Consider the following 192489-nt stretch of genomic DNA (forward strand, 5'->3'; position numbering starts at 1 on the left):
ACGTTTATTGCACTATCTGGACGCAGCCATGCGCCCCCTTTATTGTTCTGGTCAGACCAATTCTTTTTGTTCCCGTTTACACTAACCTTTCTAGAGCCTTAGCTCTAACTTTTTACCGGTTTGCATCTGCAACCTTCTTCTGCTTTATTTACTTGTTATGCAGAAACTGGTACCTTAACCACCATTACGGATAATTGGTCTTACCAATTTACACGCTTGTACGACTTACATGGCGGATGGCGCTTTTGATTATTAAACCAGCCAAGTTATCGGATCGTATCGTCGAGCAGCTCGAACACATGCTGCTGGAAGGTAGCTTTACGCCCGGGCAAAAGTTACCGCCTGAGCGTGAGCTGGCATTGCAGTTTGAGGTATCTCGTCCTTCGCTGCGTGAGGCTATTCAGAAACTTGAAGCGAAAGGCTTGGTTAAGCGTCGTCAGGGCGGGGGCACTTATGTCTGCGATAATTTGGCCGTGGGGTTAACCGACCCTTTATTCGAGCTGATTGCCCGGCACCCTGAATCGCAGTTTGATTTGCTGGAGTTTCGTCATGCGCTGGAAGGCATTTGTGCCTATTACGCCGCATTACGTGGTACGGCGGCAGATTTTGAACAGATCCAGCAGCGCTATACCAGTATTTGTCAGGCTCAGGCCAATGCCGATTTAGCTGCCGAGTCTGCTGCCGTAGGGGCATTTCACCAGGCGGTGGCTGAAGCGTCGCATAATGTGGTGCTGCTGCATTTAGTCCGGGGCATGACGCCCCTGGTCGAGCAGAATATTTATTCAAATCTGGCTACCATTCAACAAAAGCCAGAGATTAAGGCGCAACTGAATGCGCACCGTGAGCATTTAATGGAAGCGGTCATTCAGGGGGAGCCAGAAAAAGCGCGTCAGGCCAGCCACAGGCACCTGGCCTATATCGAAGAAGCGTTGCTGGAAGTGGGGAAAGAGCGTTCACGTTTAGAACGCTCATTGCGCCGCTCGCAGCAGGGCGATGCAACCTAAACACACGATGCAATCGTGATGTGTGAACAACCTAAGGAATCCCGATATGTCTGAAGTCAGTCAAGTGGACATCGATGCACTCGAAACCAAAGAGTGGCTGCAAGCACTGGAATCAGTAGTACGCGAAGAAGGTGTCGAGCGTGCTCAGTTTCTGCTGGAGCAAGTACTGGAGCAAGCCCGTCTCGATGGCGTGGATATGCCCACCGGTGTCACCACCAACTACATCAACACTATTCCGCCACAAGATGAGCCTGCCTACCCCGGCGATGTGAATCTTGAACGTCGCATTCGTTCGGTGATCCGCTGGAATGCCATCATGATTGTGTTGCGGGCGTCGAAAAAAGATCTGGAACTGGGTGGTCACATGGCCTCATACCAGTCTTCTGCTGCGTTTTATGAAACCTGTTTTAACCACTTTTTCCGTGCACCAAATGAGCAAGATGGTGGTGATCTGGTGTTTTATCAGGGCCATATTTCTCCGGGTATTTATGCTCGTGCCTTCCTTGAAGGCCGTTTAACTGCCGAGCAGTTGGATAACTTCCGCCAGGAAGTCGATGGCAAAGGCTTGTCCAGTTACCCGCACCCTAAGTTAATGCCGGAGTTCTGGCAGTTCCCGACCGTGTCGATGGGCCTTGGGCCTATTGCGTCGATTTATCAGGCGCGTTTTTTAAAGTATTTGCATGGCCGTGGTTTGAAAGACACCAGCCAACAGCGGGTGTACGCCTTCCTTGGCGATGGTGAGATGGACGAGCCAGAATCCCGTGGTGCTATTTCGTTTGCTGCCCGTGAAGGTTTAGGCAATCTCTGCTATCTGATCAACTGCAACCTGCAGCGTCTGGATGGCCCGGTAATGGGCAATGGCAAGATCATTCAGGAGCTGGAAGGCTTGTTCCGGGGTGCTGGCTGGAACGTGATTAAAGTGGTGTGGGGCAGTGGCTGGGATAAGTTGCTGGCCAAAGATACCACCGGCAAATTGCTGGAGCTGATGAACGAAACGGTTGATGGCGATTATCAGACCTATAAATCCAAAGATGGCGCCTTTGTACGGGAACACTTCTTTGGCCGTTACCCGGAAACTGCTGCCTTAGTGGCGGATATGACCGATGACGAAATCTTTGCTTTAAAGCGTGGAGGCCATGAGCCGTCCAAGCTGTATGCAGCCTTTAAAGCAGCGCAGGAGTGTACCGATAAGCCAACTGTCATCTTAGCTAAAACCGTCAAAGGTTATGGTATGGGTGAGGCGGCTGAAGGCAAGAACATTGCCCATCAGGTGAAGAAAATGGACATGACCCATGTGCAGCAATTGCGTAATCGTTTGGGTTTACAGGATGTGATTAGCGAAGAGGCGGTTAAAGAGCTGCCTTACATTCAACTGGAAGAAGGTTCGCCAGAATACAACTATTTGCATCAACGCCGTAAAGAGCTGCTTGGCTTTACGCCAGTGCGGTTGCCTCGCTTTAGTGGCGAACTGACCTTGCCAGAGCTGGATGCGTTCGAGCCATTGCTGACCGAGCAAAAGCGCGATATTTCCACCACCATGGGCTTTGTTCGTGCGCTGAATGTGTTGTTAAAAGACAAAAACATCGGCAAGCAAATTGTGCCGATTATTGCCGATGAAGCCCGTACCTTTGGTATGGAAGGCTTGTTCCGCCAAATCGGTATTTACAATCCGCGTGGTCAGGGCTATACGCCGGAAGATCGCTCAGTGGTGTCGTACTACAAAGAGGATGTCTCCGGTCAGGTACTGCAAGAAGGTATCAACGAGCTGGGTGCTATGTCGTCTTGGGTGGCCGCGGCGACCTCCTACAGCACCAACGATTTGCCGATGATCCCGTTTTATATTTATTACTCGATGTTTGGCTTCCAACGCGTTGGCGATATGGCGTGGTTAGCGGGCGATCAACAAGCTCGTGGCTTCTTACTGGGCGGTACTGCCGGGCGCACTACGTTGAACGGCGAAGGCTTGCAGCACGAAGATGGCCACAGCCATATTCAGGCCGGTACGGTGCCTAACTGCGTGTCGTACGACCCGACTTATGTGTATGAGTTGGCCGTGATCATTCAGGACGGCATTCGTCGCATGTATGGCCCTGAGCAGGAAAACATCTACTACTACATCACGGTGATGAACGAAAACTATCACCATGGCGCTATGCCGGAAGGGGTAGAAGAGGGCATTCGCCGCGGTATCTATAAGTTGGAAAGTCTGGTTGGTGATAAAGGTCAGGTGCAGTTGCTGGGTTCAGGCACTATTTTGAATGAAGTACGCAAAGCAGCGCAAATTCTTAGCGAAGAGTACGGTATTGGCTCTAATGTGTACTCAGTGACCTCGTTCAATGAATTGGCCCGTGATGGCCAGGATTGTGACCGTTACAACATGCTGCACCCGGATGCCGAAGAAAAAGTGCCTTACATTGCTACGGTACTGAACTCATCGCCAGCCATTGCGGCGACCGATTACATGAAGAGCTATGCTGAACAGGTACGCGCCTTTGTGCCTGCAGAATCTTACAAGGTGTTAGGCACCGACGGCTTTGGCCGCTCGGATAGCCGTGAAAATCTGCGCCGTCACTTTGAAGTGAATACCGGCTATGTGGTGGTGGCGGCCTTGAACGAATTGGCTAAACGTGGTGAGGTGAAAAAATCTGTGGTGTTGGACGCCATTAAGAAATTTGACATCGATACCGAAAAAACCAACCCACTGTACGCATAAGAGGACGACGAATGAGCATTGAAATCCATGTGCCGGATATCGGCGCCGATGAAGTCGAAGTGACCGAAATCTTAGTCAGTGTCGGTGATACGGTGGAAGCGGAACAATCGTTAATCACTGTTGAGGGCGATAAAGCCTCGATGGAGATCCCCGCCAGTGAAGCTGGGGTGGTGAAGTCGATTGAAGTCAAAACCGGTGACTCCATTAAAACCGGCTCGCTGATCATGCTGTTTGAAGCCGCCGATGGTGACAGCAAGCAAGACGACAGCAGCGCTGATAAAGAGAACTCTGAAAAAGAGAGCACTGACAAAGACAACTCGGATTCAGCGAGTGACAGCGATTCTGAAGCAAGCAGCGAAGAAAAAGACGTTGAAGTGCCGGATATCGGTGGCGATGACGTTGAAGTCACTGAAATTCTGGTGGCGGTCGGCGATAGCGTTGAAGCCGAGCAGTCCTTGCTGACGGTGGAAGGCGATAAAGCTTCAATGGAAGTACCTGCGCCATTTGCCGGTACGGTGAAGTCGATTAAAGTCAGCACTGGTGACCGGGTGAAAACCGGTTCACATATCATGGTGTTTGAAGTGGCGGCCTCTGGCGGTAGCTCTGAGAAGAAACCCTCGAAAAGCGACAGCAAAGCTGAATCATCGAAAGCGAAAGACGACGATAAGCCAGCCAAGAGCAAAGCATCGGCTGCTTCTGAGCAGCCAGGCAAAGGCAAGGATGAGTTTGTTGAAAACGACGCCTATGCCCATGCTTCACCGGCGGTACGCCGCGTTGCCCGCGAGTTTGGCGTTAACCTGGCCAAAGTTAAAGGCACAGGCCGGAAAAACCGTGTACTGCGCGAAGATGTGCAAAACTACGTGAAAGAAGTGGTGAAAAAGGTGGAGTCTGGCGCGGTCAGCTCTGGCGGTGGCATGGATGTATTGGCGTGGCCAAAAGTCGATTTTTCCCGCTTTGGCGAGGTGGAAGAAAAGCCACTCAGCCGCATCCAGAAAATATCTGGTGCCAACCTGCATCGCAACTGGGTGCGTATTCCGCACGTCACTCAGTTTGATGAGGCTGATATCACCGGGCTGGAGGATTTCCGTAAAGAGCAAAACCAACTGGCCGAGAAGAAAAAGCTGGGCGTGAAGTACACCCCTCTGGTGTTTATCATGAAAGCTGTGGCCAAGGCGCTGGAAGAGTTCCCGACCTTTAATTCGTCGCTGTCGGACGATGGCCAAAGCCTGATCCTGAAGAAGTACGTGCATTTGGGCATTGCGGTTGATACCCCGAATGGCCTGGTGGTACCGGTGGTCCGTGACGTGAACAAGAAAGGTGTGATTGAGTTGTCGCGGGAGCTGATGGATATTTCAGTGAAGGCGCGCGAGGGCAAGCTAACGTCGGCTGATATGCAAGGTGGTTGCTTTACCATTTCCAGTTTAGGCGGCATTGGTGGTACTGCCTTTACTCCGATTGTGAATGCACCGGAAGTGGCTATTTTGGGGGTCTCTAAATCAGAGATTAAACCAAAGTGGAATGGCAAAGAGTTCGAGCCGAAGTTAATGTTGCCGTTGTCGGTATCGTACGACCACCGGGTCATTGACGGCGCACTGGCCGCACGCTTTACGGCGACATTGGCGGGTTATCTGGCCGATATTCGTCAGATTATTATGTAACAGCAGCTGGTACATAGGGTGTAAACCCGGAAAAGGAATGTTCGGGTTTGCTTGTAGGTGCCGCTGACCGGGTAGCGCACGCAGACACGCCGTAAACCCATCCATGGGGGCTCTGTTTTGCCATCCATGGCAAAAAAGGTCTGCTTAGCGTACCCGCTCATCAGCACTACATAGTCATTTGAGTGCATGACGCAATGTTTTGTTGCTACGCTGAAAAGTTACAAGACATCATTCAGGCTGAATGGTAAAATTCAGCCACATTTTTCATAGGGAGCCTGCACGGTTGTTTCCAACCAGCCAGTTCGCACGCTGCCACAATGGTTCACAAGGTGAAAGGTATAACGATGAGCAAAGAAATCAAAACGCAGGTCGTGGTATTGGGCGCAGGCCCTGGTGGCTATTCCGCAGCATTTCGTGCTGCCGACTTAGGTCTGGACGTCACATTGGTAGAAGCACGCAGCACCTTAGGTGGCGTTTGCTTGAACGTGGGTTGTATCCCATCCAAGGCGTTACTGCACGTGGCCAAAGTGATCGATGATGCTAAAGAAATGGCATCGCACGGCGTGAGCTTCGGTGCTCCAGAGATTGACCTGGATAAAATCCGCAGCTGGAAAGACAAAGTAGTCGGCCAACTGACCAAGGGTCTGGATGGCATGGCTAAGATGCGCAAAGTAAAAGTGGTCAATGGCTACGGCAAATTTACTGGTGCTCATACGCTGCAAGTCGATGACACCACCATCACCTTCGAGCACGCTATCATTGCTGCTGGCTCTGAGCCGGTAGCGCTGCCATTTATTCCAAAAGATGATGATCGCGTCATCGATTCCACTGGCGCTCTGGAATTAAAAGACATTCCAAAAGAAATGCTGGTATTAGGCGGCGGTATTATCGGCCTGGAAATGGGCACTGTGTATCGCGCATTGGGTTCTAAAGTCTCTGTGGTTGAGTTTGCGGACCAGCTGGTGCCTGCAGCTGATGCGGATGTGGTCAAAGCCTACACCAAGTTCAACAGCAAAAACTTCGACATCATGTTATCGACCAAGGTAACCGCCGTAGAAGCGAAGAAAGACGGCTTATACGTTACCTTTGAAGGCAAGAACGCTCCGGAAAAACCAGTACGTTACGACAAGATCCTGGTCGCTGTGGGTCGTAAACCAAACGGCAACCTGATGGATGCCGCTAAAGCTGGTGTTAACGTAGATGAACGTGGTTTTATTCATGCAGACAAACAACTGCGTACCAACGTGAAGCATATCCATGCCATCGGTGATGTGATTGGCCAGCCGATGCTGGCGCACAAAGCGGTACACGAAGGCCATGTTGCTGCTGAAGTCATTGCCGGACAAAAGCATTACTTTGACCCACGCGGTATTCCTTCAGTCGCCTACACTGATCCAGAAATGGCGTGGGTAGGGGTGACTGAGAAAGAAGCGAAAGAGCAAGGCCTGCAGTACGAAGCCGCTACTTTCCCGTGGGCGGCTTCAGGCCGTGCCATTGCGTCGTCCCGTACCGAAGGCTTCACCAAGCTGATTTTCGATAAAGAAACGCATCGCATCATCGGTGGCGCTATTGTCGGTATCAACGCCGGTGAAATGCTGGGTGAAATCGGCCTGGCTATTGAGATGGGCGCCGATGCTGAAGATATCGCGTTAACAGTACATGCTCACCCAACCTTGAATGAATCCATTGGTTTAGCAGCGGAATTGTACGAAGGCTCCATCACTGATTTGCCAAATCCAAAGGCAAAGAAGAAAAAGTAATCTGACGATTACTGTTTAACTGTATGTAGGGGCGCATGATTGCGCCCTTTTTTATAAATCGCGATTGGATAGGCGAGAGCGCAATCTTCCAGGGCGCAATCATGCGCCCCTAGGTTTGTAACAAAACAGAAATTCCGTTACACAATTGCAAGTGTGTTTTTGGGGTTGGTCTGCTAAGGTTTGGTTTTTAATCTCTGGTGGAGATCACTGTGCGCCAGTTGACAGCTTTTGGCTATTATCTAATTGCTTTTTCAGTTATTTTTATTATGGTTCAGCTGGGGTGGCAGTGGTTGCAAGGGGGCATCAATGCCCATCACTTACTAGCAAACCCTAACCTTCCGGCTGTATCGGATGCCTGGGGATTACTGATCATTTCAGGGTTGGCCTGGCTGGCCGCCAGACGTTTGCAGCATACAACAAACCAAGCCGTGTTCTGGTATTCGTTGTTGCTGGGCTTTGGTTATGGTGGCTTACTGGCTTTATTGTATCTCAATGGTATTAGCCAGCCGGTAGCGCTGCTGTTTTTTGGCACCTATTTTTTGGCACTGTTGTTGCCATTGCACCGGGCAGAAATTGTACTGGGCTATGTGGCCGCGCTTAGCCTGGCGTTTGGGGCTGTGCTGCCGTTGTTGATGTCGAGCCCGGCTATTTTGATTGCCTGGCTGGCAGCGAAAGGCCGGCGCTGGTTACAGCAACGACGCCTGCTTAGGCAAGCTTGAGCCGGTACAACACGGCATCCAGTTCACCGAAAGAGTCGCGATGGCGGTATTTCTTCACAAATTGCATACCGAGTTTGCGCATTACGCCAATGGAACCCAGGTTATCTTCGACCGCAATGGCCGATAAATAGTGCACCTGAGGTTTGTCTGCCAGCACAGCGGTAGCAACGGCCTTAGCCGCTTCGCTGGCATAGCCCTGCCCCCAATACGCACGTTTAAAGCGCCAGCCTATTTCGACATCATCGCTGGCTGGCGTGTCAGTATCAAAGTCCATGGGCCGTATCAATACCCAGCCAAGATAAGCCTGATCGCTTAACCGGCACACCTGCCAGATGCCGAAACCAAGCGTTGGAACCAGGTACTTCGCCATGCGTGGCAGCATCACTTGCTGGATTTGCTCCATGCTGGAGCGCTGGCCGCCGTTTAAATAGCGCATCACCTCTTCATCTTGATCCACTTCAAATAACAGCCCGGCATCGTCAGCAGATAGTAATGAAAACTCAAGGCGAGAAGTTGCAGGGATTTGAATCATGGTCGTTTTCCTGATCGTTGCATCATGCTACTGAAAATACTACAGCACTGACTTTTTGTATCAATGATGTGCTGAAGGGTTGGCGAGGTGGGTCTGAATGATTCGAGACTTTCGCGCCAGTGTAATGCAGGCTGCGGTGACTGCCAAGCGTGGAGCCTGCAAATCCAGCTATCTTATTTAGCCACAACTCAGCTACACTAAAACTAATCGGACAGAGCAGGATTCATTGATGATTATCGATTGCGATCAGCATGATTGGGTAGAGATTTTTTGCCTGCGCAAGCAGTTGCTTTTACTCACACTGCAGGGGGGTGAGGTACTGACAGTTCGGGCGGCTGATACCCGTACGGCAGCCGGGCAGGAATATCTGCAGTGCGAAAGTGATACCGGTGAGCAGGAGATACCGCTGCTGGCAATTGTCAGTATTCAGCCACTGCACGATTGCGGAAAACACGATGGTGATCCTATACAGCTAGGTGTGCAAACGGATATTGTATGAGTAGGGGCGCATGATTGCGCCCTTTTTCGGATTCGTGCTTGGACAGGGCGCAATCATGCGCCCCTACGGATGGGTTGTGATATTCGACAGGGCGCCGAGATGCCGCCGGATGTGTACAGCTTATAAAAGAGTGAACAGTAAAAAAGGAAAAGTAAGGGTGTTTTCAGTTGATTTTAAAGTGCGTGATTACGAGTGTGATATGCAGGGCATTGTGAATAATGGGGTGTATTTTAATTATCTGGAGCATGCCCGTCATGAGTTTTTGCACAGCAAAGGTATTGATTTTGCGGAGCTGGCGCGCCAGCAGGTCAATTTGGTGGTGGTGCGTTCAGAAATGGATTACAAGGCACCGCTGACCAGTGGGGACGAGTTTGTTGTGACGGTTGTTTATGAGCCGATTTCGAAACTACGCTTTGGTTTTCGCCAGCAGGTGATTCGCAGCCATGATCAAAAAGTGATGTTGGATGCTTTGGTGATTGGTACTGCAATCAATGGCAGGGGCCGGCCTTTTGTGCCAGAGGCGTTACGTCTGTTGAACTAAATCCTGTAGTTGGTATTTATCGAGTTTCTTAACGTCACAAACAAGGCCCTGTTATGCAGGGCCTTGTCTATAAAGAGACTCATCCGATGTGGTAGTCATCACCATCTGGCGCGGTAAAGCACTTATCCGCTGAGCGAGTTTGCTGGCCATGCAGCAAGCTGAACCATTGGCTTTGTTCTGGCAGCTCGACTTGGATGTCGGTGATGCCCGCTGCATCGGCCAGACCGCACTGGCCGTGAGTCAGGCTAATCTCAATATGGCGGCCATGGTCATTGAGTACGATGGCATCCGGGGCACTTTTACGGCCACACAAGGCAACAAATTGGCCCGGATGCTTAAGGCCAGCTTTGCGGCCATCGGCGAAAAAGGCCAACAAGTGTTGGTAGTACACTTCGTACTGGCATACATCCTGATGGGACCCTTCTGTCAGCGGGCATACTTTATCTAAGAACCCTTTTGAATACGCCGTGACTTGTTGCACATGGCGCTCGTTCAATTGATTGATCTGACTGATCTCTTGTTGGATCAGCTGATGAACGTCGGTGCTATGCTGTTGTTGCTGAGTCATGGTATTCATTTGTCTATCCTCACGTTTATCCGTGTTCTGTTCGGCGTCGGTTATCCTGGCCGGTGGTCGTTGCCACTGTCATCCAGTTGTTGTCACTGCTGTCGTCAAGTACAAAGCAAGGGGTTTGCTCTTGCTTGATTTTTAGTCTAGTCTAGTTTTTTGAGTAATTTGACAATAAAAATTATACAGTGTGAATTTTACAAAATGAAAGCCAATAAAACATTGCTGCGTAAGTCCCATTTTTTGGGCACAAAAATAAGAAACCTGAGAAAACGCAATCACTTAACTATGGATGATCTGTCCACACGTTGCGTACGGGTCAACCCTGATTATGCGCCATCGGTGTCGTATTTATCGATGATTGAGCGCGGCAAACGGGTGCCTAGCGTGGATATGCTGGAAGTGATTGCTGAAGTTTTTCAAAAAGATGTGGACTGGTTTCTCGATGGCGAAGAGCAACAAGACGATATTATTCCGACCAAAGGCAGCCGGGGTGGGATCCATGGCATGCCACTGGAACCGGGTTTTTTGTTTTCCAATGATATTTTGCAAATCGCTATTCCGGAAATGTTGTCACAAACTGGCACCAGTTCGCGACAGTTTGCTCAGTTGTTGATCCGGGCACATCAGGAGCATCATCAGAATCATTTTCCGGAACTAGAGCGGGCGGCAGAGGAAATTGGTTTAAAACGAATGCCGTTGTCAGTCGATGAGTTGATGCAGTTGGCAAAACAGCAAGGGTTGTTGATCGAGTGGTTTGATGAAGCGCCACAGGAGCTGCTGGATGAGCTGGGCGTACGCAGTAAAAATGTCGCCAGTTCGTTCTTTGTACCCCCGAAAGTGTTGCGCTTGAATCGCTTATTGCAGCATTACCCAACCCGTTTGAAATACGAATTAGCAGTACATATTGGCCATGCGGTGCTGCATAACAAAGATGGCGTCAAAAGTTCGATGTCGGTTGGTGGCGCTCATACCAGCAGCGGCATGGTGACCGATACAGTGGCACCGGACGATATTCTGCATGCATGGCGTGATTTTGAGTCCAGCTTTTTTGCGGGGGCCTTACTTTGCCCTAAGGTGCCATTTCGACAATTGCTTGATCGGCATGGTTATGAAGTCAGCAGCCATAAACTGGCTGAAGTATCGGCTTCGGTAGCGATGCGGCGAATGACGGCGGTTTCATCCTATCCGCATTGGCATTATTTTGATGCCTATACCGCCGGAAAATTAAAAGCCGTGTACCGGGGCAATGGTATTCCTTTGCCATGGGGCAATATGCGTGAAGTGGAAGACCCGTGCCAGCATTGGGCGGTGTTTCGTATGTTTGATGTGGCCGGGCAGGGTAGCTCAGCGCAGCTATCCTTGCTGGATGTGCGGGGTAAGCCTCGTATCTATTGTTGTGAATCGATTAGGGTCAATGATTTAGCCGGCAATGCTCATGTATTGTGTGCTGGTATCGATTTAAATCCTGCCATTGAAGCACAGGGGATGAATGCACAAGGCATTGCCGAAGACATGAAAGAGCGCTGTATTGCGTCCGGTGGTGCGGCTGCAGTACCTGCCAGCATTCGTTCTACCTTGACCAGTGTAGCCAATATTTTAAATATCAATTGGATAGCTCGTGGGCTTGAAAAACCGGCTGAGCTTATCTGCTCGCGAGGCCGGTTATGCCCGCGTAAACCTCAGTGCTACCAGTGCCCTGGCAGTGGCTGCTAAACGGTAAAAAATTTATCGGCAACCCGCTTATCCACAGTGATTTCGGCTACACTAAAAGCGTCAAAGGAGGAAACCGTGGACTACGAATTTTCTTACAGCCGCGATACCGGCCACTTCACTATTGAGCTGCCGACAGAGCAGGATGCCTTGGCACGTTTTTTACTGGATGAGTTCGTATTGGATCAGGCGGGGTATCACCAATTGCTGCGTGAACTGCAGGCGCTTGGAGCTTCGGGTAGCTGGACGTATCAAGGCAAGAGCTGGTCTTTATTTGTTGAAGATTCCGAGGTACTGGTGTGTCACCACAGCTTACTGGAACTTGAACATGAACCCTTACCGGATAAGCTGGCTGGCAGTGATCTGGTGCTGGATGAAGATAATTTGCAAGCCGAGTGTGGGTTGCAGGATTTGATCCGGCTGGTGGAGCAGTGGCAGGTGTTTATTGCTGGCCAACCCTCCCGCTTGAATGGAGCCAGACGCTGAATTGATTGCACTGCTGCTGTGAACAAACGCACCTTTCTGGTGCGTTTTTTTATAGCTTTCATTCATGATTCCAATTTAATGATTTAAATTCATGTGGTTATAAAAGTGGCACATGATTTCCTTATGTTTTGCAAACACAACGATAAAACCAGAAGGAAATCATCTATGAAGCTTGTATGTGCCATCATCAAGCCCTTTAAGCTGGACGATGTCCGCGAAGCCATCGCGGAGATTGGAGTCGAAGGCTTAACGGTAACTGAAGTCAAAGGCTTTGGTCGCCAGAAAGGGCATACCGAGCTCTATCGTGGAGCTGAATATCAAGTCGACTTTCTACCGAAAGTAAAACTTGAAATTGCCACCCTGGACGAAAACGTCGACCGCTTGCTGGCCGCTATCGAAAAAGCAGCTTGTACCGGCCGTATTGGCGACGGGAAAATTTTCGTATTTGAATTGGCGCAAGTGGTCCGGATCCGAACCGGTGAAACTGACGCAGATGCCATCTAGGGAGAATGACAATGCAAGAACAAATTTTTCACTTACAATTTGCCATGGACACCTTCTACTTTCTGATGTGTGGTGTATTGGTAATGTGGATGGCTGCAGGCTTCTCGATGCTGGAAGCTGGCATGGTGCGCTCCAAAAACACCACTGAAATTTTGACCAAGAACGTTGCCTTGTACTCGATCGCCTGCATCATGTATTTAATCTGTGGTTATCAGCTCATGTACCAAGGCGGCTTCTTCCTTAGCGGTATCGCAGAGCTGGACGTGGATGCTACTTTGGCAGACTTTGCCAGCCGCGAGGATGGTTTTACCGGCGATTCTATATACGCCGGGGCATCGGATTTCTTTTTCCAGGTCGTGTTTGTTGCTACTGCCATGTCTATTGTATCGGGTGCTGTTGCCGAACGGATGAAGCTGTGGGCATTTTTGGTTTTTGCTGTGGTGTTAACCGGGGTGATTTATCCGATGCAGGGTGCCTGGACCTGGGGCGAGCAAGCTGTGTTTGGCTTGTTTGAGCTAGGCGAACTTGGCTTCTCTGACTTTGCTGGTTCAGGCATTGTCCACATGGCAGGCGCATCGGCAGCGCTGGCTGGTGTATTGCTTCTTGGGCCACGCTATGGCAAATACACCAAAGACGGTAAAACGCATGCCATCACTGGTGCTAATATGCCGCTAGCTGCCTTAGGGACCTTAATTCTATGGATGGGTTGGTTTGGCTTTAATGGTGGTTCGGTCCTGAAGTTGGGTGATATGGCCAATGCCAATGCTGTGGCTATTGTGTTCCTGAATACCAATGCAGCCGCCGCCGCAGGTGCGATAGGTGCACTTATCTTGTCGGTGGTGTTGTTCCGCAAAGCTGATTTAACCATGATCTTGAACGGGGCTCTGGCTGGTCTGGTGGCAATTACGGCTGAGCCATCTACACCAACGCCTCTGCAAGCGACTTTGTTCGGTGCTATTGCTGGCTGTATCGTGGTGGGTGCTATCATTGGTTTAGATAAACTGAAAATTGATGATCCAGTCGGTGCTATCTCCGTGCATGGTGTGGTCGGCTTCTTCGGCTTATTATTGGTACCACTGACCAATAGTGACAGTAGCTTTACTGGCCAGTTGATTGGTGCTGCAACCATCTTTATCTGGGTGTTTGGTACCAGCTTAGTTGTCTGGACCGTTCTGAAGAAAGTGATGGGAATTCGAGTGAGTGAACAGGCGGAATACGAAGGCGTAGATCGGCTGGAGTGTGGTATCGAAGCTTACCCTGAGTTTGTTTCTTCAGCAAAATAGTTGGCTACGATGCATCTGAACTAACTTGACTGCCTAACCAATGACCCTGCTATGAAATATAGCGGGGTTTTTAATTAGGAGAGTGAGTAAACAGAAGAAGGATCCGTTGCCACAAAAGGAAACGGCCGCATACTACGCGGCCGTCTTGAGTCTTGTGTCCAGCGTCCTGCTGTGGCTTTCCATGCTTTGACTTCCCTGTACTTCATCCTGAAGTATCCTTTGCAGCTTCCTGCAGCCATCCTTATCATCCTTGAGAGTCACTTCCTGTGCTCTACACTCATCCTGAGTGGGTCCTGCTTCTTCCATGGAATCCGTGTGCGCTAGCGAATCGTCATCCCGGCGATCCTTTGCATCCTGCTGTATCCTTGGTCAGTTTCTTCATGAAACCGCTTGCTGTCCTTTGCGTGTCCTGCTATCCATGAGGTTAGCGACCTTGCCAACCGCACTCTTCCTGAGTGTTCCTTGCGTCATCCAGACGTGCATCCGTTGCATTCATCCTTGAAGCATGGTATCCCTATCATGCTGGTTCAGCCTGAACCTGTCCTGAATCTTTCCTTGCACATCCTGTGGATCGCTATTCACTTAAAATTGCATATAATAAGTGAAGTCCTTAAGCTGTTTGTTCATCCTGAACGGTGTCATCCGCTGACATGTGTATTATGCGCTGGTTCAGTTCAGCCAGCTATCGACTGTAAGAAAATAACCAGAGTGTCATATTATTGTAAGATGGCTTTTTTCTTACTAAATAAATAAAAATCAGTTGGTTATAAGTTTTTTTCTTGCTGAGTAAGGCATGATTTGACGTTTTGGCGCACCATTTTGTGAGATATGTCTCACAGCAATGTAGGGCATTCGACCTAAGCGTTGGGTTGAACCGAGTGAAATAACGAGAATGGTTGAAGTACTAAGGGAATAAAAACGCATGGCAAGAGAGCAATTGGGTATATGTTCAGAAGCAAATTTGCATGGCGATTATTTATTGCTCACCGCATTGGATGGGCAAGAGCGTTATTTACGGCAGCAACTGGCTCAGCTTCCGGCATTGCTAAGTCAGTTGTCTGATCACTTTTCTGAGTCGATGGTAACCGGTGTTGTTGCCATAGGCGCAAGTTACTGGGATACCTTGTACCCGAATGCTCGCCCTGCGGGTTTGTTGCCTTTTCCTGTGCTTGAGTCTTCCGATGTCTTGATGCCAGCGGATTCGTTTGATTTACTACTACAAATTCGTTCTGATCGTCAGGATGTCAATTATCTGGTGGCTCAGCAGTTATATCAATTATTAGCCCCAGCGGTCGAGCTGGTTGAACAGTTGCGTGGCTTCCGTTATCTGGACGGCCGTGATCTAACGGGTTTTATTGATGCACCGGATATGGTGCGAGGTCGGTTGCGCCGTGAATTGGCTTTGTTAACTGCAGAGCAGGAACCACACTTTGTCGGCGGCAGCTATGTGTATTTTCAACGCTTTCGCCATGATATAAGGCGCTGGCAGCAGTTATCTGTCACGGCACAGCAAGCCATTATTGGCCGGCGAAAATCTGATGGGCAGTGGCTGCCGCTGGCGCAGTTAGAGCCTGAATGTCACAGTTTGTGCTTTTATCAGGAAAAAGAACGCAGCAAGCCGCTACCTTTGTTGACGCAAAATATGCCCTTCGCTGATTTAAAGCAACAAGGCTTACTATGGCTGGGGTTCAGCGCCGACAGCACCGCCTTCGAAACGCTGATGCGGCAGCGACTCGGTTTGAGCGAGCTTAATGCAGGCCAGTACGATCGCCTGCTTGATTACAGTCAGGCCGATCTTGGTGCAGCTTTTTTTGCACCTTCAGTCAGTTTTTTAGAGCAATTTGATCGTTAGCGCATGCTCTGGAGGGCTACACTTTCTCGAACAGCTCGGTGACTTTTTCCAGCGTAAAGTTGATATTTTTTACACTGATTGGTGCAATAAATATGGTGTCATCTCCGGCAATAGTGCCGAGCACGCCTTCTGCTTTACCTACAGAGTCGAGCAGGCGGGCTATTAGTTGAGCTGCACCGGGGCTGGTACGGATGATGATCATCACATCATTGTGCTCAATATCCAGAACCAATTGCCGTAACGGACTTTTGGTGGTTGGTACGCCAAGCTCTGGCGGCAAGCTATACACCATCTCTTGCTTCGCATTACGGGTTCGCACCGCACCATACTTACTGAGCATCCGCGACACCTTGGACTGGCTGACATTGTCGAAATCGAGCGCTTTTAAGGCGTCCACAATATCGCCCTGGGAGCCAAAACGTTCTTCTTTCAACAGGTTTTTAAATGCTTGGATCAATGCTTCTTGTTTTGATTGCTTGGTCATATTGGTCACTTTTCTGTACGGATAAGCTATTTTGGTTACAGTATTCTATTACTAAAGTCTGTGCAGTAAATTACCGCAAAATGGGTTAAAATGCCCGTGAATTTATTCATTGCATGCATATTTATGCCTGCCTTCATATAACTGAACAAGGGGATTTCCGATGAAAGTAGCTGTGTTAGGTGCCGCCGGCGGTATTGGCCAGGCGTTATCATTATTGTTGAAACTGGATTTACCAGCAGGCTCAGAGCTGGCTTTGTATGATCTGGCGCCGGTTACCCCTGGTGTTGCTGTTGATCTTAGCCATATCCCGACTGCGGTTGAGGTGAAAGGTTATGGTAAAGACGATTTGGCGACCGCTTTGAAAGGTGCTGACGTGGTGATGATCCCTGCTGGTATGCCACGCAAACCTGGTATGGACCGCTCTGATCTGTTTAACGTGAATGCAAATGTGGTCAAAACCTTGGCTGAAGCCATTGTTGAGCAGTGCCCGACTGCTTTTGTTGGTGTAATCACCAACCCGGTTAATACCACGGTAGCCATTGCTGCGGAAGTATTTAAAAAAGCGGGCACATATGATCCGAAGCGCTTATTTGGTGTCACAACGCTGGATGTGATCCGTGCTGAAACCTTCGTTGCTGAATTAAAGGGTAAGAACCCGGCTGATATCACTGTTCCGGTGATCGGCGGCCACAGTGGTACCACGATTTTGCCTCTGTTGTCGCAAGTGGCCGGTGTCAGCTTTACCGATGACGAAGTGGCTTCTTTGACGCACCGCATTCAGAATGCCGGTACCGAAGTCGTTGAAGCCAAAGCCGGTGGTGGGTCTGCTACCTTGTCTATGGGTCAGGCGGCTGCACGTTTTTGTGTGTCTTTGGTGAAAGGCCTGCAAGGTGAAGAAGTTACCGAGTACGCTTATGTTGAAGGTGACGGCGAGCACGCTCGTTTCTTTGCTCAACCTCTGGTACTTGGCAAAAATGGCGTTGAGCGCTTATTGCCTATCGGGAACTTGAGTGCTTTTGAACAAAAAGCAATGAATGACATGCTACCTACACTGCAAGGTGATATCACCATGGGTGAAGCCTTTATCCATAACGCATAATACACATAGCGCTTTGGCTGATAGCCCAAACAAAAAACCGTGCCAGATTCGCTCTGACACGGTTTTTTATTATGCAGGAAAAACATTATGACTTAGCAGTGGTAGCTGATTCAGCCGCCTCGGTAAGCTTAGGACTTAACTTGTCGTCCTTTTGTTGCAGTTTCACAACCTGTTCTTCAGTGGTATGTTGGCTCTCACCAATAAAGTTACCACCACGCTCAATGCTTAGCTCATCGCTGTGGATCACGCCTTGTGCTTTACCATGCGGCAGTATTTCCACATGATTGGCATAGCACTCACCTTCAAACAGACCATTGATCACCACTTTGTCGGCGATGATTTCCCCTTTCACCCGTCCTGAGCGGCTGATGATCAAGGTTTTTTCCGTGTTGATCTTGCCTTCCATATAGCCGTCGACATGAATATCGCAGGTTAGTCGGAAACTTCCGTTGAAGGAGCTGCCTTGTGCGACGACAGTAGCAGCTGATTGCTTACCTTTGTTTCCAGCAGGCTGACTAAAGAATCCCATTGGATACTCCTCTCTTGCGTGAATACATGGTCAAAATTAGTGGCATCCCAGTCCATGAATGCCTGCGGGTTAATGGCGCGGTCGATAAAGTGGACTTCGTAATGTAGATGAGGAGCTGTCGAAGCGCCACTGTTGCCGACGGTTGCGATAAGTTGGCCTTTTTCCACAAAGGTACCTGCGCTAACTTTAAATTCATGCAGATGCGCGTACAAGGTGGCAAAACCGAAGGCATGGCGAATCTTCAATAAGTTACCATAGCCACTGTCACTACGGCGGACCGACTCCACCACGCCATCAGCGGGTGCGTAAATGGGAGTGCCCCGATTGGCAGCCAGATCAACGCCACGATGATGGCGCTGATTGCCATGGATAGGATGCGTACGATTTCCAAAGCGAGAGGAGCGGTATCGGAACTCAAGGGGCGAACCGCTTGGAATCATATGGAGCATGGTACTGCGTACGGCTGAGTTGATAGTGGCGGTATCCAGGCGTTGGTCCAGATTCTGCGTGTAGACCTGATCAAGGCCAAGTGCTTGTTCGATTTCACCCAAGCGACTGGTTGCCATGTAGATTTCATCGGTCCGTACCGATAATTCATCTTCAAGGCCTGCTTTGTGTTGTTCAAGCTGGGCGATATCCGCCAGCAGTTGTTCCGCATGCTGCTCTAGGGTGAATTGGTTCTGCTGACGCTGCTCAACTTCATTAAGCAGGTAGTTGACAAATAAAACCGTGCCAACGCTAAGGAGCAGAAACAGTATGAAAAAACTAGTAAAATACCTACGCAATAGTTTACCCACTGTGTAGTGACGTGAACCATGAATGCTGGATATAGATATTAGGAGTCTGTCTTTCATACCACCTGCACAACTCAAAATTATTTGCGGCGAAAAGAACAGAAAATAAGTCGATTTGAGCTGCCTGTCAAGTTTTGTGACATCATGTTGTATGGTTAAAAAATAAAAAAAGGGCAGTTACTGCTGTGAGAACTGCCCGTGACGCTTTGTAAAGCATTGATCGTGTTTGTTTCTGTGTTTTGTCAGCGCAGTTTAGTGGTCGGCTTTACCATCTAAGCCATGCGCGTGGCCATGAGCAATCTCATCCTCGGTGGCATCGCGTACCTGCAGCACTTCAACATCGAAGGTTAAGTCGATTCCTGAAAGCGGGTGATTGCCATCAACCACGACTTCCTCTTCGCCCACTTCAACGATGATAACGGAATGCTCCTGACCATCAGGGCCTGCGGCACGGAAACGCATGCCTACTTCAACATCCATGCTCTCAAACATGGAACGGGGAACCGATTGGATTAATTGGTCATGGCGTTCACCATAGGCTTCTGCGGCTGCAATGGTGGCATTAAAGGTATCCCCCGGTGCTTTATCAACCAGCGCTTTTTCCAAGCCAGGAATTAATGAACCGTGACCATACAGAAAGACCAGTGGGTCGCCACCAAAGGATGAATCCAGCTCAGTGCCTTGTGGATCGGTAACTTTATAGTGCATGGCGACGACTTTATTTTGTTGAATAGACATGAAGACCTCAATTATTGAAGGGTGTATGGCAACGGTTTCATGGTCAGCAGAGTGTCAGGTTCTGCCGGCAACCGTAAGCGAGTGTCAGGAGTTACATCATTGGGCAGTACCGCAATCAGCCAAAGTTGCTGATTAACGTTGACTGCGTTAATGATCTGGCCAGCCCGGCGCCAGTTGGTGTCTAGCTGCATCTCTATATCCGAGCCTGCTAGCGGTGTGCTGCTTGAGTCTGCCTGTAGAATATAAGCAGCACGTTTGTTTTTGCCCAGATACTTCATGCGGGCGACCATTTCTTGCCCCAGATAGCAGCCTTTGTCAAAGCTGATAGCGTGCTGGGCCTGCAAGTTCAGCATTTGTGGTACATATTGACCAATGGTTTCTTGCTCCAGATAGCACAAGCCTTGTTGGATATGTGCTTGTAACCAGCGCGTGGGCGCTGCGAAAGGCAGCTCAGTTTGTGCCATCAATTGGTGTGCCCGTGCATGCGAAGTGATCAAAAGGCAATGCTGCTCCGTTAAACAAAGCAGCTGGTCTTGTTGATGCGTCGCGCGCTGGCCCTTAGACAATGGGTGTGTAAAACCGAGTGTGTGCAGTAGTTTGGTTAGTGCTTCTACCGGGCCGCCAAGGCCGAATACGGCTAATTGTTGTTGGCAGGGCTCAAAGCTCACTTTGGAGAAGACGCCAAATTTTTTCCATTCGGCCATGGAAGCATTCAATTCATCACGATACGCCAGCACACAGAGATCATTTGGTTCTGTCTGCCATAAGTGAAATACCGACCACATTTTTCCTTTGGCGTCGCAGTGCGCGCCACGCAGGTAATTGCTTTCGGTGAGCGTATTGATATCGCAGGTGGTTTGGCTTTGCAGATACTTTTCTGCATCGGGGCCATGCACGCGAAGCACATCAAAGCTTGGTAAGGGTGCAATAAATGCAGCATCGACCTGATTTGATAAATGAGCTAACTGTTCAGCTTGGATCCAACTCGATTGCATAGGCGCTTCGTATCAATAATGAACTGTATAGTGATCATTGGGGATCAAGACGAAAAGCTCAACCCCTGAATGGTTTTTTTGTTAGTATAGTGGCTAAAATCAGCCTGATAAAAAAAGGATCGGTTAATGTCTGAACTTATGCCCAAACCCCGGCTTCGCTGGGCTTGCCGTCGCGGCATGTTGGAACTGGATGTGTTATTGGCTCCCTTTGTTGAAGAGGGCTATGACGCGCTACCCGATGCAGATAAATTTCATTTCGAGCGCTTGCTGGCTTGTGATGATCCTGATTTATTCTCCTGGTTTATGGGACATGCTCGCTCTGAGGATACCGACTTGCAACGCTTGGTTGCGGTAATACTGGATCGTGTTCGAGTCTAGTGTCGCCATTTGGCCATCACGTTGGCGACGGTATTTGTTGATCGCCCCTTTGTTGTTGGCGGTAAGCTTAGCGCTATTGTTGCCATCGTCTGGTCTATGGCTGTGGAGCTATCTGGTGCTGTTGGCATTATTTGCCTGTTTTTGGTGGCAGCAATGGAGTGAACGGCAAATCAGTCAGTCTTTATTGATTGGAGAGCAGGGGGAACTCAGGTGGCTTCAGGGCGATACGCCAGCTGGCCAGTTGCAAGCCGACAGTTTGGTGTTGGAATGGGCGATTCGATTGCACTGGCGAACTGCACCCAGCCGCGTGTACCCCCGTGGGCAGATGCAACAGCGCTGGCTGTTCGCCGATCAATGCAGCGATGACGACTTTCGTGCGATTGCTCGCAGCATTCGTCAACGCCAATTACTGCTGAATCAGGCTAGCCGGGTTTAAGATGGTCGGAGTACTATCCGGCAGGGCATTCGGGTAATCCAGGTTGTAGTGCAAGCCTCGGCTTTCTTTACGCTGCATGGCACTACGAATAATCAGCTCTGCAACCATCACCAAATTTCGTAGTTCAAGCAGGTTATTGCTCACTTTAAAGTGGCTGTAGTATTCATGAATTTCCTGCTGCAACAGTTCCGCTCGATGCAATGCACGCTGCAAGCGCTTATCGGTACGCACGATGCCGACGTAATCCCACATAAATAGTCGCAACTCATGCCAGTTATGTGTAATGACAATCTCTTCATCGGAATCACTGACCCGGCTTTCATCCCACTGTGGCAATGGAGGCGGCATCGGAGCATGGGGCAGTTCACTGAGAATATGTCGTGCTGCGGCTTGGGCAAACACCACACATTCTAATAAAGAGTTGCTGGCCATGCGATTGGCACCATGCAAGCCGGTGTAGGCGACTTCACCAACCGCATACAGGTTGGCAATATCGGTTTGGCTATTCAGGTTCACCATTACGCCGCCGCAGGTATAATGCGCAGCAGGTACCACAGGGATCGGCTCTTTGGTGATATCAAGCCCTACACTGAGGCATTTGGCGTAGATAGTGGGAAAGTGCTCGAGTATAAAGTCGTGGTCTTGATGGCTGATATCAAGATAGACGCAGTTGGCGCCAAGTCGTTTCATTTCGTAATCAATGGCCCGGGCGACAATATCGCGCGGAGCCAGTTCGGCTCGTTCGTCAAAATCCGGCATAAAGCGGCTGCCATCCGGACGTTTTAAATAGGCACCTTCGCCGCGCATGGCCTCGGTGATTAAAAAGTTTGGCGCATCCGGGTGATACAGGCTGGTGGGGTGGAATTGATTAAACTCCATGTTGGCGACCCGACAGCCTGCCCGCCAGGCCATGGCAATGCCATCGCCACTGGCAACATCAGGATTGCTGGTGTACAGGTATACTTTACTGGCACCACCGGTTGCCAAGGCGACAAAACGAGCGCTGACCACTTCAACCCGGCGCTGCTGTTGGTTCCAGATATAGGCACCATGGCAGCGTTTTTTATCAGCAGCTGAAATTAAATCAATGGCATTGTAGTGTTCAAGCAATTGGATGTTTGGATGGCGCTTGACTTGATCAACCAGTGTAATTTGCACCGCTTGGCCGGTGGCATCGGCTGCATGCAGAATGCGTCGGTGGCTATGGCCGCCTTCGCGAGTGAGGTGATACTTCATGCTGCCGTCCTGATCCTGATACTGATCAAAAGGTACGCCTTGCTGGATGAGCCATTGCATGGCTTCACGGGCATGTTCAGCGGTGTACTGCACTGCGGTTTCATCACACAAGCCGGCACCGGCGATTAAGGTGTCATTGACATGCGAGGCAATGCTGTCATTTTCGTCAAATACGGCAGCAATGCCGCCCTGAGCGTATAAGGTTGAGCCTTCACGCAAGGCGCCTTTGCTTAGTACCATCACCTTGGCATGATCGGCTAATTGCAAGGCCATGGATAAACCGGCCGCACCGCTGCCTATAATTAATACATCACAAAGATATTCTTTTTGTAGCGTCATAAGATACACTGCACTCTGGTTGCATTCGCACCGAAGAAGCGATGCCATACGGTTATTGTAACTTTTTCCGGCGGTCGGCAGAACTATTTATGACAGCTTTTGTCCTAATGATGACGCAAGACGAACGCCAGTTACAAAAAAATTAAGTAGTAGAATGGGTTACAGGGGAAAAGCTCGGATGAGCGAGCAAGAATTGGATTGGCAAATTGTCCAGCGTGTGCAGCAAGGTGATCAAGCTGCCTTCAATTTGCTGGTAAAAAAATATCAGCACCGGATCACGAACTTAATCTCGCGTTATGTCTCTAACCACGGAGACGTCGCGGATGTAGCGCAAGAGGCCTTTATTAAAGCTTATCGTGCGTTACCAGGTTTTCGCGGTGACAGTGCTTTTTATACCTGGCTGTACCGGATTGCGGTGAATAGTGCTAAAAATTATTTAGTGGCTTCATCACGTAAACCGCCAGCCAGCGATGTAGATGCGGATGATGCCGATTATTTTGACGGTAGCGATGCATTAAAAGAGCACGATTCGCCAGAGCGTTTATTACTTTCGGATGAAATCCGGCAGATGGTGTTTGATACTATTGAAAATCTGCCTGATGAATTGAAAACCGCCATTACTTTAAGAGAATTGGATGGTTTGAGTTATGAAGAAATTGCCGATGTGATGGCTTGTCCCATTGGTACGGTGCGAAGCCGAATTTTTCGAGCTCGCGAAGCCATAGACTTACAGCTTAAACCTTTGCTAAGCTAAGCATGAGTGAATGACAGGAATGACTATGCCGTCAAAAAAACAGGATTGGCTCTCAGCCGCAATCGATGAACAAGGACTTAGCAATGAGCACTTGGACGCCTTGCTGCAGGATCAGGATCTGCAGCATCGCTTTGAGCGCTACCACATGATTGGTTCAGCGATCCGTCAGGAGTTGCCGAAGCAATTGCACACTGATTTTGCCGAGCAGTTTGCCGCGAAGTTGGCACAAGAACCCATTCATCAGTTGCAATCCAGTCATACGTTTATGCAACGTATCAAGCTAGGTGCGCAGCGTGCAGCGAATAGCGATTGGTTCAAACCCTCGGCTCAAACTGCTATTGCAGCGGGCGTCGCCTTGATGGCAGTGGTCGGGGTGCAACATTACCAACAGCCAGGTGCTCAGGATTTAATGTCACCACTGCCAGTCTTGCAAACGCGTCCGGTGGCAGGCTTTGCCTCTCCGGTTAGTTTGAGCCAAACCTCGGTTGACTCGCGTTTTGAGCAGCAAGCTCAACAAGCAATGCTGGAACAGCAAACGCGGTTGCAAGAATTATTAAACGCTCATCATCAACAAGTTCGGGTACTGGATCAGGCGCAAATTATGTCTGAACAACGTCCTGAAACTCGCGATGATCAGGAGCCAGACGGACAACTTTGATGCGATGGTTTTGGCTGGTTGTTGTCAGCGTTTCTTTGTTTTTCAGTGCTGCTAGCTGGGCTGAACGCAAAGGCTGGCAAGCTTTTGAACATAGCCAGCAGGCGGTTCAAAATAAAAACTTTGATGTGTCTTATGTTGTGTTTAAAGGTGATCAGGTCACCAGCTTTCGCTGGTTGCACGGCCTGACTGATACACAACAACTCGAGCAATTGATCCCGCTAGATGCCGATGGTGTGGATATTCTTCGGCAAGACAACATTGTCTATTACTTTACCCCCGATAAGCCGGCGTTAGTGACGTTAAGTCCCTTTATCAAAGAGTTACCCGCCTTATTTTATAAGTCCATCGATGACCTGAGCCAATTGTACGATCCGGTTTCTGGCAGTGTTAGTCAGGTTGGCGGCCGCTCTGCGCAATTACTACGACTGACGGCATTTCATCCCGGACGACTCAATTACTGGTTATGGCTCGATGTGGAAACTGGTTTTCCCATTCGTATTGATACGGTCTCTGAAAATCAGCAGGTGTTAGAGCGCTGGCAGGTCACTCACTTTTTATTGACGTCAACCTTACCTGAACCATTGCAGGGTGTGTTGGATATGAAGTTACCAGTACCTGATATGCGTCGGCTGCAGCGGCCAGATAACCCTGAGTTGGTCTCCGATTATCAGCTAGCATGGTTACCCTCTGGCTTTCGTAAAGTGGATGATCCTTATTTTATCCCCCGGCTTGGTTCGCCATTGCTAAATTATTGGTTGTTGACCGATGGGCTGCATCAAGTATCGGTATTTGTTCAACGCTCGAATCAGGTGCCCGCACAGGCCTATCGCGATGGTGCGACCACCATCTATGTACAATCGAATGAGCAGATTGATATCACCGTTATTGGCCCTGTAACCCTGGATATTGCCCAACAAATAGCAGACGCTGTGCGTTATGATTGAACAAATCGCCACCGTCACCAAAGCACAACAAGATGGTGTCTGGTTGAGTACCCGACCCGTCACCACCTGCCAGTCTTGTCACGCCAGCGATGATTGCGGTACCGGGATCATTGCAAAAACCATGACACCACGGCGCAGTACCTTTTTTCTCCCAACCAGCGAGGCTTTACTTCCTGGCCAACAAGTTCGTATCGGTACCACCGAGCAACGTATTGTAGTGGCTGCGTTCAGTCTCTATCTGATGCCTTTATTGTTGATGATCGTGTCGCTGTTGCTGGTGAGTTGGTGGTGGCCTGCTGTGAATGAGTTACTGCTGATTGCACTGGCTGGTGCGTCGTTATGGCTGGGCTTCTGGTTGGCTCGTCAGTTGGCACCACGCCAAGAGCGCGATGCCGTTGTGCTGCTCGAAATCTTACCCGAACTGTCGGTGCAGAACCTGCCTGCTTGATGAAGAACACATAGCCACCAGAGTCAGGATCGAGTACAATTCGCCGATATTCTCTGGATGCCGTCCGGTGGTGAAGCCTCAGTGGAGTTGCCTCAGACCGGACATAAAAGCAGTGTGCTAACTACTTAAGATATTATGCCAAAAATCAGCCATATACGTAACTTCTCAATTATTGCCCATATCGATCATGGGAAATCAACTCTATCCGATCGTTTGATCCAGTTTTGCGGCGGCTTGTCTGATCGCGAAATGCAGCAGCAAGTACTGGACTCGATGGATCTGGAACGTGAGCGCGGTATCACCATCAAAGCGCAAAGCGTCACCTTGCATTACAAGGCGAAAGACGGTGAAACTTATCAGCTGAACTTCATTGATACGCCGGGCCATGTTGATTTCAGCTATGAAGTAAGTCGTTCGTTAGCGGCTTGCGAAGGGGCATTGTTGGTGGTGGATGCGGGCCAGGGCGTTGAAGCGCAAACCGTGGCCAACTGTTACACCGCCATTGAAATGGATCTGGAAGTCTTAACGGTACTGAATAAAATAGACTTACCTCAAGCTGATCCTGATCGTGTCAGCGCTGAAGTTGAAGATATTATTGGTATCGAAGCAGTCGATGCGGTGCAATGTTCTGCCAAAACCGGCCTTGGTATCGAAGATGTGCTGGAAGCCATCGTGAAAAAAATCCCACCGCCAGAAGGTGATCCAGATGCACCGACGCAGGCACTCATTATTGATTCCTGGTTCGACCCTTATCAGGGCGTCGTGTCGCTGGTTCGCATGAAACATGGTCAAATCCAGAAAAAAGACAAAATTAAAGTGATGTCGACCGGGCAGGTGTACGAAGTTGATAAAGTTGGCCTGTTTAGTCCGAAAGCGACCGACACTGGCATTTTAAAAACAGGCGAAGTAGGCTTTATTATCGCGGGTATTAAAGAGGTTAAAGGTGCACCTGTCGGTGATACTTTAACCTTAGGAAAAAATTCGGCGGCAGCTCCTTTACCGGGCTTTAAGCGCGTGAAGCCTCAGGTGTATGCCGGGGTCTTTCCCATTTCCTCAGATGCGTACGAAGATTTTCGTGATGCGCTTGCTAAATTAAGCTTGAACGACTCCTCACTGTTTTATGAGCCAGAAAGTTCAGGCGCACTCGGCTTTGGTTTTCGCATTGGTTTCCTTGGCATGTTGCATATGGAAATCATTCAAGAACGATTGGAGCGTGAATACGATCTGGATTTAATCACCACGGCGCCAACCGTTATCTATGAAGTGGAAACCAAGTCAGGTGATACGGTGATGGTTGATAACCCAAGCAGCCTGCCAGCCGTCAACGATATTCTGGAGATCCGTGAGCCGATTGTTGAAGCCCATATTTTGGTGCCACAAGAATACGTGGGTAACGTCATTACACTCTGTATCGAAAAACGGGGTACTCAAGTCAATATGACGTATCATGGGCGCCAGGTCGCTCTGGTGTATGAACTGCCTATGGCCGAAGTAGTGATGGATTTCTTCGATCGTTTAAAGTCGACCAGCCGTGGTTATGCCTCACTGGATTACAGCTTTATTCGCTTCCAGGAAGCCGATATGGTGCGGGTTGATGTGATGATCAACGGTGAGCGGGTCGATGCATTGGCAATGATTTGTCACCGTGATTTTGCCCAGAACCGTGGCCGTATGCTGGCGGATAAATTGAAAGAGCTGATCCCACGTCAGATGTTTGATATTGCCATTCAGGCGGCGATCGGCAATCACATTATTGCCAGAACCACTGTTAAACAATTGCGCAAGAACGTTCTCGCCAAATGTTATGGTGGTGATGTCAGCCGTAAGAAAAAGCTATTACAAAAACAAAAAGATGGTAAGAAACGTATGAAGCAGGTCGGCAATGTTGAAGTGCCACAAGAAGCGTTTCTTGCTGTATTACGGATGGATAAATAACCGAAGGGCTTGGTCGAATGGCAGGATATTTTGCAATTTTTTTGGTGATGTTTACGCTGGCTAGTGGCTTGATATGGCTGCTCGATGCTCGTTTGTTTGCTCCAAAGCGGCGACAGCAGGTTGAAGACGCAGTGGCAGCAGCGGGTGGTAAGTTGCCGGAAGAAACCATTGAACAGCTGACGAAAGAGCCCTGGTTGGCAGAAACGGCCCGCTCTATCTTTCCTATCCTTGCTATCATTACGGTGCTGCGCTCTTTCTTGTTTGAGCCGTTTCAAATCCCTTCAGGTTCGATGATGCCTACCTTGCTGGTGGGAGATTTTATCTTGGTACAAAAGTTTGCCTATGATGTCAAAGACCCGGTATTTCGCAAAACACTGTACCGCAATAACACGCCTCAGCACGGCGATATTGCCGTGTTTAAATACCCTGAGCAGCCGACTCTGGATTACATTAAGCGCATTATTGGCTTGCCGGGTGATCGGATTATTTATCGCGATAAGCAGTTTTTTATCGAAAAAGCCTGCCCGGCAGAGCAGCAAGGCAATTGCCCGGGGCTGGAGCAAGTCCGTTATAGTTTTACATCAGACGGTGAGTTCACTCAGCAAGGGCTACCACAACGCCGTTACACAGAGCAGTTTGGTGACAAGCAGTACGATATTTTAATTACGCCGCAGGTACCGGAGCAAAAGCAAAGTTACTACCGTCAGGCGACTACCGCTATTGATGAGTGGATTGTGCCGGAAGGACATTATTTCGCTGTTGGCGATAATCGTGATAACAGCCGGGATAGTCGTTTCTGGGGCTTTGTCGAAGAAGACTTGATGGTTGGTAAGGCTGTTTTTATCTGGATGAGCTTTGAGTTTAGCGACAACCCGGATCGGGTGTTGCCGCGCTGGATCCCTGTCGGTGTTCGCTTTAACCGTTTAGGACGTCTTCATTAATGAGTCAAGTTGTGAATCCGCTATCCCGTTTAATGTCGATCCTTGGTTATCAGTTTAACAACCCTGAACTGCTGCAGCAGGCGTTAACACACCGCAGCTGCAAAGGACGCCACAATGAGCGCCTGGAGTTTTTAGGCGATGCCATTTTAAGTGTGGTAATTGCTGAAGCCTTGTTTCAGTTGTTTCCGAATGCCAAAGAGGGTGAATTGACTCGAATGCGCGCTAGTTTGGTGAAAGGGGTGACCTTGGCTGAGATCGCTGGTGAGTTATCGATTGCCGATTATTTGCGTCTTGGCCCCGGTGAGATGAAAAGTGGCGGTCATCGTCGTGAGTCGATATTGGCAGATGCCTTTGAAGCGATCTTAGGTGCCATTTATTTAGATGTTGGTATGGATCAATGCAAAGCCCGCATTCTGCACTGGTTTGATAGCCGTTTGGCGTCTATTACACCACAGCAGCAGAAAGATTCGAAAACGCGTTTGCAAGAGTACCTGCAAGGTCGCCGCCTGGCTTTGCCGGTGTATGTGGTAGAAACCACCGAAGGTGAAGCTCATAATCAAGAGTTTACCGTCAGTTGTCGTATCGAAGGGCATGAGCCGGTCGAAGCAACAGGCAGTTCGCGTCGCAAAGCAGAGCAAGACGCTGCGCACAAAATGCTGGAATACATTCAAAATGAACATTGAAACCGCGAATGCTGTGACCTATGCCGGCCTGGTAGCGATTGTTGGCCGACCCAATGTCGGCAAGTCGACCTTGCTGAACCAATTGATTGGCCAGAAAGTTAGCATTACCTCGAAAAAACCACAAACCACCCGGCACCGTATTCTGGGGATTGATACTCAGGGCCAGTACCAGACGGTGTATGTCGATACTCCCGGCTTGCATATTGAAGAGAAACGAGCCATTAATCGCTTAATGAACCGAGCCGCAGCCAGTTCGATACTCGATGTAGAGCTGGTGATTTTTGTGGTCGAGGGCACCCGCTGGACTGACGATGACCAGATGGTATTGAACCGTCTTATCGCCGCGAAAAAGCCAGTGATTTTGGCGGTGAATAAAGTAGACCATTATCAAGATAAAAATAGTTTATTGCCGCATTTGCAATGGCTGGGTCAGCAACTGGATTTCATCGAAGTGGTGCCACTGTCTGCGAAAACTGGCAACAATGTGGCGAATTTAAAAGCCTTGGTACAAAAGCGGTTGCCTGAGTGCGAGTTTTTCTTTCCTGATGATTACATTACCGATCGCTCGATGCGCTTTATGGCAGCAGAAATTGTCCGTGAAAAGCTGATGCGTTTTCTCGGCGATGAGTTACCTTATTCGGTGACTGTTGAGATTGAACGCTTTAAATGGGAAGACAAACTGTACCACATTGCGGCTTTGGTATTGGTAGAGCGGGAAACTCAGAAGCGAATGGTGATTGGCAACAAGGGAGAGCGCGTGAAAACCATTGCTACCGAGGCCCGTAAAGATTTAGAGCGATTGCTGGAACAGCAAGTGTTTCTGCAAGTGTGGGTCAAAGTTAAATCCGGTTGGGCGGATGATGAACGCGCGTTGCGAAGTCTGGGGTATGGCGACCAGTAACCGCAGCGACAGCTGGTTATCGGCTTATATCCTGCATAGTCGGCCACTGGCCGAACATAAGGTCATTTTGCAGTTGCTGTTACCAGAGCATGGTCGGTTGTCGGCGGTGGCACGTAAAAACACCGGCAAGCAGCGTAGTAGCTTGCAGCCTTTTCAAGCCATACTGCTGCAACTAACCGGACAAGCCGAGCTAAAGAGCATTCGAAAACTGGAAGAGCAGGGGCCTGCGCTGTTATTGCAAGGTACCAGTTTATACAGTGGCTTGTACCTCAATGAGCTGCTGTGTCGTGTCTGGCCAGATAATCTGGCCAGCGATGATTTATATGCCCTGTACGAACGGTGTTTGCATCGATTGGCCTTAGCAGGGCAGCAGGTTGACGCGATAGAAATAGCCTTGCGGCAGTTTGAGCTTGCCTTATTAACGGAGCTGGGCCAGCCAATCAACTGGGATTCAGATGCCAGCGCGCAGCCGCTGCAGCCAGAGTTGTTCTATCAATGGCAGCATGATCTGGGCTGGATAGTCAGTCCGCAAGGTTGGTCTGGATCACTGATTCAACAAGTGGGTGCCGGTGACTGGGGCTCAGTGTCTTGCCGTCGCGCAGCCAAACAAATGAGCCGTGCTTTTCTTCAGCCCTGGCTGGGCACCAAACCATTGGCCAGTCGGGCCTTGTTTCAACAGCGCGGTCATTAACTCAGAGGAGTTCGTTATGTCAGCACTTCATTTAGGTGTGAATATTGATCATGTGGCTACTTTACGGCAGGCGCGTGGTACCAATTACCCGGAGCCAGTGCATGCCGCTTTGGTCGCTGAACAGGCCGGAGCCGATGGTATCACCGTGCATTTACGCGAGGATCGCCGCCACATTGTCGACCGCGATGTTTATCTACTGAGCCAAACCATTAGTACTCGATTGAACTTTGAAATGGCGGTGACGGAAGAGATGCTGGCGATTGCGCTGGATGTAAAGCCACATTTTTGCTGTCTGGTGCCGGAAAAACGCGAAGAGCTAACCACCGAAGGTGGCTTGGATGTTGCCGGGCAACTGGATAAAATTCGCTCTGCCTGTCAGCGTTTAGCTGATGCCAATATTCTGGTGTCGCTATTTATTGATCCTGATCAGGCGCAAATTGACGCTGTAGTTGCCGCCGGGGCTCCTTATATTGAATTGCATACCGGACGCTATGCCGAGACTTCAGGAGCGCAACAAGCGCAGGAGTTAGAGCGGATCCAACAGGCTGCCCGTTATGCTAGTAGCAAAGGGTTAATCGTCAATGCGGGCCATGGCTTGCATTACCATAATGTGCAGCCGATTGCCGCCATCCCTGAAATGTATGAACTGAATATTGGCCATGCCATAGTGGCACGAGCGGTGTTCTCTGGTTTGCATGCAGCGGTGGCCGATATGAAGCAATTAATGTTGCAGGCACGGCGCTAACATGGCGATTGCCGGACTTGGTACCGATATTGTTCAGATCAGCCGGATTGAGCGCAGCTTAGCGCGCAGTCCGACCTTGGCTGAGCGGGTACTGACAGCCGATGAACTGCTGGTATTTCTGGCTCATGCCCAGCCAGCTCGCTTTCTGGCCAAGCGCTTTGCCGCCAAAGAAGCCGCAGCGAAAGCATTAGGGACTGGGATTGGCCGCGGCGTGTCCTGGCAGCAAATGCACATTGATCACGATGAATTTGGAGCGCCCTTATTGGTGTGCACTGGCTATAGCCAGCAATTGCTTGAGCAGCGCGGGGTGACACGATGCTGGCTAACTATCAGTGATGAGCAAGACTATGCTTGTGCCACCGTGGTACTCGAGTCTGGCTAAGTTTACTCGAGTCTATATAAGCCAGACTTAGTTGGCTGAGGCGAGCACCGTATGCCAATCGACATCCGCTACATCCAGCAACAACCCTTCTACCACATCTGACAACTCTAGCATTTCAGGTTCTAACTGACTGAGTGGCTCGCCCTTTTTCAGCTGAGTTTCCAGTTGCTCGGTGAGCTGCTTCAACTGGGGGACCCCACTATAGCAGGTTGCACCATGCAATTTATGCACATGCTGCAGCAAAGTCTCTGCATCCTGTTGCTGCCAGGCTTGCTGGATTAAGTGGTAGGACTCTGGCAAGGAGGTACAAAGCATATGCAACATGTCGAGTGCCAGCCCTGCTTTGCCTCCTGCCCGTTGCAACGACAAGGACCAATCAATGTAGCTACTGATAGGGACAATGGGGGTACTGCTTTGATCCTGATTCGATACGCTATGTTGCTGGTGTTCCTGCAAGGTCAATTGCAGCATATGCTCATCCAGAGGTTTACTCAAAAAATCGGCAAAGCCCAGTTTAAGCAGACGCTCACGTTCTCCCTCAACTGCATGTGCGGTTACTGCAATGATTGGTGTTTGTTCGTTCAGCGAACTCAGCTGTATCTTTTTGCAAGCGGCCACCCCATCCATGACCGGCATGTTGATATCCATAAAAATCATATCGTACAGGTGTTGAGTCGTTTTATGCCAAGCTTCGGCACCATTGACGGCGCTATCGACGGAGGTGACTAACTCCGCCAGCAAGGTATGGATCAACTTTAAATTCGCATCATTGTCATCAACCACCAGTACGCGAAGGTTGGCTTTGGGAGACACCAACTCTTGGGCGCTGGTTTGGTCGGATTGCAGATAAGGCTGGGCGAGCACCATGGCTAATTTACGATGATGCACTGGTTTAGATAAACAGGCATCGGCGCCAGACAGCTGAATGGCTTCACGCATATGGGGGGATAAGGTATTGACCAGTAAATAGCACTTGCCGACATGAGGTTTGACGCGTTGCACTAATTCCTGAATTTGGTTCAGTTGGTGCAACGATAAGGTTCGACCCAATAATGCCATATCGTAGGATTGATCCCGGGCTAGTGCTTGTTGCAGCTGAGCCTGAGTCGCGCAAGGGGTCACATTCAGCCCCCAGCTATGCAGCAGATTGAGGCTGGCTTCACGTGAGTACTGCTGCGGCTCGAAAAATAGCACGCTTTTGCCATCCAGAACCGTTAAGGGCAAGGGTTCTGATACTGTACTCGGATGGCGTTTGCACTCCAGAGTGAACCAGAAATTGGCGCCTTGGTCCGGTTGGCTATCGACTCCAATAGTGCCAGCCATGGCATGCACCAACTTTTGTGAAATCATCAGGCCAAGGCCAGCACCTATGTTGTGGCCATCGCTGGATTGACCATGGCTCGATCCATGGAATAGCCCTTGTTGCTGCGCTTCTGACAGGCCGATGCCGGTATCTTGCACAGAGAAGTGCAACGATAACTGTTGTTGACTGAGGATGCTGGCTCGAACCCGGATCACTACACTGCCACGTTCGGTAAACTTAATGGCATTGCCAGCAATATTCATTAAAATTTGTGTCAATCGGGTCGTATCAACCACCACATCATCCGGACAACTGGGATCAATAATGAGTGCTAACTCTAACTGCTTTTCAAAGGCTTGGGCGGCTAACAACTCCAGCGCATCATCCAGCAGTTCACGCAATGACATCGGTTGTGGATTGAGTGGCATGCGCCCTTCTTCTAAGCGGGCAAAATCGAGTACATCATTGACCAGTGTGAGTAAGCTATTGGCTGATTTTTGGATGGTTTGCAGATAATCAAACTGGCTGGCGCTCAGTTGTGTTTTCAGCAGCTGGCGGGTAAAACCAAGCACGCCATTCAATGGTGTGCGAAGCTCGTGACTCATTTTTGCCAAAAACTCGGTTTTCTGCCGGTTTTCCTCAATCGCTTTGCGACGGCCAAGCTCCAGCTCAATGCTCTGCACTTCAAGCTGCTCCATGCTTTGTTCCAGATCAGCCGTCACTTGCTCCACTTGTTGCTGCATCTCATCTTGCAGGCCCTGACAATAATGCAGTAAGGCTTGCAAGCCTTGTTGCAACCGCTGTAGTTCATTAGGGTTTTTAAGTGCCGCCGTATCATCGGGTAATAGATGCTTGTGTTGTTGCAACAACGAGAGCATGGCTTCAATAGGGCGGCTGATGTAGCGACTGGCCAACCAACCGGCGATGGCGCTAAACAGCAGAGCGATCAGCACGGCGCCAGCGGATGACAGCCACGAGCTTTGGCGAGCCATTTTGATTGAGTCACGTTGCAGCTGGACGCTTAGGTAACCCAACAACTCTGAATTATCGGTTGCAGCGGACTCCTGCCATATCGGTGTGCGGATGATTAACCAGTCTCTTAATCGTTGCAGCTCGGTATGCTGCATGGCCGAGGTGGGCGTTTGGTGCTGCAGTAACTCGATGGTTGGATGATGGTTGCTGGTGGTGATTAAACGATGATCGGGCGTAAAGACGGCAATGCTTTTAACTAATGGCGAGTTCTTTCGGTGGCTCAGGTCCAGTAGCCGATTGACCAATGGATAGTTTTGGTCTGCCATGGCTTGCTGGCTGGCTAGTGCCAGTGGCTCGGCAATGTTACTGGCTTGCTGTTCCAGATAACTTTGTACATCCTGAGTTCTGGCTTGACTGAAATACCAGCCGAGTAAAATGCTGATCGCCAAAGCGGGGGCTATAGTCAGCAGTAAAATGCGATGTTGAAGCGCAATAGTCGTCATGGCGTAAGTGGCTTGCTACAATACGAGATTCAATAAGCTATCATGACACAACCGTACTTAAATGCCTATAAGGGTACCATCGCTATGGCGATCATCTATCAAACGAAACGTAAAACAAACGCCAAGCGCCAGCTAAAAGTGGAGATCACCGCGTTGGACCATCTCGGTCAAGGCATGGCACGCGATCGGGGGCGAATTCTTTTTGTTCCCGGGGCTCTACCGCAAGAGGTGGTGCAGATACAGCTCAGCGATAGTAAAAAGTCTTTCGCCAAAGCGACGCTCACCACTATTTTGACCCCTTCGGTATATAGGCAGCAACCACCATGTGCGCATTTTGACGACTGTGGCGGTTGTCAGTTGCAGCAAGCAGCGCCAGCTCAGCAATTAATCTGGAAGCAGCAAGCGGTTGATCAATTACTCAAACATCAGTTACAGATGGATGAATTGCCTTGGTTGCCGGCGATAGAAAGCCCGAGTGAAGGCTACCGTCGGAAGGCTCGTTTGGGAGTGTGGTACCAACAAAGCCGGCGTCAATTCCAACTCGGATTTCGGCAACAAGGTGATTTTCGCATCCAATCTGTGCAGGATTGTCTGGTGCTTAGCCCTGCGATCCGGCCGGTATTCAATCGAGTCACTCCGGTGTTAAAGCAATTGCGACAAGGCCGCTTTATTACTCATTTAGACGTGATTGATGCGGATGGCCTCGCATTTATTGTGGTGCGACATACTGAAGCCTTACCTCCTGAAGATATTGAACAACTGGTGGCTTGTTGGCCTGAGGCTTATTGGTTGGGTGAAGCGGAAACGGGGCAGTTTATCGCATGGCAAAACGGTGTTCAGGCGAATGCTCAGTCGAACCAAGGGTCCAATGACTCAGCCATGGCGTATACATTGCCAGACCAACAGCTGAAGCTGCAATTTGCTCCCGACGACTTTATTCAAGTCAATGCTGTGGTCAATCAAGCCATGGTTAATACAGCACTTGACTGGCTCGATATTCAACCGCAGGATCGGGTGCTGGATCTTTATTGCGGTATAGGAAATTTCAGTTTGCCCTTGGCGCAAAAAGCAGCGCACGTGGTTGGTGTTGAAGGACTGGAGCGGATGGTGCAGCGTGCTGCAACCAATGCTAAGCTCAGTGGTCTTATTGATGTCGACTTTGTGCAGGCTGATTTGCATTTGCCGTGGCCAAAGGCCAGTTGGAATCAGCAGCACTATCATAAAATTGTATTGGATCCGGCGCGCGCCGGGGCTGAAGGTGCTATTGAGCAACTGGGAGCATTGGGTGCAGAGCGCGTGCTCTATGTATCTTGCAACCCAGAAACCTTGGCTCGGGATGCGGTGAAGTTACTGGCACAAGGCTATGTGTTGACTCAGATTAAAGCCATTGAGATGTTTCCGCATACCCGGCACCTGGAAGTGATGGCGTTGTTTTGTTTACAACGTAAGACGAGTTAGCACGACCTGATCGTTCAACAAAGAGTACAAAACCTGTAGAACACCACGAGGGGAGAATAATGGTTACCGTTCGCCATGCGCATCGGACAGACAGCACAGAAACCTTGGCCAGATTAACGGCTCTGAGATTGTCAGAGTTAAAAATTGATGCCTTGTTGGCAGCGGAAGCCTGGCTGGCTGAGCAACCATTGGCTGACCATAGCGCGGATATTCGGGATGGCTGGGAAATGGTGGAGATCCTTGCCGATTTACGGATGGATAAAGATGCGCTACTGGCTGCATTGTTATTTCCGTTGTTCGATGGTGATGTGCTTTCTGCCGAGCAAATCGAGACCTATTTCCCCGAAGCGGTGTTGCCGATGTTGTTGGCGGTCAAGCAAATGGAAGCGATCCGCAGCATTCCGATTGGGGCTCACCAGACACTGCAGCCACAACAAGCGGACAATTTGCGTCGTATGCTGCTGGCGATGGTGGAAGATGTTCGGGCCGTGGTGATCAAACTGGCCAGTCAGATCTGCGAGCTACGTAATGTCAAAAATGCCGATGAAGAAACCCGTGTCCTGGCTGCCAAAGAAACCAATGCCATTTTCGCTCCGCTGGCCAACCGCCTTGGTATTGGTCAGATCAAGTGGGAACTGGAAGACTTGGCATTTCGCTATCTGCACCCGCAACTGTACAAACAAATTGCCTGTTTACTGGAAGAGAAACGGCTTGATCGAGAGCAGTTTATGCTGGATTTTGTCGCTCAAGTCGAACGAAAAATGCTGGATGCTGATCTGCAAGCCGAAGTGTATGGCCGGCCAAAGCATATCTTCAGCATCTGGAAAAAAATGCAGAAAAAGCATCTGGCCTTTGATCAGCTGTATGATCTGCGCGCCGTTCGCATCGTGACACAGAAAGTACAGGATTGTTATGCCGCTTTGGGCTTAGTGCATACATCCTGGCGGCATTTACCGACCGAGTTTGATGATTACATCGCTACGCCAAAGCAAAACGGCTATCAATCGATCCACACAGTGGTGATTGGGCCCCAGGGTCGGGCGGTAGAAATTCAAATTCGTACCCGACAAATGCATGAAGATGCCGAACTGGGCGTAGCAGCGCATTGGAAATACAAAGAAGGGCCATCGCAGGGCAGGGAAGGCTACGATGAAAAAATCGGTTGGTTGCGCAAGTTATTGCAATGGCAGGAAGAGGTGGTTGATAGCGCCGATCTCGCGGAAGAACTGCGCAATCAGGTGACGGAAGACCGGGTGTATGTCTTTACGCCAAAGGGCGATATTGTTGATATGCCGCTGGGAGCAACGCCGCTCGACTTTGCCTATTACGTTCATTCCAGTGTCGGCCACCGTTGTATTGGTGCCAAAATATCCGGCCGTATTGTACCCTTTACCTATCAACTGAAAACGGGCGATCAAGTCGAAATACTCACCGGCCGTGAGCAAAACCCGAGCCGCGACTGGTTGAACCCGCATCTGGGCTATCTCAAATCAAGCCGGGCCCGCTCGAAAGTGCAGTATTGGTTTCGCCAGCAAGATAAAGACAAAAATCTGGCTGCTGGCAGAGAGCTATTGGATAACGAGTTATCCAAGTTGAATCTACCGATGGAGCACCCGACCAAGGTGCTACAACGATTTAATATCAATAGTATGGATGAATTGCTGGTTGGTATTGGCGGTGGTGATATCAAATTGACGCAGGTGGTGCATTATCTGCAGAGTCAGCAGCCGAAAACGGCAGAGCAGGAAATAGACCCACGGCTGAAGCAGCGCCCGGCATCAACCAACAAAGCACAGAGCGATGTAGTGGTGCAAGGCGTCGGAAACTTATTGACCCATATGGCCGGTTGTTGTCAGCCATTACCAGGTGATCCTATTGTCGGTTACATCACGCAGGGCCGTGGAATTGCCGTGCACCGCGATGATTGTGATCAATTCAAACTGATGGAATCGCAGCACCCTGAGCGGGTGGTGGATGCCAATTGGGGCGATCAATACAACTCGGGTTATGCCGTCGATATTCGCATTCTGGCCAACGACCGTAATGGGCTGTTACGAGACATCACCAGTATTCTGGCCAATGAAAAAGCCAATGTGACGCAGATGAACAGCCATTCGAATATCAAGGAACAAAGCGTACTCATCACCATGACATTGGAGCTGTACAATCAGGATTCACTGAATAAGTTATTGAGTAAAATCAGTCAGGTAAATGATGTGCTCGAAGCCAAGCGCTGCAAAAGTGGTGCAAGCAACTCTTCAGATAAACAAGCAACAGGATAATACGTGTCTTACCAACTTGATGACTTATTGGCCATTATGGCAAAGCTTCGACACCCGGAAAGTGGCTGCCCTTGGGATATTAAACAGACCTACAGCAGCATCGTGCCTTATACGCTGGAAGAAGCTTATGAAGTGGCCGATGCCATTGAGCGGCAAAACTTTGATGAGTTAAAAGATGAGCTGGGCGATTTGCTGTTTCAGGTGGTGTTTTATGCTCAGATCGCCAGCGAAGAAGGCCGTTTTCAGTTTAACGATTGCGTGCATGCGATATGCGATAAGCTGGTGCGCCGTCATCCTCATGTGTTTGCCGATGGTACTGCCAGCGATGCCGAGCAGGTCCTGAAAAACTGGGAAGCGTTGAAAAGTGAGGAACGTAAAGCCACAGGTCAACACAGTGTACTGGATAACATCCCCCCGGCCATGCCGGCACTGAGCCGGGCGTACAAACTGCAAAAGCGCTGCGCCAATGTCGGCTTTGACTGGCCGGACGTAGCAGGGGCCTGGGATAAAGTAAAAGAAGAAATTACCGAAGTAGAACAGCTGCCAGATGACAGCCCCGAATTGGAAGAAGAGCTGGGCGATTTGATGTTTGCGCTGGTGAATGTGATCCGCAAATACAAATTAGAACCGGAAACGGTGTTACGCAAAGCCAACCTAAAATTTGAACGGCGTTTTCGGGCCGTAGAAGGTGAGCTTAACAAGCTGGATAAAACACCGCAGCAAAGCGATCTGTTGGAAATGGATACTTTGTGGCAACAGGTTAAGAGCAGAGACTGAATGTTATTTTTGTTGATTTTATATTTCACATTGATATATTTACGAAATATTAATTACATGGATGTTTGTTTATGGCTACATTAAATGTTTTGGTAGGTGGTGCTGCGGTTACGCCAAGGCTAAGCAACAAAGAGCGAAAAAAGGCCGAAATCGCGAAAGCCAGTCTTGAAGACTCTTCTACTACAATAAACAGAGTTACTGCTGCCAGAATGCGAAATGCAACAGTAGCTGAAATGAATCGGCTTTTAAAAATGAGTCCTGCCGATTTTAGGCAACAGTTACTTTGGCAAGGATTTAGCACAGCTAGGTTTAATGATCAACAGCTAGAACGTCAATTAAATAGACAGGTGGGTTTGCTGAGAAATCTTGCTATTGAACTTCTGGCTGCCGATTTTATTCAAGCCCAAACACCGATTATTATCTCTGGTTCATATGCAGGAGGGGTTGGCTTGGTTACAAAAGTCTTGGGGCCTACGGCCGTTGCGAGCCAGTATCCTATGGCAACTGCGGTATGGTGGGAGTGTAACTCTGTTTGCCGGATAGAAACGATCCATTATTTTGATAGAAATATTATCCGAGAACTTAAGCCATGAAAGTATTAAGCATCTTGCTTTATCTCACTTCTTTTTTTTCTTTGGCGTTGTCCGCTGATCAGTCCACATATATGGGGTGCCAATGGATTATTCCTGAACGATTTGAAAAGATTTCGGGCTCAGATTTTGTATATCGTAATCAAGTTGATGAGGCATGTATCGAAAGTTGGAGCCCTGCATCCATTTTATTTACGACATACGATGGGACAAATATTGCTTACTACGCAGAGCTGAATCGCTCAGGGGAGACGCAGGTATTATTGCTTCGGCATAAAACACACGACAGTAATTTCACCTTTTACTCCACGTATTTCAGAGATAACCACTTTGGAAAGGCCAGTTTTTTGGATGAGCTGCTGATTGTCTCTGAGGAGGAAGGTCAGGCTATTGCGCTTTCTGGTTTACAGAAACCTGAAGTACAACACATGACCAGTGGTTGCCCCTTACAACAGCAAGCACCGGTGGCGCACTTTGATATTTTTGAGCTCTTTAAGAAAGGCGAACTGGACTTGATTAACAGTAATCAAGACATTCAAATTCTTGTGCCTTAGGTTCTGACGGTACTGTCAGTTGATATGCTGTCGATTTCCCCTGCAACAGCATTGAGTGACGGCAGATCCTTTGCTATACTTTCCTCCCGTCCTGATACCATTTTCCATCATCAGCTACACCCATGCGTTTGGGTGATTTTGTCGTTGCTGGTGGTCGTGCAAAACTGGTTATCTTAGCTTTCATTAACATCGTCTAGGGGTCTCATGACTACACGGTATATTTTTGTGACGGGCGGGGTTGTATCCTCCCTTGGGAAAGGCATTGCAGCAGCTTCACTGGCCGCCATCCTTGAAGCGCGTGGTTTGAGCGTGACTATCCTGAAACTGGACCCTTACATTAACCTGGACCCGGGCACCATGAGCCCAATCCAGCATGGTGAAGTCTATGTGACAGAAGACGGTGCAGAAACCGATCTGGATTTAGGCCATTACGAGCGCTTTATCCGCACCAAGATGTCGAAGCGCAATAACTTCACCCAAGGCCGGGTTTATGCTGATGTCTTGCGTCGTGAGCGGCGTGGTGATTACCTGGGGGCCACCATTCAGGTGATCCCGCATATTACCAATGAAATTAAATCCCGTATTGTTGCTGGTGCTGAAGGTCATGATATTGCCATTGTTGAAATCGGTGGTACTGTCGGCGATATTGAATCCTTGCCATTTTTAGAAGCTATCCGCCAACTAGCCACTGAAGTCGGTCGTGAGCGCACCTTATTTATGCACCTGACGCTGGTTCCTTACTTGGGTACTGCCGGTGAAATTAAAACCAAGCCAACGCAACATTCGGTGAAAGAGTTACGCTCCATTGGTATTCAGCCCGACATCCTGGTGTGCCGTTCTGATCGCTCTATTCCTTCTAATGAACGCGCTAAAATTGCCCTCTTTACTAATGTGGAAGAAAAAGCAGTTATTGGCCTGAAAGATGTATCCAGTATTTATCAAATTCCTGCCTTGCTGAAATCGCAGGGTTTGGATGATTTAGTGGTACGCCGCTTCCATATTGATTGCCCGCAAGCCGATCTGAGCGAGTGGGAGCAAGTGTTGTATCAAGAGTCCAACCCGACTGGCGAAGTGACCATTGGTATGGTTGGTAAATATGTTGAATTACCGGATGCCTACAAGTCGGTGAATGAAGCCTTGGGCCATGCCGGTTTAAAAAATCGGGTGACGGTTAATATCAAGTACATCGATTCGCAAGATGTCGAAAGCAAAGGCACGGCTATTTTATCGGGACTGGATGGTATTCTGGTTCCGGGCGGCTTTGGTGAGCGTGGTGTCGAAGGCAAGATCAAAGCAGCGCAGTATGCTCGGGAAAACAATGTACCCTACTTGGGTATTTGTTTAGGCATGCAGGTGGCGTTGATTGAGTTTGCCCGCCATGTTGCAGGGATGGAGGATGCCCATTCGACTGAGTTTAATAAAGCCAGTAGCCATCCTGTGGTGGGCTTGATCACCGAATGGCTGGATGCCGACGGAGCGGTAGAAGTTCGCTCCGAAAGTTCTGACCTGGGTGGCACCATGCGATTGGGCAGCCAGTCGTGCAATCTGGTAGCCAACACTAAAGCCCGGGCAACCTACGGCAAAGATGTTATTCAGGAACGTCATCGCCACCGCTACGAGGTCAATAATCATTTTTTACCTCAATTAAAAGAAGCAGGCCTGGTAGTATCCGGGTTATCTGCCGATAATCAACTCGTTGAAATGATAGAAATCCCTACACACCCTTGGTTTGTCGCCAGTCAATTCCATCCGGAATTCTGCTCGACCCCTCGGGATGGCCACCCGCTGTTTGAAGGTTTTGTGGCGGCCACTTATCAATACCAGAAACAACAACGCGATTAACTTAAACAGGCCGTGCTTTATCAACACGGCCTTTTTGCTTTATACAGGGAACTGAATTATGTCTGACATTGCAAAAATCATCGCTCGGGAAATTATGGATTCTCGCGGCAACCCAACCGTGGAAGCGGATGTGATTTTAACCAGCGGCGTTATGGGTCGTGGCTGTGCACCCTCTGGTGCTTCAACCGGCTCGCGCGAAGCATTAGAGTTACGTGATGGCGATAAAAGCCGTTATTTGGGCAAAGGTGTCACTCAGGCGGTGGCCAACATTGAAGGGCCAATTCAGGCTGCTTTAGTTGGGAAAAACGCGCAAAACCAAGCCGAAATCGACCGTACTATGATCGAACTCGATGGCACCGAAAGCAAAAGCAAACTAGGTGCTAATGCCATTCTGGCCGTATCGCTGGCGGTGGCTCGTGCCGCTGCAGCCGATAAAAAAATCCCACTGTATCAACATATTGCTGAGCTAAATGGCACAGCTGGCCAGTATTCGATGCCAGTACCAATGATGAATATTATCAATGGTGGTGAGCATGCGGATAATAATGTCGATATTCAGGAGTTTATGATCCAACCGGTGGGCGCTAAAAGCTTTAAAGAAGCGCTACGGATGGGAGCTGAAATCTTCCATCAGCTGAAAAAAGAACTGCAGCAACGTGGTTTGAATACGGCGGTAGGTGATGAAGGTGGTTTTGCACCGGATCTGAAATCAAACGAAGAAGCCTTGGCTGTGATTGTTGAAGCGGTCAAAGCGGCTGGTTATGAGATGAATAAAGACATCACGCTGGCACTGGACTGCGCGGCGACTGAATTCTACAAAGACGGTATGTATGTGCTGGCCGGTGAGAGCAAAAGCTTTGACTCATTTGGCTTTAATGATTTTCTGGCGGATTTAACACACAAGTATCCCATCGTTTCGATTGAAGATGGTCTTGATGAAAGTGACTGGGAAGGCTGGAAAGACCTGACGACCAAAATCGGTAATCATGTGCAGCTGGTGGGTGATGACCTGTTCGTAACCAACACCAAAATTCTGACCCGTGGTATTGAAGAAGGCATCGGTAACTCGATCTTAATCAAGTTCAACCAGATTGGCTCGCTTACCGAAACTCTGGCCGCCATTAAAATGGCGAAAGACGCTGGCTTTACGGCAGTGATTTCGCATCGAAGCGGTGAAACTGAAGACGCCTTTATCGCTGATCTGGCGGTAGGTACTGCCGCCGGTCAAATCAAAACCGGCTCGCTGTGCCGCTCAGATCGCGTCGCAAAATACAACCAGTTACTGCGCATCGAGCAAGAGCTGGGCGACAAAGCCGTTTACAACGGACGCAGTGAGATTAAAGGCCAGTAATAGGCTGTATCGCGCTTAATAAGCCCTGCCAAGGTCAGCCTTTGGCAGGGTTTATTGTTTTAAGCGACTTAAGTACCACAAAAAGTGCGCTGCACCACTTCCTGTGGTTTCGGTGGCGCGATTAGATCTGTGTCCGCTGAGCTGGAAAAGGGTGTTTGCCAGGCCTTATGCAGGCGATTAAACAACCTTAAATCGCCGTTATCTTCGGCGTGCTGAATGGCTTGTGCGATAAGGTGATTGCGCGGGATCAACAGTGGATTGATCTGATCCATCCGTGCGGCAACTGTCTTGTTATCCTGTCCTTGCTGAGCTAACCGCTCTAACCAGCGCTGACGCCAGCTGGCGAAACTGTCCTGCTCGTTAAACAGGGCACTGCACATAGCATTATTCTCGTCTGTTAGCTCAGAGCCCAGGTAACGAAACGCTAGCGTGAAATCTGCCTCTTGTTGTTCCAGCAAGGCCAGATAGTCGTCAATCAGCGCTTTGTCGGCTGCAACCGCTTCGGCGATGCCAAGTTTGGCGGCCATGTGCTGTAACCACAGTGCTTCATACTGTGGCTGAAACTGCTGTAGTGCTTCAGTGGCTAGTTCTACCGCGACTTTTTCATCGTCAGCGATCAGTGACAACAGGCTTTCAGCAAGCCGGGCCAGGTTCCATAGCGCAATGGGGGGCTGGTTGCTGTAGGCATAACGACCGCGCCGGTCGATGGAGCTGAATACCTTATCAGCCCGGTACTGATCAAGAAAAGCGCAAGGGCCATAGTCGATGGTTTCACCACTGATACTGGTGTTGTCGGTGTTCATCACGCCATGAATAAAGCCAAGCCGCATCCAATGAGCTACCAAAGCGGCTTGCTTACTGACTACTTGTGCCAGTAACGCCAAATAAGGGTTTGGCTGATTGGCACAATCGGGGTAATGGCGCTCAATCACATAATCAGCCAGTTGTTGGATATCGCCGGGTTCGCCTTGAGCAGCTATGAACTGAAAGGTACCAATACGAATGTGACTGCTGGCAACTCTGCTGAGGACTGCACCAGGCATGGCATCGTCGCGGTAGACGGCTTCGCCGGTAGTGACGGCTGCCAAGGCTCGGGTGGTTGGCACACCCAGCACATGCATGGCTTCGCTAACCAGATACTCACGGATTACCGGCCCTACAGGAGAGCGACCGTCACCACCACGAGAGAAGGGCGTCGGTCCTGATCCTTTGAGCTGAATATCAAAACGCTGGCCATTGTCTGTAATGACTTCGGCCAGCAACAAGGCCCGGCCATCGCCTAACCGTGGGTTGTACTGACCAAATTGATGGCCCGCATAGGCCTGAGCCAGCGGCTCTGCCCAATCAGGTATCTGGTTGCCAGCAAAAATAGCCAAGCCTTCCTCACTGTGCCAAGACGAAGGCGGTAAGCCAAGCTGCTTAGCCAAATGGTCGTTAAATGCAAGCCATTCAGGAGCTTTTACTGCCGTGGGCTGCCAGCGTTGGAAAAATCCATCAGGTAATCGAGCGTAGCTGTGATCCGTCTTCATCAAGGCTCCGTGGGGTTACTTTTGCTATCAAATGGCTGTTCGATGGTGCCGATGCGAGTTACCAGCAATTGATCGATTTTATAGCTGTCGATATCGACCACTTCAAACTTATAGCCAGCATGCAGCACAAAGTCGGTGCGTTTTGGAATTTTCTTCAGGGTGTACATCATAAAACCAGCGATGGTTTCGTAGTTCTGCGGATGCGGGAAACTATCGATAGCCAACACCCGCATTACATCAGCCAGCGGCGTTAAGCCTTCGACCAGCCAAGAATCCTGATCCCGCTTGATGATTTGTTCTTCATCGGAGTGAACCAGCTCGCCCATCACGATGCTCATCACATCTTTAAGGGTAATAATACCGACCACCAGCGCGTATTCATTCATGATGATAGCGAAATCCAGGCCGCTGGATTTAAATTGCTCCAGCACTTCATACAAAGATAGCGTATCCGGGATGATGAGCGGGGTGCGGACAATGCCTTCTTTGCTTAACGAAATGGGTTGTTCATGGAGCACCTGCATCAGAATATCGCGTGAATCGACGTAACCTACCACCCGGTCCAGCACCTGATCACAAACAATAAACTTAGAGTGTGGATGCTCGGCAATCTTGGCTTTGATGCCTGCCTGAGATTCATCGTGAGTAAAAAAGATCAGGCTCTCCCGCGCAGTCATTGCGGAGGTGACGGTTCGGGACTCCATATCAAATACGTTTTCCAGTAGTTGATGTTCTTGCACTTGCAGTACCCCAGCCTGAGCACCGGCATCCATCATGGCAATAATATCTTCTGGTGTAATGTCATCTTTTCGCAGCGTAGGCACTCGAAAGACGCTGAAGATAAAATTGGCCAAACCATTGAATAACCAAACCAGTGGCTTGAGCAGTAAGATAAGCCAAAGCATGCTGTGCACGACCCGGACGGCGATTTTTTCTGGCGCAATCATCGCTAAGCGCTTTGGCATTAAATCGGCAAATAAAATAAACAAGGCGGTAATGACAAACACGGATAAAGCGAATGAAACCACAGGTACCCAGCTTGCATCGGTAAAGTGGCTGAGCAGATTAATAAAGTGTGGAGTGAAAGCAGCCTCACCTAAGATACCGCCCAATATAGCAACCGCATTGAGACCAATTTGCACCACGGTGAAAAAATTGCCAGGTTGTTCCTGTAGGAGCAGTACTTTTTCGGCTCGAACGTCGCCATCCGATGCCATCAAACGCAGTCGCATTTTCCGCGATGCTGCCAGGGCAATTTCCGACATAGAGAAAAAAGAGCTGGTTGCAACCAGTAGTAACATCAATAGCATTAATTCAAGGGTGGTCATGGTGGATCCAGTTTAACGTCGCTTTGCACACCGATGTGCATGTTGCTATTGTAGTCTTGCCTCCCATTGACCACAATGAATTATGGTAAAACCTGCCGGTTCATGGTGTCTTATGTGATTAGTCAGCGGGTTGGGAGCTTCGGTAATGTGGTCAAATCTTGACTATACTGATGCTTGGTTGCTGTGATTGTCGATTTCCTTGCGCGGAATCAAATCCATTGTCTGGATTGCACAGTACAATACCAATAGGACTTATGGGTGGTACTGTATCGCTAAAAACCGGCCCGTTACTTTTATATTGTTACTATTATAAAAAAATTTTCTTAATGCAGGAGTTTTACTATGTCTAACACCAATGAAAAGCGTCGCCAGTTTCTAAAGCTATCGGCCGGTGGTTTAATCGGTATGACCCTTGGAGGAGTGAGTCTTCGAGCTATCGCTGCTGAAAAGCTAAAGTTAGATGACCCGCTGGCTGTTGCTATGCGTTATGTGCATGAATCGGAAGTTGAAGGTCAGTATTGCCATAATTGCAATCTGATCCAAGGCGAAGAGGCAGAGTGGCGTCCTTGCGCTATTTTTCCTGGCAAGCTGGTAGCCAATGAAGGCTGGTGCGCAGCCTGGGTTGCTAAACCTTAAGCTATTGCTGATTATTCCATCGTACAGAGGCCAGTTGCGTATGTGACTGGTCTCTTTTCTTTTGGCTCAGGGGAATTCCAGCTACACTTACAGCAATTGTTGGTTGCAGGATATTGTTATGCCTCGTTATTCCGCGGATTTTATTCGCGCTATGCCCAAAGCCGATCTTCATTTACACCTGGATGGCAGTCTTCGGCTCGATTCTCTACTCTCTATGGCAAAAGCGTTAAAGGTTGCACTCCCTGCAGATACCGTTGAGGGCATGCAGAGCGAGGTATTCAAGCCTGCTTATCAAAACTTGGGTGAGTACTTACGTGGCTTTCAGTACACCTGTGCCGTGTTACGAGATGCTGATCACTTGCAACAAGCTGCTTATGAGCTGGCACTGGATAATCAGGCTGAAGGGGTCAATTACATTGAGGTGCGTTTTGCACCACAGTTAGTGATGGATTTATCCCGAGGTCTGGATTTTGACACCGTAATGCATGCCGTCAATGCAGGTTTGAATAAAGGGCAGCAAGAGTACAACCGTTCAGCCGCTGTGTTAGAGCAAGGCAAACCAGCTTTTCGCTATGGCATCATCAACTGTGCCATGCGGATGTTTGCTGCTCATGGTTTTTCGCCGTATTACGATCAGCTGTTTCAATTGATGCGTGATTTCGAGCCGATGCAAGTGATCAAGTTGGCGGCTATGGAGCTGGTACGCGCCAGTGTGCGGCTGAGAGATGAAGCCGGTTTGCCCATCGTTGGTTTAGACTTGGCGGGGCAGGAAGCAGGCTACCCAGCCAGTAAATTTAAAGAGGTCTATGACTATGCGCATCAGCACTTTTTGCTGAAAACGGTGCATGCCGGTGAAGCTTATGGCGCCGAAAGTGTGTTTGAAGCCATTGCAGAGTGTCATGCTGATCGCATTGGTCACGGCTATTCGTTATTTCTGCCCGAGCGCATCCAGCATAAAGATATTACCGACCCGGAAGCCTACAGTCAGCGACTGGCTTCCTTTATGGCAGATAAACGCATTGCCATTGAAGTCTGCTTAACCAGCAATCTGCAAACCAATCCATCTATTGCCGATATTCGACAGCATCCGTTTGGCCAGATGCTCAAGCATCGCATGGCCACGGTGATTTGCACCGATAATCGGCTGGTGTCAAATACGACGTTGAGTCAGGAGTATCAATTGGCATTGGATCATTTTGATATTCCATTTAAGCGGTTAAAAGACATGGTGGCGTACGGCTTTAAAAAAAGCTTTTTTCCCGGCAACTATGTGGAGAAACGGCAGTATGCCAAAGAGTGTCTGCAGTATTTTGACCGGGTGGCGCAGCAGTATGGTTTTCTTGATCAGCGTGACCGTTAAGGCATGTTAGCAACCAGTAGCCAGCTCAGTTTTCGGCAAGGTCTCCCAGCATGACGTCATTGCAGTGGTTAACAGCCTTAATGCCAGTGCTCAGTGTGTTTGTGCTGCTGGTGGTGCTGCGTTTACCTGCCACCCGCGCCATGCCGCTTAGCTTGCTGGTTTCGGCTTTACTGGCACTCTGGGTCTGGCAAATGCCGCTGCGTCAGCTGCTGGCTGCAATGCTGGAGGGCAGCGTGATCGCACTCAGCATTTTGTGGATCGTGTTTGGTGCTATTTTGCTGCTCAATGTGCTGCGGCACAGCGGCGGGCTGGATGTGATCCGGTCTGGCTTTGCCAAGCTCTCGCCAGACAGGCGAGTGCAAACCATTTTAATTGGCTGGCTCTTTGTTAGTTTTTTGGAAGGTGCTGCAGGGTTTGGTACCCCAGCAGCGATTGCGGCTCCTTTACTGGTTGCGCTGGGCTTTTCGCCACTGGCGGCCGTAGTATTGGCGTTGATTGCTGATTCCAGCAGCGTCTCCTTTGGTGCGGTAGGCACACCTGTACTGGTAGGGATTGCCCAAGGCATGGACGGGGCTACTGCCGAGGGCCTGCGTGCTATTGCTTTAACCGCCATTGGTATCGATGTGCTTGTGGCCTCCATGTTGCCACTGATCTTATGTTTGGTGTTAACCCGCTTTTTCAGCGAAGAAAAAAGCTGGCTGCCAGCATTGCAGCTGGCACCTTTTGCTGTGATTGGTGGTCTGGCTTTTACTGTGCCGGCTTATGGGGTGGCCTGGGCATTGGGCCCTGAGTTTCCATCCATTTTAGGTGCTCTGGTGGGGCTGGCACTGATGAGTACTTTGGCGCGTTATCATATTCTTTTACCAAAAGAGCCATGGTACTTTTCTGCTGAAGATAAAATCCAAAGTGAAAATCTGCAGCGTGAGGTTGCTGTAGGCCAAGGCATGCCCCTATGGCGCGCCTGGATGCCTTATGTACTGGTGGCGGTGCTTTTAGTGTTAAGCCGGGTGCCACAGTTGCCATTGCAAGGGTGGTTAAATGCGATGGTGTGGCGCTGGCCAGAGATTTTGGGCACTAACATCAGCGCCAGTCTGGCGCCTTTGTATTTACCCGGTTCCTTGTTTGTGTTGGTTGCACTGCTGACTTTGTGGCTGCACAAAAGCCCGCTCAGTTGCCTGCAACAAGCTGGGCGAGATAGTTTAGCCCGGCTCGGGCCTGCTACCATAGCACTGATGGCCTCGGTGCCGATGGTACGAATTTTTCTGCAATCTGGTGTCAATGAAGCAGGCCTTGCTGCCATGCCGTTTGAACTGGCACAAGTGGCCGCGCTGCATCTGGCCGACTATTGGTTGTGGGTGGCGCCTCTGGTCGGCGCTTTGGGCTCTTTTTTGGCCGGATCAGCGACCTTTTCCAATATGATGTTTGCCTCTTTTCAGCAAACCGTTGCCACTGAAGCGGGCTTACCTGAAACGTTGGTGCTGGGGCTGCAGTTGCTTGGTGCTAATGCTGGTAATATGATTTGTGTGGTCAATGTAGTCGCAGCGGCCAGTGTGGTCAACCTCAGTGGCCGGGAGGGCGACATTATTCGCTATACCTTGGTGCCAATGCTGTATTACTGCCTGGCTGCCAGCATGGTCGCCCTGTTGTTCTGGTAGAATAAATCTTGTGTGTTGGCCAGATATGTTTTGTTAGTTTATGTTGGGTGCTTAGCTATTTAGGCATCGACAGCTACTGGTTTCACTATTCAGCCAACTGCCTGCTAGCGCTATATCTCCCGCTAGCAGCGGTTCGAGTAGATTACCACCCTGACCACAGCTAGCGCCCGCACTATAGGGACCAGCATAGCGCAATTGCTCTGGTTGTAGCCAGATGGTCATCGGCGCGGCTGGCAGGTGTATTCCATGCTCTGCCAATTGCTGTATTGACACTTTTACATGTTGAATATCCGGGTATTGCTGCTGCAATTGCTGAATATGGTTGCTGTGCTCGTTATGGCAGCGGCAGGCTGGGTTTTGTACATGAATTAAGGTGTTGTCGGCAGTCTCCACACTCAACCCAGATAACTGAGCCATCGTCAGTGGCGCATGCTGCCACTGACGGTTTGGATCGAACTCACCGAATAAAGCTTGTTGATCCAGCCACAACAGCCAGCCACTGCCGAGTAGCCAGCTGATCATCAGTAAAGAGGCGACGATCACTTTCATCGTGAGGCTCTGCTAAAGCGGCTGACTTCTTCATTCAGCACCAGCGTCTGCTCTTGTACATCTTTAGCGATATGCAACACTTTCTGGCCTTGCTGTTGCTGCTCGCTTGCCATGCCACTTAAATGTTGGGTCGATTCAGCGATCTCCTGACTGGCTTCCCCTTGTTGTTGCAAGGTAGAAGACATGATGTTGGCCGACTGCACTACTTCGGTGACTTGTTGCAGGATAATGCTGAGCTGCTTACCACTATTGGATGCACTGTCTCTGGTTTGATCCAATTGACCAAGGCAGATATCAACCGCTTCAACAGATTGTTTGCTTGCTTCAATCATTCGGCCAATCATATTCTTTATTTCATCGGTAGACTTATTGGTTCTTGATGCTAGTGTTCTAACTTCATCGGCAACCACAGCAAAACCACGGCCTTGCTCACCAGCACGTGCGGCTTCTATCGCAGCATTGAGAGCCAATAAATTCGTCTGTTCTGCGATGGCTTGAATGACATCCAATACGCCTTTAATTTCATTGGTCGACTCAGCCATGCTATGAACCTTATGGCGCGATTCAGTCAGGTTGTCGGATAGGGTTTGAATGGTATTGATGGTGGTTTCAATCGATGATTGGCCTGAGCTTGCTGCATCATCTGAAAGCTGTGCTAATGACACCACCTGTGTGGATAATTCAGCAAGCTCGCGAATGCTGGCAGACATTTGTTCCGTGGCAGATGCAATGCGTTCAACTTCAGTCATTTGTTGTGCCATTCCATCGGTCAAAGCGCTCCCTTCTTGCATTAGTTGAGAAGAGCCTTGATTCATTCTTTCAGCCGCACTATCGATGGTTTGTATGGTACTTTGCATGGTCCCTATGACACCGGTGAAGCGATTAATCAGTGATGATTGCACGATTGGTTTGTTGATGTTTAAGTTTATTTTCCCTTGTTTGTCCAGCATGTGTACCGAGCTGTCCAAAAAGAATTGGCCTATTTGTGCTTCTCGTAAGCTGTAGCGACAGATCAGCATTAACACCACCGCTTCGACTACCACATAAGCTGCATGGATCATGACAATGCGAAAGGTTGCATCCGATTCAGGCACCAGATACACCGGTTGGCCGCTAGCCTGCAAATACATGAATAGCAAGTGATGAACGGCAATGACTGTCGCTGCCATCAATATCACCAGCCAGTCTCGAAAGGCAATTAAAATGGCCAGCAACACAAAGATACCGAAGTGAACTTCGGTCATGCCCATGCTCTGCTGGATATGCAAGGCACAGAACAGCATGAAACTGATGCCATACGAAATTCGGGCTAACGGGTGATCGCCCAGACTTTGTTTCAGCATTAAAGGAATCAAAAGAGCTGGCACACCAATCAACAAAGCCAGCAGCCATGTGTTGTGTATAAATGCGAGTAAAAAGGCGAGCATCAATAAGCCACCATTGACATACAAAGCAATTTGGTAGGCTTTCTGGCGAAACAAAGGCATGTTGAACTCCTTATGCCGTTAGTGAAGTGTCCCGATTTATATACGGTTGTGTGCTGCGATTAGTTTTTCTCTTTATTGTGTTACTTCAAGCATAGCTGATCGTCAAGACGTTACAGCGATGTCAAGCAGGTCTAATTAACTTCTGGTAGCTGATCCCAACGGGTGGTATAAGCTGGTGATAAAAACTTTCGCTGCATTTGCCAGTCGCCATCCTTTCCTTGCCGGGCAAAGAATACGCTGCCTCGTTGCCGTTGGTTCAGTTGATCGACCAGCGCCATGAGTTGCTCACTGCGTTCAGAAGGCGCAGGGGCAAAAAAACTGGTTTGCAGGCCACTGGCTTCGCATAAATCGCTCAGTACCACACCAGCTTTGGCATAACGATAGCCGTTGCGCCAGAGTTGATCAAGCAAGGGCATCGCTGCTTGCAATAAATGGCGGGTATCTGCGGTGGGAGCCGGTAAATGAATACTGACAGAGTTGCCATAAAATGGATCCTGGCTTTGAAAGCGACTGGTACGCAGAAACAGGGTTAATTGACGGGCATAGCTGTGTTGGCTGCGTAGTTTTTCGGCCGCTCGACTGATGTACAGAGTAATGGCTTGCTGCATGGACGCTTTATCTAGCACCCGCTGACCAAAGCTGCGGCTGCTAATGATTTGCTGTTTCGGCTCTTGCACCTCATCGAGTGTCAGGCAGGCCGTGCCGTTTAGCTCATTGATGGTGCGCGCCAGCACCACAGAGAATTTTTTGCGGATCTGTTGAGGGCAGGCTCTGGCCAGTTGCAGAGCAGTCTGGATCTCCATGGCCTGCAACCGCTCGGCCAGTTTGCGGCCAACGCCCCACACATCGTGCACTGGTACCCGTGCCAGCACATGCAGTCGTTTATGCACATCACTAAGGTCCAGCACTCCAGCAAATTGCGGGTACTTTTTGGTCGCGTGATTGGCGAGTTTGGCCAGCGTTTTACTGGGGCCAATACCGACACAGACTGGTAAGCCCAGCTGCTGTTGGATGGTCTGACGAATATGCTGACCAAAATCCGTTAGGTCTTGGCATGCTTCTACGCCGGATAGCTCCAGAAAGGCTTCATCAATCGAGTAAATCTCAACCTTGGGAGCGAGCTGCTCCAGCGTTTGCATCACCCGCGAAGACAGATCGCCATACAGCGCGTAGTTGGATGAGAACACCGCGACCCGATGCTGCTTCAGTAGTGCTTTCACTTGGTGCAAGGGAGCCCCCATCGGGATTTGCAATTGCTTAGCCAATGCGCAGCGGGCAATGATGCAGCCATCGTTATTGGAGAGCACTACCAACGGCCGTTGCTTTAAGTCGGGTCGGAATAACCGTTCGCATGAAGCATAAAAGTTATTGCAATCGACCAGTGCAAAACAACGTGGTGTGCTGGTAGGGGGGTGCATGATCTAGCGTTTCAGTTGATGAATGATACTGCTGACCACACCGAAGACTTCAAAGTCGGTGCCATCGGCAATCACCATAGGCGGGTACTTGGGATTAGCCGCTTGTAGGGTCAGCTGTGGCTGGAGCAACAGCCGTTTTACTGTCATATCGCCATCGACGCTGGCAATCACAATGTCTTGATGCTGCGCCTGCAGGGCGCGATCGACCAGTAAAATATCGCCATCGAAAATAGCAGCACCGCGCATCGAGTCACCACGGGCCCGGACAAAAAAGGTGGCGGTTGGGTGCTTGATTAGTAGCTCATGTAAATCAAGACAGCCTTCCAGATAGTCCTGCGCTGGGGAAGGGAAGCCCGCTGCGACGGTATTTAAATACAGCGGTAAGGCACGCCGATCGCTATCGACAGTGGGGCTCCCCAACCATTCTGGCTGCTGTTGACTGGCAAAAAAAGGGGCAAACGGCATGGAGCATAACCTAAAATATACTGTTTATATATACAGTAATTTTAGCGATTAACTGACGAAGATCAAGCAATAAATTGTGTGATTACTTTGCGACAGAGGGCTGGCTCGATTGTCTGGGCAACGCCAGAGAAATCAGTACGGTCGCGACCAACAAGGTGCTTGAGACCCACAAGCAGGTGGCGAGACCATATTGCTGGTAGAGCCAGCCTGATAACACCGTACCGAGCAAGCGGCCCATGGCGTTGGCCATGTAGTAAAAGCCAACATCCAGCGATACTCCATCGCGGCCAGCGTAGCTGACAATCAGGTAGCTGTGCAAGGATGAGTTGATGGCAAACACAGCACCGAACAGCAATAAACCCGAAATCAACACCGGGCCAACCTGCCAGTTTAATTGAATGCTGAGCGCGATCAGAGCGGGCAGAGCACACAACAGCAAAGCCCAGTGCATGGCAGTTTTTCCATCCGGCACCTTACCCTGCTGCTTGCCGGTCAGCCGGGGAGCGATACTTTGCACCGCACCATAGCCAATCACCCACAATGCCAGAAAGCCTCCGACTTGCCAGTGACTCCAGCCAAACTGACTGGCTAAAAATAACGGCAAGGCAATGACAAACCAGACATCACGGGCACCGAATAAACACATACGAGCGGCTGACAATAAGTTAATGGCGCGGCTTTTTGACAGCATATCGCGAAATTTGGCTTTGGCTTTGCTTTTACCAAGATCACGCTTCAACAGCTTCAGACTGAGTAGCCAAACCAGTGTGAGCGCGATGGCCATCAGCAAAATCGCCCACCAGAAACCAAATAAAGCCAGCAGGGCACCACCCAAAAAGAAACCAACCCCTTTCAGCGCATTTTTCGAGCCGGTTAAAATGGCGACCCACTTGTACAAGGTGCCTTGCTGCCCATCGCTGACCAACAGCTTAATGCTACTTTTGGCACTCATCTTATTCAGATCTTTGGCAATACCTGAGAGCGCCTGTGCTGCCATCACCCAGGGCACAATTAAGTACTCAGCTGGCAGCAGCAACATCGATAGCGCCACAATTTGTAAAAACAGCCCGATGTTCATGGTTTTATTCAAACCAATGCGAGCCCCGAGCCAGCCGCCTACCAAATTGGTGACGACACCAAAGAACTCATAAAACACAAACAACATGGCAATGCTAAGCGCGCCATAGCCCAGACTGTAAAAGTACAGCACCACCAGCATACGCAAGGCGCCATCGGTCAGAGTAAAGGCCCAGTAATTGCCAGTGACCAGCAAGTACTGGCGAATATCCGGGTTGAGTGCGCGAAGCTGGCTAAGCAGGCTGGGCATGATAGTTAGCCTGCCTGATCCTGCAAACCAACCATTTTAGCCAGCTCAACGGTGCGGTTGGCATAGCCCCATTCGTTGTCATACCACGCATAGAGCTTCACCTGAGTACCATTGATGACCATGGTGGATAAGGCATCAATAATGCTGGAGCGGGGGTCGGTTTTATAATCAATCGACACCAGTGGTCGTTCTTCATAGCCCAGAATATCTTTCAACTCGCCCTCAGCTGCGTCTTTTAGCAACTGATTGACTTCTTCAACACTGGTCGCCCGCTCTACCTCAAATGCGCAATCGGTTAACGAGGCATTGGTTAGTGGCACCCGAACTGCATGGCCGTTTAAGCGACCTTTTAATTCGGGGAAAATTTCGATAATGGCAGTGGCTGAACCCGTGGTAGTTGGAATTAAGCTAGTGCCACAGGCGCGGGCGCGGCGTAGATCTTTGTGCGGCGTATCCATGATGCTTTGGGTATTGGTTAAATCATGAATGGTGGTGATAGAACCGTGCTTAATGCCCAACGATTGGTGAATTACTTTGACCACAGGCGCTAAACAGTTGGTGGTGCACGAAGCGGCCGTGACAATAGGGTGCTTGCTTTTGTCGTACAGTTGATGATTGACGCCCATCACCACATTCAGCACCCCGGCCTCTTTTACGGGCGCACTGACGACCACACGTTTGACGCCCTGGTCCAGATAAGCCTGCAGCGCAGCAACGGTTTTCATTTTACCCGAGGCTTCAATCACCAAGTCACAACCGGACCAATCGGTATCGCTGATGGCTTTATTGTTACTGACGGCTATCCGCTGGCCATTGATCAACATGGTTTCTCCCTCGGCGGTGGCATTGTGGTGCCAGATGCCGTGTACAGAATCGAAGTTCAGCAGATGGGCGTACGTGGCGGCATCTGCCGCCGGATCGTTAATACGGATAAACTCAAACTCCGGCCAGTCGAAAGCCGCGCGCAGTGCCAGGCGGCCAATGCGGCCAAAACCGTTAATACCTACTTTGATGGTCATGATGATTCCTTAGATTCGGTGGAAGATTCAGCTTTGGGAAACCAGTGTCGGGTTCTATTGGCAAAATACACCAGTGATAACATTACCGGCACTTCAACCAATACGCCCACCACCGTAGCCAGTGCTGCACCTGAGTGCAGCCCAAACAATGAGATGGCCACGGCGACGGCCAGTTCAAAAAAATTGGAGGTGCTGATCATGCAGGCCGGTGCGGCTACATTGTGCGGTAGCTTCAGCCACTTGGCGGCTCCATAAGCGATGGCAAAAATACCATAGGTCTGTATCAACAGCGGTATGGCAATCAGGCCAATGATCATCGGTTGGCTAAGTATGGTCTGCGCCTGAAAACCAAACAGCAGTGCGACGGTGGCCAGCAGGCCAATCATCGACCAGGGCTTTAATCGAGCTAAAAGGTGCTGCAGCTGCTGTGTATTTCCTGTGTGCTCTATGCGGCGCCGGGTTAGTACACCAGCCACTAACGGCAAGACCACATACAAGCCGACCGATAGCAGCAAGGTTTGCCAGGGCACATGAATATCACTGACACCAAGCAGCAAAGCGGCCAGTGGCGCAAAGGCAAAGATCATAATGATGTCGTTGACCGACACTTGTACTAGTGTGTAATTGGCATCGCCTTTGGTCAGTTGGCTCCAGACAAAGACCATGGCGGTACAAGGCGCCACACCTAGTAAAATCATGCCAGCAATATATTCATTGGCTGATTGAGGGTCGACCCAGCCTGCAAAAAACACCTTGAAAAACAACCAACCGAGTGCCGCCATGGTAAAGGGTTTGATCAGCCAGTTCATCACCAGCGTCAGCACCAGTCCTTTGGGCTTTTTGCCGACATCTTTGATGGAAGCAAAGTCGATTTGCACCATCATCGGGTAAATCATCACCCAGATAAAGACACCAACGACCAGATTCACATTGGCAATTTCAAGGCTGGCAATGCCAGCAAACATCGACGGAACCAGATTACCCAGCAGCACGCCTGCAAGGATACAGAGACCAACCCACACTGAAAGATAACGTTCAAAGGTGCCCATTGGTCGTTCCCTGGTGGTCAAGCATTAACAGCATTGGCTTGTTCGCTCTGGTCGTGAACCCATTTCATTAAGTCGTTGCAGGGTTGGGTGCAGGTAATCCTGTTGTTGTAAGGTGGTATGAAGTACTTGTGTTACCCAGTCTGGTAGCGTTTCAGACAAACGATAATACACCCACTGGCCCTGGCGGCGGTCGGTTAATAGTTCCATCTGGCGAAGCAGCGCCAGATGCCTTGAAATTTTTGGTTGCGATAAGCCAAGAGCGCAGGTCAGTTCGCAGACGCACAGTTCTTGTTCTTGCAGGATTAAAAGAATAATACGCAGGCGGGTGTCGTCCGACAGCGCCTTAAACAATTGCAATGCTTGCATGAAACATCCTCAGGCAGAAGGGTTTTCCTGAAATAACAGGAAGAATTTAATACGTTCAGACAACTCATTCAGCACAATATCAAAAGGCTTCTGGCCTTTCTTTGGCTTCGGATCTTCGAAGTCCCAACTGAGAATTTCTTTCGCTTTCAATTGATGCACACACTCCTGACGGGCTTTGTCACAAAGCAACACTGCGTAATCAAACTGCTGATCAGCAAATTCTGATAATGACTTGCTACGAAGCCCCTCAGTTGAAATATCACGGGCTTCTAAGGTGGTAAACACGCGGGGGTCAATGTTACCTGGCTGAGTGCCAGCACTAAATACCTGAAACCGATCACCGGCCTGAGCACGAAAAAAAGCTTCTGCCAATTGTGAGCGGGCTGAGTTTTCCGTACAGATAAAAATAATACTGGCAAGCTGACTCATAAACGCATCCTTATTAAAGATATCCACTGAATCATATATATGAAATTTCGAATGTCAAATGACAGTTTGATGACAGCTGAACTGGCTGGTTGTCATAAAAAAGTCATTTTTGATCGATAAAATAGAGCCGTCCCAAAGCTGCCAAATGAGAATGCCCATGTTGTCCAGGCTCAAAATCCGTACAAGAGTGTTGCTGTTAGGGGGGATCCCTCTTTTCTTCTTTTTGCTGGTGTTGTTGGCTTCATTCTGGGTCGCTGATACTAAAGATCGTTATTTTCATCAGTTGTACGATGAACACCTTGCTGTGTTGGCAGACGTCATGGCTGCTCAGCAGTTGTTGCAGCAAACCGCACTAGCGCCTATTCGGCAGTACCGGACAGGCTGGGCCTCAGCAGAAGCAACCCAGCAGCAGGTCGAAAACTATCTGAATCAGGCTGAGACTCACTGGCAACAGTTTTCGGCCATGCGTCCTGAATCGGATGTGCTGGATTATTCTGAGCTTGATCAATCGTTTGCGACTGCACAGGCAACCTATCAGGAATGGATAAGCTTTGCAGGTACCGATGCGTTGTTAGTGCGCATCCTCAATGAATCAACGGTCAATAATGAGATTGATCAAACCATCAATCATTTTGGTGCGGCAGTGGATGCGTTTGTACAGCAGCAGATTGCCACAGCAGCTGAAGTACGGGATCAGGCAGAACGTTTAACCTGGTATCTGAGTTGGATTTATCTGCTGGGGGGAACCACATTGTTGCTCGCCATTTCGCTATTTATCTGGCTGACACAGCGCACTATTCGGCAACCACTGGAACAGCTAAGGAATTTATTAAATCAGGTGGCTGCAGAGTCTGATTTGCGTCTGCGCGCCAACGTTCAGGGGCAGGATGAAGTGTCCGATGCGGCCAGAGCGGTCAATACGATGCTGAGCCATATGCAGCAATTAATCCAGGGCCTGTCGACTGGCTCCGTGGCATTAAATGAGCAGGCAATGCAGGTGAAAAATAGCAGTGATCATATTCGTACCAGCACGCAGACACAGGCCAGTCAGGCTGAATTGCTGGCAACAGCGGTAGAGCAAATGAGTACAGCTATCCGCCAGGTGGCAGCGCATGCTCAACATGGTGCCGACCAAGCAAATGATGCTGCCAGATTAAGCGATACTGGCCAGGAAGTGGTTCAACGCAGTATGCAGACCATCCAGCAATTGGATGAGCAGGTCACGTTAGGCGCTGATGTTGTTTTGAAGCTGCAGCAGGACTCAAATCAGATTTCTAATGTGTTGGAAGTGATCCGGAAAATTTCTGAGCAGACCAATTTACTGGCATTAAATGCAGCGATTGAAGCCGCCCGTGCCGGCGAAGCTGGCCGGGGGTTTTCGGTGGTAGCAGATGAAGTACGTACTTTGTCAGGGAACACCCACGAAGCAACCGAATCGATTCGCGGTATGATTGAGCAATTGCAGCAGCAAGCCAGCACGGCAGTAGATGCCATGGCCGCTGCTAAGTCACAGACAGAGCAAAGTGTCACTCTGGCTAAGCACAGTGAGCAGCATTTTGAAGATATTCGGCTTGCTATTGGCAGTATGACCGACGTAACACAACAAATTTTTGCTGCCACCGATGAGCAACAGCAGGTAGCCGCCAGTACAGCTGAAAATATTCATCATTTAAATCATGAAATAGCTCAGTTATCTGCTGCAGCAGCAGATGCTGCTACGGCCAGTACAGACCTGAATCTGCAAGCAGAACAACTAGCTACAGGCTGGCAACAATTTAAAGCGTGAAAAAAAGTTTATTGTCATATTGCTGACATAAATCGCCTGCACACTAAGCACCGTTGACTGACAACTTAATGACCGATGAGGACATAACAATGAAATTGAACCAACTGACCAAGCTCGCCTTAACAGCAGCTACATTAACCTTAGCTTTTAATGTGCAAGCGGCCCGCGATACCATCCAGGTAGCTGGCTCTTCCACGGTACTGCCATTCTCTTCAGTTGCGGCAGAAGAGTTTGGTAATAACTTCGCTCAGTTCAGAACCCCAGTCGTTGGTTCAGGTGGTTCTGGCGGTGGTTTGCGTCAGTTCTGTCAGGGTGTAGGAGCCAACACTATTGATGTTGCTAACTCTTCTCGTCCAATTCGCCCAAATGAGCTGGCTAACTGCAAGCAAAATGGTGTCAACCAGGTGATCGAAGTGCAAATTGGTTACGATGGTATCGTGTTTGCTTCTCGTGTAGATGCTGGCGATTTTCATCTGAAGCCAGAGCACGTGTTTATGGCACAGGCTGCTCAGGTACCACAGAATGGCCAGATGGTTGCCAACCCATTCACTCGCTGGAATCAAATTGATAGTTCTTTGCCAAACCAGGAAATCGTTCTGGCTATCCCGGGTTCGAACCATGGTACCCGTGAAGTGTATGAAGAAAACGTAATTCTGGCCGGTTGTAACACCTTCCCCGAAGTTCAGGCAATGGAGCGCTCAGAGCGCAATAACTTCTGTTTGGCAATGCGTACTGACGGTCGGATGATTGAAATCGCTGGTGACTACACTGAAACGCTTGCTCGGTTACAAGCGCAGCGTGATGCAATTGGTGTGTTTGGTCTGAGCTTTTACGAATCAAACCGTGACCGTATCAAGGTAGCGACGGTATCTGGTGTGGTACCAACTATCGATAACATCATCGAGGGTACTTACCCGGTTTCACGCCCATTGTTCTTCTACGTGAAAGGTGAACATATTGGTGTGATCCCAGGCTTGCAGGAATTTGCAGAGTTCTTCGTTTCTGAAGGCAATGCTGGTTTTGGTAGCCCACTGGAAGAGGCAGGCTTGATTCCATTGTCAGACAGTGAGCGTGCAAAAGTACTGCAAACTATTCGTAACCGCACAGCGCTGTAATAAAACCTTTGCCAGGGAGTTTGTACTCCCTCGTTTAAAAGCCACCTGGTTGCAGGTGGCTTTTGTCATATTACTGTCATCTTTCTCTTTTATACTGGCGCCAGCTGGAACTGGAAGCTGTTAAATGGAGCTCTCATGAGTAATCTCACCCTGATGATAGTGTTGTTGGCACTTTTAGCCATTGCCTATCAGTTAGGTCTGGTTCGAACCCGACAGGTTGCCGGACAAAATCCTGCCCAACGCATGCACTCACGACCGCATCATTACGGTGTGTTGGTTGGTCTTTGGGCTGTACTACCGGCCTTCTTCATTTTTTTACTGTGGAGCTGGGGCTCGCCCTGGGCCATTGATCAGTTGCTGATAGCTCAGTTGCCTGAATCAATCACCTCAGATAACCAGGAATTGCGGGTTGCACTGCGGCGTATTGGTAATTTAGCCAGTAATTTTGGTGTGGTCAGCGAAGCTGCCGATTGGGAGCTGCAAGCGGCTGCTTTTCTGGCAGAGACCAGGCAATTAAGCAGTGGTCTGATGCTGGCGTTAATGGCTGCAGTCTCAGCCGCTGGCTTGCTGTATGGTTATCGCCGTATCAGCCCTTTACAGCGTGCCCGTAACCAGATTGAAAAAGTGGTTAAAGCTGCGTTGGTGCTTTGCTCTACAGTGGCTATTTTGACGACGATTGGCATTGTGTTGTCAATGGTAGGCGAATCGTTGCGGTTCTTTTCTTTTGTCAGTCCAATGGACTTCTTTTTTGGCACAACCTGGAATCCACGGTTTTCAACGTCAGGTGTAGCCGAAGGTTCATTGACGGGCAGTCAGGGTAGCTTTGGTATGCTGCCGTTACTGGCAGGAACGTTTTTAATTGCAGCAATTGCCATGGTGGTGGCTATTCCTCTGGGGTTGTTGGCTGCGATATATTTATCTGAATATGCTTCGCCTAAGCTGCGTGCTACGGCTAAGCCTATCATTGAGGTATTGGCAGGTATACCAACCATAGTTTATGGTTTTTTTGCTTTGGTGACAGTGGGTCCATTCTTATCTGACTTAGGTGATTTTTTCGGTCTTGATATCAGGGCAACCTCGGCACTTACCGCCGGCGTGGTAATGGGGATTATGATCATTCCATTTATCTCATCACTGTCGGACGACATCATTACTCAAGTACCTAAATCATTGCGAGATGGATCTTTAGGCCTTGGTGCTACCAAGTCGGAAACCATTCGCAAGGTGGTGTTACCAGCCGCTTTGCCCGGTATTGTCGGGGCTATTTTGCTGGCTGCCAGCCGCGCTATTGGTGAGACCATGATTGTGGTACTAGCGGCCGGCAACAGCCCATCCTTGACCGCCAACCCCTTTGAAGCGGTGTCGACCATGACGGTGACAATTGTCAATCAGTTGACCGGAGACAATGATTTCTCCAGTCCACAGTCGTTGGTAGCTTTCGCCCTTGGCTTGACATTATTCGTAATTACCCTGCTGCTGAACGTAGTGGCATTGGTGATTGTTCGTAAATACCGTGAACAGTATGAGTAACGCTATGAGCAACCAAACAGATACCACATCGCAGCCGATGTTAAAAAGCGCTGTGCAACAAAAAGTGCAGGCGTCGCTTTCCCGGCGACACCGGCAAGAACGGTTATTTAAATTCACCGGCTTAACAGCAGTCATGATTAGTCTGGCGCTGGTGGCTATGCTGTTTATCAATATTTTTTCCAAAGGTCTGCCAGCATTCTGGCAAACAAGTATTACTTTGGATATTTATTTTGACCCAGCCATTATTCAAATCAGTGAAAAACCTGTGCAGCGTGCTGATGAGAGCAGTAATGAGTTTCGTGAGCGCTTTTTGGCTTGGCAGGGCGAGTTGGGCATGATTAACTTTAATCGCCTTATTTCAGATTCTTTGATGCAAGTGTTGCCAGATGCAGACCAACACCGACGGCAAATCCTGAGGGTGGTTACATCTGGTGAGCGTTTTGCGTTACGTGACATGGTTAAGGATGACCCTTCAATTATTGGGCAAACCAAACGACTTAATTTGCTTACTGATGCGAATATTGATGTTTGGTTAAAGGGCAATATCGACCGCAGCCTGCCAGACCATCAACAGCAACTGTCTCCTGTAGTACAGAAGTGGGCCGATGATTTATACGCAAGTGGTATCATTAAAAATCGCTTTAGTTTTGCCTTGTTTATGAACCCGGATTCACGCAGCTCACTGGCGTCTGCTGGCTTGGCTGGTGCATTTATGGGTTCACTATTCATGATGCTGATAGTGATGTTTCTGGCAGTGCCAATGGGTGTTGCCGCCGCTATTTATTTGGAAGAGTTTGCTCCAAAGAACAAGATCACCGACTTAGTTGAAGTTAACATCAACAACTTAGCAGCTGTGCCTTCCATCGTCTTTGGTTTACTTGGTGCCGCTGTATTTATTGGTTGGTTTAATCTGCCGATTTCGGCTCCTATGGTTGGTGGTTTGGTGTTGTCATTAATGACATTGCCCACCGTGATTATTGCCACACGCTCCACTTTAAAGGCGATCCCACCCTCCATTCGGCAAGCTGCGCTTGGCCTTGGGGCGTCGAAGATGCAAACCATTTTTCATCATGTGTTGCCTCTGGCATTTCCTGGAATTTTAACCGCATCGATTCTTGGTGTTGCTCAAGCACTCGGGGAAGCTGCACCATTGCTGCTCATCGGCATGAAATCTTTTGTTGCTACTGTGCCAACCTCACCATTTGAACAGTCGACAGCACTGCCAGTACAGATTTTCTTATGGCAAGGAAATGAGTTACGTAACTTCTTCGAAGCCCGGACGTCAGCAGCGATTATTGTGCTACTGACGATGATGATTAGCTTGAATGGTATCGCCATCTGGCTACGGAAAAAATTTGAACAACGGTGGTAGTCATGACACGTGATCATCAGGATAGAATCCAACAAGTTCAATCGATAACAGAAACAGGCCATAGTATGAACCAGCAAACCGAACTGAAAATGAAAGCCCGTGATGTCAAAGTCTATTATGGCAATGATCAAGCGATCAAAGGCATCGATATGGATGTGGTAAAAAATGAGGTGCTGGCGTTTATCGGTCCATCAGGCTGTGGTAAATCAACCTTCCTTCGTTGTCTGAACCGCATGAACGACACCATCGATATCTGTCGGGTGACGGGCACGATTGAGCTGGACGGTCAGAATATGTACGACCCTTCATTGGATGTCGTTCAACTGCGTGCTCAGGTTGGTATGGTGTTTCAGAAGCCTAACCCGTTCCCGAAATCCATTTATGACAATATTGCTTATGGACCCAAATTACATGGCTTGGCCAGTAAGAAATCGGATCTGGATGACATCGTAGAATCCAGTCTGCAAAAAGCAGGGTTGTGGAACGAAGTGAAAGATCGTTTAGACCAACCTGGCACAGGGTTATCTGGTGGCCAACAACAGCGGCTGTGTATTGCTCGCACCATTGCCGTTAGCCCGGAAGTCATTCTGATGGATGAGCCCTGTTCGGCGCTTGACCCTATTGCTACTTCTATTATTGAAGAGTTGATCGATGAGTTGAAAGCTAATTTTACGATCGTCATGGTGACGCACAACATGCAGCAAGCCGCCCGTGTATCGGATCGTACTGCTTTCTTCCACTTAGGTGAGTTGGTTGAGGTGGGTGCGACGAACGAAGTGTTCACCAATCCTAAGCACAAGCGTACCGAAGATTACATTACCGGCCGTTATGGTTAAGCCGAAGCCATCTGATGATTTTAATAAGGAAATCGTAGCATGAATAAAATTACTGGCCATTACTCCCAATCGTACGATTCGGAACTGAACGAAGCGGTCGATCGTTTACTGACGATGGGCGCATTGGTTGAGCAGCAACTGCGCGATGCCATCAAAGCTTTTATTAAAGGTGATCGCGAGCTGGCGCAACAAGTTATTCAGACCGATCGTAAAGTAAACACCTACGAAATCAGTATTGAAGAGCATTGTCTGGAAATTATTGCCAGACGCCAACCCGCTGCGCGGGATTTGCGTTTGATCATGGGCGTGCTGAAAAGCATCAATGATGTTGAGCGGGTAGGCGATCAGGCCGAGCATATTGCTAAGCAATTACTGGAAGAAGATTGTCAACGGCCGACAGATGCTCAGCTTGAAGATATTGAGATGATGGGCGATAAAGTACTGCATATGTTGCAGCAATCGTTGAAAGCATTTAAAGAAATGGATGCAGCGCTGGCGCTGGCGGTGTTGAAACAGGACAAGTTAGTCGATAACGATTATGGCCGTATTTTGCGTCATAATTTAACCTACATGCTGGAAGATACCCGACAAATTACCAGAGGTTTGCATCTGATTTGGGTGGCTCGGGCGCTGGAGCGGATTGGTGATCATGCACAGAATATTTGTGAGTTCAGCATCTTTATTGCCAAAGGTAAAAATGTCAGTCATTTGACTGAGGAAGAAGTTGAAGCTGTGGTTGATAAAGGTAAAAAGTAAATTTAATCAATTAGATACAACAAAAGGGCCATTCGGCCCTTTTGTCATTTAAATGTCATGGTAAAGACATTTTTCTGTCATCTTTGGCGTTGATAATAAGCCCACCAAACAAGTACATCCATTACAATAATTTCTGGAGAGTTCGAATGAAAACCATGCGTATAAGCCTGATTGCTGCTGCTTTAACTTCCACCCTGGCGGTACCGGCAATGGCCAATGATATCAATGTAAAAGTTTCTGGCCGTGCCCATTTATCAGTGGATCACCTGAATGATGGTGAAGACAGCGGTTTGAATGTCTCCAGTAACTCCAGCCGCTTGCGCTTTGCCGCCAATACACAAGTGACAGAAGGGCTAGAAGTAGTGATGCAACTGGAACAAAACATTCGTTACGACCAAAGTGGTGGTAACTTTTCAACGCGTGACTCATTCCTTGGTCTACGTGGTGACTTTGGTCTGGCACGGGTTGGCTTTTTTGATACCCCATTAAAAGCAGTCCGTAGCCGTACCGATATGTTTGGTGATCGCATCGGTGATGCGCGTAACATCACCAGTGGCCCGGGCATGAGCTTTGATAACCGTTACCGTAATGGCATTCATTACCGTAGCCCGGCGATGAGTGGTTTTACCTTTGATTTCCAGTACACACCGCATAATGCCAATGATGCAACGGTTGACAATGACAACGAGTCGTTCAGCACTTCATTTACTTACAATGCCAATGGCTTGTATGCAGCCATTGCCTATGAAACCTATGAAAATGCTGCTGGTGATGACCCAAATGCACTGCGTCTTGGTGTTAGCTATGATGTCAGCAAGCAACTGAAAGTGTCCGCATTGTATCAAAATGCCAGCAACCTGGTCGGTGGCGACCGCAATGTGTGGGGTGTAGGTGCTAGCTACAAAATGGAAGATTACACCTTCCGTGGTCAGTTCTATCAAGCTGGCGACAATGATCTGGCTGATAGTGGTGCCAATATGTTTGTCGTCGGTGTTGATCGCAGCTTCGGTCGGGCTTTGACCATGTATTTAGCTTACGGTTTAACGTCAAATGATGATGCGGCCGCCTTTACCATTGCCAGCGGTGGTCGTGATACTCGCTTACCTGCAATCGCTGGTGAGAACTCTTCAGGTCTGTCATTAGGCATGATTTACAATTTCTAAGTTCGTCCTGTTGTAACCCTGGATTTTAACCCTCCCTTGTGGAGGGTTTTTTTCGCCTGAAGATCAACACACCTTAGTGTTAATTAAGTGTTGGTAGAAGGAGGTAATTCTTAACGTGCTCGGTTTTTTTCATAAATCTGTCATAATACTAGTGGATAATTAGTGTACTCAGGAACTTAGCAGATGGGAAAGAGTATGTCGCGAAGAGTACTAGTGGTAGAAGATGAAGCTCCTATTCGGGATATGTTGTGTTTTGTACTGGAGCAAAATGGTTATCAAACCAGCACGGCAGAAGATGTTGAGCAGGCGCTGGCGTTGTTGATAGAGCCATACCCGGATTTGGTGTTGCTCGATTGGATGCTGCCAGGAGGCAGTGGTATCCAAATTGCTAAAAAAATGAAACAGCATGAACTGACCCGGCAAATTCCGATTATCATGATTACTGCGCGTGGTGAGGAAGAAGACAAAGTCAAAGGCCTTGAAGTTGGCGCCGATGATTATGTCACCAAGCCATTCTCGCCAAAAGAGCTGATGGCGCGTATTAAAGCAGTGATCCGCCGGGTATCGCCGACCAGTCTGGACGATGTCATTGAAGTGCAAGGCCTGCGGCTGGATCCGGTGTCACATCGTGTCAGTGCCAAAGACGATGCGCTGGATATGGGGCCAACTGAGTTCCGTTTATTGCATTTCTTCATGACCCATCCAGAACGGGTTTATAGCCGTGAACAGTTGCTCGATCATGTTTGGGGCACTAATGTGTATGTGGAAGATCGGACGGTCGATGTACATATTCGCCGCTTGCGTAAGGCTATTTCTCTGGCTGGCCATGATAGACTGATCCAAACCGTTCGTGGCTCTGGCTATCGATTCTCTCTAAAATAAAGCAGGTTAGCAGCAACAATGCGCCTATTATTGTCCAAACGAGCGATCCTATTCAGGATCGTTTGCTTATTCTCTGCCGCAGCACTTATTGGCAGTATCTGGAACCATGCAACGGAAGCCATGTTGCTGGCTGCGTCTGTCTTGCTTTTATGGCACTACAAGCATCTGTTTATGATGGATCGTTGGTTATGGCGTGACAGAAAGCTCACGCCTCCGAATGGCTGGTGGAGTTGGCAGCAGATTTTTGATGGAGTTTACTACCAGCAACGCAAGTCCAGACGCAAACAAAAAGAATTGCAAGACAGGATCAGGCGCTTTCGTGATGGTGCCGAAGCTTTGCCTGAAGCCATTGTGGTGTTGAGCGATGAATGGTCTATTGTCTGGTGCAATAAGTTAGCACAGTTATTGATTGGCTTACGCTGGCCGCAGGACGAAGGGCAACGCATCGACAACCTGGTACGCCATCCTGCTTTTCAAAAATATTTGAACAATCAGGATTTTAAAGAGGCACTGGTACTAACTGCTCATCATCTGGAGGAGTTAGTGCTGGAGTTTCGCTTCGTTCCCTATGGGGAAAGTCAGTACCTGTTGATTGTGCGCGATATCACCCAGTTAAAGCAACTTGAGCAAATCCGTAAAGACTTCGTTGCTAATGTTTCGCATGAGCTGAGAACGCCTCTAACCGTCGTGCAGGGGTATCTGGAAATGCTGGAGCCTGGTCAGTTACCTGATGAGGCCATGTGGCAGAAGATCCATCCTGTGATGTTAGATCAGACACTGCGGATGCAAGCCTTGGTGCAGCAACTCCTGGCACTGTCCAGGATAGAAGCATCCGGGCCTGTGCAGCATGACCGTACTGTGAATGTGCCTGGTTTACTGCAGTATCTGCAACAAGAAGCGCAATCGCTGAATCGTGATAAAGGTCATACCATTGAATTTATTATTGATGAGCAACTGGTGGTCAAAGGCAGTGAAGACGAACTTCGCAGTGCTTTCTCAAACCTGATCACCAATGCGATTAAATACACACCACCGGGTGGCGAGATTAAAGTGAGCTGGCAGCGGCAACATCATAAAGCTGTGTTTTCAGTGAACGATAATGGCGAGGGTATAGCACCTAAGCATGTGAAGCGTTTGACCGAGCGTTTCTACCGGGTCGATCAGGCGCGTAGCCGTGCCACGGGCGGCAGTGGACTTGGTTTAGCTATCGTGAAACATGTGTTGTCACGGCACAATAGCCGGTTACTGATTTTTAGCGAACCCGGTGCAGGGAGTAGTTTTTCATTCAGCCTTGCAGCCGAGCCGGTTACTAGCCAAGATTAAGTGAGGCATAAGACGCAATAATTTGCTCGCGGCGAAAGCAATCGATGGCATGGTCATTCACCATGCCACATGCCTGCATATGAGCATAGATGATGGTAGAGCCAATAAACTTAAAACCGCGTTGTTTCAGGTCTTTACTCATGGCATCCGACTGTGGACTGGTGGCCTGATAATCGTGTGGTCCACGAATGGTATTGACGATGGGCCGACCATCGACAAAGCGCCACTGGTAGGCTGCAAAGCTGCCGAATTGTTGCTGCACTTCAAGAAAACGCCGGGCATTGTTCACGGCCGCTTCGACTTTTAACCGATTGCGGATGATGCCAGAGTCTTGCAGCAGCCGTTCAATGGTCGCTTGATCAAAACGTGCGACCTGTTCCGCATCAAACTGGGCGAATACCTGACGATAATGTGTTCGCTTCTTCAGCACCGTATACCAACTAAGCCCTGCTTGTGCCGCTTCCAATGTCAGGAACTCGAACAGTTTGTGATCATCGAACAGCGGGACACCCCATTCCTCATCGTGATAAGTGACATAATCGGCTTTCGTAGTATCCAGCCAGAGGCAGCGGGTTTGTTCAGACATCCGTCTCCTCCTGAGCGAGCTGTGGGCAGCTGAGTTCGAAGTTCACTTTCGCCAGCAAGCGTTGCTCATGCCGCAAATCGGCCATCAGCACCGGGTGTTTCTCCAGCCAGTCGTCAGGCAGCTTCAGTTGCAATTGCTGGGGTGATGCTTTCACTTTCAACTTCGGTAGCCAATGATCACGCCGTTTTTGGTTCAGCAACACAGCTAAGCGTAAGATAACCAACAAAGGCACCACTTTGTGTTGAGGATAGAGATAGAATCTGGGCAACTCATCCAGTTTTAGTTTACGTCGGTGAAAGCGCACCATGGCTGCGAGCAAAAGCTGTTGTTCCTGATTAAAACCAGGCAGGTTGGCATGCTGCAGGATATAAGCCGAATGCTTTTGAATGCCAGACGAGTTGATGTGCAGGCCAATTTCAAACACCTGACTGGCCCAGTTAAGTATTCGGCCATCGTCTGTATCCAATTGCCACTGGTCTTTCACTTGCTCAAAAATACTCTGTATGGTGTTTTGCACCCGGCGACAGTGGTCATCATCGATTTGGTAGCGCTTTTGCAAGCTTTGCATGGTGAGCTGACGAATATCCTGATCATGCAGCCGCTGAAACATTTCGTTTAGCACGCCTTCCCGCAGCGCCGCATCGACGTAATGCATGCTATCAATATCCAGCATTTGAAAAGCTGCGATGAGGATGGCTACGGCTGGGCAGAGCAACTGCCGCCGGTCGTCAGTCAGGCCAGGCCAATCCAGCTGATCGGTATGGCCTATAGAAACCAGTCGTTGCTGCAATTGATACAAAGCAGCTAAGGTAATCGCTGGTTGCTCAGGGGATTGTAGCAGCAGGAGATCGCGGATGATCTTAACCGAGCCGGAGGTACCGACCGCCTGTTGCCAACCCATGCGTTTAAAGTTTCCAGCGATGGATTCCAGTTCTTGCTCGGCCTGAATAATAGCCTGCTGAAAGCGACGTTGGCTGATTTTTCCCGAACGGAAAAACTTGCCAGCATAACTGACACACCCCATATTGCGACTACTGAGTTGCAATGGCCCAACCTCATTGCCCAACGCGAATTCGGTGCTCCCCCCGCCAATATCCATCACCAGACGTTGGCCATCAAAATGCTCAAAATGTGCCACCCCCTGATAAATGTAGCGGGCTTCTTCCTGGCCCGAGATGACTTCGATAGGAAAAGGCAATATGTCTCTGGCACGTCGCAAAAAGGTAGCGGTATTTTTCGCTCGACGAAGGGTATAGGTGGCAATAATACGCACCGAGTCAGCAGGAATGTCCATCAGCGTGTCGGCAAACTGCTTTAAAACACTCAGACCACGCTCCATTGCCTCTTCGCTTAGGATCAGTTCGTCATTCAGGCCTTCAGCCAATTGCACACGTTGCTTTTCCCTGTGCAATAATTGCAAATCACCATCGATGTCACGGGCGATCACTAAGTGAAAGCTATTAGAGCCAAGATCAACCGCTGCCATGCGCAGCTGATGGTTCGAGTCAGCTTGTGCTGTTGTTGTATTTAACAATCAGGTGTCCTTTACGATATCTGGCTGCAGTTTAGCCAGATACTCATATGTTTGTTGCTGTGAACGAATATTACGCCGATTGCCTCGTTTGACATAGGCATTGCTTTGGTTAGCATCTAAATGGCGCCCTTTGACGTTATCTTTCAATTGGATCTGTATGATGTCAAGGATTTGCTGTTTTATTCTCAAATCATAAATAGGCACACCCACTTCAACCCGATGGTCGATGTTGCGTGTCATCCAGTCTGCCGACGAAATATAGACATCGGTATCGCCACCATTATGAAACACATAGACACGGCTATGTTCTAAAAATCGGTCCAATACGCTGATCACTTTGATGTTATGACTAAGGCCTGGAATGCCGGGGACCAAAGAACACATGCCTCGAATGATCATGCGGATTTTTACGCCAGCCTGACTGGCCTGGTACAACAGGGCGATGATTTCTTTATCAACCAGATTGTTCACTTTCAGAATAATTTCTGCTTTGCGTCCTGTGGTGACAAAGCTAATCTCGCGTTGGATCAGCTGGATCAAGCGGGGGCGGCTCCAGGTCGGTGAAACAATCAGGTGCTGAAATTGATAGGCTCGGTAACTGTATTCAATAAACTCAAAGACCTGCTCCACTTCGGTCGTCAGAGCCGGGTGGCAGGTAAATAAGCTCATATCGGTGTAGATCCGAGCTGTTTTTTCATTGAAGTTACCGGTACCAATATGAGCATAACGCACCATTTTGCCACGCTCGGTACGATTGATTAAACATAGTTTAGAATGGATCTTCAGTGTGGTCAGGCCAAAGACTACATGAATACCGGCTTCGGTCATTTTGCGTGACCAGTTGATATTGTTTTCTTCATCAAAGCGGGCTTTTAGCTCCACAACCACGATGACTTTTTTACCATTACGAACCGCATCTACCAGTGAGCTGATCACTCTGGAGTGCTTCGCGACCCGGTACATGGTCAGTTTGATGGTACTGACTTTAGGATCGAACGAAGCCTGTCGAATAAACTCGGTAAAGTAGCCAAAATCATGGTAGGGATAATGCAGCATAATATCGCTGCTACGAATGGCATCAAAGGCGGTGGTATGCTGTTCAAATTCCGGGCTGGGTAGCGGCGGCAACGGGGCAAACTCCATGCTGTGGTGCCCCATATTTGGGAAGCTAATAAAATCTTTAAAGTTTCGGTACCGACCGCCAGGAATTAATGAATCCATCGAGCTGGTGCCCAGCTGTTTGCCCAATACTTTGAGCATAGCTTCCGGCATATCTTTGTCGTACACCAGCCGAACCGGCTCTGACTTCAAGCGTTGCCGGATCCCTTTCGACATTTTGTCCAGCAGACTTTGATCCAACGTATCGCTGATATTGTACTCAGCATCGCGCGTCATTTTTAGTGAGAATCCCTGAATGTGCTCAAACTCAAAAAAACCACTGAATAAATCAGCCAGGCAGAGCAATAAAATATCATCCAGTAGCATGACCTGACGGCGGTAATGGCCGTTTTTCTTTCGCGTATTCAAATTCAGGGGAAGCTCGACAAAGCGGGATAACTCCTGTGTCGGTACTTCGACGATGGCATATTCAGGCTTGCTTTGGCCAAGCATTTCTACCATCAGGTAGGTGGTATTGTCTTCCAGCGAACGCGCCAGCCGGGTTTCTTCATTGCTCAGAATGATGGGCGAGATATGCCGTTTGACTTCGTTACGAAAAAAGTTGCGTACCCACTCTATTTGGGGCTCACTCATACGGGTATGATCGATCAGCTCTATATTGTGCTTACGCATTTCCAACTGGATGTCTTTATAGATCTGGGTGAATTGCTCACCTTGTTCAATTACTTTCTGCTGAATATCCTGCAGTAATTGCTCAGCATCTTCGTCGCTATCCGCTTGGTACTTTTTTAATAAAATACGGCGCTTGACATCCGCAACCCGAACCCGAAAAAACTCATCCATGTTGTTGGAGTAGATTCCAAGGAATCGCAGACGCTCGATGGCTGGGTTGCGCTTATCCGCCGCCTCTTGCAGTACGCGGCCATTAAATGACAGCCAACTGAGCTCTCTTGGGATCATGGGCACAGATTCGATGGGGATATAATGATTGTTTTGCTCCATAACTACCGCTCCTATAACAGCTATGGCGTAACTCTATGGCAGTTTTGTGACAAAACGATGAAGCGGCACCATGCCGCTTCATCTGGAGTGAAAATTAATCAACCGTTTCGACATCGACCACCACATCAGAGGCAATGGCCTCCAACGCGGCAATCACTTCATCGCGGCTTAAGCCCTGAGCAAGCTCCACGGTAGCAATCGCATTAAATAGTGGGACACCCCAGTTAGGCGCACTTTGCTTTGAGCTTTCAAAGTGAATGATATTAGTGCCTTTGTGTTTAATGACCGAAGAGAGCTCGCGCACAATACCAGGGCGATCATTGCCGGTAATGACAAATTTCAGTTGATGTTGCTCTTGTCCTGCGCTGTCAATACCATGATGGATTTTGATATCAAGTTCTTCAATCGCCAGCAAGGCATCACTCAGTTCGTTCAGATCCGCATCGGCAACTTCTAATTGTAAAATTCCGGCGAAATAACCTGCCAAGTGGCTGAGGTTACTAGCCATCCAGTTGCCTTTGTGTTCGTTTACCACGGTAGCAAGCTTTTCTACCAAGCCTGCTTTATCACGTCCTATGACGGTCAGGACCAACTGCTTCATAGCGATTCCTTTTGTTGTAAGACTGGTTGATGGGGTCAGTGTATTTTATGTATCGGATGGATATCCGTTGTCACTAAGTGTAGCCACATACAGCCAAGAATAAAGATCAGCGTAATAATTTTTTTATAAAAAGCTGATAAGAAAGGAATATATCTGGTATAACCCCGGAGGTCGCTACCAGGTTACTATGCAGGAAGTGTTTGCTTGTTTTTACTGTGCGTTGGCTCTGTCGCGATAGGGTGGTACTATGGCTAAGTAGCTACGATCGCACGATGAGGCGAGTAGACAATGCAGGAGTCATTTCGGGTGAGTTCTTCATGTTTGTCCAGATTTTCTGGCATTTTTTTCGTCCTGCTGCTGGTCATGGCTCAGCCACTTTGGGCTGAAAACCGGGACCTGACTGGCAATCTTATTTCAAGTGGGTCGGACAGCCTGAATACCTTAATGCGAGCCTGGGCTGTGTTATTTAAGCAAGACAACCCGGAAATCAATATTCAGATCCATGCCGGAGGCTCATCTACCGCAGCGGTAGCACTGGCTCAATCGACGGCACATCTTGGCCCAATGAGCCGGACAATGAATCCGGCGGAACGGCGACGTTTTGAACAATTGCATGGCTATACACCAACAGCCATTCCCGTTGCTATTGAAGCCCTGGCGGTTTTTGTCCATCGTCACAACCCGCTAAATACAATAGCCTGGCAACAACTGGAACCACTGTTTTCCGCTGAACCATTATGCAGCGAGCAAGAAAAAATCCGTTACTGGCATCAGTTGGGTGTCAGAGGGGATCTAGGTGCACGACTGATTACTTCTTATGGCCGAAATACTGCTTCAGGTACCTATGGTTTTTTAAAGAGCCACCTTTTATGTGGTGCTGATTTCAGAGCGGATCTACACGAACTACCAGGCGCTGCTGCGGTGATTCAGGCCGTTGCTTTATCACCATCAGGTATTGGTATTGCAGGTAAACAACACGCCACGGCCAGCGTAAAGGAGCTGCCTTTTAACGGTGAGCAGACAGCCGCTGAATCAGGGCTGCAACGCATGTTGTATGTTTATGTGAACTCCCATCCAGAGCATGGCATAGCAGCAAAAGAACAGGCATTTCTGCGAATGATTCTATCTGAGCCTGGTCAGCAGCTGGTGGCACAATATGGTTATGTCCCCTTGCCTGCGGAACAGCGGAAGTTGGCACTTGGAGCTTTGGATGGACCATGATGTTGTCTAGTTTTACTGGTCGCCAATGGATAGATCGCATTGCCCGCTGGTGCGTCAGCGCGGTGGGTTACAGCGTCATGCTGGCTTTAGCGATGATTTTTATTTTTTTGCTATTGCAAGTCGCGCCTCTTTTTTCCAAAGCCTCCATTACCCCGTTAGCTAAGGAAGACACCGTCGCATCAAGTTTCAGGCTACTGGGCTCTGTTGTTGATGATGCTGAGAATTCAACCCGGCAAGCTCAACATGCGCTGAAACTTCATCGGCCGGTTGATTTTGTTCTCAGTACAGCAGATACGCTGTTTTTACTAGAGCGGGATGGACGCTATCGGTGGCTTAGCCACCAAGGTACTGACAGCAGGCGATTGTTGTCGTCAGGTCAGCTGGACATAGCGGAAATAACGGCTGCAACAATGTCCCCAACAGGCCAGACTTTATTGGTAGCAAGTGTTGACGGCAGAATCCATCCCTATACGTTACTGCATCAAGAGTTGATTGCGATGCAACCCATTGCAACTTCTGGAACTCAGATACAGCAGCTGTTGGTGCAGGCAAGTACGCGCAGTGTGGTCAGCCTTGACGACAGTGACACTATCCGGTTGTTTCATATTGCTTCCGGCCGGGAGTTAGCCCATTACCACTGGGATAAGCACCCTAATAGTCTGATGCAGCTCAGTGAGGATGAACAGTATCTGCAACTAACGGCAGGCACGATGCGGCAAGTGGTTAAGCTGCATAACCCGCACCCAGAAGCCTCATGGCGTCAGCTGGTTCGGCCTGTGCACTATGAAGGGCGGCGTTCGGCTGATTACGTCTGGCAGAGCTCAACTGTATCTGATAATACGGAGGCTAAGTTGTCGCTGGTACCTCTGACCATAGGTACGCTTAAAGCGGCCTGGTATGCCATGTTATTTGCGACACCACTGGCCATTTTTGCTGCTGCTTATACTGCTTTTTTTGCACCAGTAAGCTGGCGTTATCGCATCAAAGCTGTAATGGAAGTCCTTGAATCCTTGCCAACTGTCATTTTGGGCTTTTTAGCTGCGTTCTTACTTGCCCCCTGGCTGGAGTTACACCTGTTATTGTTTTTAGGATCCCTGATCATTGTGCCTGTCACCATTATGCTTGGAAGTTGTGGCTGGTTTTACTGGCGTAAAAAGCAGCAGTACGGCACAGATCAACCCAGTTGGTGGCTGGTTCTGCTGAGTTTACTGACAGGAGTTGTGCTGACAACCATGCTGGTATCCAATGCTGAAACCTATTTGTTTCATGGTGATTTCCTGAGTTGGCTGGCGAACAGGGGAATCGATTACCAACAGCGGAATTCACTTATTATTGGAATTGCTATGGGGATAGCTGTGATCCCGACTATTTTCAGTTTAACGGATGAAGCGATTTATCATGTGCCTACCTCGTTAACCCAGGGCGTGATTGCATTAGGGGCCAGCCGTTGGCAAGCGCTATCGACTTTAATTTTACCGGTAGCTGCTCCGGGAATTCTGGCGGCCTGTTTATTAGGGCTTGGGCGGGCACTGGGGGAAACCATGATTTTATTAATGGCGACGGGTAATACACCATTGCTTGGCTTCGACCCTTTTCAGGGGATGCGTACGTTAACTGCGACATTGGCGATTGAAGCACCTGAAGCCTCGCTGGAGTCAGCCCACTTCAGAGTATTGGTGTTGGCTGCATTGCTGTTAATGATACTGACATTTGTGGTCAATACGCTAGTGACGTTACTACGACAACGCTTGCGTCATCGCTACCTGCAACTCTGAGGAATGGATTCATGAAGCAATGGTGGCAGCATGGTAGTCTTTGGGTTTGGTTTAGTGCATCTGCACTGTTGTGTACCTTATTGTTATTTATAGCCCTGATTAGCCTGATCGTGGGAAAAGGCCTGCAACATCACTGGCCCGCTGATTTGATCACCTTTCAAGTTCAGACGGCAGAGGGAGGCCGGGCTACAGTCATGGGGCAGCTCATTAAACAGGAGCCGGGTAACCACTATACCACAGACAACCAAAGTGAAATTGACCCAAGTTTGAACACGGCGCAACAGCTATTGATTGATCAAGGTGATACCTGGTTCATGCCCTCACAAGGGGCAACTGCCCGATATATCTGGCTGGATGATGGCAATGTATTGCAGCGGAGCAAACCTGCAGATGCTATCCGTCTGGATATGCACGATGGCCGTGTTTTGTTCGGCGTGCTGCAATCCAGTGATGCAGAGCCTGCGATAGTCGATACACAGCAAACAGCAATAGATTTACCGGGGGAGCCATGGCTTCTGCTCCACGCCAATGGACAGGAAATCCAGGTAGATACGGGTGATGTTAAGCGATATCATTTCCCGAATAGCTTGAATGGACTGCAAAAGTCACTACTTTTTCTCAAGCAGTGGTGGTGGTTTTTAACCGAAGATCCTCATCATCAAAGTACAGCTGGTGGTGTGTTTCCGGCTATTTTTGGCACCATGGTGATGGTCTTGCTGATGTCAGTGATTGTTACTCCTTTTGGGGTGTTAGCTGCCATCTATTTGCATGAGTATGCAGGGAAAAGTTGGCTCACCCAGGTTGTCCGGGTATCCGTTTATAATCTGGCAGGCATTCCTTCAGTCGTCATGGGGCTGTTTGGTCTGGCTTTTTTTGTGTATGTACTGGGGGGGCAACTTGATCAATTATTTTATGCTGATCAACTGCCGGCTCCAACCTATGGGACCCCGGGCTTGTTTTGGGCATCGTTAACCCTGGCTTTACTCACTTTGCCGGTTGTCATCGTGGCGACGGAAGAAGGACTGGCTCAATTGCCCATGTCACAGCGGCTAGGTAGTTATGCCCTTGGAGCGACTCAGACTGAAACGATTTGGCGAATCGTGGCTCCTCAAGCTGCGCCAGCGATGATGACCGGTTTAATACTGGCTGTGGCTCGTGCTGCAGGTGAGGTCGCTCCGTTAATGCTGGTTGGCGTGGTAAAATCAGCACCACAACTTCCGATTGATGGCGAGTTTCCATACGTTCATCTGGAAAGGCAGTTTATGCATCTTGGTTATCATCTCTATGATGTAGGTTTTCAAAGTGCGAACACTGAACATGCCATGTCGTTATCTTTTGCGGTGGCTTTGGTGTTGTTAATGCTGATTGTTTTATTAAACCTGAGCGCTTTTATGTTGCGCCAGCATTTACGACGGAAGTACAAGCTGGTTCAGACAAGCATGGAGGGCGTATGACGACGTCAGGAACAAAAATAAAAATCAATAATCTGTCGTTATGGTTACAAAACCAAGCCATTATTAAAGCGGTGACGATGGCCATTCCGACTCAGCAAGTAACTGCTCTGATTGGCCCCTCAGGCTGCGGCAAATCTAGTTTATTGCGCTGTATGAACAGAATGAATGAGTTGCTCACTGATAGTCGTATTGAAGGGGACATTTTACTTGATGATAAAACGGTTTATGGCAAAAAAATAGATGTATCACGGTTGAGGTGCCGGGTGGGGATGGTGTTTCAAAAGCCGAACCCTTTTCCTAAGTCCATTTATGAGAATGTTGCATTTGGCTTGCGGTTACAGGGTGAGAAGAACCGACGGGTCCTTGATGACAGGGTGGAAACATCACTAAAACAGGCTGCCTTATGGGGGGAAGTGAAACATCGGTTGCATGACAGCGCTTTAAATCTTTCCAGTGGGCAGCAGCAGCGTTTGGTGATTGCCCGGGCGATTGCCCTGCAGCCTGAAGTACTGCTGCTGGACGAGCCAGCATCTGCATTAGACCCGATTTCGACCTTGAAAATTGAAGAGCTAATCTATGAGTTGAAAAGCAACTATACCATTGTCATTGTGACACACAATATGCAACAAGCTGCTCGTGTTTCAGACTATACTGCATTTATGAATGCCGGTGAGCTGATCGAGTGGGGCGAAACACACACCATTTTTACTCAGCCACTGCACCAACAAACAGAAGACTATATAACCGGCCGGTTTGGTTAAGTGATTTTGGCTTTCGATCATCAATACTGAAGGACTCAGCATGGATCCACTACATTTATCCAGACACATTTCCAGCCAGTTCAATGAAGAAATTGAGCAAGTACGAAATCATGTCATGGCTATGGGCGGCTTGATTGAACAGCAATTGAATAATGCGCTGGTCGCCATTGCCAGTTGTGATGCGGACAAAGCGCAGCAAGTGATCGACAATGATATTCAGGTCAACGAATGGGAGACCAGAATTGATCATGAATGCACACGAATTATTGCCAAAAGGCAGCCAGCAGCCAGCGATTTACGGCTGGTGATGACCATTTTAAAGACCATTGCTGACTTGGAAAGGATAGGTGATGAAACACGCCGAATTGCCAAAGTGGCTTTAGAGTCATTTAATACTGAACAACAAGATTTACTGGTGAACCTGGAAAGTATGGGGCGCCACGTTGGCATTATGCTGCATGATGTACTGGACGCTTTTGCCCGCATGGATTTGCAATCAGCTTATTCAGTCTATAGAGAAGATAAAAACGTTGATCGCGAGTACGAAGCCATCACTCGTCAATTAATGACCTACATGATGGAAGATCCAAGTTCTATTCCAAAAGTGATGAATGTGATGTGGTCGGTCCGTTCATTAGAGCGCATCGGCGATCGTTGTAAAAATGTAGCTGAGTACATCGTATTTTTCGTCAAAGGAAAAATTGTCCGTGACAGCAGTGACATGGAACAACAATACACTGTGGACGATTAGTTAAACCCAGCATTGCTTATAGTCATTTCAGAGCCCGGCGTTGTTAGCGGCGGGCTTTTTGCGGTAAGCCTGCTACTATTTCATTTTTATTACAGCGGCATCGCGGTTATAATGCCGGCTTCATTGCAAAAGTGCATACAGCATGACCGCTATAAAGGGAAGTCAATGCACTGGTTGATGATCTATCGACTGGTTTGTACGGCTCACCTGCGGCCACAAGGTTCAGGGCAAAACGCATGACATATACATTCTTTGACTTTCTTCAGCTGGTCGGCTCGCTGGGTATTTTTATCTTCGGCATGAAAATATTCAGTGAAGGCTTGCAAAAAGTAGCGGGTCACCGCTTAAAGGGCATTTTAAGTGGTATGACCCGCAACCGGGTGACCGGAGTTGTCACTGGCTTTGCCACTACAGCGATTACCCAATCATCAACCACCACCACGGTGATGGCGGTTAGTTTTGTTAATGCTGGCTTACTGACCTTTGTACAGTCAACCGGGGTGATCATGGGAGCCAATATTGGTACTACCATTACGGCCTGGATGGTTGCTCTGTTTGGCTTTAAGTTTCAAATTACCCCTATCGCGTTAGCCCTTATTGGTATCTTTTTTGCTTTTTTGTTTTCCAAGAATAGCCGGCTACGTAATATTGCTGAAGCCATGGTTGGCTTTGGTATTTTGTTTATTGGCCTGAATTTTATTAAAGACGCTGTGCCTGATATCAACACCAACCCGGAAATCTTTGCCTTTTTAGACGGCTTTACCGACTTTGGGTTTTGGTCGATGATTCTGTTTGTTGGGGTAGGGACATTACTAACATTATTGACCCAGTCATCATCTGCTGCCACGGCGATTACCCTGGTGATGTTGTTCCAGGGCTGGGTGTCTTTCCCGATTGCCGCAGCTATGATCCTGGGTGAAAATATTGGTACTACAGTCACGGCGAATATTGCAGCATTGGTGGGTAACGTGCATGCGAAGCGAGCCGCACGCTTTCACTTCTTCTTTAATATATTCGGTGTGATCTGGATGCTGATCCTTATTTTCCCGATGCTGGCATTGGTCGATTTCGCGGTGCAGTATTTTACCCAGAATCCGATCTCGATCATGAGTGGCGATCCTGAATCACGGGCGAATGCGACTCTTGGTTTGTCCTTATTCCATACGGGCTTTAATGTATTGAATGTGATGATTATGTTTGCCTTTGTACCGTACCTGATTCGTTTCGTTGAATACATTCAACCGGATCGCGGCGGTGATGACGACGAGTTTCACCTGCAGTACATCAGTGCCGGGGTGATGACGTCACCGGGTTTATCCGTGGCACAGGCACAAAAAGAGATCCAGCAGTTTGCCAGTATTGTCGAAAAAATGCATGGTTCTGTGCATGAGCTGTTGTTTGACCCGACAGTGAACCGGGAAAAGCTGCTGGATAAAATCCATAAATACGAAGAAGCTACTGATCAACTTGAAGTGGAGATTTCCGACTACCTGGTACGGATTAGTGAAAATACTAACCTCGAGCACTGGATGACCGAGCGTATTCGTTTTATGCAAACCATGATCAACGATATGGAACGCATTGCGGATATTTATTACCAGATTTCGAAGCTAACCGAGCGGATGAAAGAAACTGACTCGGTGTGGCCTGAAGTTGCCAACCATGAAATGGTTGAAATGATGCAGACGCTGGGCTATGCCATTGATGCCATGAAAGTAAATGCATCGAGAGAGCCTTCGGAAGTGGTACTGAAAGACGCTATTGCATTGGAAAATGCGGTGGATAAATTACGCGATAAGTTCCGCGATAACCACTATCAACGGTTGGAAAATGGCGATTACACCACCAGAGCCGGGGTGATTTTCATTGATATACTGAATCGCTTGGAACGGATTGGTGACCATGTGTTGAATGTTAATGAATCGGCAGCAGGTCGTCGTTTAAAAGCGATGCGTATTGATGGCATTAAAGGCCACAATTAAAGTCGTAAGAAAGACATAAAAAAACGCCGCTGATTCCTCAGCGGCGTTTTTGATCCAGAAAGTGGATGCTTACTCGTAGCTAACTTTCAATGTTAAGTTACTGACTGCCCGGAATGCATGCAGACCGATATGCCAGGTTCCTTCAGTTGGGTTGCTGAAAGTGCAGACTTCGTTATTACCATTGGTGGATGGTTTGCAATCATACTGGGTTGCAGTAGGTACGGCACCATGACGCACGTGCAAATCGGCATCACCACGGCCACCAGAAATTTCAACGACGAGGCTGCTTGCTCCTGCAGGCACATCGACACTGTAGTAATCCCAGTTACGACGAGCAATGCTGATATCATTCACGACATAACCACCGGCATCTGGTTCATCTGGATCATCCGGGATGTCAGCTGCGGTGAAGCTACCAACGAGACTGACACCACTAAATGCGGTATAGCCATTGATCATCACATGATAAGTTCCTTCCATTGGTGTTTCAAAGCTACAACTCTCTTCGTTGCCAAAGTTGAAAGGACGACAATCCCAATCACTCAGACTGGGCTCTGAGCCAAACTTGACATACAAATCTGCATCACCTGTACCGCCAGACATCACAAATGACAAGTCGCTGGAATCGGCAGGAACGTCAAGGGTAAAGAACAATTGCTCACCGCTGTCGCCAGCCAGATCGGTCACTGGAACGTCATTTTCCAGCTCGACAGTGCCCGGAGGTGTTGGATCTGGATCTGGGTCGACCGGGTCGCCTGAGCCTTCACAGCCATGCGTGGTTAAGTAATCGAACGCATCTTTTGCCTGAACCAGACCCCAGCCATAGGAGGTATCGCGGCCCGGGGCACCTAAGTCCTCAGCTGAAGCACCCAAAGCAGAACGGATTTCATCGTTGCTACAATCAGGGAAGTGACTCCAGACCAGTGCTGCAACGCCTGCAACATGGGGGGATGCCATAGAGGTACCACTCATCAGGCCATAGTTGCTGGCTCCTGAAGTCAGGTCCGCTACATCGCCCAGTTGCCCCATCAGCACCTCACCTTCTTCTAGTGATAAACTGACGGCTGGAATGGTGGTGGTTGGGTTGTCACCAAGAGTACCGCTAAAATTACCTGACTCGTTGTTGTAGATGATGGCCGCTAAACCACCACCGTCCTGGCAGGATTCTACTTTTTGTGCGAAAGCTACTTCACCGCGCTGAATTAAGCATACTTTGCCAACCATATCATCACAGGTCGTTAAGCCCAGACCGCAGCTGGCTATTTCAGCAGAAATGCTGCCTGAACCCGCGTTATCTAATGGGTTTGGATCAAAAACCACCCCATCGACCGACAGCATGGATTCCATGCCAGTCCCTTCAGGATAGGTGGAACGGACATCGACCCCTGGCCCGGCTAGTTCGACCTGTGCATTACGCTGCGAAAAACCAGCCAGAGTTTTGGTATCATCAACTGCAGCTACGGAAATAACCGAATCATACGATGCTGGATACGACAACGAGGTATTGCCACCATTACCGGCAGCAGCCACCAATAAAACGCCAGAGTCGTAAATGCTTTGCATCGCATTGCTTTCAGCAACACTGGAACCGGCACCGCCCAAGCTCATATTCACCACAGTGGAACCGTTATCAGCACACACATTAATGGCGTTGACCAAAGAGGATGAATAGCCCCAGCCAGCAGCATTAAATACTTTTACGATATGCAGCTTTAACTCGCCATTTGGCAGTACACCGACAATCCCCACATCGTTATTCAACGCGGCGATGGTACCTGCCACATGAGTACCATGCGGGCCGCCTGCTTCAAACCAGTTGCCGGTGCCAGGATCGTTGGTGCCAGTGATGTTGGCATCCAGAAAGTCTTCATGAGGTAAATCCAGCCCCGAGTCGATGACACAGACCGTTTGATTACTGGCAAACTGATCGGACACTTGATCGGCCTGAACCATGGTGTAGCCATAGGGCGTTTGCTGTGCCATAGGACGGCGGACTAAATCAGGCTCAATTAACTCAATCGTTGGATCTGCTTGCAGTCGTTTGTAGACTGCATCAGGCAATTCAGCGGCGATAGCACGTTGTGGACCAAGAATTAATTTGGTTTTTGCACCCAGCCGTTCAAGTGCCCTGGCGGATAGTTGCAGAGCTGCTTGTTCGTGAGATTGACCTGGACGAAGTGACACATTGCTTTGCGCGAGTTGATCAGCTTTGTAATGAATAATGTAGCGATTGGAACTAGGCTCAGCAGAATCGGCTGCAAGTGCCACTACAGGAGTCGCCAATGCAGCGGAAACTGCCATGGCTATGAGACTATTTTTTGCAATAGCCAACGAGAAATGTGGTTTGGACATGAGTTCACCCTCCCGAGGTGATTATTATCATTATGAGTAGTTAGCATGAAACAGACGGCTGAACAGCCTCAGCTAATCGATATCTAAAAGTTTATGGAAGCAATACTAATGCAGAGCATTAACTTTCAATTTCGTTGCTAAGTTAACTTATAACAAGTAAACCTCATATTCAAATATAAATTTACAGTTGTGTTGTTTTGTTTCTTTTTATAACACAGAGAGCGTTATCAAAACCCTTGTCAGCCGTGAGGCTTATCTTTTGAGTACCTTTTATGGGGCAAATTGTTAATTTGCAATTGCAGTTCAAACGCTGCGATTGGGAAGGAATCCTTGGTATACTGAAGAGCATAATGGATCTAAAAATCAGCAATGGTCACAGCTATGAAACGATTACCGAGCATTAAGCAACTGCAATATTTATTGGCTTTGCATGAGCATCAGCACTTTGGCCGGGCGGCTGAAGCTTGTTATATTGGGCAGTCGACGCTGAGTGCCGCTATTGCCAATATGGAAGATATTCTGCAAGCACAGTTACTGGAGCGTGATCATAAAACCTTTATTTTTACTCCCTTAGGCGAGGATGTGGTGCGCCAAGCGCGCTACATCATTGAGCAATGCGAAGAGCTTAGCGTATTTGCCCAGAATCAGGGCCGACCGATGGCTGGTCCGTTTCGATTAGGTTGCATTCCTACGATTGCTCCTTTTGTACTGAGTGACATCATGGCGGCCAGTCGCCAGCAGTTTCCGGAATTACAATTGTTGCTGCGCGAAGATACCAGCGATAATTCGTTGCATGCCTTAGCCGAAGGGCGACTTGATATGGTGTTGTTGGCACTGCCGTATGAAACCGGAACCTTTCATACCGAGGTATTAGCACAGGATCCATTTCAGCTGGTGCTGCACCGGGATTGGTTTAATCAGGGCTTTGAGCAAGACATGGCCAAATGGCCCGATGAAAGTATTTTTTTGCTGGAGCGGGAGCATTGTCTGACCGGGCATGCGGTAAAAGCTTGTGAGCTTGAGGATAGTCGGAAGGTCAATCCGTTTTTTGCCACCAGCCTGCACACCTTAACGCAAATGGTTAATAGCAAGTTGGGCGTGACCTTTTTACCGCAGATGGCGATCAATTCCGGGTTATTGAATGCAACCGAACTGGTGTGTCAGGCGCCAGCAGCGGGCCAAGCCTGTCGCGATATTGGTGTGGCCTGGCGGCCCACATCCAGTAAGTTGCACAGCTATCGTTTACTGGCCGATCTCATTCGTCAGGTTTTGCAGGAAAAATGCCAGTAACTGCTTTTATCTTCTACGCGGCAGTCCTTTCTGCGGAAATATCTTGTTCTGCTGCCACGCTCTTATTAGACTAGCCGCCTTGTGTTGGAGGGGTTATGCAGGTTGCAGATTTTCACTTTGAGTTACCGGATGAGTTGATCGCCCGGTATCCGCAGGCAGAGCGCTCTGCCAGCCGTTTATTGTGTATGGATCGCCAGAGTGGCGAATTATCACATCGTATTTTTCGTGATATTGCTGAGCTTATCCAGCCTGGTGATCTACTGGTATTCAACAACACCAAAGTCATTCCAGCCCGTTTGTATGGCCAGAAATCAAGCGGTGGGAAAATTGAAGTATTGGTGGAGCGTTTGCTCGATGAACGCCGCTTTTTAGCTCATGTTCGCGCCAGTAAGGCACCAAAAGCTGGAAACTTGCTGATTTTAGAGCAAGAGGCTGAGGTCATTATGTTGGCCCGCCAAGGCGAACTGTTCGAGCTGGAACTACAAGGCGATGAAAGCGTGTTGATGATGCTGGAGCGGCTGGGACATATGCCGTTACCGCCATACATTGACCGGCCCGACAGCGAACAGGACAAGGCACGTTACCAGACGGTGTACCACCAAAAACCTGGTGCAGTAGCTGCGCCAACCGCAGGTTTGCATTTTGATGATGCTTTGTTGCAGACCTTGCAAGATAAAGGCGTGCATTTTGCTTTTGTTACCTTGCACGTCGGCGCCGGTACTTTTCAGCCAGTTCGGGTAGAACAAGTTACCGCGCATCAAATGCATGCGGAATACATCGAGGTGGAGCAATCGGTTATTGATGCGATTCATGCGTGCAAGGCGCGTGGCAATAAGGTGGTGGCGGTAGGTACCACCTCGGTACGGGCTCTTGAGAGTACTGCTCAACATGCGCTGCAACAGCAGCAGCCGTTAGGGCCATTTCAAGGTGATACACGGATTTTTATTTATCCGGGCTATCAGTTCCAGTTGATTGATGCGTTGATCACCAACTTTCACTTACCAGAATCGACATTGATCATGCTGGTATCGGCATTCAGTCAGCGCGATTACGTGATGAACGCCTACCAAACTGCAGTTGAGCAAGGTTATCGTTTTTATTCCTATGGCGATGCCATGTTTATTCGCTAAAGAGCACTCAGGGTAGGGTCTGTTGCGTCGCATTTTTACCCCAGACAAGGTATGATAGCGACCGATTAAGGCTGGACTGTCTCTCCGGCGATACGAGGTACTGTGTGAAATTTGAATTATTAGCAACCGACGGCAAAGCGCGTCGGGGAAAAATGGTGTTTGAACGAGGGGAAGTGGATACCCCTGCGTTTATGCCGGTAGGCACCTATGGCACGGTGAAAGGCATGACACCAGAAGAACTGGAAGCAACCGGAGCGCAAATTTGCCTCGGCAATACCTTTCATTTGATGTTACGCCCGGGCACGGAGATCATCCAAAAGCATGGCGATTTGCATGATTTTATGCATTGGCATAAACCTATTCTGACCGACTCGGGTGGCTTTCAGGTCTTTAGTCTGGGAGAGTTGCGCAAAATCACCGAAGAAGGCGTGCTGTTTCGCTCGCCACTCAATGGTGAAAAAATTATGCTGACCCCAGAGCGTTCAATGGAAGTGCAGCAAGCTCTTGGCTCCGACATCGTGATGATTTTTGATGAGTGCACGCCCTATCCAGCGACAGAGCAGCAAGCTAAAACCTCGATGGAGTTATCCTTGCGATGGGCGGCTCGCAGTAAAACCTCGCATGGTGACCATTCGGCGGCGTTATTTGGTATTATTCAGGGCGGCATGTACCCCGAATTACGCGATCAGTCGCTGACAGCGTTAGAAGCCATTGGTTTTGACGGTTACGCCATTGGTGGTTTATCGGTGGGTGAACCGAAAGAGGACATGATCAATATCCTTAACCACACCACCGGTAAAATGCCGCAGCATAAGCCGCGTTATTTAATGGGGGTGGGAAAACCAGAAGATATCGTTGAGGCCGTTCGGCGCGGCATCGATATGTTCGATTGTGTCATGCCCACCCGCAATGCACGCAATGGTCACTTGTTTGTTAGTGATGGCGTGGTGAAGATTCGTAACGCCAAACACAAGGCGGATATTCGACCTTTAGACGAAAAATGTGACTGCTACACTTGTAAAAATTATTCCAGAGCCTATCTACATCATCTGGATCGTTGTAATGAGATACAGGGTGCGCGTTTAAACACCATCCATAATTTGCATTTTTACCAAAAACTAATGCAAGGATTGCGTGCAGCGATTGCCGCTGGTAATTTGGATCAATTTGTTGCGGACTTTTATGCTGAACGAGGCATGGATGTTCCACCACTCGATTAATAGAAGAATAGTTAAGGGGATCTTATGAGTTTATTTATTTCAAATGCACACGCAACCGCTGGTGGTGCTTCACAATCTGGTGGTGGCTGGGATTTGATCATCATGCTACTGGCCTTTGGTTTGATCTTTTACTTCCTGATCTTCCGTCCTCAGGCGAAGCGGGTGAAAGAGCATAAAAACCTAATGAGTGCTTTAGGCAAAGGCGATGAAGTGTTAACGCAGGGTGGTTTAGTCGGCCGTATTACCAAAATTTCTGATGAAAAAGATTTTGTGGTGTTGGCAATTAATGAATCGACCGAAGTGACCGTGCAAAAAGGCTCTATTTCAGCCGTGTTGCCAAAAGGCACCTTAAAGTCGCTGTAATAAACCACGGTAATCTGTATTGCGGATTAAGCAAAAGGACAGTTGAGTGTTAAATCATAACCCACTATGGCGGTATCTGGTGGTGGTGCTGGTGCTGCTAGTCGGCACCCTCTACGCACTGCCCAATTTATACCCGGAAGACCCAGCCATCCAAGTCACAGCCACTCGGGGTGGCGATGTGCAGCAAGATAGTCTTGTGCTGCTCCAGCAACGCTTTGAAGCCGAGAACATTCCGTTAAAAGCCATTGAGCTACAAGACGGCCAGTTACTGGCACGTTTTAACAATACCGAAGATCAATTGCGTGCGCGTGAAGTGGTCAGCCGTGCTTTAGGTGGCAACTATGTCACAGCCTTAAATATGGCGGCAACCACGCCAGATTGGCTCGCCGCTATTGGAGCCAGCCCTATGAACTTAGGGCTTGACCTGCGTGGTGGTGTGCACTTTTTAATGGCCATCGATATGCAGACGGCTCTGGATACGCAACTGGAAGATCTGGCGCAAGTCTTTCGTGCCGATTTACGTGAAGCCCGTATTCGTTTTCGTGGTATTGATGCGGATACAGAGCGCGGCATAGTGACGCTGCAATTTCGCAACAGCGAAGACACGGCAGCCGCACGCAGCCTGATTGGCCAAGATCGTGACATGGATATCAGCACTGGCCCGGTCGAGTTCAGCTTGCAAGTTGGTATGAGTGAAGCCCGTGTGGCTGAGATCCGCGAATACGCTTTGCAGCAAAACATCACCATTATCCGCAACCGTGTCAATGAAATTGGCGTGGCGGAGCCGATTGTACAACGTCAGGGCGAGCGCATTATTGTGCAACTGCCCGGGGTGCAAGACACGGCCCGCGCTAAAGAAATCCTTGGCGCAACAGCGACGCTGGAGTTTCGTTTGGTGGATGATAATGTCGACTTAAACGATGCTTTGGCAGGGCGCGTGCCGCCAAGTGCTGAACTGTATTATGACCGTGATGGTCGCCCGGTGGTGTTGCAACGACGGGTGATGTTGACCGGTGATCGCATTACTGGCGCCAATTCCAGCTTTGATGAATATGGCCGGCCACAGGTGAATATATCGCTGGATGCGCAGGGCGGTAATATGTTCTCCCAAGCTACCCGTGATGCCATTGGCCGAGGCATGGCAACGGTATTTATTGAGTTCAAACCAACCGAAGAAATTGGACCAGATGGCAACCCGGTGCTGGAAAAAATAGAAGAAGTCATCAACGTGGCTACCATTCAGGCACGGTTGGGGCGCAGTTTCCGCATTACCGGCATTAATAACCCGGGAGAGGCGCATAATTTAGCGCTGCAGTTGCGGGCTGGTGCCTTGTTGGCGCCGATTCAAATTATAGAAGAACGCACCATAGGCCCAAGCCTGGGGCGGGAAAACATTGAATTGGGGCAGACGGCTATTATGTATGGTCTGGTAGCGGTTCTTATCTTCATGGTGCTGTATTACCGCGGTTTTGGCTTGATTGCCAATGCAGCGCTGGTAGTCAATCTGGTGTTGATTGTTGGCGTGATGTCGATGATCCCGGGAGCAACGCTAACACTACCCGGTATGGCTGGTATCGTATTAACGGTTGGTATGGCCGTCGATGCCAACGTGCTTATTTTTGAGCGGATCCGTGAAGAGCTTCGGGATGGGCGAAGTGTGCAGCAAGCCATTCACCATGGTTATGATAAAGCACTATCCACCATTGCCGATGCCAATGTGACCACCTTAATTGCCGCACTTATTTTGTTTGGTGTGGGAACCGGGCCTATTAAAGGTTTTGCTGTGACCTTGATGATTGGTATTGTCACCTCGATGTTTACCGCCATTGTCGGTACGCGCTTGCTGGTCAATATGATTTGGGGTGGCCGCCGCGTGCAGTCACTACCGATATAAGGAGCGCCTGATGATAGGATTTAATTTTCAAACCACCATCAACTTCATGAAGCTAAAGATACCGGCTTTGATCTTGTCGAGTATTCTAATTGTGGCCTCACTGGGTTTAATAACCACCAAAGGATTGAATTGGGGACTGGACTTTACCGGTGGTACCGTTATTGAAGTGGGTTATCAGCGCGATGCTGATCTATCTGCCATTCGCAGTGTCTTGGCTGATGAAGGCTTCCCTGATGCCGTGGTGCAGTACTTTGGTTCCAGTCAGGAAGTATTGATCCGCATTGGCCCAAGGGACGATATAGAGCAAGTCACACTAGGGGAGCAAATTCTGAGTTTGCTGGATCAGCAAGATGCTGACACGGTGGACATGCGTCGTATCGAGTTTGTTGGCCCAAGCGTCGGGGCAGAGCTAAAAGAGCAGGGCGGTCTGGCAACCCTGGCAGCGCTGATCTGTATTATGATCTACGTCGCGTTTCGGTTCGAGTGGCGTTTTGCTCTTGGCGCGGTAGCCGCTTTGGCGCATGACGTGATCCTAACGGTTGGCTTATTCTCACTGCTTGGTCTGGAGTTTGATTTAACGGTACTGGCAGCGGTTTTGGCGGTGATCGGCTACTCACTCAACGATACCATCGTGGTGTGTGACCGAATTCGCGAAGGCTTTTTGCGGATCCGTGAAAGCTCGCCGATTGAAGTGGTCAATGAATCACTGACAGGTACCTTAAGCCGAACCTTTATTACCTCATTAACCACTATTCTGGTTTTGCTGGTTTTGTTTTTCAAAGGTGGCGCTTTAATTCATGGTTTTGCTACCGCACTGTTGTTTGGTGTGGTGATCGGGACCTATTCATCCGTGTACATCGCCAGCTCGACATCCCTGTTGCTGGGTATTAGTCGTGAAGACTTGATGCCACCGCCGGTGGAGAAAGAAGGCGAAAATACTGAGCCCTTGATTTAACCCGGTAGCAAACGCACAATGCCAGTCACATGACTGGCATTTTTTTTACCAATATTTTGGAGCAAGCGATGCAGCATTCACCCGCATTTTTAGCATTAGTGAACGCGGCGAAAGCCGACATCCGTGAGATCGAGATCCAAGGTTTGAAAGACCTGAATACGCCCTATGTGTTGTTGGACACCCGCGAAGATCACGAGTGGCAAGCCGGGCATTTACCGAGCGCCATGCATCTTAGTAAAGGGATCATTGAACGAGATATCGAACACACCGTGCAAGACAAACAGCAACCCATCATTCTGTATTGTGGAGGCGGTTTTCGTTCGGCATTGGCCGCGCAATCGTTGCAAAAAATGGGCTACCAGCAGGTGTATAGCTTAGCGGGCGGTTATAAAGCCTGGTGTGAAGCGGGGCTGCCGTTGGATAAGCCGTAGGCAAATTTGTTTTAAGATTGAATGACCCTGAAAGCAAGGTGGCTGGTGTTACATACACCAGCCCCGATTTTCAAGTATCGAATGTCTTAGCGCATAAAATCGTCAGTTAGATGCGGCCGCATATTTTTCAACATGCCTTGTAGTACCTTCGGGCTGGCCGCCACGATATTACCTGACTTCATATGGTTATTACCACCGGCAAAATCCGTCACCATCCCGCCCGCTTCGCGAACCAGCAGCTCACCGGCTGCAGTATCCCAGGGTTTTAAACCCATTTCCCAAAATCCATCGATACGACCAGCAGCAACATAGGCCAGATCGAGCGCAGCTGAGCCCGCACGGCGCATGTCTGCGACCGCAGGAAACAAGCTATTGAAAATAGCGCTATAGGTATTCAGATGTTGTTTTTGCTTAAAAGGAAAACCAGTCGCTAGCATGGCGCCAGTTAGATCGGGCCGGTTACCCACCCGAATACGACGACCATTCAGCTGAGCGCCACGACCACGCGATGCAGTAAAGAGTTCGCCACGCAGCGGATCATACACCACAGCCTGATCCAGCTTGCCCTGAGCTTTTAGCGCAATGGAGACTGCAATATGGGGGATACCACGAATAAAATTAGAGGTACCATCGAGGGGGTCGATGATCCATTGGTAATCGCTGTCTTGGCTGCCATAGTTGCCGTGCTCTTCGCCGATAATACTATGGCCGGGGAAGGATTTGCGCAGCGTTTGAACAATAAGCTGTTCCGCTTCCTGATCGATGTTGGTGACAAAGTCATTGCTGCTTTTCTCAGTGGACTTAACGATATCCAGCTGTTCACAAGAACGAGCGATTATAGTACCAGCGCTGCGGGCAGCACGAATGGCGATGTTTAACATCGGATGCATAGCGATTACCTTATTGGATAAAGAGCGATTAAATCTTACACAAAAGTGCGGCGGCTATTGTAGCGATTTGGCCGGTAAAGTAAAGGAGTTTAGTGTTTTTTGCAGCAGGATCAAAATGTCATCTGGCCGCCTTAATAGCCTAAGCTGTTGAAATAAAACTACCGCTTCCGGGTACTGAAGTTTGAGGTAACTAAACCACTGCTTAATACGATTGCAGTAGTACTTGGCTTTATCTCCGGCGACTTCAAACTCAGAATACTGCATCAACAACGCAATCACTTCAGGCCAAGGCATCGGGGCCTGCTGCTGCCGAATGCACTGTGCTAAATTTGGCAAAGCCAAGGCACCACGGCCCAGCATAATATCGTTGGTCGTGGCTTCCAGCTGGCATTGTTTTGCTTGCGCTGGAGTCCAAATTTCGCCATTGGCAATTACCGGTATTTGAATGCGTTGACGGATCTGAGCGATCCATGGCCAATAGGCCGGTGGTTTGTAGCCATCGCTTTTGGTACGGGCATGCACGGTTAGTACATCGGCACCAGCTTCGGCGATGGCACTGGCGTTATCCAGGGTCTGCGCCGTATCCTCATAGCCGAGCCTGATTTTTACACTCACTGGTTGCCCGGCAGGCACAGCCATGCGAACGGCTTTGACAATCTGATACAGTCGCTCGGTGTCTTTTAGCAGCACGGCACCGCCGCGGCTTTTGTTGACGGTTTTAGCCGGGCAGCCAAAGTTGAGATCAATACCCGGTGAGCCCATCTCCACAGCGCGAACGGCATTTTCGGCCAGCCAATGCGGTTCCTGTCCCAGCAATTGCACCCGTACCGGAACGCCAGCCGCTGTTTTACCGTCTTGCTCCAGCTCCGGGCAGATACGACGAAACACCCGTCGCGGTAAGCGCTGATCAATCACCCGTACAAACTCAGTAATGCACAAGTCAAAGCCACCAATCCGGGTCAGCATATCGCGCATCAAGTGATCAACCACGCCTTCCATCGGCGCGAGAATAATTTGCATGGCTCACTCGGTTTTTTCTAAAGGGAGGCGATTATAAAGAAAATGGCGACGGTGTTACAGTAAAAAAGGCTGGTCAGTATGACCAGCCTGCACAGTTATTACTTGGAAATAATTACTTGTTTCTGAGTGGTCGGATCCAGTTGTTTTAGAGCACCCTGGCTGGTCGTCAGGAAAGTACCATTTTCAAGCGGCAGTGCATTGTAATACTCAGGGCTTTGTCCAATGATACGGCATTCCTGATTCTCTAAATCATAGCTTGCCAATTGGCTAGCCAGGATCAGCAAGCGCTGCTTGTTAGCATCGAAGCGAATTTTTTGAATGCCTGAAACATCAATATCCAAAATGTTTTGTCCAATACTGTTCTGGCATTGATCCAGTAGCAGCTCTGTTTCCAGAGTTTCAAGATCTAACCGATAAATGGCACTTTGGCTCTGACTGGCTATAAACAGCTGCTGGTTGTCTACATCCAGGGCTGTGTCATTCAGGCCAGTAATAATACCTGCTTGGCCAGCGCTGCCATCAAACTCAAGTAAGCTACGCTCGCCGGTACTAACATCAATCAGTAACACCCCGTTTTCCAGAGCAAACTGCGCCATATACAAAGTGCCGGTACTGGTATCGAAGTCACCGCCTGCCAGAGTGCCGATGTCAACACCGTTACCAGTTTCACTATCGCTGATAACGCTCAAGCTACCGTCAGCCAGAGACGCTGACCAGATTGCATCACTTAAGCCAACTAGCAGTGCATCATTGTCATCATGGTAGTACAGGCCACTTGGGTAAGTGTTAAATGGGCGATTGATTTCACTCAGTTGGCTGCGGTTACCTGTTGTTAAATCAATTGCAAACAGGGATTCGGCCGCATTTTGGCCATCATCCAGGACATAAAGTATATCGCTGTTATCGGTAAAGGTTAGGTATTGCGGTGATAATAGGCCGCGGCCTGAACCTATGCCTGAGCTGACCAATGCAGAGCGATCACCAGTCTCGGTATTAACTTGCAGCACCACTTCAAAACTTGAGTCTGCAACCAGTAAGGTGTTTTCGTCCAGCATGGTCATGTCCGAAACCTGTGCTGTAGGGTGCTCCAGGCTCGGAGTTTCTTCTGAGAGAACAGTTGTTTCCAGCCCGCTCAAGTTCACCTTGAGGATGTTTTTAAAACCCGCGACATACAGCTCATTGTGATCAGTCCCAGCAGCTAGCTTGAATGGTGAATTATCCAGACTGAGCAGCTCATGGCGATCGCCGGTCACGCGTTCCACTTCAATCAGCTTACCGTTTTGCGAAAGGCCCAGCAAACTTTCGTTATGCCACACTATCTCGAACAACGGTAAAAAAGGTGTGTCGTCTAAGCTGCTTTGAGATAGTAACCTGATACTTTCATCCGCTAAGTCGACCCGGTACAGCATGTCGGTTGCATAATCGGCATCTGCCTCTGCCAGACGCAGCAGTACATAAACCAGCTGGTTGGTTGCATCTAGCCGGGTATGCACAGCGGTGACCTGAGTGCCTTCATCCAATTGTGGTTCATAGGTCTGCAGGGTACTAAACTCTCCACTGGCCAGATTCAAAGCAAACAGGTACAAGGTTGTGCCAACATAGCGGCTATACAGCAGCCGGCTGCCATCGGGGTCTAGGCTAAACTGGGTTGGTTCACCAACTACAGCCAGCGTCTGATAACTGAAGTCAGTCAGCTCAATGGCAACCACATCACGATTGTCCATGATACCAATCAAGCGGTCATGCTCAGCATCGAAGGCGATATATAGCGGTGCTTGCAAAGTACTGGTTTGAACTGTCGCAGCTTCATCATCCCGATTGCCAGATTGATCTTCGACGGAGACTACTATCTCCACATTACTGTATGGTTCTATCTCTACATCAGCAGTCCATTCAAATTCTTCTTCATCGCTCTCATCATTGTCTTGTGAGCTTATACTTTGAGTTGAAACTCGCTGGGCAGCAACACTTTGGCTTTGCACATCGGCAGCAACTCCATTGACTATCAGTGCACTGATACCATCACGGCTGCTCGCCGTACCGCGGACTGTGATGGTTCCCGCAGATGTTTTTGATTGTGTCCAGGGAAAAACGATCGCAGCCTGAGGAGGAGTCTCATTTCCTGATGCTGGTTGGTTTCGGGTGGTGCTCACAAAGTTAGCACTGATACCACCAATAGTCAGAGTAGTTGTTTGGCTGGTTGTGTATTGGGAGGCCGCTTGATGCCGCACTCGGATTTGAGCTGCATTATTAACTGTTGCAGCGGCAGTAGTAAAGTCACCATTGTTGACCGAGTACTCACCATTTTGAATGCTGATACTGGCTGCTGCATTAATACCTGAGACAGTAATACTGTTTGAGGTGACAATGGCTTCAGGATCAACGGCTGACTGCGCAGTAAAACTAAATGGATTTGGCTGAGTATTCACTACCGGTGGAGGAGGTGGGGTCCCTGAATCCGAGCCTCCACCACAACCTGTAATAAGCCATGCAGATAACACCAGCAAGCAAAGCCTGCTAACAAGCATAAGTTGTTTCATTACTATTCCCTGTTTAGTTATGTATTATTATTTCGATGATAAATCTATTCTCAGGCGAACAAAAAAGCAACAAATAAAGAGCCATTATTGGGAAAAATTTATTGTTGTTAACATTAAGTGCTTTAGGTCTTGTATCCCATGAGCTACGCCTGTCGACGAATAACTTGCGCAAATTATGTCCTATTGCCTATTCTAAAAACAGATGAGTTAAACATTGTTAGCAAGAAGGTGTTCGTTATGCTGGGGCTGTTAAAAACAGGGCTTATGGCCGCATTGTTGCTGCTGGTAAGTTGTTCCAGTGGACCCCGGCCGCAGCATGATCCGGTAGAGCAAGCCCGGCAGATACAAGCCTTTGCTGATCGTTTGGAACAAGTGTGTCTGGATAGAAACCTGACGATCCATCCTTATCCACATGAGGGGGATCATGCTGTTGCCCAAAGCTGCACCATGTGGCGTCGGGCTAGGGGCAGTTCTGATTTTGATAATCGTTTTTTTGTCTACCAAAATCATCATTCGTTAGTGAACGAGTTAAAACATCGCTTTGGCGTTATTTACCATCGACAAATTGGTACTGTTGGGGTTTGCGAAGTTGGCCGAGAGCATTATATGCTGCTGCGTGACGGCGAAACCGTGCTGAACATCGTTTATCAGCGTCACGCCAACAATGGTGCCTATTGCAATCCACGAGCACCTGAAGGCCGTTGGCAAGAAGTAATGGTTCGCTTATCTAAAGCCTGCGCCTTTGAAAGCGAGTATGGCATGTATTACTTGCTGGCTTGTGGTGACAGCCGGCGTAGCCCTTATATGCGCACTGCTTGGTATGGTACTAATGTCGGCAACAGTCCAGAAGATATTGTCATTGCAAGGCAGAGTGTGTTGAATCTGGCGCGCTTATCGGTTGAGGAGATAGAACAACAGCAGCTGGCGCAGCAAAGCAGAGATGCAGATGAAGCCTGGTTGCTAGGAGTAGCCTACCATATCGACGGCATTGATCATTTCATCGAAAGGATCGCGAGTTCAAACCAGTCTAATCGTGAACACAATCAAGCTATGCTGCAACGAGTTCGGCAAGAACGGGAAGCACGCTATCAGGCTATTAGTGCTGGAATTATGCAAGGGCTGCAAAGTGGTCAGGCTAATATAGCTGAAAGCCTGGCCCGCCACGAAACCTTTGCAGCCGATGTATCTCGCGAGTGGCAACGACAACAGTACCAGAATACCCTGCAAGAATTGACTCAGCGCCCACAGTTTGATGCCGCTCAACTGTTGCCATACCAAAGGGATCCAAGCCAAACCGTTCGGCAACCCAGCTCCATGTCTCAAACCGAGAGTCATGCTTTATCGACACAGCAAGTCAGCAAATCCATTTCGTCAAGGGCGGCTCAGTCATCGGCAGCCACACCGGCACAGCCGCAGGCAACGACTGCCGATAAGCCAAATCAATGCTGGTTTCATGCAGAGCCACCGTTATCCAGCTGCATTGAAACTAACACTTTTGAGAACCGTGGTGACTTGATTATTGTCACCACCAACCGTTGCTCAAGGCGTATTTATGCTCGCAGTTGTGGCGCCAGGACTAATGCACCTGAGTTTTGCGCAGTGTCTGGGCTGCTGCCAGGTCAAAGCTGGAGCCACAAAGTGTATAAAAGCTGGCAACCGACCGGCCAGTATCGCAACCAATGGGTGGGTTCAGAAAGTCCGGCTGAAGATTGGATCTGTGCCGATAAAGCGCAGTGGCAACGGTAATGCATATAACGATACTAGTGAGGGCGAGTTCTTTCGCTGGAAAAGTGATTACTTCACCGGTATATCTTCCAGTAACTTGATGATGGTTTGGTTAGTACCTAACTGAGCTAATTCGATAAGGTAGCTTCTTTCCAGCGGTTCCATGGTTCGGTTTGCCACCAGTTCTTGTACCAATGGTTCTTCACCATTGGCTATAGCGGTTTTCAACGCCGAGTAGTTGGCGATGCTGTGTTTATTCTGACCTGCAGTGTCAGTGTCCATTCATTCCGCTCCATTTAAATACCGATGACGTTCTGACACCGGGTGGCTGCAATGATTCAATACGTTGGCACATTGATATATTGGTATGTGCTATGCGGTATTGAATAGCTTTTGCTCCAGCGTCTGGCCTTTGGTCAGATTGCGGTAGCGCCAGCCGTTGGCTGCCAGGCATTGCAATAGCTCTAAATCAAAGTTGGCATTTTGTTGCGGGTCATAGCACAGCTGCAGTTCTTTTTTCTGCATTGGGCGAATACTCAGCAGGCCGGGCAGCTGGCCAATCGCTGCTGTCACTACTTCGGTATTATCATCTTCCAGCTGTAGCGTTAAATACTGCTGTAGCTGCTGTTCGTTTTCGCTGGTGGTATCAGCTTGCAGCTTGCCGTGCTCAAGATACAGCACCTTATTGCAGAGCTGCTCCAGTTCGAAAATATTGTGTGAGCTGATCATAAAGCTGACGTCGCCGCTTAATCGGTTGATTAACTGACGAATATGCAAGGCGTTGACCGGGTCCAACCCGGCGGTGGGCTCATCCAGTAAGATAAGCTGCGGTGAGCCGATAAAAGCCTGAGCAATGGCGGCTCTTTTACACATGCCATGGCTGAGTGCTGCTGCTTTTTGTTGCACCTGTTCGGCTAAATCGACCAGCGTCAGGACGCGCAGCGTTTCTTGGCGTGCTGCCTTGGAACTTAAGCCCTGCAAGCGGCCATAAAAATCCAGTTGTTCGCCAATACTAAAGGCAGGGTCAAACCGGGCATCTTGTGGTAGTGCGGCCACTTGACCAAACAAGGCGCTGCTGCCGGGCTTGTGGCCAAACAGGCTGACACTGCCACTATCTTGCCGTAAATAACCACATATAATACTGAATAACGTGGTTTTGCCGGCCCCATTGGGGCCAATCAGTGCGGCAGTATCGCCCTGTGTCAGCTCAAAATTCAGCTGCTGTAAGACGGTTTTACTGCCAAAGCCTTTGGTGACATTCGTACACTGAATAATCGGCTTCATAAGGCTCTCCTTGTTAACAGAAGGCTGGCAAGACCCAATAACACGACGGTTTGCACTAAAGGGAGTACGGCATGCTGTAAGGTTTGCCAACCTTGTAAAGGCAACAATTGCATGACCTGCACACCCGGCAGATAACCAAGCAGGAATAAGAAATCTGGAAAGTAAACAATAAACCAGCTAAGCAGCGCAACCAGCAGTCCCAGGCTTACAATGGCCAGGCTGACGGCTAACCGGGATGAGCGCACCATAGCAGAGAAACAGCTCATTAAAGCGGTAAAGGGCAATAATACCAGCAGCAAGTTAACAGCAATAACCGCCGCCGCGTTCAGCATCGGTAACGTTAAGCTGCCTTCGCGCCAGGTTGCCAGAGCAAGAGTTGCTACCAGCGACAACAGGATTAAACAACACTGCACCAGCATCTGGCCGCTAAACCGACCTAGTACTATGCTTAACCGGCTGCTGCGCAGGGCAAGCAAGCGCAGGGTGCCACGCTGCAGGTCACTGCACAGCTGGTTGGCGGTAAAGAACAAGCACAGCATGGGCAGCAGAAGTAAACTGAGTATCCAGTAAATAGCCAGCTCCGGGGCAGGCCAGGCGAACAGCTGGCTTAAGCCTGTGCTGCCAAACATATCACTGAATACCTGCTGAAAACCTTCCGCAACGATGATATCGCTGGCTGGTGCTATGGCGTAACGCAGCAGAAAAAACCAGATCACCGTGGTAGCGGCTAAGGTCATCAGGCCGCGGCGGGTGAGCAATAAGCGTCGTAACTCAAAACTGGCATATAAACCGCAGTGCTGTAATGTTTGCTTAGGATGGGGCATGTACATTCCTGTCATAAGTCGTGTTCGTTATGAATAATTACACTAACGTCTAGCGTAGTCGTCATAGCAATGCATTTGCAGCATTGATGCCAGTATTTTTATATTTAAATTCAACGAGTTGATTTTTAACCCAGCCGGGCCGTTGGCTAAGGCCACGAAAAGTTCGCCATTTTAACCACGATATACTTTATGTTGGTGTATCTACGTTATCCGACATCCCACATGACAGGGCATTCATCCCTGATAGCGGCATTTAATAATTTAATCAGAGGGAATGAGCGGTGCTTCAGACTAATGGCTGGTTCAACATCATCAGTCTCTTCATTCTCATCTTGCTCTTGATCAATGTCTTTGTCGGGTTCCACTTCATCAGACTGCTGGGCTTTTTCTATTTCAATCGCAGCTTTTAACTTCGCTAGTGCCTGAGGGACATCTTTGGCTGACATAGCGTTTGGGAGTTTCTCATCATACCCCATAATTTTGAGGATATTGATTGCAACATCACCGAACATAGTGACATCGGAGGTCGCAGTACAACTAAATGTAATTAACATAGATAGTCTCCGTAGAAAGTGAAATGGTTGTGTGCTGTTACTCTTTCCCGGAGACTTCAACTCCCTGCCCGGCGGCCTCTGTACTTGCACCGCATGACGCTGCTTATGACTACCTGTGAAACCCTATTCACATTTTGATACGAAATAAAGCGATCAGTTTGCGCAGCCTATGCTAACTTCTATGAAGTAATTAGAACAGGAGTGTGTTATGGCTATTGATTGCAATGGAGTGAAGATAGAAGATCGGCCGTTTGATCAGGTACGGGAAGAGGCCATTGATCAACTGATCATGAATTACAGTCATGGCAAGCTATCGGCAGAGGCCTTTGAGCGCCGTTTGGATCTGGCGACCAATGCGACGCAGCATCAAGAGTTGGTAGATGTGGTGGCGGATTTGACCTTAGAGCCAGACAAACAATATGAACAACAGCGAGAGCGTAGTTTTTCTCCGCAGTATCAATCGGGTAACGACACCCAGCATGAGCGCATCATCTCTGTGTTGTCATCGAATCAGCATAACGGCCAATGGCTGGTGCCTGCTGAGATACAAGTTATCAGTATTCTTGGTTCGGTGGAGCTGGATTTCTCTGAAGCTATCTTTCAACACCAGCATGTAGTGATCCGGGTGAATAACTGGGTGGGTAGCCTTGATATTCTGGTACCTGAGCAGGTGAATGTGGTGTCCAATATGTTCAATATTATCGGCAGTGCCAACAATAAGGCGCCATCAATGGGTGGCCGGCAGGCACCGAAAATTGTGATTGAAGGTTACTCAATACTGGGTTCGCTCGAGGTGAAGCTGAAACGGACCATGAAAGAAAAATTCAGTGCCTTTGCCAATCAATGCCGTGATATGTTTGGTTTGGGTAAGCAGTGATTCAGCTTGGCCGTGGCATTGTTACTCCAGTTGAATTGTTACTCCAGTTGAATTGCTACCCCAGTGGTATGGTGGCCTGATCGCCGATTACGGTACTCCATAGCCTTACTTCCCAGTGCCCGACTAAACCATTCATCACGTAGGGGTCGTGCTTAGCAAACTGCTCTGCCACCTCGGCAGATTCGCCTTGAAACAGCAACACAGCACCATCGACCGGCTCATCTAGGGCGCCAGCCAGTACCAGTTCGCCCCGGGCTTTGGCTGCCTTGGCATGCGCTAAATGTTGGCCACGCCATGCCTCCCGCCGTTTGACATAATCATCGACCAGATCGCGGTAAAATAACAGGTAATGCATGGTTGCTTCTCCGATAACGTTATCGTGTGTCCCAGTCTGCCGTATTTCACTATGCAAGAGCAAGTCGGCAGTGAGTCTGAAGTTCGCATCTTCGGGGTGTTTGGGTATATAGTATTGTTATTATTCATTTATTAGCCCGGTTCATGATGACAAAAGCAACAGCACGGCTTCGCCCAATGCGGCAGCAGGATTTTTCGGTGATTTCAGCCTGGCTGGCAGAGCGGGAAGAAATGCAGAAAGTCTGTGGCAATGCTTTTCAGTACCCGTTGATCGAGTCGGTTTTTAACGACTATTTTGTTGAAGGCCCCAAGCAGAATGCCGAACGACAATGTTTTGCTTATGAGCAGGATGGTCGTGTAGTGGGGATGTGTAGCTTTACCCGCATTGATTGGCCGAATGCGTTTGGCCATATTGGTTTGGTGGCCGTGGACCCGGCTTTGCGTGGGCAGGGGCTGGGGCAACAGATGTTTGCGGCACTATTGCATAAAGGCTTTGTTGAGCATGGTTTTCATCGCATTGATTTGTATGTAATGCAAGGCAACGATGGTGCTAAGCGCTTTTATAGCCAGCAGTTTGGGTTTCAGGATGAAGGCTTGATGCGTGAAGTGCTAAAAACTGAGCAGGGGTATACCGGTTGGTATACCATGAGTTTATTGACAACGGAGTGGGCTGGCCGACAGGAGTGAATCTGTTCAAGCAGTGGGCCTGCCATAGTAACGCACCTGAACCCATCATAAACAGCATAAACACGAGGCTAACCATGAAAACCATGCTAAATACCGTACTGACTTTTTGGTTTGAAGAATTAAGCCCGGAGCAATGGTTTAAAAAAGATGCTGAGTTGGATCAGCACATTGCGGATTGCTTTACCACCTTGCATCAAAAAGCGGCGCGATGCGAGTTGTACCCCTGGCGTCAGCAAGCACGTGGCCGTTTGGCTGAAATTATCGTGTTGGATCAGTTGCCACGAAATATTTATCGCGATACACCTCAGGCGTTTGCAACCGATGCGTTGGCCCTGGCGCTGGCGCAGGAGGCCATTGATTTAGGGTTTGACCAAGAGCTGACCACAGCAGAGCGCAGCTTTGTTTACATGCCTTTTATGCACAGCGAGTCGGTAGAGATCCATGATGTTGCTGTGCGTTTGTTTGACCAGGAGGGCCTGGAAACCAATCTTGAGTTTGAACTGAAACACAAAGCCATCATTGATCGGTTCGGCCGCTATCCCCATCGCAATGCCATCCTTGGCCGGGAGTCTACCGAAGAAGAGTTGGAGTTTTTGCAGCAACCCGGCTCTGGCTTTTAAGCTGTCTCATTATTTGTGAGTTAACATGCCGCTTAGCCGGCTCAGTAATTGTTTGCTCTGCCACAGGCGCTTTGGTACTGCTGATTTCGCCGTGTGACGTTTGATGTCACAGGGCTTCACCACCAGAACATCACAGGGGATATGTTGAACCAGATAATGAGTGGTATTGCCCCAGAACCTGGCGACTTTGCTATGCAAATGTTGATTACCGATGATGGCTAACTGAGCATGAAATGAATGCACGGCTGCCGGGATTTCATCATCCGGTAACCCCACTCGAATATGGCCGCAGTCCGAATCAAGATGATTTCTGGTTAAATAGGGTTCCAGCTTTGCTTGGTGCTCTTGTTGTGGGCTAAGAGCTTGCTTGAAGCCGGATGCTTTGTCGTACTGTATCCGGACAGATACCGATTCACCACCGCAGCAATTCACTACATGCAACTGCGATTGCAAGGCTGGCACCAGTTGCTGACTTGTTTGTAAAATCTTATCGTTAACCATCTGATGGGCTGCGTTATCCTGATCCAAGTCGAGACAGGCCAGTACATTTAACTCTTGGTGCTGGGATTGTGGTTTGACGAGCCAGACCGGAACCTCCAGATCGTTAATTAAGAAATGATCGAGATTACCGTTGATCAAATCGAACATGTGGCGCTTACTCTGTGCTTTCAGTACTAAACTGATATTGCTTTGCTCTATCAGGCGCCGAACGGCATATTTCACCGGCTCTAACCAGGAAATGACAATATTCAGTGATACATCCTGATCGGTGAGAGTACTGATGTGTTGGCAAATCTCACGCTGCTGTTGCATAACAAAATCTGCCATATCATCTGAGCTTTCCGTGCCCATCTTGTGCATCTGTTGGTAATAGGACTTAAAAACGGTGATGGCGCTGTGCTTTTTCTTAGCAAAAGCGATGGCGCGATCCAGTGCATAATGCTCAGTACTATGAATGTCTTCGATGACCAATAAATGATTGAATGTGTTGTTCATACCAATTGCCTCTTCCTGTGTCCCTTCAAATAGTGAATGCAGCAAGAAAGCGGAACATGCTGTTTTCATGGTTACTACTCGTTTAAGCGGGGTTTGTAGGCAAACACCGACACAGGAATGGTAATTTATTTAGTGGTCAGAGCAGTTGACTGGGAAGATGCAGGCTGTTGTGGCTATTCTGAGCCAGGTTTTCAGGATGTGAATTAGATCGCCTGATGCAGCCAGGCTTTGGCCAGCTTGCTGTTGCGCTCGATGGTGCGGGCTGATACGCCATAGATGTCGGCAATTTCATGGTTTTTCAGGCCGGCAAAAAACTGCAGCTGCAAAATATCTGCTTTTTGCGCATCAAATTGTTCCAGTGCGTGCAAGGCACTGTCGAGTGCAAGTAATTGATCCGGTTGATCATCTAAAATAGCGATGGATTCAGTGAAAGCTAGGTTTTCGGAGCCTGAGCCTCGTTTATTGGCCGCCCGGGCCCGGGCATGATCAACCAGAATTCGGCGCATGATTCGACCTGCCAGACAAAAGAAATGGACTCGATTTTCGTAACTGACGTCGGCATCGATTAAAGCAATAAAGGCCTCGTTCACCAGAGCGGTGGCCTGCAAGGTATGGTTGCAGCGTTCGCCATGCATATACCGTCTGGCGATACGATGCAATTCCTGGTGCACATGATTGCTCAGCTCTGTGAATGCCTGAGGATCACCTTGTTGCCAGTGATGCAACAAGCCGGTGATATCGGCTGAGCTAGGGGGTACGGTTGCCATGAATGCACTGTTTCTTTTTTAATCATATCCTATAGTATAGAGATATCTTGATAGAATGCACTGTTTTAAACGTACCTGCTGTTTATCGTGTTATCACGCATGGCTCGTTGATCTTAAAGGAAATACATGGATAAGAAGACATGGCAACAGGTTGAGGTGTTGTTTCATCAAGCCATTGACTTGCCGGAGCATGAGCGTGACGAGTTTTTGCAGCAGCAGTGTCAGCACGATACCGGGCTACTGAACGCCGTTCGTTCTTTGTTGCAACACACTGACCGCACTGATGATTTGTATGCCGTGGTTGCCAGCCAAGCGTGTGCCATTTTACAGCCCAAAGATTTAATCGGGCAGGCCATAGGTAATTACCGGATCATTCAACCGCTTGGCCATGGCGGCATGGGCAGTGTCTATCTGGCCGAGCGTGCCGACCAGCAGTTTGATAAGCGGGTGGCGATTAAGCTCATTCGTACGGTGGTGGCTGATCCTTACTTATTGCGGGCCTTTAAAGCGGAACGACAAATTCTGGCCGACTTGGAACACGCTTATATTTCTCGTTTGCTCGATGGTGGTGCCACGGATGATAACTTACCCTATCTGGTGATGGAGTATGTCGAAGGCATCCCTATCGATGAGTACTGCCAGCAAAAGCAACTGAGTTTGAAACAGCGATTGCAGCTGTTTCGTAAAGTCTGCAGCGCGGTTGAGTTTGCTCACCAGAAGATGGTGGTGCACTGCGATCTAAAACCATCCAATATTCTGATTACCGAGCAAGGTGAACCAAGACTGCTGGATTTTGGGATTGCCAAATTGCTGCATAAATCAGCCTTGGATGAGCTCTCTGAGCAGCAGCTTGCCAGTAGCCGGGCGACACTGAATTATTGCAGCCCAGAGCAGCTGCAAGGCAAGGCTTTAACGACCGTGACCGATGTGTATGCCTTGGGTGTGATTTTATTTGAATTACTCACTGCAGCGAGGCCCTTTTTAAATAGCAACACGGCTACAGAGAAACGCGAGGCTATTCTACAGTCACCAGCAAGGTTGGCTTCTGAGGCGGCTCAGGGTGAGCAAGAGCAGCCCCGTGATTCGGGATTGCACGCCCAGAGTCCTGTTAGATCACATGGTATTAAAGCCAGACAGCTGCGAGGCGATCTGGATAGTATCCTGACAAAGGCATTGCAAAAAAACAGTGGTGATCGATATGCTTCGGTGGCAGCGCTATCGGATGATATTGAGCGTTTTTTGAGTAAAAGAGTGGTGCTGGCGCGACCGGGTAGCTGGTCGTACCGTGCCGGACGATTTTTGGCGCGCAATCGAATCAGCTCCGCACTCAGCGCACTGGTTGTTGTTACTTTGCTAAGTGGCAGCTCAGCCGTCTATCTGCAATCCGTGCAGGTAGCCAAAGAGCGGGACTTTGCAGAGCTACAACGTGAGAAAGCCGACGCTATCAATCGCTTTATTACCGATATGCTATCCAGTACTGATCCCATGAAAGCTCAGGGTCATCAGGTGACCGTTCGTGAAGTATTGGACCAAACCAGTCAGCAACTCACTTCCGGGGATGAGCACTCCTTGCAACAGCAACCTTTGGTCGAGGCCTCTGTCCGTCTGGTGATTGGGCGGGTGTATAATGCGCTTGGTTTGTACCGGGATGCCGAGCGGCATCTGGAGCAGGCATTACATTTGCAACAAAAGCATCAGCAACTGCCTTCGGAAGAGTATGTGCGTATTTTAAGTCAATTGGCCAGTGCGTATAGCTCGCAATATCGATTTGAAGAGGCGATGCCCCTAACGGAGCAGGCACTTGCGATGAGTCAGCAGGTATTGGGGCATAAGCATCGATTGACGTTAGGGATGATGGGAAACCTTGCTGGCAATTACCAGGATTTAGGCAAGCTGCAACAAGCCAAAACCATGTACCTGCAGTTGCATCAATTACGGCTTCAGGTGTTAGGTGATCAGCATCCGGATATAGTGCATTCGTTAACAACTTTGGGGATTGTGCATTACTGGTTGGGGGATTATCCGCAAACAGAGCTGTATTTCCGGCAGTGTCTGGAGCTGGGGATTGCGCATTATGGCGAGCGTCATGAACGAACGTTAAATTGCTTATCCACACTGGCTTCTGTGCTGGTTGCCTCTGGCCAGTATCAAGCCGCAGAGCCTTATTTACTTCGACATATCGAGTTATCCACACTGGTCGTGGGGCCGCATCATCCGGCAACACTGAGAACTCAGCATAATCTGGCGATGAACTATCGCGGACAGGGGCGCTATGACGAATCCGAGCAGCTCTTTTTGAACACCTTGAGCAAACGGCGGCAGACCTTGGGGGATGACAACATTGAAACATTGCAAACTCAGATGCGTCTGGCAATCTTATATCGGGATCTGCAACGTTTGGATGAAGCCGTAGTGCTAGCAAGCGACACGGCGGAGCGACAAGCTGAGCAACTTGGCGAAAGCCACCCGACGACGTTACGAGCATGGCAAGTGTTGGCAGGTATTTACTTTGAGCAACATCGTCAAGCGCAGGCACTGGCCTTGTATCATCAAATCTTACAGAACAGGCAAGCGCAACAGCAGGAGCACCCTGAAAATATTGAAGTGCTGATCACCATGGCGCGTATTTACCGGCAATTGGAGCAATCCGAGCAGAGTGTTTTGTATTTGCAGCAAGCAAAGTCACTGGCAAGGCAGCATCCTGATCATGAGTATGCACAATTCGCACTTACCACTTCAGAGAATTAAGGGGCTTGTTCAATATTTCACCGTTTTGCTAATTTACGTCTATACTTGAGTCACGGATGTGGTTATTCCGAAGGGGCTACTAGCCATAATTCAATAATGTGCAGTCGGTTCAGTGGCTTAATTAACTTGTCTTTGCCAAACAGAGGGCTAGATTATGTTAAGGCGGTATTTTATTAGTGATGACCTTGATGACTTAGAATCAATTGAAAAAGAGCTGGAACAAAAAGGCATTGCGACCCCACAGATTCATGTGTTGAGTGAAAAAGATGCTGAAGTAGAACTGCATCATTTGCATGAAGTGTCACCTGTACTGAAAAGTGACGTGGTGCGTGCAACGGAAGTGGGTGCGGTAGTGGGGTTAATCGGAGCCATTCTAGTGTTATTGGTGGCTTATTTTGCTGGCTGGACCGAATCGGCTGCAGGTTGGGTTCCCTTTATTTTCCTCGCAATCGTAGTACTTGGTTTTTGCACCTGGGAAGGAGGGTTCATCGGGATCCAGGAACCCAACATTCACTTTAAACGGTTTCAGGATATCTTGAAGGAGGGCAAACATGTGCTCTTTATTGATATTGATCCTGAGCAGGAAGGCATTGTAAAGAAAGTGGCGCGCAAGCATCCTAAACTACAAAATGCTGGCACGGGTGAAGCAACACCCGGCTTTGTGGTCAAGGCTCAGATCTACTTTAAACGCTTTGTAAAAGCGATGCCTTAAATCGCTTAATGTCCGATTAGCTCCCAACGAGGCACTGTAAAAGGTGCCCGTTTTATTCCCGCTATTAATTACAACAGACTGACTATCTAAGAATTTTTGCTTTCCTTTTATGCAGCTTTAAAGTTTATGACCTATAGTGTCTGTACAGGCGAAAAAGTGTTCGGTCTCCAGTGATTGTATCGATGTACTGTGCTTACCGTGTGTTCTGATGTCCGATTCATCTGTTGAAGTCATATAACTATAATTTCAATGATTAAAGGATTAACCGCGATATGGCGATTGCAATCATTATTTTGTTGCTGGTTATTGGTACGGTCATTTTTCATTTTATTAGCCCCTGGTGGTTCACCCCCCTTGCTTCGAATTGGTCGGCGATAGATAACACTGTTGAGCTTACCTTTTGGATCACCGGTATTGTCTTCGTCGCTGTCAATGTCTTTCTGGTCTATGTTATTTTTCGCTACCGGCACAAACCCGGTTTAAAAGCAGACTACGAGCCGGAAAATAAAAAACTAGAAGGCTGGCTAACTCTTGCCACCACCATTGGTATTGCAGCGATGTTGGCTCCCGGCTTGTACATTTGGGGGCAATTTGTCGCTCCTCCCGATGACTCGATTGAAGTCGAAGCTGTCGGGCAGCAATGGCATTGGAGTTATCGCTTTCCTGGTGCTGATGGTCAATTGGGTAAAGTCGATACCCGCCTTATTTCTGAAGACAATCCGTTTGGGTTGGATCCCTCTGATCCAGCTGGTCAGGACGATATCCTTATTTTTAGTAACGAATTGGTATTACCGCTGGATCAGCCGGTAAAGGTGTTGTTGCGCTCGAAGGATGTGTTGCACAATTTCACCGTACCGCAGTTCCGCGTCAAGATGGATTTGGTGCCAGGCATGCTCAGTTCTTTGTGGTTTACTCCCACCAGCGTAGGAGCTTTCGATTTAATGTGTGAAGAGCTGTGTGGCATCGGGCATTACGCCATGCGTGGCCGTGTGGTAGTGAAAGCGCAAGAGGACTTTGATGATTGGCTGGCACGTCAGGTTACTTTTGCTCAGACACAGGATCGGGTTGCTGGTGACTCAGCATTGGGTCGGGCTCACTATCAGGTCTGTGCCAGCTGCCACGGCGCGGAAGGGGAAGGCAATCAAGCCTTGAATGCACCTCGGGTCGCCGGGCAAGATATCTGGTATCTCAGGCGGCAACTGCACAACTATCAGCAAGGTGTTCGTGGTACAGCTGAAGGCGACCAGTTTGGTGGGCAAATGATAGCCATGGCAGGGCTTGTGGCCGATGAACAAAGCATGCAGCACTTGCTGGCCTACATTGACACCATGCCCGAACCTGCACGAGCAACAGCAGAGGGCAATTTGAACAATGGCCGCCAGTTGTATCGAAATTGTGTCTATTGCCATGGTGAACAGGCACAAGGTATTTACCATATGAATGCTCCCCGACTGGCGGGGCTTGAACCTTGGTATTTGGCGCGACAAATCGGTTATTTCCGTGATCGCATCCGCGGTGGCCACCCGGATGACTTCTATGGTGCCCAGATGAGCTTATTGGTGCAATCGCTTCGTAGCGAAGAAGATATCGCCGACATCGTGGCATACATTAATTCACTTAGTGCAGCTGACTAAGCAAGGAGATACCGATGACAGATTCAGCTATTGCCAGTCATGACGAGCATTACCAAGCCAGCTTCGGCAGCAAATACATCTGGAGTCAAGACCATAAAGTTATAGCTATTCAATATAGTATTACTGCGATTATGGTCGGGGTGGTGGCTTTGGTATTGTCGGGTTTAATGCGCTTGCAGCTTGGTTTCCCCGATCAGTTCTCATTTATTGACCCCAGTGCCTACCTGCAGTTTGTCACCATGCATGGCATGATTATGGTGGTGTACCTGCTGACTGCTTTATTGTTAGGCGGCTTTGGTAACTATTTAATTCCTTTAATGATAGGGGCCAGGGATATGGTGTTCCCTGTCCTTAATATGCTCAGCTACTGGACCTACCTACTGTCGGTGCTGGTGTTGCTGGCCAGTTTCTTTGTGCCGGGGGGGCCAACGGGAGCGGGTTGGACTTTGTATCCACCGCAGGCCATTTTGCCGGGAACCCCAGGGGCTGATTGGGGTATCTTACTGATGCTGATTTCGCTCGGTATCTTTATCGTGGCTTTCACCATGGGCGGGCTGAACTATGTTTGCACCATTTTACAGGCTCGTACCAAAGGCATGACACTGATGCGGATGCCTCTGACTATTTGGGGTATTTTTGTTGCCACCGTCATGGGGTTACTGGCCTTTCCTGCATTGCTGGTCAGTGCCATTATGATGTTTCTGGATAAGGTGGTCGGGACCAGCTTCTTTATGCCCGTGATTATCTCACTGGGTGAAACGCTGGATCATACAGGAGGGAGCCCGATTTTATTTCAGCATCTTTTCTGGTTTTTTGGTCATCCTGAAGTGTATATCGTGGCGTTGCCTGCCTTTGGCATGGTATCGGATATTCTCGCAACTCATGCACGAAAAAATATCTTTGGCTATCGAATGATGGTGTGGGCCATCGTCGGCATCGGCTTAATGAGTTTTGTGGTGTGGGCGCACCATATGTATGTCAGTGGTATGAACCCGTACTTTGGCTTTTTCTTTGCTACCACAACCTTGATTATTGCTGTACCCACGGCACTTAAAGTGTACAACTGGGTACTGACCTTGTGGAAAGGAAATATTCATTTAACCTTGCCGATGCTGTTTGCCATCGGTTTTATTTTTACCTTTGTACACGGTGGGTTGAGTGGCTTATTTTTGGGTAATGTGGTGATTGATTTGCCGTTGTCCGATACCTACTTTGTGGTGGGACACTTCCATATGGTGATGGGACTATCACCGATTCTGGTGTTGTATGCAGCGATTTACCATTGGTTCCCAAAAGTCAGTGGAAAGATGCTGCATGAAGGGCTTGGTCGTATCCACTTTTGGACCACCTTAGTGGGTGCTTATTTGGTTTTTCTGCCAATGCACTACTTAGGGATCCTGGGGCTACCGAGGCGATACTTTGGTATGGGAGGTACTGAGTACATTCCTGAATCCGCTCAGGCACTGAATGCCAATATTACCATTGCTGCTTTGGTGGTTGCTGTGGCGCAGCTTATCTTTATTGCCAATGTGATTATCAGTTTACGCAGTGGCAAAAAAGCCGATCCCAACCCATGGGGAGCCACTACCTTAGAATGGCAAACCCCGGACAATCCGCCAACTCACGGCAACTGGGGGCCTGAGGCGCCAGTGGTGTATCGCTGGGCGTATGATTTTAGTGTGCCTGGAGTCAAGCAAGACTTTATCCCACAAAATGTGCCCAACAGTGCGGTTGAGGTGACCGATGCAGCAGCTTTTGCGGAGGCCGGAAAATGAGTATCTTTACTAAATTAATGGAAAAGCCATGGCTGGCACAACCGGAGGGAGCCGACCCTGCTTTACTGCAGCCCCCACCCAGTTACTGGCCAGCACGAACTGCCTTGCGGTTTTTATTGGTGACCATAACGGTTGTTTTTTCTTTGTTTATCATGACCTTGTTAGGTCGCTCGCAATTAGGTGATTTTCATGCTTTGGCTGGCGAGCCCTGGTTACCGTTCGATAACCCAACGCAGCTTTGGTGGAACACCGGTATTTTATTAGCCAGCAGTGTGGTGATGCACGCGGCTCTGGTATTGCTCCGGCAACAGAAGCAACAGGCGGCTGCCTTGGCGGTGGTTGGTTCCGCCTTTTTGGTGCTGTTATTTTTGTTAGCGCAATTTGCCATTTGGCAGCAATTGGAAACCGCAGGCTTTGGGATGACCAGCAATCCAGCCAGCAGCTACTTTTATTTGCTCACTGCCGTGCATGGTGTTCACTTGTTGGGTGGATTGGTTGCACTGCTTTGGGTGCTGAAGCGTTTCTGGCAGCAACAATCACTGGCGCGAATTCAGTCGAGTGTTCGCTTGTGTGTCACGTACTGGCACTACCTGTTTGTGGTTTGGTTGGTTCTGTTTGCTTTAATGACCAGCTCGTCCAGCACCATTGACTCGCTGGCGGCATTGTGCGGTTTTTAACGTGTGGTTTTAAAGGCAGCTTTTAAGGTGATTTTATGAACACAGAGCATAACGCATCGGATGCCCAGCGGCCCTCTGGCTGGCAAGGTGTGGTCGCAGATTGGTCGGCTGATGAACGTACCTTTCGGATGTCTTGGGGCAAGTTGATGATGTGGGTCTTCCTCCTGGGGGATACCTTTATTTTTAGTATTTTCTTGATTGCCTACATGAATGTGCGTTGGTCTGCTGCAGAGGCTTGGCCAAATACCAGTGAGGTATTTGCTTTAACGGTCGGGGGGCAATCCATTCCACTATTGTTAATCGCGATTATGACGTTTGTGCTGATTACCAGCAGTGGCACCATGGCCATGGCTGTCAGCAGTGCTTACCGTGGCGTGAAAAAGCATACGGTATGGTTGATGCTGGCCACAGCATTTCTGGGCGCGCTTTTTGTTGGCATGCAGGTGTTCGAATGGGGCAAGTTGATTGAAGATGGAGTGCGCCCTTGGGGCAACCCGATGGGAGCAGAACAGTTTGGTGCGGCCTTTTTTATGATCACCGGCTTTCATGGCTTGCATGTGACGGGTGGGGTGATCTATTTGTTGGTGGTGGCCTACCGAGTGCATAAGGGCTATTACGAGAAAAAGGGCTACGAAATTGTCGAAATTACCGGCTTGTACTGGCACTTTGTTGACTTGGTCTGGGTGTTTATTTTTGCATTCTTCTATTTATGGTGAGGTGAGTGATGGCACAGGAACTGAATCAGCAGCACCCGGTTAGCATGTATCTTAAAGTTTGGGGTTGGCTGTTTGTACTGAGTTTCTTTTCGTACATGGTCGATTACATGGAGCTGCAAGGTCTGTTGCGCTGGAGTCTCATACTATTTTTTATGGTGATCAAAGCGGGCGTGATTTTGAGCATTTTTATGCATGTAAAGTGGGAAAGCCTGAATCTGAAGTTGTTGCTGGTGATCCCAACCTTTGCCATCGTGGTGTTTGTTATTCTGATGGCTATTGAAGGTGATTATGTGCTGTTAAATCGCATGCTGTATTACAGCTCATAGTTCACTCACAGAGCAGCGCGCATAGAACGAACAGGAGTCCGTGATGCTACGATGGAGTTTACGCCATACTTTGATCGCGTCGGTGCTGCTTGCCCTTCTGCTAGCCGCCACGGCGCTTCGTGTGTTGGTGAGTACTCACAACCCCTTGCAGTTGCAACAAGCGGTATTGCTGACCCAACCTGTCCCTCTTAACGATTTTCTATTGGTGGACCAATACCAACAACCGGTTACTGCAGCCGACTTGCATGGGCAATGGCATTTACTCAGTTATGGCTTTACCTACTGCCCGGATATTTGCCCGATGACCTTAGCGAAATTAAGCCGCTTTCATTTGCAGCTGCAACAGGCTGAAACCTACCCGGATCTACAGCTGTTGTTTTACAGTGTAGACCCAGAGCGCGATACACCCGAAGTGCTGTATGATTACCTGAATTTTTTTGCCACCGATATTCGCGGTTTAACCCGCATGCCGGGTAATGATGCCAGCCATCAGCCTTTTGAACAGAGTTTGTCAATTTTATATGCCATCAGCCCGGTTGATGACCTTAGTAGTTACCTACCCTACAACGTGGATCATGGGGTGCTGTTGTATTTACTCAACCCGAAAGCAGAGTTGCAGGCCATCTTTACGCCCGTCGAACATCCTGGTGCCAATCCGGATTTTGATACTGAGGCACTGTTTCAGGATTATCTCGCCATTCGTCGTTATCTGGACCGTTCGTAGCATAACGCCTCTTTACCCTGCCACTGCACTTTTTTCTTGTACAAAAACACCGGCCTCCGTTACCATCACGGTATGAATGATGATACCGCTGATCAGCCCCATTTTTGGCAAGTATCCAGCCAAAACCAGACGTATACCGAGCTTTGCAATGCTCTGTACGAGCGTGAACTGCTGCGTTTGTCTCAGCAAAGTGTCAGCGAGTTGGTGAATTTGCCAAAACAGTTAGCTAGTTTGCCTTTCTATATTCGTAAAGCCGCTCAGCGGATTTTACGTGCCACATCGCCGTTATCTCTGGACAGCCAAAATGCATCCTGGTTTGCCAGCCAGTCGGCTAAGTGTCCGTTAAATCGGCAACGACCTGATCAAATCGCCCGCTTTTTTGAGAAAGCAGCTAAGCCGGGTTTATTGGTGCCGGTGTATCAAGAGCAACTTGGCGTAGAAACCTTTATACTAGACTCGGTGGATCAGGTCGATCATGCAGGGCAGCGGGTGCATTGCAATGCCCACGGCTGGTTTGATTATTCTGGCACGCCATTGGATGAATGCAATGCTGACAAGTTTATGTTGCAACCGGTCAAGGTGGTCATGACGGCATGTTGCTGTGGTCATCAGTGGAGCAACCAAAAACGTAGCTCCCCCCGGGCGCTGAGCTTGCGCGAATTATTGCTGAGTAGTTGCTTAAACTGGAAAAATTTTGCCAAACCTTTGCCTTACGTTCCTCTTTGAGCGCTCCAAAGCTGCCGCCGAAATCTATATCTTGAGATCACTTGGGTATATACCCCTTCCCACACCGCGCCGAAAGCTTCATAATAGTTTTATGATAGAACCTGGGCTGGTTGCATGCGCTTATTGACACTTGCTTTATTGATCCTCTTTGCTTTGTTGCAGTACCGGCTGTGGTTTGGTCAACACAGCGTTAGTGACTATTTGCAACGTAAAAGCGAGCTGGAGCAACAGCAAATGGCCAATGAGGAGCTAGCAAAGCGTAATCGTTTGCTGCTGGCCGATGTGAATGATCTTCGTCAGGGGTTGGAAGCTATTGAAGAGCGGGCTCGAAATGAGTTGGGGCTGATCCGGGACGATGAAATCTTTTTCCGCATTGTGTCCGAGCCACAGCTACCCGCCAACGACTCTGCAGATCCAACCAATCATGCCTTACCCCTGCTACCATCGATCAATGAACCGGAGTCGCAACCATGATGTCCGGGGAATTGCCAGCGCCTGATTATGGTCAGATTGCCGCGGTGATCCCTGCTGCTGGCATTGGCAAACGGATGCAAAGCGAGATACCAAAACAATACCTGCAACTGCATGGCAAAACGATTTTAGAGCATAGTGCTAATGTGCTGCTGCAGTTACCTGTGTCATTGGTCATTGCACTGTCAGCAGAGGATGCTTATTTTTCAACAACGCCTTTGGCGACAAACCCAGATGTGCAAACCGTGATTGGTGGAGCCGAACGTGCATACTCGGTTCTGGCAGCCTTAAAGCACCTCGATGCTAAGCAGTTCCCATGGGTGCTGGTTCACGATGCGGCCCGCCCGCTGGTGCAGCTTCGTGATATTCAGCAGTTGATTCAGCAGTGTTGGCAGAGCGGACAAGGCGGTATTTTGGCCTGCCCCGTGCGCGATACTATGAAGCGTGGCCAGCTGCGGGTTGAGCAGACGGTCGAGCGAGCCAGCCTTTGGCATGCCCTGACACCGCAACTATTCCCTACCGAGACACTGCGACAAGCACTCAGTCAGGCTTTAAGCGCTGGCATCACCATTACGGATGAAGCCTCTGCGATGGAGTGGGCGGGACAACCGGTGCAGCTGATTGAGGGGCGAAGTGATAATATAAAAGTCACCCAGCCAGAGGATTTAGCCTTGGCTGGGTTTTATTTGGAGAGTCGAGCATGAGCTTGTTTCGTATCGGGCATGGTTTTGATGTGCATGCCTTTGGTGGGGAAGGCCCGGTGACCTTAGCTGGAGTGCAGATTGCGTATACACAGGGATTACTGGCCCATTCGGACGGGGATGTGGTATTGCATGCACTGACCGATGCCTTACTCGGTGCCTTAGCGCTTGGCGACATTGGTCATCATTTTCCTGATAATGATCCGGCTTTTAAGGGCATCGACAGCCGTGTTTTATTGCGCCATGTCGTCGCGCAGATGCAACAAGCTGGTTATACCTTGGGCAATCTGGATATTACGGTAATGGCTCAGGCACCTAAGCTGGCTCCACATATTGACGCAATGCGGCGGGTGATCGCCAGCGATGTTCAGGCCGACCTGACGCAGGTAAATGTAAAAGCAACCACGACAGAGCAGCTGGGATTTGTGGGCCGTAAAGAAGGGATTGCAGCTGAGGCTGTGGTGTTGCTGGTGCCGGCGTGAAGCATCAAGCATTGCAGTGGTTGTACGGTGAACCGATTGCTACCGCCAAGCTACGGGTTCAACCCGACGATTTCATCGTTGATGAAGAGTTGAACTTTAGCCCTAGCGGCGCGGGCGAGCACTTGTTACTTCAGATAGAAAAAATTGGCCAAAATACCCAGTATGTGGCAAAAAAGCTGGCGGAGCTAAGTGGGTTAAAGGCACGTGATATCAGTTTTGCCGGGCGCAAAGACCGCCATGCCGTGACCCGGCAATGGTTCTGCTTGCCCTGGCCCATCAAGCAAGAGGTGCCTTGGCAAGACTGGCAGGCCGAAGGGTATCGCATTGTGCAAGTGCAACGTCATTTTCGTAAATTACGTTTAGGCGCATTAAAGCGTAATCATTTTCAGATACGCTTACGAGATGTCACTGCACCAGAGCAACTGATACAGCGTGCGCAACAAGTCCGGGCTGGCGTGCCCAACTATTATGGCGAACAGCGTTTTGGTATTGAAGGCGGCAATTTGAAGTTAGCAGAGTCGCTCTTTGCCGGACAGGGCATTGCCGATCGACAACTACGCGGACTGGCTTTGTCGGCGGCACGCTCTTTTTTATTCAATACACAGCTATCAAAGCGGATTGAACAAGGGTATTTTCAGCAGTTGCTGCTTGGCGATGTGGTGCAACTGGATGGGTCTGGTTCTATTTTTCGGGTAGAAGAACTAACCGATGAGCTGCATGAGCGTCTGCAGCAAGGCGATATTCACCCCACTGCTGCGCTTTGTGGCTTGCCATCTTCGGACAAAGGCCAGCCAAGTGAACAGGCCGCGGCACTGGAGCAACAGTGGTTGGCGGACTATGCAGCCTTACAGCAAGGCTTGCAGGAGTTTCGCTTGAAAGCCGAACGGCGATCCATTCGTTTGCAGCCTCAGCAGCTTGAAATTACGCAGGATGCTGGCACTATACAACTGCGATTTGCCTTACCCACGGGCTGTTTTGCCACCAGTGTTCTCAGAGAATTGGTACAGTATCAGGATTGTGGGCGTAATCATGGTGCGAGGGAGTAACAATGCGAATTTTATTAAGCAATGATGATGGCGTCTATGCCAAAGGGATCCAAGTGCTGCAACAGGCATTATCGCAAATTGCTGATGTCACTACGGTGGGGCCGGATCGTAACTGCAGTGGGGCCAGTAATTCATTGACTCTGCTGAACCCATTACGAACTCAGCAACTGGATAACGGCTTTATTGCCGTAAGCGGTACCCCGACCGATTGCGTCCATCTGGCGATTAGTCAGTTATTGGATTTTACGCCAGATTTGGTGGTAGCTGGGATCAATCATGGTGCCAATATGGGCGATGATGTGATTTACTCAGGTACTGTTGCTGCTGCGACCGAAGGGCGGCATCTTGGATTGCCTGCTATTGCCGTGTCTTTGGCGGGGCACGACGATGAGCATTTCGAAACCGCGGCCTATGTGACGGTGCAAGTGATCAAAAAATTAAAATCGCATCCGCTGCCTGCCGATCAAATCTTGAATATCAATGTCCCGGCGATTCCCGTGAGTGAATTAAAAGGGGTGCAAATTACCCGGCTTGGTCGGCGTCACAAAGCTGAAACGATGACCAAGTCTCGTGACCCTTGGGGACGAGATATCTATTGGTATGGCTCACTTGGGCCAGAGCTTGATGCCGGGCCAGGCACCGATTTTCATGCCATTACCCATGGGTATGCATCCATTACGCCGATCCATGTTGACATGTCCGCCTATAAGAGTATGGATCAATTGAAACAGTGGTTAGAAGGAATACAGTTGTAATATGGCCGTTGCGACCCAGCGAAGTGCAGTCGTTTTAGCACAAAAACTTCAAAGTGAAGGCATTACCAATCCAGCCGTGATATCGGCCATTGCCAACACCCCCCGACATTTGTTTGTTGAAACCGTTTTAGCGCACAAGGCTTATGAAAACACGGCCTTGCCTATTGGCCATGGTCAGACTATTTCGCAGCCCTATATCGTTGCCCGCATGACAGAGCTTTTGCTCAATAGTGGTCGCCATCAGCAGGTGTTGGAAATTGGTACTGGTTCTGGCTATCAGACCGCTGTGCTGGCTCGTTTGTTTGAGCGGGTATGCAGTGTAGAACGTATTAAGAGCCTGCAGTTTCAAGCCAAACGCCGGTTGCAGCAACTGGATTTGCACAATGTCTCGATGAAACATGGCGATGGCTGGCAAGGGTGGCCTAGCAAAGGCCCCTTCGATTGTATCCTGGTGACTGCTGCGCCCAGTGCAGTGCCACAAGCGTTATTGCAACAATTGAGTGATGGTGGCCGACTGGTCATTCCGGTAGGAACCGATGAGCAAGTCTTGCGCGTCATTACCCGGGATGGTGAACAGTTTCATGAAGAAAGTGTCGAAGCTGTTCGCTTTGTGCCTCTGGTGCCAGGCGCTCTGGCATAAATCGCATAGGTACCAGATTCTGGCCTGAAAAGCTCCGGCCTTGTAGGCTGATAAAAAACACAGGAAGGTGAATGGCGTATTTTATTGTATGGTGCAAAGGAGTGCTAATGGGTGCTGCTGATGTAGTACCTGGTGTTTCAGGAGGCACGCTCGCTTTATTGCTTGGGATTTATGAGCGGTTGATCAATGCGATCCGCTCGGTCGATCAGCAAGCACTGACTTTGCTGTTTCGTGGACGGATGGTGGCAGCTTGGCAGCATATAGATGGTACCTTTTTGCTCTGTTTGTTCAGTGGTATCTTGCTAAGTGTGTTTGCTCTGGCAAATGCTGTCAGCTGGATGCTGGAACAGCAGCCGGTTTTACTCTGGGCCTTATTTAATGGTTTGATTATCGCTGCACTGCCGCACTTGTGCGTTCGTGTACCATGGAGTTGGCGTCGCTTGTTACTGGCGGCTTTAGGAATGAGTATCGCTATCGCCATCAGTCAGCTGAATCCGATGACACTTGAACCTGCCTTATGGATGTTTTTTGTCGCTGGTGCCATTGCGATATGTGCGATGATTTTACCAGGTATATCTGGCAGCTTTATTCTATTGTTGCTGGGTATGTATGCTCCGGTATTGCTGGCGGTTACTGAATTACAGCTGGTTACTTTATTGGTGTTTATGGCTGGTTGCGTCATCGGTTTATTGAGCTTTTCCCGTGTTTTATCCTGGTTGCTGGCGCGCTGCCATGATGCCACTTTGGCGTTGTTGATCGGGGTGGTGATTGGTGCCTTATTGCGTATCTGGCCCTGGCAGCTGGATGGTACCTTACTCACTCCGACCGCCTATCAGCAATTGGTTGGTTCAGCTGATATAGGCTGGGCTTTGTTATGTATGGTTGTTGGGGTGTTAACTATGCAGCTCATGTTACGATTGGAGACATTCATCCCAAAACAACCGGAAGATAACGAGCGCTAGGGTGATGTAAACAAGGCTGGCCATGAGACGACTCAGCAACAGATTGAAGAGCAAGCATACGCTGTACTGTGCATTACAGCCTGTTCGGCTGGTTATAGGGTTGTTGCTTACCCTGATTGTGTTAAGCCTAAGCGCATGTGCCAAGCGCTCAGAGCCTGCTCCTGTTGCTACCTTGCAGACCAGCCCACAGGGCTCTCGAGGGCCAATACAAGCCGAGCACTATCAGGTACAACGTGGTGATACTTTGTACTCGATTGCATTTCGGGCCGGTCAAGATTTTCGTACCCTGGCTCAACGCAACCAAATCAGCGCACCTTATGTGATCCATCCTGGTCAACAGTTGCGCATGACGGGAACTACCCCCTCAGCTACGACACCACCACGTAGCCAAGCCACCGTTGCACAAAGACCACCGCCAGTGGTCTCAACGAAACCGATTGCCTCTGTGCCTCAGCCCGTTGACTCTAGTGAAAAAAACAGCAAAACCGAGGCGGCAAAATCGGTTGCACCTAGCCCACAAACGGGGTATGTTCATAGAACACAAGCACAAAATTCAGAAAAAACGACGAACAATACCTCAACTGGAAACAGATTACAATGGCAGTGGCCAACCCGAGGTACTATCCTCGCGCGCTTTTCTCATCAAGAGCACGGTAGTAAGGGGTTAAAAATAGCGGGTAGTAATGGTCAGCGGATCAATGCGGCCGAAGCAGGGCAAGTGGTGTATGCCGGTAATGCTCTGAGAGGTTATGGCAATCTGATTATTATTAAGCACAATGATGATTACCTGAGTGCTTATGCCCACAACAGCCGTTTGCTGGTTCGGGAGCAACAGCAAGTGAGCGCTGGTCAGCATATTGCGGATATGGGGAGTACAGAAGCGAGTCAGATACAGTTGCATTTCGAAATTCGTTTTCGCGGTCAGTCTGTTGATCCGTTGCAATTTTTACCGAAATAACACGAGTGAAAGCACAAAAACTATAAGAACAGACGCTTGAATAAGAGCGCAGATTCAGGTCAGCAACCAGAAAAAAACTCGCTGAACCAATGAAACCCTATAGATGTGGGAGAAGGATATGGGATCAAAGGCAATAAATGACCGCAGTGAAAATGCAGCAGATGATGTCAATGATGAGGTTTCATTGATGGATGCAGACGCAGAGCCAGATGCTGCCGCTTTATCAGAAGACGACAATGATACCGATACCGATGATGTGTTTACTAAGGATGATAATTACCGGGCGCTCGATGCGACTCAGATTTACCTCGGCGAGATTGGTTTTTCTCCATTGCTCAGTGCGGAAGAAGAAGTCTACTTTTCCCGACTAGCGTTAAAAGGGGATGAAGCCGCCCGTAAACGCATGATTGAAAGCAATTTACGTCTGGTCGTGAAAATTGCCCGACGCTACATCAACCGGGGTTTGGCTTTGCTCGATTTGATTGAAGAAGGCAACTTAGGTTTGATCCGTGCGGTGGAAAAGTTTGATCCGGAGCGTGGCTTTCGTTTTTCAACGTATGCTACCTGGTGGATCCGACAAACTATTGAGCGGGCCATTATGAATCAGACCCGTACTATTCGGTTGCCCATTCATGTTGTGAAAGAACTTAATATTTATTTACGTGCTGCCCGTGAGTTATCGCAAAAGCTGGATCATGAGCCAAGCGCGGAAGAAATCGCTGCATCCCTGGATAAACCGGTTGCCGAAGTACGAAAAATGCTGAAGCTCAATGAGCGTATTACCTCGGTAGATGGTCTGGCGGCAGGTGCCTCTGATAAGCAATTATTGGATGTTATTGCTGATGAAAAGGAGTTAGGGCCCGAAGCAGAGCTGCAAGATCAGGACATCAAGCAGCATTTGGTACTGTGGTTAGATGAGCTGAATCCTAAGCAACGAGAAGTGTTGGCACGTCGTTTTGGCTTGCTGGGCTATGAACCCTCTACTTTGGAAGATGTTGGCCATGAAATCGGCTTAACGCGCGAGCGGGTTCGGCAAATTCAGGTAGAAGCGTTACGACGCTTAAAAGAAATTGTCACCCACCAAGGGCTAAATGTCGAAACCTTGTTTCAGGATTAGTGCTCATTGACAAACCAACGCTATTATGTAGCTGTTGCACAACCTTCATTGGAGCATGAGCTTTTTATTTCAAGCTCATGCTCCCTCTGGTGTGTTAACAACAGACTTCTCAAGGGGAGATGCTTGAGCCATAGCCCGAAGCATTAAAGGTGCTGAAACCCCAACATTCACAGCCAAAATCGGGCTTAAGAAAGTATCTGAAGAAACATACACATAAGCTAAGCCTCCGCCAAGTATAGGTAAAACAACGAAAGGCACCCAATAGACCCAATCCTTCAAATCAGGACGTTCCACGGCAGGCAGCTTATGTAGCTCGGCTAGCTCCAAAAGTTTTATGGAGAATGCTCCGCCCATTGCAAACCAAACAGAAGAACTAATAACGCTTAGAAACTCCACAATATTAGGCTCCTCTATTTCTGATTACAGATGAAAGGCGTAATCCAATTCCAGTGCGACCCCTATAATTTTCCCTTGAAGTATAGAGCGTCTCACCCTTTAAATTGCGAGCTGAAGATTTTACTATCTCATCCCCATGTAAGGACAAGTAGATGCGAACATCTTCTTGGCTAACATTACTTTCTGTTGCTACACCTTGAATCGTTCTCCATTCATATTTTTTATTTTCAAAAGCTTTCTTAATTCGCTTTTCAATCTGCTCATCCACGGAAAAACTCCAATATCAAATACGGTAACAGTCGTATATATAATACTTATTGAATCCTGACTCTATTAGAAACCTTAACAGCTTGCAGAGTCTGATTCTGTTGTAAAACCATGTTGTAAGTCTTGGTTTCACCTTCTGCACGTATCGATAGAATTAATGAATAACCGAGTGGTGATTTTGTGCCAGTTGAATCACCACCTTTTTCTCTTGCATGATATTTCACATCGAACACTGGGGCAGAAAGTGTAGACTTTTTGAACCTGTGAGATTTTGAAATACATGTTTCCCACTTGTGAGCATCCTCTCTCAATGTCTCTTCAGTTTCATACAAATTATCTGTAGAAAAAAATGTTTTTGTATCCGCATGATCTGCGCCATCTTTTACTTTATCTTCATTTGCTCGAAATGTGACGACTAATCCGCTTCGGGTATAATGAAGGGGATGCTCAGGATCCACATTAGCGTTAAAACAAAAAGTTGCTTTCAAGTGGATCCATTTGCAGTTTGCTCCTTCGGGAATAGGTATTGGAATTCTCAAGTGTTGAGAAGCTTTTAATTCGCCTTGATAAACAATAATAGCCTCATCATCTTTGCACTCTATAACTTCCTCAGGCGAATTTGGTAACCTTCCCCAACCGACATCAGTAATTTCTTTATCCTCCCTGACTGCATGGTGGATCATCAAAGCTTTTACAGTGGATGTACTTAAAGCAAAGTCAGTTATTGCATCAATACCCGCAGCAACTCTTAGAGCATATGGAGACGCATAGCTAGTGCCTTGAGTGCCAATAATCGAGTGGGTTTGTGGGGAATAGACTTTGAATAAATCATCGTCTGAACCCCCAAAAATGATGCCATCAGGTTTTACCATCCCAGGGCTTCTTCCTGGCCCCTTGCAACTATATGTTGCTCGATCCCAATTTTCATTGTTAGTGCTTGCAGAGCCGACTGCAAAACAGTTCACCATATCGCTAGGCGGTTGAATACGCGCATAACCTCCTTCTAAGTCTCCATCATTTCCAACAGCTACAGTGGCGAAACAATGACCATCTTGCAGCAATGAATCGATTACAGAGGTCCAAACATGCACGTCATCATCTTCCACTGGTAATCGAGGACCTAAACTCAGATTGACATATTTATATATCTTCTTTTTTAAGACAGTCTCTATTCGTGTTAACACATCAAATAAATCAGGATCTGAATCTTCTGGAGACAAAACTCTTACTATATCTACGTTTGTATAAGGAGCTTGAAAGGATTTATTGTTAGCATCATATGGACCGAATAAATAAGTTGCGCAGACTTCACCACCATGAGCTAATAAACCTGGATGTGAACTAGTTACATCGGGGGGAATGAATTCATTAACCCAAGGTAGAATAACGTTATCAGAACTAAGGCCACCATCAAAAATACAGACCTTAAAGTCGTGATTTAAAGGCTGGTATTCAGGTAATGTGAATGCTTCATTTATCGTGGCACGAATTGCATCAGGCCTATTTATCCGCAGTTTTGGAACACTTCTTAGCACCCGTAAATGAGAAAATTCAGCTAGCGCTGTTTCTAGCCCTTTAGGTAAAAGCACTGGAAGAAATGTTAGCCCACCCACTGACTTAGAACGCACCCAGTCTACATGGCCCCCTAAAGAGGTAGCGTACTCTGTAAAAGATTTATGAACTGGCTCGTCAATTGATTCCGCATGCAAAACAACCTCCAGTTTTAGGTTGTCTGAGTCTTCATCAATAGCTTTTATTTTCTCGATGGCGCTAAATGAGCTTACTTCTTCAATAGATCTGATAATTGTTTCTGTTATTTCTGGAAGGTGATCATGCGCTATACTGTTTAACATTGCTTCAAACGTTGTGCGACTTCCAGAAACAAAAATACATGATGCCAACCCTTCCTCTGGGTGTTTCGTTACTGCCCACTTGCGTGGTTTAACCTTAACTGACTTTGAACCAACATCCTTAATTCCAAACTTTTTAAAAAGTTGAGTTGGATAGTATGATTTTGCAAGATAAGAAGGGTGCTGTATGAACTTTATAACTACTTCCCCATTTGCGCATTGCTGTACCGGCTTCGAATCAATTTCTTTAATTATGCGAGCTAGATCAGAAACAAGCTTATCGCGAGCCTCTGCAAATGAGTATGGGTGAGCTTTGGGTCCAGATCCTGATTTTATTTCTACGCGTCTAGTTAGCGTTTCACCATAGCCAATTATAAAGTTCTTCATGTGAGCGGTCCTTATGCTTGAATGTTTTCTTCCAATACCTTTTTAACAGTCGGTCGACTAATGTTAAGTATGCTAGAAATTGAACGCTGAGATTCCCCTTTTTTATGAAGTCTTATAATCCAATTATTTCTCTCTTCTTTAGACATTGAACTAAGATCTTTATCAGTCAACATACTAATACCATCTGTATTCGCTTCCCTAATTTTCAAATTAAAATTTGAAATAATACTTTCTCGCTTAGCTTGTCGTAGCTCTCTATCAATATTACTAAATGACATCCCTGCGAAGTGCTTTGCAATCCTGCCACTTTTTAATGCTTCAGGCCAATATTCGACAAGATATTTCTCAATGATTTCTATTGAGGGCATTGGGAACTCTATCTCTACATCAAAACGTCTCCATATAGCAGGGTCCAACAGCTCACTGTGGTTAGTTGCTGCAATAAGTAAAGAGTTAGGTGGCCAGTCATCTATTGCTTGAAGTAAAACTGTAACTAAACGCTTTAATTCACCTAGCTCCCTGTCATCATCCCTTCGCTTAGCAATTGCGTCAAACTCATCCAAGAGTAAGACACAAGGAGTAGACATCGCATGCTCTAAAACAGCTCTAACATTACTACCTGTCTTACCAAGAAAACTGCTCATGACTGTCGCTAAATCAAGAGTAAAGAGAGGTAAGCCTAAATTTTTAGCTAGCCAGCGCGCAGACATCGTCTTTCCAACTCCTGGAGCACCTTTAAAGATCACCGAGCGAGCAGGGAAAATTCCCTCTCTCAGCAATTCTTCTGTATGGCGTCGTTCCAGTAAAATTTGTTCAAGTGATTCTTCAACATCACTCGCAAATACAGGAGCGGTATCAAGCAAAATAGGATCTTCAACTCTGACTAAAGTCTGTCTCGTATCAGCATCTAACGGTAAAGGTTTGCTTTTCAGGCCTGTGCTTCTTGTTGCAACAAATTGCAGTCTATTAGTAATATCTTGATATAAAATAGAATTTACAGTCCTAATTTTGGAGGCAAACTGTCTAACTGCTATCTGTCCTAAGTTCTCGTTGCCACTCAAAGCTGCGTCAATCAACTTTAAAATTATTTTATCTTCCATAAATCACCTAGGCTGGTAAGCTTTATTGGCTGAATCGGTAAAAATCACCAAAACTTTACCACAAAAACTTACCGATCGCATGGATTTCCAGAGATTTTTTTACCAAAAAAAGTCGGGTGGTTATTTTTTGGCAAGGTGAAGAGTCCGCTTGTTCTCCGCGAGTTTAATAACCGCGTCTAATCATCAAACACTTTCAATATCAATTTGGTTGGAGCTAGGCTAATACCAGCTCCATAGCTGATTGTTTGCGAATATCTACCAGCCTAGATAAGATGCAGACATAAAAAAGGTACTTTAATCAGATAAATTTTTATGACAACAGCTATTTTTAAAGCTTGCAAGTTTGCAGCTATCGACTCTCGATGGACCGATATGTTTGACTACCCGGTAGAGACAATAACGAGAAAATACGTCTATGCTAACGAAGAGCTTTACTTATTTTCTGGTGATCATCTACCTATAATTCTTGAACAAGCACTTCTAATTCAAGTGATTAGTGAAGAGGATTTTTTAAGGTTTTATGACCGTCTTGATCCAGACGATGTATTTGGGTGCTTAGCCATTGATGAACACTCAGGAAGGCACCTAGATGAGGATGGTTACGCCTTCGACTGGCATTATGGCATTGCTCACACTGGTTCTGGTGGGATATTTGCTTCTAATTTTTATTACTACGCTAAGCGACACAGGTACTTAAGTGTCCATGGCTGTAATATTGATAGGGCTCTTAATTATGCGTTCCACTGGGATAAGTGCTCTGGTGCGCCAGTAAAGAAAAAGATTTGGGGACGAAGAGCTTTTGACAATACACAACAAACTGGTTTAGACTATCGGACGTTTATTGAGCAAGAAATTAATTCCTATTTCCGAGGCAGAGCCATGGATCACACTTTGAAATCGTCAATGAGAACAAGCCCGGCGCCCAATGGTGTAAAGGTCAGTCTTTATGCTGCAAAAAGTAGGCTTGCAAAACGTAAAGCTCGTTTAGCTGAAAAGAAGTCGTAATTCCTGTAGCGCTCTACTCACTTTAAATATCCTGTAAAAGAGGATATCACCATAACGCGGCGGCAGAGCAGCCCCGCATTAACAATGTAATGGCTCAATTATCGACGTGGCGGCACCGGAGCCCCCACATAACAATGTAATGTCCGGATTTACTACTGCAACGTCTCATTTCTTCAAACAAGAGTTTTCCGCCTGTGCTTTTCAATCTCAGTGAGGGCATTAGATAACGCAATGTTTCTTATGCACTCTGCTCCACGCTGTCGTTCAACAGCTACTATCTCCATTAGTATATCTGCGATATTAGCGTGATTGATCTGATTAAGCAGAATTAACTGCTCTTGAAAATTGTCACAAATCAGTCCTTTCTCTTTCGCCAAAGTTAATATTATCTTGTAAGAGCTGAGTGCCCTTGCGATATTTGAGTCTTGGCTAGGCAGTATCCGAGTAGGAATGGGCAGGCTCTTGTGTAATGCCGACACTCTTTTAGCATCATTGTCATTTTGGTTAAATGCATAGCTCATCAGATCATAAAGGGGAACAGCTACAATCTTCAGTTCCGTTAATGTAACCATTCTGAGAAAAACAGACAGCGCTCCCCTTTCGTAACGCAACTGTATTGATAATTGGCCTTCATTCCTTGCCGCCAAGCTAAGTGCCAGTAAACAAGTTAAAGCATCTAGGCTATTTAAAGAGCATAGAAATTGGACTGTTTTTGTGCTCAATGTTGTTTTCCGGTGCATACTCCCATCTGAATTTGTTTTAAAGAGACAGCCTATGATTTCAGGGGAAAGAGATAACAGCACTTTGTTGATAAATACCTGCTCAAAGCTGTTGCTGCCAAGCAACTGCCACAGCGAATGAGTAAAAATTGCTTTTGTCCCTGGTAGTAAACCATCCGTTTTGTCAGCGTTGTTTTCTCTGAGCAACGCCTTACCCTGCAACATTCTATTCCAGAACCTTGAAGAATTATTCGACCAACCTGGTATAGAAGTGATTTCTTCACCCAGGTGTTTCGCTAGTATCTGATTAGGCGTAGTAACGCCAAGCCGTTGTTTAACAACTTCAGTCCAATATCGAGTCGCAATAGCTCTGATATCCGGTTCTAGCTTCTTGTAGTCAGAAAAAGTAAACATATTTTGGAGGCGAAAAAATTTGGCATGACCTGTGCCAAATTATCGTTGATAAAAAATAGATAAGTAAAATCAGTCTGATACAAATTCATGGAGGTGATTCCACTGGTCATTCATGTCTTAGAAAAACCATATTAAAACACTTTAATCACCGTTAGTCTTGCTCTGTCACATCAAAGCAAGGAATTCGATTTTGCGTGATGAAGAAGAACTCCAGAAACTAGTAGCGCATATAGAGAACCAGCTACTGAAATTGCATAACTCGCCAGTCATCACTGGCGAGGCTTTGAGGTGTTCATTGGGCTATCGCTCAGTTGAAGCTTTCAGGCAGGCCTTATCTCGGAATACTGTGCCTGTAAGGATTTTTACCATAGAAAATAGGCGAGGAAAGTTCGCCTTGGTCAGAGACATTGCCATTTGGCTAGCAAATGAAACCTTAAAATCCATTAAAGATTAATTGTTACACCTGTCAAATGGAGGGCGTTATGAATAGCTAGAGCATGAATTAAATGAGGCCGGAAACACAAAAGCCAGATGCGGTAACATCTGGCCTGAGTGATTTATCAAAGAAATGCGAAACCCTTTGATACTCACGATTTTGTCCCTTTCACATTAAGTTGTCAACACGAATAGCTCTTTTCCTGCGTTCGTGCGGCAACTTATCGCCTCAACCAACTGAATTTTAATTAATTTTCTATGCTGACTTTTCTCGGTAGAGGCAAGGCTTTGCCGAGAAAATGGCAGGGGGAGGTAATATGTCTCAACATTGGTTGTTATCAAGCGCCGTTAGGGATCTATCCATAATGGACATAGCCGAGATGTCAGAAGATGATGCGTTCAAGTTTTTTTGTGGAATTAGATGGGGCAATCAAACAACTCAGTCCTGTTTATCGTGTGGTGCAATAGATCAGCACTTTTTCCGAGCCAGCCGGAGGCAATGGCGTTGTAAGCACTGTGATGCTTATTTCAGTGTGACAACAAAAACCATCTGGGCTGACAGAAAACTCTCATTCAAAAAATTGTTGCTTATGTTGTTCGTTTTTACATCAAGTCCAAATGGTATTTCAGCCTCATCATTATCGAGAAAACTGGGTGTTGCGTATAAAACTGCTTGGATATTTTGCCATAAATTGCGTGAGGCACTAATGAGAACTGAAGATAAAGCTCTTATGTCTGGGGAGGTGCATGTCGATGGTGGACACTTCGGAGGTAAGCCCAGAAGTGGACAATTTAGAAACAAAGCTAAGCCAGAAGCCATTGCTGAAAAAATAAAGCTTGGCAAAAGCCAAGGGGCAAAGCGCAGTAAAATATCTCGAGCAAATTTTGAGAGAAAGAAGAGAAACCGCCGAATAGTAATGGTTGTTAGGCAAGTAACACCTGGTTTAGGCGGGGTCAGGACAAGATGCTTACTGGCAAAAGCAGAAGATGACAGTGCGGCTAGGTTTATCGCCCAGAATTACATTGAAAAAGGAGCTTTGGTGCGAACAGACGAATGCCCTGCTTATTCGATGTTTTCATCACGGTTCATTCACGAGACAGTAGAACACTCAAAGGAGTACTCAACAATTGACGGTGTAAATAATAATCAAGCAGAGTCGTTCTTCAGCCGACTTAGGAGGAGTGAATACGGTACTTTTCATCGGATGATGGCTAGGTACATGCTTGATTACTGCAACGAGATGACATGGCGAGAAGATCATCGGAGAACTACTGAAGGCTTCCGATTCACTGATGCACTGAGGCGCTCTCTGATTGTTGGCTATTCACGCTGGTGGAGAGGTTATGGTGAGGGTGTCAGGAGAGGAAGTGAATTACTATTTAACGAAAATAAGTAATGAACTAGTTCACCTCTCGTTTTCAGATATCAAAACGTGACTTAGCATAGAGCGATACCAATCGCCCTATTTAAGTTATAGTTGCATGGAAAAATCTGAATATGAGGTCAATTTATTTTTTAGCGCGATAACGTGCTTCTGAATGATGGGAGCCGAACTGGGTTCTTTGAAGCTTTCCTTGATAAGCCATATTTTGTAAGCGCTGTCTTACTGCCTTTCGAAACAGACGGATGCTCTCTGGATCATAGTTGTGCCATCCTGACTGCTCTAATATGAAGTAAAAAAACTCTGAAACTGAAGCATCCTGGTCAACAGGCAATAGACCAAGATACTTATATATTAGCTTGGTCACTAAACCATAAGCTAAATTGGTTCTTTTCATGTTTTTTCGTAATGGGGGGATGTCTACAGCTGAAATAGGAACTTCATGTATCTCAATTACTTTAGCCAAAGAGTTAATACAATCCCGCAAGACTTCACGTTTTACGGTTAACTCAGCAATTGAATCCTCAACTGCAGTAAGCTGCTGACGCTGTTTCTGGTATTTATCAATCAGCCATTTTAATGATGAAGGTGTTCGAATCGTCATAGGAGAGCAGAATACCTGCTCCCCTAAAATTTTTCCTGTGCAACAGCTACATAATAGCGCAAACCAAGTAAAAAGCGCCGAACGGCGCTTTTTTTCTGCGATAGCAAAGCTATCGACATCCAATTAATTTATCAACTGCGTTTGCAGGGTGTACAGCAAATCCAGTGCCTGACGGGCGCTGAGTTCATCTGGGTTGATACTGCGTAATTGCTGCAATACCGGATGCTCCCCGGGCATTAAATCTAACTGTACCTGAGGTGTTGTGGGGCCAGGTTGGCCATCGGTTGATGTTCGATCCACTTGTTGCTCCAATTGCTGCAATTTTACTTTTGCTTGCTGGATCACTGCTTTAGGAACTCCGGCTAATTGGGCTACTTGCAAGCCAAAACTCTTACTGGCGGCGCCTTCTTGCATTTGATGCAAAAAGGCAATGGTATCGCCATGTTCGACGGCATCGACATGCACATTAGCCAGACCTTCCAATTGTTCAGCCAATTGGGTCAGCTCAAAATAGTGGGTGGCGAATAAGGTCATGGCTTTTAATTGTCGTGCCAGATAGTCGGCACAAGCCCAGGCTAGCGATAAGCCGTCGTAGGTACTGGTGCCGCGGCCTATTTCATCCATCAGTACCAGGCTGTGCTCGGTGGCATGATGCAAAATGGTGGCCGTTTCCGTCATTTCTACCATAAAGGTAGAGCGGCCAGAGGCCAAATCATCGGAGGCACCGACCCGGGTAAAAATACGATCAATTGGCCCAATCAGAGCTTGCTCTGCCGGGACAAAACAGCCGATAGAAGCCATCAGTACAATTAACGCAGTCTGACGCATATAGGTGGATTTACCACCCATATTAGGGCCGGTGATCAACAACATACGACGCTTAGTGGATAGCTGCAATGGGTTGGCAATAAAAGGCTCGCTCATCACTTGCTCAACTACGGGATGACGGCCCTGTTCTATCTGAATACCAATCTCAGTTTGTAGTTCTGGCCGATGATAGTTCAGTGCATCGGCCCGCTCAGCGAAGGTCGCCAGCACATCCATTTCAGCCAGCGCTGCGGCCAGCTGCTGCAGTTCGGCCAGTTGGGGTAAGATGGCATCGAATAGCTGATCATACAGTTGTTTTTCCAACGCCAGTGCTTTGCTCTGACTGCCCAGGACCTTGTCTTCGTATTCCTTTAATTCTGGAATAATAAAGCGTTCATTATTCTTTAAGGTTTGCCGCCGAATGTAATCTGCTGGCACTTTATGATCGGAACCTCGACCAATTTCGATGTAATAGCCATGCACTCGGTTGAAGCCCACCTTCAGTGAGCTGATACCCGTCCGCTCACGTTCGCGCACTTCTAATTGCTGCAGATAGTCGGTGGCACCGGTGGCTAATGCACGCCAATGATCAAGTTCCTCATGGTAACCAGACGCAATCACACCGCCATCGCGGATCAGAACCGGAGGTTGCTCAACAATGGCTTGCTGCAGTAAATCGGCGATGCTTGGTATGGGCTGACTTTGCTGGCTGAGTTGCCGAAGTAACGGGCTTTGCCAGCTTGTGAGTAAGGGTTGTAATGAAGGCAATTGCTGTAAAGCCTGACGCAAGCGGGCAAAATCACGCGGCCGGGCAGAGCGAAGCGCCAGTCGGGCAATGACGCGCTCAATATCGCCTATTTGTTTTAGCTGAGGCTGTAGCTCCGGGTAGTCCGGTTGCAATGCACTGACTGCATCCAGGCGCTGGTTGATCACCGCGTGCTGGCGAAGCGGAGCATGGATCCAACGTTGTAACAGTCTTGAGCCCATGGCGGTCTGAGTCTGATCCAACACCGATGCCAGCGTATGCTCATGGCCCCCTGCTAAGTTTTGTGTTAGCTCCAGATTGCGGCGGGTCGCTGCATCCAGCACCATAAAATGCTCATTTTGCTCTCGTGCAATCGCCCGGATGTGAGGCAACTGGCTGCGCTGGGTATCTTTCACATACTGCATTAGGCAACCGGCTGCCATCAGACCGATGGGGGCATCCTCAACGCCAAAACTAAGTAGATCCTGAGTGGCAAATTGTTGGCACAGTTGGCGCTTGGCCGTATCCAGTTCAAATTCCCAGACTGGGCGGCGACGGCAACTGCATGAAGCCGGTAGCTGCTGTTGTAAGGGATAGTCTTCCGGGTACAACAGTTCCGCTGGTTCAAGCCGTTGAAGTAAAGCAAGCAGGTCGCTTTCTTGCTGCAGCTGGTTCAACATAAAGCGGCCGCTACTGATATCGAGCCAGGCGATACCGTAGGTGCCCTTGCTGTGGCTGACCGCACACAACAGGTGATCACGCCTTTCCTGCATCAAAGCTTCGTCGGTGACGGTGCCTGGCGTGACGATACGAACTACTTTGCGATCGACTGGGCCCTTGCTGGTAGCTGGATCGCCTACCTGCTCACAAATGGCGACGGATTCTCCCAGCTGAACCAGACGCGCCAGATAGGATTCGACCGCATGGTAGGGCACACCAGCCATTGGGATCGGTTGGCCTGCACTTTGCCCCCGCTTGGTTAAGGATATATCCAGTAAGCTGGCGGCTCTTTTTGCATCATCAAAAAACAACTCATAGAAATCGCCCATACGATAAAACAATAAAATATCCGGGTGCTGACTTTTCAACCCAAGGTATTGTTGCATCATCGGGGTGTGTGGACTGGCTTCTTGCCCAGAAGTGGTGTTGGACGGCATAATGGTGTTAAATTCCCTACTATGGATTGCTGATGACAGCCTTGGTCGATACCATACAACTGGCGAGCGAGTTGGGCCAGCTCTTAATACAACAACAGCTGACGGTAACAACGGCTGAGTCCTGTACCGGTGGTGGTATTGCGTATCACCTGACCGCAGTTCCCGGCAGCTCTGCGTATCTGGACCGCAGTTTTATTACCTATAGTAACAAATCCAAACAGCAATTATTAGCGGTACCACCGCAGACATTGCAACAATTTGGCGCCGTTAGTCTGCAAACTGTGCAAGAGATGGCTGCGGGTGCCGCCAAGGCGGCGAGTGCCGATCTGGCGATCGCGGTCTCAGGCATTGCCGGGCCGGGTGGGGGCAGTGAACACAAGCCGGTTGGAACCGTTTGTTTTGGCTTTTGGCTGAAGGGGGTTTGCACCAGCAATCAACTGCACTTTGACGGGGACCGCACAGAAATCAGACAGCAATCGATCAATTTTGCTCTGCAGCAAAGCATTCGATTGTTGACAGCATCTGCAAACTAAACTACTGTATGCTCATACAGTCATCAAGCCATCACTGAATTTTTCGGAGTCATCAATGGACGACAATAAACAAAAAGCACTTACGGCTGCCTTAGGCCAAATTGAACGCCAGTTTGGCAAGGGCTCCATTATGCGGTTGGGCGATAGCACCGCCCTGGATATTGAATCGGTTTCCACCGGCTCACTGGGTTTGGATATCGCGTTAGGCATAGGCGGCTTGCCCTATGGTCGTATCGTTGAAATTTACGGGCCTGAGTCATCCGGTAAAACCACACTGACGTTGCAAGTGGTGGCAGAAGCGCAAAAGGCAGGTAAAACCTGTGCTTTTATCGATGCGGAACATGCACTGGATCCGATTTATGCTTCGAAATTGGGTGTCGATGTCGATAATTTGCTTGTGTCTCAGCCAGATACCGGCGAGCAAGCGCTGGAAATTTGCGACATGCTGGTTCGGTCTGCGGCGGTTGATATCGTGATTGTCGACTCCGTCGCCGCCTTAACACCAAAAGCAGAAATTGAAGGCGATATGGGCGACAGCCACATGGGTTTGCAAGCTCGATTAATGTCGCAAGCACTGCGTAAACTGACTGCAAATATTAAACGTTCCAATACCTTGTGTATTTTCATCAACCAGATCCGCATGAAAATTGGTGTGATGTTTGGTAATCCGGAAACCACCACCGGCGGTAATGCGCTGAAGTTCTATGCCTCGGTACGGTTGGATATACGCCGTATTGGCTCGGTGAAAGATGGTGATGAAATTATCGGTAACGAAACCAGAGTTAAAGTGGTCAAGAACAAAGTGGCTCCACCCTTCAAGCAGGCTGAGTTCATCATCACCTATGGCCAGGGTATCAATAAGCAGGGCGAGTTGCTTGATTTAGGGGTACAGGAAAAACTGGTGGATAAAGCCGGTGCCTGGTATGCCTATCAGGGCAATAAAATTGGTCAGGGTAAAGCCAATGCGATGAAGTTTATGGTGGAAAACCCTGCAATGGCGACTGAGCTTGAAACTGAATTACGTAGCCGTTTATTGTTAAAACCTGAAAAAATGGTACGTCCAACGCCAGAAAAGGAAACAGAGCTACCGATTGAAGAGTAAGCTCCACTTGTCTGATAGATACACAGTCAATTGATCAATCATAAATAATAAGTGCCAGCTTTCGAGCTGGCACTTTTGTGTTGAGTGCTTGATGTCACTGCAGTGGTAAGCTGGACTTTCCCATAGCATTCGTTATCGCTTTATTGTGATTCTATAGACGTCTATACGTTTAGAAGTTGACATTTTACCGGTTTTTACGCACACTTCGCACATTGTTTGTCCGGGAGCGGAGCAGTTATGCCCATAAAAGTTGTTGATCAGTTGCCTGCTGTTGGCGCTTTATCGGCCGAAAATGTTTTCGTAATGACCGAGAGCCGGGCGGCCAGTCAGGATATCCGGCCACAGCGCATTGCCATTTTAAATTTAATGCCCGACAAGATCACCACCGAGATCCAGTTGTTACGCTTACTGGCCAATACCCCTTTGCAAGTGGATGTTGAATTACTGCGGCTCGATGATCATAAAAGTAAGCACACCCCTGAAAGCCATCTAAACTGTTTTTATCGTTATTTTTCTCAGGTAACGGCCGAAAAGTACGATGGGTTGATTATTACCGGTGCTCCTTTGGGGTTGGTAGACTATGCAGATGTCACCTATTGGGATCAGCTGGAAGGAATTTTGAGCTGGGCAGATAGCCATGTTACGTCAACCTTGTTTTTGTGCTGGGCGGCGCATGCAGGCTTGTATCATTATTACGGATTGCAGCGTGAAATACGTGGCGAAAAGCTGTCGGGCGTCTATCCACAGCAGTTAACGCAGCCTTTATGCCCACTTGTCCGTGGCTTTGATGACCAGTTTTGGGTACCGCATTCACGATATGCTCAAGTACCGAAGCAACGCTTTACCCAGCATGACGAGTTGCATATTCTGGCCGAGTCGGATCAGACCGGGCCTTATTTACTACAAAACAGCAGCGGCAGTCGTGTCTTCGTGACCGGGCATCCTGAGTATGATGTCAACACGCTGGCCGAGGAGTATCAACGGGATCTGGTGTCAGGTTTAACGCCAAAATTGCCAGAAAACTATTTTCCACACGATGATCCAAAGCAACAGCCGCTCAAGTTATGGCAAAGCCATGCCTTTTTGTTATTCAGTAACTGGTTGAATTATTATGTCTACCAGGCCACGCCTTTTGATATAGGTTTAATTGGACAGAAGTGAGGTTGCAATGAGTCAAGCCCGTTTAACTCCGGCACAGCTGCGGGAGCTGTTACAGCAACGCATTTTGATCCTTGATGGTGCTATGGGAACCATGATTCAGGCGCATCAGTTTGATGAAGAAGACTATCGTGGTGCCGAGTTTGCCGATTGGCCGAGTGACCTAAAGGGCAATAATGATTTGCTGGCACTGACACAACCTGAGGTCATCAAAGACATCCATCGCCAATATTTGCTGGCGGGCGCCGATATTGTTGAAACCAATAGTTTTAATGCCACTACCATCGCGATGGCCGATTACCAGATGGAAGGCCTGTCGGCTCGTATTAATCGTGAGGCTGCCGCTTTAGCGCGTCAGGCCTGTGATGAAGTCACTGCAACAACACCTGAACGACCACGTTTTGTTGCTGGTGTGCTCGGCCCGACTAACAGAACCGCATCGATATCGCCCGATGTAAATGATCCTGGGTTTCGTAATGTCAGTTTTGATGAGTTGGTGTTGGCGTACAAAGAATCGACTCATGCGTTGGTTGAAGGTGGTGCCGATATTATTATGCTGGAAACCATCTTTGATACCTTGAATGCCAAAGCCGCTGCTTTTGCTGTATTAGAGGTATTTGACGAGTTGGGCTATGAGCTGCCAGTGATGATTTCTGGCACCATTACTGATGCCTCAGGCCGAACCTTATCGGGCCAGACCACCGAAGCCTTTTATCATTCAATGGCACATGTGCAGCCGGTTTGTTTCGGGCTAAATTGCGCTTTGGGGCCAGATTTATTGAGGCCTTATGTCGAGGCGTTATCAACCGTATCTGAAGCCTATGTATCGGTACATCCAAATGCTGGCTTGCCCAATGAATTTGGGGAGTACGACTTAGGTGCCGAAGAGATGGCGGCTGAAATTGCCGACTGGGCACGGCAGGGCTTTGTCAATATCGTGGGTGGCTGTTGTGGCACCACACCTGAGCATATACGCACCATCGCTGAAGCGGTAGCTGGTGTGCAACCGCGACAACCAAAATCAGTCAGTCACCAGTTTAATCTGGCCGGCCTAGAAGCATTTTCTCCGGAGTGGTAATGCAACAGCAAGCACGTTTTATCAATATTGGCGAACGAACCAATGTCACCGGTTCCGCTCGCTTTAAAAAGCTGATCCTCAATAGTGATTATGAGACGGCATTAGAGGTCGCCAAGCAACAAGTCGAAAATGGAGCTCAGATTATTGATATCAACATGGATGAAGCCATGTTGGATAGCAAAGCTGCGATGGTGCGCTTTTTGAACTTGTTGGCTGGAGAGCCTGATATTGCTCGTGTGCCGATCATGGTCGACTCTTCAAAATGGGAGGTGATAGAAGCAGCGCTCAAATGCATTCAGGGCAAAGCCATTGTTAACTCCATCTCGTTAAAAGAAGGCGAAGCCCAGTTTATTGAGCAGGCCAAACGAGTGCGTCGTTATGGCGCTGCGGCCGTGGTGATGGCATTTGATGAAGTGGGTCAAGCCGATACGCAGCAGCGTAAAGTCGAAATTTGTCAGCGCGCTTATCACATCCTGGTGAATCAGGTTGGTTTCCCGCCGGAAGATATTATCTTTGATCCCAATATCTTCGCTGTAGCCACCGGCATTGAAGAACACAACAATTACGCCGTTGATTTTATTGAAGCCTGCCGGGATATCAAGCGACTGTGCCCTTACGCCAAAATTTCTGGGGGTGTCTCTAATATTTCATTCTCGTTCCGTGGCAATGACCCAGTGCGCGAAGCCATGCATTCGGTATTTTTGTATTATGCCATTGCGGCTGGGTTGGATATGGGAATTGTTAACGCAGGCCAACTGGCGGTGTACGACGATATCCCTGATTTGCTGCGTGAGCGTGTTGAAGATGTCATTCTCAACCGGCGGGAAGATGCGACCGAGCGGCTGTTAGAAATCGCCCCCGAGTTTAAAGGCGATGGTAGTGTGGCAGAAAAGCAGGACGATGTCTGGCGCAGCTGGCCAGTCAATAAACGGCTGGAGCATGCCTTGGTCAAAGGCATTACCGATTTTATAGAACAGGATACTGACGAAGCCAGACAACAAGCTGAAAAACCATTGCATGTCATTGAAGGGCCCTTGATGGACGGCATGAATGTGGTCGGTGATTTATTCGGTGAAGGAAAGATGTTCCTACCCCAAGTGGTGAAATCGGCCCGGGTAATGAAAAAAGCCGTGGCATTTTTACAGCCTTATATTGAGCAAGAGAAAAGTGGTGGCAGTGCACAGGGAAAAATTTTGCTGGCAACGGTGAAGGGCGACGTACATGACATCGGCAAAAATATTGTTGGAGTGGTCCTGCAATGCAACAACTTTGAAGTGATTGATCTGGGCGTGATGGTGCCTTGCGCAAAGTTGCTGCAAATTGCTAAAGAGGAGCAAGTGGATGCGATTGGACTCTCTGGCTTGATCACGCCATCGCTGGATGAAATGGTGCATGTCGCTAAAGAGATGCAGCGACTGGATTTTACCGTGCCGCTATTAATTGGAGGTGCAACCACGTCGAAAGTGCATACCGCAGTCAAAATTGAGCCTCACTATCAGCACGGCGTAGTGTATGTGCCCAATGCGTCGCGCAGTGTGTCTGTGGTGCAGTCGCTGATTAGCAAAACCGGCAAAGCCGATTACCTGACTCGCATTAAAACTGAATACGAAACGGCCCGTGAGCAGCATAAGCGCAGCCGGCCCGGTCAGACCATGTTGTCATTGGCACAAGCTCGCTCGAATGCCGTGCAGCTGGATCTAAGCAAAGTCGCGCCGCCTCCCAAGCAGCCTGGCGTGCATGTATGGCACGATGTGGATCTGCAACAGCTTAGGGACTATATCGATTGGACGCCTTTCTTTATGACCTGGCAGCTTTCTGGCAAGTATCCGGCTATTTTAAATCATGCTGAAGTCGGTATGGAAGCGCGGAAGTTGTTCAAGGATGCCAATGCTATGCTGGATCGCATGATTACCGAGCAGCGTGTTGCAGGCAAAGCAATTTTTGGTTTGTTTCCAGCCAACAGCGAGGGCGATGATATTATCGTCTATACCGATGAAAGCCGAACGCAGGAACGCTGTCGCCTGCATCAACTTCGGCAGCAACTTCAGCTACGCAATAAGATCCCTAACAGCTGTCTGAGTGATTTTATTGCGCCTGTTGGAAGTGGAGTGGCAGACTACGTTGGAGCCTTTGCCGTCAGTACCGGCTTTGGAGCGGATGAGTTTGCGGCTGAATTTGTTGCAGAGCATGATGATTACAATAGCATTATGGTGAAAGCACTGGCCGATAGGCTGGCTGAAGCGCTGGCAGAATATCTGCATCTGAAAGTACGGCGTGATTACTGGGGGTATGCGTCAGAGGAAACCCTTGAGAACGAACAGTTGATCCGTGAACTGTATCAGGGGATCCGGCCTGCACCAGGTTATCCTGCCTGTCCGGAGCACACTGAAAAAGAGACGTTATGGCAGTTGCTGGATGTTGAAACGAACATTGGCATGGAGTTAACTGAAAGCTTTGCCATGTGGCCGGGCGCTGCGGTCAGTGGTTGGTATCTGGCTCACCCTGACAGTAAGTACTTTGCCGTCAGTAAAATTGGTCAGGATCAACTGGAAGATTATGCCAAACGCAAAGGCTGGACACTGGCTCAGGCGGAAAGCTGGCTGGCGCCAAACCTTAATAACTGATGCTATCAGGTAAAGGCAACGGTAAATGAGGTAAATAGCTGGCCCTGATGTCTTGCAACTTGCCCTGATCGTACAGGCGTTACCATGCCTGACTCAGTTGCTGTTGAAGTTGGGGCGATGTGGTATGGCGGCTAAAACCGAAATACACAGGGTTGTTATAAATGACCATCAGTTGCTGATAGTTGCGATCTTGCATGAGGCCTTGTTGTTGCCAATGGTATAGGGTCGTTTGATCTTCAAGCACTGCTTGTACACGACCACTATCAAGCAAAGCCAGTTTATCCTCATGACTGCGTATTTCCACTAAGGTCGGTGAGAAAGCATCCTGCTCTATCAGTTGATGAAACTCTTCCCCATAATAGGCACCATTTAAAATCGCAATCATACTATGCAGTGGCCAGTTGGCTAATTCAGCTAAGGTTTGAACCGGAGGTACCTTACTTGGATCACCAATCAAGACCACAGTCTCCATATGGTGAGGGCCAATAAAAATAAAATCGCTCATTCGTTCAGCCGAAACCGATAAATGCGTGACAACATCCAGTTGTCCTTGCGCAATGAGCTGTAAAGAGCGACGCCAAGGACTTTGTAAAATGGTCAACTCACAGCCTACTTCATCGGCTAAAGTTTGTATTAAGTCAATCGACAGCCCTTGCCAGCCTGATTCTGTCGGGTTTAGATGGGGAGGGAAATAACCATCGGCACCTAAGCGAAGTTGGCAACTGTAGGTGTAAAATGACCAGAACAATAGAAACGAAACAACCAATTTCATAGCAGATTTCCACTAAAGTACTGTGTTGAGTATGGCTCATTTTTGGGAGGCATGAAAATAATCGCCTACAGAAAACCAGTTTCATGCCCGAACGCAATGATTGCAACTATACTAAAAAAGAGTTCACCATTAAGGGTTAGTAGTGATGCGAGCTATTCTTGCTTTAAGCCTATGGTTGGTCAGCACCTATAGCGTAGCAGAGAACACGTTGACGGTGCTGGTTGGGATGGATAAACCACCTTACATTCAGCTACAGGATGGCACTGGCTTTGAATTGGAGCTTCTGAGAAAAGTGGCGCTGCATATGGGCTATGAGGCGGTATTTTTACATGTGCCCAATGCGCGGATCCGTTATTTGCTTGAACAGGGACATGGTGACGTTGCCACACTACAAAACGCCAGTGATTTTTCAATCGACTTGTTCTATTCCCTGCCATATATCCGCTATCAAAATGCCGTCATCACGCTACGACATCGCGAGTTCCAGATACAACACAGTCAGGATTTAGCTCGTTTGAGTGTTATCGGATTTCAAAATGCCAGTCATGTTTTAGGGCCGGACTTTGCTGAGATGGCGGAGGCGTCAAGGCGTTATCAGGAAACCACCAACCAGAAAACACAGGTGGATATGTTGTTGGCAAATCGGGTGGATGCGGCGGTAATGGATATCAACATTTTTCACTATTTTCGTCGGGTTGCTGACGATAATCAACCAATCCAACTGCACAGCTTGTTTCCAGTCAGTGACTATCGGGCTGCCTTTCGGGAGCGTCGTTTACAGCAGGAATTCGATCAAGCGTTGGTGAAGGTTCAAAGAAATGAACACTACCGCCAGCTGCAATTGGAGTTTTTTGGCTCCGTTAACCAGCTGTCTCCATTACCTGCAACCCCCTAATGCGCATACTTTGCTTGTCTTTAAATCCTTACCAAACCCCGGAAGCTTTGAAGCTAACATCTTAAGGTTACTTGGATATACTTTTCCAGTATCATATGGCAAAAGTTATATTTAAGCCTAGCTACTGAAGCCGATGTTGTCAGGTAAAAGGGCTTTGACTAAGGACACGCTGTGCGCGAACACTTTTCTCTATTGGCTATCATACGCCAACGTCCGGCTCTGGCGGCTGTGGCTTGGATCAAACAAGGCTGGCGTTTATTTGTGCAGGCGCCTTGGTTATGGATCCAGCTGCTGGCTTTTACTTTACTGGTCAATTTGCTGGCCTCGATGCATCCGTTATTGACCGTGGCTGCTTTTTTTCTGAATCCCTTTTTAACCGCTGGTTTGTATAAAAGCATGGCTGGTGTGCAACGAGGTGAGTCTGTCGGATTTGCCTGGCTATTCAAGCCATTGCAAGAGCCAGTCTATCGACAGGTTTTTTTGCAACTGGCGGCGCTGAATTTGTTGATTGCTATTCCATTGAGTTTAATGGGACAGCATCTGTTGGTGCAACTTTCAGAACAAAGCTTAGATCTGGTTCAAGTGCTATTGTTTGTGGCGGCTTATGGTTTGGTCTGGATGATGTTCAGTTATGCCGTGGCGATATTGTATTTCTTGCCTGAAAAACGGCTACTACCAGCCTTGCAAGCCAGCCTGATGGCGTGTTGGAAAAATATCGTGCCATTGTTGCTGTTTGCACTGCTTGCGTTTGCCTTAGCACTTGTGACGATCCCAACCATGCTGCTTGGAATGGTCATCGTGATGCCATTGATCAGCATTGCTTTTTTTATCTCGTTTCAGGATATTTTTCTGGTAGAACCGGGACCGCCCTCGCAGCAGCCACCAGAAGACCCGGATGTACTTGAAGTGTAACTAGTATTGATACTGCATGATGACTTTAAATGAGTTAAAAAAAGCGGCTTTGACACTACTTGCGCGACGTGAATACAGTTGTCATCAATTACGACAACGTTTACTTAGCAAGACAGAAGATGACCAGCTGGTTCAGCAAGTGATATCATGGTGTCAGTCTGAACAGTATCAAAGCGATGAACGTTTTGTCGATATGCTTATACGCTCACGCTTAGCGAAAGGGTATGGGCCTTTATACATTCATCAAGAGTGTCGTCAACATGGCGTGCTTAAAGAGCTGGTCGAGCAACAATTGGCGGCTGAGTCCCCTGATTGGTGCGCGATTGCGCGTCAGCTGTACGATAAAAAATATGCCAACAATGCAATCAATTCTGCTAGTGAAAAAGCCAAGCGCATGCGTTATCTGCTGCAGCGTGGTTTTACTTCCGAGCACTGCCATGCGTTGTTTCACACCAAAAGAAGTTAGGGTTACTACATGACTATGACATCATCCGACATTCGCCGTACTTTTCTGGATTATTTTGCTCGCCAGGGACATCAAATTGTCCCAAGTGCCTCGTTAATTCCGGGGAATGATGCCACCTTGTTGTTTACCAATGCTGGCATGGTGCCGTTTAAGGATGTTTTTTTGGGGCAGGATCCACGGCCTTATAGCCGAGCGACCTCGGCCCAGCGTTGTGTGCGGGCGGGTGGCAAGCACAACGATTTGGAGAATGTTGGCTATACCGCGCGCCACCATACATTTTTTGAAATGCTGGGTAACTTTAGTTTTGGCGATTATTTTAAAAAAGAAGCCATCGATTATGCGTGGCAATTCCTGACTGCAGAATTGAAATTGCCGGCTGAAAAATTGTTGGTCACGGTGTATGAGTCAGATAATGAAGCCTACGAACTGTGGACTCAGCACATTGGGGTTCCGGCAGAGCGGGTGATCCGGATTGGCGATAACAAGGGTGCAGCTTATGCATCGGATAATTTTTGGTCGATGGGTGATACCGGCCCTTGTGGCCCTTGTACCGAAGTGTTTTATGATCATGGTGCTGAGATCTGGGGCGGCCCGCCAGGCAGCCCGGAAGAAGATGGTGATCGTTTCATCGAGATCTGGAATATCGTCTTTATGCAGTTCAATCGTCATGCGGATGGCCGTATGGAGCCCTTACCTAAGCCCAGTGTTGATACGGGAATGGGGCTGGAGCGTATTGCTGCCATCATGCAGGGCGTACATAGCAACTACGAAACCGATACCTTTCAGGCATTGATTAAAGCGGCTGCAGGCGTAACGGGTGCGACGGACCTGAGTAATAAGTCTTTACGCGTCATTGCGGATCATATTCGCAGCTGTGCTTTTCTGGTGATCGATGGGGTGCAGCCATCCAATGAAGGCCGAGGGTATGTACTTCGCCGGATAATTCGTCGAGCAGTACGCCATGGCAATCAGTTGGGCGCGCGTGGTGCCTTTTTCTATAAGTTGGTTGCGGCACTGGTGGAGCAGATGGGCGAAGCTTATCCAGAGTTGCAGGCGCGGCAGGCCGTGATCGAAAAGCTACTGCGTATTGAGGAAGAGCAGTTTGGTAAAACTCTGCAACGTGGTCTCAGCATGCTGGAAGACGCACTGCAGCAAGTGACTGACAAAGTCTTACCAGGTGATTTGGTATTTCGCTTGTACGATACCTATGGTTTCCCAGTCGATTTAACCAACGATGTTGCCCGGGAGCGGGGTTATCAGGTTGATCTGGATGGCTTTGAAGCTGAAATGCAGCAACAGCGGCAACGAGCACAACAGGCCAGTCAGTTTGGTACCGATTACAATCAACAATTGAGCAGCAAGCAAGTAACGGACTTCACTGGTTATCAGCATGACACTGGCAATGCAACTGTGGTTGAGATTATTCGTAATGGTGAAGCATGTCAGCAGCTTGCTGATGGTGAAGAAGCCTTGATTATTCTCGACCAAACGCCCTTTTACGCTGAGTCCGGTGGTCAAATGGGCGATACCGGCCACTTGGTTGCTGATGATGGCGGTGTTTTTGCTGTCACCGATACCATTAAAGTCGGCAAGGCGCATGGTCACAAAGGTACACTCAAAGGAAGCTTACAGCTTGGGCAAAAAATTAACGCCCAGATTGATGAGCGTCGGCGACAGGCTATTCGGCAGAACCACTCTGCGACTCATTTAGTGCATGCTGCTTTGCGGCAAGTGGTTGGGGAGCATGTGACGCAAAAAGGCTCGCTAGTAGGGCCTGATCGTTTTCGTTTTGATTTTTCGCATTTTGAAGCGGTCACTGCTGCAGAGTTGCAGCAGGTCGAGCAGCTGGTGAACCAACATATTCAGGCCAATCATCCAGTGCAAACCGAACTGATGGATCTTGAATCAGCCAAGGCCGCCGGTGCGATGGCACTTTTTGGTGAGAGATACGACGAGGCTGTGCGTGTACTCACCATGAGCCCTTTTTCTGTTGAATTATGCGGTGGCACCCATGTGACCCAGACCGGTGATATTGGTTTGTTTAAAATTGTGGCTGAAGGCGGTATCGCAGCAGGGGTGCGACGGATTGAGGCGGTGACTGGCATGCAGGCATTGCACTGGGTCCATCAGTTAGAGCAACAAGCTCATCAGGTGGCGACTTTACTGAAAGGCGATCTGATGTCTATTGCTGAGCGAGTTCAGCAAGCACAAGATCGAAGCCGCGTGTTGGAAAAAGACATGGAGCAATTGAAACAGAAAATAGCCAGTCAGGCCGGTGCTTCATTGCTAGATCAAGTACAGATCATTGCCGATACCAAAGTACTCATTACCGAGTTACCTCAAGTTGAGAGCAAAGCATTGCGTGGCATCTTGGATGAGCTGAAAAATAAACTGGGTTCAGGGGTGCTACTATTGGCTACCGTGAATGATGGCAAGATTAGTTTAATTGCAGGTGTTACCAAAGATCTGACCGATAAGGTACATGCCGGTAAGTTGGTGGCATGGGCTGCCAGTCAGGTTGGCGGTAAAGGTGGTGGTCGCCCTGATATGGCACAAGCAGGTGGAACGGATAGTGCAGCATTGCCAACGATGTTACAAGGCGCAACCGAGCAGGTGAAGTTGCAACTTACTAGCTGAACCAGTGATCCCAAGCGACGATTATCAACTATATATAAATAAGTTGTAAGCGATAGCAAAAAAATCATCGTCAATGAAGCATCTTTGCTACACTGATTTTGAGATAAATTACTTTCACGGTAAGGCCGATGAAATTTGTGTTGAAATTATCCAGCTTGCTTTTCTTTCTGTAAGCAGCTGAGGTATGATAGAGCACTTTTTCAGGATCTCAGGCAACGACTGGGTGCAATAACTGAACCGAAAACAAGGAAATAGGAGCAAACGAATGCTAATTTTAACTCGACGGGTTGGTGAAACGCTAATGATTGGCGATGAAGTCACTGTGACCGTTCTGGGCGTCAAAGGAAATCAGGTACGTATTGGTGTGAATGCACCGAAAGAAGTATCGGTTCATCGTGAAGAGATTTACATGCGCATTCAGGCTGAAAAGTCGCCAGATGACCAAGGCAACGCCTAAGCTGTTGGCAAACAAGATTGTTGGCCGTAGTCCTTAGTGCCTGCAATTATTTGCTCAGATTGTTTAAAAGGTCAGCAAACGCGCTGACTAACCGAAAAATTGTTTGACTTATTTTCCTGAGACTTTAATATACACGCCGCAAGACAGAGCGGAGAAATGGCCGAGTGGCTGAAGGCGCACCCCTGCTAAGGGTGTATAGGGGAAACTCTATCGAGGGTTCGAATCCCTCTTTCTCCGCCATTTTTATCGGATTGGACGCGTAGCTCAGCTGGATAGAGTACTCGGCTACGAACCGAGCGGTCGGAGGTTCGAATCCTCCCGCGTCCGCCATCTGATAAAAAATTGATGCAATGAAGTACACCGTGAAACGATTTATGGACGCGTAGCTCAGCTGGATAGAGTACTCGGCTACGAACCGAGCGGTCGGAGGTTCGAATCCTCCCGCGTCCGCCATATTCGAAGAACCCCGCTAAGGTGCAAACCAAAGCGGGTTTTTTCGTTTTAGCCCTATGCGAAACCAGCGGAAGGGTGAGATCCTCCGTAAGGTTCGACTGATTTGCCGGGAGCAAATCAGCACAGCTTTAGCTGGCCCGAAGGGCAGGCGGCAGGACAGCCGCCTGCAATCCTCCCGCGTCCGCCATATTCGAAGAACCCTGCTAAGGTGCAAACCAAAGCGGGTTTTTTCGTTTTAGCCCTATGAAAACCAGCTTTCCTTCCACCGCTCTGGTACGCTATGCTCATAACAAGAGCAAACAGGCTATCCTGAAACGAATGAGCACTTCTGGTTACCAATTGAATAGTCATGGCGAGCTGCAGACCCCAGAGGACAATAGTGAGCTGGTGCTCTGTCGTTACTGTGACTTGTTGCAGCATTTACCTGAGTTACAACCGGGTGAAGAAGCGCATTGCAGTCAATGTGGTCATCAACTCGATAGCCGTCATCCACAACCTATTTTACGGCCTATTCTTTTTGCCAGCAGTGCTCTATTTATGTTGGTACTGGCTAATTTATTTCCCTTTATTCAGCTATTTGCTGCTGGTAGTCAGCATCAAATGAATTTTTTCGATACCTCATCGGTATTATTTGCGGTGCATCATCCCGCTTTAGCAATTCTTGTATGGCTACTGATTCAGGCGATTCCCGCTTTTTGTATGATGGCGGTGATTTATCTCAAGCTAGGGATGATCATGTCGCTGCCTGGTCGTATGTGGGTGGCCAGAGTGCTTTTTATGCTGAAACCCTGGAGTATGGTCGATATCTTTTTGATCGGTTTATTGGTCAGCTTCGTTAAGTTGGTTAGTAGCGCTGATATTTCTCTGGGATTAAGTTTCTGGGCTTTTTGTCTGTTTTGCTTACTACATTTACGGACCTTTCAAGTGATCGACCGACGGGAGATGTGGGCGCGAATTGGTGTGAACCCGAAGCCATTACTCACAGCAAAGGCAGGCTTACCAGGTGTTTCTCAGCGTTTAAAAGTATGCCATTGTTGTACTGCCTTGGTGCCATTGCAGCAAATGCACTGCAGTCGCTGTGGTAGTCAGGTTCATGTTCGAATTCCTGCCAGCATCCAAAAAACCTTAGCCTTGCTTACCACGGCTGCCATACTCTATATACCCGCGAATCTCTATCCTATTATGGTGACGGTATCGGTGGGGCAACGGACTGAATCCACCATTGTCACAGGCATTCAGTTACTTTGGCTGGATGGCGCTTATCCGGTTGCGATCATTATCGCTATCGCCAGTGTGGTGATCCCACTGTTTAAAATCGTTATTTTATTTTGGCTTTGCTATTTGGCGCTTCAACCACAGAGTGATCGTCAAGATATCTCCACCTGGGTATTCCGCTGGGTTGACTGGATTGGCCGTTGGTCTATGGTGGATGTATTGGTGGTCGCTATATTAGCTGCTTTAGTGCGATTTGATTTATTGATGAGTGTTTACCCTGGTCCTGCTGCCGTCATTTTTGCAACGGTCGTCATTACGACTATGCTGGCGGCGTTAAGCTTTGATCCACGTTTGCTCTGGGATCAGAGCAATGAGAATGAGGCTGATATGCAACAGGCTACTGCAAAGGAAATATTGTGACTGCAGCGATAAAAAAACAGGCGAGTGTTCAGGCCATTCGACAATGGTCGCCAATTTGGATTGTTCCACTAGCGGCGGTTGGTATCGGTATCTGGATGCTCTATTACAGCATCCAGAACCAAGGGCCTTTGGTGACTTTAGTTGCACCGCATGCAGAAGGGGTGATTGCAGGTAAAACCTCGGTAAAAAGTCGTAGTGTGGATGTGGGTCAGGTTGTATCGGTAGATTTGACCAGTGATTTAAAACAAGTCGAGATCAAGGTACGGATGCGGCCTGATACTGAGCCTTTATTGACCAGCGAGTCTCAATTCTGGGTGGTTCGGCCTCAGATAAGTCGCTCAGGTATTACAGGTTTAAATACCTTGCTTTCAGGGGCCTATATCGAGCTATTACCTGGTGATGCAGGGCGTCTTACCTTGCAGCACAACTTACTCGATACTCCACCGATTGCACCGGCAGATGCTGCAGGTATTCGCATTCGTTTGCATAGTGACGATACTGGATTACTGACCATAGGCGACCCGGTTTTATACCGCGGCTTTGAGGTGGGTACGGTAGAACTGACTAGTTTCGATATTGCTGAACGCCGGATGGCATACCAGCTATTTATTCGCTCACCTTACGATTCGCTGGTAACCGAAAATGTGCGCTTTTGGTTGGCGAGTGGTGTCAGTTTTGACGTCACGGCTGAAGGCGTGCGAGTCGATCTGGCATCCATTGCCACCTTGGTGAGTGGGGGAGTAAGCTTTGATGTGATGGAAGGCTGGCCTATGGGAGCACCGGTAGCTACCAATACCGAGTTTGTGTTGTTTCCCACCAAAAGTAGCATTCAAGAGGGCATGTACAGCGAATATTTGGAATACCTGTTATTTTTTGAAGAATCGGTCCGTGGATTAAAAGCAGGAGCGCCCGTTGAATATAGAGGGATACGGATAGGAACAGTCATTAGTGTGCCTTTCTTTTTCTCCATGGCAAGCCCACTTGAGACCTCTATCGATCAAGGTGTTCCGGTATTAATTCGGCTTGAAACGGGCCGTTTGCACGAGAGTATCAGTACGGAGCAACTTAAGCTGCAATTGGAGCATGGTGTTGAGCAAGGCCTGCGAGCTATTTTGAAAACAAGCAGCTTGTTGACCGGAGGGCTTTACATTGATCTCGATCGGGTCGATGATGCAGAAGTGCTTGAAGCGAGCATGAGTTATGCCGGTTATGCAACCTTGCCAACGGCCCGTGGAGGCTTAAGTAACATTGAACAAAAGGTCTTGTTGGCACTGGATAAGATAACTCAATTGCCGGTCGAGCCATTATTAAATGAAGGGACTCGAACCCTGGCACAGACGACCGCAGTGATGCTGGAGGTTGAACAGCTGGTTAACCGGTTGGATAGCTATTTACAACAGCCAGCATGGCAGCAAGCTCCCGAACAACTTCAGCAAAGCTTACTAGAGTTGCAACAAGTGCTGCAATCCTTTGGGCCAGATTCCGAAACACATCAGCGCCTGAACAACAATTTGCAGAGTTTTGAGCAACTTCAACGCGAATTACAGCCTTTACTTCGAACGTTAAACCAGCGTAGTAATGCGCTGATATTTCAGGCAACACCTGAGCCTGATCCTGAGCCTAAGAGAGCGCGCCCATGAAACTTTTGCTTTTGTTCGCCTTGGTTCTTCCCGCTTTGCTGGCGTGTGGCAGCACCCCGGTTAAAACTCAGTATTATCAGCTGCCCCATGTTGATGCAGTACCTACAAACCATGGGGCTGCAAAGGAGCGGCAACGAGTGGTGCTACAGTCGCTACAGCTGGCACCTTATTTAAATCAGCAAGGAATTGCTTTTCAGCAAAGTCCGACTGAATTAAGTCTGGCCAAACAGCACCTATGGGCAGATGATTTAACTTCGCAGCTACAGCGTCATTTACGGCAAAGCATTGCCAGCGAATCAACTGATTGGGTTTTGCTACCAATAGGAGCCAAAGCGAGTGTGCAGTTGTCGATCCAGCTGGAACGCTTTGTTGGAACTGCCGAAGGCTATGCACTGTTAAGTGGGGAGTACCAGCTGCAAAAAAATACGCATGTGGTGGCGGAACGGTTCTATATTGAACAACCATTGCAGCGAGATGGTTACCCTGCTTTGGTTGAAGCGCTTGCTGAAGGCTGGCAGCAACTAGCTTTGACGATTGTGCAGCAACTGGAGCAGTTTGAACGATAAAAAAATGAGCAATTGATTTACTTTCGGCAGCAATACCCATTAGAATGATTTGGATGTCTGGACGTAAAAGTGTTTATACGTTCGAGAATTCATGCCGCTTATAGCAGCTATAATGCAGCTAAATTGTTTAGCAGTATGATTATCCGCATAATAATGCGCTGGTTTGATTCGTTTTTAGCTGTACCTGCGTTCACAGTTGCTTGTATTAAACGGCTGTGGAACACTGCAATAAGAGGAGAAACTCTCATGGTAACTGACATGTTGACCGATGCGGTTGAGTTGATGGCTATTGGTATGGTCACTGTCTTTGTATTTCTGTCGATACTGGTACTGCTTGTTCAGTTGATGACCATGAGTGTTCGCCGTTTTTTTCCCACTAAAAAAGTGTCATCGTCTACGGTGGAGGTGGTTGAGTCCGATGTAATTTCACCTCGAATTGTAGCTGCCATTACTGCAGCTGTGCACCAACATCGCCAGCAACAACAATAAAAGAGGACCTTTATGAGCAAGCCATTATTACTGACTGAGCTGGTGCTGCGAGATGCGCACCAATCGCTCTTGGCAACCCGGATGCGGTTGGATGACATGCTACCCATTGCAGAGAAGCTGGATAAGGTGGGATATTGGTCGATGGAGTCGTGGGGCGGCGCCACTTTTGATTCGTGCATTCGCTACTTGGGTGAAGACCCATGGCATCGTATTCGGGCGTTAAAAAAAGCGATGCCCAATACCAAGCAACAAATGCTGTTGCGAGGTCAAAATTTGCTGGGGTATCGGCACTATGCCGATGATGTGGTTGAAGCTTTTGTTGAACGTGCGGTCACCAATGGAGTGGATGTCTTCCGTATTTTTGATGCGATGAACGATATTCGTAATCTACAAACCGCTATTCAGGCTGCGGTGAAAGCCGATGCCCATGCGCAAGGTACCATGTCCTATACGGTAAGCCCGGTGCATACCATTGATATGTGGGTCGACATGGCTGTGCAGCTAGAGGATATGGGCTGTCATTCCATTTGCATTAAAGACATGGCTGGGTTGTTAAAGCCTTATGTGGCCGAAGAGCTGATTACCCGTATTAAAGAAGCGGTGAAGATCCCGTTGGCGATGCAATGCCATGCCACGACAGGCTTGAGTACAGCTACCTACCAAAAAGCCATCGATGCTGGTATTGATATGCTGGATACCGCTATCTCGTCGATGAGTATGACCTATGGTCATAGTGCCACTGAGACGATGGTTGCCATCACGGAGGGCACTGAGCATGATACCGGGCTCGATTTGGTGTTATTGGCAGAGATTGCAGCGTACTTCCGTGAAGTACGGAAAAAGTACGCTAAATTTGAGGGGTCATTAAAAGGGGTCGATGCGCGTATCCTTCTGGCGCAGGTGCCTGGTGGCATGCTGACCAACATGGAAAGCCAGTTAAAAGAGCAAGATGCACTGGATAAATTGGATACGGTTTTAAAAGAAATCCCTAAAGTACGCGAAGATCTTGGTTTTATTCCGTTGGTCACACCGACCTCGCAAATTGTTGGTACTCAGGCTGTACTGAATGTGCTTACTGGCGAGCGGTACAAAAGCATCACCAAAGAAACTGCCGGTGTATTGAAAGGCGAATACGGCGCTACACCTGCAGAGGTAGATAGCGAGTTGCAAAAGCGGGTATTGGATGGTGCCGAGCCAATTACATGTCGTCCTGCTGATTTGTTGCAGCCAGAGATGAAGAAATTAACCAAAGAGCTAAACGAGATTGCCGCTAAAGAAGATATTAAATTAGCAACCGATCAGATTGATGATGTGCTGACCTATGCACTCTTTCCTCAAGTCGGTTTGAAGTTCTTAAAAAACCGTGACAACCCAGCAGCCTTCGAGCCAGTACCTGAAGCAGCTTCCGAAGGGACTGGTGTGGTTCCAGTGAACTCAGTACCAACTGGTACCGCAGCATACAGTGTGCGGGTAGATGGCAAAGTTTACGAAGTGGAAGTCGCTGCCAGCGGTGAGTTAAATAGCATCAAGCCTGTGGTGGAAGAAAATATCCCAGGCAGTGCCTCGGTGACAGGCAGTGGCACTTTGACTGCACCCTTAGCCGGTAATATCTGGAAAGTTGTCACCAAGACAGGTGCTCAGGTGAAGAAAGGCGATGTCGTCATTATCATGGAAGCCATGAAAATGGAGACTGAAGTGCGGGCTGCAGTGGATGGCACCATTCAACAAATCCATGTCAGTGCCGGTGATGCCGTGACCAACGGTGATGTGTTAATCACGTTCGCCTAAGGGATTGTCTTGATGGAAGCTTTAATAACCCTGATCGAATCAACCGGTGTAATGAACTTTACGCCGGGCCAGATCATTATGACTTTAGTCGGTATCGTGCTGTTGTATCTGGCGATTGCCCGCAATTTTGAGCCTTTACTGCTCTTGCCCATTGGCTTTGGTGCCATTCTGACCAATGTTCCGTTAGCAGGTATGGGCGAGGTGGGCGGCCTACTGCATATGTTTTATGAGGTCGGTGTTGGCACTGGTTTATTTCCACTGCTGATTTTTTTAGGCGTAGGTGCCATGACTGACTTTGGTGCTTTAATTGCTTATCCCAGAATGTTGTTTTTAGGTGCCGCAGCTCAGTTTGGTATCTTTGCTACCTTGCTTGGTGCTATTGCACTTAACTGGATCCCCGGCATGAGCTTTACCTTTAAAGAAGCGGCTGCTATTGCCATTATTGGCGGTGCCGATGGTCCAACCGCGATCTTTTTAGCATCGCAATTAGCCCCCGAGCTTTTAGGAGCCATTGCGGTCGCTGCGTATTCTTACATGGCGTTGGTGCCTCTAATCCAACCGCCCATTATGAAAGCACTAACGACGAAAAAAGAACGCGAAATTCAGATGACGCAGCTGCGTACGGTCAGTAAAAAAGAGAAAATCATTTTTCCACTGATTCTATTGATGCTAACCATCTTATTCTTACCGACTGCAGCACCACTGATCGGTATGTTGTGTTTGGGTAACTTGATGCGTGAAGCTGGTGTGGTCGATAGGTTGAGCAAAACCGCACAGAACGAACTGATTAATATTGTCACCATCTTCCTTGGTTTGGCAGTAGGCTCGCGCTTAAGCGCCGAGCACTTCCTGACCACCCAGACGTTAGGTATATTGATCCTGGGCATGGTTGCCTTTGCCATTGGTACCGGTTCTGGGGTAATTATGGCAAAAATTATGAATAAGCTATCGAAGCAGCCGATCAATCCTTTGGTAGGTGCAGCTGGAGTATCGGCCGTGCCGATGGCGGCTCGGGTGGTCAATAAAGTAGGCTTACAAGCCAACCCACATAATTTCCTGTTGATGCATGCAATGGGACCAAACGTTGCAGGTGTGATTGGCTCTGCAGTCGCTGCAGGTATTTTGTTAGCTCTGGTTGGTTAAAATAGGCCTTTGCCGCTAATAAAGTAGCGGTTAAGGCCGGTACTCGATACCTAGCACGCAGGCTTTGCGTGCTCCGGTCACTTCAGGAATATTGCCAGGCTGGTTTTGATCATAAGCCCATGCCAGCCAGGCAAATGCTATCGCTTCAACCCAGTCTGCAGCAATACCGACGGCATTGGTACTTTCAACTTGCGCTGGTGCAAGTAGCTGTTGTAAATCATGCATCAGTACCGGATGATGCACCCCCCCGCCACAAACATAGACGTCACTCACCTGATAGGGCTTGATGCAGTCAGCAATGCTTTGTGCGCTTAATCGGCATAGGGTGCGTTGCACATCGACGGCTGACACTTCTCCTGTCAACTGTTGTTGCAGCCAGGGTAAATGAAAATACTCCCTGCCGGTACTCTTGGGTGCTGGCTGACTAAAGTACGGATCCTGTAGCATCTTTTGAAGTAACTCAGGTTGCAGCGTACCTGCCGCTGCCATAGCGCCATTATCATCATAGGCTTGTTGTCGGTGTAACTGGACCCAGTCATCCATCAGGCAGTTGCCTGGTCCGGTATCGAAGCCTAGCACAGTGCCATCGGCTTTAAGTACACTGATATTGGCAATGCCACCAATATTGACCACCGCTCGGTTACTGCCTGATTTCGCAAAAGCGGCTTGGTGAAAGGCGGGAACTAAAGGCGCACCTTGGCCACCATAGGCCATGTCTTTACGACGAAAATCAGCGATAACGCGAATGCCTGTCTCTGCAGCCAATTGATGCATATTGCCAATCTGATAGCTAAACGGGTATGGGCCGGTAGGGCGATGTCGAATGGTTTGGCCGTGGCAACCGATGGCTTGTATATCGCTTGCATTTAAATCCGCTTGGCGCAGCAACAAAGACACACCGGCGGCATAGCACTGCGCCAATTGCAGCTCGGCTGGGCCCATTCGTTCTATTTCATTGTCTGTAGGCTGAGCTAACGCACTGAGCTCAGCTTTAAGTTCAGTTGGGAATGGGTACAGCAGGCTATGCACTAATTGTGGCGACGGTTCAGAGCAATCAACCAGCACCAGATCGATGCCATCCAAACTGGTGCCAGACATAATGCCAATGTAAAGTGAGTACGATTTCATGAATTAGTTAGCGGCCAGTAACACGCGTTCTTTGGCTTGCAGTTGGGCCAGCAAGCCGGAGGCATGCTGCAAAAACTGCTCACGATCACTGCCTTCCAGCGAGTTGGCTTTAGGTAGCTGTACCGTACGTGGATTGCGATGCACACCATTGACCACAAACTCATAATGCAAGTGAGCTCCAGTAACCCGACCGGTCGCGCCTAAGCGACCAATCACTTGGCCTTGGCGGACACGGTCACCGACTTTGACCTGACGACGCGATAGATGCAGGTACTTGGTGACAATGTTCTGACCATGCTGAATAAACACATAGTTGCCATTTAAGTTATTGAACGTTGATGCAATAACACGGCCATCGCCGGTGGATAAAATCGGGGTGCCAACCGGTGCCACGTAATCAATTCCATTGTGTGGTGCCACTCTGCCGGTGACTGGATGCAGGCGACGTGGGTTAAAGTTGGAGCTGATACGCATAAAGTTCACCGGCGCTCGTAAGAATGCCTGCCGCATGCTAGTGCCATCGGCTTTGTAATAATGACCATCGGTATGGCGAACGGTTTGGATCATTCGACCTTGATTGCTGAATTGGGCCGCTAAAATAGCGCCTGTACCAATCAGCTCGCCATCAATAAAGTTTTGTTCAAACAGCACGGTGAAGCTATCACCCGCCCGAATATCCAAGCCAAAATCAATATCCCAGCCAAAAATGGTGGCCAGATCCATAATTTGTCCGTCGGTGAGGCCTGCGGCTACACCTGCATTCCAAAAGCTCGAGTTGATGGTAGCACTGGCATAGTCGGTACGAACTTCCATCTGTTGGTGTATGTTTTCAGCCTGAAAGTGTCCTTCAGGGTGGCGGTAAACACGCAATGTTTCGAGCCTGCTAATGGCATAACGTAGCTCTTGCAACTGCCCAGCTTCATCCAAGCCAAACTCAAGTGTTTCTGATGGGAACAGCCGGGTAAGGGTCTTGGTGGCATCGCCCAACGCTAATACTTGCAACATGGTTTGTTGGCTAACATTGGCGCGTCGGAACAAGTTGGAGAGGGCATCGCCACGACTCACTTCAATCGCTTGCCAATTGAGCTGATCCGTCACATCAATGTCGTCTGCAGATTGAGATGACCACTCTGTTTCAGCGGTATCGGATAATGTGAGTGGCAGACTATAGCGTTTGCCAATCTCTAAGCTGTCTGTGTGACTGTTCTTTGAGGCGGTAGCTGATTCGAAAGGAAAGAAAAGAACCAACAACAACACCAACGATAAACTGATGATCAGCCATCGATGAGAGGTCGGAATTCGGGAGACGAGTTCATGCATCATAAAAAACACTAATACTGCTTAAAATACGAGCATACCTCCTTTTTTTGCCTGATGCCAGTTCTTTACTGATTTTCACTCGCTGCTACATCAGTTATCATAGTGGCATTGTGCATTGATTTAGTGAACTTTGGAGTAGACCATGGCCAACTGGGAGCAGGCGTTTGCTGAACTGAAACGCGGCTGCGAAGACATATTGTTGGAAGAAGAGCTAATTGCCAAGCTTAAAGAAGGCAAACCTTTGAAAATAAAGGCAGGCTTTGATCCTACTGCACCAGATTTGCATTTGGGGCATACGGTCCTTATCAACAAGTTGCGTACCTTCCAGCAGTATGGCCATGAAGTGATCTTTTTGATTGGTGATTTCACCGGCATGATAGGGGACCCAAGTGGTAAAAATGTCACTCGCAAGCCGCTCAGTCGCGACGATGTACTGGCCAATGCGGAAACCTATAAAGAACAAGTGTTTAAAATTCTGGATCCGGCCAAAACTCGCATTGCTTTTAACTCTGAATGGATGAATAAGCTGGGCGCAGATGGTTTGATCCGGCTTGCCGCAAAGCAAACCGTAGCGCGTATGCTGGAGCGGGATGATTTTAAAAAACGCTTTGCTAATCAGCAGTCCATCGCCATTCATGAGTTTTTGTATCCTTTAGTGCAGGGCTGGGATTCAGTAGCACTGGAAGCAGATGTCGAAATGGGCGGTACAGACCAGCGCTTTAATTTGCTGATGGGTCGTGAGTTGCAAAAAGAAGAGGGGCAGCGCCCGCAAACCGTGATGATGGTCCCTTTGCTGGAGGGGCTGGACGGTGTGCAGAAAATGTCCAAGTCGCTTGGTAACTATGTCGGTATTACTGATGCTCCAAACGACATGTTTGGTAAAATCATGTCGATCTCCGATGAGTTGATGTGGCGTTACTTTGAACTGCTGAGTTTCAGGCCGCTGACAGACATTGAAGAGTTGAAGCAGCGCATTGTTGCCGGCGGCAACCCGCGTGATGTTAAAATTGAGCTGGCGAAAGAAATCATTGCTCGTTTTCATGATGATGCCGCTGCAGATGCTGCTGAGCAGGACTTTATTCAGCGCTTTCAAAAGAAAGCCCTACCCGATGATATTCCCGAGCTACAACTTTCTTGTGATGGTGCATCGATGCCGATCGCCAACCTGTTAAAAGAAGCGGGCCTGGTGGCTAGTACTTCTGAAGCGATCAGAATGATCAAACAAGGTGCGGTTAAGCTAAACGGCGAAGATAAAATCGAAGACACCAGATTGGAAGTCGCCAAAGGCTCGGAGGCAATTTACCAGGTGGGTAAGCGGAAATTTGCTAAAATTCAACTGGTTTAATGCAGGGATTGAATGGTAGGGGCGCATGATTGCGCCCTTTTTATTGGATGCTGGTTAATTGATGTGGGCGCAATCATGCGCCCAAATGATCAGGCCTCGTCCGGCAGCTGGTTGTTGGGCATGGATTTAATATGCAAATCGCGCTGTGGGTAGGGGATGGTAATGCTGTTGGCTTTGAATGCCCGCCAAATGGCCAGGTTTACGTCAGATTTAATGCTTCCGGTGCCATTTTCTGGGTCGGCGATCCAGATCCGCAATTGTAGTTCGATGCCGCTATCGGCAAACTCCATAAGGCGGACCGTTGGGATTGGATCCTGCAAAATACGTGGTGAAGCGGAAGCGCATTCCAACATTAAAGCCATAGCTTGTTCTGGGTCGTCATCGTAACTAATTTGCACTTTGATAATGACTCGCACATTTGGGTCGGCATAGCTCCAGTTAATTACTTCACTGGTAATCAAGTTCTCATTAGGGATCAGGGTATCTACACCTTCGCGGTTTCGTACCACTACATAGCGTGAGTTTAATGCTTCCACCCAGCCAAATTTATCCCCAACCGTAATCACATCACCAGGTTTGATCGAGCGGTCCAGTACCAGAATAAAACCGCTGATAAAGTTGGAGGCAATGCGCTGTAAGCCAAAACCTAAACCAACCCCCAGAGCGCCGCCAAAAACGGCCAGCGAATTTAGATTGATGCCCACTGAATTTAGTGCGAACAAAAAAGCCAGAGTCAGCAATATAAACTTGCTGAACTTATTAAAACCAACCCGCATGCTGGGTGAGATATTGGCTGAACGTTGCATTTGCCGGCTGATCATTTCTGACAGCCAGATGGCAATTGTGAAGGCAAAGATGACTAAAAGCACTAATTTCATCACAGACAGCGCAGAGATGCGACTGTCGCCAAGAGTGAATGCAAGGCCATCAAAAAATAGCAGTACCGCTGGTAACCAGCCCAACAGATGCAACACCACACCAATCCAGACCAGTACCGACAGTACATTTTCAGATGACTTTAATAATGGATTGATGGTAAAGGCTTTACGTAACAGGTAAATGCTAAAACGGATCAGTGCCAATGCCCACAAAATGGGCGCTGCAATTTCGAGTAGCTGCAACGGCAACTGGTACCAGGCTAAGATGGCTTTGGCTGGTAATACAACAGCCAGAGCAATCAAGGGCCAGATTAGCCGTTGGATACTCCGGGCCGCAATATGGCGAAAACCTCTTAAGGTAACAGAGGCCTGCGTTTCCAAAAGCTTCTGAATGCGTTGATTGACCAGCGAAGCTGTTGCCGCCGCCAGCAATAATACAGCCAACTGCCACCAGGTTGCCGGGCTAAGTAATAGTTCTAGCTGAAGTTGTAACCAATTAAGCGCAGATTCCTGCATGGGCTCTTCCTTAAAGCATAATTATTGCAGCAGCCAGTACACGACTGGCAGCGTGATAAAACTAAGTAATACGCCAAATCCTACCAATGCGCTGGCCAGGCGGGGAGCCAGTCCTGCCATAATAGCAATAGCTCCGGCTGATATCATCGGTGGCATGGCCGCCATAAATACAACGGTTTGCCGCAGAGTTGGCTCAATATCTACACTACTGGCTATAGCATATGCCATCAGTGGCATCAGAGCCAGTGTCACCAGCAAACCAAACCCCAGCGGCTTTAATTCATCGCTGGACAAACGAAAACGCAGGCTGAAACCAACCGCAATCATCACCACAGGGACCAGAGTCGCTGCCACGTTGCTGAGTAACTGGGTAGCCAATGGCGGGTAGCTCGTATCACGTACTAACAGTGCCAGCACTAAGGCCAGTAAAGGTGGTGACGTCAGTACTTTTTTAATGATGGCCCGCCCTTGCAAGGCTTGCTCATGCCGACCGTAGACACTGGCAAGAATGGTTGAGTAGGTAGCCAGTGCAATGAAAGAGCCTAGCTGATCATAGATAATAGCCACGGGCATGCGCTCAGTACCCCAGAATGCTTCTACCATCGGGAAGCCCAGAAAAGAGGTGTTGCCAAGAGGAAGTACGATTAACAGCGCGACGATGACATCCCGATCCCACTTAAACAGTTTGCCAGCCAGCAGAGTCAACAGAGCCACCAAAATCAGTAAGAGCCAGGGAGTCAGTATCGGTAGCCATAACTGAGAAGAAAACTGCAACTCGGGGATTTTTAGCAACACCAAAGCCGGTAGGGCAACATTCAGTACATAGGCATTGAGTACTCTGGCACTATCCGCTGGCATGGCAGGAACTAATCTCAGTAACAGACCGATGGCCAGATAGCCCAAAATAAGCGCGTAATTATCCAGCGGCAAAGCAGGCATGAATACAAAGACTCCTGGATCAACAAAAGATTATTCTAACTGGCTAACCAAATGATCACCATGCGTCTTTTGGCGAATAAGCAGCTCTTTTTCACGTTTACTCAATTGCTTAAATTGATACTCAGCTTTACTGGCACTACTTCGGCATGGGTAGGGCTGCTGGTAAAGCAATTGAATAGGACGCTGCCCTCGCAATGACTTCGCTCCACCACTCAAGTCTCCATTGTGTTGGCGCAGCCGACGCTCAGGATCGGTACTTATGCCAGTATAAACATGACCTGAGCGGGTTCTTACCATATATAAAAACCAGCCAGACTCAGTCGCTTTCATTTAAGACTCCAAGCTTCGCGTTGTATAAGGTTCGCCTCTCTTTGGAGCGAGCATGTCGTTGAGCCGTCACGAGGTTTCGCTGCGCGGATGTTAAGCGACCTCGCATGAAGTCAATGCGGGCATATTGAAAATAGATCTCATCTACATATGGGGCCAGCTGCTCAGCTTTTTGCAAATAGCGCTCTGCTCTATGTAAACGATTGAGCTCAATCGACTCTTGAGCAAGTGCTATCCATTCATATGGATTGGGATCATCAATGGTCGCGATCATCTGCTCGAGTTTTTCAGCTTCATCGTTTCGACCTTGCAGCATTAACATCTCACGGAAGTTAACCACTACACTTAGATTAACTGGGTAGTGCTCTAAAATAAAATGGTAGAGCTTTTCTGCTGTTGCTTCATCGTGTTGACGACGATGCAATACTGCCAAAGAGTTCAGTGCCGCAACGTTGTCTGGGGCAATCTCCAACGCTTTTTTAAGGTAGGTAAAGGCTTCTTCTCTGGCATCCTCTTTTAATAACTCAGCAGCGACATTCTGATAGTACATGGATATGAACAATGGCTCTGTAATGCGTTGTCCCCGGCTACGGGCTGAGGTGGGAAAGTAGTCAACATAAGTGCGGGAAAAACTAAATTGACCGGTAGTACGGTCTATCTGTGTCGGTGAGGATATCCTCGTTCGAACGTGGCTGGATACATACAAAATATCATCCACAAGTTCATAGATCGGAACTGAATAGACCATTTGATACGACGTATTTACGTCAACCAGATTCGCGTAAGCGGTTGTTAAAATGGCCAACGACAGGCAATTTCCAAGTTCCCCTTGCAGGGTATCTGCTGCTTTTAAGGTTTGACCAAAATAATTAAAGTTATCGTACCGTCGCTCAAGAAACGATAACAAACGCTTATCTGCAGTTTGAGACTGTCGAGTTTCATCATAGAAAAATTGTAAGAACTCTTCTTGTGCTTGGTCCGATAGCTCGAAAAGTGCATCAGGCTTGGGTACTTTGATGGTATCACTAGAAAGAAATAACTGATGGTTGATTGGAATATCTGCATATGTTGGCAGTAATTCAGCCTGATTTTTTGGTACTGGCTGGCTATGGTGAGCTGAAGGGGGCGTTGTGCAACCAATCAAAAGTAACATGACTAGATTGAAGTACAGACTATGCAAGACGAATTTACTCATTTAAATCCAAAGTAATTATCTTATGATAGTGTTTAGTTTACGCGAAGTGAGTCTGTTATCAACTTATGAACAATATTTTCAGTCGAAACAACACGGCAGTTCTTGCGAAGAACCACCGTATTAATGGCTCGATTTAAGCAGGCTGCTGCTGGGTAATGCAGTGTATATTCCCACCACCAAGCAGGATTTCACGGCCAGGTACAATAACGACTTTACGTTCCGGGAATAGTGACTGCAGTAATTCAGCTGCCACCGCATCGTTTGGATCGTCAAAGCCTGGCATGATTAAGCCACCGTTGCACAGATAAAAGTTGATGTACGAACCGGCCAGGCGAGCATTGGCTTCGCGGGGAATGGTATGTAGCACGGAATCGACCGTGGCATACTCTTCTGGCTGAGCAATAATCGGTGCAGGCAGGGGCAGTTTGTGTACTTTTAGCTGGCGGCCTTTGGCATCGGTGCTTTGCTCTAACCGTTCCAGTGCCGCTTTGGAGCGTGCATACTGGGGATCTTGTTCGTCGTCAGTCCAGGCCAGTACCACTTCGCCAGGACGAACAAAGCAAGCCATGTTATCGATATGGCCATCGGTTTCATCCAGATAAATACCTTGTTCCAGCCAAATAACCTTACTGGTGCCGAGATAGTCGTGCAGCATTTGCTCGACCTGAGCGCGATCCAGATGTGGATTACGGTTTGGGTTTAACAGGCATTCTTCGGTAGTCAGCACGGTGCCTTCGCCATCAACATGAATCGCCCCACCTTCCAGTACGAAACCATCGGTACGATAACGCAGTTGTTGCTCGACACTCAGCACCTTACTGGCGACCTGATCGTCCAGATGCCAGGGGAAATACAAGCCACCATTCAGGCCACCCCAGGCGTTGAAGGTCCAGTCAATACCTCGGCTGTCGCCCAGATCGTTCACTACAAAACTTGGGCCTGTATCCCGGCACCAGGCATCATTGGTGGATAATTCAACCACCCGGATGCGGTCAGCCAACTCAGTATTGGTATGCAGCTGGGCCAATGCATTGGCATATTGGGCAGCAGACACACCAACGGTGACTGGTTCAAAGCGGGCAATGGCTTGAATAACCTGCGTAAATGCAGCCTGAGCAGGTTTAGCGCCCATACGCCAGTTGTCGGTGCGTTCTGGCCAGATCATCCAGGTCTGGCGATGCTGTTGCCATTCGGCAGGCATATAAAAGCCATCCTGCCGAGGGGTGCTTTGCAGTGTGCGGGCCAACTTAGTTGCCACCTTGCGGGGTGCTACCGTCTTTGGTCAGCAGCGGTTGATACAAATCGATGCGGCGGTCGCGAAACACGCCCCATCCACGACGATTCTGATTAACGAGGTCTAAGTCAAAGGTATGCACCAGCACGGCTTCGCTTTGCTCATCAGCTTCTTGCACCTTGGCACCGTATTCATCAGCAATGAATGAACTACCATAAAAGGTAATCGAGAAATCGTCTTCAACTTCACGGCCAATTCGGTTCGAGGCAATCAGTGGCGTCAGGTTAGCGGCTGCATGGCCTTGCTGTGTACGCTGCCAGTGGTCACGTGAATTGACATTGGCATCATGCGGCTCGCTGCCAATGGCGGTTGGATAAAACAACAGCTCCGCTCCCATCAACGCCATGCTACGGGCACATTCAGGGAACCACTGATCCCAACAGATCCCGACGCCAATCTTCGCGTAGCGGGTTTGCCAGACTTTAAAGCCGCTGTCACCCGGGGTGAAATAAAACTTTTCTGAATAGCCAGGGCCATCCGGGATATGGCTCTTGCGGTAGACGCCAAGCAGGCTTCCATCGGCATCAAGAATGGCGACACTGTTATAAAAACAGTGTCCAGCCTTTTCATAGAAACTGATGGGCAAGACGACCGCCAGCTCTTTAGCAATCGCCTGAAAATGACGAATGGCCGGGTTGTCTTCCACGCTGGTGGCGAAATCCAGGTACTGTTCTTTTTGTTTCTGGCAAAAATAGTTGCGCTCGAACAGCTCCTGCAACAGGATAATTTGTGCGCCTTGCGCAGCCGCCTGACGAACTAAATGTTCACCTCGGGCGATGTTTTCTTCAACATTCCAGCCGCCAATCATTTGGGTTGCGGCAACAGTTACATTTCGCATGAAAACTCTCCTGCAGAGCGTGCTCTAATCAGCCGCAGTCGCTGTTGGTTGACCTTGGCAGTGTCGTCCTGAACCGAATGGAGCAGGGGCGCGCAAAATGCCGTATTTTTCAACAGCCGTCAATAGTTTTTCACGATCTATGACATACTTTTTGCCGCATGCGAGTCGGTACAGAGTCATTATTTTAGCGTAGAATGGAATGGTTTAAAAATCATGAAAAGCTTGGGAGTAGGGCATGTATGATCTGACGGTGGTTGGTGGCGGTATGGTGGGGGCTAGTATGGCTGCGTTGTTTGCCCAACAAGGGTGGCGCGTTGCTTTGATAGAAGCCGTTGAGCCAGCGTCATACCAGCCAGAACAACCGGCAGATTTACGGGTCTCGGCTATCAATAGACGCAGTCAAAGCTGGCTGGAGCGAACCGGGGCCTGGTCAGCGTTGAGTCAGATGCGGCTTTGTCCTTATCGCCGTTTACAGGCTTTTGAGCATCCATCGGATGTGGTGGAATTCGCGGCTGATAGCATCGGGCAGTCGCATCTTGGACACATCGTAGAAAATCGCTTGTTGCAACTGGCGATCTGGCAGCAATTCCCTGAGCGGCTCACCCTTCATTGTCCGGCCAAAGTGGTGCAGCTGCAGCAAGATACGCAGCAAGCCAGCTTGTTGCTCGATAACGGCGAGCAACTGCAGAGCCGTTTGGTGATTGCGGCCGATGGTGCTGGCTCTCAATTACGTCAAATGGCCGGTATTGGTACTCGAGGCTGGCGTTATGCTCAAGGGTGTCTGGTTGCTCATGTGCAAACCGAGGATGAGCAGCAAGATGTCACCTGGCAGCAATTTACGGAGCAAGGTCCTCGCGCCTTCTTACCGTTATCAGGCCAGCAAGCCTCCCTGGTATGGTATGACAAGGTTGAGCGCGTCAAGCAGCTTGCCTCATTATCGCCCCCGGCTTTAACCGAAGCCATCACTGCTGAGTTTCCAGCCCAGCTCGGAAGTTGCAAGGTGGAACGCGCGGTGTGGTTTCCATTAGCTCGTCAGCATGCCTTGCAGTATTCTCAAGGGCGTGTGGTATTGGTGGGAGATGCGGCGCATGCTATTCATCCGATGGCAGGGCAGGGCGTGAATTTGGGTTTTGCTGATGCTGCTTGTTTAGCGGAGCTGTTGTTGCAAGCCGGCGAACAGGGGGTGCAGCAGCCAGCTACGTTACTACAGCGCTATCAGCGTGAACGTCAGCCACAGAATTGGCTGATGATGACGGGGATGGATGCGCTTTATCAGGGCTTTGGTAGTCGATGGCCATTCGTTCGGTTAGCACGACGTATTGGACTACGTACTGCAGCAAGGTCGGGTGCTTTAAAAGAATGGCTGACTCGTTATGCTACAGGCTAATGGTATAGCGTCTGCGAGACAGTGTTTTTCATAAAGAGTGATGGTATATCTACTGCTGATGATGCATGTATGAGGACGAGAATGGCAGGGGTGCCAGGATTCGAACCTGGGCATGGCGGGATCAAAACCCGCTGCCTTACCGCTTGGCTACACCCCTAACGTTAGGATTTGTTGCAGAATGGATCCGAAGAAAATGGCAGGGGTGCCAGGATTCGAACCTGGGCATGGCGGGATCAAAACCCGCTGCCTTACCGCTTGGCTACACCCCTGCAGCTATCTTCCCTTACTTGGTACAGTTGGTGCGGAAGGAGAGACTCGAACTCTCACACCTTGCGGCGCTGGAACCTAAATCCAGTGCGTCTACCAATTCCGCCACTCCCGCAATCTGTACCTGAAGAAGTAAAGTGGTGGCTACAGCGGGAATCGAACCTGCGACCCCAGCATTATGAGTGCTGTGCTCTAACCAGCTGAGCTATGTAGCCACTTAAACTTGTCTTCAGCAAGTGGCGCGTATTATCCGCATCTGCTTTGGCAGCGTCAACCGTTTTTTTAAAATTGCTGCGCTGCCCGCGCCCGTTTGCTGTTTTTATGCACAGCCTACCATGTAAGCTGTGGATAATTGTTTATACATTAAACAGGAAGTGCATCACATCGCCATCTTTGACGATGTAGTTTTTTCCTTCTACCCGAAGCTTACCTGCTTCTTTGGCGCCCGCTTCACCTTTACAGGCAAGGTAGTCATCAAAGCCAACCACTTCAGCGCGGATAAAGCCTTTTTCAAAATCGGTATGAATGACACCGGCTGCTTTTGGCGCCGAGGCACCAATGGCAACCGTCCAGGCACGCACTTCTTTTACGCCTGCGGTGAAATACGTTTGCAGACTAAGCAGTGAATAACCACCGCGGATCACCCGGTTCAGCCCCGGCTCTTCCAGCCCCATATCGGCCATGAACTCGGCTCTTTCATCATCTTCAAGTTCAGCAATTTCAGATTCAATGGCGGCACACACTGGTACCACGATCGCATCTTCTTTGGCTGCAATCTCTCGTACAATATCCAGGTATGGATTGTTTTCAAAGCCATCATCGGCAACATTGGCAATGTACATGGTTGGCTTGATGGTGAGGAAGTTCATGTAACTGATCAAAGCGACTTCCTCGGCTTCCAAAGGCAATTGGCGTAAAGTAAAACCAGCCTCTAAATGCGTTTTTACTTTTTCCAGCACAGCGATTTCAGCTTTTGCATCTTTATCGCCAGACTTAGCTTTTTTACCAACGCGGAAAATAGCTCGTTCGGCACTTTCCATATCAGCCAGCACTAATTCCATATTGATGGTATCAATGTCATCTGCCGGGTCGATTTTTCCAGCGACGTGAATAATATTGTCATCAGCAAAGCAGCGCACCACATGACCAATGGCATCGGTTTCACGAATATTGGCTAAGAATTTATTGCCAAGGCCTTCGCCTTTTGAGGCACCTTTCACCAAACCGGCAATATCAACAAACTCCATGGTTGTTGGGATCACGCGTTGTGGTTTGACAATCTCGGCCAGCTGATTCAACCGTTGATCAGGGACTGGCACCACGCCAGTATTTGGCTCAATGGTACAAAATGGAAAGTTGGCAGCTTCAATGCCTGCTTTGGTAAGCGCGTTGAACAGGGTAGATTTGCCGACATTAGGCAAGCCGACGATACCACATTTGAATCCCATGACGGTGTCCTTTCATAGGGCAGCCTGGCTGCCGATTGTACTTACAAGTTGTCGAGAGGTGCTAACTAGCCTGAAAACTGTGCAAGCGACTTTGCGCTTTCACCAAGCCATCTTTCAGTAGTATATCCAGGCAGCGGGCTGCTTCGTCGATACTGGCTTCAATTAATTGTTGTTCACTGGCCGGGGCTTTACCCAACACATAACCAGTCACCTGATGTTTATTCCCTGGATGGCCTATCCCCAGACGCAAGCGTAGAAATTGCGGATCATTACCGAGCTTACTGGTCATGTCTTTTAAGCCATTATGTCCTGCATGGCCGCCACCAAACTTGAACTTGGCAACCCCGGGAGGCAGCGCCAGCTCATCGTGAGCCACTAAGATAGCAGCTGTTGGTATTTTATAAAATTGAGCCATAGCCTGAACCGCTTTGCCGCTCAGATTCATGTAAGTGGTGGGGATAAGAAGCTTGATGTCATGACCAGCCAATTGCATACGGGCGGTCCGACCATAAAATTTAGGCTCATCTTTTAACGACAATTGAGCTTGTCTTGCCAGTTCTTCAATAAACCAAGCGCCAGCATTGTGTCTGGTCTGGCTGTATTCGGGGCCTGGATTACCCAGGCCCACGATCAGCTGAATGCTATCCGACATTACTCGGCTGAATCAGCTGCTTCTTCTTCACCGTCGTCTGTATCAACCGCTTTACCAGCTGGTTTGTTGACAGAGACAACAGCCAGGTCATGACCTTCACCTTTGGTTAACTGAGTGAAAGTAACACCTTTAGGTGCAACTAAATCAGACAAGTGAATGGTTTGGCCAATTTCGACATTGGTCAGATCAACTTCGATGAACTCTGGCAGGTCTTTTGGCAATACCGTGACTTCAACTTCGTTGGCACCGTGCACAACAACACCGCCTTTCTTCACTGGAATTTCTTCATTCAGGAAGTGCAGAGGGATGGTGGTATGCAGTTCGTGGCCAGCTTCAACACGTTGAAAATCGACGTGCATGATTTTTGGCTTGAACGGGTGACGCTGCATATCTTTAACGATAGCCTGAATCTTCTCTTTGCCGACATTCACAGTTAGAATGTGCGAGTAAAAAGACTCAAAGCTTTGAGATTTTAACAGCTTAGCATGATCTAAAGTGATCGATACAGGCTCTTTTTCACCACCGTAAATGATGGCAGGTACTTTGTCCTGATGACGAAGGCGGCGGCTCGCACCTTTCCCTAAGTCAGTCCGGACTTCAGCATCTAAAACATAAATTGCGTCAGACATGGTATTCTCCAATCAATAATAAGGTTCCACAACCCGCGACCAGACTGTGGGACAAATGCCCCTGAAAAGGGCGCGAGATTGTACCATTGGCTGTTTTTATGCGCAATAAAAAAGGCACCTTTAGGTGCCTTGATAGCCTACTACGAGAAAGCTTTAATCAAACATCGAAGAAATTGACTCTTCGTTGCTAATACGGCGAATACATTCTGCCATCATTTCGCTGAGCGTTAGCTGGCGAACTTTGCTGATGGCCTTCATCGCATCACTCAACGGAATGGTGTCGGTGACAATGAGTTCATCAATCACTGAGTTGGCAATATTCTCTGGGGCATTGCCGGAGAATATTGGGTGGGTGGCATAGGCAAAGACGCGCTTGGCACCATGCTCTTTCAAGGCTTCGGCTGCTTTACACAAGGTACCACCGGTATCAATCATGTCGTCGACAATAATACAATCGCGGCCAGCAACATCACCGATAATGTGCATAACTTGAGAGACGTTGGCTTTCGGACGACGTTTATCGATAATGGCCAAATCGGCATCATTCAATAATTTAGCAATAGCGCGGGCGCGAACGACACCACCGATATCTGGCGACACCACGACTGGTGAATTAAAGTCTTTTTTGCGCATATCATCTAACAGCACAGGGCTGGCAAAGACGTTATCTACCGGTACATCGAAGAACCCTTGAATTTGTTCGGCGTGTAAATCGACGGTCAGCACCCGATCTACCCCAACACTGGATAAAAAGTCGGCAACCACTTTGGCAGTAATAGGCACTCGGGCAGAACGGACTCGACGATCCTGACGGGCATAACCAAAGTACGGCAGTACGGCTGTGATCCGGCCTGCGGAGGCGCGACGTAATGCATCTACCATGACGATCAGTTCCATCAGATTGTCGTTGGTTGGAGCACAGGTAGATTGAATAATGAAAACGTCGGAGCCACGTACATTTTCGTTGATCATGACGCTGACTTCGCCATCGCTAAAGCGACCAACTTCAGCATCTCCGAGTTTTACGTAGAGACGACTGGCAATTTTGCTCGCGAGTTCTGGTATGGCGTTACCAGCAAAAACCTTCATATCGGGCACGGTAGGATCCTCAGGGCAGTTGGAGTCCGGTTGACTATCATGGCGCCGCAGGTGCGACGCCCTGGCTTGAAACATGGGCTTTGGCCAGCGCCGCCACTACGGGTGACTCGCTAACCCCCCTGGCAATAAAGCCCCGACAGAACGAAGGCATGGTGCTCAGGGCTTTTTCAGCCTGCATTTTATCAGTAAACCCGGCAAACACACTGGCTCCGGTTCCTGTCATGCGGCTTGGGGCGTATTCTAACAACCACTGTAAGGTTAATGCAACATTCGGATAGAGCTGTTCGACCAGCGACTGACAATCGTTGCGCCATTCGGCAGTCTTTAGTTGGTCATAGCGAAGCGGCGCAGAATTGCGGGGTAAAGCTGGGTGCTGGAAAATTTCAGCGGTAGAGACATGGCAGTCAGGAGTCACCACCAGATACCAGCGCTCAGGTAGTTCAATCGGCGTCAGTTGTTCCCCAACGCCTTCGGCAAAGGCGGTTCGACCATGCACGAATACTGGCACATCCGCACCCAGTTGCAGACCAAGCTGCGCAAGTTGTTCGATGGATAAATGCAACCCCCATAACTGGTTTAAAGCCAATAGGGTGGTGGCTGCATCCGAGGAGCCGCCTCCGAGTCCACCACCAAGCGGCAACCGCTTGTGCAAATAAATATCAGCCCCGAATGAGGTTTGGCTCTGTTGTTGTAACAGTCGTGCGGCCCGTAAGACTAAATTATCCTGACTTTCCAGTTCGGTCTGATTGCAGCGCAAACAAAGCTCGGAGGTATCTTTACGGGTAAATGTTAGCTCATCACCATAATCCAGCATTTGAAAAATGCTTTGCAAGTTGTGATAGCCATCGGCACGGCGACCGGTGATATGCAAAAATAAATTTAACTTTGCTACGGCAGGCAGAGTGATGCTGGTATTCATAGCTGCCAGTTCCTGATGACTAACCTGATACGAATATCGTCTGATTGCACCTCGATACGGCGGGGCAGCGCCAGAGTATCGTTAAAAAACTCCTGATAGTGAATATGCCATTGCATGCCATCATGTTCTTGTAACTGAAAGGCAATTAAACGGCCGAGATGGTCATATTCTGCCGCAGTCGCATTGCTGCCAGCCACGCCCTTTAACCAGAGCGGCATATCATCGACAGGCAGGTTCCAACCGGTTAGTGCAAACATTAACTGGCTGACATTAGCCGCCTGATAATCTTCGCCTTGCATAGTTAAGGTAATCACATCATCTGCTTTATCCAAACTAAATACACGAATACCAAGAAAGTTGGTCATGCGGGCCTGATAATCACCTTGCTGCTGTTGCCAGTGCAAGCTGCCACTGACCGATTCATCCGGGCTACGAATGCCGAGTGAGGCAGTCAGTTGGTATTCATCAAGTTGGTTCAGGCGTTGCAACCTGTCGCTGGCACTGAGGATTGGTTGCTCAGGGCTTGGCTTTATACTGCAAGCCAACAGCAGGAAAGTGCAAAAAAATGAAATAAATAACGTTTTTACGGCATATGGCACACGAAAGTCCTCGTCTGAGCTTTTATTAACCTGGTCTTTTTCGTACAATTCGCCCCTTGAACTTTAAGGTTATCACAGGTGAATGGCCATTTACGCTTTAGGCATTAATCACAAGACAGCTCCGGTAGCACTGCGTGAACAAGTGGCTTTTGCGCCTGAGCAGGTGCCATTTGCATTGCGGGAGCTGGCAGCTGTAGCAAATGTCACTGATGCGGTGATCCTGTCGACCTGCAATCGAACTGAGCTGTATTTTAACGGTTCTACCGAGCAAGCGGAACAGGTGATTGCCTGGTTAAGTGATTTTCATAAGTTAACTAGCCTGCAGTTGCAACCGCATTTGTATCTGTATCAGCAGCAAGATGCGGCCTCACACCTGATGCGGGTCGCTGCCGGGTTAGATTCATTGGTCCTTGGTGAGCCACAAATTCTGGGGCAAGTGAAGCAAGCTTACAATCAATCCCGACAAGCGGGTACCATTAATCCGCAATTTGAGCGTTTATTTCAAAAAACTTTTGCCATTGCTAAGCAGGTGAGAACGGATACCGATATTGGTGCCAATGCTGTATCCGTAGCATTTGTTGCCGTTAGTCTGGCTAAGCAAATTTTTGGTAAGTTGGATCATGTGTCAGTGTTACTTATTGGCGCAGGTGAAACCATTGAACTGGTGGCGAGGCATTTAAAAGAACAAGGGGCCACCAAGCTTACCGTAGCTAATCGCACCTATGAGCGTGGTCTGCAGATGGCCGAGCCGTTTGGTGCGGATGTAGTAACCTTGGCTCAGGTTCCTTCGGTGCTCAGCAAAGCCGATATTGTCATTAGCTCAACCGCTAGCACCTTGCCCATCGTCGGTAAAGGCATGGTGGAGCAAGCGCTAAAAGCTCGTCGGCACAAGCCGATGTTTCTGGTTGATCTGGCAGTACCTCGCGATATTGAGGCTCAGGTTGCTGAACTGGATGATGCCTATTTGTATACCGTGGATGATCTGCAAACCATTATTGCGCAAAACCGGGAATCGCGGCAGCAAGCGGCGCAACAAGCTGAACTTATTATCGATCAGGGTGTTGCTGAGTTTCAGCAATGGCAAGTGTTGCAAGGCAATGTTGACTGGGTGCGGGATTATCGGCAGCAGTGCGAACAGATAAAAAATGAATTGCTGGCCAAGGCGGTAAATCAGTTAGTTGCCGGCCAGGAGCCTGAAAAAGTGATGGCTGAACTGGCCACCAAACTCAGTAATCGTCTGATGCACAGCCCGACCAAAGCCATTCGTCATTTGGTGCAGGAAGAACAGGTGCAGCCGCAGGCATTAATTTCTCTTTTACTCGATCTCTAACAAGGTGATACAACCATCATGAAAGCATCGGTTTACCATAAACTTGAAGCATTGGCAGAACGCTACGAAGAGGTGCAGGCTTTATTAAGCGATGCTTCTATTATTGCCAATCAAGATCGTTTCCGGGAATTATCGAAAGAATACAGTCAGCTGGAAGACGTGAGTAAGGCGTTCCAGCAGTTTCAGCAGGTTGGTAGTGATTTGGAAGCTACTGAACTGATGTTGCAAGATACCGATGCTGATGTGCGTGAGATGGCACAGGAAGAACAAAAAGAACTCAAAAGTCAGTTGTTGCAATTAGAAGCTGACCTGCAAGTATTGATGCTGCCTACCGATCCCAATGACAACAAAAACTGTTTTCTTGAGATCCGTGCTGGAGCTGGCGGAGATGAAGCGGCTATTTTTGCCGGCGATCTGTTTCGCATGTACAGCCGTTTTGCCGAACGTAAAGGCTGGCGGTTGGAAGTGATGAGTGCCAGTGAAGGCGAGCACGGCGGCTACAAAGAGGTGATTGCCTTTTTAAGCGGCGATGGCGTGTACGGTACCCTGAAGTTTGAGTCTGGTGGTCATCGGGTTCAACGAGTTCCTGCGACAGAGTCACAGGGCAGGGTGCATACCTCTGCCTGTACAGTGGCAGTTATGGCGGAAATCCCCGAAAGCGAAGCGATAGAAATTAATCCGGCTGATTTAAAGGTCGATACCTACCGTGCCTCTGGGGCCGGTGGTCAGCACGTTAACCGGACAGATTCTGCTATTCGTATCACTCATATTCCCACTGGGATCGTCGTGGAATGTCAGGAAGAACGCTCTCAACATAAAAACCGTGCTAAGGCGATGAGCGTGCTGCAGTCTCGTATCCAGGCCGCTGAAGATGAAAAGCGACGGTTATCAGAAGAATCGACCCGACGTTTGCTGGTAGGCAGTGGCGATCGCTCTGAACGAATTCGTACCTACAATTTCCCGCAAGGCCGGCTGACTGATCATCGTATCAATCTCACCTTATACCGTTTGCTTGAAGTGGTAGAAGGTTCGCTTGAGTTGGTATTGGAGCCGATTCAACAAGAGCACCAGGCAGATTTGCTGGCTGCCATGTCGGAAGATAACTAAACAGACGAGCTGAGCTATGAGCATCTGTATTACCGCTTGGCTGTTGCAAGCCAAACAGCAATTGGCTGCCGTAACTCATGAAGCCAATGTGGAAGCAAAATATTGCTGCAGCTTTGTGCTACAGCAATCCAATACGTATCTGTACACTCATGGAGATCAGCAGCTTACGCCTGAGCAATTGCTGCAATTGCAAACCATTATGCAGCGCAGGTTGACAGGAGAGCCGCTGGCTTACATCTTACGGCAATGGCACTTCTGGGATTTTGAGCTAGAAGTGGCTCCGGCTACTTTAATCCCACGAGCGGATACCGAAGTTCTAGTCGAAAAAGCCTTAGCGTTAGTCGGCCCAGATCCAGCTCACATCGTCGACTTGGGTACCGGCACGGGTGCGATTGCATTGGCGTTGGCTAAGGAGCGCCCAGATTGTCAGGTGACTGGTTTGGATCGTCAAATGGATGCTGTTGATTTAGCTATCCGCAATGCTGAGCGATTACAGCTTCGCAATTGTCGTTTTCTTTACAGCGATTGGTGTACTGCATTAGTTGGATCTGAGCAAAGCGTTGATTTGATCGTCAGTAACCCTCCCTATATCGATGTCACTGATCCGCATTTAGCCTGTGGTGATGTTCGTTTTGAGCCTGCATCTGCCTTGGTGGCTGCAAATGAAGGGCTTGCCGATATCCAGCAAATCATCAGTCAATGTACTGGCTACCTTCGCTCAGGCGGATGGCTGGTATTGGAGCATGGCTATCAACAAGCTGAGCAGGTAGCTTCCTTATTAACTCAGGCAGGTTTTGCTCAGGTAGAATCAGAAAAAGACTATGGCGGTCAATGGCGTATCAGTTTTGGTCGGTGGCATTAAAGGTACATTTTTCTACGGATAAATTTTGACCTATGGCATTTCAGCGCATATAACTAAGAGTATAAATGGACGCTTTAGGAAGCTAAACGCATGAATGATGACTTTTTATTTGCCGATGAACCGGATGAAGAGACTCCGCTGTCAGAAGCTCAAGGCTCATCAGGCCAGTGGAAAGTCATGATTGTGGATGATGAGCCAGAAGTGCATGCAGTCACTAAGCTTGCATTGAATGATTTTAGTTTTCAGGGTAAGTCCATTGAATTCATCAGTGCTTATTCTGGTGCTGAAGCGAAAGCACTGCTAGCACAACACCCCAACACAGCGATTATTTTGTTGGATGTGGTGATGGAAACCGATGATGCTGGCCTGCTAGTGGCGCAATACATCCGTGAAGAGCTGGCCAATACACACGTACGTATTATTCTTCGAACCGGGCAGCCAGGGCAAGCGCCAGAGCGCCAGGTCATTGTTAATTATGATATTAATGATTATAAGTCGAAAACGGAACTGACCGCTCAGAAGCTATTTACTGTGGTGATGTCGAGTTTGCGTTCCTATCGCGATATTCTCGCCATCGATCATAGTCGGCAGGGACTAGAAAAAATCATTCATGCCTCCGCTGATTTGTTTTCAGCGCACTCGATGGAGCAGTTTATTGATGGGGTGTTGCAGCAACTGACCTCGATTTTGGGCTGCAACGATGATGCATTATTAGTGACGTCCTCGTTAGTGGCCGGCAACCCTGCTGAGGATACTGATCCTGAACACTTGATTGTCTTCGCTGGCATGGGAGAGTTTGAAAAGCGGGAAGGCCAGCCAGTCACTGAAGTTTTGGAAAACAGCTTGCTACAAGCTTTTTATGATGCGTTAAAAAGCAAAGCGATTGTCTACAAAGAAAACTATCTGGTGGCGTATTGCACCAGCAAGTTTACGCATGGCTCTTTGTTGTATGTTTCGGGCTTGCCCGGTCAGATCAGTGATAGCCAAAAAAAATTGATTGAGCTATTTTCGCAAAATGTACAAATTGCCTATGAAAATGTGCAATTACAAAATGAAATTGAAGATACCCAACGGGAAATAGTCTATCGCTTAAGTGAAGCCGTTGAGCATCGCTCCATTGAAACCGGCAATCATGTTAAGCGCGTGGCTTTTATCTGTTACGATCTGGCAAAGGCGTATGGTTTACCGGAGGATGAGGCAGAAAAGCTGATGTTTGCCTCACCGTTGCATGATGTTGGCAAAGTAGGTATCCCGGATGGAATTTTAAATAAACCGATGAAGCTGGATGAGCGCGAGTGGGAAGTAATGAAAACACATGCCAGTATAGGTTATGAAATCCTGAAAAACTCGAAGCGAGCTATTATTCAGGCTGGAGCCATCATTGCGCGCGATCATCATGAGAAGTGGGATGGTAGCGGCTATCCGGCCGGTAAAAAGGGGGAGGACATCCATATTTATGGTCGTATAGCCGCCATTGCTGATGTTTATGATGCACTGCGACATCGGCGTTGTTATAAATCAGCCTGGCCGTTGGAAAAGGTGATCGATACTATCGAGAAAGGATCGGGCAGTCAGTTCGACCCACAACTGGTGACTCTGTTTAAAAGTAGAGTTGAAAAGCTGGAAGCGATTTTAAAAAAATACCCGGATTCCGATGAGGATGATGTTCGTTAAGTGGTAAGTTAAACAAGGGTTTCTATGATAAGCAAGGTACTTTCATTAGGTAATATTCAAGTTGGTAATGAACAGCCATTTGTGCTATTCGGTGGCATGAATGTGTTGGAATCCAGAGACTTGGCACTTCGTATAGCCGAGCATTATGTGCAAATCACCGATAAACTCGGTATCCCATTTGTGTTTAAAGCGTCCTTTGATAAAGCGAATCGTTCCTCGATCCATTCTTATCGCGGCCCGGGCCTTGAAGAAGGGCTGAAAATCTTTGACGAAATTAAACGCACCTTCAAGGTTCCTTTAATTACAGATGTACACGAGCCCTGGCAGGCAAAGCCGGTTGCTGAAGTCGTCGATGTGCTGCAGTTACCTGCTTTTTTGGCCCGGCAAACCGATTTAGTGGTCGCCATGGCAAAAACAGGTGCTTTGATCAATGTAAAGAAACCACAGTTTCTAGCGCCGTTGGAAATGCGCCACATTTTGACTAAGTTTGCTGAGGCCGGTAATGAGCAAGTGATGTTGTGTGAACGAGGCTCAAGTTTTGGCTACAATAACTTGGTGGTAGACATGCTTGGTATGGATGAGATGAAGCCTCTGGCACCGGTTATTTTTGATGCGACCCATGCGTTGCAACGGCCTGGTGGTCGAACTGATTCGGCTGATGGTCGAAGAGCTCAGGCTGCTCAGCTAGCTCGTTCTGGCATGGCATTGGGGCTGGCTGGTTTGTTTATCGAAGCGCATCCAGAGCCTGAACAGGCAAAGTGCGATGGGCCTTGTGCCTTACCATTGAGCAAACTTGAGCCCTATTTGGTGCAAATGAAAGCATTGGACGAGCTGATTAAGGGCTTCCCTCAGCTGGATACGTCTGATTAATTAAGTTAACAGCCCTCTACGTGCAGCAATGATCAATAGCGTTGTTGCACGTAATGCTTCACTTCTTCAAAGCGTTCATGCAACTGCAAGCAATACTCTTGGATCACCGACCAATCTTTTTCCTCACTCGCCTCTTCCAACAAGGTTGCACAACTCGCTAGTGCCAATGCACCGACACTTTTAGCCATGGCTTTTAATTGATGCGTTTGATAGCGCAAAGCAGAGCGATCTCGTTGCTCTTTCGCTGTGTCCAGTTGCTTGAATAGCTCAACGGCCTGTTGAACGAAGAAGTTCAGGTGCTCTTCATGTTTGTCAGGGTCATTTCCAAGATAATTGGCTATGGTGGTAAAACAAATAGGAGCTTGATGGTCTACTTCGATGGCAGTTTGTTGAGATAACATGCCTTTATTGACTTGATGAGTTAGTGGTAACCAGCGATTCAGAATGCTTTCCAGCATTTTCAGTTCAATCGGTTTGGTAATATAACTATCCATACCCAGACTAAGACACTTTTGTTCTTCCCCCTTGAGGGCATTGGCAGTAATAGCGACAATGCGGGTAAAATGACTATCATCATCCACTTGCAATGCTTCTTTACGAATGGCCTCGGTCAAATCGTAGCCACTCATATTAGGCATGTGCAAATCAGTTAACACCAAGGGATAACGATAGCGACGCCACATGTCTAAGGCGATAGCGCCATCGTCAGCCACTTCGGCAGCATAGCCCAGCGCGTTTAATTGATCCAAAATCACCTTTTGGTTCATTACATTGTCTTCTGCCAATAAAATTAATTGCTGATGTTGTCGAGCGGCCTCGATGGCCGGTGCGGTCTTGATACTGTTTTCCGATGATTGCGAGGTAGTTGCGATGCGGGGTTTACGCCCGGCTGCTATTAAAACAGCATCAAGCACATGACTACGACAAATCGGTGAACTATGAATGTACATCAAACGAGGGTTAGTTTGTTCCGCGAGCTCAATCAGATTGGTAATGACGACAAATTGCACCTGCTGAAGGTTGCTATGCTGGAGTAAACGATCAATATCAGCTTGGCTAATTTGTTCATAGGTGGCATCTAACAACCAGACCGGTTTTATTTTTGGCGGCAATGGCGTTTGGCTCTCAGCTCGTTGAAACAACGGTTCGATCGTTTGGAAGGCATGGTAGTCAGCGCCGGTGTAATTGAGGTAGGCCTCCAAGTGTTCATGGTTATGCCAATCTTTGCTAAATAACACCAGTTGAATATCAGCCAATAATTCTTTATTCAGATAACGCACTTCTTCAGAACGGCGCATCGGGATCTGCACAGAGAACTCGGTGCCCTTATCAAGTTCACTCTGTACCTGAATATCGCCATACATCAGTGATGTTAGCCGTTGGCAAATTGATAGCCCAAGACCAGTCCCGCCAAACTTTCGCGTAATGGAGCCTTCGGCCTGGTTAAATGGTTGGAAGACATAATTAATTTGTCGCTTTGTCATGCCTTTACCATTATCAATGATGCTGAAACGGATCTGGCTGTAATCCATGGTTTCTTCCAGTAAATCAGCACGAATAATCACTAAGCCGGTCTTTTCTGGGGTGGTATCGGTAAATTTAATGGCGTTACCAGCCAGATTGTAAAGAATTTGTCGTAATCGAACGGGATCACCATACAAGCCGTCCGGGATCTTGGGATCAATGAAGACTTTTAAATCAATTTGGCGCTGATAAGCGACCGAGACCAGAATGCGTCCAACCGCTTCAAGGATATCAGCCAGCGATAATGGAATGCTCTCTAGTTCCAGCTTGCCAGCTTCAATTTTAGAGAAATCAAGAATGTCATCCAAAATTCGCAACAGGGAAAACGAAGACTCCCGGATGGTGTCCGTCATGCGAAACTGTGCGTTAGAAAGCTGCGTCTTGCGCAGTAAGTCCATGGTGCCAATAATACCATTCATGGGTGTACGTATTTCGTGGCTCATGGTGGCTAGAAAAGTAGATTTTGCTTCATTGGCTTTTTCAGCGGTCAATTTGGCGGTTTCCAGTGCATCGGTACGCTCTTTGATCCGTTGTTCAATTTCCTGACGCAATTGCACAATGTCTTGTTGTGATTGCGCAAGTTTATGGTCACTTTTTTCAATCCGCTGAAATAAGCGATTGATGTAACTGGCCAACACCCCAAAGTCGTTTTCGACATGTTCTTCGAGTTTGTTGCTGAAGCTGTCTTGTTGCATCACTGAACTCGTGTGTGCAATCAACCCACTGAGTGGTTTATCAATAAAGCGGTTCAACCAGCTTGCCAGTGCCCATGCCATAAGACATGCAAGACTTAATCCCATCGCAGCTGCAAGCCACCATTGCTGTGATGGGATGGCACTTAAAGAATCAGCTGTCAGCCAGAGCAAACCTAAGGCGAGCAGCAAGCAAAAAAACAGGCACAATGGCAAAATTCGTCGTAATAAAAGAGAGAAAAAAGATGTTTTTTCCATGCAAAATCCGAAGCTGATGTTTGAAGTGCTGCTGTTTGCTTATTGGCCACCCAACAGAGTGAGTTTAGCATACCAAAACTTGCTTACGACAAAAAAACAGACGAATGAGCTTATAGACAAGCAAGCAGGGAACGCAGAGTGCTCAGAGAATAAGCGAACACGTTCGCAGCCAAAAAAAATGATTGACTTGCAACGCCAAAATCCGTTTAATACCACCCCGTTGCCCAGATAGCTCAGTCGGTAGAGCAGAGGATTGAAAATCCTCGTGTCGGTGGTTCGATTCCGCCTCTGGGCACCATTTTTTTCCAAAAATGGTGTGTTGCAACTCTTGTTTAGGCTTCACAGCCGAAATGCCCAGATAGCTCAGTCGGTAGAGCAGAGGATTGAAAATCCTCGTGTCGGTGGTTCGATTCCGCCTCTGGGCACCATTTCAAACTTGATTCTCTTGTTTAAATAATATCTTATTTTCTTTCTAACTCTGTTTAGCGGAATCTCGCGCTATACCTTCGGTGGTCCGATTGTTCGCACCATCCCTGGCGCTCACCTGCTAATGCAGGCCAGCTAGAACTGTCCAAAGCCACTCCCGGCGGCTTTGTGTTCGCACCATCCCTGGCGCTCACCTGCTAATGCAGGCCAGCTAGAGCTGTCCAAAGCAGCTCCTGGCAGCTTGGTCCGCCTCTGGGCACCATTTCAAGCTTGACTCCCTTTCTTCCCTATTAACATCATTTCTGTTTGAAACTTGATATACTTATCGCATGATGAAATTCAGAGTTGTGGTTCAACCATGACGAAGTGAGGCTAAAATGGCAAAAGCTGTAATTTTAGTGCTGGATAGCTTTGGTATCGGCAGTGCGCCCGATGCTGATCGTTTTGGTGATGTGGGGGCAAATACATTGGCCAGCATTGCTCGCGAATTTTCAAAGCAGAAAGGTCGGTCTTTGGCATTACCCAATCTGGCGAGCTTGGGGTTGATTAAAGCAGCTCGTCAGGCCTCGACTGATCCGATTACGGTTGCTGATGCATCCCAAATTGCTGGTGCTTATGGCTATGCCGCCGAGCTAAGTAGTGGCAAGGATACTCCGAGCGGTCACTGGGAAATTGCAGGTGTGCCCGTGTTGTTTGAATGGGGATACTTTCACAACAAAACCGACAGCTTCCCGGCAGAGCTCATTGAGAAACTTTGTGCTGAAACGGGAGTGACGGGGGTGTTGGGCAATTGCCATGCCTCGGGTACTGAGATTTTAAAGAAACTTGGCGATGAGCATATACGAACTGGCAAGCCAATTTGTTATACCTCAGCGGATAGTGTCTTTCAGGTCGCTGCTCATGAAGAACACTTTGGCTTGGAAAAACTGCTGGAATTTTGTCAGGTGGCACGCCGTTTATTGGATGAATACAATATCGGACGAGTTATCGCCCGACCATTTTTAGGTGATGCGCCAGACAACTATGCCCGTACCGGCAATCGACGTGATTATTCGGTATTACCACCCGCGCCAACGGTATTGGATAAACTAACCGCCAGCGGTGGAGAGGTGATCAGCATCGGTAAGATTGCCGATATCTATGCGCATCAGGGCATTAGTCAAAGTTTAAAAGCCACTGGGCTGGCCGCTTTGCTTGATACCACTCTGGCGCAGATGCAAACCGCCGCAGATCGTAGTTTGATTTTTACCAACCTGGTGGATTTTGACCAGAACTTTGGCCATCGCCGTGACCCCATCGGCTATGGTGAAGCGCTGGAGTATTTTGACCAACGTTTACCCGAGTTCTTGTCTGCATTGGACGATGATACCTTGCTGGTCCTGACTGCTGATCATGGCTGTGACCCTACATGGCCAGGTACCGAGCATACCCGGGAATACATCCCCGTGCTTTGTTATACCAAACAAATGGCAGATATTGAGTTAGGAGAGCGAGCGAGTTTCGCTGATATTGGCCAGACGTTAGCCAGCTACTTTTCACTGGATGCCATGGATTATGGTGAATCTTTTCTGCCTCAACTAATCAAAAATTAAGAGATATTGCATTATGACAACACCTCATATTGAAGCCGCTTCGGGCGATATTGCATCCACGGTCTTGATGCCCGGTGACCCATTGCGAGCAAAACATATTGCTGAGACCTTTTTGCAAGACGTTCGCTGCGTTAATCAAGTTCGTAATATGTATGCTTATACCGGAACCTACCAAGGTAAGCCGGTTAGTGTCATGGGTTCGGGCATGGGTGTGCCATCTATGTCGATTTATGCCACTGAGTTGGTTAAGTTTTACGATGTGAAGCGTATTGTTCGGATTGGATCTTGTGGCGCGTTGCCGCGTGCCGTTAACGTACGGGATGTAGTGATTGCAATGGGTGCCAGTACCGACTCCTCCGTCAATCGAAATCGTTTGCAAGGCATGGATTTTGCCGCGCTTGCCAGTTTTTCATTGATTGAAAAAGCAGTGGCTGCAGCCCGGCAGAAAAATATTTCGGTACAGGTGGGCAATGTGTTTACCTCAGATCTATTTTACAACCCAAATGCAGAGCTATTTGATACCTTAGAAAAGTACGGCATCTTAGCCGTGGAAATGGAAGCTGCTGGTTTGTATGGTGTGGCGGCAGAGTATGGGATTGAAGCTTTGAGCATCCTGACGGTCAGCGATCATATCCGAACCGGTGAGTCATTAAGTGCCGAGCTACGCCAAACTTCTTTCAACGATATGGTTGAAATTGCTCTTGGTTTAGTGGACTAACTGCTATGTCGATGACTAATCATAAAATGTTTTACGTCTCATGGGAGGCCTTTCATCGGGCGAGCCGTGAGTTGGCAGCCAAGTTATTGACTGGCCGTTTTGATCGTATTTTGGCAGTCAGTCGGGGTGGTTTGGTACCCGCGACCATCCTTGCTCGCGAGTTGAACATTCGCTTGCTGGATACTATTTGCATTGTGAGCTATCAGCACGATCAGCAGGGTGAATTATCGGTAATTAAAGGCTGCGACTGGCAGGATGATGAAAAGCTATTGATTGTCGATGATCTTGTCGATACCGGCGAGACCGCTAAAGTACTGCAGCAGCAGTTTCCAAAAGCTACGTTAGCTACTGTGTATGCCAAGCCACTAGGTAAGCCGCTGGTAGATGTTTATGTCACTGATATCGAGCAGGATACGTGGATCCAACTACCGTGGGATACCGAGCTTAGTTACAGTGCGCCTTTAGTAGAGCAGCAAAACTAGGCTTCATTTCAGACGCATTTGCACCCAGACCAGCCGGTGATCCGAGCTGGTCTCTCTCTTTTGTACCAACTCGTAACCTGTATCACCACTTGCCGGCCAAAAGACTCCGCTTCTGACCACCTCAATGCCTGCTTTACTTGGTAGTACATAATCGGCGCGCATCCGCCAGATGGCGGTATGGTGTGCAGCATGTGGCTGATCCGGGCTGTGTTCAACAGCGCCACGACTGCTTGGTTTTGGGTCTTGTACTCGTGGGTGAGTAAGTAAGCGCTGGATCCCTGCTTTGATTGCATCTCCCTCAACCGGTGAGGCATTTAAATCGCCCAGTATCACAAAAGGTGATTGGCTATCGTAACCGCCTGCTAGTCCACTATCATCATAGATATAGTCGCCTTGCTCACCGCTAATGTAATCCACCCAGAAACGGATCTCATCGTGGTTGCGCTTACCATTGCGATTTTCCGGACCATCAAATACTGGCGGTGTTGGGTGGCTGGCAAAAACATGTAACCGTCTACCATTTACGTTGATTGGCACATCCCAGTGCGATTTTGATGATAATGGAAACTGCTGCCAAGCTTCGTCTTCATACCATGGACTACCGTCAGCCTGTGTGGTTTCGAGATGCTCTGGCATGTCTTTCCACTTAAAGTGGCGAAAGGTGCGTATAGCGTCATGCTCAATGGGGTAACGAGAGAGTAATAACATGCCGTACTGGCCAGGATAAAAACCATAGCCCCAGGCATCTGCACCAACGCCACTGGCTTCGCCGTCCCGATCCAAATCAAATGGGCTCGGCTGACCAGTATTAACTTCAGCATAGTAATAGTATGGATACTCTATAGGTTGAGCTCCTTGCTGAGCAACTGCAAGGTAGTTTTGTTGCAGGGCATGCACCCCTTTTGCCGGGTTCGCGATATAGTCGAACTCGGTCAGCAAGATCACATCTGGCCGTTCGAGCTGAATAATACCAGCGATAGCTTGGATCTGTGGCTCCCGCCCGGTAGCAAGCCGTTTAATCAGCTCGGTTTGATCACCACGTTGGCCCCGGGGCAGATAATTGTCTGCTTCCATACTCACGTTAAATGTTGCCACGGTGATCTCGGTTGCATTGGTCGTCATGGCTATTCCTAGTAAGACAGTGAGAAAAACAACTATTCTGAAAGAGTGTGACATGGTCGAGCTCAACTGGGAGGATATAGCATTATGATAACGCAAAAACTCTTTTTTGCAGAGCCGTTGCATTTTAGAGGAGGATGAAGAAGAAATTATGTACAAAATTATTGCATTAGGAAGTACGCAACTCTGACCAGTCATGTTACAATAATATGACCAACTGAATTAGATACGCCGTATGGGAATAAGTTCCCATGTCATTCGGTTCAGCGTAAAAAAAACGTCATATTAGTGGGATATTATGGCTCCCCAAATTGAATACAACATAGGTATTCAAACGGATTGGGTAAAAATTCAGAAACTACCAGGTGAAACGATATGAAAATTAAACATTTAGCTATGGCTGTCGCCTTAGGGCTTGGTGTCAGTCAATTTGCTGTTGCTGAGACATCTTCTTCCATGCGGGGGCAGATTTTAAGCCCGACTGGAACTGCGGCGCCAAATACTCGTATTATCATTGAACACATTCCTTCCGGTACCCGTACTGAAGCGATCACTAATGCATCAGGCAACTTCGTTGCATCGGGTCTGCGTGTTGGCGGTCCATACCGTGTGATTATTGACTCTGATGTGCACCGCGATGCCGAGCTGGAAAATATTTTTCTGTCTCTGGGCGATCCTTATCGCTTGAACCAACAACTAGAAGCTGATGATGTTGAAAGGATTTCAATCACTGGTTCGGTGATTAACCCAGCCTCTTATCAGGCTGGTAGCTCCAGTACTTGGGGAGAGAGTGAGATTCGTACCCTGCCTGCTTTTGACCGTGATCTGAAAGATATCGTCCGTCAAAACCCATTGGCAACTGATTTAGGCGATAGCAACCGCTCTTTGACAGTCGGTGGTAATAACCCCCGCTATAACAGCATCACGGTTGATGGTATTGGCCAAAATGATGATTTTGGTTTGAACTCCGGTGGTTACCCAACCAACCGTTCACCTATCTCAATTGATGCAATTGAACAAATCTCGATCCAGTCGGTGCCATTTAATGCCCGATACAGTGGCTTTACTGGAGCACGTATCAATGCGGTAACCCGTTCCGGTACTAATGAGTTATCAGGCTCTTTCTTTTATGAATATGCCAGTGATAGCCTAGCAGGTTCACCTAAGGTAAATCGGTATGACCCAAGCGGTAACAAGCCAGAACTTGACTATAAAGAAGAGACCTATGGCTTCAGCGTGGGCGGTCCTATTTTAAAAGATCGTTTGTTCTTCTTCGTTAACTATGAAAGTTATGAAGAGCCAACATCGATCGCACAGGGGCCATCTGGATCAGCTGCCATCAATCAAAAAGACATTGATCCGTCAGTGATCACCAGGATACAAAACATTGCGCGTGATGTGTATGGTGTTGAGGCCGGTGATTGGAACGTCACACCTGATCAAAAAGATGAGAAAATTCTTATCAAACTGGATTGGAATATCAACAATGACCACCGTGCATCATTTACTTATCAGCGTGCTGAAGATGAAGCGGCAAATAACACTACAACTGGTGGCAACACTAATCTGAATTTAAATTCGTTTTGGTATACTCGTTCACAGAAAATGGATAATTTTGCCCTTCAGGTTTATTCGAACTGGAGCAGCAATTTTAGTACCGAGTTCAAAGCGTCTGTTAAAGATGTAGTAACCGGACAAGATCCATCACTGGGACGTAACTTTGGCCAAGTTGTAGTTCAATTCACAGATGATGAGAACAGCGTTGGAAATGAAGGACAAATTAATTTAGGTCCAGATCGTTCACGTCATGCTAACCGCTTAGAGACGACTACTACTGAGCTGCAATTGCATGGTGAGTACTTGATGGACGAGCACCAAATTCAATTTGGTGTCGAGTATCAAGAGATTGATGTGTTTAACGTGTTCGTTCAAAACTCGCTAGGTAATTTCTTCTTCGATAGTATCGCTGACTTTGAAAACCGCTTTGCAAGCCAAATTGAGTACCAAAACGCTTTTACCAACAACTCTAATGATGGAGCGGCAGAGTTTAGCTATGGTAATACAGCATTTTATATTCAAGATACGTGGGATGTTAGCTGGGATTTAACGTTGAGTTTTGGCTTACGTTACGAGCGTTTTCACTCCAATGATTCGCCTGCCTTCAACCAGAACTTTCAAGACCGTTATGGTTTTGCCAATACCAATAACATGGACGGCTTAGATCTGTGGTTACCGCGTTTTAGTTTCAACTACAACATGACCGATCAACTGACGCTGCGTGGTGGTGTTGGTATGTTCTCTGGTGGTCGTCCAAACGTGTGGATCTCTAATGCCTATACCAATGATGGTGTTACCATTGTTGCTGCACCAAACTTGTCTGATGTAGAAAATGTCGATATCACTCAAGTACCACAAGAAATGCGTGATGCACTATCGGCTGGTGATGGTAATACCACGCCTATCGATCCTAACTTCCGTATGCCATATGATACTCGTTATAGCTTGGCCTTAGATTATGACGATCTGGATTTGTCGTTCTTTGGTGCTGGTTGGTTTACTTCTGCAGAGTTTATTTATACTGATAAGAATCGTGAAGTTGCTTGGACTAATTTAGCAAAAGCAGCCTTGCTAGACGACGCTGGAAATCAAATCACCTCGCTTGGCGGACGTCCGTTGTATGTTAGCTGGGACCCTCTATTGGGTGACCGTCCAACGGAAGTTGGTGGCTTTAACACCGATCGTTACGATATCCTGTTGACGAATGTGTCTGGCGGCCGTAGTTTAATTTCCACTTTTACTATCGGGAATGCTTGGGATAATGGCTTAAGCTTCCGTTTCAGCTACACCAATCAGGACGTGAAAGATATCACTTCTGGTGGTTCTTCTACGGCACACTCAAACTACAACTTCCAGACGGCTGTGGATAAAAATAATCCACAAGTTGGTCGTGCTTCATATGAAGTGAAACATCGCTTTTTAGCCAACCTGAGCTACAATGCAGAAATTTTTACTGGTTATACCAGTAGTGTGAGTTTATTCTGGGATCGCACCTCCGGGCGCCCATACAGTTATGCGTTGGATGCGTTCAATTTCCGTGGCTTTGGTGATGGTTCACAACAGAACTTACATAGATCTACTAACTATCTTCCATATATCCCAACTGGTGCTGATGATCCAAACGTTCGTTACACCGGAGGTTTGGATTATGCTGAGTTTGCTGGGTATTTAGCTGCCGCCAATTTAACTCAATTTGCTGGTGGTTATGCCGTGCGTAACGAGGGTAATCGTGGTCCATGGAATACCAACCTTGATCTTCGTTTAGAGCAGGAAATACCTGGTTTCTTTAATGATCATCGAGGGTCTTTCTACGTGGATATCCGCAACGTTCTAGGGATCTTCACCGATAACCAGCGTCATACCGTGAGCTTCGCTGATACGGGTGTACGTTTAGCGTCTATCGGCATTGATCCAGTGACTGGTCAGTACATCTACGGTCGTCCGTTTGGTGGCTTTGATGATACACCGCGTTCAGCGACACAATACAATGCTCGCGCCTCAACCTGGTCAGCGAAGATTGGTGTACGTTACCGCTTCTAATCTGTACTAATTACTAATAAAACCGGCCTGATGGCCGGTTTTTTATTTCTATATCGGTCATTTTTAGCGATAATTAGTACTTGTTTGTAAAAGAAAGTGAAGCCTTACGTGGGTAAAAACACCATTATCGCCATTGCCGGTGCATCAGCATCCGGAAAAAGTTTATTTGCATCAACCGTGTATCAAGAGCTGGTTGAGGAGCTGGGCGATGAGCGTATCGCTATTTTGGCGGAAGATGCCTATTACCGCGATCAAAGTCATTTGTCGTTTGAGCAGCGAACCCTCACCAATTACGATCACCCTTCGGCGTTTGAACATAAACTGTTGGTGCAGCACTTAAAAGATTTGCGCCAAGGTCGTTCCATCGAGATGCCACAATACAGCTACAAAGAGCATACTCGTCTGAAAGATACGATTGCAGTGCAACCGGCGAAAGTGATTCTGGTTGAGGGGATCTTGCTGCTGACAGACCCTAATCTTCGTGCCGAGTTTGATATCAGTGTCTTTATGGATACGCCACTGGATATATGCTTATTGCGTCGTATTAAGCGTGACCTGGAAGAACGTGACCGCAGTCTGCAATCTGTGGTAGAACAGTATGAAGGCTCGGTTCGACCGGCGTTTTTCGATTTTATCGCGCCGTCCAAACAATATGCCGATCTTGTTGTCACCCGCGGTGGCATGAACCAGATTGCGATCGATATTATAAAAACAAAAATTCGCCAGTTGCTGGCGGAATAACACTCAGGGAATAAGCTATGATGGGATTGGTGGGTATTATTGTCCTTTTGCTGGTGGCCTATGCGGCATCGGCACATCGTAACCGTATTAATTGGCGGACCGTCGGTGGCGCTTTTACCATTCAATTGGCTATTGGTGCTTTTGTATTGTATGTGCCTTTTGGTCAGGATGTGTTGTATAACATTTCGTTGGTGGTAGCCAATGCGGGAATTCAATTCTTGTTTGGTGATTTAGGTAATTTCTCTCAAGGTTTTATTTTTGCCATTCATGTACTGACCATTATTATCTTCTTTTCGTCTTTAATTGCCGTGTTGTATCACATCGGGATTATGACCTGGGTGATCCGGTTAATTGGCGGCGGCTTGCAAAAGTTATTGGGCACCAGTCGACCCGAATCCATGTCTGCTGCCGCCAATATCTTTGTCGGACAAACGGAAGCACCACTCATTGTCCGCCCCTTTATTCCAACCATGACCCGCTCCGAGCTATTTGCCGTCATGGTGGGGGGGTTAGCATCAGTCGCTGGTTCTGTTTTGGCAGGTTATGCAGGCTTGGGTGTCGAATTGAAGTACTTAATAGCTGCCAGCTTTATGGCGGCGCCTGGTGGTTTTCTAATGGCGAAGATGATTCTGCCAGAAACTGACCAGCCGAAGAATGAGCTCACCGAAATCAGTACTGAAAAACCGCATACCAATGTGATTGATGCGGCAGCATCTGGTGCTTCTAGCGGCATGCAGTTGGCACTGAATGTAGGAGCAATGTTGCTGGCTTTTGTCGGCTTAATTGCGTTGGTCAATGGTATTGTTGGCGGTATTGGAGGCTGGTTTGGAAAGGATGATCTGACACTACAACTGATTTTTGGTTATGTCTTTCAGCCTCTGGCCTTTATTTTGGGGGTTTCCTGGGAAGAGGCTCGGGTTGCCGGTAGTTTTATTGGCCAAAAGTTGGTTATCAATGAATTTGTCGCCTATCTGGACTATGTTCAGGTGAAGGAGCAATTGAGCGAACATACGCAAGTGATCGTGACGATCGCGCTGTGTGGCTTTGCGAACTTCTCCTCTATTGCGATATTATTAGGCGGTTTAGGGGGTATGGCTCCGGGCCGTCGGGCTGACATTGCTGAGCTGGGGTTAAAAGCCCTGCTGGCAGCAACGTTGGCCAACTTAATGAGTGCTGCTATTGCAGGGCTCTTTTTTTCTTTAGGCTAGTACCTCGACATTTATTGGCTATGCCAATGTGTTCTGGTACACAAACAGGTCTTATTTATGACACAGCAAGTTCCAACGTTAGATATAAGACGGTTTGCCACCGACAAAGATAACTTTGTTGCCGAAATTGGCAAGGCCTACACTGAATTTGGATTCTGCGGCATTAGTGGCCACGGTATTTCCGATGCAGTGGTAGATGATACCTATAGTGCGATTAAGCAATTTTTCGCGTTACCGAGTGATGTCAAAGCTCGTTATTACCAACCCGGGCAGGGCGGTGCCCGAGGGTATACCGCGGTTGGTGTCGAGAAAGCAAAAGATAGCAATCATCCGGATTTGAAAGAGTTCTGGCATGTCGGTCGGGAGCTTGATGGTCCGGCACCACATCCTAGCTTGTATCCCAATGTCTGGCCAACCGAAGTGCCTGAGTTTAAAGAGGCAACCTATCGGTTATTCATGGAGTTGGAGAATTTAGGCAACCGCGTGCTTGAAGCGTTGGCTTTGTTTTTGGATCAGCCACAAGATTACTTTGCTGATAAAGTGAATTTTGGTAATTCTATTCTTCGGCCTATTCATTACCCACCGATTAAAGATACCACCACTCAGTCTATTCGTGCTGGTCAGCATGAAGATATTAATCTGATCACTTTGCTGGTTGGTTCAAATGAAGCAGGCTTAGAAATTTTACGTCGTGATGGCAGCTGGTTACCTGTTACGACTATTGAAGGCACGATCGTGGTGAATATTGGTGATATGTTACAACGACTAACTAATCACGTGCTGCCATCGACAACACACCGGGTGGTAAACCCGGCTGGCTCAGCGGCAGACGAGCCTCGCTACTCGATTCCGTTCTTTATGCATCCGAACCCGGACTTTGTCATTGAGACCTTGCCGAGTTGCATCAGTGCTGACAGGCCTAATCGTTATCCAGAGCCGATCAACTCCAATGACTACTTATTACAGCGTTTGGAAGAGATTGGCTTATTGAAAAAGAGTGAAAAATAAGCACCTTGTTGCAGATACATGCGAGTGGCTCAAAAGCGGTCAAATTGTTGTATATTGCAGTTGACAGCTTTTTCGAACTCGCTATACTGTGCGCCATGTTGAGCAGCGATGCCTGACATACCACGCAGATGTGGTGGAATTGGTAGACACGCAAGCTTCAGGTGCTTGTGCTCGAAAGGGCGTGAGAGTTCGAGTCTCTCCATCTGCACCAAATTAACCGGCCAAGGCCGGTTTTTTTGTGCCTGCTATCCATGCAGGCATCCCTCCGGGACCAGCCATTGGCTGTCCAAAAGCACTCCCGATGCTTTTGCGTTTTTACCTTTTTAGCTCAATGCGACGGATAAAATCTTCGACCAGTAAGTCGTATAGCTTGTTGCCTAAGTGCAAGTCTTCAACGCCATCATCAATATTGGGGTTATCGTTCACCTCAATCAAATAGACTTTTTCCCCATCTTGCTTCAGATCGACACCATACAAACTGTTTCCAATAGGCGCACAAGCCCGGATGGCTGCATCCAATACATGGCCAGGGACTTCATCAATAGCACAAGTGGTAAAAGCGCCACTCTGGGTTTTGCCTGTACCGTGTTTGTAGATTTGCCAGTGATTTCGGGCCATAAAATATTTACATGCAAAGAGTGGTTTGCCATTTAGTATGCCGATGCGCCAGTCAAACTCAGTAAAGGTATATCGCTGCGCTAGAATAATCGCACTTTGTTCAAACAGCTGTTTCATTTGCTGTTTCAGCTCGGTCATGGTTTTGACTTTTACCACCCCTCGGGAAAAACTACCGTCCGGGATCTTTAATACCATGGGTAAGCCAAGCAGATCGGCAGCTCGCTCCAGATTGTCGGTATCTTGTTTGAATAACATTAAACCATCAGGAACAGGCACTTTATGTTGCTCGAACAGAGTTTGCAGGTAAATCTTATTACTGCAGCGTAAAATCGAATTAGGATCATCAATCACGGCTAATCCTTCGCGCTCCGCCTTTAATGCCATTTTAAAGGTATGATGATTAACGGCGGTAGTTTCACGAATAAATAAGCCATCAAACTCAGCCAATCGATGATTATCTTTCGCTCCAATAATTTCGGTATCCATACCTGCCTTTTTCGCTGCCTTACAGAATAACTCGATGGAGCGGGGGGTGCAGGGAGGGAATTTTTCATGAGGATCAAGCAGAATAGCCACATCATACTTAAAGTGTCGCTGATTCGGCTCTGCTTGCCATATTTTATGGCTAAAACGCTCTAAAGCGTCAGCAAATAAAGTCTGCTCTGCTTCGACTAACTTATGTAGGCTACCAATCCGTAATGTTTTTACCTGCCATTGCTGCTTTTTGATGAGGTCGACTTGCAAGATGGGCACTGGAAACGCTTCAAATAAGAAACCTGCTACTTTTTTCAGATGTTTGTTGGGTGTTTCACCAAAATAGATTTGAAATGACAGTGAGCTGTTAGCTTCACCGCTTAACTCTTTATTTAATTGATTGAGCGTAGCGCCAGGAATATCATCGATGATATCCGCGATCTCATCCCGATTAAACTTATTAAACACTTTGATGGATGGAATAGCATGGTGATCTCTGGCTTCTGCCAGTAATGAGCAATAGTACCCTGAGCCGAGGTACTGAGCTTGTCGACATAAATTGATCACCCGTACTCGCTGTTTTGTTTTGACCGGTAATTTTAAGTAATCAGCCAGAGTGACGACTCCATCGTATTGAAAGAATGGCCCCCAGTCTTGTAATTTATCGACTACGATTAAAAGCTTAGACATGCACTATGGTTCCTCATAAACAGATGGCACTATTGTACTTAGCATAGCTGATTAAATGACAATGAATTTTCTTACTCGTTACTAGCAAGGAAATTCTCTTGAGCCATGGTGCTAAACAGGCTTCAATGCGCCACAATTTTTTGTGTTTCAAAAGCAGGAGTAAGCTGTGTTTCACCACGCGGATGATGAATTGTTTGTACGACCAGCAGAGCTTGCTGATTTATCTGCTTTATTGTCGTTAGAGCAGGCTTGCTTTGATTCAGATCGCTTGAGTCGACGCAGCTTTCGACACTTTATACTTGATCAGCGTAGCGATATTCAGCTGTTAGTTAAGCAAAGGACAATAGCCGGCTATTTTCTGGTGTTATACCGCCGGGGTACCAGCCTTGCGAGGCTGTACTCATTGGCTGTGCTTCCAAGCGAAAGAAAGCAGGGCTACGCGCAGAAATTACTCAATGCAGCCGAAGCGGTTGCCCGGCAGCGGCGCTGCGTGTTTCTTCGGTTAGAAGTCCGCTTTGATAACAGGGCTGCAATTCAGTTGTATCGCACTCAGGGGTATCAAGATTTTGATGTAAAGCATGATTTTTATGAAGATCATAGTGATGCGCTTTGCATGCAAAAACGAGTCTACTTTTTTGATGCGAGCGCAGCTAGACCACTGGTAGGCTATATCCAGCAAAGTACGTCTTTTACCTGTGGCCCGGCTTCATTGTTAATGGCGATGAATTATTTTGAACCGAATCAGCATCACCCGTATCTAGAGGAGCTGGAAATATGGCGTGAAGCAACCACCATTTTTATGACATCCGGTCATGGCGGCTGTGGGCCTAGGGGGTTAGCTTTAGCTGCTTACAAGCGAGGATTCGCTGTGCAGGTGTTATTGAATCAGGATGGACCATTATTTGTTGACTCTGTACGGACGCAAGAAAAGAAAAGCATTTTGGAATGGGTGTATCAGGTCGAGCTGCAGAAAGTTGAGCAAGCAGGCATTTCTGTTCAGATACAAGATTTTTCATTAACCGAGTTATTGCGATGGCTTAATGATGGTTATCTCGTTCTTATTCTGATTAGTACGTGGCAGTTTGATCGTAGTAAAGCACCGCATTGGGTGCTGTTGTGTGATGCGGACGATCATTTTGTCTATTTGAATGATCCCGACGTAGACACCGAGCAGGGGCGTACGGCAGCAGAATATCAATATATCCCCGTCAGTCTTGCTGTGTTTCAAAAAGCTTTTTCGTATGGTAAGCAGCGCTTAAAAGCTGCGGTTGCGTTAAAAAAACACAACTAGCTTACTTTTCCAGCAAAGTCACTTTAAAAAGCAAATAGTGGTTGCTTCCTCATTTTCAGCCTCTATAATGCGCGCCATGCCAACGGAACAGGGCACTAGCCAAGTCCCGAAGCGCTTTAAGAAGAGCAAG

Annotated in this window: 174 protein-coding genes, 10 tRNA genes and 1 pseudogene; 121 read left to right on the forward strand and 64 right to left on the reverse strand. The window is 48.3% G+C overall.

Translation table 11 applies throughout. The features are described 5' to 3' along the window. Positions 1–236: 236 nt before the first annotated feature. The 5 genes from pdhR to Q3O60_RS04210 all read left to right on the forward strand — a co-directional run bounded on the left by pdhR (position 237) and on the right by Q3O60_RS04210 (position 7854). Entirely contained in the window at positions 237–1004 is a 768-nt protein-coding gene (gene pdhR / locus Q3O60_RS04190; protein ID WP_305892657.1) for a pyruvate dehydrogenase complex transcriptional repressor PdhR, read from the forward strand. A 46-nt stretch (positions 1005–1050) separates the two neighbouring features. After that, on the forward strand, positions 1051–3717 hold the full coding sequence (aceE, locus tag Q3O60_RS04195; protein ID WP_305892658.1) for a pyruvate dehydrogenase (acetyl-transferring), homodimeric type: 2667 nt from the start codon (positions 1051–1053) through the stop codon (positions 3715–3717). Positions 3718–3728: 11 nt separating this feature from the next. Continuing rightward, a complete protein-coding gene (gene aceF / locus Q3O60_RS04200; RefSeq protein ID WP_305892659.1) occupies positions 3729–5375 on the forward strand; it encodes a dihydrolipoyllysine-residue acetyltransferase in 1647 nt (548 codons plus the stop codon). A 344-nt stretch (positions 5376–5719) separates the two neighbouring features. Then, complete coding sequence (lpdA, locus tag Q3O60_RS04205; protein ID WP_305892660.1) at positions 5720–7135, forward strand: dihydrolipoyl dehydrogenase; 1416 nt, start codon at positions 5720–5722, stop codon at positions 7133–7135. Between the two features lie 209 nt (positions 7136–7344). Further along, positions 7345–7854: a hypothetical protein gene (locus tag Q3O60_RS04210; protein ID WP_305892661.1), complete on the forward strand. Its 510-nt coding sequence runs from the start codon at positions 7345–7347 to the stop codon at positions 7852–7854. Here the strand turns inward: Q3O60_RS04210 and Q3O60_RS04215 are convergent. Continuing rightward, positions 7841–8386 (reverse strand): GNAT family N-acetyltransferase, encoded by a 546-nt coding sequence (locus tag Q3O60_RS04215; protein ID WP_305892662.1) that lies wholly within the window; start codon positions 8384–8386, stop codon positions 7841–7843. The genes Q3O60_RS04210 and Q3O60_RS04215 overlap by 14 nt on opposite strands. A gap of 229 nt (positions 8387–8615) precedes the next feature. On the opposite strand from Q3O60_RS04215, the gene Q3O60_RS04220 reads away from it, so the two are divergent. Further along, positions 8616–8885, forward strand: a complete 270-nt coding sequence (locus tag Q3O60_RS04220; RefSeq protein ID WP_305892663.1) for a Rho-binding antiterminator — start codon at positions 8616–8618, stop codon at positions 8883–8885. 157 nt (positions 8886–9042) lie between these two features. Further along, complete coding sequence (locus Q3O60_RS04225) at positions 9043–9426, forward strand: acyl-CoA thioesterase (RefSeq protein WP_369812629.1); 384 nt, start codon at positions 9043–9045, stop codon at positions 9424–9426. Positions 9427–9505: 79 nt separating this feature from the next. Here the strand turns inward: Q3O60_RS04225 and Q3O60_RS04230 are convergent, their stop codons facing one another. Continuing rightward, the gene (locus Q3O60_RS04230; RefSeq protein WP_305892665.1) at positions 9506–10003 is read right to left on the reverse strand and encodes an aldolase/citrate lyase/malate synthase family protein; all 498 of its coding nucleotides are present in this window, start codon (positions 10001–10003) and stop codon (positions 9506–9508) included. A 195-nt stretch (positions 10004–10198) separates the two neighbouring features. On the opposite strand from Q3O60_RS04230, the gene Q3O60_RS04235 reads away from it, so the two are divergent. The 5 genes from Q3O60_RS04235 to Q3O60_RS04255 all read left to right on the forward strand — a co-directional run bounded on the left by Q3O60_RS04235 (position 10199) and on the right by Q3O60_RS04255 (position 15832). Further along, a complete protein-coding gene (locus Q3O60_RS04235) occupies positions 10199–11710 on the forward strand; it encodes a DUF3612 domain-containing protein (RefSeq protein WP_305892666.1) in 1512 nt (503 codons plus the stop codon). A 75-nt stretch (positions 11711–11785) separates the two neighbouring features. Further along, on the forward strand, positions 11786–12193 hold the full coding sequence (locus tag Q3O60_RS04240) for a YacL family protein (RefSeq protein ID WP_305892667.1): 408 nt from the start codon (positions 11786–11788) through the stop codon (positions 12191–12193). A 165-nt stretch (positions 12194–12358) separates the two neighbouring features. Next, the gene (gene glnK, locus Q3O60_RS04245) at positions 12359–12697 is read left to right on the forward strand and encodes a P-II family nitrogen regulator (RefSeq protein WP_305892668.1); all 339 of its coding nucleotides are present in this window, start codon (positions 12359–12361) and stop codon (positions 12695–12697) included. 11 nt (positions 12698–12708) lie between these two features. After that, complete coding sequence (locus tag Q3O60_RS04250; RefSeq protein WP_305892669.1) at positions 12709–13980, forward strand: ammonium transporter; 1272 nt, start codon at positions 12709–12711, stop codon at positions 13978–13980. Positions 13981–14902: 922 nt separating this feature from the next. Beyond that, complete coding sequence (locus Q3O60_RS04255; protein ID WP_305892670.1) at positions 14903–15832, forward strand: Dyp-type peroxidase; 930 nt, start codon at positions 14903–14905, stop codon at positions 15830–15832. A 16-nt stretch (positions 15833–15848) separates the two neighbouring features. Here the strand turns inward: Q3O60_RS04255 and argR are convergent, their stop codons facing one another. Further along, positions 15849–16316 (reverse strand): transcriptional regulator ArgR, encoded by a 468-nt coding sequence (gene argR / locus Q3O60_RS04260; protein ID WP_305892671.1) that lies wholly within the window; start codon positions 16314–16316, stop codon positions 15849–15851. Between the two features lie 160 nt (positions 16317–16476). On the opposite strand from argR, the gene mdh reads away from it, so the two are divergent. Beyond that, positions 16477–17415: a malate dehydrogenase gene (gene mdh, locus Q3O60_RS04265; protein WP_305892672.1), complete on the forward strand. Its 939-nt coding sequence runs from the start codon at positions 16477–16479 to the stop codon at positions 17413–17415. A gap of 85 nt (positions 17416–17500) precedes the next feature. On the opposite strand, the gene Q3O60_RS04270 is transcribed toward mdh, so the two are convergent. From Q3O60_RS04270 to ygfZ, 4 genes are all read right to left on the reverse strand, one after another. Next, positions 17501–17944 carry a bactofilin family protein gene (locus Q3O60_RS04270; RefSeq protein ID WP_305892673.1) on the reverse strand — a complete coding sequence of 148 codons (444 nt, stop codon included), beginning with the start codon at positions 17942–17944 and terminating at the stop codon, positions 17501–17503. Further along, positions 17848–18729, reverse strand: a complete 882-nt coding sequence (locus tag Q3O60_RS04275) for a M23 family metallopeptidase (RefSeq protein ID WP_305892674.1) — start codon at positions 18727–18729, stop codon at positions 17848–17850. The genes Q3O60_RS04270 and Q3O60_RS04275 overlap by 97 nt, the downstream gene beginning before the upstream one ends. A gap of 261 nt (positions 18730–18990) precedes the next feature. After that, positions 18991–19476, reverse strand: coding sequence for an FKBP-type peptidyl-prolyl cis-trans isomerase (locus Q3O60_RS04280; protein ID WP_305892675.1), 486 nt, complete (start codon positions 19474–19476; stop codon positions 18991–18993). Between the two features lie 11 nt (positions 19477–19487). Then, the gene (gene ygfZ / locus Q3O60_RS04285; protein WP_305892676.1) at positions 19488–20471 is read right to left on the reverse strand and encodes a tRNA-modifying protein YgfZ; all 984 of its coding nucleotides are present in this window, start codon (positions 20469–20471) and stop codon (positions 19488–19490) included. 126 nt (positions 20472–20597) lie between these two features. Between ygfZ and Q3O60_RS04290 the strand changes: the two genes are divergently transcribed. Together Q3O60_RS04290 and Q3O60_RS04295 are read left to right on the forward strand one after the other, a co-directional pair. Continuing rightward, a complete protein-coding gene (locus Q3O60_RS04290; protein ID WP_305892677.1) occupies positions 20598–20849 on the forward strand; it encodes an FAD assembly factor SdhE in 252 nt (83 codons plus the stop codon). Beyond that, positions 20836–21285 carry a protein YgfX gene (locus Q3O60_RS04295; RefSeq protein WP_305892678.1) on the forward strand — a complete coding sequence of 150 codons (450 nt, stop codon included), beginning with the start codon at positions 20836–20838 and terminating at the stop codon, positions 21283–21285. Before Q3O60_RS04290 ends, Q3O60_RS04295 begins: the two co-directional genes overlap by 14 nt. Here Q3O60_RS04295 and nadB read toward each other — a convergent pair. Continuing rightward, the gene (nadB, locus tag Q3O60_RS04300) at positions 21256–22860 is read right to left on the reverse strand and encodes an L-aspartate oxidase (protein ID WP_305892679.1); all 1605 of its coding nucleotides are present in this window, start codon (positions 22858–22860) and stop codon (positions 21256–21258) included. The genes Q3O60_RS04295 and nadB overlap by 30 nt on opposite strands. 178 nt (positions 22861–23038) lie before the next feature. On the opposite strand from nadB, the gene rpoE reads away from it, so the two are divergent. The 11 genes from rpoE to acpS all read left to right on the forward strand — a co-directional run bounded on the left by rpoE (position 23039) and on the right by acpS (position 31942). Further along, positions 23039–23614, forward strand: coding sequence for an RNA polymerase sigma factor RpoE (gene rpoE / locus Q3O60_RS04305; RefSeq protein WP_305892680.1), 576 nt, complete (start codon positions 23039–23041; stop codon positions 23612–23614). Between the two features lie 25 nt (positions 23615–23639). Further along, positions 23640–24272, forward strand: coding sequence for a sigma-E factor negative regulatory protein (locus Q3O60_RS04310; protein ID WP_305892681.1), 633 nt, complete (start codon positions 23640–23642; stop codon positions 24270–24272). Next, entirely contained in the window at positions 24272–25216 is a 945-nt protein-coding gene (locus tag Q3O60_RS04315; RefSeq protein WP_305892682.1) for a MucB/RseB C-terminal domain-containing protein, read from the forward strand. The genes Q3O60_RS04310 and Q3O60_RS04315 overlap by 1 nt, the downstream gene beginning before the upstream one ends. Continuing rightward, a complete protein-coding gene (locus Q3O60_RS04320) occupies positions 25209–25664 on the forward strand; it encodes a SoxR reducing system RseC family protein (RefSeq protein ID WP_305892683.1) in 456 nt (151 codons plus the stop codon). Before Q3O60_RS04315 ends, Q3O60_RS04320 begins: the two co-directional genes overlap by 8 nt. 135 nt (positions 25665–25799) lie before the next feature. Further along, on the forward strand, positions 25800–27599 hold the full coding sequence (gene lepA / locus Q3O60_RS04325; protein ID WP_305892684.1) for a translation elongation factor 4: 1800 nt from the start codon (positions 25800–25802) through the stop codon (positions 27597–27599). Positions 27600–27616: 17 nt separating this feature from the next. Then, the gene (gene lepB, locus Q3O60_RS04330; protein WP_305892685.1) at positions 27617–28540 is read left to right on the forward strand and encodes a signal peptidase I; all 924 of its coding nucleotides are present in this window, start codon (positions 27617–27619) and stop codon (positions 28538–28540) included. Next, complete coding sequence (gene rnc / locus Q3O60_RS04335) at positions 28540–29223, forward strand: ribonuclease III (RefSeq protein WP_305892686.1); 684 nt, start codon at positions 28540–28542, stop codon at positions 29221–29223. Before lepB ends, rnc begins: the two co-directional genes overlap by 1 nt. Further along, positions 29213–30124: a GTPase Era gene (era, locus tag Q3O60_RS04340; RefSeq protein ID WP_305892687.1), complete on the forward strand. Its 912-nt coding sequence runs from the start codon at positions 29213–29215 to the stop codon at positions 30122–30124. The genes rnc and era overlap by 11 nt, the downstream gene beginning before the upstream one ends. Continuing rightward, positions 30081–30815, forward strand: a complete 735-nt coding sequence (recO, locus tag Q3O60_RS04345) for a DNA repair protein RecO (RefSeq protein WP_305892688.1) — start codon at positions 30081–30083, stop codon at positions 30813–30815. The genes era and recO overlap by 44 nt, the downstream gene beginning before the upstream one ends. A gap of 16 nt (positions 30816–30831) precedes the next feature. After that, entirely contained in the window at positions 30832–31560 is a 729-nt protein-coding gene (pdxJ, locus tag Q3O60_RS04350) for a pyridoxine 5'-phosphate synthase (RefSeq protein WP_305892689.1), read from the forward strand. Between the two features lies 1 nt (position 31561). Next, positions 31562–31942, forward strand: coding sequence for a holo-ACP synthase (gene acpS, locus Q3O60_RS04355; RefSeq protein ID WP_305892690.1), 381 nt, complete (start codon positions 31562–31564; stop codon positions 31940–31942). Between the two features lie 27 nt (positions 31943–31969). Here the strand turns inward: acpS and barA are convergent, their stop codons facing one another. Further along, positions 31970–34720, reverse strand: a complete 2751-nt coding sequence (barA, locus tag Q3O60_RS04360) for a two-component sensor histidine kinase BarA (protein WP_305892691.1) — start codon at positions 34718–34720, stop codon at positions 31970–31972. A 42-nt stretch (positions 34721–34762) separates the two neighbouring features. On the opposite strand from barA, the gene rlmD reads away from it, so the two are divergent. The 7 genes from rlmD (at position 34763) to eno (ending at position 43574) form a co-directional block, all read left to right on the forward strand. After that, on the forward strand, positions 34763–36178 hold the full coding sequence (gene rlmD / locus Q3O60_RS04365; RefSeq protein ID WP_305892692.1) for a 23S rRNA (uracil(1939)-C(5))-methyltransferase RlmD: 1416 nt from the start codon (positions 34763–34765) through the stop codon (positions 36176–36178). A gap of 59 nt (positions 36179–36237) precedes the next feature. Further along, entirely contained in the window at positions 36238–38460 is a 2223-nt protein-coding gene (gene relA, locus Q3O60_RS04370) for a GTP diphosphokinase (protein WP_305892693.1), read from the forward strand. A 3-nt stretch (positions 38461–38463) separates the two neighbouring features. After that, entirely contained in the window at positions 38464–39237 is a 774-nt protein-coding gene (gene mazG, locus Q3O60_RS04375) for a nucleoside triphosphate pyrophosphohydrolase (protein ID WP_305892694.1), read from the forward strand. A 71-nt stretch (positions 39238–39308) separates the two neighbouring features. After that, a complete protein-coding gene (locus tag Q3O60_RS04380; RefSeq protein WP_305892695.1) occupies positions 39309–39830 on the forward strand; it encodes a hypothetical protein in 522 nt (173 codons plus the stop codon). Beyond that, positions 39827–40381 carry a hypothetical protein gene (locus Q3O60_RS04385; protein ID WP_305892696.1) on the forward strand — a complete coding sequence of 185 codons (555 nt, stop codon included), beginning with the start codon at positions 39827–39829 and terminating at the stop codon, positions 40379–40381. Before Q3O60_RS04380 ends, Q3O60_RS04385 begins: the two co-directional genes overlap by 4 nt. Positions 40382–40585: 204 nt before the next feature. Further along, on the forward strand, positions 40586–42223 hold the full coding sequence (gene pyrG, locus Q3O60_RS04390) for a CTP synthase (protein ID WP_305892697.1): 1638 nt from the start codon (positions 40586–40588) through the stop codon (positions 42221–42223). 58 nt (positions 42224–42281) lie between these two features. Next, entirely contained in the window at positions 42282–43574 is a 1293-nt protein-coding gene (gene eno / locus Q3O60_RS04395; RefSeq protein WP_305892698.1) for a phosphopyruvate hydratase, read from the forward strand. 68 nt (positions 43575–43642) lie between these two features. Here the strand turns inward: eno and Q3O60_RS04400 are convergent, their stop codons facing one another. Together Q3O60_RS04400 and paeA are read right to left on the reverse strand one after the other, a co-directional pair. Further along, entirely contained in the window at positions 43643–45103 is a 1461-nt protein-coding gene (locus Q3O60_RS04400) for a protein adenylyltransferase SelO (RefSeq protein ID WP_305892699.1), read from the reverse strand. Beyond that, the gene (paeA, locus tag Q3O60_RS04405; RefSeq protein ID WP_305892700.1) at positions 45103–46431 is read right to left on the reverse strand and encodes a polyamine export protein PaeA; all 1329 of its coding nucleotides are present in this window, start codon (positions 46429–46431) and stop codon (positions 45103–45105) included. The genes Q3O60_RS04400 and paeA overlap by 1 nt, the downstream gene beginning before the upstream one ends. 342 nt (positions 46432–46773) lie before the next feature. Here paeA and Q3O60_RS04410 point away from each other — a divergent pair, with 342 nt between their 5' ends. The 3 genes from Q3O60_RS04410 to Q3O60_RS04420 all read left to right on the forward strand — a co-directional run bounded on the left by Q3O60_RS04410 (position 46774) and on the right by Q3O60_RS04420 (position 50082). After that, positions 46774–47067 carry a high-potential iron-sulfur protein gene (locus Q3O60_RS04410; protein WP_305892701.1) on the forward strand — a complete coding sequence of 98 codons (294 nt, stop codon included), beginning with the start codon at positions 46774–46776 and terminating at the stop codon, positions 47065–47067. A gap of 118 nt (positions 47068–47185) precedes the next feature. Further along, positions 47186–48427: an adenosine deaminase family protein gene (locus Q3O60_RS04415; RefSeq protein ID WP_305892702.1), complete on the forward strand. Its 1242-nt coding sequence runs from the start codon at positions 47186–47188 to the stop codon at positions 48425–48427. Between the two features lie 50 nt (positions 48428–48477). Then, entirely contained in the window at positions 48478–50082 is a 1605-nt protein-coding gene (locus tag Q3O60_RS04420) for an L-lactate permease (RefSeq protein ID WP_305892703.1), read from the forward strand. A 51-nt stretch (positions 50083–50133) separates the two neighbouring features. Here Q3O60_RS04420 and Q3O60_RS04425 read toward each other — a convergent pair whose 3' ends face one another. The 9 genes from Q3O60_RS04425 to Q3O60_RS04465 all read right to left on the reverse strand — a co-directional run bounded on the left by Q3O60_RS04425 (position 50134) and on the right by Q3O60_RS04465 (position 58191). Further along, positions 50134–50631: a DUF6436 domain-containing protein gene (locus Q3O60_RS04425; RefSeq protein ID WP_305892704.1), complete on the reverse strand. Its 498-nt coding sequence runs from the start codon at positions 50629–50631 to the stop codon at positions 50134–50136. Beyond that, on the reverse strand, positions 50628–52118 hold the full coding sequence (locus Q3O60_RS04430; protein ID WP_305892705.1) for a methyl-accepting chemotaxis protein: 1491 nt from the start codon (positions 52116–52118) through the stop codon (positions 50628–50630). Before Q3O60_RS04430 ends, Q3O60_RS04425 begins: the two co-directional genes overlap by 4 nt. A 131-nt stretch (positions 52119–52249) precedes the next feature. Beyond that, positions 52250–53536 carry a translesion error-prone DNA polymerase V subunit UmuC gene (gene umuC / locus Q3O60_RS04435; protein WP_305892706.1) on the reverse strand — a complete coding sequence of 429 codons (1287 nt, stop codon included), beginning with the start codon at positions 53534–53536 and terminating at the stop codon, positions 52250–52252. A 3-nt stretch (positions 53537–53539) separates the two neighbouring features. Continuing rightward, the gene (umuD, locus tag Q3O60_RS04440; RefSeq protein WP_305892707.1) at positions 53540–54001 is read right to left on the reverse strand and encodes a translesion error-prone DNA polymerase V autoproteolytic subunit; all 462 of its coding nucleotides are present in this window, start codon (positions 53999–54001) and stop codon (positions 53540–53542) included. Positions 54002–54083: 82 nt separating this feature from the next. Next, positions 54084–55328, reverse strand: a complete 1245-nt coding sequence (gene arsJ / locus Q3O60_RS04445; protein ID WP_305892708.1) for an organoarsenical effux MFS transporter ArsJ — start codon at positions 55326–55328, stop codon at positions 54084–54086. A 5-nt stretch (positions 55329–55333) separates the two neighbouring features. Beyond that, positions 55334–56347: an ArsJ-associated glyceraldehyde-3-phosphate dehydrogenase gene (locus Q3O60_RS04450; protein WP_305892709.1), complete on the reverse strand. Its 1014-nt coding sequence runs from the start codon at positions 56345–56347 to the stop codon at positions 55334–55336. After that, entirely contained in the window at positions 56344–57396 is a 1053-nt protein-coding gene (gene arsB / locus Q3O60_RS04455; protein WP_305892710.1) for an ACR3 family arsenite efflux transporter, read from the reverse strand. Before arsB ends, Q3O60_RS04450 begins: the two co-directional genes overlap by 4 nt. Positions 57397–57420: 24 nt before the next feature. Next, positions 57421–57762 (reverse strand): metalloregulator ArsR/SmtB family transcription factor, encoded by a 342-nt coding sequence (locus tag Q3O60_RS04460; protein WP_305892711.1) that lies wholly within the window; start codon positions 57760–57762, stop codon positions 57421–57423. 9 nt (positions 57763–57771) lie between these two features. Beyond that, complete coding sequence (locus tag Q3O60_RS04465) at positions 57772–58191, reverse strand: arsenate reductase ArsC (RefSeq protein WP_305892712.1); 420 nt, start codon at positions 58189–58191, stop codon at positions 57772–57774. A 157-nt stretch (positions 58192–58348) separates the two neighbouring features. On the opposite strand from Q3O60_RS04465, the gene Q3O60_RS04470 reads away from it, so the two are divergent. The 9 genes from Q3O60_RS04470 to phoR all read left to right on the forward strand — a co-directional run bounded on the left by Q3O60_RS04470 (position 58349) and on the right by phoR (position 68954). Continuing rightward, positions 58349–59977, forward strand: a complete 1629-nt coding sequence (locus Q3O60_RS04470; protein ID WP_305892713.1) for a methyl-accepting chemotaxis protein — start codon at positions 58349–58351, stop codon at positions 59975–59977. 89 nt (positions 59978–60066) lie between these two features. Next, positions 60067–61092 carry a substrate-binding domain-containing protein gene (locus tag Q3O60_RS04475; RefSeq protein WP_305892714.1) on the forward strand — a complete coding sequence of 342 codons (1026 nt, stop codon included), beginning with the start codon at positions 60067–60069 and terminating at the stop codon, positions 61090–61092. 135 nt (positions 61093–61227) lie between these two features. Continuing rightward, positions 61228–62622, forward strand: coding sequence for a phosphate ABC transporter permease subunit PstC (pstC, locus tag Q3O60_RS04480; protein WP_305892715.1), 1395 nt, complete (start codon positions 61228–61230; stop codon positions 62620–62622). A 4-nt stretch (positions 62623–62626) separates the two neighbouring features. Beyond that, the gene (pstA, locus tag Q3O60_RS04485) at positions 62627–63994 is read left to right on the forward strand and encodes a phosphate ABC transporter permease PstA (protein WP_305892716.1); all 1368 of its coding nucleotides are present in this window, start codon (positions 62627–62629) and stop codon (positions 63992–63994) included. Between the two features lie 65 nt (positions 63995–64059). Further along, entirely contained in the window at positions 64060–64830 is a 771-nt protein-coding gene (gene pstB / locus Q3O60_RS04490; protein ID WP_305892825.1) for a phosphate ABC transporter ATP-binding protein PstB, read from the forward strand. Positions 64831–64869: 39 nt separating this feature from the next. Further along, on the forward strand, positions 64870–65586 hold the full coding sequence (phoU, locus tag Q3O60_RS04495; protein WP_305892717.1) for a phosphate signaling complex protein PhoU: 717 nt from the start codon (positions 64870–64872) through the stop codon (positions 65584–65586). 146 nt (positions 65587–65732) lie between these two features. Continuing rightward, positions 65733–66749 carry a porin gene (locus Q3O60_RS04500; RefSeq protein WP_305892718.1) on the forward strand — a complete coding sequence of 339 codons (1017 nt, stop codon included), beginning with the start codon at positions 65733–65735 and terminating at the stop codon, positions 66747–66749. A 195-nt stretch (positions 66750–66944) separates the two neighbouring features. Beyond that, positions 66945–67631 carry a phosphate regulon transcriptional regulator PhoB gene (gene phoB, locus Q3O60_RS04505; RefSeq protein ID WP_305892719.1) on the forward strand — a complete coding sequence of 229 codons (687 nt, stop codon included), beginning with the start codon at positions 66945–66947 and terminating at the stop codon, positions 67629–67631. An 18-nt stretch (positions 67632–67649) separates the two neighbouring features. Continuing rightward, positions 67650–68954, forward strand: a complete 1305-nt coding sequence (gene phoR / locus Q3O60_RS04510) for a phosphate regulon sensor histidine kinase PhoR (RefSeq protein WP_305892720.1) — start codon at positions 67650–67652, stop codon at positions 68952–68954. Here phoR and Q3O60_RS04515 read toward each other — a convergent pair. From Q3O60_RS04515 to Q3O60_RS04530, 4 genes are all read right to left on the reverse strand, one after another. Then, positions 68941–69540, reverse strand: coding sequence for a DNA-3-methyladenine glycosylase I (locus tag Q3O60_RS04515; protein WP_305892721.1), 600 nt, complete (start codon positions 69538–69540; stop codon positions 68941–68943). The two genes, phoR and Q3O60_RS04515, sit on opposite strands and share 14 nt — an antisense overlap. Then, the gene (locus Q3O60_RS04520; RefSeq protein WP_369812630.1) at positions 69533–71074 is read right to left on the reverse strand and encodes a Ppx/GppA phosphatase family protein; all 1542 of its coding nucleotides are present in this window, start codon (positions 71072–71074) and stop codon (positions 69533–69535) included. Before Q3O60_RS04520 ends, Q3O60_RS04515 begins: the two co-directional genes overlap by 8 nt. Beyond that, entirely contained in the window at positions 71075–73195 is a 2121-nt protein-coding gene (ppk1, locus tag Q3O60_RS04525) for a polyphosphate kinase 1 (RefSeq protein WP_305892722.1), read from the reverse strand. Positions 73196–73289: 94 nt separating this feature from the next. Further along, positions 73290–73796, reverse strand: coding sequence for a glycine cleavage system transcriptional repressor (locus tag Q3O60_RS04530; protein ID WP_305892723.1), 507 nt, complete (start codon positions 73794–73796; stop codon positions 73290–73292). A 363-nt stretch (positions 73797–74159) separates the two neighbouring features. On the opposite strand from Q3O60_RS04530, the gene Q3O60_RS04535 reads away from it, so the two are divergent. The 6 genes from Q3O60_RS04535 (at position 74160) to Q3O60_RS04560 (ending at position 81740) form a co-directional block, all read left to right on the forward strand. After that, positions 74160–75017: a PstS family phosphate ABC transporter substrate-binding protein gene (locus Q3O60_RS04535; protein ID WP_305892724.1), complete on the forward strand. Its 858-nt coding sequence runs from the start codon at positions 74160–74162 to the stop codon at positions 75015–75017. Beyond that, entirely contained in the window at positions 75014–76792 is a 1779-nt protein-coding gene (locus Q3O60_RS04540; RefSeq protein ID WP_305892725.1) for an ABC transporter permease subunit, read from the forward strand. The genes Q3O60_RS04535 and Q3O60_RS04540 overlap by 4 nt, the downstream gene beginning before the upstream one ends. Before the next feature lie 11 nt (positions 76793–76803). Beyond that, complete coding sequence (pstA, locus tag Q3O60_RS04545) at positions 76804–78246, forward strand: phosphate ABC transporter permease PstA (RefSeq protein WP_305892726.1); 1443 nt, start codon at positions 76804–76806, stop codon at positions 78244–78246. Next, positions 78243–79007 carry a phosphate ABC transporter ATP-binding protein PstB gene (gene pstB / locus Q3O60_RS04550; RefSeq protein WP_305892727.1) on the forward strand — a complete coding sequence of 255 codons (765 nt, stop codon included), beginning with the start codon at positions 78243–78245 and terminating at the stop codon, positions 79005–79007. Before pstA (Q3O60_RS04545) ends, pstB (Q3O60_RS04550) begins: the two co-directional genes overlap by 4 nt. Before the next feature lie 40 nt (positions 79008–79047). Next, positions 79048–79758, forward strand: a complete 711-nt coding sequence (gene phoU, locus Q3O60_RS04555; protein ID WP_305892728.1) for a phosphate signaling complex protein PhoU — start codon at positions 79048–79050, stop codon at positions 79756–79758. Positions 79759–79994: 236 nt separating this feature from the next. Further along, on the forward strand, positions 79995–81740 hold the full coding sequence (locus Q3O60_RS04560; RefSeq protein WP_305892729.1) for a Na/Pi cotransporter family protein: 1746 nt from the start codon (positions 79995–79997) through the stop codon (positions 81738–81740). Between the two features lie 69 nt (positions 81741–81809). Here the strand turns inward: Q3O60_RS04560 and Q3O60_RS04565 are convergent, their stop codons facing one another. Beyond that, positions 81810–84092, reverse strand: coding sequence for a S8 family serine peptidase (locus Q3O60_RS04565; RefSeq protein ID WP_305892730.1), 2283 nt, complete (start codon positions 84090–84092; stop codon positions 81810–81812). Positions 84093–84473: 381 nt separating this feature from the next. Between Q3O60_RS04565 and Q3O60_RS04570 the strand changes: the two genes are divergently transcribed. The 7 genes from Q3O60_RS04570 (at position 84474) to Q3O60_RS04600 (ending at position 91375) form a co-directional block, all read left to right on the forward strand. Then, positions 84474–85382: a hydrogen peroxide-inducible genes activator gene (locus Q3O60_RS04570; protein ID WP_305892731.1), complete on the forward strand. Its 909-nt coding sequence runs from the start codon at positions 84474–84476 to the stop codon at positions 85380–85382. 95 nt (positions 85383–85477) lie between these two features. Beyond that, entirely contained in the window at positions 85478–86512 is a 1035-nt protein-coding gene (gene queA / locus Q3O60_RS04575; RefSeq protein WP_305892732.1) for a tRNA preQ1(34) S-adenosylmethionine ribosyltransferase-isomerase QueA, read from the forward strand. 104 nt (positions 86513–86616) lie between these two features. Further along, on the forward strand, positions 86617–87732 hold the full coding sequence (gene tgt / locus Q3O60_RS04580; RefSeq protein WP_305892733.1) for a tRNA guanosine(34) transglycosylase Tgt: 1116 nt from the start codon (positions 86617–86619) through the stop codon (positions 87730–87732). Positions 87733–87756: 24 nt separating this feature from the next. Beyond that, on the forward strand, positions 87757–88095 hold the full coding sequence (yajC, locus tag Q3O60_RS04585; RefSeq protein WP_305892734.1) for a preprotein translocase subunit YajC: 339 nt from the start codon (positions 87757–87759) through the stop codon (positions 88093–88095). Positions 88096–88141: 46 nt separating this feature from the next. After that, a complete protein-coding gene (gene secD, locus Q3O60_RS04590; RefSeq protein WP_305892735.1) occupies positions 88142–89989 on the forward strand; it encodes a protein translocase subunit SecD in 1848 nt (615 codons plus the stop codon). Positions 89990–89999: 10 nt separating this feature from the next. Continuing rightward, positions 90000–90944, forward strand: coding sequence for a protein translocase subunit SecF (secF, locus tag Q3O60_RS04595; protein ID WP_305892736.1), 945 nt, complete (start codon positions 90000–90002; stop codon positions 90942–90944). 29 nt (positions 90945–90973) lie between these two features. Next, on the forward strand, positions 90974–91375 hold the full coding sequence (locus Q3O60_RS04600) for a rhodanese-like domain-containing protein (RefSeq protein WP_305892737.1): 402 nt from the start codon (positions 90974–90976) through the stop codon (positions 91373–91375). 86 nt (positions 91376–91461) lie between these two features. Here the strand turns inward: Q3O60_RS04600 and suhB are convergent, their stop codons facing one another. The 3 genes from suhB to Q3O60_RS04615 form a co-directional block, all read right to left on the reverse strand. Then, the gene (gene suhB / locus Q3O60_RS04605) at positions 91462–92265 is read right to left on the reverse strand and encodes an inositol-1-monophosphatase (protein WP_305892738.1); all 804 of its coding nucleotides are present in this window, start codon (positions 92263–92265) and stop codon (positions 91462–91464) included. Between the two features lie 54 nt (positions 92266–92319). Then, complete coding sequence (locus Q3O60_RS04610) at positions 92320–93285, reverse strand: tRNA-dihydrouridine synthase (RefSeq protein ID WP_305892739.1); 966 nt, start codon at positions 93283–93285, stop codon at positions 92320–92322. Between the two features lie 98 nt (positions 93286–93383). Continuing rightward, complete coding sequence (locus Q3O60_RS04615; protein ID WP_305892740.1) at positions 93384–95825, reverse strand: lactonase family protein; 2442 nt, start codon at positions 95823–95825, stop codon at positions 93384–93386. A 237-nt stretch (positions 95826–96062) separates the two neighbouring features. Here Q3O60_RS04615 and Q3O60_RS04620 point away from each other — a divergent pair, with 237 nt between their 5' ends. Further along, positions 96063–97571 (forward strand): hypothetical protein, encoded by a 1509-nt coding sequence (locus Q3O60_RS04620; RefSeq protein ID WP_305892741.1) that lies wholly within the window; start codon positions 96063–96065, stop codon positions 97569–97571. Positions 97572–97619: 48 nt separating this feature from the next. On the opposite strand, the gene Q3O60_RS04625 is transcribed toward Q3O60_RS04620, so the two are convergent. From Q3O60_RS04625 to Q3O60_RS04640, 4 genes are all read right to left on the reverse strand, one after another. Next, a complete protein-coding gene (locus Q3O60_RS04625) occupies positions 97620–97832 on the reverse strand; it encodes a hypothetical protein (protein WP_305892742.1) in 213 nt (70 codons plus the stop codon). A gap of 90 nt (positions 97833–97922) precedes the next feature. After that, positions 97923–98834 (reverse strand): ABC transporter ATP-binding protein, encoded by a 912-nt coding sequence (locus tag Q3O60_RS04630; protein ID WP_305892743.1) that lies wholly within the window; start codon positions 98832–98834, stop codon positions 97923–97925. Then, positions 98831–99658 (reverse strand): ABC transporter permease, encoded by an 828-nt coding sequence (locus Q3O60_RS04635; protein WP_305892744.1) that lies wholly within the window; start codon positions 99656–99658, stop codon positions 98831–98833. The genes Q3O60_RS04630 and Q3O60_RS04635 overlap by 4 nt, the downstream gene beginning before the upstream one ends. Positions 99659–99864: 206 nt before the next feature. Continuing rightward, on the reverse strand, positions 99865–100212 hold the full coding sequence (locus Q3O60_RS04640; protein WP_305892745.1) for a DUF1840 domain-containing protein: 348 nt from the start codon (positions 100210–100212) through the stop codon (positions 99865–99867). A gap of 208 nt (positions 100213–100420) precedes the next feature. On the opposite strand from Q3O60_RS04640, the gene Q3O60_RS04645 reads away from it, so the two are divergent. Further along, positions 100421–101089 (forward strand): DUF1707 SHOCT-like domain-containing protein, encoded by a 669-nt coding sequence (locus Q3O60_RS04645; protein ID WP_305892746.1) that lies wholly within the window; start codon positions 100421–100423, stop codon positions 101087–101089. A gap of 55 nt (positions 101090–101144) precedes the next feature. Here the strand turns inward: Q3O60_RS04645 and Q3O60_RS04650 are convergent, their stop codons facing one another. Continuing rightward, the gene (locus Q3O60_RS04650; protein ID WP_305892747.1) at positions 101145–101444 is read right to left on the reverse strand and encodes a YciI-like protein; all 300 of its coding nucleotides are present in this window, start codon (positions 101442–101444) and stop codon (positions 101145–101147) included. 143 nt (positions 101445–101587) lie between these two features. Between Q3O60_RS04650 and Q3O60_RS04655 the strand changes: the two genes are divergently transcribed. Further along, positions 101588–102130: a GNAT family N-acetyltransferase gene (locus Q3O60_RS04655; RefSeq protein WP_305892748.1), complete on the forward strand. Its 543-nt coding sequence runs from the start codon at positions 101588–101590 to the stop codon at positions 102128–102130. Positions 102131–102213: 83 nt separating this feature from the next. Beyond that, positions 102214–102750, forward strand: coding sequence for a DUF924 family protein (locus tag Q3O60_RS04660; protein WP_305892827.1), 537 nt, complete (start codon positions 102214–102216; stop codon positions 102748–102750). Between the two features lie 9 nt (positions 102751–102759). Here the strand turns inward: Q3O60_RS04660 and Q3O60_RS04665 are convergent, their stop codons facing one another. After that, positions 102760–103815, reverse strand: coding sequence for a universal stress protein (locus Q3O60_RS04665; protein ID WP_305892749.1), 1056 nt, complete (start codon positions 103813–103815; stop codon positions 102760–102762). A 134-nt stretch (positions 103816–103949) separates the two neighbouring features. Continuing rightward, the gene (locus tag Q3O60_RS04670; protein ID WP_305892750.1) at positions 103950–104513 is read right to left on the reverse strand and encodes a sigma-70 family RNA polymerase sigma factor; all 564 of its coding nucleotides are present in this window, start codon (positions 104511–104513) and stop codon (positions 103950–103952) included. A gap of 126 nt (positions 104514–104639) precedes the next feature. Between Q3O60_RS04670 and Q3O60_RS04675 the strand changes: the two genes are divergently transcribed. The 18 genes and pseudogenes from Q3O60_RS04675 (at position 104640) to rpoS (ending at position 121683) form a co-directional block, all read left to right on the forward strand. Further along, a complete protein-coding gene (locus tag Q3O60_RS04675) occupies positions 104640–107261 on the forward strand; it encodes a tetratricopeptide repeat protein (protein ID WP_305892751.1) in 2622 nt (873 codons plus the stop codon). 154 nt (positions 107262–107415) lie between these two features. Continuing rightward, a complete protein-coding gene (locus tag Q3O60_RS04680) occupies positions 107416–107973 on the forward strand; it encodes an NAD/FAD-utilizing enzyme (protein ID WP_305892752.1) in 558 nt (185 codons plus the stop codon). A gap of 272 nt (positions 107974–108245) precedes the next feature. Next, positions 108246–109607: a cytochrome c oxidase subunit II gene (gene coxB, locus Q3O60_RS04685; protein WP_305892753.1), complete on the forward strand. Its 1362-nt coding sequence runs from the start codon at positions 108246–108248 to the stop codon at positions 109605–109607. Between the two features lie 14 nt (positions 109608–109621). Continuing rightward, complete coding sequence (locus Q3O60_RS04690; RefSeq protein WP_305892754.1) at positions 109622–111382, forward strand: cbb3-type cytochrome c oxidase subunit I; 1761 nt, start codon at positions 109622–109624, stop codon at positions 111380–111382. After that, positions 111379–112059, forward strand: a complete 681-nt coding sequence (locus Q3O60_RS04695) for a cytochrome c oxidase subunit 3 (protein WP_305892755.1) — start codon at positions 111379–111381, stop codon at positions 112057–112059. The genes Q3O60_RS04690 and Q3O60_RS04695 overlap by 4 nt, the downstream gene beginning before the upstream one ends. Positions 112060–112094: 35 nt before the next feature. Next, a complete protein-coding gene (locus Q3O60_RS04700) occupies positions 112095–112775 on the forward strand; it encodes a cytochrome c oxidase subunit 3 (protein ID WP_305892756.1) in 681 nt (226 codons plus the stop codon). Between the two features lie 8 nt (positions 112776–112783). Then, on the forward strand, positions 112784–113101 hold the full coding sequence (locus tag Q3O60_RS04705) for a cytochrome C oxidase subunit IV family protein (RefSeq protein ID WP_305892757.1): 318 nt from the start codon (positions 112784–112786) through the stop codon (positions 113099–113101). Between the two features lie 43 nt (positions 113102–113144). Next, positions 113145–113825, forward strand: a complete 681-nt coding sequence (locus Q3O60_RS04710) for an SCO family protein (protein ID WP_305892758.1) — start codon at positions 113145–113147, stop codon at positions 113823–113825. A gap of 72 nt (positions 113826–113897) precedes the next feature. Beyond that, a complete protein-coding gene (locus Q3O60_RS04715; RefSeq protein ID WP_305892759.1) occupies positions 113898–114551 on the forward strand; it encodes a hypothetical protein in 654 nt (217 codons plus the stop codon). 114 nt (positions 114552–114665) lie between these two features. Beyond that, positions 114666–114962 (forward strand): annotated as a pseudogene (gene ftsB, locus Q3O60_RS04720) (cell division protein FtsB); the annotation flags it as partial. Between the two features lie 59 nt (positions 114963–115021). Next, entirely contained in the window at positions 115022–115726 is a 705-nt protein-coding gene (ispD, locus tag Q3O60_RS04725) for a 2-C-methyl-D-erythritol 4-phosphate cytidylyltransferase (protein WP_369812631.1), read from the forward strand. Next, positions 115723–116205 (forward strand): 2-C-methyl-D-erythritol 2,4-cyclodiphosphate synthase, encoded by a 483-nt coding sequence (gene ispF, locus Q3O60_RS04730; protein ID WP_305892761.1) that lies wholly within the window; start codon positions 115723–115725, stop codon positions 116203–116205. Before ispD ends, ispF begins: the two co-directional genes overlap by 4 nt. Further along, the gene (truD, locus tag Q3O60_RS04735; RefSeq protein WP_305892762.1) at positions 116202–117251 is read left to right on the forward strand and encodes a tRNA pseudouridine(13) synthase TruD; all 1050 of its coding nucleotides are present in this window, start codon (positions 116202–116204) and stop codon (positions 117249–117251) included. The genes ispF and truD overlap by 4 nt, the downstream gene beginning before the upstream one ends. A 2-nt stretch (positions 117252–117253) precedes the next feature. Next, on the forward strand, positions 117254–118006 hold the full coding sequence (gene surE / locus Q3O60_RS04740; protein ID WP_305892763.1) for a 5'/3'-nucleotidase SurE: 753 nt from the start codon (positions 117254–117256) through the stop codon (positions 118004–118006). 1 nt (position 118007) lies between these two features. Further along, complete coding sequence (locus Q3O60_RS04745) at positions 118008–118646, forward strand: protein-L-isoaspartate(D-aspartate) O-methyltransferase (RefSeq protein ID WP_305892764.1); 639 nt, start codon at positions 118008–118010, stop codon at positions 118644–118646. A gap of 71 nt (positions 118647–118717) precedes the next feature. Then, complete coding sequence (locus Q3O60_RS04750; protein WP_305892765.1) at positions 118718–119608, forward strand: DUF368 domain-containing protein; 891 nt, start codon at positions 118718–118720, stop codon at positions 119606–119608. Positions 119609–119630: 22 nt separating this feature from the next. Next, positions 119631–120566 (forward strand): peptidoglycan DD-metalloendopeptidase family protein, encoded by a 936-nt coding sequence (locus tag Q3O60_RS04755; protein ID WP_305892766.1) that lies wholly within the window; start codon positions 119631–119633, stop codon positions 120564–120566. Positions 120567–120684: 118 nt separating this feature from the next. Beyond that, positions 120685–121683: an RNA polymerase sigma factor RpoS gene (gene rpoS / locus Q3O60_RS04760; RefSeq protein WP_305892767.1), complete on the forward strand. Its 999-nt coding sequence runs from the start codon at positions 120685–120687 to the stop codon at positions 121681–121683. Positions 121684–121758: 75 nt separating this feature from the next. Here the strand turns inward: rpoS and Q3O60_RS04765 are convergent, their stop codons facing one another. From Q3O60_RS04765 to Q3O60_RS04780, 4 genes are read right to left on the reverse strand one after another with little or no spacing between them, the layout of a single operon-like run. Beyond that, on the reverse strand, positions 121759–122079 hold the full coding sequence (locus Q3O60_RS04765) for a hypothetical protein (protein WP_305892768.1): 321 nt from the start codon (positions 122077–122079) through the stop codon (positions 121759–121761). 4 nt (positions 122080–122083) lie between these two features. Further along, positions 122084–122347, reverse strand: a complete 264-nt coding sequence (locus tag Q3O60_RS04770) for a hypothetical protein (protein WP_305892769.1) — start codon at positions 122345–122347, stop codon at positions 122084–122086. A 46-nt stretch (positions 122348–122393) separates the two neighbouring features. Next, a complete protein-coding gene (locus tag Q3O60_RS04775) occupies positions 122394–124583 on the reverse strand; it encodes a S8 family peptidase (RefSeq protein WP_305892770.1) in 2190 nt (729 codons plus the stop codon). An 11-nt stretch (positions 124584–124594) separates the two neighbouring features. Next, on the reverse strand, positions 124595–125683 hold the full coding sequence (locus tag Q3O60_RS04780) for an AAA family ATPase (RefSeq protein ID WP_305892771.1): 1089 nt from the start codon (positions 125681–125683) through the stop codon (positions 124595–124597). Positions 125684–125995: 312 nt separating this feature from the next. Between Q3O60_RS04780 and Q3O60_RS04785 the strand changes: the two genes are divergently transcribed. Continuing rightward, positions 125996–126688, forward strand: coding sequence for a hypothetical protein (locus tag Q3O60_RS04785; RefSeq protein ID WP_305892772.1), 693 nt, complete (start codon positions 125996–125998; stop codon positions 126686–126688). A 173-nt stretch (positions 126689–126861) separates the two neighbouring features. On the opposite strand, the gene Q3O60_RS04790 is transcribed toward Q3O60_RS04785, so the two are convergent. Then, on the reverse strand, positions 126862–127821 hold the full coding sequence (locus Q3O60_RS04790; protein WP_305892773.1) for a hypothetical protein: 960 nt from the start codon (positions 127819–127821) through the stop codon (positions 126862–126864). 190 nt (positions 127822–128011) lie between these two features. Here Q3O60_RS04790 and Q3O60_RS04795 point away from each other — a divergent pair, with 190 nt between their 5' ends. Together Q3O60_RS04795 and Q3O60_RS04800 are read left to right on the forward strand one after the other, a co-directional pair. After that, positions 128012–128275 carry a hypothetical protein gene (locus Q3O60_RS04795; RefSeq protein WP_369812632.1) on the forward strand — a complete coding sequence of 88 codons (264 nt, stop codon included), beginning with the start codon at positions 128012–128014 and terminating at the stop codon, positions 128273–128275. Positions 128276–128636: 361 nt separating this feature from the next. Next, positions 128637–129653, forward strand: coding sequence for an IS1595 family transposase (locus tag Q3O60_RS04800; protein WP_305892774.1), 1017 nt, complete (start codon positions 128637–128639; stop codon positions 129651–129653). A gap of 112 nt (positions 129654–129765) precedes the next feature. Here Q3O60_RS04800 and Q3O60_RS04805 read toward each other — a convergent pair whose 3' ends face one another. Together Q3O60_RS04805 and mutS are read right to left on the reverse strand one after the other, a co-directional pair. Next, the gene (locus Q3O60_RS04805) at positions 129766–130365 is read right to left on the reverse strand and encodes a hypothetical protein (protein ID WP_305892775.1); all 600 of its coding nucleotides are present in this window, start codon (positions 130363–130365) and stop codon (positions 129766–129768) included. After that, complete coding sequence (gene mutS / locus Q3O60_RS04810) at positions 130366–132951, reverse strand: DNA mismatch repair protein MutS (RefSeq protein WP_305892776.1); 2586 nt, start codon at positions 132949–132951, stop codon at positions 130366–130368. Positions 132952–132983: 32 nt separating this feature from the next. On the opposite strand from mutS, the gene Q3O60_RS04815 reads away from it, so the two are divergent. The 5 genes from Q3O60_RS04815 to metH all read left to right on the forward strand — a co-directional run bounded on the left by Q3O60_RS04815 (position 132984) and on the right by metH (position 139446). Beyond that, positions 132984–133484 carry a CinA family protein gene (locus Q3O60_RS04815; RefSeq protein WP_305892777.1) on the forward strand — a complete coding sequence of 167 codons (501 nt, stop codon included), beginning with the start codon at positions 132984–132986 and terminating at the stop codon, positions 133482–133484. 55 nt (positions 133485–133539) lie between these two features. After that, on the forward strand, positions 133540–134586 hold the full coding sequence (recA, locus tag Q3O60_RS04820; RefSeq protein WP_305892778.1) for a recombinase RecA: 1047 nt from the start codon (positions 133540–133542) through the stop codon (positions 134584–134586). Between the two features lie 237 nt (positions 134587–134823). After that, positions 134824–135747, forward strand: a complete 924-nt coding sequence (locus Q3O60_RS04825) for a homoserine O-succinyltransferase (protein WP_305892779.1) — start codon at positions 134824–134826, stop codon at positions 135745–135747. Between the two features lie 7 nt (positions 135748–135754). Next, positions 135755–136822 (forward strand): homocysteine S-methyltransferase family protein, encoded by a 1068-nt coding sequence (locus Q3O60_RS04830; protein ID WP_305892780.1) that lies wholly within the window; start codon positions 135755–135757, stop codon positions 136820–136822. Next, positions 136822–139446, forward strand: a complete 2625-nt coding sequence (metH, locus tag Q3O60_RS04835) for a methionine synthase (RefSeq protein WP_305892781.1) — start codon at positions 136822–136824, stop codon at positions 139444–139446. Before Q3O60_RS04830 ends, metH begins: the two co-directional genes overlap by 1 nt. A gap of 79 nt (positions 139447–139525) precedes the next feature. Here the strand turns inward: metH and Q3O60_RS04840 are convergent, their stop codons facing one another. Further along, entirely contained in the window at positions 139526–140218 is a 693-nt protein-coding gene (locus tag Q3O60_RS04840; RefSeq protein ID WP_305892782.1) for a substrate-binding periplasmic protein, read from the reverse strand. 145 nt (positions 140219–140363) lie between these two features. On the opposite strand from Q3O60_RS04840, the gene Q3O60_RS04845 reads away from it, so the two are divergent. The 14 genes from Q3O60_RS04845 to Q3O60_RS04910 all read left to right on the forward strand — a co-directional run bounded on the left by Q3O60_RS04845 (position 140364) and on the right by Q3O60_RS04910 (position 153299). Continuing rightward, positions 140364–141113 carry a substrate-binding periplasmic protein gene (locus Q3O60_RS04845; RefSeq protein WP_305892783.1) on the forward strand — a complete coding sequence of 250 codons (750 nt, stop codon included), beginning with the start codon at positions 140364–140366 and terminating at the stop codon, positions 141111–141113. Between the two features lie 171 nt (positions 141114–141284). Next, entirely contained in the window at positions 141285–142025 is a 741-nt protein-coding gene (locus tag Q3O60_RS04850) for a hypothetical protein (RefSeq protein WP_305892784.1), read from the forward strand. A gap of 16 nt (positions 142026–142041) precedes the next feature. Beyond that, the gene (locus Q3O60_RS04855) at positions 142042–142491 is read left to right on the forward strand and encodes a regulatory protein RecX (protein WP_305892785.1); all 450 of its coding nucleotides are present in this window, start codon (positions 142042–142044) and stop codon (positions 142489–142491) included. A 9-nt stretch (positions 142492–142500) separates the two neighbouring features. Continuing rightward, the gene (gene alaS / locus Q3O60_RS04860) at positions 142501–145128 is read left to right on the forward strand and encodes an alanine--tRNA ligase (protein ID WP_305892786.1); all 2628 of its coding nucleotides are present in this window, start codon (positions 142501–142503) and stop codon (positions 145126–145128) included. 265 nt (positions 145129–145393) lie between these two features. Further along, positions 145394–145585: a carbon storage regulator CsrA gene (gene csrA / locus Q3O60_RS04865; protein WP_305892787.1), complete on the forward strand. Its 192-nt coding sequence runs from the start codon at positions 145394–145396 to the stop codon at positions 145583–145585. 150 nt (positions 145586–145735) lie between these two features. Further along, positions 145736–145825, forward strand: a tRNA-Ser gene (locus Q3O60_RS04870). Between the two features lie 13 nt (positions 145826–145838). Further along, positions 145839–145915 (forward strand) — tRNA-Arg (locus Q3O60_RS04875). 46 nt (positions 145916–145961) lie between these two features. Beyond that, a tRNA-Arg gene (locus tag Q3O60_RS04880) sits at positions 145962–146038 on the forward strand. Between the two features lie 318 nt (positions 146039–146356). Then, on the forward strand, positions 146357–147673 hold the full coding sequence (locus Q3O60_RS04885; protein WP_305892788.1) for a PqiA/YebS family transporter subunit: 1317 nt from the start codon (positions 146357–146359) through the stop codon (positions 147671–147673). After that, on the forward strand, positions 147670–149313 hold the full coding sequence (gene pqiB / locus Q3O60_RS04890) for an intermembrane transport protein PqiB (protein WP_305892789.1): 1644 nt from the start codon (positions 147670–147672) through the stop codon (positions 149311–149313). Before Q3O60_RS04885 ends, pqiB begins: the two co-directional genes overlap by 4 nt. Then, complete coding sequence (locus Q3O60_RS04895; protein WP_305892790.1) at positions 149310–149879, forward strand: PqiC family protein; 570 nt, start codon at positions 149310–149312, stop codon at positions 149877–149879. Before pqiB ends, Q3O60_RS04895 begins: the two co-directional genes overlap by 4 nt. A 246-nt stretch (positions 149880–150125) precedes the next feature. After that, positions 150126–150368, forward strand: coding sequence for an OadG family protein (locus Q3O60_RS04900; RefSeq protein ID WP_305892791.1), 243 nt, complete (start codon positions 150126–150128; stop codon positions 150366–150368). A 12-nt stretch (positions 150369–150380) separates the two neighbouring features. Further along, positions 150381–152156 carry a sodium-extruding oxaloacetate decarboxylase subunit alpha gene (oadA, locus tag Q3O60_RS04905; protein WP_305892792.1) on the forward strand — a complete coding sequence of 592 codons (1776 nt, stop codon included), beginning with the start codon at positions 150381–150383 and terminating at the stop codon, positions 152154–152156. Between the two features lie 12 nt (positions 152157–152168). Next, the gene (locus tag Q3O60_RS04910; protein ID WP_305892793.1) at positions 152169–153299 is read left to right on the forward strand and encodes a sodium ion-translocating decarboxylase subunit beta; all 1131 of its coding nucleotides are present in this window, start codon (positions 152169–152171) and stop codon (positions 153297–153299) included. A gap of 30 nt (positions 153300–153329) precedes the next feature. On the opposite strand, the gene Q3O60_RS04915 is transcribed toward Q3O60_RS04910, so the two are convergent. Together Q3O60_RS04915 and Q3O60_RS04920 are read right to left on the reverse strand one after the other, a co-directional pair. Next, on the reverse strand, positions 153330–154427 hold the full coding sequence (locus Q3O60_RS04915) for an anhydro-N-acetylmuramic acid kinase (protein WP_305892794.1): 1098 nt from the start codon (positions 154425–154427) through the stop codon (positions 153330–153332). Between the two features lie 3 nt (positions 154428–154430). Further along, positions 154431–155750, reverse strand: a complete 1320-nt coding sequence (locus tag Q3O60_RS04920; RefSeq protein ID WP_369812633.1) for a peptidoglycan DD-metalloendopeptidase family protein — start codon at positions 155748–155750, stop codon at positions 154431–154433. Positions 155751–155889: 139 nt separating this feature from the next. Between Q3O60_RS04920 and tyrS the strand changes: the two genes are divergently transcribed. Then, positions 155890–157092, forward strand: coding sequence for a tyrosine--tRNA ligase (gene tyrS / locus Q3O60_RS04925; RefSeq protein WP_305892795.1), 1203 nt, complete (start codon positions 155890–155892; stop codon positions 157090–157092). 89 nt (positions 157093–157181) lie between these two features. Here the strand turns inward: tyrS and Q3O60_RS04930 are convergent, their stop codons facing one another. From Q3O60_RS04930 to aguB, 6 genes are all read right to left on the reverse strand, one after another. Then, on the reverse strand, positions 157182–158486 hold the full coding sequence (locus Q3O60_RS04930; RefSeq protein WP_305892796.1) for a mechanosensitive ion channel family protein: 1305 nt from the start codon (positions 158484–158486) through the stop codon (positions 157182–157184). 21 nt (positions 158487–158507) lie between these two features. Beyond that, entirely contained in the window at positions 158508–159425 is a 918-nt protein-coding gene (locus Q3O60_RS04935) for an AEC family transporter (RefSeq protein ID WP_305892797.1), read from the reverse strand. A 30-nt stretch (positions 159426–159455) separates the two neighbouring features. Beyond that, positions 159456–159755 carry a GIY-YIG nuclease family protein gene (locus tag Q3O60_RS04940; RefSeq protein ID WP_305892798.1) on the reverse strand — a complete coding sequence of 100 codons (300 nt, stop codon included), beginning with the start codon at positions 159753–159755 and terminating at the stop codon, positions 159456–159458. After that, the gene (locus Q3O60_RS04945; RefSeq protein WP_305892799.1) at positions 159742–160947 is read right to left on the reverse strand and encodes a tetratricopeptide repeat protein; all 1206 of its coding nucleotides are present in this window, start codon (positions 160945–160947) and stop codon (positions 159742–159744) included. Before Q3O60_RS04945 ends, Q3O60_RS04940 begins: the two co-directional genes overlap by 14 nt. Positions 160948–161080: 133 nt before the next feature. After that, a complete protein-coding gene (gene aguA, locus Q3O60_RS04950; RefSeq protein WP_305892831.1) occupies positions 161081–162193 on the reverse strand; it encodes an agmatine deiminase in 1113 nt (370 codons plus the stop codon). Position 162194: 1 nt separating this feature from the next. Beyond that, the gene (gene aguB / locus Q3O60_RS04955; RefSeq protein ID WP_305892800.1) at positions 162195–163079 is read right to left on the reverse strand and encodes an N-carbamoylputrescine amidase; all 885 of its coding nucleotides are present in this window, start codon (positions 163077–163079) and stop codon (positions 162195–162197) included. A 235-nt stretch (positions 163080–163314) separates the two neighbouring features. Here aguB and Q3O60_RS04960 point away from each other — a divergent pair, with 235 nt between their 5' ends. After that, a complete protein-coding gene (locus tag Q3O60_RS04960) occupies positions 163315–164466 on the forward strand; it encodes an FAD-dependent monooxygenase (RefSeq protein ID WP_305892801.1) in 1152 nt (383 codons plus the stop codon). An 82-nt stretch (positions 164467–164548) separates the two neighbouring features. Here Q3O60_RS04960 and Q3O60_RS04965 read toward each other — a convergent pair. The 10 genes from Q3O60_RS04965 to lolB all read right to left on the reverse strand — a co-directional run bounded on the left by Q3O60_RS04965 (position 164549) and on the right by lolB (position 170078). Beyond that, positions 164549–164623 (reverse strand) — tRNA-Gln (locus Q3O60_RS04965). A gap of 37 nt (positions 164624–164660) precedes the next feature. Further along, positions 164661–164735 (reverse strand) — tRNA-Gln (locus Q3O60_RS04970). A 28-nt stretch (positions 164736–164763) separates the two neighbouring features. After that, positions 164764–164848: transfer RNA gene (locus tag Q3O60_RS04975), tRNA-Leu, on the reverse strand. A 23-nt stretch (positions 164849–164871) separates the two neighbouring features. Continuing rightward, positions 164872–164948 (reverse strand) — tRNA-Met (locus Q3O60_RS04980). 141 nt (positions 164949–165089) lie between these two features. Further along, complete coding sequence (ychF, locus tag Q3O60_RS04985; RefSeq protein ID WP_305892802.1) at positions 165090–166181, reverse strand: redox-regulated ATPase YchF; 1092 nt, start codon at positions 166179–166181, stop codon at positions 165090–165092. A gap of 61 nt (positions 166182–166242) precedes the next feature. Next, positions 166243–166833 carry an aminoacyl-tRNA hydrolase gene (pth, locus tag Q3O60_RS04990; protein ID WP_305892803.1) on the reverse strand — a complete coding sequence of 197 codons (591 nt, stop codon included), beginning with the start codon at positions 166831–166833 and terminating at the stop codon, positions 166243–166245. Then, on the reverse strand, positions 166833–167462 hold the full coding sequence (locus Q3O60_RS04995; RefSeq protein WP_305892804.1) for a 50S ribosomal protein L25/general stress protein Ctc: 630 nt from the start codon (positions 167460–167462) through the stop codon (positions 166833–166835). Before Q3O60_RS04995 ends, pth begins: the two co-directional genes overlap by 1 nt. A gap of 153 nt (positions 167463–167615) precedes the next feature. Then, positions 167616–168560 (reverse strand): ribose-phosphate pyrophosphokinase, encoded by a 945-nt coding sequence (locus Q3O60_RS05000; protein WP_305892805.1) that lies wholly within the window; start codon positions 168558–168560, stop codon positions 167616–167618. A gap of 37 nt (positions 168561–168597) precedes the next feature. Continuing rightward, positions 168598–169479, reverse strand: a complete 882-nt coding sequence (gene ispE / locus Q3O60_RS05005) for a 4-(cytidine 5'-diphospho)-2-C-methyl-D-erythritol kinase (RefSeq protein WP_305892806.1) — start codon at positions 169477–169479, stop codon at positions 168598–168600. Continuing rightward, the gene (gene lolB, locus Q3O60_RS05010; RefSeq protein ID WP_305892807.1) at positions 169476–170078 is read right to left on the reverse strand and encodes a lipoprotein insertase outer membrane protein LolB; all 603 of its coding nucleotides are present in this window, start codon (positions 170076–170078) and stop codon (positions 169476–169478) included. The genes ispE and lolB overlap by 4 nt, the downstream gene beginning before the upstream one ends. A gap of 82 nt (positions 170079–170160) precedes the next feature. Here lolB and hemA point away from each other — a divergent pair, with 82 nt between their 5' ends. The 5 genes from hemA (at position 170161) to kdsA (ending at position 175921) form a co-directional block, all read left to right on the forward strand. After that, positions 170161–171408, forward strand: a complete 1248-nt coding sequence (hemA, locus tag Q3O60_RS05015) for a glutamyl-tRNA reductase (RefSeq protein WP_305892808.1) — start codon at positions 170161–170163, stop codon at positions 171406–171408. Positions 171409–171426: 18 nt separating this feature from the next. Next, positions 171427–172515, forward strand: a complete 1089-nt coding sequence (gene prfA, locus Q3O60_RS05020) for a peptide chain release factor 1 (RefSeq protein WP_305892809.1) — start codon at positions 171427–171429, stop codon at positions 172513–172515. Positions 172516–172531: 16 nt separating this feature from the next. After that, the gene (prmC, locus tag Q3O60_RS05025) at positions 172532–173377 is read left to right on the forward strand and encodes a peptide chain release factor N(5)-glutamine methyltransferase (protein WP_305892810.1); all 846 of its coding nucleotides are present in this window, start codon (positions 172532–172534) and stop codon (positions 173375–173377) included. Between the two features lie 90 nt (positions 173378–173467). Then, complete coding sequence (locus Q3O60_RS05030) at positions 173468–175051, forward strand: response regulator (protein ID WP_305892811.1); 1584 nt, start codon at positions 173468–173470, stop codon at positions 175049–175051. A gap of 24 nt (positions 175052–175075) precedes the next feature. Then, positions 175076–175921 carry a 3-deoxy-8-phosphooctulonate synthase gene (kdsA, locus tag Q3O60_RS05035; protein ID WP_305892812.1) on the forward strand — a complete coding sequence of 282 codons (846 nt, stop codon included), beginning with the start codon at positions 175076–175078 and terminating at the stop codon, positions 175919–175921. 32 nt (positions 175922–175953) lie between these two features. On the opposite strand, the gene Q3O60_RS05040 is transcribed toward kdsA, so the two are convergent. Then, positions 175954–178221: a hybrid sensor histidine kinase/response regulator gene (locus Q3O60_RS05040; RefSeq protein ID WP_305892813.1), complete on the reverse strand. Its 2268-nt coding sequence runs from the start codon at positions 178219–178221 to the stop codon at positions 175954–175956. Between the two features lie 55 nt (positions 178222–178276). Between Q3O60_RS05040 and Q3O60_RS05045 the strand changes: the two genes are divergently transcribed. The 6 genes from Q3O60_RS05045 (at position 178277) to gpt (ending at position 181613) form a co-directional block, all read left to right on the forward strand. Continuing rightward, a complete protein-coding gene (locus Q3O60_RS05045; protein WP_305892814.1) occupies positions 178277–178627 on the forward strand; it encodes a hypothetical protein in 351 nt (116 codons plus the stop codon). Beyond that, positions 178618–178693: transfer RNA gene (locus Q3O60_RS05050), tRNA-Phe, on the forward strand. The genes Q3O60_RS05045 and Q3O60_RS05050 overlap by 10 nt, the downstream gene beginning before the upstream one ends. A 54-nt stretch (positions 178694–178747) precedes the next feature. Beyond that, positions 178748–178823: transfer RNA gene (locus tag Q3O60_RS05055), tRNA-Phe, on the forward strand. Between the two features lie 375 nt (positions 178824–179198). Then, the gene (locus tag Q3O60_RS05060; RefSeq protein ID WP_305892815.1) at positions 179199–180413 is read left to right on the forward strand and encodes a phosphopentomutase; all 1215 of its coding nucleotides are present in this window, start codon (positions 179199–179201) and stop codon (positions 180411–180413) included. A 13-nt stretch (positions 180414–180426) separates the two neighbouring features. Then, on the forward strand, positions 180427–181131 hold the full coding sequence (gene deoD, locus Q3O60_RS05065) for a purine-nucleoside phosphorylase (protein WP_305892816.1): 705 nt from the start codon (positions 180427–180429) through the stop codon (positions 181129–181131). Positions 181132–181136: 5 nt separating this feature from the next. Further along, positions 181137–181613: a xanthine phosphoribosyltransferase gene (gpt, locus tag Q3O60_RS05070; RefSeq protein ID WP_305892817.1), complete on the forward strand. Its 477-nt coding sequence runs from the start codon at positions 181137–181139 to the stop codon at positions 181611–181613. 3 nt (positions 181614–181616) lie between these two features. On the opposite strand, the gene Q3O60_RS05075 is transcribed toward gpt, so the two are convergent. Continuing rightward, complete coding sequence (locus Q3O60_RS05075) at positions 181617–182735, reverse strand: endonuclease/exonuclease/phosphatase family protein (RefSeq protein WP_305892818.1); 1119 nt, start codon at positions 182733–182735, stop codon at positions 181617–181619. Between the two features lie 372 nt (positions 182736–183107). Between Q3O60_RS05075 and Q3O60_RS05080 the strand changes: the two genes are divergently transcribed. From Q3O60_RS05080 to Q3O60_RS05100, 5 genes are all read left to right on the forward strand, one after another. After that, positions 183108–186329, forward strand: a complete 3222-nt coding sequence (locus Q3O60_RS05080) for a TonB-dependent receptor (RefSeq protein WP_305892819.1) — start codon at positions 183108–183110, stop codon at positions 186327–186329. Between the two features lie 108 nt (positions 186330–186437). After that, on the forward strand, positions 186438–187070 hold the full coding sequence (gene udk / locus Q3O60_RS05085) for a uridine kinase (protein WP_305892820.1): 633 nt from the start codon (positions 186438–186440) through the stop codon (positions 187068–187070). Positions 187071–187087: 17 nt separating this feature from the next. After that, entirely contained in the window at positions 187088–188278 is a 1191-nt protein-coding gene (locus Q3O60_RS05090; RefSeq protein ID WP_305892821.1) for a NupC/NupG family nucleoside CNT transporter, read from the forward strand. 57 nt (positions 188279–188335) lie between these two features. Continuing rightward, positions 188336–189286 carry an isopenicillin N synthase family dioxygenase gene (locus Q3O60_RS05095; RefSeq protein WP_305892822.1) on the forward strand — a complete coding sequence of 317 codons (951 nt, stop codon included), beginning with the start codon at positions 188336–188338 and terminating at the stop codon, positions 189284–189286. A gap of 124 nt (positions 189287–189410) precedes the next feature. Next, positions 189411–189497 (forward strand) — tRNA-Leu (locus tag Q3O60_RS05100). Between the two features lie 104 nt (positions 189498–189601). Here Q3O60_RS05100 and Q3O60_RS05105 read toward each other — a convergent pair. Beyond that, complete coding sequence (locus Q3O60_RS05105; protein ID WP_305892823.1) at positions 189602–191068, reverse strand: RimK family ATP-grasp domain-containing protein; 1467 nt, start codon at positions 191066–191068, stop codon at positions 189602–189604. Between the two features lie 166 nt (positions 191069–191234). On the opposite strand from Q3O60_RS05105, the gene Q3O60_RS05110 reads away from it, so the two are divergent. Beyond that, positions 191235–192359 (forward strand): GNAT family N-acetyltransferase/peptidase C39 family protein, encoded by a 1125-nt coding sequence (locus Q3O60_RS05110; RefSeq protein WP_305892824.1) that lies wholly within the window; start codon positions 191235–191237, stop codon positions 192357–192359. Positions 192360–192489: the final 130 nt, after the last annotated feature.

The organism is Alkalimonas collagenimarina (assembly GCF_030717845.1).
In the GTDB taxonomy this organism is placed as follows: domain Bacteria; phylum Pseudomonadota; class Gammaproteobacteria; order Enterobacterales; family Alteromonadaceae; genus Alkalimonas; species Alkalimonas collagenimarina.

Bases quoted from the DNA above. Each gene is read 5' to 3' on its own strand.
- pdhR (WP_305892657.1), top strand. From the start codon at position 237: ATGGCGCTTTTGATTATTAAACCAGCCAAGTTATCGGATCGTATCGTC.
- aceE (WP_305892658.1), top strand. From the start codon at position 1,051: ATGTCTGAAGTCAGTCAAGTGGACATCGATGCACTCGAAACCAAAGAG.
- aceF (WP_305892659.1), top strand. From the start codon at position 3,729: ATGAGCATTGAAATCCATGTGCCGGATATCGGCGCCGATGAAGTCGAA.
- lpdA (WP_305892660.1), top strand. From the start codon at position 5,720: ATGAGCAAAGAAATCAAAACGCAGGTCGTGGTATTGGGCGCAGGCCCT.
- Q3O60_RS04215 (WP_305892662.1), bottom strand. From the start codon at position 8,386: ATGATTCAAATCCCTGCAACTTCTCGCCTTGAGTTTTCATTACTATCT.
- Q3O60_RS04220 (WP_305892663.1), top strand. From the start codon at position 8,616: ATGATTATCGATTGCGATCAGCATGATTGGGTAGAGATTTTTTGCCTG.
- Q3O60_RS04230 (WP_305892665.1), bottom strand. From the start codon at position 10,003: ATGAATACCATGACTCAGCAACAACAGCATAGCACCGACGTTCATCAG.
- Q3O60_RS04235 (WP_305892666.1), top strand. From the start codon at position 10,199: ATGAAAGCCAATAAAACATTGCTGCGTAAGTCCCATTTTTTGGGCACA.
- glnK (WP_305892668.1), top strand. From the start codon at position 12,359: ATGAAGCTTGTATGTGCCATCATCAAGCCCTTTAAGCTGGACGATGTC.
- Q3O60_RS04250 (WP_305892669.1), top strand. From the start codon at position 12,709: ATGCAAGAACAAATTTTTCACTTACAATTTGCCATGGACACCTTCTAC.
- Q3O60_RS04255 (WP_305892670.1), top strand. From the start codon at position 14,903: ATGGCAAGAGAGCAATTGGGTATATGTTCAGAAGCAAATTTGCATGGC.
- argR (WP_305892671.1), bottom strand. From the start codon at position 16,316: ATGACCAAGCAATCAAAACAAGAAGCATTGATCCAAGCATTTAAAAAC.
- mdh (WP_305892672.1), top strand. From the start codon at position 16,477: ATGAAAGTAGCTGTGTTAGGTGCCGCCGGCGGTATTGGCCAGGCGTTA.
- Q3O60_RS04270 (WP_305892673.1), bottom strand. From the start codon at position 17,944: ATGGGATTCTTTAGTCAGCCTGCTGGAAACAAAGGTAAGCAATCAGCT.
- Q3O60_RS04280 (WP_305892675.1), bottom strand. From the start codon at position 19,476: ATGTCTATTCAACAAAATAAAGTCGTCGCCATGCACTATAAAGTTACC.
- ygfZ (WP_305892676.1), bottom strand. From the start codon at position 20,471: ATGCAATCGAGTTGGATCCAAGCTGAACAGTTAGCTCATTTATCAAAT.
- Q3O60_RS04290 (WP_305892677.1), top strand. From the start codon at position 20,598: ATGTCTGAACTTATGCCCAAACCCCGGCTTCGCTGGGCTTGCCGTCGC.
- nadB (WP_305892679.1), bottom strand. From the start codon at position 22,860: ATGACGCTACAAAAAGAATATCTTTGTGATGTATTAATTATAGGCAGC.
- rpoE (WP_305892680.1), top strand. From the start codon at position 23,039: ATGAGCGAGCAAGAATTGGATTGGCAAATTGTCCAGCGTGTGCAGCAA.
- Q3O60_RS04310 (WP_305892681.1), top strand. From the start codon at position 23,640: ATGCCGTCAAAAAAACAGGATTGGCTCTCAGCCGCAATCGATGAACAA.
- Q3O60_RS04315 (WP_305892682.1), top strand. From the start codon at position 24,272: ATGCGATGGTTTTGGCTGGTTGTTGTCAGCGTTTCTTTGTTTTTCAGT.
- Q3O60_RS04320 (WP_305892683.1), top strand. From the start codon at position 25,209: ATGATTGAACAAATCGCCACCGTCACCAAAGCACAACAAGATGGTGTC.
- lepA (WP_305892684.1), top strand. From the start codon at position 25,800: ATGCCAAAAATCAGCCATATACGTAACTTCTCAATTATTGCCCATATC.
- lepB (WP_305892685.1), top strand. From the start codon at position 27,617: ATGGCAGGATATTTTGCAATTTTTTTGGTGATGTTTACGCTGGCTAGT.
- rnc (WP_305892686.1), top strand. From the start codon at position 28,540: ATGAGTCAAGTTGTGAATCCGCTATCCCGTTTAATGTCGATCCTTGGT.
- era (WP_305892687.1), top strand. From the start codon at position 29,213: ATGAACATTGAAACCGCGAATGCTGTGACCTATGCCGGCCTGGTAGCG.
- recO (WP_305892688.1), top strand. From the start codon at position 30,081: ATGATGAACGCGCGTTGCGAAGTCTGGGGTATGGCGACCAGTAACCGC.
- pdxJ (WP_305892689.1), top strand. From the start codon at position 30,832: ATGTCAGCACTTCATTTAGGTGTGAATATTGATCATGTGGCTACTTTA.
- acpS (WP_305892690.1), top strand. From the start codon at position 31,562: ATGGCGATTGCCGGACTTGGTACCGATATTGTTCAGATCAGCCGGATT.
- barA (WP_305892691.1), bottom strand. From the start codon at position 34,720: ATGACGACTATTGCGCTTCAACATCGCATTTTACTGCTGACTATAGCC.
- rlmD (WP_305892692.1), top strand. From the start codon at position 34,763: ATGACACAACCGTACTTAAATGCCTATAAGGGTACCATCGCTATGGCG.
- relA (WP_305892693.1), top strand. From the start codon at position 36,238: ATGGTTACCGTTCGCCATGCGCATCGGACAGACAGCACAGAAACCTTG.
- Q3O60_RS04380 (WP_305892695.1), top strand. From the start codon at position 39,309: ATGGCTACATTAAATGTTTTGGTAGGTGGTGCTGCGGTTACGCCAAGG.
- Q3O60_RS04385 (WP_305892696.1), top strand. From the start codon at position 39,827: ATGAAAGTATTAAGCATCTTGCTTTATCTCACTTCTTTTTTTTCTTTG.
- pyrG (WP_305892697.1), top strand. From the start codon at position 40,586: ATGACTACACGGTATATTTTTGTGACGGGCGGGGTTGTATCCTCCCTT.
- eno (WP_305892698.1), top strand. From the start codon at position 42,282: ATGTCTGACATTGCAAAAATCATCGCTCGGGAAATTATGGATTCTCGC.
- Q3O60_RS04400 (WP_305892699.1), bottom strand. From the start codon at position 45,103: ATGAAGACGGATCACAGCTACGCTCGATTACCTGATGGATTTTTCCAA.
- paeA (WP_305892700.1), bottom strand. From the start codon at position 46,431: ATGACCACCCTTGAATTAATGCTATTGATGTTACTACTGGTTGCAACC.
- Q3O60_RS04410 (WP_305892701.1), top strand. From the start codon at position 46,774: ATGTCTAACACCAATGAAAAGCGTCGCCAGTTTCTAAAGCTATCGGCC.
- Q3O60_RS04415 (WP_305892702.1), top strand. From the start codon at position 47,186: ATGCCTCGTTATTCCGCGGATTTTATTCGCGCTATGCCCAAAGCCGAT.
- Q3O60_RS04420 (WP_305892703.1), top strand. From the start codon at position 48,478: ATGACGTCATTGCAGTGGTTAACAGCCTTAATGCCAGTGCTCAGTGTG.
- Q3O60_RS04425 (WP_305892704.1), bottom strand. From the start codon at position 50,631: ATGAAAGTGATCGTCGCCTCTTTACTGATGATCAGCTGGCTACTCGGC.
- Q3O60_RS04430 (WP_305892705.1), bottom strand. From the start codon at position 52,118: ATGCCTTTGTTTCGCCAGAAAGCCTACCAAATTGCTTTGTATGTCAAT.
- umuC (WP_305892706.1), bottom strand. From the start codon at position 53,536: ATGCACCCCCCTACCAGCACACCACGTTGTTTTGCACTGGTCGATTGC.
- umuD (WP_305892707.1), bottom strand. From the start codon at position 54,001: ATGCCGTTTGCCCCTTTTTTTGCCAGTCAACAGCAGCCAGAATGGTTG.
- arsJ (WP_305892708.1), bottom strand. From the start codon at position 55,328: ATGCCCAGCCTGCTTAGCCAGCTTCGCGCACTCAACCCGGATATTCGC.
- Q3O60_RS04450 (WP_305892709.1), bottom strand. From the start codon at position 56,347: ATGACCATCAAAGTAGGTATTAACGGTTTTGGCCGCATTGGCCGCCTG.
- arsB (WP_305892710.1), bottom strand. From the start codon at position 57,396: ATGGGCACCTTTGAACGTTATCTTTCAGTGTGGGTTGGTCTCTGTATC.
- Q3O60_RS04460 (WP_305892711.1), bottom strand. From the start codon at position 57,762: ATGCAAGCATTGCAATTGTTTAAGGCGCTGTCGGACGACACCCGCCTG.
- Q3O60_RS04465 (WP_305892712.1), bottom strand. From the start codon at position 58,191: ATGAGTCAGCTTGCCAGTATTATTTTTATCTGTACGGAAAACTCAGCC.
- Q3O60_RS04470 (WP_305892713.1), top strand. From the start codon at position 58,349: ATGTTGTCCAGGCTCAAAATCCGTACAAGAGTGTTGCTGTTAGGGGGG.
- Q3O60_RS04475 (WP_305892714.1), top strand. From the start codon at position 60,067: ATGAAATTGAACCAACTGACCAAGCTCGCCTTAACAGCAGCTACATTA.
- pstC (WP_305892715.1), top strand. From the start codon at position 61,228: ATGAGTAATCTCACCCTGATGATAGTGTTGTTGGCACTTTTAGCCATT.
- pstA (WP_305892716.1), top strand. From the start codon at position 62,627: ATGAGCAACCAAACAGATACCACATCGCAGCCGATGTTAAAAAGCGCT.
- pstB (WP_305892825.1), top strand. From the start codon at position 64,060: ATGAACCAGCAAACCGAACTGAAAATGAAAGCCCGTGATGTCAAAGTC.
- phoU (WP_305892717.1), top strand. From the start codon at position 64,870: ATGAATAAAATTACTGGCCATTACTCCCAATCGTACGATTCGGAACTG.
- Q3O60_RS04500 (WP_305892718.1), top strand. From the start codon at position 65,733: ATGAAAACCATGCGTATAAGCCTGATTGCTGCTGCTTTAACTTCCACC.
- phoB (WP_305892719.1), top strand. From the start codon at position 66,945: ATGTCGCGAAGAGTACTAGTGGTAGAAGATGAAGCTCCTATTCGGGAT.
- phoR (WP_305892720.1), top strand. From the start codon at position 67,650: ATGCGCCTATTATTGTCCAAACGAGCGATCCTATTCAGGATCGTTTGC.
- Q3O60_RS04515 (WP_305892721.1), bottom strand. From the start codon at position 69,540: ATGTCTGAACAAACCCGCTGCCTCTGGCTGGATACTACGAAAGCCGAT.
- ppk1 (WP_305892722.1), bottom strand. From the start codon at position 73,195: ATGGAGCAAAACAATCATTATATCCCCATCGAATCTGTGCCCATGATC.
- Q3O60_RS04530 (WP_305892723.1), bottom strand. From the start codon at position 73,796: ATGAAGCAGTTGGTCCTGACCGTCATAGGACGTGATAAAGCAGGCTTG.
- Q3O60_RS04535 (WP_305892724.1), top strand. From the start codon at position 74,160: ATGGCTCAGCCACTTTGGGCTGAAAACCGGGACCTGACTGGCAATCTT.
- Q3O60_RS04540 (WP_305892725.1), top strand. From the start codon at position 75,014: ATGATGTTGTCTAGTTTTACTGGTCGCCAATGGATAGATCGCATTGCC.
- pstA (WP_305892726.1), top strand. From the start codon at position 76,804: ATGAAGCAATGGTGGCAGCATGGTAGTCTTTGGGTTTGGTTTAGTGCA.
- pstB (WP_305892727.1), top strand. From the start codon at position 78,243: ATGACGACGTCAGGAACAAAAATAAAAATCAATAATCTGTCGTTATGG.
- phoU (WP_305892728.1), top strand. From the start codon at position 79,048: ATGGATCCACTACATTTATCCAGACACATTTCCAGCCAGTTCAATGAA.
- Q3O60_RS04560 (WP_305892729.1), top strand. From the start codon at position 79,995: ATGACATATACATTCTTTGACTTTCTTCAGCTGGTCGGCTCGCTGGGT.
- Q3O60_RS04565 (WP_305892730.1), bottom strand. From the start codon at position 84,092: ATGTCCAAACCACATTTCTCGTTGGCTATTGCAAAAAATAGTCTCATA.
- Q3O60_RS04570 (WP_305892731.1), top strand. From the start codon at position 84,474: ATGAAACGATTACCGAGCATTAAGCAACTGCAATATTTATTGGCTTTG.
- queA (WP_305892732.1), top strand. From the start codon at position 85,478: ATGCAGGTTGCAGATTTTCACTTTGAGTTACCGGATGAGTTGATCGCC.
- yajC (WP_305892734.1), top strand. From the start codon at position 87,757: ATGAGTTTATTTATTTCAAATGCACACGCAACCGCTGGTGGTGCTTCA.
- secF (WP_305892736.1), top strand. From the start codon at position 90,000: ATGATAGGATTTAATTTTCAAACCACCATCAACTTCATGAAGCTAAAG.
- Q3O60_RS04600 (WP_305892737.1), top strand. From the start codon at position 90,974: ATGACTGGCATTTTTTTTACCAATATTTTGGAGCAAGCGATGCAGCAT.
- suhB (WP_305892738.1), bottom strand. From the start codon at position 92,265: ATGCATCCGATGTTAAACATCGCCATTCGTGCTGCCCGCAGCGCTGGT.
- Q3O60_RS04610 (WP_305892739.1), bottom strand. From the start codon at position 93,285: ATGCAAATTATTCTCGCGCCGATGGAAGGCGTGGTTGATCACTTGATG.
- Q3O60_RS04615 (WP_305892740.1), bottom strand. From the start codon at position 95,825: ATGAAACAACTTATGCTTGTTAGCAGGCTTTGCTTGCTGGTGTTATCT.
- Q3O60_RS04620 (WP_305892741.1), top strand. From the start codon at position 96,063: ATGCTGGGGCTGTTAAAAACAGGGCTTATGGCCGCATTGTTGCTGCTG.
- Q3O60_RS04625 (WP_305892742.1), bottom strand. From the start codon at position 97,832: ATGGACACTGACACTGCAGGTCAGAATAAACACAGCATCGCCAACTAC.
- Q3O60_RS04630 (WP_305892743.1), bottom strand. From the start codon at position 98,834: ATGAAGCCGATTATTCAGTGTACGAATGTCACCAAAGGCTTTGGCAGT.
- Q3O60_RS04635 (WP_305892744.1), bottom strand. From the start codon at position 99,658: ATGCCCCATCCTAAGCAAACATTACAGCACTGCGGTTTATATGCCAGT.
- Q3O60_RS04640 (WP_305892745.1), bottom strand. From the start codon at position 100,212: ATGTTAATTACATTTAGTTGTACTGCGACCTCCGATGTCACTATGTTC.
- Q3O60_RS04645 (WP_305892746.1), top strand. From the start codon at position 100,421: ATGGCTATTGATTGCAATGGAGTGAAGATAGAAGATCGGCCGTTTGAT.
- Q3O60_RS04650 (WP_305892747.1), bottom strand. From the start codon at position 101,444: ATGCATTACCTGTTATTTTACCGCGATCTGGTCGATGATTATGTCAAA.
- Q3O60_RS04655 (WP_305892748.1), top strand. From the start codon at position 101,588: ATGATGACAAAAGCAACAGCACGGCTTCGCCCAATGCGGCAGCAGGAT.
- Q3O60_RS04660 (WP_305892827.1), top strand. From the start codon at position 102,214: ATGCTAAATACCGTACTGACTTTTTGGTTTGAAGAATTAAGCCCGGAG.
- Q3O60_RS04665 (WP_305892749.1), bottom strand. From the start codon at position 103,815: ATGAAAACAGCATGTTCCGCTTTCTTGCTGCATTCACTATTTGAAGGG.
- Q3O60_RS04670 (WP_305892750.1), bottom strand. From the start codon at position 104,513: ATGGCAACCGTACCCCCTAGCTCAGCCGATATCACCGGCTTGTTGCAT.
- Q3O60_RS04675 (WP_305892751.1), top strand. From the start codon at position 104,640: ATGGATAAGAAGACATGGCAACAGGTTGAGGTGTTGTTTCATCAAGCC.
- Q3O60_RS04680 (WP_305892752.1), top strand. From the start codon at position 107,416: ATGTTAAGGCGGTATTTTATTAGTGATGACCTTGATGACTTAGAATCA.
- coxB (WP_305892753.1), top strand. From the start codon at position 108,246: ATGGCGATTGCAATCATTATTTTGTTGCTGGTTATTGGTACGGTCATT.
- Q3O60_RS04690 (WP_305892754.1), top strand. From the start codon at position 109,622: ATGACAGATTCAGCTATTGCCAGTCATGACGAGCATTACCAAGCCAGC.
- Q3O60_RS04695 (WP_305892755.1), top strand. From the start codon at position 111,379: ATGAGTATCTTTACTAAATTAATGGAAAAGCCATGGCTGGCACAACCG.
- Q3O60_RS04700 (WP_305892756.1), top strand. From the start codon at position 112,095: ATGAACACAGAGCATAACGCATCGGATGCCCAGCGGCCCTCTGGCTGG.
- Q3O60_RS04705 (WP_305892757.1), top strand. From the start codon at position 112,784: ATGGCACAGGAACTGAATCAGCAGCACCCGGTTAGCATGTATCTTAAA.
- Q3O60_RS04710 (WP_305892758.1), top strand. From the start codon at position 113,145: ATGCTACGATGGAGTTTACGCCATACTTTGATCGCGTCGGTGCTGCTT.
- Q3O60_RS04715 (WP_305892759.1), top strand. From the start codon at position 113,898: ATGAATGATGATACCGCTGATCAGCCCCATTTTTGGCAAGTATCCAGC.
- ispD (WP_369812631.1), top strand. From the start codon at position 115,022: ATGATGTCCGGGGAATTGCCAGCGCCTGATTATGGTCAGATTGCCGCG.
- ispF (WP_305892761.1), top strand. From the start codon at position 115,723: ATGAGCTTGTTTCGTATCGGGCATGGTTTTGATGTGCATGCCTTTGGT.
- surE (WP_305892763.1), top strand. From the start codon at position 117,254: ATGCGAATTTTATTAAGCAATGATGATGGCGTCTATGCCAAAGGGATC.
- Q3O60_RS04745 (WP_305892764.1), top strand. From the start codon at position 118,008: ATGGCCGTTGCGACCCAGCGAAGTGCAGTCGTTTTAGCACAAAAACTT.
- Q3O60_RS04750 (WP_305892765.1), top strand. From the start codon at position 118,718: ATGGCGTATTTTATTGTATGGTGCAAAGGAGTGCTAATGGGTGCTGCT.
- Q3O60_RS04755 (WP_305892766.1), top strand. From the start codon at position 119,631: ATGAGACGACTCAGCAACAGATTGAAGAGCAAGCATACGCTGTACTGT.
- rpoS (WP_305892767.1), top strand. From the start codon at position 120,685: ATGGGATCAAAGGCAATAAATGACCGCAGTGAAAATGCAGCAGATGAT.
- Q3O60_RS04775 (WP_305892770.1), bottom strand. From the start codon at position 124,583: ATGAAGAACTTTATAATTGGCTATGGTGAAACGCTAACTAGACGCGTA.
- Q3O60_RS04780 (WP_305892771.1), bottom strand. From the start codon at position 125,683: ATGGAAGATAAAATAATTTTAAAGTTGATTGACGCAGCTTTGAGTGGC.
- Q3O60_RS04785 (WP_305892772.1), top strand. From the start codon at position 125,996: ATGACAACAGCTATTTTTAAAGCTTGCAAGTTTGCAGCTATCGACTCT.
- Q3O60_RS04790 (WP_305892773.1), bottom strand. From the start codon at position 127,821: ATGTTTACTTTTTCTGACTACAAGAAGCTAGAACCGGATATCAGAGCT.
- Q3O60_RS04800 (WP_305892774.1), top strand. From the start codon at position 128,637: ATGTCAGAAGATGATGCGTTCAAGTTTTTTTGTGGAATTAGATGGGGC.
- mutS (WP_305892776.1), bottom strand. From the start codon at position 132,951: ATGCCGTCCAACACCACTTCTGGGCAAGAAGCCAGTCCACACACCCCG.
- Q3O60_RS04815 (WP_305892777.1), top strand. From the start codon at position 132,984: ATGACAGCCTTGGTCGATACCATACAACTGGCGAGCGAGTTGGGCCAG.
- recA (WP_305892778.1), top strand. From the start codon at position 133,540: ATGGACGACAATAAACAAAAAGCACTTACGGCTGCCTTAGGCCAAATT.
- Q3O60_RS04825 (WP_305892779.1), top strand. From the start codon at position 134,824: ATGCCCATAAAAGTTGTTGATCAGTTGCCTGCTGTTGGCGCTTTATCG.
- Q3O60_RS04830 (WP_305892780.1), top strand. From the start codon at position 135,755: ATGAGTCAAGCCCGTTTAACTCCGGCACAGCTGCGGGAGCTGTTACAG.
- metH (WP_305892781.1), top strand. From the start codon at position 136,822: ATGCAACAGCAAGCACGTTTTATCAATATTGGCGAACGAACCAATGTC.
- Q3O60_RS04840 (WP_305892782.1), bottom strand. From the start codon at position 140,218: ATGAAATTGGTTGTTTCGTTTCTATTGTTCTGGTCATTTTACACCTAC.
- Q3O60_RS04845 (WP_305892783.1), top strand. From the start codon at position 140,364: ATGCGAGCTATTCTTGCTTTAAGCCTATGGTTGGTCAGCACCTATAGC.
- Q3O60_RS04855 (WP_305892785.1), top strand. From the start codon at position 142,042: ATGATGACTTTAAATGAGTTAAAAAAAGCGGCTTTGACACTACTTGCG.
- alaS (WP_305892786.1), top strand. From the start codon at position 142,501: ATGACTATGACATCATCCGACATTCGCCGTACTTTTCTGGATTATTTT.
- csrA (WP_305892787.1), top strand. From the start codon at position 145,394: ATGCTAATTTTAACTCGACGGGTTGGTGAAACGCTAATGATTGGCGAT.
- Q3O60_RS04885 (WP_305892788.1), top strand. From the start codon at position 146,357: ATGAGCACTTCTGGTTACCAATTGAATAGTCATGGCGAGCTGCAGACC.
- Q3O60_RS04895 (WP_305892790.1), top strand. From the start codon at position 149,310: ATGAAACTTTTGCTTTTGTTCGCCTTGGTTCTTCCCGCTTTGCTGGCG.
- Q3O60_RS04900 (WP_305892791.1), top strand. From the start codon at position 150,126: ATGGTAACTGACATGTTGACCGATGCGGTTGAGTTGATGGCTATTGGT.
- oadA (WP_305892792.1), top strand. From the start codon at position 150,381: ATGAGCAAGCCATTATTACTGACTGAGCTGGTGCTGCGAGATGCGCAC.
- Q3O60_RS04910 (WP_305892793.1), top strand. From the start codon at position 152,169: ATGGAAGCTTTAATAACCCTGATCGAATCAACCGGTGTAATGAACTTT.
- Q3O60_RS04915 (WP_305892794.1), bottom strand. From the start codon at position 154,427: ATGAAATCGTACTCACTTTACATTGGCATTATGTCTGGCACCAGTTTG.
- Q3O60_RS04920 (WP_369812633.1), bottom strand. From the start codon at position 155,750: ATGATGCATGAACTCGTCTCCCGAATTCCGACCTCTCATCGATGGCTG.
- tyrS (WP_305892795.1), top strand. From the start codon at position 155,890: ATGGCCAACTGGGAGCAGGCGTTTGCTGAACTGAAACGCGGCTGCGAA.
- Q3O60_RS04930 (WP_305892796.1), bottom strand. From the start codon at position 158,486: ATGCAGGAATCTGCGCTTAATTGGTTACAACTTCAGCTAGAACTATTA.
- Q3O60_RS04935 (WP_305892797.1), bottom strand. From the start codon at position 159,425: ATGCCTGCTTTGCCGCTGGATAATTACGCGCTTATTTTGGGCTATCTG.
- Q3O60_RS04940 (WP_305892798.1), bottom strand. From the start codon at position 159,755: ATGAAAGCGACTGAGTCTGGCTGGTTTTTATATATGGTAAGAACCCGC.
- Q3O60_RS04945 (WP_305892799.1), bottom strand. From the start codon at position 160,947: ATGAGTAAATTCGTCTTGCATAGTCTGTACTTCAATCTAGTCATGTTA.
- aguB (WP_305892800.1), bottom strand. From the start codon at position 163,079: ATGCGAAATGTAACTGTTGCCGCAACCCAAATGATTGGCGGCTGGAAT.
- Q3O60_RS04960 (WP_305892801.1), top strand. From the start codon at position 163,315: ATGTATGATCTGACGGTGGTTGGTGGCGGTATGGTGGGGGCTAGTATG.
- ychF (WP_305892802.1), bottom strand. From the start codon at position 166,181: ATGGGATTCAAATGTGGTATCGTCGGCTTGCCTAATGTCGGCAAATCT.
- pth (WP_305892803.1), bottom strand. From the start codon at position 166,833: ATGTCGGATAGCATTCAGCTGATCGTGGGCCTGGGTAATCCAGGCCCC.
- Q3O60_RS04995 (WP_305892804.1), bottom strand. From the start codon at position 167,462: ATGTCTGACGCAATTTATGTTTTAGATGCTGAAGTCCGGACTGACTTA.
- ispE (WP_305892806.1), bottom strand. From the start codon at position 169,479: ATGAATACCAGCATCACTCTGCCTGCCGTAGCAAAGTTAAATTTATTT.
- hemA (WP_305892808.1), top strand. From the start codon at position 170,161: ATGGCCATTTACGCTTTAGGCATTAATCACAAGACAGCTCCGGTAGCA.
- prfA (WP_305892809.1), top strand. From the start codon at position 171,427: ATGAAAGCATCGGTTTACCATAAACTTGAAGCATTGGCAGAACGCTAC.
- prmC (WP_305892810.1), top strand. From the start codon at position 172,532: ATGAGCATCTGTATTACCGCTTGGCTGTTGCAAGCCAAACAGCAATTG.
- Q3O60_RS05030 (WP_305892811.1), top strand. From the start codon at position 173,468: ATGAATGATGACTTTTTATTTGCCGATGAACCGGATGAAGAGACTCCG.
- kdsA (WP_305892812.1), top strand. From the start codon at position 175,076: ATGATAAGCAAGGTACTTTCATTAGGTAATATTCAAGTTGGTAATGAA.
- Q3O60_RS05040 (WP_305892813.1), bottom strand. From the start codon at position 178,221: ATGGCATGGGCACTGGCAAGCTGGTTGAACCGCTTTATTGATAAACCA.
- Q3O60_RS05045 (WP_305892814.1), top strand. From the start codon at position 178,277: ATGGCACTTAAAGAATCAGCTGTCAGCCAGAGCAAACCTAAGGCGAGC.
- Q3O60_RS05060 (WP_305892815.1), top strand. From the start codon at position 179,199: ATGGCAAAAGCTGTAATTTTAGTGCTGGATAGCTTTGGTATCGGCAGT.
- deoD (WP_305892816.1), top strand. From the start codon at position 180,427: ATGACAACACCTCATATTGAAGCCGCTTCGGGCGATATTGCATCCACG.
- gpt (WP_305892817.1), top strand. From the start codon at position 181,137: ATGTCGATGACTAATCATAAAATGTTTTACGTCTCATGGGAGGCCTTT.
- Q3O60_RS05075 (WP_305892818.1), bottom strand. From the start codon at position 182,735: ATGACGACCAATGCAACCGAGATCACCGTGGCAACATTTAACGTGAGT.
- Q3O60_RS05080 (WP_305892819.1), top strand. From the start codon at position 183,108: ATGAAAATTAAACATTTAGCTATGGCTGTCGCCTTAGGGCTTGGTGTC.
- Q3O60_RS05090 (WP_305892821.1), top strand. From the start codon at position 187,088: ATGATGGGATTGGTGGGTATTATTGTCCTTTTGCTGGTGGCCTATGCG.
- Q3O60_RS05095 (WP_305892822.1), top strand. From the start codon at position 188,336: ATGACACAGCAAGTTCCAACGTTAGATATAAGACGGTTTGCCACCGAC.
- Q3O60_RS05105 (WP_305892823.1), bottom strand. From the start codon at position 191,068: ATGTCTAAGCTTTTAATCGTAGTCGATAAATTACAAGACTGGGGGCCA.